Here is a 230,686-nt window from a genome sequence, read left to right as displayed (position 1 = left end):
ATTATAAACATAAGTTTCATGGTTATTTTTAATTTGGTGTAATCTGCTGACGGGATATTCATTTGGCTTACAATCAACAATTGTATGATCAATAGAGCACAGAAGAATTAAATTTTCATACCTATTATCATTCTCTAAATTATCTTCACCTCTTGGTCCACTTGAATTTTTAGCAATTACATGTGCCATCTGCCCTATTTGTACATTTTCTTCAATTAATACTCTTTTGCAAATATTACATCTTCCAGCCGACAGTCCATATAATTTTTTTATGGTTGATTGGTTAATGCTCATATTTTTCTAACATCCATTGCTTAATAATGAAAATAAAAGTTATTAGACAGAAAATGTCTACCCGAACTTTTCCATATAAAACACTTTATATAATGTTTTCAACTTTTCGTTTATTCCGACTAAGCTTGGCGAAACCTATCTTGATAGAAATCAGTTTTGGACTAGGCAGATCTTAAAATACAGACACTTTCCGCCTAACACACCATAGTAAACTCGGTACATAGTTACTGATTATTCAAAGCAGGTCAACTGATGGCAACTGTATCGAGTCAACTTTGAGAGATAGAAGCAGTTTTTGTGAAAAGTAAGTGATAGGTTTTAGAACAAGAGTCAGTACCACTTACTCTGATTAGGCACTAGTAGGCGAGCGCGTTACTTGGTCGAGGATTTACTCGGTTTTAGATCCGGAGTGTTTCCTGGTGTTTTCTTGTTGTCACGTCGACGTTGATCTGGCTTGCCGGTCGACTTGGCTATTGGTTTTGGTCCTGGTTTCAAATCCATGAATTAATCCTTTTGTTTTGTGTGGTTATCCCTCATTGTATAATCTTTGGGCACTGCGTATAGCTTTCAATATGTGTATGAAACATAATCTAAAAATATCCTTAAGCTTCCTTGCTGGTAACTCAGGTTTTGGTGCGCTATCTAAAATGTACAGTGACAGGTTGGATACAGAAGGTGGATAGAATTACACCGGGCCCACGAGTGCTTACGGTTGAAGAGAAACAAGAGTTTCATCTTGATATGCAAGAATCCTCAGCTTGGGCTAAAGCAGAACTAAAACGTCGACGAGCAGTAAAAAATCAAAAAAATTCTGCGCATGGTATAGATGATGGTATCGATAGCGGTCACCTTTCTAACTAGCTGTTATATATATTTATTTCTTTCTCATTGATATTCGAGTGGGAGTGATCCTGCGTCTGGCAACAGCCTGCACGTAAAAGCAGTAAAGTATCTCTAAGTCCGCGTAAATGCGGGCTTTTTTGTTTTTGTATCTGGCGCTTTCTGGCAGCGGTTAGCAACGGGAGGCACGGTTTTCCCATGGAATTGGTCTGTCGCCTCCTCACACACCCACTTTAGTGAAGGAGGCTGCAGGGAACTATTACAGCGCTAGCGCATTGGTTACGGCTTCAGGCATGGACGGGCGACCGTTGCTTAGGCAGGTCGCGACAAATGTGGCTTCTGCATACGTGGTGCCATCAACTTTAATGTGTTGAACGAAGTTGACGCGGTTACGCTTCTCATTTTTTTCTAACTGGCAGGTAACCTCTAACCGGTCACCTTTTTGCAGGCTTTTACGAAAACGCAGGGAATACTCAAGTACCATATAGACTTTCCCTTGTTTAAATTCCTCTTCAATATCAATACCCAACGATTCTTTCATAAACGCGTGGCGCGTCCATTCCATATAGAATGGGTAATAGAGACCATCGACGACGCCCTGGAAATCGATATGGCTATCTTCAACGTCATAGTATTTTGAAAACATGTCTCGTCTCATCCTGATCTGATAGTTACGTTGGTCGTCCCGTTGATATACCTCACTTCTGCCGTAGAAGAAATGAGAATGTGTATCGAATAACAAAAGCAGGGATGTGATTGGGCCAGTGCTGGCCGAGGCCGTCGGTCATCACCACCCGGTCGGGCAGGTAGTCGAAGCGGGCAGTCAGAAAACCGTCGGCGCAGGTGGTGTAAACGCAGCGCCCCTGTACGTCGTATTTGTAGCGCGCCCAGGTCTGGTCGTTATCGTGCCAGCGGGTCAGCCGATGGGCCGCGTCGTACTCGTAATTGCGGTGATAGGCGTGAGCGCGTCGGGCTGGAGCCTTATTTGAACGCATAGGCCAGACCAGCACTGACGCCATAGTCCTCTTTTCGGGTATTACCGCCAAACTGGCTGGAATACTGCAACCAGGTATGCCATTGGGGGGTGATATCGACCGCGATCCCGGCATTGGCCGTGCCCCAGTTTTTCTCTGAAGCCGCACCTGGCATCGTGAAAGCACCGTTCATGGTGTTCAACCCGGCCGTTATCTGCGGGGGATGGGTCATATAATCGTGATTCCAGACCACGTCTGCAAAAGGGCTGATTCCTAAACCGGACAGGTTCCATAACGCCTGCACTCGCCAGCCAAGACTGGAAACCAGAGATTGACGGTGTTGTGATGAAAAACACATGGCGGAGCTGTCATCACCGCGTTCACTGTAGCCATCGACCTTAACGAACTGACGTTCAAGGCGGGCAAAGGGGCCGGTTTTGACGGGGCCCAGATTGAACCACCAGCCACCATCAATACCACCGCCAACATGATACCCGTCTACTGAGCCAGATTCCCGACGATTAGCCGGGCCAATATGAAGGGTGCGATAAGCATTATCGAAGCGGGAACGCCCGGTGTTGGCAAATGCACTCAGCCAGGCGTGCTCCTGATGATACACCCCGTAAAGTGCGAGGCTGCTGTCATACAGTGTGTAGCCCGCGTCATCCCCGTCCGTGCGTTGGTGAGACTGGGTTACCACTACGCCAGTGTTAAGATTCTCGCCCCATTTCACGTCACCGCCGAGGGAGATAAAGCGATTATTTCCTGTGCTGGACGGTGAAGTACTGCTTGAGCCGGCATGATTGTCATCGCCACTCACAAATACCCGTGTGTCACTGGCATTAGTATCAGCCAGAATTTCATGGTGCAATAAACGGTACTGGGACGCAGTGGCGGCGAGTGGGCCTTTACTCAGTAATGAAATTTTGCCGGGTGCGGCAATTTCAGAGAGTACGATGCTGGCCAGCATCTTGTACCCCCCGGTTGTGGGATGGACCGTATCAGCAAAAAGATAGGTATTTTCCGTACCACTGGCGTAATCGCCAGGTTTACAGATAAGGGAGGAAAGAGCATTACACGCGCCACTACTGGTGTTGATAATGCCATAGGCTGACGGGTTGGCCATGATTTCAGCGAGAATGGCATAGGTATTGACCGGGATGATATTGAGCCCCCGCTGGCTTAATGTGGCAAGTCCGGCATTTAATGTCTGATTATATTGATTAACCACTTCACGATATTTATTTTGCAGATTGTGACTGACACCATCCGGTGTCGCGCCAAGATTGGGAAGGTTATATACCACGACATATCGCCCACCGGCTTCATACAGATTATTCAGCAGTGACAGTTCAGCATTGGCGACCGGGATAATTTCCGAAGTGGCCGTTGAGGGAGCTGATTCATAAATGGCATAGATATCATTAGAGGCACCCCACATTTGATAAAGTGTTGATGCGCTAACCCGATTATTCTTCAGATAACTGTCAACCAGAGACTGAATAGTCGGTGAGAAAAAAACACCCAGCGAATAATTATTGAGAATACCCGCGTCACTCAGGCTATCACCAAAAACCACCACACTATTGAACGGTTCTGCTTCCGCAGCCAGGGTATAAACCAAGAGTAACGTCAGGAGGGGGATAATCCCGCGACGAATGACAGACCAAGGGTAACCGGGCGCGATAGCATTGGCTACATAATATGTATTGAAGGCTTTTCGATACAGTGACATATACGTGATGGACATATACGTGATGCTCCTGATATTGGCATCAAAATGCGGATCACTATCGTGCTAGTGGAGGCAGTCGTGTTAATGGGTATGATGAGTGGAAATAATTCCGCTCACTTTTTATAAAATTAAATGCGATAACAGGCGCTACGAGATTTATTCTGTTTTTTATGTTTATTTTTAATGAGTATGATTGAATCTCATAATGACAGTGGTGTGTCAGTGATGATATATGAGATATATCCTATTGTTGTGTTATTTCTCGTATGGTGTTGTTTTATCTGCCTGTCTCGTTTTTATATTTTTTATGAAACAATTAAATCGATAATAAAAGAAGGTTTGCTGGTGGGGGCGATTATTTAAAGCGGATTTTTTCAGTATGGATAATTATATTTCGGTGTTTTTGATTTTGTATTTTTTTTATGGATGAATATGAGGAAGAGCACAGCGGGGCGATCCATGCCCTGGGCCGGCAGGCCGCAGGGCAAGTTTACTGACTACCAGAAGGGTTATTCGAAATAAACGTGCGGGTTTTCAGCCAGCGAAACGAATGTCTTGCTGTTTTTATCCAGCGCGCGAATGACCCCGCTCTCAATGTCGTATACCCATCCATGCAGGCGCAGTGCATGGTCACGCAGTCCGACAGCGACGGAAGGGTGGGTTTTGATGTTATTCAACTGTGCGATGACGTTTTCTTCCACCATCGCATTCACTTTATCGGTTTCATTATCCCAGGTTTTTTTCTCCACCACCGCTTTCGCGGCGTCCGAGTAACGTAACCAGTGTGCTACGGCGGGCATCGGGTCAAGGCACTGACAAGAGGCGATGGCTTTCATCGCTCCACAGTTGGAATGACCACAGATGACGATATCGGTAACACCCAGCGCGACAACCGCGTACTCAATCGTAGCGGAAACCCCACCGGGTTCCGGACCGAAAGAAGGCACGATGTTACCGGCATTACGGATAACGAACAGCTGTCCGGGTTCCTGCTGGGTAACCAGTTCTGGTACCAGACGGCTATCGGAGCAGGAAATGAACAGCGCTTTAGGATTCTGGCTGGATGCCAGACTGCGGAAGAGTTCCTTGCGTTGAGGAAATATATCTTTTTGAAAGCTGAGGAAACCCTCAATGATATGTTGCATAGCACGTTCTCTTTTTTGGCAGTGATCACGACATCATATACTCGTCAGGTTCTAAATTGCAGGTGTTGCGATAGTGTGACCTGACTCGTTTCCTGGCCGCCATGTTTTGACGGCCAGCAACCTGCTGCTTATTGATAAGCATGTTATTGATAAGTTTGCGATTGATAATCATGCAACCGCTAAACGCAATCCTAAATCTTGCGGGTAGGGGTCGAAATAGTTTTGTGTCAACAGGTAACTGTCAGGGTGTTCCGCCAGATAGTGCTTGAGCAGTGTGATCGGCGCGAGAATGGGCAAGCATCCTGCCCGATAGCCAATAATCACCTCGCGCAACTCTGCGCGCTGGCGATTGTTGAGCTGTTTACGGAAATAACCCTGAATGTGCATCAGCACGTTGGTATGGTTTTTACGCGAAGCAGGTTGTCTTAGGATTGCCATCAGTTTGTAACGGTAGGCAATGAAAAACGCATCAAGGTCGTCCCACTCGTGCAGGCGGGCGACAAAAGGGCCAATCTCGCGGTAACCAGCCTGATGGTGCGCCAGCAACTGGAGTTTGTAGCGGCTGTGGAACGCCAGCAGGTTGTGGCGGGTTAATCGACTGGCACGCAGCTGGTTAAGCTCATGCAGCGCAAACAAACGCTCGACGAAGTTCTCGCGCAATACCGGGTCGTGCAGGCGGCCATCTTCCTCGACAGGAAGCCAGGGGTAGGCTTTCATCAGGGCGGCGGTGAATAACCCAACGCCTGCTTTACGGCCACGGTGGCCTTGCTCATCGTACAGTCTTACCCGTTCCATGCCGCAACTGGGGGATTTGGCACAGACGATGAACCCGGCAAGATTCCCGAGCGTGGGCAAATACCGGGCGGTGAAGTCGTGCATTTTTTCCGTCATGTCTTGCTGAGTATCATGGCTCATGCGCATGCGGATATCACCGCTGGTAGTCTGAATAAGGCGCAGCGCTGGACGAGGCACCGGTAGGTCGATAGACATTTCCGGGCAGACGGGCCTGAACATTATCCACGGCGACAGTTCATCCATCACGAAACGCAGCCGTTTATGCCCGCCGTCAAAGCGTACCGCTGAGCCAGTCAGACAGCCGCTAATACCCAGAACGGGTTTGCTGTCGATGCTGCCTGTCATGGCATGATTCGTGTGATTGTTGATGGCGTGATTGTTTTCTGGGTGATTGTTCATGGCGTTGCCCCTTTACTGAAAAACAGGGTGACGTAACCTGCGGTGAGGCCGAATTTCGTCATTTCTGTTTTATTAAACAGGTGGCTGTCGTCTTGCTGGAACATCCAGTCATCAAAGTTGAGCAGCCAGATTGCGCCGTCTGCCTTGACGTTCATGCTGTACTGCCAGTGAAAGGCATTGCCTGATGCCTGGCCGTAGGCAACCCCTTCAATATCTCCTGCAGTGCCTTCATACCGATCATCGCCCACCCGGCGGATATGCCAGACGCGTTGCTGGCGTTCACCGTCGTCATAGACAAATTGTTCGTTGAGTGTCAGCGTATCGCCCGCGACATCACCCCGAATAGCGACGTGAAAGCGACGTAGTTGTTTACCGCGGCGGTCCTGTACCATTCCCCAGGCTTGCGTCTGACCCTGAAAATAGTGGAAGAGATCAAAGCGTGGCTGCTGGCTGCGGTAGTCGGTGATGTCTGTGCTACAACCGGTGAGCAGCATCGTCATCGTCAATACGAAGAGCAAGAAGCGTTTCATCGTTTCCTCCCTGCTTATCCGTAGCGCGTGCATGTCACACCCGCTCGGCGGTCAATTGCACCACGCTGATGGTGCGCGCGTTAAATCCAGCTTCGCAGTAGCCGAAGTAGTACAACCACATGCGACGAAACCGGGTGTCGAACCCCAGCCGTTCTATTTCCGGCCAGGCCAGCAGGAAGCGCTGTCGCCAGTGTGCCAGCGTTTGGGCGTAGTGCGGCCCCATATCGAACAGGTTACGCAGTACAAAATCGGTATGGCGCGTCATCAGGGAACTGATGGCGGTGACGCTGGGTAAAAAGCCGCCGGGGAAAATGTAGCGCTGAATGAAATCAACGCTTTTGCTGTAATCGTGATAGCGCTGATCCTGAATGGTGATGGCCTGAATCGCCATTTTTCCACCCGGACGCAGGCGTGCCTGACAGGTCTTGAAAAACTGTGGCAGAAACGCTTTGCCGACCGCTTCAATCATTTCGACGGACACCAGTTTGTCGAACTGACCGGTGAGATCGCGGTAGTCGCACAACAGCACTGTCACCCGGTCTTGCAGGCCGGCCTGGGCGATACGTGCTAGCGCATAGTGATACTGCTCCTGAGAGAGCGTGGTGGTCGTGACCCGACAGCCGTAATGACGTGCTGCGAACTCCGCCAGCGCCCCCCAGCCGGTGCCGATTTCAAGCAGGTGATCGTCCGGCGTCAGTGCCAGCTCTTGGCACAAACGCCGCATTTTGGCTTGCTGCGCGCTGGCGAGATCCGGCGTGTCGGGGGTGAATAACGCGCTGGAATAGAGCAGTCCTTCATCAAGAAACTGCTGGTAAAACGCATTGCCGAGATCGTAATGGGCGGCGATGTTCTCGCGTGCCTGCTGGCGACGATTGCGACGCGTCCAGTGCCACAGTCGCTGAAAGGGTTGGCCCAGCACACGAAAGCCATTTTCCAGCCGACTCAGCACCCCGGCATTCGCGGCCATGATCTGCAGTAGTTCGGTGAGCTGATCGGTTTCCCACTCACCCTCCATCCAGGACTCCGCCGCCGCGATGCTACCGCCGGTCAGCAGGCGTGCGTAAATGCCGGGTGAAAGGATGTTGACCTCGGCACGCAGGGGTGAGGCGGTATCACCAAAATGGACGCTCTGGTTGCCTTCGTGGAGGGTCAGCGAACCTTGCTGTATACCCGACAACAGGCGGAACAACAGCCAGCGTGCAAAGCGCATCGTTGCTGTGCGCGGTACATCGGACTCAAGCGCAAAAACGGGGTCAGTCATGAGCGTTCACTCCTGCTGGTGGGGTGGTTATGAATTGGCACACGCTTGAGCCACAACAACAGTGCCTGCCAGTAAATCGCCACCACGGTCTTCAGTGTCATGAAGGGGATGCTAATTTGCATCTGGCGCAAGTGCAGGGGGGTTAATGGCTTACGCGATAGCGTCAGCGTGGCATCGAATATTTTTTCATCCCGCTGGTTTTCATCCTGCTGGTTTTCATCCACGGTTTGATGATTTTCGATATGCATATGCAGCGTTTTACCGGGGCAGTTGAACCGCCAGTGATAGACCATATCCATCGGGTTGAACGGAGAAACGTGAAACGCTTTGGCGATGGGGCGGGTCTCTTGCGCGTTAACCGCATAATAGTGACGTTCATTCCACGGGGTGTTGCGCACTTCAGCCAGGATCCAGCGCAGGGTTTCGCTGGCGTCAAAGCAGTAATAAAAGTTCACCGGGTTAAAATGAAAGCCCAGATAGCGCAACTGGGTTAATAGCATCACTTTGCCGTCAGGGTGTTCACCGGTCAGTGCCGCCAGCCGATTCAGGGCGTTTTCTTTGAGCGGCGTACCCAGCGGGTAGTCGCTGTCGTAAAAGGCGACGGTGGCAAATTGATTACGGCGGATGCCTAACGACGGCAGATTATCCAGGTCGTCGAGATCCAGATACGCCAGAAAGACGTCATAACAAAACTGATGTTCGCGCGGCTGCCAACGCCGGTGGCGCAACACGCCGCGATAGAGACAGCTATTCATCGTTCCTCCCATCGGCGATGCCTTTAACCACATCCAGCGCGCTGCGTACTCCATCTTCGTGGAACCCGTTGTACCAGTAAGCCCCACAAAACCAGCTACGTCGCTGGCCGTTGATTTCGGCGCGTCGTGACTGCGCCCGCCAGCTTTTCGGCGTAAACAGTGGGTGCTCATAGACAAAGCGCTGCCACACATCGCGTTCATCAATCGGGGCGTCAGGGTTGAGGGTGACGCAGAACAAGGGGCTGCCTTCCGGCAACCCTTGTAAAATATTCATGTTATAGGTGACACAGGCGCTGGCCTGATCGTCGTGAGGCAGGCGATAGTTCCAACTGGCCCAGGCAGCGGGCCGCACCGGTAGCCAACGTTTATCGCTGTGCAGTACCACCTCGTTACGTTGCCAGCCGATATCCCCCAGAATCTCTGTCTCTGCGTGGCTGGGTTCATCAAGCAGGGCGAGTGCCTGCCCGGAGTGGCAGGCGAAAATCACCTGATCGACGGTCATGGTGTTGTCCGCCAGGCAGATATCCACCCCCTGATCGTGGCGTACGACGCGTTGCACCGGCGAGTTGACGCAAAGCGTGAAGCGGTTTTCCAACTGGTTGAGCAGGGCGCGAACGTATTCCCGCGAGCCGCCGGGCACAACGTACCACTGAGGGCGCTGCGTAATATCCAGTAGCCCGTGGTTTTCAAAAAAGCGCAAAAACAGGGCGAGTGGAAAACGGCGCATTTCCTGCAAGGAGGAGGACCAGATCGCCGCCCCCATCGGCAAAATATAGTGACGGGCGAAAAAGGCGCTAAATTGGTGGCGTGACAAGAAGGTGTGCAGTGTTTCGTCGTCACCGACCGGTTGTGTTACCGCCTGTTTCGCCAGACGATTAAACCGGACGATGTCTTTTAACAGCCCCCAAAATCGGGGGTTAACCAGATTGCTGCGCTGCGCAAACAGTGAGCGCAGTGAGTGGCCGTTATACTCAAGCCCACTCGCCGGGTTATGCACCGAAAAGCTCATCTCCGTTTTCTGCCCGCTAATACCCAGTTCGCTCAATAGCCCCATAAAGCGCGGGTAGGTGCGATCGTTATAGACGATGAAACCGGTATCGATGGCATAGGTGCCCGAGGGCGTGGTGACATCCACCGTGGCGGTGTGACCACCGGGGATGGGGCCAGCTTCCAGCATGATGACGTCATGGTGCCCGGCCAGCCGCCATGCGCAGGTCAACCCGGCGATGCCACTGCCGATAATAGCGATTTTCATGGTCTTACCATCCTGCGCAGCAGTGCGCGTTGAGCGATGCCGGGGAGCCACGACAGCAGACGCAGTAGTGCGCCAAACCCGGCTGGAAAGGCGATATGTGATTTCCCTGCCGTAATGCCGCGTCGTATCGCCGTTACTGCCTGTTCAACGGTGACGAGGCCGGGCATCGAAAAATCGTTCTTACGGGTAAGTGGGGTATCGACAAAGCCTGGCGAAACGACGGTGACGGCGATGCCTTTGGGTTCCCAGTCCAGCCGCAGGCTTTCAGCAAACCAGCTCAGCGCGGCTTTTGACGCGCCGTATGCCTCTGCCCGCGGGAAGGGGAGCCAGTGCGCCATGGAGCTGACCAGCACCACACGGCTGCCGGGATCCAGTTGTCTTTGCAAGGCTGACAGGCAATTGATTGGGCCGATGAAATTGGTGTTCATAACCCGTGATACCCGTTCCGGGTCGATAACACCGTTGTCGATATATTCACAGGTTCCGGCGCAGAGCACGGCCAGATTGACGCGGCAATCGGCCAGTGCCGCATGGCAAGCCTGACTATTTGTCATATCGAATTGACGAATGGTGATATGCGGACTGTACTGACTCAGTGCGCTCAGGCGTTCGATATCCCTGCCGCAGGCAATAACGGTGTGACCATCATCGGCAAAGGATTTCGCCAGCGCTTCGCCAATTCCCGAACTGGCACCGGTAATCAGTACGGTTGTCATGATGAACGAACCTTCTTCTTTACGTGGCGAAGCGCCCACCCCAGTACCGGAAGATGTTCGTAGAGCATTTCTCCGGCGTCGTAGTAATCACGCTGATATGTGATACGGGCTTGCTGATGGTGGTGTTGGCGTTCTATGTCGATGAGGGAGCAGCCGGCCAATGACAACATGTTTCCACCTGCGATACGCGGGTGTGACCAGTGCATCGTCCAGCTCACGGCGAAGCGCCCGATGTCGAAGAGCGGGGCATCAACGATGAAATAACAGTAGCGGGTGTTTTCCAGCAGGTATGAAAAATAGTGCTGGATGGCTGGTAGCCCTTGATGCTGTCCAAATGGATCGGTCAGTACCGCATCCGGGTGATAGAGCGCAGACAGCCTCTCCAGAGGTTGGGTAGCCAGCGAGGCATAAAAGTCAGCAAACTCATCGAATACAGGTTGTAGTGTGCTCATGCGCGTTACCCTTGTCTCGGGCAATCCTGAATCAACATGGTATAGATATAAAACTTACACAAAGTTAAATTTTTGTCTAAGTTTTTTCGAAATTAATTTTAATATTCACTTAAATTCAATGAATTAAACTCACACCGTAACCGATGGTTTTGATGGGTGATGAGAGGTGGCTTGTCGGGGGATACCCTGTCCACGTGAATCGTTAACCGTGAAACGCTGGCGGTAGACGAATGCGGCAGGGTTTTTTAATACGAGGTAAGGCAGCGTTTACGCGGCTGAGGTGGCCTCTAATAAGATAATCTCCAGTGACGCCACGTGTTCACGCCACTTGTCGATTTGCTTTTTTCGCGCCACGGTGAGCTTCCCACTGGTGACCAGTAACCATTGTCTGTCCGGGAAAATTTCCGGTGCAGGTATGGCAGGCGAAAGCGGCAGGACATGAATGCGGTGACCCTGTCCGGTACGTTTTAGCGCTTCCAGCCAGATTTCGCACGGGTCGGTCAATTGCCAGCCGCCAATCAGGTAATTGTCGCCAGGCGCTTTTCTGTCACCTTCGAGGCAAAACGACGTGTAGGAAATAATCAGGCCATCGAGTATTTCGCGCAGCGTCATCATCGCGGGAGTATTGGCCGATACCTGGCGTCGTAGCGGGCGTAGCACCTCATCGACCATTTCCGGCCTGGGGTATTCGCGGCCTGTGTCGTAGATAAGCTGGCGCAGCGATTCGATGCGGCCTTCTTTAAGGCGCAGGAGCATGGTTTCCTGCAAGGTCGCCCAGTTATTGCTTCGCCGCGCTTGCGGGCGTTCCAGCAACGGTTTGACCTGGCTGACCGGAACCCCCTTTTTTACCCAGTCGAGGATTTTCAGCGCTTGTTGGACATCCGCATCACTGTATAACCGATGCCCACCTTCGGTGCGCAGCGGCTTGAGCAGACCGTAGCGACTCTGCCATGCCCTGAGCGTCGTGGCGTTAATACCGCAAAGTCTGGCAAATTCGCCGATGGAGTAGGACATAGAGGGCATCCGCTGAAACTATATTATTTAATATATTACGAATATTTTCGCATTGAATGAAGCGGGGCAGGTGTGCAGTTTGTAAACCAGGGTAACTGGGCGCATAAACCAGAAAGCGCCATAGCGGCGCTTTCTCAGGATAAGCTGTGCCCGACGAACACATACCCAGACTCACAACGGCTCTGAGTCTGGAACGCCACGTACCCGTATCGGCTCTTTGACGGCGTTGACAGCGAGGAGACGCTGAAGAGCGGAAATCGCGGTGTCAGTGAGTTCATGGCCTTTGGTGAGCACCATTAAGTCGTTGGTGGTCCGGATGTCTTCATCCACCACCCAGCCGGGCTTCAATTCGCTAATACGTGCAGAGCGAACGCCGGCCACGTTAGCGCGAAAATTAGTCAGGGTTTTGATGATGTACTCGGGGATCGGCGGCTTTACCGCGCGCAGAATTTCTCCCGGGTGTTCCAGACCTAGTCCCCGGGCCGCATGACGTTCCAGCTCGAGAGCGGCACGCAAGAGGTGAGCGCCGCGGATAACCTCTGTGGGGGCGGTGGACGGGGCCGTCCTGGCCTGATGGCGGATAATCTCGGCTACCAGCTCAAGGCGGGGAATGTGTTCTACCAGACGACCGGCGACATCCGGGTGTTCCAGAAGGAGTTTTTTCTCGTCCTCCGATAGCTCGCGCTGAGCTGCATCGGCCTGGACGATGTCGATGGGGATACCAACGCAGCCGATTTGGCTCAATGAGGCGGCAATGGTGTATATCCAGGCATCGGGCCACTCTAGCTTAGGCAGTGCGTGGCGGACACAAGACTGGGCGAAAGCTGCACGCTGGAAAGCCCATGGAGCAACCATAGCGAGTACGTCGGTCAGCGTTTTGACCGAGGCGGTAAGGGTGGTTTCCAATAATTCTTTTTCCGCGCAGATTAGGCGGTACTGGCTGACGGCGTCGTTAAGCGTTGAAACCAGATCCTCCTTGGGGCAAGGTTTGCAGAGGTAGCGGAAGATGGCCCCTTTGTTGATGGCCGCGATGGAGGATTCCACATCGGCCTGCCCGGTGAGAAGAATGCGCACGCTGTCGGGGGAGATTTCCCGCGCTTTGGACAGGAAAGTGGCACCGTCCATGCCAGGCATACGCATGTCGGACATGATCACGGCAAAACGCTTGCCCCAGCGAACGGCGTCCAGACCAGCTTCACCACTGGGAGCTACTACTACATCGAATTCGCCAAAGAGGTTACGTTCCATCGCGGCGAGGACATTAGGTTCATCGTCTACGCACAGCACCCGGGGCAAGGCAGTTTCAGTCATTGAGAGTTTCCTGCGTGTGGGCGAGCATTTTCTGCCACAAGGGCAGCTTGTTCAGCACGCCAGTTTGTTCTAGATAGTCCAGATCGAGATCGCTGTTATTGGCAAGAGCGACCGCGACATGTACGGTACCAGCTACGCCGGAGGCGTTATTCGCGAAACGGGATGGCTGCTGGTGACACGCCACAGCTTCCACGATATCCATGGGTAATCCCCACAAAGCCAACAGATACGCGCTTGCCGCAGCCTGTACGGAGGTATTGCCGCGAGTTGTGGTGTCTTGATAGTCGGGCTCCCTCAGTTCGGGGATCAGCAGCGCAATATTGGCGAGTAAGGCGGCGGTCGCTTCTGGTCCCTGATGGCCGGAAATGCGGGCGGCCAGGGTGGAGGCGAGCAGGGCGTGCTGTTGTAGCTGGTCTACATAAGGGGCCGTCTTCGCATCTGCCGGAACCTGAGAAGACAGGACGAGCAGCTTCACCTGATCCAGGCCCAGGTGGGTAATGGCGTTACCGATATCATTAATTTGACCGCCTCTGGAGAAATAGGCCGAGTTAGCAAGCTGCATAATCTTGGCACTCAAGGCCGGATCACGGCCCAGAAGCTCGGTTATCTGCCGTGTATCGCTGTCAGGGTTGGTAAGGAGGCGGCATATTTCGGTGAACACGTTGGGCGCTGCAGGTAGTTGACTGGTGCGGCCCACTATCTCGACCAGAGCTGGGTCCTTAAACCGGTCTCGCAGGGCCAGGGCGTTGCTCATCATCGCTTGCAGCACCGTGCTGTCGCAGGGTTTGGGAACAAAGCGATGGGCCGCGTCCAGCATGCGCAAGGTGGCTTCAGGTTCAGAGTAGCCAGACAGGATGATACGTATTGTGCCGGGCCAACGATTGCGTACCTGAGAAAGCAGCTCTGCACCATCCATGAAGGGCATGCGCATGTCGGATACCACCACGTCAGCCGGTTTTTCTTCCAGCATCGCAAGCGCTTCTTGTCCACTATTGGCGAAGCGACACTCCCAGTCGGTGTCTTGCATCATGAGAGCCCGTTCAATACCGGAGAGCACCCGACTTTCGTCATCGACGAACATCACTTGCATGCAGGGCAATCCTCTTTGTGGCAGTGAAGGGGCAGTTGCAGGATGAACGTTGTGCCCACACCCTCTTGCGACTCGCAGCGGATCTGCCCGTCATGTTTGTCTACCACAGTCGAATAGACAATGGCGAGACCCTGGCCTGTGCCTTTGCCTACGGCTTTGGTCGTGAAGAAGGGATCGAAGATGCGGCTGCGGATCCCGGCTGGAATACCGCTGCCATCGTCTTTGATTCGGATCTCCATATGCTCGCCATTTCGTGCTGCTGATACGATGATATGGCCTTTCTCTTTGACGCCTTCCTGGATGGTATCTGCGATGGCGTGGGCAGCGTTCACTACCAGATTGAGAATGGCCTGACTAATCATGTCACGCAGACACGGCAGTTGCGGCAAGTCGTCCTCGAAGTGTGTCTCAAGTTCCGCCACGTATTTCCATTCATTGCGGGCGACGGTTACCGTCGTGTTGATGATCTCGCGCACGTCTACCATTTCCTTCTCGTTATGAGACGGATGGGAGAACTCCTTCATGGCGGCCACTATCTTGGCTATATGACCCAGTCCTTCAAGTGATTCGTCTAAAGCGCTTGGGATCTGGCGGCGCAGGAACTCCACTTTAGTGCGCCTGAGGGCCGCGTCGAATGCCACCACCGTGGGATCTTCAGTCATTTTTTCTCGCGCCGTCTCGGCCAGAGCCAGAGCGGAGTCCAACAAGCTGAGCAGGGAAATGGTGGCGGTCTTAACGAACCCCACATTGTCACAGACGTATTGGGTTGGCGTGTTGATTTCGTGGGCGATGCCGGCGGCGAGTTGGCCTATCGACTCCATCTTCTGCGCCTGCAGCAACTGGGCCTGGGTGAAGCGCAACTCGGTCAGGGCTTTTTCTAACTCTTGCCGTTCATTCTCCAACTCCAGGGTCTTGCGGGCGACCACCTTCTCCAGGCCCACGTTCTGCTCCAGGATGGCAAACGGTGTTGCGTGACTGTGCCTCGCCTCTTGTGCGATGCGGCGCTTAAGTACGTCGATGGTTTTGTCCCGGGCGGCGAGCTTACGTTCGTATTCGGCGACGGACAGCCCTATGGTGGACGTTTCGGAAAATATTTCTTCAGTCAACGTCTTGTCCTCCGATGGCGATGCCCGTGAATGTCTGGTTCACGTGCAATCCGTTATATTGCTCGCCGTAAGTGGAAAAACCCACTACCCGATTTTGCATCATGACGTCGCCAATCTGTTGTTCAAGTCCTTCCTGTTCGAACTGGAGGCGACGCAGGATGCAATCACAACCGATGATGACCGCAGGATCAGGGATGGTCTCACGGACCTTGTCAAAAGCCGCTTTGAAGGTTTGGACTGGGTCCTCCGCTTTGCCGATGGCGATGATCAGCCCTTCTTCAATGGCGCAGTAACACGTGAGAGAGAGGTCTTCGTTCCACTTCTGGATGGAGCGGACGTAGGGCTCATCACCGAAAGAAAGCACCAGCGGATTGCGGGAAAAGACGGTTGGCGTCAATTCGTTCACCGTGAGCCCCAGGGCCTCCGCGTAAACCTGAGCGGCAGGTTCGCCGTTTATCTCAAGGATGAGTCTCTTCTCCGGGTCGGCCTCGGTGATGATGAGTTCCACCTCGCTAGGTTCGAAGTGCTGGACCTTAAAGGTGGTGACGGGCGAACTGGTCTCGATAACGGCGAAGACTGCTGCGTCGGAAATGAATTGTCCATTTCCATCATAGACGTGCGTCTTTTCGAAACGCAGGTCATCGCCAGCAGATCCACCGATGATAGGAACGTTGCCTATCTGCTGGTAGAGATTTGCCGTCAGGCGCTCTTCAACCATCGAAAGGCCGTCTACCAGCAGCAGGCCGAAGCGATTTAGGTTCGGCCTGGCCTCCGTATCAAGACGAATGGCTTCGGCAATATCGGCTATAACCGGGGTGTAATTAACCAACGGGTGAATTATGAAAAAGCGGGTACGAAAGCCTCCGCCCAATCCGAGCCCCAACAGCCCGGAGTGCTGGAAGCCTTTGGTACCAATCTGACCAGAGGATGTACAGCCTATACAGGGACAGGAGAATGTGTTCTTCAGCTCTCGGCCCAAAACGTCCAGGTCGTAGTCTGGAGAACAGAAAAAAATCACGGTATCAATGCCTTCGTGGCCAATCTGGCTGGCAAACTCAGCGACAGCCTCGACCGGATTCGGCAATTCGCTACTGGCATATTTGGGTTGGAAATTCATGACGAGTTCTCCTTGTATTAAGCAGAAACCTTCGCCTGCGTTCCTGCCTTCTTTGGTTATCCTCTGTCAGTATCCTTCTGTCCCTTATCCCTTTTCAGAGAGGGTAGGCGGTGGTGGTGCAAATAGCAAATATATAGAATTTTATCTTATTTATGAGAATGAGCAGGGCTACGCCTGCCATTGTTATGCTGTCGCCTCCCAGAGCGTACTGGTAGTAAGAAAACGCCCTATGAACAGGTGGATGAAAGGATTTCGTAAATGCAAGGACTGTCGGCTGTGGCAAATCCAATGCGTTTATTCACAGTATCGAAAATGACAAATGATTATTATCTCTGAACAGAATGTGATTGGCATCTGAGCAACGCCGTGCAGGTACCACATACGAATCTCTGGGGATGACTAAAGCGGTTTGGGTCAGGCCGCTTTGGCTCTGCTTGTCATCACTGATGCCAGAAGGGCTGCTATCACCGGCACCAGCGAGCCCCACAGTACGGCATTCCAGCCAAAAAGGTTCAGCAATGCGCCGGAGGAGAAAGACCCGACGATCATGACGCCAAAGACGATGAAATCGTTAAACGACTGCACCTGCGTTTTTTCCTCGGGGCGGTGATAGTCGATGATTTTCGCCGACGCGCCGGTAAAACCAAAGTTCCAGCCAATGCCCAGTAAAATCAGCGAAAGCCAGTAATGCATGACGTCTGTTCCGGCCAACCCTGCCATGACTGACAACCCGGTGATAACTAAACCCGCTGCACCAACACGTCTGGCACCGAAGTGGTGGATCAGTTTGCCGGTAAAAAAGCCCGGTGCGTACATGGCAATCACATGCCATTGGATACCCAGATTCGAGGCGTGTTGGGATAGGCCGTGCATGTGCATGGAAAGTGGCGCAGCCGTCATCAGAAAATTCATCAGCATATAAGAAATGGCACCGCTAAATACCGTGCGGGAAAAACCGGGCTGGCGAACAATCTCACGTAGCGGGCGGCCACCGGCTTGGGTGTACGCTACCGGTTCGGGTGAGGTGACGCCAAGCAGCACCAGCGCGGATACGGCGGCAACCAGCGCCTGTGCGATGAAGGTGATGGCAAAGGTATGAGGAGGCCAGAAATTCATTGTGCTGGTAACCAGCATCGGGCCGATAACACCAGCCAGCACACCGCCGCCCATGACCAGAGAAAGGGCTCGTGCCCGCCGCTCTTTCGCCACGCCGTCCGTCGCGGCAAAACGAAACGAGAGCGCTACCGCGGCATAGGCTCCGCCCATAAATGCAGCCAGACAAAACAGCCAAAAAGAGCCAATGACGACCGCCAACGCGGCCGTCAGCCCTGTGGCGATACCGGAGCCTGTCCCTGCCATAAATACGGCTTTGCGGCCCTGCTTTTTGGCCAGCGCCCCGAATGGCAAAATGCACGCCGCCATCCCCAAAACAAACACCGTTATCGGCAGTGTCGCCAGCGTGCTGTCAGGGGCAATGGCATTACCAACAATCGCGCCCGTGGTGTAAAAGACAACTGAGTTGGCACCCGCCAGCGCCTGAGCGGTGGCAAGACGGAGAATATTGTTATTTTGCTGGCTGGCGGATAACGCTATCTCAGTATTCATCAATGATTTTTCTCTTGGTTATTGGTGCCTGGCACTCTATGTTACCGCAATGATGGTTATCGCCATGATCGTTATCACCACGAACGTTATCGCTATGACTATTGCACTCTTGCCCGTGGACTTGCCCGCCTGTTTCTGGAGAAAACCGCATCGATGAATTATCTCAAAGTATTAGGTTTCGTTTTTATCGCCATCGTGGTGTTGTCGTTTGGGCGCAGTCTGGCACAAGTTTCATGGAGCGAAGAGAAGACGCGTTTCTCCAGTCAAGGGGTTTGGACGGCACGGCGTGATTCTGCCGGTATCGCGCCAGATCCTGTGGCATTGAGTCATATTGCCATCGTACAGGTCTATGCTGCACCCACTTACGGCTGGCGTGGTCTGGTGGCTGTTCACCCCTGGATCATCGTTAAAAAAGCCGGTGAAACCCGTTACCAGCGTTATGAAGTGATCGGCTGGGGGGGCGATGATGTCGTGCGTCGTAACGATTCGGTGCCTGACGGGTTTTGGTTCGGTTCAATGCCGCGGCTACTGGTTGAACATCGTGGGGCGGGTGCCGCCGCGATGATCCCGAAAATAGAAGCGGCAATTAGCAGCTACCCCTGGCCGCATACTTATCACGCCTGGCCCGGCCCGAATAGCAATACTTTCATGGCGCATATCGGCCGCGAAGTCCCCGAACTGAAACTGGATCTGCCAGCCAATGCCATCGGTAAGGATTTCCGCGCGTTGACACACCCGGTTGGATTACCGCCGTCGGGAAGGGGGTTGCAGGTGTCGTTACTGGGCATATTGGGCCTGACGGTAGGGGCGGAGGAGGGTATCGAAATCAATATATTAAGCGCCAATCTGGGCGTGGATTTCAATCCGCCAGCTTTGCGCTTGCCGTTTATCGGCCGCCTGGGGTACGACAAAGCGACAAAGCATGAGGAGTGATCGCTAACGCCGCCATATCTGCGCAGGTTGCGTTTTTCTGGCAACGGCGAAGGAACTGTGGCGGTGATGCCATGGCGGTAATGAATAAATAAAAAATCACTTTTAATGAATAAATAGGCGATTTTTATAGATCTGGATCATCTTTCCCCGCTGTTAACGCGATTATGTTGGTACTTCCGCGTCGTGCAGGATGCGAACGGGAGCGAAAAAACACAGAATTCAATCGCCAGAGGGAGGAAGTATGCTGGATCATCTGAGTATTCCGGTGTCTGATCTACGGCGTAGCCGTCAGTTTTATGAACAGGCGTTAAAGCCACTCGGTTATGAGCAGGTCAAAGACATGAAATTCGCCGTGAGCTTTGGCGTGTTGATGGGATACGGGCAGTCTTCCGATCCGGGTGGTGAATTCTGGATTTTTCAAGGTGAGCTGTCATCACCGCCGACAACACATTTTGCTTTCAGTGCCGAATCACGAGCTGAGGTCGATGCCTTTTTTGCCGCTGCGGTAGCGGCGGGCGGGGTGGATAATGGCCAGCCCGGCGTGCGTGCTCAATATCATCCTGATTATTATGCCGCTTTTGTGCGTGACCCCGATGGCTACAACATCGAAGCGGTCTATCACCATGCCGTGTGAAACGGCGGGGCTGCGCTGTACCCCGCCGGTGGCTGAATCTTGATGATATAGCGATGCCTTCAACAGGCAACGTAACCGATACGGTAGCGCTGCGTGCTGTCACCCGCCGTGGTGGCCGCTGCGGGCAAGGGCAAAAAATCCATTTGTAATTGACGCCAGTGGCTGGCATCCCATGCTGTCAGCATCGCTTGCGCGTCGCCACTCAGCCAGTCCGGCAGGTGGCTATAAGGCGGAATCGGTGTGATGACACGCTGGGCGATAGCCCCCGCTTTCACCTCGCTGGGTTGCGGTATTTTGCCCGCCAGCCAGCAATCGATCTGTGGCCAGCCAAAGTCTCGCGTCAGCGCGGCAAAACCGGGACTTTGCAAAAACGCCGCCATCCCCTGACTGTGCTTCCAGACATAAAGCGGTGCGTACAGGTTGGCAACCGAGGGAATATCCGGATCGTGACGTTTTGCGTACAGATAAGCTTTAAACAGTAATCCGGCAAACCCATCCAGCTTCGCCCCATTCCTGGCAATACGTTGTTCGATGGTGTCCATATCGTAGTCCGCTGGCAGGACAAAACTGTATTGCATGACGATCATCATGCCTCCTGTTGATACATGACGCCGCGGCTGAAACTCCAGTCGTCCGGCGTAGTGAACTGGATAACGACCATCACATCATCGGGTGGCAGTGCGAGTTGCGTGTGCAACAACTGTTGCAATCGCCGGTAAAAACCGCGTTTTTGCTCGCGGCTGCGTGGCTTGCCTGCCGTAATGTGAAAGAGCGTATAACGTTCGGAGCGCGTACCGGCCTGGTAATGCGATGCGTAATGCAACATCCCGGCGGGTTGTTCTTCGATAACCTGAAAACGGTCATCGGCGGGAACGTCAAACTCTTCTACCAATGCCTGATGAAACAGGTCGGCAATCTGGTGCAATTCATGCGAGGGACGCCCGGCCTGAACGATAATGCGGGTAAACGGCATGTTTTATCCCTCCTGCGACAGGCATTCCAGCGCCGAGACAGCGGCAGGCCAGCCTGCATAAAACGCCAGATGCGTGATGGCTTCCACCAGTTCATCATGGTGCAAGCCATTGCGGCTGGCGAAATCAAGGTGCCAGGACAATTGGTTCGGGCGGTTCAGCGCTATCAGTGCAGCAACGGTAATCAGACTGCGGTCACGAGTAGAAAGGTTTGGCCGTTGCCAGATATCATCAAACAAGACGTCGTTGCTGAGTTGTGCCAGTTTCGGGGCGACATGTTGCAGTGTTTCGCGGGTAAGTGGCTGTGGCATAGCATTCTCCTGTGGTGTTCTGTTCATGGCGATGAAGGGATTGTGTCTTTGTGCTATGGTTTTTAAAATCGAAATATTCAGCATGGATCGTCCTGAAAAGCAGGATTAAAAATATGAGAAGACTCGTCACGTTGGATCTGGATGCGCTGCGCAGTTTTGTCGCCGGGGTGGAGTTAGGCAGCTTTGCGCTGGCCGCGCAGCAGCTTAGCCGTTCAACATCTGCGGTCAGCGCACATCTGAAAAAACTGGAGCAGCAATGTGATGCCACCTTGCTGCGTAAGGATGGGCGTCACCTGAAGCTCACGGATAGCGGCGAGATTTTGTTGAATTACGCTCATCGCATTCTGGCGGTCAATGATGAGGCCATGCATGCCGTGCGCGGAGCGCGTGTTGAAGGGGAAGTGCGGTTTGGTATGCAGGAAGATTTTGGTGAAAGTCTGATGCCGGATGTGCTTGGCCGTTTTGCCCGCGCTTATCCGGGAGTGCAGATCAGCGCTCGTATTGCCCGCAACCGTGAGCTGTGTGAGGCGATAAGCCAGCAACAGCTCGATTTGGCGTTAAGCTGGCTTGATGAGGAGAGTATGCCGGGTATTGCCGCACTGGCGCATCTGCCGATGCGCTGGATTCGTCACCCCTCGTTTGAGATAGCGGACTATCTGGAGACCGGACGGCCTCTGCCACTGGTGATGTTTGAAGCGCCATGCCTGATGCGCCGACGGGGAACCGACGCACTGGATAAGGCCGGTATCCCCTGGCGGGTGGTGTTTGTCAGCCGCAGTCTTAGCGGCATCTGGGCGGCGGTGAATGCGGGATTGGGCGTTACGGTACGCTCTGCTGTCGGCATGCCGTCGTCTCTCACGGCGGCGACCCATAACCGGTTGCCGCCATTGCCCGAAATAGGCATTGCCTTGTTGCAGGCACCCGCCAACTTGCCTGATGCCACGGCGCGCTTGAAACAACTGCTGGAGGAAGAGCTATCGCACCAGTTGCCTCAGGCATTATCCGTATGAATCGCAAAGCCGCTACCATCCGGCTGAATCTCTGGTTTTAGCGTCAGCGCCGGGATGGTGTAGTCCCCGGCGTTTTGCCGCCGAAAACGAATGGGGGCGTCATGCCACAGCGTGTCGAGACGCTGCTTCAACGCATCGCAGGTGTGTTGGTAACGGGCTTCATCCATACGGCTGGTGTGGTAGACCACAAAGGGGGGCATCACCTCAAAACCGGGGTAATACAATATGCCGTGCTGGATGGGAAACAGCACATCATCAATAGGCCCGTTGATGCCGCGAGGTCCATAGTGTGATTCCCATCCTCCGGTGGTGACCAGTAACGTGGCGCGACTGCTCGCTATTTTTGATGATCCGTTACTGTTGCCCGGTCCCAGAGGAATGACACCCACCGCCAGAGCGGATGCATTACGGGAGCCACTGCGGCTGGCGCTGGAGTCTCTTGAGCAGGCTATTGCGCCTTCCGCGCCGTTTAATCCGAAGACTGCCGAAAATATCTGGCGGATATCGGCGTTCGACTATGGCGAGTCGACGATTCTGCTGCCGGTTATGAACCAACTGCGTCAGGATGCACCCCATACCCGACTGGCGATTCTGGAAACACCGCCATCCGCTATGTTGCAGCGAATGGAACAAGGCGATATCGACCTGGCGTTGCATACCAGTGACATGGCGCACCCGGCGATGCGCAGGCGTGTGCTCTTTCGTGAACACTATGTCTTGGCTGGCAGGGTTGGGCACCCACAGCTATGCGACCCATTAACGCTGGAACAGTTCAGTCAGTTAGAGCATGTGATAGTGTCGCCGGATGGCGGTGGTTTTCACGGTACAACCGATGTCGCGCTGATGGAGAGAGGGTTAACACGAAAAGTGGTGCTATCTGTGCCGCATTTTCTGTTCATGATGTCCGTACTGACCACTACCGACCTCGTCGCTATGCTGCCATCCCGGTTGCTACGCGGCCAGACCGCTCTACAGGTTGCGACCGCCCCCATCGAGCTTCCGGGATTTGAGATGGCGATGTACTGGCATGAACGCTGGCATCGCGATCAGGCACACCAATGGCTGAGGGGATTGATCGCCCAGGCGGCGTTATGAAGACCTGTTCAGGTATGAGGTGGTGAGAGGGGCGCTGAGTGAGCGTTTGAATCCAGCTTATTTGGCGCGGTTTCGCTGACGTTGATTGACCTTTTTATCCAATACTCCCAATAATAGCGTTCGTTGACTCGGGGTGCCCCTTTATGAAAAGCGGGGCTGAGAAATACCCGTATTACCTGAACTGGATAATGCCAGCGTAGGGAAGTCACGGTATCCCACCGGTACCGCCTTCTTTCACGCCGGTTGGGAGGTTTATGAACGCTCGACCTGTACGTTTCCCTGCCGCGTCCGTCGCGGATTCTCTCGATGCTTTCCGTTTACGCGCACCGCTGGTGCATTGTCTCACCAATGAGGTGGTGCAAGGGTTTACCGCCAATGTGTTGCTGGCGTTAGGCGCTTCGCCTGCGATGGTGGTCGATGCCGGTGAAGCCGCGCAGTTTAGTGCGTTGGCCGATGGGTTACTGATTAATCTGGGGACGCTTGAGTCTGACCGTGCGCAAGCGATGTGTGCCGCGGTAACCAGTGCCATCAACGCCGGTACACCCTGGGTGCTGGACCCGGTCGCGGTCGGTGGCCTGCGTTTTCGCACTGAATTTGCCGTTGAATTACTGGCGATGAAGCCAACGGCTATCCGTGGTAACGCCTCCGAAGTAATGGCGCTGGCGGGCGAACAGTCCGCCGGACGTGGTGTGGACAGCGGCAACGATGTGCTGGCGGCCTTGCCTTGCGCCATAGCCCTGGCACAACGCTGGGCCACCTGCGTGGTGGTCACCGGCGAGGTGGACTATGTGACTGACGGCGATCGGGTGCTGGCGATACCGGGCGGCGACCCGCTGATGACCCGGGTGGTTGGCACCGGGTGTGCGCTGTCGGCGGTGGTCGCGGGCTTCTGTGCGCTGGAAGGCGACCGCCTCGGTCATGTGGCCGCCGCCTGTGCGGTGATGTCTCACTGCGGGCAACTGGCGGCGGCGCAGGCACGGGGGCCGGGGAGTTTTATTCCCGCGTTTCTGGATGCGCTCTATACCCTGAAGCGGGAGGCGCTGGTATGAAACGTATCAACGCGCTGACGATCGCCGGTACTGACCCGAGCGGTGGTGCCGGTATTCAGGCTGACCTGAAAACCTTCTCGGCACTGGGGGCGTATGGCACCAGTGTGATTACCGCACTGGTGGCACAGAATACCCGTGGTGTGCAGTCGGTTTACCGCATTGAACCGACGTTTGTCGCAGCCCAGCTGGATTCTGTGCTGAGCGATGTCCGCATTGACAGCGCGAAAATTGGCATGCTGGCTCAGACGGATATTGTAGAAACGGTGGCCGACCGGCTGCTGCGTTACTCGGTGCCCTACGTGGTGCTGGATACGGTGATGCTGGCCAAAAGCGGTGATCCGCTGCTGGCGGCGGAGGCGGTGGAAGCGGTACGTCAGTTGCTGTTACCGCGGGTATCGTTGATCACGCCTAACCTGCCTGAAGCGGCGGCATTGCTACAGTGCGCGCCTGCCGACGATGAACACGGGATGCGTCAGCAAGGCGAAGCGCTATTGGCGATGGGGTGTCAGGCGGTGCTGATGAAAGGCGGGCACCTTAGTGACCAGGAAAGTCCGGACTGGTTGTTCATGCCACACGCCGAACCCGTTCGGCTAAGCACACCGCGCGTGAACACCCGGCATACGCACGGCACCGGTTGTACGCTGTCGGCAGCGCTGGCAGCGTTACGACCGCGTCATGATAACTGGTTCGACACCCTGTCTGCAGCGCGGGCCTACCTGCAAGGCGCACTGGAACAGGCCGACTCGCTGGAAGTCGGCCACGGCATCGGTCCGGTGCACCATTTTCACCGCTGGTGGTGATGAGGGCTGCCTGATCAAAGCGATAAGAAAATCAGATAAGTAGTAAAAAATATTGCATAGACAGCTCGCTGATGACCCGGTAATTTTGTGATCTCCGTCAGGTTATTGCCAGATGGCGACACTGACGTCCCCGAGGTCTTCAGGGGCTGTTTTTTTGGGGCGTATTTTCTCTGAGTCTAGCGTTGAGGAGTGGCTTATGGCGGGGTCTGCGCGTGCGGTCATGATTGCCAGAGGATTGCAGACGATACTCAATTTCGGCCTGCTGGTGCTGGCGGCGATTCTGGTGGTTTTCCTGGCTAAGGAAACCTGGCATTTGGCGACGGTACTGCTGGTCAGTAATGAAAAAGAGTCGTCGTATATGTTGATCGAAAGCCTGGTGATTTATTTCCTCTACTTTGAGTTTCTGGCGTTGATCGTGAAGTATTTTCTCTCCGGCTATCACTTCCCGCTGCGCTATTTCATCTACATCGGTATCACCGCGATTGTACGGCTGATTATTGTCGACCATAAAAATCCGGCGGATACCTTCACCTATGCCGGGGCGATCCTGATTTTGGTGATCACGCTTTATCTGGTGAATAGCCCACGTCTGAAACGTGAATAGCGCGCAAAGAAAAAGCCAGCTCAAGGGAGATTGAGCTGGCCAAGGAGGTGGTTCCTAGTAGCATAACTACGCTTATTTTTCGTTTTGTATTTTCTCAGCGCTGCAATAATAACCAGTCACCCGTGCCATTGATGTGATCTGATTCTAAAAAATGTCACAATTGGCACGATTGTGTCACTTTTTTGCTATTTTGCATGCGGATTACGGGTGGTTGTCCCCGACAGGTTGCGCAGCAGTAACGCGTATTCCAGGTCGATATCGTCCGGCACTGGCAGATACACGGTGTGGCCGTCACCTGGCGCCACCTCGACAGCCTGACCTTTTTTATTAAGCAGGGTATCAATAGTAAACTGGACGTTGCCGCCCGGCGTCATCATCTCCACGCTGTCACCACGAGAGAATTTGTTCTTGACCGCCACTTCCGCCAGACCGTCGCGCCGCTCGCCGGTGAATTCCCCGACAAACTGCTGCTGGTCAGACACCGAGTAACCGTAGTCGTAATTCTGGTAATCCTCATGAACGTGGCGGCGCAGGAAGCCTTCGGTGTAACCACGGTGCGCGAGGCCTTCCAGCGTTTGCAGCAACGTTGGGTCAAACGGCTTACCGGCGACAGCATCGTCGATAGCGCGGCGGTACACTTGTGCGGTACGGGCACAGTAATAGAACGACTTGGTGCGGCCTTCAATTTTCAGCGAGGCGACTTGCATGTTGGTCAGGCGTTCTACGTGTTGAATGGCGCGCAGGTCGCGTGAGTTCATGATGTAGGTGCCGTGCTCGTCTTCAAACGCGCTCATGTATTCGCCCGGTCGCTGTTTTTCTTCCAGCATGAAGACTTTATCGGTCGGTGCACCGATGCCTAGCGTGGGCTGCGGCTGAGCGCTGTCTATCTGGGTGACCGCAATCGGTTCATGAATATGTACGATGTTGCCCACCGCGTCTTCTTTACCTTCCTGCACGTTGTATTCCCAGCGGCAGGCATTGGTACAGGTGCCCTGATTCGGGTCGCGCTTATTGATGTAGCCAGACAACAGGCAGCGGCCGGAATAGGCCATACAGAGTGCGCCGTGAACGAACACTTCCAGCTCCATCTCCGGCACCTGGTGGCGGATTTCCTCAATCTCTTCCAGCGACAGTTCGCGTGACAAAATCACCCGGCTCAGCCCCATCTGCTGCCAAAACTTCACCGTCGCCCAGTTGACCGCGTTGGCCTGTACCGACAGATGAATCGGCATCTGGGGGAAATTTTCCCGTACCAGCATGATCAACCCTGGATCAGACATGATCAACGCATCCGGGTTCATGTCGACCACCGGTTGCAGGTCACGCAGGAAGGTTTTCAGTTTGGCGTTATGTGGCGCAATGTTAACCACCACATAAAACTTCTTACCCAGCGCATGGGCTTCATTGATGGCTTGCGCCAGCGTCTGGTGGTTGAATTCGTTATTGCGCACACGCAGGCTGTAGCGAGGCTGGCCGGCATAAATTGCATCAGCGCCATAAGCAAAGGCGTAACGCATATTTTTCAGCGTACCGGCCGGAGAGAGTAATTCCGGTTTAAACATGGTGGTTTCTCAAGTCTGATCTCAGGTCAGGCTGTTCCCGGGCGGGAACAGTAAAGGCGGCAGATTCTAACGCCAACGGCGGGAAAAATCAGTAGTCGGCTTACAGAAAGTGCGTCCATTGAGCTGTTGCTCTACTGATGGACATGATGCTTCACGGCCAGTGCTTCCTGGCCGAGAATGAAGATTAGAGGGAGCGAATACCGGCTGAGGGGCCAATCAACTCACGCTGGTGCGGGCGATCGAAGTCCACGTGCGGCCCTTTTGCAATAATACCGGTCGGGTTGAGCCAGCGAATGCTGTAGTAACCGGCTTTGATGTCGTCCAGCCTGACGGTGTCTTTGACGCCCGGCCATTGATACAGCTCGCGCAGATAGCCTGAAAGGTGCGGGTAATCCGCCAGCCGACGGATGTTGCACTTGAAGGCACCGTGGTAAGCCGCATCAAAACGCACCAGCGTCACAAACAGCCGCCAGTCCGCTTCGGTCAGGGTGTCGCCCACCAGATAGCGGTGATGCGCCAGGTGTGCTTCCACGGTATCCAGTGCTGCAAACAAGCTCGTTACCGCCTGGTCGTAGTGTGCTTGTGTTTTAGCAAAGCCAGTCTTATACACGCCGTTATTGATGTTGTCGTAAATCAGGCTGTTCCAGTGGTCGATTTCCGCCTGCAGATCCGTTGGGTAAAAATCCAGACAGTTACCGGTCAAATCGTTAAAGTCATGGTTAAGCAGGCGGATGATTTCCGACGACTCGTTATTGACGATACGGCCTTCTTTGCGGTCCCACAGTACGGGAACCGAAACTTTCCCGGTGTAATGCGCGTCACTGGCGGTGTAAAGCTGGTGCAGGTAGCGCACCGGCGCGACCTGTTCGCCAGCATCCTGAGGAGTACTGAATTCCCAACCCTGCTCGCCAATACAAGGGTCTGCAACCGATAAGGCAATCACATTGCCGAGATCTTTCAGGTTACGGTAAATCGTCGTGCGGGAGGCCCATGGGCAAAGATACGAGACAAATAACTGATATCGTCCCGCCTCCGGTACCAGCTTAGTGGCTCGGAATCGGGTTTCCTGGCGATGGAAAGCCCCGCCTTTGATTTCTTCGGCCGCTACATCGCCATCGACCCACTTGCCATTGACTAATCCCGACATGTTTACCCTCATTATCATCATTTTTGTATGTGATTATGCTAGCAGCCATGAGCCAATAGAGAATTGCAAATTTTTAACCGAGTCAGACAGTTTCTTTGACGGCGTACCGCCAATGGGCGAGGGCGTTATATTTCCTGACTGGCGGCGGCTTCCCAGCGGTAACCAATGCCATAAACCGTGCGAATGAACGACGTTTCCCGGTCAAATATTTCCAGCTTACGACGCAGATTCTTTATATGGCTGTCGATGGTACGGTCAGTTACCACCCGGTAATCGTCGTACAGATGATCGAGCAACTGCTCGCGTGAAAAGACGCGTCCCGGTTCGGCAGAGAGGGTTTTCAGCAGCCGGAATTCGGCGGGCGTCAGTTCCAGATGACGGCCAAGGTAACTGGCCTGATAACGATTCTGGTCAATCAGCAACGCGGGCAAGACATCATTCGGTAACGGTTCATGTTGCCAGCGACAGCGGCGCAACAGGGTTTTCACCCGAGCGACCACTTCACGCGGGCTGTAGGGCTTACAGATATAATCGTCGGCACCGATTTCCAGCCCCAGCAGCCGGTCAATTTCTTCGGTACGCGCGGTGACCATAATGATCGGCACATTGGAAAAACCGCGAATGGCACGGCAGAGTGTCAGACCGTCGCGGCCCGGTAGCATCAGGTCTAACAGAATAAGCTGGCAGGGGTGTTCACGCACCCAGGGTTCGACGTCTTCTCCCTGTGTCAGCCAGTGGGTGCGGTAACCTGATGCTTGCAGGTAATCCACCAGTAACTGTGCCAGTTTGGGCTCATCTTCAACGATCAGCACTGGCAGGTTTTCATCACCCACCGTTGCAGAAGAGGATGCGGTCATGTCGGTTCCTGTATCAGGATAGGTGCAATGGAAGCTCGACAGTGATTTGTACGCCGCCGAGCGCTGAATGCTCAGCATACAGGCGTCCATCGTGCGCCTCAACGATATTGGCGCAAATGGCCAACCCCAGCCCGGAGCCACCGCTGGCACGGTTGCGTGAGCTTTCCGCACGGTAGAAACGCTCGAAGATCAACGCCAGTTGTTCGTCGCTGATACCGGGGGCGCTGTCGCGCCAGTGAATAATCAGCCGCTGTGGACGGAGTTCGGTGTCGACTTCCAGTTGCCCGCCATCGTCCGTGTAGCGCAGGCTGTTTTCCATCAGGTTGTTGAACAACTGGTTCAGGCGGTCTGGGTCGCCAAACACCACCGCTTCGGGGTGAAAGTCAGTGGTCAGTTGAATACCTTTGTGTTGAAAGCGCTCTCTGAACGCCGCTACCGACACTTGCAGCAGCATGCTGACGTTAATGGCCGATTTACGGTAAGCCAGCGCGCCCAGGTCAGATAACGACAATTGATGAAGATCGTCGACCAGCTTGGTCAGCAGTGCAACTTCCGCCTGTAATGAGCCAAACGCTGCGGTATCGGGCCGCCGAACGCCATCCTGTAAGGCTTCCAGTTCGCCACGCAACACCGCCAGTGGTGTGCGTAATTCATGGGAAATATCGGCCATAAACGCCCGGCGTGACTGCTCGTTTTTCTCCAGCGCCGAGGCCAACTGGTTAAAATCTTGCGCCAGCCTGTCCAGCTCGTCGCGCCCACTGGCGGTAACCCGGGTACTGAAATCGCCGCCGGCCAGTTGGTGAATGCCATTGACCAGCCGTTTGACTGGCGACAGCAATCCGCGGGACATCATCCAGGTCACCATGGCTGCCAACAGCGTGGTAAACGCGACGATCAGCCAGCTGGTGCGTTGTTGCTGGCGATCGAAATTGATGTCGGCACTACGGGTCAGCCCTTCTACCGGGGCGGCGACCAGCCAGCCAACGATACGCTTTTTCGACATTAACGGCTGCCAGGTGCTGCCCGCGGGCATCGGGATCGGTGGGCCTATCAGGCGACGACGGTTCTCATCCGTGACCCAAAATCGGGTACGCCAGGCCTGCATGGCCTCGTCGTTATTCTGCTCCATCGCGCGCAGCATCGGGAAAATACCGCGTTCATTGTTGTGCAGAAAATCCCAATTGCCGTACTGCTGGTACTGATCTTCCAGCCAGCCACGAATCTGTACCACCCGTTGTTCATTACCTCGGCGGATGTAGTCGATAAACCCTTTTTCAAAACTGAGCCGGACACCGAAGTGCATGATGATCAGCACCAGCATGCAGGTGGAAAAAATGGCCAGAAACAGTCTGGCAGTAATGCCGAATCTCATTATTCACCTCATGAGGGGCGCGTCAGCGTCGCCTGCTGAACGGTATCGGGCGGCACCCGGTTGAAAATCAGCGCCGGGAATGCCATCACCGCCACCATGCACAGATAGGTATAGAGGAAGACGGTATGGGTTTGCGGCGTACCACTCGCCAGATGCTGATTGGCGAAAATGCCGAGCAGCAGACCGGCGATAGTGACCCCCATACTGGTGGAGAGCTGCATCGACATCGACAGCAGGCTGTTGCCGCCGCTGGCCAGGTCGTCCGGCAGGTCTTTGAGCGTCAGGGTGTTCATGGTGGAAAAGCGAATGCCGTTGACCATGCCAACCAACAGCAGCACTACCGGCGTCATCCAGTGCCAGTTCATCAGTGCGACCAGCGCGAACAGCAGCGTAGCCAGCGCCAGCGTCAGTGTCGAGGCGATCAGTACCACACGGTAGCCGAACCGGTTAACTATCAGCACCACGATCCGTTTCATGCCCATGTTGCCCAGTACCAGCGGGATCATCATCATCCCGGCGTGAAACGGTGTGTAGCCCAGACCAATTTGTAAAAATACTGGCGTCATAAACGGCAGCATGCCACTGCCGATGCGCGCCAGCCAGCCGCCGAAGAGGCCGATGCTAAAGCTGCGGGTATCAAATAAACGCAAATTGAACAGCGATTGCTCGTTGTCTCTGGCGTGCCACCAGTAACCCAGTAGCGCCAGAACGCCGGTCAGCACCAGTGCGCTCAACGCTAAGACGGACAACCCCAGGCTTTTTTGGCCGTCTAGCGCCAGTGTCAGGGTGCCCATTGCGATCACCAGACAAACAAAGCCGAGTAGGTCAAAGCGGCGCGGTGGCATGGTGAAATTAGGCATCAGCCACCAGGTGGCGAAGGCACCCACCAGACCTACCGGAATGTTGATCAGGAAAATCCAGTGCCAGCTGGCGTACTGGACGAGGAAACCGCCGAGTGTTGGCCCCATCAGCGGGCCTATCTGCCCCGGCAATGTCACGAAGGTCATCGCCGCCATATATTGATCGCGTGGCACCAGCTTCATCACCGTCAGGCGTCCAATCGGCACCATCATGGCACCGCCGATACCCTGAATCACGCGGGAAAACAGTAACTCGTTGAGGGTGGTGGAGCGGGCGCAAAGCAGTGAGCCGAGGCTAAACAACATAATGGCGGAGAAGAAAATATTGCGAACGCCAATTCGGTCTGCCAGCCAGCCGCTGGCAGGCAGCAGCATCGCGACGGTCAAAACATAGGCGACGATCACCGCATGCATCCGTAGCGGGCTTTCATTCAGGCTGACCGCCATAGAAGGCAAGGCTGTGTTGACGATGGTGGTATCCAGCGCTTGCATAAAAAAGCCGAAGGCTACAATCCACAATTGCCAGCGAACGGAAGCGGGCTGATGGGTCATGCGTGGTATTACTCCCGGGAATATCCTGTCCCTTGCAGGCGCCGGGGCGAACCCCGGCGACGATTACAGATACGGCAATGGCGACTGACGCGGCATCATGCCGACGGTTCAGTATGCGTAGCGGCGTCAGTGCGTTCACGACGTCGCCAGCGCAGTCTGTCAAAGAACAAGTACACCACCGGCGTGGTGTACAGTGTCAGTAACTGGCTCATCACCAGCCCACCAACGATAGTGATACCCAGCGGCTGACGCAGCTCTGAGCCGTCACCGCTACTGAGCACCAACGGTAATGCGCCGAACAACGCCGCCATGGTGGTCATCATGATCGGGCGAAAACGCAACATGCAGGCGCGGAAAATCGCTTCGCGTGCCGAGAGTTTCCCTTCTCGTTGCGCGACCAGCGCAAAGTCCACCATCATGATGGCGTTTTTCTTCACGATGCCTATCAACAAAAGAATGCCAATAAGTGCAATCAGACTGAACGGCTTATTGAACAATTCCAGCGCCAGTAACGCACCGACCCCGGCGGAGGGCAGGGTAGAGAGAATGGTCAGCGGGTGGACGACATTCTCATACAGCATCCCCAATACGATGTAGACCGTCACGATCGCCGCAATAATCAGCACAACCTGCGAATGCTGCGACTGCTGGAACGCCAGTGCGGTACCGGCGAACTGACCTCGAATAGTGGGTGGTACACCCAGTGAGGTCATGGTGCGTTCAATCGCGGTGGTTGCCTCTGACAAGCTGGCCCCTTCCGGCAGGTTGAACGAGATGGTCGCCGCCGCCGATAACCCCTGATGGTTAACCGCCAGCGGTGCGTTAGCCGGTTGCCAGTGAGCAAAGAACGACAACGGTATCGGCTTGCCGTCATTGTTGATGATGAACATTTTCTCCAGCGAGGCAGGGTCCTGGGTATAGGCCGGGTCAACCTCCATGACGACTTTATACTGGTTCATCGGCTGGTAAATGGTGGAGATCTGGCGCTGCCCAAAGGCGTCGTTCAGCAGTGTGTTGGCGCTGGAAATGTTGATACCCAGCCTTGCCATGGCATCACGATCATAGACCAGCCTCAGTTCTGCCCCTTTGTCCTGCTGGTCAGAACTGACATCCGCCAGTTGTGGCAACTTGCTCAGCGCATCGCGAATTTTTGGCTCCCAGCTTCTCAGTACCGAGAGGTCGTCCGATAACAGCGAGAACTGATAGCCTGCATTCGCTTCACGTCCACCGATACGCACGTCCTGCACCGCCATCAGATACAGGTTGGCACCGGGCTCTTTCGCCAGTTTGGCGCGTAGCCGGGTGATGACCTGTTGCGCGTTGACGTCACGCTGGGCGAGCGGTTTCAGGCTGATGAACATCGAGCCGCTGTTGGTCCGCATCCCGCCAGTAAAACCGGTGACGTTATCCACCGCCGGGTCGGCGCGTACGATGGTCATGAAATCCTGTAATTTGCGTTTCATCGCCTGGAAGGAGATGCTCTGGTCGGCCTGAATGAACCCCATCAGCCGCCCGGTATCCTGCTCCGGGAAGAAGGTTTTGGGGATGGTGATATAAAGCCAGACGCTCAGACCAATCGTCCCCAGCAACACCATCATGACCCAACGTGAGTGGTTCAGCACCCAGCGTAAACTGCGACCATAACCTTGCTGTAAGCCGAGCAGCAGGCGGTTGAAACCACGCGTACGCGGCTGGCTGCGCGCGGTGTGGGGGCGCAGCAATCGGGCGCACATCATCGGCGTTAAGGTGATGGAGACCAGCAATGAAATCAGTATCGCCACCGACAGCGACACCGAGAACTCGCGGAACAAACGCCCAGGCAGGCCATCCATGAACAGCAGCGGTATAAATACCGCGATCAGCGATAAGCTCATCGAGACGACGGTAAAGCCAACTTCCCGTACCCCTTGCAGCGCGGCCTGTAACGGCTTCATCCCGGCCTCGACATGGCGGGAAATGTTTTCCAGCACCACGATGGCGTCATCCACCACAAAACCGGTAGCCACGGTCAGGGCCATTAGCGACAAGTTATTCAGGCTAAAGCCGCACAGGTACATGGCGGAGAACGTGCCAATCAACGACACCGGTACCGCGATGGCCGGGATAAGCGTGGCGCGACCAGAGCGCAGGAACAGGAACACCACCAGAATCACCAGCGAAACCGCGATAGTCAGCGAGCGCTCCACGTCACGCAGTGAGGCACGAATGGTGGGCGAGCGGTCTTGTGCGATATTCAGGTGGATTGAGGCGGGCAACATGGCTTGCAATTCAGGCATGGCAGCGCGAATTGCATCCACGGTGGAGATGATGTTGGCATCCGGCGCGCGGCGAATTAACACCAATACCGCCGGTTTGGCGTTGGTCATCCCGGCGTTGAGGACGTTCTGCACCGAGTCTTTTACCGTCGCCACATCGCTCAGACGCACTGGCGCGCCATTGTTGTAGTGGATGATGAGCGATCGGTAAACGTTGGCGGTTTTCAGTTCGTCATTGGTTTGAATCTGGTAGTGAGTGTTGCCACTGTCCACACTACCAAGTGGCTGGCGCACGTTGGCCTGGGCGATAGACTGGCGAACGGTATCCAGCGACACGCCCTGATTGAACAGCGCTTGTGGATTGAGTTCTACCCGGACTGCCGGTAACGAGCTACCACCGATGGTGACATCGCCAACCCCATCAATTTGTGACACGCGCTGGGCCACCTGGGTCGAGGCGTAGTCGTACAGTTGGCCCGGACCGTAGGTGTCCGACGTCAGCGTGATGATCATGATCGGCGCGTCAGACGGGTTGACCTTCCGGTAATAGGGGCGGCTTGGCATATTACTCGGCAGCAGGCTCTGGGCGGCGTTGATCGCCGCCTGTACGTCACGGGCCGCGCCGTTAATATCTCTATCCAACGCAAACTGCAGGATGATGCGGGTGTTACCCAGCGAACTCATCGAGGTCATCTCATTGACACCGGCAATACGGCCCAGCGAGCGCTCTAACGGCGTCGCCACCGACGACGCCATGGTTTCCGGTGATGCGCCGGGCATGGTAGCGGTGACCGAAATCACCGGGTAGTCCACCTGTGGCAACGGCGACACCGGCAGCAACTGATAGCCGAGCAGCCCGCACAGCGCTATCGCCAGCGCCAGCAATGTGGTGGCGACCGGCCGATGGATAAACAGCGCGAAGAACTTCACTGTGCTTCCCCTTCCTGCGGCTGGCGGCGGCGCAGGCGATGTGCCAGACGATCAAACAGCAGGTAGATAACGGGTGTCGTAAACAGCGTCAGCACCTGGCTCATCACCAGACCCCCCACCATACAAATCCCCAGCGGTCGGCGTAGTTCCGCACCGACGCCGGTACTGAACATCAGCGGAATGGCGCTGAGTAGCGCTGCCATGGTGGTCATCAGAATGGGGCGAAAACGCAGCAGACAGGCCTGATAAATCGCCTGATAGGGCGTCATCCCTTGTTCACGTTCGGCAGCCAGCGCAAAGTCGATCATCATGATGGCGTTCTTCTTCACGATGCCGATCAGCAAAATGATACCGATGATGGCGATGATGTTCAGATCGCTGCCTGCGGCCATGAGTGCCAGTAACGCGCCAACACCCGCGGTCGGTAGCGTAGACAGGATAGTGACCGGGTGGATAAAACTTTCATACAGCACACCCAATACGATATACATCGCCACCACCGCTGCCACTACTAGCCAGATAGTGCTGGTTAGCGCTGACTGGAATGCCAACGTACTGCCCTGGAAGCGGGTGATGATATCGCTGGGTAACTGCATGTTTTGCTGCGTTTGCTGAATGACTTTTACCGCATCACCCAACGCGTAGCCCGGCGCGACGTTAAAGGAAATGGTCGTCGACGGGAACTGATCGATGTGGTTGATGGATAACGGCCCCTTGCGCTCTTCCACGGTCGCAATACTGCTGAGCGGTACCACGCCGCCGCTGGTGTTAATAAGCCGAATATCATCCAACGACCCCAGCCCGTTGTTGTGGTCCTGATGCTGTTCGAGCACCACGCGATACTGGTTGGATTGCGTATAGATAGTGGAGATCAGGCGCTGGCCAAATGCGTTGTACAGGGCGCTATCCACCTGGGACATGGTGATGCCAAGGCGGCTGGCGCTATCCCGGTTAACCTTCACGTAGGCAACAGCACCGCCGTCTTGCCAGTCACTGCTCACATCCTGCAATTGCGGCAGCTTCTGTAGCTCGGCGACCAGTTTGGGCACCCAGGTGCTGAGTTCATCCAGCGACATGGTTTGCAAGGTGAACTGATATTGGGTACGGCTGACCTGTGTATCGATGGTCAGGTCCTGTACCGGCTGCAGATAGAGCTGGACGCCCGGCAGTGCCGATGTACGTTGCTGGAGCCGTGCTATCACCGCCTGGATACGGTCACTGCGTTCATCCAGCGGTTTGAGGTTGATCTGTAACCTGCCGCTGTTAAGCGAGGCATTAGTGCCATCCACGCCGATAAACGAGGTCACGCTTTCCACCGCCGGATCCTGCATGATAAGTGTGGTGGCCTGCTGCTGCTTGTCCACCATACCGGAGAAGGAGATAGTCTGTGACGCCTGCACCGTACCTTGAATAATGCCGTTATCCTGTATCGGGAAAAAACCTTTGGGGATGACGATATACAGCAAGACCGTGAGCACCAGCGTACTCAGTGCGACGCCAAGGGTAATCCACGGATGACTCAAAACACGTGTTAATCCACGGCCATACCAGGCGATCACGGTGTCAAAAAAGCGCTCGCTGGCACGGGTAAAGCGGTTTTGTTGGCTCAATGAGTGGTGGCTTAACAAACGGGCGCACATCATTGGCGTGAGCGTCAACGACACCACGGCAGAGATAAGGATCGACACCGCCAGTGTCACTGCAAACTCACGGAACAGGCGGCCGATGATATCCCCCATGAACAGCAAAGGGATCAAAACAGCAATCAGCGAGAAGGTCAGCGAGATGATGGTAAAGCCGATTTCCCCCGCGCCTTTCAACGCGGCCTGTAGCGGTTTTTCGCCTTGCTCGATATAACGGGCGATGTTCTCGATAACAACGATGGCATCGTCAACCACGAAACCGGTGGCGATGGTGAGTGCCATCAGCGTCAGGTTGTTGACAGAGAAACCGAGAAAATACATGGCGGCAAACGTACCCACCAGCGATAACGGTACGGCGATGCTGGGAATCAGCGTCGCGACGGCGTTGCGCAGGAACAGGTAAATCACCATCACCACCAGCGCGATAGCCAGAATCAGTTCGAACTGCACATCCTCGACCGAGGCACGGATAGTGGTCGTGCGGTCAGTCAGCAGGGCGACATCCACCGATTTTGGCAGGCTGGCTTTCAGCGACGGCAGCAGACTGCGGATATGGTCAGCGGTGGCTATCACGTTCGCGCCGGGCTGGCGCTGAATATTAAGCACAATAGCCTGATGTTGATTAGCCCAGGCGGCCAGACGGGTATTTTCCGCTGCCTGTTCCACCGTGGCGACATCCTGCAACCGTACCGGTGCATTATTTTTCCAGGAGATGATCAACTGGCGATAGTCATCGAGTGAACGCATCTGATCATTAGCGGAGAGCGTGACCGAACGCGCCGGGCCGTCAAAACTGCCTTTCGGGGTGTTGACGTTGGCGGCGGTAATAGCCGTACGCACGCTTTCGCTGCTCAGACCATAGGAGGCTAGCGCCCCTGGATTGAGCTTAATGCGCACCGATGGCCGCTGACCACCGGCCAGGGTTACCAGCCCGACGCCTTCCACCTGTGAGATTTTCTGCGCGATGCGCGTTTCAATCATGTCCTGCACCTGCGTCAGCGGCAGGGCAGTGGACGTTACCGCCAGTGTCATGATCGGCGGGTCTGCCGGGTTCACCTTGCTGTAGGTGGGGGGGAAAGGCAGATCGGTGGGCAGCAGGTTGGTGGCGGCGTTAATCGCCGCCTGAACATCCTGTTCTGCCACATCCAGCGATAACGACAACTGGAACTGCAATGTGATCACTGATGAGCCGCCGGAGCTTTGGCTCGACATCTGTTTGAGGCCGGACATGCTGCCGAACTGATGCTCCAGCGGTGCGGTGACGGCTGAGGTCATCACATCCGGGCTGGCACCAGGGTAAAGCGTCACGACCTGAATCGTCGGGTAATCCACTTCCGGTAGCGCGGAAACCGGCAACGCTCGATAGCCTACAATCCCAGCCAGCAGAATCGCGATCATCAACAGGGTGGTGGCTATCGGCCGGAGAATAAACAGGCGCGACGGCCCACCACCTGTATTTAGCGTGGCATCCTGTAACGGCGTCGTTTCCTGCATCAGGATTTCTCCGCGTTATGCTGAGATTTTTCATGCTGGGGCTTCTCGGCACCGGCGGTAGATTTGCTGTCTGCGGCTGCAGGTGCCAGCACTTCAACGCGAGCGCCTTCGGTCAGGCGGTCGATCCCGTCGGTCACCACTCGTTCGCCTGCATTCAGCCCGTTGGAAACCACCGTTTGCTGGCCGTATTGAATCCCCGTGGTGATGATGTGCTTGCTAACCTGATCTTTATCGTTCAATACCCAAATGAAGTGCCCTTCGTTACCCATTTGAATTGCGGCTGAAGGGGCGATCACCACATTTTGCAGGGTATCGACTTTCATCTTGATGTTGACGAACTGATTGGGGAACAGCGCATCATCGGTGTTATCGAAGCGGGCTTTCAGTTTGATAGTGCCGGTGGTGGCGTCTATCTGGTTATCCATACTCAGCAGCCGCCCCTGAGAGAGAATGCGCTGACTGCCTCGATCCCAGGCTTCAACGGGGACTGGTTGGCCGGATTTCTGTGCTTTCAGTACGGTGGCGATATCGCTTTCCGGCACGGTGAATATCACATCGATCGGATGGGTTTGCGTTAATACCAACAGGTTGTCAGTACTGGTCACGTAGTTACCGATATCAATCTGACGCAAGCCGACGCGGCCGCTGAACGGTGCGGTGATACGGCTGTAATCCAATTGCAATTGTGCGCTGGCGACAGCGCCCTGATCGGATTTCACCGTCGCTTCATATTGGCGCACCAGCGATTCCTGCGTATCCAGTTGCTGGCCGGACACCAAATTGGTTTTGGATAACTGCTGGTAACGGACTAAATCCTGGCGAGCATTGACCAGCAATGCCTGATCTTTGGCCAACTGCCCCTGTGCTTGTATCAGTGCGACCTGAAACGGGCGCGGGTCTATCTCTGCCAGTAACTCGCCTTCCTTAACTTGCTGCCCTTCCTGAAAGTGGATAGCCATCAACTGGCCGCTGACGCGACTGTGGACCGTGACGGTATTGGCGGCGGTAACCGTCCCCAGACCAGAGAGGTAATAGGGCACCGAAGAGGATGAGGAGAGTGCGGCCTGCACCGGCGGTGGCGCGGTAGAGCCGCGTCGTCCACTGCCGCTACGATTTTGTCCTTGTCCCTGAGGTGATGCGTGCTGTGCGGTTGTTGCCTCGTTGGCAGAATCTGATTGTGAGGGGCGGAAATAACGCCAGGCGAAAAACGCCGCGGCAATGACAACAAGCAGTATCAAGAAACGAAATAAGCGAGCGGCGTTCATAGTTATGGACGGAACCTCCAATCAGCACAGGCTAAGATAAGCCCATGAAACACTGAATATAATAATACTAGTGTAAACAGCTAACGGAGGACAAAAATGGAGGAAATATGGAACATATGTCAGGGTTTGTAGAAAAAGAATCCCCGGCGTCATTCAACGCCGGGGAATGGTGCTGAGTATGTCAGCACGGTGTCACTATCAGGACAAACGCGTTACAGCACCAGTCCGGCGATAGCGGCAGACAGCAGGCTGACCAGAGTAGAACCATAAACCAGTTTCAGACCGAAGCGGGAAACCGTGTTGCCTTGTGCTTCGTTCAGGCCTTTGATAGCCCCTGCAACGATACCAATCGATGAGAAGTTGGCAAACGACACCAGGAAGACAGACAGAATACCTACGCTGCGTGGTGACAATTGACCGGCTATTTTCTGCAATTCCATCATGGCGACGAATTCGTTGGATACCAGTTTGGTGGCCATGATGCTGCCTACCTGCAGCGCTTCGGCTTTCGGAATACCCATCACCCAGGCTAACGGGTAGAACACATAACCCAGAATTTCCTGGAAGCTCAGGCCAAATACTGCGCTGAACAGTGCGTTGATACCAGCGATCAGCGCGATGAAACCAATCAGCATCGCGGCGACGATAACCGCCACCTTGAAACCGGCCAGAATGTATTCACCCAGCATTTCAAAAAAGCTCTGGCCTTCATGCAGATTGCTCAGGTGCAGTTCTTTTTCTTCACTGGTGTCGTAGGGGTTGATGAGCGACAACACGATAAAGGTGCTGAACATGTTGAGCACCAGTGCCGCGACCACGTATTTTGCGTCCAACATCGACATGTAGGCACCGACGATGGACATGGATACTGTCGACATGGCGGTTGCTGCCATGGTGTACATACGTTTTTCAGACATCTGCCCCAGAATGTCTTTGTAAGCGATGAAGTTTTCAGACTGACCAAGAATCAGTGAGCTGACCGCGTTGAATGACTCCAGTTTGCCCATGCCATTAACTTTGGACAGAACGGTACCGATCAATCGGATAATGAACGGCAGTACTCTGATGTGCTGCAAAATACCGATCAGTGCAGAGATAAACACGATCGGGCACAGCACTTTGAGGAAGAACACAAAGCTGTTGTTACCGATATTGCCAAAGACGAAGGTGGTACCTTCACCGGCGAAGCCGAGCAGTTTGTCAAACAAGCTCGCAAACCCTGTCACGAAACCCAGCCCTGCACTGGAGTAGAGGAAAAAGTAGGCGAGTAGAATTTCAATGACTAAAAGTTGAACAATATACCTGACGCGAATGCTTTTGCGATCGCGGCACACCAGCAGTGACAGGCCGGCGACAACGATCAGGGCCAGGATAAATTGCAGAATGTTGGACATGTTTGCTCCAAATTATGATAGGGGCCGATTTTTGGTCGTCATTTTATGTAACGATTGCGCCTAAAATGCGACGTAAGACGCAAAACCGGAATTATATCGCGGAAAATAACCTAAACTAAAGCGTGGGTCTCATAGCATTCGCTTCTGTCTGGGAGATATCTCAATATTTCATCATGCCAGACCGAAAAATGCTGTGATGAAAGTTCCCTGCCAGCATGTTGGTTGTAGGGAAAATGTAAGCACAAGGAGATGACAATGCCTGCGTCTGATGCGTTACGTGAGTTGGGACAATCGGGAATTCGGGTGCCGCTACTGACCTTTGGCGGCAACGTATTTGGCTGGACTATTGATGAGCCAACCTCATTTCGGGTACTGGATGCCTTGCTCGATCAGGGACTCTACTTTATTGATACCGCCGATGTGTATTCCGTCTGGGCTTCCGGTAATAAAGGCGGTGAATCGGAAAGCATAATCGGTAACTGGCTGAAACTGCGTGGAAACCGCGATCGTGTCATTATTGCTACTAAAGTCGGCAAGAATATGGGCGGTGATCGGCACGGATTATCGGCGGCTTATATCCGCCGGGCGGTGGAAGATTCACTGCGACGCCTGCAAACAGACTACATCGACCTCTATCAGTCGCATGAGGATGATAAGCACACCCCGCTGGAGGAAACTTTGTCGGCTTTTGATGCGTTGATTCGCGAAGGCAAGGTGCGTGCTATCGGTGCTTCCAACTATGACGGTGAGCGTCTGGCACAAGCGCTACAAGTGAGCAGAGATAACCATTTGGCGCGTTATGAAACGCTGCAACCGGAATACAACCTGTATGATCGTCAGCATTATGAGTCCACGCTTGAACCGGTAGTAAAGGCGAATGGGTTAGGGGTGATTGGTTATTACTCGCTGGCGAGCGGCTTTTTGTCAGGCAAATACCGCACGAAAGCCGATGCGGTAAAAAGTGCCCGTGGCCAGGGCGTGATTGAACATTATCTCAATCCGCGCGGTCTGGCGATTTTGAACGCATTGAATCAGATTGCCGAGGCTCATCACACCACACCTGCTCAGGTTGCGCTGGCGTGGTTGATAGCGCGTCCCGGTGTGACGTCACCGATAGTGAGTGCGACTTCGGTAGAGCAGGTTGCGGAACTGGCAAGCGCCACCCGACTGGCGCTCACGCCTCATGAGATTGAACAACTCAATAGCGCCAGTGCCTGAAGCCGGAGATGGCTTGATGTGCACTAGCCGCATAGCCATGGGCGATCTGGTAGCAAGTCAGATCGCCACCATCGTGCTTGTGAACCATATTATTTATCGTAAGGTTAGCGTTGTTTTTAGTCTGCATTACCGAGGTTATGTCAGCTCTTGTTTATATTTCTCTCAGCGCTGAAAAGAACGCTAATGAAAATCGGCTGATGGCTTAGCTTGCAGTGAATGCAATTTTTCCGTGAGCTGATGAGGAATGTAAATATATTACTGCTGCTATTTCCATTTTTATTTTAATTGTGCATGACCTGCTATTTTTTCCCATGATATTTATCATCACAGTGATATGAGTTATGAGACTAGTCTGGACAATCCACCTACGTTTTTCACCCTCAGATGGCAAGAGCCAGCAAGGCTCTAACGAGCCTTGCCCTAAAGGGCCAACGCATGGCGTTGTTCAACACGCGTGCGTGTTGTCATGCAACTCGAATTATTCTGGGTAGAGCCATGAAAACACGTGCACTTATGAAAATAGGTCTACTCCAAATCATATGGGGCTCATAAGCGGGAATGAAAATACTGAATGGCACCAATAAAAAAACAGCCCCGCGTAAGCAGAGGCTGTTTTTTTGGCAGGGAACAGCGGTAACGTTAATCTATAGAATCATCTATAGGGCTACCGCTTTTTCCGCTAACGCATGCTCAGTGGCAATTAAGCCTGAGGCTGAGTCACTACGTCTTTGATGCCTTTAACTTCGATCTCTACGCGACGATCCGGAGCCAGGCAATCGATCAGTGCTGCACGTGCTTTCACGTTAGCACAGGTAGAACCGGTAACCGGGTTGGCTTTACCCATACCACGAGCGGAGATCTTGTTAGACGGGATGCCTTTGTGAACCAGGTAATCAACAACAGTCTGTGCGCGCTTAGCAGACAGAGTCTGGTTGTACTGGTCGGAACCCAGACGGTCGGTGAAGCCCAGAACCACTACGGAACCGTCTTTCGGATCCAGAGTGCTCAGCTGAGTGTACAGCTGGTCCAGAGAACGCTGACCTTCCGGTTTCAGAGTCGCTTTGTTGAAGTTGAACAGAACGTCAGACTTCAGGGTGAAGCGTTTGGTCTGAACAACCGGAGCCGGAGCCGGGGTCGGAGCCGGTGCCGGAGCAATAACCGGAGCCGGAGCAGCAGTTTCCTGACCGAAACGGTAAGAAACACCCACGCTCAGCAGACCATTGTCAGGACGACCACCAACGGTAGCAGCGTCACCGATGTTGTTCACCCACTGGTAATCCAGACGGGTTGCCCAGTTTTTGGTGATGGCGTATTCAACACCCACAGCAGCCAGCGGAGAAACGCCAGTGTCATTATTGCTCGGACCTGTGTTATCACGGCTGTCAGCACGCCATACAAAACCACCCAGACGGGTATAGATATCCAGATCGTCAATGATCGGATAGCTCAGTTTAGCAGCCAGTTGAATACCCTGAGCTTTGAAACTGCCATGATTGCCGCCGTTATATTTCATACGACCCAGCCAGTCATAACCCATTTCAAAACCCAGATACTGGTTAGCCTGATAGCCACCGAATACGCCAGCACCCAGTTGATTCTGTGCAGCGTTGGTTGCGTTGTAGCCATTACCGGTCAGGCCGGTATCGTGGTACTGGGACCAGCCCAGTTTACCACCTGCGTACCAGGTGTTATCGTTTGGTGCGGCTTGTGCTACGGTAGCAAAGCCAGCCAGTGCCACTGCAATCGCGATAGCTGTTTTTTTCATTTTACGCCTCATTATCATCCAAATCGGCAATCAACTCTGTAAGCTAATTAGCCTTTGGTTAAAATCCTTTCTCGGAGATATTGCCCTTGGTCTAATTACGTGCTGCCAGTGAACTGACATTATGGAAGGGCAACTCCAGCGAGCTAAAGTCTACAACGTGGTGAGAAAGTTACAAGTATGATGTGACAGACACCATGAAAAAATCAGTCGTTCATACATAATTACTAACAAATAATGGACGATTTTGTCAGATTACCTTGATGTCTTTTAATATTAGTACTTCGCAATAACACGTTCGGCGCTGTGTTTCCGCGGACTATGGATAACCGGCGACACCTCTGTAAGAAAAATCCTAATATTCATTCAATGATACAATCTTGAGTGAATTTTTAGTGTGGAAAAGGGTCTTGTGATTGTTTCTCCCTCTGGACGCATGATAAATCCATAGGTATTTCCGTGCTGTGCCGCTCTTTGCAGCCGCATTTTTTGTTCATTATTCAGTTCGTCTGGCAGCCAGCATAGTACGGCGCTGTAATTACCCGTCATTAACGCCTTCTCCATCGCATCAACAGTTGATACCGGATTGAGGCGATGAAGCTCGATCATCTTTTCCAGTGGTAATCCTGTCTGTTGTAGCCACAGGCGGCTAAGTTTTTGCTGTGGGGAAAGCCAAAGTAGCCAGCGTGATTGCGTACCCAATTGCTGCAACAACGGCAGCAGTAATGGCGTCAGCATGGGATGGTCGTCACCATAGACGATTTCGCTGATGAAGCCGCTGGAAGCGGTTTGAGGCATCGCGTTATGACCCAGGCGTGACGTATTGCAGACATGACGAGAACGGATGGTTTGAGTACGCATAGTTTCTTTACCTCACAGTTATACTGTATGGGTGTACAGTATCTTTTGTGTGGGCAAAGATCAACCGGAATTTCTGAAAGCACTTCGCATAATCGTCATGTTATTGCCGCTATGACATGTTTTGTATTTGAAGACCGGGTTTTGCTGTGTTTAATTAATTGCTCCCGTTACGGATGTCTTTGGTAAACAGGGAAAAACATTCAATACAAGGAATAAGTAATGAAAAAGCTATGTGAAAAAAGGATTTTACAGGCGAAAACCGTGTTTTCCTCATTGGGAACTATTTTCTCTCGCTCACAGTTTGGCGGCTACAGCATTGCAGCGGATGGGGTGATTTTCGCGTTGGTATCCGGCGGAGAACTTTATTTGCGGGCGGCTCGTCATAACGAAGCGTTTTTTCTCGAAGAGCAGGCGCCAAAACTCATCTATACCAAACGTGGTTTGCCGGTACCGCTCAATTATTATTTGGTTGCGGAGGCGCTCTGGCAGGATGAGTCGGCGCTGCTGGAGCTGGCGCGATTATCGTTGCAGGGCGCGCGCCAGGATAAAGCAGCCAGAAAGCGTTGTATCAGGCTAAAAGACCTGCCCAATATCAATCATGATCTGGAGCGGTTACTCTGGAAGGTCGGCATTAGGAATATCGATGAGCTACACCGACTTGGCGCAAAAACCAGCTACCTTAAACTGCGCACCATCAGTCAGAATCTGAGTGTGAATGTACTGCTGGCATTGGCCGGTGCGATTTGTGGTGTGCATCAGGCTGCGCTGCCGCAAGGCATACGCAGCGAATTGCTTGAATGGTTCGAGAAGGCCAGCCCTCGTACGTTGAGACCACCCAGACTGAATTAGTGGGCAGAGGTCTGTTGTCGATTCCGATGCATCGGTTCCTGCGGTCGATTTTCTTCAGCAATCATCTGGTTTTTCAGTTGCGTCAGTTCCGGTAGCAGGCCGATTATCAGGTTAATCTGTTGTAATACCAGCTGTTCCTGACTGTCCTGCTCCGGCGACAGACTCTGAATGCGGTGTTTCAGTGCTTCCAGTTCTTTATCCAACGCCGTCTGGTCACGATTGTCCTTCTGCTCACGACTGTCCTGATGAAGTGCATCATCGACGTAACAAACCGCGTCGTTCAGCAATTGCAATGTTTCAGTCGACTGAATATGTTCCCGGTGCGCTCCCAGCGTGGAGATATATCCCAGCAATGTATGGTTGAGGCACATCAGCCGGAAGGCGTTTTCCAGTGAACCCGGCCGGGCATGCGGCTCAGCCGACATATTGGACACCACCGAGGCCAGTTCCGCATCACTATTGTGGGCGTCACGCCGGGCGATTCGGTAAGACAGTCCGTTATCTTTGCCCTGATGGTATTGCACCATAATGGCATCGAGATAGCGGCAATTCATGCCCATCGCTTTATTGATCACCGCAGGCAGGCCGCGGAATCGCCAGTCTGGCCAGATAAAACTGACCGCTGCCCAGGCAATACCACAACCCAGCAACGTGTCGACGACTCTGGGGATTGCGACTTCCAAGCCTTCCCCCAGTAGATTGAAACACATCAACACCAGCAAGGTGATAAATAGCGTGGCCTGAGCGTATTGCACCGTGCGAAACGCGAAGAATAGCACCCCACTGATAACAATCAGCGCCAGTTGTCCTTCCAGTGACGGCACGATGTACAGCAGTGGCACCCCAATCAGCACCCCGCCCAGCGTCCCGAGGATACGCAATGCCAGACGCCGGCGAGTGGCATTATAGTTAGGCTGGCAAACAAACAGACTGGTCAGCAGGATCCAATAACCGTGGTGCAAACCGGTAAACTGAATAATCCCATAGCCGACACACAGCACCAGCGACATGCGCACCGCATGACGAAACAGTGACGATTGTGTCGTGAGATGGCGACTGATGCGCAAACGGATATCGCTCCAGCCGGTAATTTTATCATCCGATAACCGACTTTCGACCGACAGGCGATGATTGTGGCGTTCAAGCGTTTGTTCTGACTGAATATTGATGAGCTGGGCGTCAATCGCTTGCAGGTTATTGAGGAGATAGCGTAGCGCTTTGATGTATAACGTTTCTACCCCTTGAGCAGCCAGCCTGTCGATAGCGGCGTGGAGGTGAGAAAAGGCCCGCTCGATTCGATGATCGTGCTGGTATTTCTGCTGCAATAAAATGGACTGTGATACTTGCTGGCAGGCACGGGATAACATAAACAGCAGGCGCTGAAACCGGAAAGGCACATCGCTGTAGCGCAGCATATGCCGCAGTTGCTCATACTGGATGTGCACTGAACTGGCCCGCTCATGAATGTCTTGCGCGACAAAATAGTAATGCAGTGTGCGTCGGGTGCCGCGTTGACCGCGATCGCCACGCAGCCGGGTGAGTAACGACGCTTTGGCCCGATTGAGCGTATCAACCAACTGGCCATTAGCCATGGCAACATCAATCAGCGGTTGGTCACTGTCATCAAGGTCGGGGTCAAACAGATTGGATTTGATTTCCAGATAGTGAGCCAACTGCTGGTAGCATTGGGCCAGGTTGTCCTGCAACGGGCGAATGGGAAACAGCAGATGACCGAGCAGTGTCAGCAGGTTATACCACAGTGCCCCCAGCAACAGTAAAAACGGCTGCTGATACCAGTCGCTGTACAGTGATATACCCAGCATGGTGTAGATGGCGATCAGCAGTGCGCCAAAGGCAATAGTGGCATAGCGCTGCCCTAACGACCCTAGCAGGATAAAGCTCCAGGTTGAGCCAGCCAGTCCAATGGCGAATAACCAGGGATGTGGATAGAGCAGTTCTATCGATACGGAGGCGACCAGAAAACAGGCGAGTGTAATGATCAGATTGAACAGACGGCCGGATAAACGGTCATCAAGGTCAGTCAACGCCGCGGCCACCACGCCCAGTGTTAGCGGGATGGTGCTGGTCGAGACCCCAAGCCACCAGGGCACTATCGCCACACCACTGAGTGCTATCAGAATCCGCAGGTTATACAGCCAACTACTGTTATAGATAACCCGCCGCAGACTGGTTGTGACGTTCTGTTGCACGATGATCATCCATCCTGATTACTGGTAACGCCGACGGGCGTTGGCTTCCCTTACCGCTTGCGCTTCTTCGACCGAGACAACGCGGCGTCCCACCGGCCAAAGCGCAATGGCAGCAATTTTGAAATTGGCGATGCCAACCGGTATGCCGATGATCGTCACACATTGTGCAATACCACTGGCAATATGTGACAGGCATAGCCACCAGCCGAAAACGACCAGCCAGAATACATTAAGCAGCGTACCGCTGGCATTCAGCAGTGAATTTTTTTGTTCCGGCCGTAGTTCGTCAATGTGAATGGCTTCATTGCCGTATGGCAGTAGCGACAATTTGGTGATTTCCCAGCATGAGCGAGTAAGCGGCAGGGTAAACACCAGTACTATGCTGACGACGGTAGCCAGCAACCAGGCGAGTGTGGTGAAAAAACCACCCAGCACGAAATTCAGGATATTGAGTACGGCTCGCATGATAGGAATACCCTCGGTCAAACTCTCTGATGAGAAGAGAATTATCACATTATTCGTCGGGTTATTCTAACGCGTTTTTGTTGCTAGAGTGCGGAGTCGGATAGCGGTTACACTACAATTTGTAAACGATAACGTTGAACACGTCTTCTGAAAATGGCACTGGGATCATGGAACTGAAATCGACCGCGTTAGGTAAGCATCTGGCACAGCATCCTTACAACCGTGTGCAATTACTGAATGCCGGTGTCAATGTCAGCGGCGACCGGCATGAATATTTGATCCCATTCAATCAATTGCTGGCGATTCGCTGTAAGAAAGGGCTGATTTGGGGAGAGCTGGAGTTCGAGTTGCCGGAAAGTAAAGTTGTGCGTCTGCACGGCACCGAGTGGCAAGAAACCCAACAGTTTTTTCGTCATCTATTTAAAGCCTGGCAAAACTGGAGCCAGGAAATGAGCGACGTCTCCAGTGCGGTGTTGCAACGACTGGTTGACGAGATTTCAGAACAGGAACACCGGGATGGGTGGTTTAGCCGTCAGGCGTTGATGCGCGTCCAGCAAGAGATTCGTGCCGGGTTTGCTGCATTGCCGTTGCCGTTGGCACGCTTGAATGAATTTGATGCGTGTCGGGATAACTACCAGCAGTGCTTGTGCTGGCTGGAGCAAGGTGAAGCGAAGCGTCAACAGGCTAACCAGCGCTGGACGCAAACAACGCTGGTTGCGCAGCGCGCGTTTTTCGATACGGTGGAAAGTTCACCATTAAACCCCAGCCAGTGTCAGGCAGTGGTCAATGGTGAAAATGCCGTGTTGGTGCTGGCTGGTGCGGGTAGTGGCAAAACGTCGGTATTGGTGGCGCGTGCTGCCTGGTTATTGCATCGGGGGGAGGCGTCGCCACAACAGATTCTGTTGCTGGCGTTTGGCCGACAGGCGGCAGAGGAAATGAATAGCCGTATCCGTGAACGGCTGGATACCGACGATGTGCGGGCGATGACCTTTCATGCGCTGGCATTACACATTATTCAACAGTGCAGCCGCAAAGTACCGGTAATCAGTCGACTGGAAACCGACGGGGTGTACCGGCGGGAGTTTTTGAGCCGACATTGGCAACAGCAGTGTGATGAAAAAAAGACCCAGGCAAAAGGATGGCGGCAGTGGCTGACGGAAGAGCTGGAGTGGACGTTGCCGGAAGGAAACTTTTGGCAGGATAGCGCGCTTGCATCGAGGCTGGCAGGGCGGCTGGAGCGCTGGCTGGGGTTGATGCGGATGCAAGGCGGCACACAGAGTGAAATGTTAGCCTTAGCCGATGATGAAACGCGCCCGCTATTCCAGCAACGGCTGCGGTTAATGGCCCCTTTATTGAAAGCCTGGAAAAAAGCTCTGAAAGACGAAGGCGCTGTAGATTTCTCCGGTTTGATTCATCAGGCTGTCAACTATCTGGATAAAGGCCGTTTTGTCAGCCCGTGGCACCATATACTGGTGGATGAATTTCAGGATATTTCCCCCCAGCGCGCCCGCTTGCTGGAGGCACTGCGCCGCCAGTCTCCGCAGAGCAGCCTGTTTGCGGTGGGCGATGACTGGCAGGCGATTTACCGCTTTAGCGGTGCTGAGCTGACGCTGACGACGGCGTTTGAGCAGCATTTTGGCGAAGGGGCGCAATGCATTCTGGATACCACCTATCGCTTTAACCACCGCATTGGCGATATTGCTAATCGGTTTATTCAACAAAACCCGGCACAGTTGAAAAAAACGCTCAACAGCCTGCGGGACGGTGATAAAAAATCAGTCGTGCTGCTGGAGCAGGAGCAACTGGACGCGTTGCTGGACAAGATGAGCGGTTATGTGACGCCAGAGGCACGTATTCTGATACTGGCGCGCTATCACCATTTACGCCCAGAGGTGTTGGATAAGGCGCAGACCCGTTGGCCGAATTTACACCTTGATTTCATGACCATTCATGCCAGTAAAGGGCAACAGGCGGATTACGTGATTGTATTGGGGTTGCACGAAGGGCGTGATGGGTTTCCTGCGCCCGTGCGTGAATCGGTACTGGAGGCTGTATTACTGCCTCGCCCGGAACCGTACCCGGATGCAGAAGAGCGGCGGTTGCTGTATGTGGCGCTGACCCGCGCGAAACATCAGGTGTGGTTGTTGTACAGCCGTGATGAGCCGTCCGTCTTTGTGGACGATTTGCACCAGTTAGGTGTGCCTATGCCGCGTAAACCAGGTTAAGCCTGATTTTATCTGTGACTATTGCAGGAAAAACCGGCCGGTCATCACCGGCCAGTGATAGCGAAAATACAGGCTTATCTCAGGCGTCCTTGAAGATAACGCTGATAATCCGGAATGGTGACGGAGACCTGCTGGCGGAACAGCGCGGAATTAATCAGAAAATCGGCCGTGGAGCGATTGGTCGCCACCGGGATATTCCATACTGTTGCCAGACGCAGCAGCGCCTTCACGTCCGGGTCATGCGGCACGGCATTGAGCGGATCCCAGAAGAAAATCAGCATGTCGATTTTGCCCTCGGAGATTAGCGCGCCTACCTGCTGATCACCGCCCATCGGCCCACTCAGCATGCTTCTGACCGGCAAGCCGGTATGCAGTTGGATCAGGTTGCCTGTTGTGCCGGTAGCATACAAATGGTGTTCCGCCAGTTGGGTTTTGTTAGCGGTAACCCATTCCAGCAGCGATTCTTTACAGTGATCGTGCGCAACCAGTGCAATGTGCTTATGCACCTCGATTGTGCGGGTGGTGTACTCCATGGCGACATCCTTCGAACAGTATGATTTCGAGCAGTATAGTTTTCACAGATTACGGAAACGCGGTTTCAGTGGAAAGTGGCAGACTGAAAAAATGCGAGCATCTTTCCAAAAACAGCCATTTTGCCTGTAAAATCAGCATGCTTACTGGGTTTCCCTGTCTTTTGCCCATTCCAGAAAACGCTGGCGCGTATTTTTATCCGCCTGTTGAAACCAGTATTGCATGATGCTGAGTGGATCGAGCGGGTTGGCTGCCGCGTTGGGCGTGGTAGAAGCCTTTGCCGACGGTAGTGGGGCGAACGTTATCGCCGCCGCCGCTTGGCCTGAACGATTATAGTCAGCCATGCGTTTTTCTATTTCACCCGATAACTCGGTGGCACCAACTGGTAGCACGTCGGTACGAATAGGGATAGGCAGATTTTTGCTGTCTACCAACTGATAGGTGGGGGACTGGCTAAAATTTTGACGCGCTGCCGCATCGTCCAGGTCAGGAAGCCGGATAGCGACTTCACTCAGATTGCGGGCGTTAAATACGGCGATAAGGCCGGGAGAGCGGTAAGTCTGTTTGGTGCCAACTGAAGATCCTACGGATTTCAGTACCTGAAAGACAATTTGATGATAGCTTTTTTCCAGCTCGAGGCTGTCGGCACCATTGAGCAGCGAACCTGGGACTTTCTTTCCATCCACCATTACCAACTCGATGTCAGGCCGTAGCTTGAGCGTCGTTGCCATCGCCAAAGAACTGAAGGTGAGCAACCACAGCATGGCGGTGGCGGCGATAGCGGAAAGGGTTTTCATACAAACCTCGTCGTGGATCTCATCATTGTATTGTTCAGTAACAGGCAGAATGTGTCAAAATTTTAAAATTGAAATATTTGGTTATCAATAAGTGGCAGGAAAAGGGAGGCAGTGCACGGTGTGCCAGCGGGCGGATTGAGCGGACACACACATCACCATGGATATTCTGCGTTACACTGATACCAGACAGTGCCTGATCTCCTTCATGCGAGCGCGGGCGTTTGTCGGGTTAATCGTCACGGAGGCAACCATGCAAGATAACGACATAAAAAAGCTACTCACCGAGGTGAAGACTATCGCGCTGGTTGGCGCCAGCGATAATCCCTCTCGACCCAGTTATGGGGTCATGGCCTATCTGCTTGAGCAAGGCTATCGGGTTATTCCGGTTAATCCGGGCCTGGCGGGGGAAACACTACTGGGGCAAAACGTCTATGCGTCGCTGGCGGAGATTCCAGAGCCGGTAGATATGGTGGATGTCTTTCGCCAGTCGAATGCGGCGTTTGAAATCGCTCAGGAGGCGATTGCGATTGGGGCGCGGGTGTTGTGGCTGCAGATTGGCGTCATCAATGAAGCGGCGGCAGTGCTGGCGCATGACGCCGGTTTATCAGTCGTGATGGATCGTTGCCCTAAAATTGAAATTCCCCGCCTGGGGTTGGGGAAATAAGCCTCCCGCCTCAGGTTCCATTCCAGATAACTACCGACGGCAGGCGTGTGCTGCACATATCACATCACCTTCATGCTTGATGAGGGTGATGTCAGTGCAGCAGACGCGGTGCGCGGCGTCGGATGGTGGCAGCCAGTTCATCCAGTGACGGGTGATCGGAAGGGTTGGGCCCTTCGTTGATCAGTTGTTCTTCCGCCAGATAGGTATGAATAGGGCGGCCATGCTCGTCCTCCATCACCACGTGATACCACGGGGCTGTTCGCAAGGTGTCATTGACTGAAAGTTCTTCCCACTTGGGTTGTTCAAGGGAATACTCAGGATCAATATCAATGACGACGCCTGGGTACCCCAGCAGTTTATGACGAATCTGCTGTCCGATGGTGAATTTACAGTTAATCATATGACCTCCCGAGAAACGTATTACGAACCCTAAATGGGGGGACGGCGTGTGATTTTCAAGTCATCAGGCGTGGTGGTGATATTCATCCAGGTAACAAGCCAGTCAGCCTTCCTGCTGTATTAATAATAGGCTGAATGCAGGTAAAAAGGCGTTAACGCTGATGTATTTTTACACAACGCCGGTGTGATGGATAAGGAGGAAAAAATGTCGACAATGTCTGTGATTGTGTGGGTTTACGGGATGGTACAGGGCGTTGGTTTTCGCTACCACACCCAACTCCAGGCCCGACAGTTGGGTGTGTGTGGTTATGTCCGAAATTGTGATGACGGCAGTGTGGAAATCGTCGCCAGTGGTGAGGAGCGTGACGTCGCGCAATTGGTGGCCTGGTTAAAGCAAGGGGGGCCGCGTCATGCTCGGGTGGATAAGGTGCTGACTGAGCCCCATGCAGCACCCGATGAACGGGGTTTCTCCATCCGTTATTGACCCTTGAGTTTGTCTGTTCGGTCTGTATGCTCAGATGCATTTCACCGGCTTTGGCAGCCCGGCGATTTTGGTCGCCTGCTTAGCTGGGCCTTTGGGAAACAGACGATAAAGATAACGGCTGTTGCCTTTTTCCTCACCGTATTTCTGGGCCATGGCTTTGACCAGCATACGGATGGCGGGCGATGTATTAAATTCGAGGTAAAACGCCCGGACAAAACGGACCACTTCCCAGTGTGCCTCGGTGAGCGTGATGCCTTCCTGCTCCGCTAATAGGGGAGCCATGCCCTCCTGCCACTCGCCGCTATCTTTTAGATATCCCTGGGCATCGGTTTCGATGACCTTGCCTTCAAACTCTAACATATTGCCTCGGTATCACGTGAAAACGGGCCTAGTCTAGCAAACTTTGCGACAGAGGCAGAAGATAGCGCAGGTGTGGGGTCACGTCGGGTGCCTGAAAAAGCACAAGGCACCCGAAGGTGCCTTGTCTGGCTGACTGATGTTGGCCGGGGTTACTCGCTGCGAGACATGCCCAACAGGCTCAGAAGGCTGACAAACAGGTTGTAGATGGAAACATACAGACTGACGGTCGCACGAATGTAGTTCGTTTCGCCACCGTGGATAATGTTACTGGTCTCCCACAAAATCGCGCCCGCGGAGAACAGGATAAACATCGCACTGATCGCCAGATGTAATCCCGGCAGATGCAGGAACAGGTTAGCGATGGTGGCCACCAGCAAGACAACGAAACCGGCCATCAACATACCGGACAGGAGAGACATGTCCTTACGGGTGGTCAGCACGTAGGCGGAGCAACAGAAGAACACCAGTGCGGTCCCGCCCAACGCCAGCATAATAATGTCGCCCGCACCTGCGGCAATCATCGCATTCAGTAGTGGGCCGAGGGTATACCCCATAAAGCCGGTCAACGCGAATGTAGCGAGGATCCCCGCCGGGCGGTCAGCAAGACGATAGGTCAGGAACATCAGGCCGTAAAAGCCGATAATCGTCAGCAGAAATCCCGGTGACGGCAGATTCAGTATTGTGCTAAGCGTGGCGGTGACAGCAGAAAAACCCAGCGTCAGCGACAGCAGGAAATAGGTATTACGCAGTACCTTGTGGGTACTGAGCAGCGACTGCTCACGCGTAGAGGAGGCAATGATACGATCCATAATAACGACTCTCTCTGTTTAAGGGGGCCATTGTGTCTGTAGAGAGAGTAAGTAGTTGGATTATGTTATTAAAGCCGTTTTACCCTTCTTTACTGACTTGAACCTACTTGACGGTAAAAGTTTGAGTCTGATGGCGATTTTATATACTTTCAATCAGTTGTTGCCTGTTTTTCAGGCGATTGAGCGCTATGTCACTTTACAATATCCGACACACTGTTTATAGTTCGCGTCGTTGCGGAGGAGTGGCCGAGTGGTTGAAGGCACCGGTCTTGAAAACCGGCGACGCGAAAGCGTTCTAGAGTTCGAATCTCTACTCCTCCGCCAAAATTTTAACGGGTCAGCATGTGCTGGCCCGTTTTCGTTTCTGCTGTTGTCCCCGTTTGCTATTCCAGTTCCCCACACTCCGTTTCTTTTCATACGATGTTTCCCGTCATGAATGATGTCTGCCTGCACGAGAGCACAGTATGATAGCGTTTTGCGCTATGGCTTTCGGAGGCAGACATGCAGGTGTTAATCGTCATCGATATGCAAAATGGGGTGTTCGCTACGCCGCGCTATCAGCAGGAGAGTGTGACTGAGCATATCAATCAGTTGATTGACGCTGCGGATCAGACCATTTTTATCCAACATACGGACGCCGACATGCTACCCGGCAGCGAAGCATGGCAGGTGCTGCCTTCACTACATCGACCTGCCAATGCCATATCGGTGACTAAAACTGCCTGTGATGCGTTTTACCGTACCGACCTGGCGCAGATTCTGGAGCGTCTTCAGGTGAGGCACTTTACGCTATGTGGCTGTGCGACGGACTATTGTGTTGATGCCACCATCAAGAATGCCGCCAGCCGTGGTTATGCGCAAACGGTGGCCGGTGATGCCCACACCACGGCGGATAGACGGGCAGTGAGTGCTGCACAACTTATCGACCAGCATAACGATGTCTGGCGCGACTTCATCATCCCCGGTAATACCTTGCTGGTGAAAGACACCGCGGTGATTTTGCAGGCGTGGCAGGCACAACGTTAAGGCGCGTGGTGCAGTAGATCGTTTTCAAGCCAGCGTAGAATGACATCAACAATGTAGCGCTGTTCGTCATCAGTGAGCGGGCGGTGTGGGCTTATCTGATGCCATTTCTCCAGACAGCCCCGGCAGCAGGTCGCGGTGGCGTGCTGGGCAATAAACACCGGATGACCGCGCATCGGGGTCTGCTTACCGTCGTTGGCCGGTTCCGCCGGTGCCAGTCTCCGGGCGATAAAATCAGCGGCATGAACCGCAATTTGCTCTTTGCCTTTGCTAAAGCAGTAGTCGCGCTCTTTAGCGCCTAGATGAAAACGCTGGCGGAAACGAGAGCGTGATAGCCGTAAGAACAGCGCATCAAGAGTTGTCATGCTTGCAGTCTGTGGGTCAGGGGCTGAACTCGGGCAAGACTACTCCCGTTACCGCAGGCAGGCAAGGTTGCAGATAACCCGTTGTATTCGCTTGTGGTTGTATCAGATGGTCCCTATCGGCACTAAACCTGGCCTCGCTTCACAAATACCTGAAAAACGATGTCGCACCGCGGCAAACGGGGCTACGCTTTGAGTATAGCGATGGCTGACTTAAGGACGTGATGATGTACAAGACCATTTTAGTGCCCGTGGATATTGATGAAGAAACGTTGACGCAAAAGGCATTGTCGCACGCGGTGGAACTGGCCAGGCAATCTGGCGCGACCGTTCACTTATTCTATGCGTTGCCTGACGCCTCGGCGTTTATGTCGGCTTACTCTTTTGGCATCAAAGAGTTTGAGAATGAAGCGGTGATCAAAGCGGATGAAAAACTGCATGCGCTGTTGAAAACCATCGACCTGCCCGCGGACAAACTGTCTCACAGCATCAGTTTTGGTATCCCACGTGATGAAGTGCTGGAGCTGGCTCAGGAGATTGAAGCGGACCTGATTGTGATTGGTTCGCGACGCCCGAATGTGAAAACCTACCTGCTGGGGTCAAATGCCGCGGCAATCGTTCGCCATGCCCAGACATCGGTGCTGGTTGTGCGGTGAATGGGGAATCATTGGGAATAAGGTGGTAAGGTTTTTGGCGGGGCGTGATGTTCGTCAGGCAGATGTCGTGTTGGCGTCATGCCTGTATTATTTAGCGTAGCTGGCTGTCTTTACTGCCCCGCCGGTTATAACCGCTGTTAAGGGCGTGTTTTTTATCTCTCTTTTCCTGACACTGCACGCAGAGGCGAACACCTGGCAGTGCCTGACGGCGAGCCTGTGGGATAGTATCACCACATTCTTCACAATAGTGCGCGCTGTCACCCTGATGTAGCAGACTACGGGCATGGGCGATGGCGTCATCTACTGTGGCGTCAATTTGATCCTGAACCGCTCCATCATTAGACCAGCCGCTGGCCATAGGGGTACCTCTTTCTCGTCAGCGTTTTCTCATCAATATTGAGATGATGCATCGAGTATGGACTGAAATGCGCAGACGAAAAGCGTAGACAGGTGCATAAAAAGGCACAACCGCGGGATGCTACAGTACCAGGCGCAATTTCATGAGTAATACATCAGGCATCAACGGTATCAGTATAGATGCTATTCGCGTTGAGGTGTCACGGCTGTTGAGGTGGCTGTAGGGGCAACAGGCTGTGTGACACGTTGTTGCTGTATGTTCTGGTGGTGGAAAAAGGCGCCAACAGCGGAATAGGCAAAGCGACCAAGCAGAATAATAAAACTAATCATAAGTATAGTACGAGCGATGCGCGTACCGGATCGTCGTCGCTGACGAAGGGCAATGCGTCGTTTATGGGTTAGTGTTGTCATTGATTTTCGGTTTCCACGTTATAGCGAACATTCGCTGTATTTTATTTAGGCACAAGCTGGCGATACGGTCAACGTGAGTGAGATAAAAAGCGCGGTAAAATAGGTGTCAGATGTGCGATTGGCGGCAATAATGCGAACATTATCACAGAAAAAGCGGATTTGATCATGTCAGGCCGGACAACACAGCGGTTGCCGGCCTGAAAAACCATTAGACCGGTTCTTCTTCGATGTACAGTTTCCAGCCGCTAACGTCGTCCCAGTACTGTTGTTCTCGTTCCAGATCAAGCTGAACCAGCGTGTTCTGGTTGAAGAACCCTTGTGGGAAGATCAGCGTCCATGCGGTTTCGCTGGCAATAAGGCGTAGCGTTTTCGGCGTGGTGGTCGCCTGACGCTGGTTGTTTAACAACGTAGCCAGACGCAACAGTTGCACCATCGGCAGATAGTGCTTCTTCTTGAACAGATTAAAGCGTGGCAATTCTTCCAGCTTCACTGCTTTGCGATGCAACCGTACCATCAGCGCCAGCAGTTGCTGCTGTTCCTGATTGAAACCGGGCAGATTGGTGTTTTGCAAAATATAGGCAGAATGGCGGTGCATACCACTGTGATTAATACCGAGGCCAACCTCATGCAGCATCGCCGACCATTTCAGCAGTGCTCCCAGTTGTGGGTGTACCAGTGATGGGTTCTGCTGTGCCCATTGCGTATAAAGCTGCTCGGCGGTTTCCCGCACACGCTTTGCCTGTTCCCGGTCAATGTTGTAGTGGCTGGCGAGGCTCTGCGCGGTGCGAATACGGATATCCTGATGGCGGAAACGGCCCTCCATTTCATAGAGAACCCCTTCGCGTAAGGCACCGTCTGACAAACGCAATTCCCTGATGGCGAGCGCGTCAAACACACCACACAGAATCGCGAAGCCCGGCACCAGCACGGTTTGACGATCCTCAGTCAGGCCGGGCAGGCTGAGTGCCCGGAAGTTTTTAAACTGCAGGATCTGCTCACGCAGCATTTCCAGGCGTTCTGGGGTGATAAGACCGTCTTTTTCTCCCATCGCCACCAGAATTTCACAGGTGGCTTTGATGGTGCCGGACGCGCCAAGGGCGTAATCCCAGCCATAGATACGGTATTCCCACGCCAGCGTTTCCAGCTTCTGGGCTGCGGCGAGCCGGGCTCGCTTGAAGTTGGCTTCGCTGATTTCTCCGTTAGGGAAAAATTGTTGGGCGAAACTGACGCACCCCATACGACGACTTTCCACCAGCATCGGTTCGAAGTCCTCGCCGATGACCAGCTCGGTAGAGCCACCGCCGATATCGATAACCAGCTTGCGGCCTTTTTCCGGTTGGGTGTGTTCTACCCCCATGAAGATCAGACGTGCTTCTTCATTACCGGCAATAATTTCAATTGGGTAGGGGATGATTTTAGCGGCGCGCCGCAGAAAATCCTGCGCGTTGACCGCCTGGCGTAGCGCATGGGTACCGACAATCGACACGTTAGTGGCGGGAAAACCCTGTAGCCGTTCGGCAAACAGCGCCAGACAGCTTAGCCCGCGCTGGATGGACTCCTCGCTAAGCTGGTTTTGGCTGTCCAGCCCGTCGGCCAGGTGTACGCGTTGCTTCAGGCGGCTCAGTACCTGCAAAGCGCCATTGACGACACGGGCTATCACCATATGGAAACTGTTGGAGCCCAGGTCGATAGCCGCGAATTCCTGAGGTTGTTCGGTAGTGTGGTTCATTAAAGGCATTGGATCAGGCCTGTTCTCCGGGTTGCTCGAGCGCCTTGATATAGTCATAGATGGCATTCTGGGCGCGCACTTTGCGCCTGTTACCGCGGGTGACATAGCGATTGCTTAGCTCCTTGTCTACCACACGGGCTTTTACCGTATCGCTGAACAAGATATCCAGTATGTTCAGCACCCGTTCCTTCAGCCTGTCGTCTAGCACTTCCACCGCGACTTCGATACGGTAATCAATATTACGAGTCATCCAGTCAGCAGATGACAGGAATACCTTGTGGTCGCCACCGTTATGGAACACATAGACGCGATCGTGTTCCAGGTAGCGGTCAAGGAGACTAATAACCCGAATATTATCGCTGATCCCGGGAAGTTCTGGAATCAGTGAGCACATGCCACGAACCAGCAGGTTGATTTTTACGCCAGCGCCGGAGGCGGCATACAGCCTGTCCACCAGCCCCTTATCCACCAGATTATTGACTTTCAACGTGATTTTCGCTTCCAGACCGGCCTGTGCGTTGGCTATTTCCTGATCGATCATCTGATACAGACGGTCACGGGAATTTTGCGGCGACACCAGCAGATGGTGGAAACTGACCGGGCGGTATGGGTTTTCAATGAAATTGAACACCCGGCGCACTTCGTTGGTGATGCGCTCATCGGCGGTCAGCAACGAATAGTCGGTATACAGGCGAGCGGTTTTCTCGTTGAAGTTACCGGTACCGATGTGCGCATAACGCACGATGTTATCCCCTTCTTTACGGGATATAAGGAACAACTTGGCGTGGATCTTAAGCCCCGGCACGGAGAAAATAACGTGAACGCCCGCTTCTGTCAGCCGTTTGGCCCAGTGAATATTGGCTTCTTCATCAAAGCGTGCCTGCAATTCCACCACCACCGTGACTTTCTTCCCATTGTGGGCGGCGTGGATCATGGAATTGATGATGCGCGAGTCTTTCGCCACACGGTAAATATTGATGCGAATCGAGAGTACGCTTGGGTCGAAAGACGCCTGGCGCAGTAACTCCAGCACATGCTCAAAGGTGTGGTACGGGTAGTAGAGCAGAACATCGCGGTGACGAATGGCATCAAACCCGTTGCGGAACTGGCTGAACCAGTGATGGCGCAGACGTGGCAGCGCTTTGTTGACCAGATTGGCGCGGCCGATATTTGGAAAGCCGATAAAATCTTTAAAGTTGTGATAACGCCCGCCAGGGATCACCGAATCGTAAGAGGAGATCCCCAGTTTATGCAGCAGACATTCCACCATCGCATCTGGCATATCACGTTGGTAGACGAACCGTACCGGTTTGGCGGTCAGGCGCTGTTTGAGGCTGGAGGACATCAATTCCAGCAGGCTTGATTCCATTTCCGTGACCAGATCGTATTCGGCATCACGGGTCATTTTCATGGAGTAGGCGTTTAACGCGTCGAAATCGAAAAAGCCGCGGAAAATATCATCCAGACAGTAACGCAGGATGTTGTCGATGAGAATCATGGTCTTGCGACGATGCGGCGCTTCTGGCGGCAGGTCGACAAAGCGGGGCACCTTGTCAGACGGGATTTCCAGCAACGCATAATCAGTTTTTTCGCCGCGAATGATTTCTACTGCCAGATAGGTGTAATCGTCTTTCAGGAATTCGACCAGATTGGTTTCCGGCAGAATCAAAATCGGCGTGATGTGTGGACGCAGGTTCTGTCGAAAATACTCGCGCAGCCAGATTTGCTGATTGGAAGAGACCTGACGCTCGTTAACCAAAAAGATCTGGTTACGGGCCATCTCCAGCAGCAACTCGTTATACAGATTGTCAAACTGTTGGTCGGTTTTCAGTACCCGGGCCTGGATTTTGCCGAGTAATTGGCGCAGTTCGCCATCGAAGCCTTGTTCTTCATTGATCAGGATGCGGCGCTTCAGGTCAGCAAAACGAACTTTGTAGAACTCGTCCAGATTGCTGGAATAGATACCCAGGAATCGCATCCGTTCAATCAGTGGATTGGTTTTGTCCGAGGCTTCCTGCAACACACGTTCATTAAAGGATAACCAACTCAACTCTTTTTCTATGTAGAGTTTGTCCTGACTCATTGTCGCTCCGTTACACTATTTTTACTTAAGTGCAGCTACTATCCACGTTCATTATGGCGCGCAAATGACGATAAAAGCGAATGCGCGTATCGACTTACCATTGTCATATTACAGGTGTAAAGGCAACATATGTTACCCCGTCTGCGACGGGATATTTCATTTCCTCTTCTCAATGCAAGAAGATGGTCAGATTTTCGACACAGCAGGAACAACGGCGACAGATGGCAGACTCAGGCAATTTAGCGTATCGGGACAGGCAGCGGGCGCTCATCGACCGGCTGACACGCCGGATTGTGGTGGGCAGCGGATGGCTGGTACTGCTGGCGTTACTGACGATCTTTCTTTATCTGCTGTATGTGGTGGTCCCGCTATTTTCGTCCGCGTCAATTCGCCCGTTGGAGCCTGTGACTGTCGATAGCCATGACCCGACGCTGGCGCTTGGCATTAATGATAGTGGCCGCTGGGCTTTTCGGGTTGATGCGGCCGGAAACGGCGAGTTTATCGATCTTGCGAGCGGGCAGGTCAATACCAGTGTGTCAGTGGCGTCGTCGGTTACCGTGTCGGCGATGAGTACCGGTGAGCGTCCACTACTGGTGCTGGGGCAGGCTGACGGGGCACTGAGAGTGCTTCGTCCTGACTTACCGTTGTCCAGTGCCGGTATACCGCAGTGGCGATACCCGCTGGGTGCGCATTCGCTTCGCCTGGCGGGGGCGACTCAACCGCTGCGGCAACTGGCGATTGCTGAGTCAGACGATATGTTGTTGATGGCGTTGATTGACGCAGAGAACCGTTTGCAGTTTTATGCGCTATCGCTCAATACCCCGCCAGTCGACATGTTGACGCTCGCGGACCTGCAACCGGTGTCGCAGGTTCAACCCGACGAACCTGTGCAACAACTACTGTTATCGCCGGATGGTCAGCAGCTCTATGCCTTGAGTGGCAACCGCCTGACGGTATGGCAACTGCGTGAACAAGTGCTTACCGCCCGTGAAACGGTCACCTTACCGGGAACAGCACCACTGTCGTTATCGTTGCTGGCTGGCGGACATTCGTTGCTGATCAAATCCGCTGATGGGCGCGTCAGTCAATGGTTCGATACCCCGACGGCAACCGGGCCTCATTTGAGTGAAATTCGTATTTTCCCTACCGATGGACGGCAACTGAATCTGATAGTTGAGCCGCGCCGTCGTGTTTTTGCCACGCTTGACCCGCAAGGGCATTTCTCGTTGTTTGCCAGTAAGCAATCCGGTGAGCTGATGAGCGCGTTACTGGCACCACAGGCCCGAATCGCGGCGTTTTCCCCGCGTGGGCGAGCACTGTTGCTGGAAACGGACACGGACTGGCGACCGTACCAACTCGATAATCCGTATCCCGATATTGGCTGGCGAGGGCTGTGGCAAAAGCTCTGGTATGAAAACTATCCGGAACCGGATTATGTCTGGCAACCGACCGCTGCCGACGACAGTTATCAGGCTAAATTCAGTCTGGTCCCGTTACTGAGCGGCACGTTCAAGGCGGCGCTTTATGCCATGTTGTTCGCCGCGCCACTGGCGCTGGCGGCAGCGATTTATACCGCCTGTTTCATGACACCGACGCTACGGCGTTGGATCAAACCTGCTATGGAAATCATGGGCGCGTTGCCGACGGTGGTGATTGGGCTGATTGCCGCGTTGTGGCTGGCCCCCCGTATGGCGACGTACCTGACCGCCATCCTGTTGTTGCCGTTGCTATGGGCTGTGGCGGTGTTGGGGAGTGGGTGGTTGCTCGAACGGTTGCCCGCCCGCTGGCGACGCGGCGTATCGGCCGGGTGGGATGCCTTGCTGTTGATCCCGGCGATGTTGCTGATGCTCGCGCTGGCGTGCTGGTTGGGGCCGTGGCTCGATTCGCGCCTACTGGGGCAACCACTGTGGCAATGGATGGGGGATCATTTCAGCCAGCGCAATACGCTGGTCGCGGGTGTCGCGCTGGGGTTTGCCTTGATCCCGCTGATCTTTTCGCTGGCGGAGGATGCGTTGTTCAGCGTACCGGCTCGCCTGAGTCAGGGGTCGCTGGCTCTGGGGGCCACCGCGTGGCAAACCTTGTGGCGGGTGGTACTGCCATCAGCCAGTTCCGGCATTTTTGCTGCCCTGATGCTGAGTTTTGGCCGTGCGGTGGGAGAAACCATGATCGTGCTGATGGCGACCGGTAATTCGCCGGTGATGGACAACAGCTTGTTTCAGGGGTTGCGATCGCTGGCGGCGAATATCGCGATTGAAATGCCGGAAGCGGCAATGTCCAGTGCGCACTATCGGGTGCTGTTTTTAGCCGCGTTGGTGCTGTTTCTCTTTACCTTTGTGGTGAATTCGCTGGCGGAGATCATTCGTCAGCGTTTACGTCGCCGCTACCGCGACGAGGGAGAACTGTCATGATGCGTTGGTTTCGCACCGGAACCCCCTGGGTATGGCTCACGGCATCTGCGATTACGTTCAGCCTGATTGCCATTGTTGCGGTATTCGCGCTGCTGGTCGGGCAGAGTGCGCGCTACCTGTGGCCGCAACCGGTGTGGTCGTTTAGCCTGCACGATGCGCAGGGCACTCCACTTCAGTTGCTCGGCGAGCGCTATGATGAACAACCGCTGACCCACCAGCAACTGGTGGATGCCGGGGCCATCAATGCACCCGCATCAGGTGCAACGCGCTATCTGCTTAAAACCGGGTGGCGCGAGTCTTACGGTCAGAGTTTTCAGACATTGCTGTCCACCTCGGTGACCCACGCCAGCCAGCCTGCTGATGTGCTGGCGGTGCGCCGCACCACCAACGGTATGGCGTATGGTTATCTCGATGGTATGACGGAAGACGGGCAGCCATTGGTGTCCGACAACCTGACATCAACGCTACAGCAGCGGATTGTGCAAGTGCACCAATTGATGACGCACGCTCAGACGCTGCGCCTGGGTGAGATGAGCCGGGTGAACCAGCAGTTTGACGCATTACGGTTGCAGGAAGAAAAACTGCGGCGGGAAAACCGCCTGAATGAGCAGGCACAGGCACGCCTGGGGGCTGAGCGAACCGCGTTGGAGCGTCATTTCAGTGCGCTTAATCAACAACTGCTGGCGTTTAATGCCGATATCAACCGCACGGCGGTATTGCTACGCGATGCGCAGGGGCAAGTGCATACCATCCCGATCAAAATGATTGAGCGGGCGTGGTACCCCAATGCGATGACCTTCAGTGAAAAGGCGCACCAGACGTTGCAGGTAATAGGGAGCCTGTTAACCCGGTTTGAACCTGACGACAGTAGCCCCGGACAGCTGTTTCCGGCGATTTTCGGCACGGTGCTGTTGGTGATTCTGATGTCGGTGATTGTGATGCCGCTAGGGGTGGTTGCGGCGGTTTATCTGCATGAATACGCGGATAACACCAGCCTGACCCGCTGGGTGCGGGTGGCCGTGGCGAATCTGGCCGGGGTGCCATCCATCGTCTACGGTGTGTTTGGGCTGGGCTTTTTTGTTTATTTGGTGGGCGGTACGTTGGATCGTCTGTTTTACGCTGAGTCACTGCCGAACCCGACCTTCGGTACACCGGGGTTGCTGTGGGCGTCGCTGACGCTGGCGCTGCTAACGTTGCCGGTGGTGATTGTGTCCACGGAAGAGGGGCTGTCACGCATTCCGTTATCGGTGCGTCATGGCTCGCTGGCGCTGGGAGCGACCAGGGCGGAAACCCTGTGGCGTGTGGTACTGCCGATGGCGGTACCGGCGATGATGACCGGGCTGATTCTGGCGGTGGCGCGAGCCGCAGGGGAAACCGCGCCGCTGATGCTAGTCGGGGTGGTAAAATCGGTACCCGTACTGCCGGTGGACAGTCTCTTTCCCTATTTGCATCTGGAGCGGAAATTTATGCACCTGGGATTCCAGATTTATGATCTGGCGTTTCAGAGCCCGGATGTGGAAGCGGCTCGCCCATTGGTGTATACCACCGCGTTACTGCTGGTGTTGATTGTGGTGGCGTTGAATCTGGCGGCAATTGGCATTCGCCATGTGTTGCGTGAAAAATACCGAGCGATGTCACTCTAAGTGGCGGGAGAATAGTGATGGGTATGTCTAAACCACTGGAGCGACTCCCCGTGATGGACGTCCACCGGTTAACCGATGAACAAACCGCGCTGTCGGTCGACGGGCTGAATTTGTATTACGGCGATAAACAAGCGCTGTGTGATATTTCTTTGCGTATTCCGAAAAACCGTGTGACGGCGCTGATTGGGCCGTCAGGTTGCGGCAAATCTACCTTGCTGCGCTGTTTTAACCGTATGAACGATTTAATGGATAACTGCCGTATCGACGGCGACATCCGTTTGCAGGGCATGTGCATCAACGATCCGTCGCTGGATGTCTCGACATTGCGTCGTCGGGTCGGCATGGTCTTTCAGCGGCCGAATCCCTTTCCTAAATCCATCTATGAAAACGTGATTTACGGCCTGCGCTTGCAGGGGGTAAAAGACCGACGTCTGTTGGATGAGTCGGTGGAAAGCGCCTTGCGGGCAGCGGCATTATGGCATGAGGTGAAAGACCGGCTCGGCGACAATGCACTCACGCTGTCCAGTGGTCAGCAACAGCGGCTGGTGATCGCCCGTGCTATCGCCATCGAACCGGAAGTACTATTGCTGGATGAGCCGACATCGGCGCTCGATCCTATCTCGACATTGGTGATCGAAGAACTGATTGGTGCGCTCAAGCGCCGTTTCACGCTGGTGCTGGTGACGCATAACATGCAGCAAGCAGCGAGGGTCTCTGATTACACGGCGTTTATTCATCATGGCCGCCTGATCGAGTACAGCGAAACCGACTCGCTGTTTACCGCGCCGGCCGAGCGCCGTACTGAAGACTATATTACCGGTCGTTTCGGTTAATCGGGTGCCCCGCGAACCTTGACGCGGGGCGCGCACGATTAGCAACGTGTTGGGTGTGATTTATTTGCAGCCAGATATTATTTAATAATAAAACAAACCAAAGAAAAACCTATTTTGAATATTTCAATGCTAATAAATTAAGATTGATTTTTTAGTCGGCGTTGCTATTTTCATTTCATTTATATCAGTGTTTATTTTTATTTATTATGTGATGGTTGAAGGTTATTTCTGTTTTTTACTGGAGAGTTTTTGTTGTGTTGGATTAATATGTTTTTCGCAGCAATCGGCTGCGTATTTAATGGAACCACTCAGGATGAGAATGTCTATAAAAATAGGTTTTACGCTGGGTATGGTCATGGCGGCAATATCGCCAGTTTATGCTCAAACCTCTGATGAACCGGTGCAAACCGTGATTACCGCGCTCGACTCTCCATTTGTCGATCATCCGCTGTCGGCCGGTTCAGAACAGGATGTGTCCTCTTCCGGCCACAAAGCGTTGCGCGCACCGGCTCCGGCGTTGAGTTCGGTGCGGGTTTACGCAGTGTATTCTTCGCTGAAAGGCCGCTGGCAGGCGGTGCCGACCAATACCTTCTCGTTGTTGGGCTATGCCGGCGGAACGCTGCGTATTGCCGTGTTGGAAAAGGGGTATGGCGGTAACCGCATCGGTTGGCTGAACGGTGGGCAAACCAGCCCGTACCAGGTTAACGCTGTTTGCGTTGTAAATGGTAGTTACACCGAGAGCTGCCCGGCGGGCTCCATTGTTTCGGGTTGGATGGCGTATTTCAATGCAGACAATATGTCGTCGGTAGTATTCCGCTATCAGTCTACATCGATCAATTTCCCAAATCGTACCCTGAGCACATCGATTAATATTCAGTAAGTGTCTTTCGCAGGCAGCGCACGCGCTGCCTGTTGGTTTAATCTGCTCGCCTGATTAGGCAGAAATAACGTATCTGTACAGAATAAAACGGGCGTGTTGAGTGGTATTTTATGTGTTGGATCAAAATAATTGATGTGCGTCATTAATTATCCGTGTGATTTATCCCGGCGGTGATAAAATAGCGGTGTTTTTCATTCACGCGTATGACGGTAGGCATTATGAGATTCAGTACCATGAGCGAAGGTGACATCATCACCGAGCTGTGTCGACGTATAAAAGACGCACGTATTCAGCAGCGGTTATCACAGGTGGATCTGGCTGAACGCGCCGGGCTTGGTATCGCGACCATCAAACGGGCGGAGATGGGGGAGTCCATTACCCTGAGCAGCCTGCTGGCGATCCTGCGTGGGTTGAACCGTCTGCATCAACTGGAAGGTGTGCTGTTTGATACCGAAGTGGAGAACTTCAATGCGCGCTTAAATGGCGGGCAGTCTCGTGCGCCGCTGCGTATTCGCAAGAAAAACACTGATACACCCGCTCCTGTCGCAGCAGCGGAATCCATGCCGAAACCGGTCGCCAGTGCGCTTGACTGGTATGTGTCCGCCGCAGAAAACAACCTGATCTGGTCCTGGCCGGACAACGAGAAAAAACCGTCCTGATAGCATACCGTTACTCGGTGGGCGTGGCGCTTAACGTGCGCGATGCCCAACATCCGTGATACTCGTCTACGCAGTGATTGAAAATACCGCGTCACTCAACATATAGCATGACTAAAAATACACCGGGCTGATGGAGTGGCATCAGCCCGGTGGGTTATTGTTCCCTGGGAGTATCCGCACGTTATGTTGCGGGAACTGCTGTTGGCGACTGGTGTGAGTAAAGGTTGTTGCTAGTGATGCTAATTGTTTATGAGATCAATTGGTTATGAGATCAATTGTTAACGAGGTGCGCACTCAGGCGCACCTCGCGTTTATTCACATTGCACCACTTTAATCGCCAGGCCACCGCGGGATGTCTCGCGGTATTTGGCGTTCATGTCTTTGCCGGTTTCGTACATGGTTTCAATCACTTTATCCAGCGAAACACGGGGCTCGCTGGAGCGACGAATCGCCATACGGGCAGCGTTGATCGCTTTAACGGACGCAATGGCGTTACGCTCGATGCAAGGTACCTGAACCTGGCCAGCAACCGGGTCACAGGTCAGTCCAAGATTGTGTTCCATACCGATTTCCGCCGCGATGCACACCTGCTCCGGGTTGGCACCCAGCAGCTCAGCCAGCCCGGCTGCCGCCATCGAACAGGCAACACCCACCTCACCCTGACAACCGACTTCCGCGCCGGAAATCGATGCATTCATTTTAAACAGAATGCCGATGGCCCCGGCAGCCAGGAAATAGCGCAGGTACGTGTCCGGTGTTACCGGCTGAATGAAGCGGTCGTAGTAGGCCAACACCGCAGGAATAATGCCGCAAGCACCATTGGTCGGTGCCGTGACTACCCGACCACCCGCGGCGTTCTCTTCCGATACCGCCATTGCGAACATGTTGACCCAATCCATGGCATCCATCGGGTCATTGGAAAAACGCCCGTTGGTGAATAATAAACGGTGTAACGCCGAAGCACGACGTGGCACGCGCAGTGGGCCAGGAAGTACGCCCTCGGTATTCATACCGCGATGAATGGCGTTTTGCATGGTTTGCCAGACGCTGGCGAAATAGGTTTCCAGCGTATCGCGGCCATGCGTGGCAATTTCGTTTTTCATCACGACCGCTGACAGCGACAGGCAATTATCGTGACAATGTTGAAGCAGTTGTCGGGCGGAATAGAACGGCCAGGGTGCGCGTTCTTCCTGTGTCATTGGCTGGCCGAAGTGCTCCTGATCGACGACAAAACCGCCGCCGATCGAGTAATAGGTTTTGCTGTACAGCACATTTTTGCTGGCATCGAGCGCACGGATTGTCATGCCGTTTTCATGCAGCGGCAGGTTTTCCGGTTGGAAGCGCAGTGCGCTGTCCAGCGGGAAGTTGACCTCATAGCGCCCATTGAGCAATGGCAGACGACCGCTGTGCTGTACTTGTTGAATAAAAGCCGGGATCGCGTCGATATCCACGCTGTCTGGCAGATTGCCCGCCAGTCCCATGATGATGGCGATATCGGTGTGGTGGCCCTTGCCGGTCAGAGCCAGCGAGCCATAAACATCAACGATAATGGCGTCAACCGATGAAATCAGAGACAGGTTGACCAGATCGTCGGTGAACATGTTGCCAGCTTTCATCGGGCCAACGGTATGCGAACTGGAAGGGCCGATACCAATTTTGAAAATATCAAATACGCTGACCATAGGGGGTTCCTTTCAGCTGACGCAGGTAGCAGCACCGCCTGCGTCGGGAGGGACAGAGGAATTACTCGAACAGGGTGTAAACAATGGCGGTGATGGCGATCAGGCCCAGCAGGGTGACGAACACGTTGCTCAGCGCGCCGCTGTACTGACGCATAGCCGGTACTTTGCGGATAGCATACATCGGCATCAGGAACAGCAGGCAGGCGATAACCGGGCCACCCATGGTTTCAATCATACCCAGAATGCTCGGGTTCAGTGTGGCGACCAGCCAGGTGGTGACCAGCATGAACAGTGCAGTGATGCGGTTCAGTTTGGCGGTTGAAACTGTCTTACCGCGGCTGCGCAGCATTTTTGTCATCATGCCGTTCAGGCCTTCGCCTGCACCCAGGTAGTGGCCCAGGAACGATTTGGAAATGGCGATAGTGGCGATAACCGGTGCCAGATAGCCCATAACCGGGTTATTAAAGTGGTTAGCCAGATAGGACAGGATCGAAATGTTCTGTGCTTTCGCTTCCATCAGGTCGGACGGCGAGAGTGCCAGTACGCAACTGAATACGAAGAACATTACGGTCAGCACCATCATGATGTGGCTGCAAGCCAGGATACGGGCGCATTTTCTCTCGGCGTTATCACCATATTCACGGCGTTTGGCTACCGCAAAAGAGGAAATAATCGGTGAGTGGTTGAAAGAAAACACCATGACCGGAATCGCCAGCCACAGTGTTGCCAGCAGGCCATTACCTGTGGTGCTGTTGGTCAGAGAAATATTATGGAAAACAGCCGTGTTCCAGTGCGGAACTAAATACAGTGCCAGCATCATTAATACGGCGACAAACGGATAAACCAGCACGCTCATCGCTTTCACGATCATGGCTTCGCCGAAGCGGACGATAAACATCAGTCCCAGAATCAATATCAGAGACAGAATTGCTCGTGGCGGAGACGGTAAATGCAACTGGTGAGTAATAAAGCTATCAACCGTATTGGTAATGGCGACGCTATAAACCAGCAGGATTGGATAAATAGCGAAGAAATAAAGCAGGGTGATTAATTTTCCCGCGCCGGTACCAAAATGTTCTTCTACGACTTCGGTAATATCTTCACCACCTTTTTTACCGGATAATACAAAGCGGCATAATGCGTGGTGAGAAAAATAGGTCATCGGAAAAGCAATAATTGCCATGATAATCAACGGAATCAATCCGCCAATACCGGCATTGATGGGCAAAAACAGCACGCCCGCACCGATGGCCGTGCCGTACAGGCCCAGCATCCAGACGGTATCGCTTTTACGCCAGCCTGAAGCTTTCTCCAGTACCTGACTGCTGTCTTGAATTGTGCTCATGCGAGTTTCTCCTTGGTGAACACAGAGTATAAAAAAATGCCGTACCGGCTACAGGCCAATACAGGGGTAATTCGCAGGTGTCACACGAGACATCATGTGAATCGGGGTAACCTTTTATTGTGGCCGCATTCTATATCCTGACCAGTATGAAATAATAGTGAGGCGATCACACAAATGAATAAAGATCAATTATTTTAACCCCAATTATTCAAAAATAAAATATCAGGATTGATGCGTTAAGTAATTTATTTTGGGAGGTATCTTTTTTGATGCGTTAATTGGTTTGAATTGGTGAATAACAAAGTGGAAATATCTCTTATTCAGGAAGTCCGTGAGTGAAATAAATAGCCGACACAAGGTATTTATTTTATTCGCGCTGAAGATAATAAACCCAATCATCATAATGTCACGTAAAAATCGTACCGGGCGATGATACGCCCTGAATCATTCGAGTCGCAGAGCATTTAACCTGCCTGCAACGTAAAGCATAAACGAGGGGTATCAGCGGGTCATGGCTGACCCGCATGTACCTCTGACCCGTAATACGTATATGGGCTTAACCGACTAACCGTTGTTGTGCCCACGCCAGTCCGGAGTGATAAGCCTCCGGCAGCAAGGGCGCTAATGCCTGTAGTGTCCGGCTCAACAGCGCATTATCGGGATGAGAGAGGTTCAGGTGTCCGACTTTGCGACCCGGACGTACCTCTTTTTCATACCAGTGCAGATGTACCAGCGGCAACGCCAGCCAGTCGATATTCACATCAGTGCCGATCAGATTAACCATCACCGCTGGGCTGGCAACCACCGGAGCCGGGAGTGGCAACGCGAGGATCGCGCGCAGATGCAGTTCGAACTGGCTGATGGACGCGCCGTTTTGCGTCCAGTGGCCGCTATTATGCACCCGTGGGGCTAGCTCGTTGATCAGCAGGCGATCGCCTACCACAAAACACTCCATGGCCATCACGCCCACGTAACCGAGACGATGCATGATAGTTGACAGCATCTGTTCCGCCTGCTGCTGCAGGTGGGGCTGCGGGGTCGGCAGCGCGACACTGGTACGCAAAATACCGTCTTCGTGAAGATTGTGGGTCAGTGGGTAAAATACGCATTCACCTGTCGCGCTGCGAGCGCCAACCAGCGAGACTTCGCCAGAAAAGGCGATACCTTGTTCGACAATACACTCACCGTAGCATTCATCCGGCAGGCTGTGCTCTTCGCCGCTGCGGATACGCCATTGACCACGGCCGTCATAGCCACCGACGCGGCGTTTAACAATCGCCAGTTCGCCCAATGAGGCGAAGACAGTCGGCCATTCTTGCGCTGAAGCCAGCAGTTGCCAGGGCGCAGTGGCCAGACTCAGCTCATCCAGCAGTTGCTTTTGGGTGTAACGATCTGCCAGCCGCGGGAAAATATCGCGGTTAACGAAGGCGGCGTGCTGCGCCAGTTGGCGGGTCAGCGCCGTTTCCGGCCATCGTTCGATTTCAGCGGTGATAACACTGTGTTGCACCGGAACGGATTCCGGCTCTGCATCCAACCCGACAGGATAGACAGCGATGCCAAGCGGCTCGCCAGCCTGACGCAGCATACGGCCTAACTGGCCGTTGCCCAGTACGCAAACCGGTTTCATGCCTCTTCCCTCGGATCCGGATGGTTCAATACCTCGTCGGTTTGCGCCTGACGCCAGGCCGCCAGACGGGTTGCCAGTGCGCTATCGTGACGCGCCAGAATCTGTGCTGCCAGCAGGGCTGCGTTGGCCGCGCCCGCTTTGCCGATAGCCAGAGTGCCGACAGGAATGCCGCGCGGCATCTGCACAATAGAGTAAAGACTGTCTACACCGCTTAGTGCCGCGCTCTGAACCGGAACACCCAGCACTGGCACCAGCGTTTTGGCTGCCAGCATCCCCGGCAGGTGAGCAGCGCCGCCCGCGCCAGCGATAATAACGTCAAAGCCATTCTGGTCCGCCTGTTCGGCGAAGCTGAACAGTTTGTCTGGCGTGCGGTGCGCGGAGACCACTTCAACGTGATAAGGCAGATTCAGTGTGGTGAGGATCTCTGCAGCAAACTGCATGGTAGCCCAGTCACTCTTTGAACCCATGACAATAGCGATTTTCGCCGGGGCAGCGTTGGATGACATGCCTGTAATGCTCCTGTGGTTTGCATGGCGGTGGTGATTCATGTTGATGACGTGCAATGACAGTGAACATGATACGGTCATGGCACGATGCAACAGCGACCTGAAACCGGAGCCACAGGCCGCGAGGGCGTAGAGCATACCATGAGCCAGAAGGGAGGAAAACGGTTGCGTGGCGATGAAATGGGCCGTTAATAGGGAAAATCAGTGTAAACGGGGCGTTACAATGGAAACGAGTTCAGACGAACGTCATCCGGCGTTACCTGGAGCCACGATCCTTCCTGATGCCAGGCACCCAATACCGCGCGTTCAGCCTTTACACTGCTTTGATCGATAACGTGGATAGCCGGGCGGTGTGTATGCCCGTGGATCATCAGGGTGGCGTGATGGTTGTGCAGGCGGTTAATCACTTCTTCCGTATTGACGTCCATGATCGTCATGGGTTTATGCTGGTTGGCTCGCTGGCTGGCCGCGCGCATACGTGCCGCGATGCGCAGGCGAAAAGACAGGGGCAACCACAGGAAAAGCCGCTGGATAAGCGGGTTATGCACTTTGCGGCGAAAATTTTGGTAGGCGTGATCGTCGGTACACAGGGTATCGCCGTGCAATAACAGGGTGCGTCGGCCATAGAGGTCAAGAACGGTTTCGGTGGCGAGCAATTGCAGACCGCTCTGGTGGGCGAAACGACTGCCGAGTAGAAAGTCGCGGTTGCCGTGTGCGAAATAGCAAGGCACGCCGCTGTCTGTCAGTGACTTTAGCGCCTGTGCGACGGTCTTGTGCAACGGGGCAGGGTCGTCATCGCCAATCCAGGCGTCGAACAGATCGCCCAGAATGTAGAGTGCGTCGGCGTTGGGGGCTTCTTCTTGCAGAAAACGCAGAAAACCGACGGTGATCGCCGGTTCCTGTTCGCTAAGATGCAGATCGCTAATAAACAGCGTCGACATACCGCGGGCGTTACTCGCTAACGGTTACGCTGGTGACGATCACGTCTTCTTTCGGTACGTCCTGATGCATACCGCTGCGGCCGGTAGAGACGGCTTTGATCTTGTCAACCACATCCATGCCTTCTGCCACTTCAGCAAATACGCAGTAACCCCAGCCATTCACAGTTTCAGATTTGAAGTTCAGGAAGTCGTTGTCTACGACGTTAATAAAGAACTGTGCGGTTGCTGAATGCGGATCGTTGGTACGGGCCATGGCCAGCGTGCCACGATTGTTGGCCAGACCGTTGCTTGCTTCGTTTTTGATCGGCGCATTGGTACTTTTCTGGCTCATGCCGGGTTCGAAACCACCACCCTGGATCATGAAACCGTTGATCACACGGTGAAAAATCGTGTTGTTGTAGAAACCGCTGCGGCAGTAGTTCAGGAAGTTTTCCACGGTAACCGGTGCTTTTTCCGGGAAGGTATTGATGACGATATCGCCGTGGTTGGTATGAAACGTAATCATAGATGAACCTTACTTAGCCATAATACACAGAATAATGAGAGATATTCACCGAGGCGCCAAGCCGCCAAGAGCGCTCTTATAACATAAGTGAATGGCTGAGTCAGCACAGGGCGTGGTGGGCGGCACAATGAACCATGTGCAATGAATTTTATTTCAAATAAATTCATTAATATAAGTAAAATTATGTGAATTAATTTGAAATATATTTTTCTTGCGCTAAATCAATGATTAGTATCATTTCGATATGTTTTTTTACTTTCTAAACATATTCTTGTTGTAGTTGATAGTCACTCTCGTTAACACGTTGCTCACTCAATAATCATACAGGTAGGTAAATCATGGTAGACCGGATTAATCAGCTATTAGACAACCCGGATTTCGGCAAGCTGGTTCTGCGACTGTCATTCAGTATTTTGATGCTGTTCCACGGCGTTCATAAGCTGATCGGAGGTGTCGGTCCCATTCAAGGAATGCTGGCGGACCACGGCCTGCCGGGCTTTATCGCCTACGGTGTGTTTATGGGGGAAGTGGTGACGCCGATCCTGATGATCCTCGGCATTTTTACACGTCCTGCTGCGCTTATTTTTTCTTTCACGATGGTTGTTGCCTTGCTGCTGGCGGAACCAGAAGCACTGTTCATGCTGGAAAAAACCGGTGCCTGGGGAGCCGAAGGCGTTGCGGTTTACTTCTTTGCCGGTATCGCGATTGCGCTGCTGGGCAGCGGTAAATATTCCGTGATGAGTAACCCGCGCTGGCGTTAAGCGTTCTATCGCGGGCCAATTTGGTTGCACGTGATGGTTGATAAACCCGGCGATATCGCCGGGTTTATGCGTTTTAGCCTGAACAAAATGTGAAATGGCGGGGAAGGATGAATATTAGGTACGCCCGCTTGCAATAGGGCAGGGTTCAGGTTTCAATACGCAGCTACGTCCGAAAACCGGATAAAAACTGACTTTATTACGCGTACCGCAGACAACGATGTACATCTCCTGCGAACACCATGGAATGCCCTGATGCTAAAGATTTTTAATACCCTGAGTCGTCAAAAAGAGGAATTCAAACCCATCCACGCTGGCAAAGTTGGCATGTATGTGTGCGGGATAACCGTTTACGACCTGTGTCACATCGGTCATGGGCGTACTTTCGTGGCGTTTGACGTGGTGGCGCGTTACCTGCGTTATCTGGGGTATGACGTTAAATATGTTCGCAATATCACCGATATTGACGACAAAATTATTCGGCGAGCGACGGAAAATGGTGAAACCATTGAGCAACTCACCAACCGTATGATCGACGAGATGCATACCGATTTTCGTGCGCTGAACATCCTCTCCCCGGATGAAGAGCCTCGTGCGACGCATTACATCGCGGAAATCATTGAGCTGGTTGAAAAATTGATCGCTCGTCGTCATGCCTACGTGGCGGATAACGGCGACGTGATGTTTTCCGTGGATACCGCACCGGGCTATGGCGTGTTGTCCCGCCAGGATCTGGAGCAGCTCAAGGCCGGTGCGCGGGTGGAAATCACCGAAGTGAAACGCAACCCGATGGATTTCGTGTTGTGGAAAATGTCCAAGGTGGGCGAGCCAAGCTGGCCGTCGCCGTGGGGCAATGGTCGTCCCGGCTGGCATATTGAGTGTTCGGCGATGAACTGCAAGCAACTGGGTGAGCATTTCGACATTCATGGCGGTGGCTCTGATCTGATGTTCCCGCACCATGAAAACGAGATTGCCCAGTCTACCTGCGCGCACGGTGGCGATTATGTCAATTACTGGATGCACTCCGGCATGGTCATGGTAGACCGGGAGAAAATGTCCAAGTCGCTGAATAATTTCTTTACCGTTCGTGATGTGTTGTCTCACTATGATGCTGAAACTATTCGTTATTTCTTGATTTCTGGCCATTACCGTAGTCAGTTGAACTACACGGAAGAAAACCTAAAGCAGGCGCGTGCGTCGCTGGAGCGCCTGTACACGGCACTGCGTGGCACCGATGCGTCGGTACCTGCGGCAGGTGGCGAGGCGTTCGAGCACCGTTTCCGTGACGCGATGGACGACGACTTCAACACGCCAGAAGCCTATTCGGTGTTGTTCGATATGGCCCGCGAGGTCAATCGTCTGAAAGCAGATGATGTCGCGGCAGCCAATGGTCTGGCGTCAGCGCTGCGCCAGTTGGCCGGTGTGCTGGGCTTACTGGAACACGACCCGGAATTATTCCTGCAAAGCAGTGCGCAGGCGGATGACAGTGAAGTACAAGAGATCGAAGCGCTGATCAAACAGCGTAACGATGCTCGTCAGTCTAAAGATTGGGCGCTGGCAGATGCGGCGCGTAATCGGCTGACGGAAATGGGTATCGTGCTGGAAGACGGCCCGCAAGGCACTATTTGGCGGCGTAAATAATTTGGCGGCGTAAATAATCCTGGCAGCGTAAATAATCGCGACAGCGTACAGTATATAGCTAAAGTAAAGGCCCGACTTGCGGGCCTTTACGGTTTCTGGTGAACATGAAAACGGGCGATTAGGCCTGCACGGTCACCGACTCTTTGCCAAACTGAACCACCTGACCGGCAACGATTTTGCAGCGTTTGCGGGTTTCGGTCTGACCATCGACGGTCACTTCACCGGCGGCTATCGCCAGCTTGGCGGCGGCACCGCTTTCACTCCAGCCTTGTAGTTTCAGCAAATCGCACAGCTCTACGTGCGGGTGTTTATCCAGATGGAATACGTTCATGGGGGTTATGCCTGTGCCGGAGTGTCGTGGTATTCCTCGCAAGCCTGCAAGGTGTTCTGGATGAGCGTGGCAACGGTCATCGGCCCGACACCACCCGGTACCGGGGTGATATACGCAGCGCGCTCAGCAGCTTCATCATACTTCACATCGCCCACGACTTTGCCATTTTCCAGTCGGTTAATGCCGACATCAATAACGATAGCGCCCGGTTTGATCCACTCGCCCGGAATAAAGCCCGGTTTACCTACTGCGACGACCAGCAGATCAGCGTGTTCAACGTGGTGACGTAAATCTTTGGTAAAACGGTGGGTGACGGTGGTGGTACATCCCGCCAGCAGCAGCTCCATGCTCATCGGACGACCGACGATGTTGGACGCACCGACTACCACGGCGTTCAGGCCGAACATATTGATGTCATAACGTTCCAGCAGCGTGACGATACCGCGTGGCGTGCAAGGGCGCAGCAACGGCGCGCGCTGGCACAGCCGACCGACGTTATACGGGTGGAAGCCATCCACATCTTTGTCGGCGGCAATCCGTTCAATCACCTTGGTGTTGTCAATGCCAGCCGGTAACGGTAACTGCACCAGAATGCCATCAATGGCGGTATCAGCATTCAGTTCGTCGATCAGCGCCAGCAGTTCCGGTTCGGTGGTGGTGGCAGGCAAGTCGTAGGAGCGGGAAACAAAGCCCACTTCCTCACACACTTTGCGCTTGCTGGCGACGTAAATCTGCGAGGCAGGGTTATCACCTACCAGCACGACGGCCAACCCCGGTGCGCGTTTACCTTCAGCCAGTCGTTGTTTTACGCGCACGGCAACTTCGTCCTTCACCTGCTGCGCAATCGTTTTACCATCAATAATTTTTGCAACCATGTACAGAAAATCCATCATTTTCACTACGGGGGAATGCGCCTATTTTGGCAGAAGCGCTGCAGCCTGTCAGGCGTTGTGTGTCGATTAATTGTGATAGCACGGTATTTATCTCTGCATTCTGTTACCGCAGGGTAACAAAATCAGTTATGCGACTACCTCATAAGGGGTAGTTTCTCGCCCCAGGAGGGAGTAGTGGTGGCGTTTCTCGCTGTGACGGGCGGTTACCCTGTGTTAGCCTGCCGAACGCCACGATGTGTTAATCACTTTAAACTGTTGTTGGGTTTTTCGATGCGGTGTGGCAGGGAATGGAATGATAAGAACTCGGTATTACTGATTTTTTTGTTTTTTTGTCAAATATATCCCCTTTAATGTAAGTAAAGTTTCTACAATCAATAACGATGAGACGAGTTTCAGTCGATTGATTATCTCTGGTGTTTTTTGAGGGCCATTCAGGGGACATTTATGCTGCGATTATCCTCGCTTTCTATTCGTTACAAGTTTGCGATGGCGCTGACGCCATTACTGATTGCACTGTTGTGGTTCGCCACTAACGGCGTACTGGATCGGCGTCATACTGAGCAGGACATGGTGCAGTTTGCCCAGTTACTGACACTGGCGCAGCGAGCGGGCAATGCGGCACACGCTCTGCAACGCGAGCGCGGCATGAGCTCAGGCTACATTGGCAGTAAAGGACAGAAATTTGGCGGCCCGTTACGCGAGCAGCGCGGTGAAACGGATAAAGCACTGGCAGCGTTATGGGAAAGCCGGTCTGCACTGGTGTTATCTGACTCGGCTGGTGATATTGCACAGCGACTCAGCCGCCTGCAGGAGCGCTTGCAAACATTGTCCTCACTGCGTTCTCAGGTTGATGGTTTATCGCTCCCCACCACGCAAGTTGTCGGGTGGTACACCGCCAATATCAGCGACCTTATCGCATTGGTCGGCGACATGAGCCACCTGGTTACCGAAGGAGGGTTGGTTAGCCGCATCGCCGCGTATTACAACCTGCTGAATATCAAAGAGCAGGCAGGCATCATGCGGGCGTTATTGTCCGAAGTGTTTGCCGTGGATCACTTTGCTCCGGGCCAATACGAGCGCTTCAGCCAGTTAGTCGGTATGGAGAATGCGTACACCACTGCGTTTAATCAGTTCGCTGAACCTGCGCTCAGGCAGCAATTGCAGAGCTCGTTAAGCGATGCGGCTGCACAAACCGCGCTGAAAATGCGTGATACCGCTTTCGCTAAAGCCACCACCGGTGGATTTGGTATTGATGCTAGCGAGTGGTTTAGCCAGCAAACCCAACGTATCGATCGATTAAAAGTGGTGGAGGACGCCGCTTCCGCTGAATTGCTGAACTGGGCGAACCGGCTGGAATCTCAGGCACGGATAAGCGGTTATGGTTATCTTGGCGGTGCGGTGGCGGCCGTGGTGTTGGCGCTATTACTGGCGGTGCTGGTGGCGCGCAACGTGTACCAGCAGTTGACCTCCACACTGAAAACCATTGATGAAATGGGTAACGATCTGACCTGCCGTTTGGCTGTGCCGGGTAAAGATGAGCTGTCGCAATTGAATCAGGCCTACAATCGGTCGTTGGAAAACATCGAGATGGTGGTGAGCACCATTAAGCAGGGGGCGCAATTGGTGGAGAGCGCCAGTAATGACATTGCGCAGGGTAATCAGGATTTGGCGCAGCGCACGGATGAACAGGCCGCCTCGTTGGTGGAAACCGCCAGCAGCATGGAACAGATAGCCATTGCGGTGAAGCAGACGGCGGATTACGCCGGTCAGGCGTCCGGTCTGATGACGACGATGGAAGCGCAGATCAGCGCCGCCGATCTTGTCACCATGCAGGCCAGTGATGCGATGGCGCAAATCCGGCAGTCCAGTGAGCAGATGTCGCAAATCACGGCGGCTATAGACGCCATCGCGTTTCAGACCAACTTGCTGGCGCTGAACGCGTCGGTAGAAGCGGCCAGAGCGGGTGAGCAAGGGCGTGGATTTGCCGTGGTAGCGACGGAAGTGCGCAACCTGGCCCAGCGTAGTGCGGGGGAATCGCAACGTATCCGGGATTTGATCTCAGCCAGCATTGAGCAGGTGCATGCCGGTGTGACGCTGGTTGCTCGCAGCAGTGAAACCATGAAACAGATCATGGCCAGTACGTCTCAGGTGCGTGATTTTGTCAGTGATATTGCCACGGCGGCACGGGAGCAGTCGCTGGGTGTGGATCAGGTGCATCTGGCATTGAACCAACTGGAGCAAGTGACCCAGCAGAATGCGGCGCTGGTATCGGAAGCGGCCACGGCCAGCCAGTTGCTCGACAGGCAGGCCAGTGACATGAAAGAAACGGTCGATCGCTTTGTCGTTGCTGATAATAACAACGCTACCGCCAGTACAAGAATCGGCCTGCCGCGTTAATACACCGGCGGTCAGCGATGATACTGTCTGGCCGCCGCGTCCATAAAGGTGCGAACGATGCGCTCCAGCATCGGCTGTAATGCCTGTGCCTTGTCCGGTTGCCAGGCGAAAGGTGCCTGTTCACTCATGTAGTTACACTGTGCCAGCTCCAGCTGCATCGCGTGTTGGTGCTGTGCTGGCTGGCCGTAAGCCCGGGTGATGTAGCCGCCACGGAAACGACCATTCATGACCCAGCTCCAGCGCTGCTGTGAGTGGCAGGTTTCCAGCAACGCTGACTCGATAGCCGGTGCGCAGCTCAGGCCGCCGTTGGTACCCAGGTTCAGGTCTGGCAATTGCCCATCAAACAAGCGTGGAATACGCGACGCAATGGAGTGCGCATCGAACAGCAACGCGTAGCCGTGGCGCTGTTTAATGCGTGCCAGTTGCTGTTGGATTTGCTGGTGATAAGGATGCCAGATATCGCGCAGATAGCGGGCACGATCGGCGTCAGACGGTGCATTACCGGGAGCAAATGCTGGCGTGCCATCGAACAAAATATCGGGGAACAGGCCGGTGGTGGCGGTGGTATACAGTGGCTGGTCGTCGGCCGGGCGGTTCAGGTCGATAACAAAACGTGAGTAGTTAGCCGCCAGTACGCTGGCACCGAGCCCGTGGGCAAAATCGTACAACTGCGGAATATGCCAGTCGGTATCTGATAACGGGCGAGCGGCAGGCGTAAGCCGGTCCGCTACTTCCGGCGTAAGATCGGTACCGGCGTGGGGGATGCTGAGCAACAGTGGGCTGTCACCCTCAGTCAAGGTAAATGGCGTCATGGACGGTGTTCTCCTCGAAAAATCGTCGTACAGGGCAGTTGACCGCCCAACCAGTAAACCAGTTCTGCCGGACGCGCCAGCGGCCAGTGGACAAAATCGGCCACTTTACCGGGTTCCAGCGAGCCGTGACTCTGTTCCAGCCCCAGTGCGCGGGCCGCGTGTAAGGTGACGCCAGCCAGTGCTTCTTCCGGTGTTAATCGGAACAAGGTGCAGGCCATGCTGAGCATCAGCCGCAGTGACAACGCAGGCGAGGTGCCAGGGTTGCAGTCGCTGGCGATAGCCATCGGTACACCGTAGCGGCGAAACAGTTCGATTGGCGGGCATTGTGTTTCGCGTAGCAGGTAATAGGCCCCGGGCAACAGCACCGCGGTCGTGCCCGCGTCGGCCATCGCCGCGACATCCTGTTCGGTGGCGTATTCCAGATGATCGGCGGAGAGCGCCTGAAAGCGAGCGGCTAACGCACTGCCATGTAGCGATGACAGTTGCTCGGCGTGCAGTTTCACCGGCAGGTGAAGCGCCTGAGCGGCCTGAAACACACGTTCGACCTGCGCCGGGCTGAACGCCAGGTGTTCGCAGAAGGCATCAACGGCATCGGCCAGTCCTTCGCCGACGACCGTGGGTAGCAGTTCCTGGCAGACCAGATCGATCCACGCCTCTGGCTGTTGCCTGAATTCCGGCGGAATGGCGTGGGCGGCCAGACAGGTGGAGACGACCTGCACCGGCTGTTGCCGCCCCAGTTCACGGATCACCCGCAGCATTTTCAGCTCACTGTCCAGCGCTAACCCATAACCGGATTTGATCTCAATCGTCGTCACCCCTTCGGCCAGTAAGGGCTTTAAACGCGCCAGTGCCGAGGTGAGCAGGCTATCGTGTCTCGCTTCGCGGGTGGCATTGACGGTAGAAAGGATGCCACCGCCGGCAGCGGCGATATCGGCATAGCTGACGCCATTGAGGCGTTGTTCGAATTCACCGCTGCGATCACCGCCAAACACCAGATGGGTATGGCAGTCGATCAAACCGGGTGTAATGATGCCGCCACCGAAATCGGTGACCTGCGACGGCGCGAAGTCGGGCAATGTGTGCCGCGCACCCAGCCAGACGATGCGCCCGGCGGTGACGGCCAGCGCTCCATCCTCAATCACGTGATAGCGGCCGCCACGCAGGGTGACCAGATCAGCGCCCAGCCACAGGCTGTCGCACGGTATCGTCATCGTGTATTCCCTTGCTGTTATAATCTTGTATAGACAAGTTATACGCCACCACAGCATTTCAGCAAGCTGTGACGGAATAGGAATTTCTTATTCACTTTCTCCGTCACAGTACCGGTAGTAGACCCGCGTTGATGGCGGAATAAAAAAGCCTTATATCCCACGTCGCAAACTTTGGTGTATAGATATGTCTATACAATGTTACTGATGACAATCACCGACAGGATCTTGCTATGTCCGTTTATTTTGCCGAACGTGCGTTACTGCCACAGGGAATGGCGCGCCATGTGCGTCTGGAAGTGGATGAACAGGGGTATCTGCAATCCGTTACGCCGCAGGCGGAGCCAGAAGGCGCGCAGCGGCTAAGCGGCATCGTGCTGCCGACAATGGTTAACCTGCATTCACATGCCTTTCAACGTGCGATGGCCGGGCTGGCGGAAGTGGCGGGTCATCCGCAGGACAGTTTCTGGACCTGGCGTGACCTGATGTATCGCATGGTGTCGCACCTGACGCCGGAACAGGTGGGCGCGATTGCTACCCGGTTGTATATCGATATGCTCAAGGGCGGCTACAGCCAGGTGGCGGAGTTTCATTATTTGCACCACGACCCGCACGGTAAACCTTACCGCCAGCATGACATGCTGCGTCATCTGCTGGCGGCGGCGCAGCAGGTCGGCATCGGTCAAACCATGCTGCCGGTGCTCTATAGCTACAGTGGTTTCGGCGCACAACTGCCGCAACCGGGGCAGGCGCGTTTTATTCAGGATGTAGACCATTACCTGCGCCAGCAGGAAACGCTGACCTCGCTGGTGCAGCCTTATCCGTTGCTCAATCACGGGTTGTGTTTTCATTCGTTACGGGCGGTCAGTCAGAATCAGATGGAGGATGTGCTGGAAGCCACTGACAGTAGCCTGCCGGTACATATCCATATCGCCGAGCAGCAAAAAGAAGTGGAGGATTGCCTGAACTGGAGCGGAGAACGCCCGGTACAATGGCTGTTTAATCGGTTTGCGGTCGATGCTCGCTGGTGTCTGGTACATGCCACCCATTTGGATGACTGGGAACTGAGTCGACTGGCCGACAGCCTGGCAGTGGCGGGGCTGTGCCCGACCACCGAAGCCAATCTCGGTGACGGTATTTTCCCGCTTGACCGCTATGTGGCAGCGGGAGGACGCTGGGGCATCGGTTCTGATAGCCATGTGTCGTTGAATGTGGTGGAAGAACTACGCTGGCTGGAATACGGGCAGCGGCTGCGTGATCGCCGCCGTAACCGGGTGGTGACCGTGCAGCAACCAGCGGTCGGCAGCCTGTTATACGCTCAGGCATTGCAGGGCGGTGCACAGGCCTGCCGGGTGCCGGTTGGCGAATTAAGCGAAGGCTGGCGCGCTGACTGGCTGGTGTTGCGTGAGGATGCGTTGCTGAGCGCGGTGGCCGACGACAGCGTGCTCAACCGCTGGCTGTTTGCTGGCGGGAGTCAGCAGATCCAGGCGGTGTGGGTGGCAGGTAAGCCGGTTATCGAAGACGGGCGGCACGCGCTGGACGACGAAGCCGACGCCCGGTTTATCGACGTCATGAAATCATTGCAGGCGGTGCTGTGATGCAAAAGTTCAGTTTGGATGGGCTGGCGGTCAGCCGCTGGAAAAACGGCGGTGGTGAAACCCGTGAGATTTGCCGTATAGCCTCTGATCAGCCTGATGGGGATTTTGCCTGGCGAGCCAGTATCGCCACCATCGAGAAAGACGGTGATTTTTCCCGTTTCCCCGGTGTCGATCGGGTGATTACGCTGTTGTCTGGGGAGGGTGTCATACTCTGTGGTGAAGGCTGGCAACACCGGTTGACGTTGCATCAGCCGTTTGCCTTTAGCGGTGAACAGGCTATCACCGCGCGGCTGTGCGGCGGCCTCAGCCTGGACTTCAATATCATGGTGGAAAGAGGTGGTTACCGGGCCGACGTCTCGGTCATCAAAGGGACGACGGTGCAAACGCCAGATACCGACGGCATCGCCTATGTACTGGCCGGCCACTGGTGTGCGAACACACACCGACTGGCAGCCGGGGAGGGGGCATGGTGGCGTTCATCAGGGGCAAGCTGGATACCTGATGACGACAAGGCAGTCTTACTCCTTGCCACGCTCCACGCACGATAGTTCCCCTGCACCGGTAGCCGGGACAATGCCCGGTGAGTGAGTGCGCGTTACCATGCGGGTGCTGGTTAATTGAACGCCAGTCGGTAAAAACGTTGAGGCCGCCCGACGGTGCCGTGCTGAATGTGGGCTTCCAGCAATTTAATGTTTTTGCAGTATTCCAGATAGCGCCGGGCGGTAGACTTACTGATGCCAATCATATCGCTCAGGCTGTCGGCGGTGTGCTGCGTGTGCTCGCCGGAAAACGCCGCCCGTACCTGATTGAGCGTCAACTCGTCGATACCTTTTGGGTAGGTAAACCCGGCAGGCACATGATGTGGAATGCTCTGACGTATGACCCGGTCTATCTCGTCTTGTTGCAGGTGCGATTTCTGGGCGACTTTTCTGTTGAACATCAGGTAGTTTTTCAGCGCCTCTTCCAGTCGCTCCAGTATGAACGGTTTGACCAGATAATCACTGGCACCGTGCCGTATTGCCGCTTTGATCGTCTCGATGTCGTTGGCTGCGGTAATAAAAATGACGTCGACCTCCGGTTGGGTGGCACGCAGATGCTTCATCATGTCGATGCCGGTGCCATCGGGCAGGTAGTTATCCAGCATCACGAGGTCGGGTTTTTGGGCGGCGATGGCTATTCGGGCATCTGCGAGCGTGTCTGCGCTGCCTAATAGCAGGAATTCAGGGTGTTTCCTGATGAAGCTTTCAATAAAGAAAGCCATGTCGTGATTGTCCTCAACCAAAAAGACGCTGATCGTGTTTGCCATAGCGTTAATCTTCTAACTATCGGTTAAACTTTGGGTATATAAACGGAAAATACTGCGCCGTCGTTATCGCCGTCTGTATCAACCAGACAAACGCCCTGTGCCTTTTGTACCAGCGACTGCACCAGATACAAACCGACACCATGATGGCGGCCTGATTTGCTGGTCGTGCCTTTCATAAATAGCTCTTCTATTGTCACCTGACCGAGCCCTGGGCCGTTATCCTGCACCGACAAGACGATTTCATCACTGCTGTCATTGAGATAAAGTTCGACAGATTGCGCATGGGCGGGCATTTTCACCGTGGCTTCCAGCGCGTTATCCAGCAGGTTGCCAATGATACAGGCCATTTCCTCGGCGCTCAGTGGTGCATCTGTTCCAGTGTAACAAGAGAGCGGGTCAATCTGCAGGTCGATGCCCAGTTCGCTCGCTCGCCCGAGTTTACCGAGTATCAACCCGGCAACACAGGGGCAGTGGAAAGACTGGATGATGGCGTCATAAAGCTGCTGTTGATGAGCGTTTTCCTGCGCAACATACTGGCTGACTCGCTCATATTCCCCTAACTGGAGCAGGCCGTAGATAACCGCCAGCCGGTTTTTGAATTCGTGGCTGATAACCCGCAGCTCTTCGCTTTCATGTTTGATGTGATTGACCTGTTTGGTCATCAACGTTTCGTTCGTTCTTTCCCTCAGGCTAATGACAAAACCGGCAAATTCATCCTGCTGGTTGAGGATGATGGCGCGGTTGGCGATAAACGTCGAGCCGTTGAAGGTCACGTCTACATCATGGCATTCCTGACGTTCGCTGGATAAAAAGAAATCAGCCGGTACGACATAATCGGTAATGCTGTGTCCGGTCAGCGGACTGTTGGGATGGTCGATAGCAAGCATCTTTTTGGCTGCGTTATTGATGGCGATGATGCGGCCTTCCGGGCTGACGGCGATCACGCCATCGTAAATGGCGTGCAGAATGGCCCGGCGTACCTGGTATCGATAATTGATCATCTCCGGCGTCAGGCCAGACATCTGCTTTTTCAGCAGACGGTAAGAAAAAACACCGCCGAGTAAAATCAGAATAAAGACGGCAACCAGCAAGCCGAGGAATGGCGAGAAATAGTCCTCCAGCAGGATCTGGCGGTGCGCTTCCGTATACCCAACCGAGACATAGCCGATGAATTTACCGTCGAGCAGCAAAGGGGCGCGGGTTTTGACCGAGGCACCAGAATAACCGGTATTGTTGACCGTGTAGCTTTTTCCGGTGCGCAGCAGTTCAATATTACCGCTATCGTTGATGACCCGGTTCACCTGCGCCGGATCCGGATGGTAGAGGCGGATGTTATCCGGGTCGCTGATGACAATAAAATCCGCATCACTGCGCGCGTAGCGTTGACTGATAAGATTACGCAACATCGCCAGATCCCGATGCTGGACCGCCTGCTTGAGTGCCGTGTCCTGCGAGAGGATAAGCGCCAGATTCTTGGATTTATCCGCTACGTCGTTATACAGCAGATGACTGATAACGAGAAAAACCGCGCAGCCGGTCACCACCACCACGGCCAGCGATGTGATGAAATAGTAAAGTATTATCTGATACTTATAAGAGCTGCTTGGCTCGCCGCTGCGGGTGATGGCCTCTGACATGGTGTATTCCGTCAGTGATGGTTGTACAAAAGATAACGACCGCCGCATCCTGCCGTATGGGTACGCTATCTGATTGCTTGCGAGCCACGGGAAACAGGAGCGAGTAGGGCTATTTAAACAGACAAGCGGCCTGATTGCCTCAGGCCGCATCAATGTTTCTGGTGATAACGCAGGTCGCGGTAACGCGTTAGCGATTCAACAGTGACAACACGCTATGCAGCGAAAGGCCCAGTAACGTGAAATCGGTGGTGGAGTAGGTGGTCGGAGCATCGACACCCGCATCGTGGATCGGCTGGAAAATAAACGCTGAACCGGCAATAGAGATGATGCCGCAAGCCACCGCACCGATGACCGCGCCACGGATACCACCGGTGGCATTACCGATAATGCCTGCGCCGCCGCCACTGGCAAAGGTGAACAGCAGGCTGGGAACCATGGCCGGGTAACCGAATACCGGCAACAAAATCATGGTCAGGAAGCCACTGATGGTGCAGCAGATAAAACCGATGAAAACAGCGTTGTTGGAATAAGGAAACAGTGAATAAATTTCAATCGCCGGAATGGATTTCTTAATGATTTTATCGCTGATACCTTTAAACGCTGGAATCAGTTCTTCGATAAACATATGCACACCGCGGGTCAGCATATAAACCCCGGCTGAAAATAACCCGGCTTGTTTGAGTAAAAACAGAAAGATATTGGTGTGACTGTGATCTTTATGGCTGGCATCGGCGATGACCTGTACGTGTTCAGCACCGGCAACCAGTGAGGAGATAACAAAAAACAGCAACATCACAAAGAAGGTTGAAACCTGCTTATCTTTTAAGAAGCCGATACTGGTCGGAATAGCCAGTTTCTCGGCGTCGACTTCTTTATTACCGAATTTTTCGCCCAACCAACCAGCCAGCATATAACTGGTGGAACCAAATTGACCGATAGAGAAATCACCGGACTGTCGCAACGCATCACAGTTTTCAATTTGTCGACAATAGCGCACCAGCAAGGCGGGAGAAATAACACACCACACTCCGGTAATAAGCGTCGCCAATATCGCCGAGCTGGAAACGGAGATGCCGTGCAGCATGGCGATGATGGTCAGACAACTGACCATGAAGAACACATGATGCCCGGAAAGGACGATATATTTCAGTGGTGTGATTTTAGCCAGCACGATATTGAAAAACATGGCACCGATAAGCCCGGCAGCAATGGCGGAAGAGTAAAGCTTGCCGAGTTTTTCCATCGCGACAACAATCACCACTTCATTGTTGGGGACGATACCCTGGACGTGAAAAGCGGTCAGGAAAATTTTTGAAAAGTTACTCAATGCCGGCGAGATAAGCAGGTCTGCGCTGGCGAACAGAATGATGAAACCCAGATAGGTTCTCACTGTTGACGTAATGATGTCATTGATGTTCTTCTTTTGAATAATATTTCCCAACATGGTGAAAAGACTTACCAATATGGCAGCGTCTTTGAGTAATTCAATCAGAAATTGAAGCACGATATTCCCCTTTATTAATAAATCTCTACTCAGGGTAAAATAACGGTGTTCATATCGGTGAAAGTTGATCTGCGGTCACATTGGTGGATAAATTTAAAGCATTAAATGATTTTTATGCGCTTAATTATTATAGAGTTGATTTTACTTTTTTGTTTCTTTAACGTCAGCAACCAATTAAGCGTTACGTTTTGCCTGCTTTATGTTAATGAATATTTTTGTGAATGTTAAGCGCCGTGATGAATTAATCGATGTATCTTAGTGCTACTACATATTTAAGCTGCATTATCTTTTTATTTTTGTAAAAATACTGAGTGTGTTTTATTGAACAAAGTGAATTGTGCCGGCGAGGATATCCTGTATCGTCACAAATAGCACATAAAAAGAGCAAAAAAGAATAAAAGCAGGTGGCTTCGGTATTGATGTGGAACTTGTCTCCCCTTGTGATGCAACGAGACCGCTTCCATCTGCTTTTCTCTATACCCTTCATACTTCAAGTTGCAGGTGTGTTGGCTGCGTTACTCGGCCCACTTCATGGGCCTCGCCCCTTCGGGACCAACGCGTGGCGTTGTTCAACACGCATGCGTGTTGTCCTGCAACTCGAATTATTTTGGGTATATACCGTCTATTCCCATTCAACACTAAGGTGCCGTTTCCCTGCCTGTGGGTGGCTGACACCAGAATAGCCGAATGGGATAGGTGCTTAGCCGCCGAACCGTCCGAACAATTGATAACGGGAACCGGGATAAAACAGCCGCGCGGCGGTAACGACCCGCGAGCCGTGCCAGGTCCGGCGGCGGATCAGCAGACAGGGTTCCTGTTCGTCCAGCGCCAGTAGCTCGCGCTGGCGTGGTTCAGCAGCAACCGCTTCAACCCGGTGCTCACCGGCGGTCAGTGGTGCCACGCGGCTCAGGTAACTGTGTGGCGTGACAACAGTAAAATCCTGTTGCAGATAATCCGGTGCCACCTGGGGATTCACGTAGCGGATCTCCAACTGTACCGGCACGCCGTTTTCATAGTGCACAATTTGCGAATGAAACAGTGGCTGCCCAGGCGCGATATCCAGTTGTGCGGCCTGATCGCCGTCGGCACTGAGACGTTCGAGCAGCAGTACCTGGCTGCTGTGGCGATGACCGCGTGCGGCAATTTCATCGGCGATGTTGTGAACTTCCAGCATCGCGGTATGGGCTTTCTGCTCAGCCACAAAGGTTCCCACCCCCTGCATCCGCACCAGAAAACCTTCGCTGGTCAGTTCCCGTAATGCCCGGTTGATGGTCATACGGCTGACACCCAATTCGTTGACCAGCTCACTTTCCGACGGCACCCGTTGGTGTGATTGCCAGGCTCCGCTACGAATCTGGTTGATGATGGCTTGCTTTACCCGCTGGTAGATGGGGGCCGGGGTATCACTCATGGCCGCGGCAAGTTGGGACGCGGTTTGCTGGTCGGTCAAGGCGTTATCCTCAAAAGGCGACAGATAATGGCAGTGTAACGAACAACGCCCAGTCCTGTATAGACAACCTGTGAGGCGAGGTGGTTTTTGTCGCGGCTGACGTTTGCTTAGGTTGTAGTAAAAACGAGGGAGTAAAAAACCGAAGGAGTAAAGCTAAGACAGTAAAAACGGAGAGAGTCGAGCCAGAGGCGTCACATTTCATCATATCCCGTTACCTTTTGGCATTTCCAAAGCCAAAGGGCCTGTAACACAGTGAATTGCCTGCCATTCGGCGGTGTGACACACCACAGCCCGGATAACTGATGAGGAAATAAACGTGAAGAAACGCCTCTGCCTGTTGCTGCCGTTATTACCGTTGGCCGTATTGCCTGCAAGTGCGATGGCAACGCTGAAAATGATCACCACACCGGGTGTCGCGCCGGATGCCGTGAGCGCAGTAAAAATGTATTTCAGCGGAAATATCAATGAAGAAAAAGTGACCGAGCTGACGATGGCGCTGGATGAAGCGAATATGCGCTTTAAAAACGCGCACGATCTCTATTTGTATATCAATAGTCGAGGCGGTGAGTTAGACAGTGCCCATGTTGCTTATCTGGCGATAAAAAGCTCGCGTATTCCGGTGACGACCGTTGATATGTCGATGACGGCTTCTGCCGCTACCGTACTGTTCTGTGGGGCCAAAAACCGGGTCATGTTGCCGAATACGACCCTGCTTATCCATCCTCCAGCCGTTAACCAGAGCGAGAAAAGTAGCACACCGGACAGCCTGGAGCTTAAGCAGCAGTGGTCTTCGCATTATGTCGACATGCTAAAAAACGTTTACCGGCAGTGTACTACGCTGAGTGATGAGGCGATGAACAAGGCGTTACACAGCGAAGATGCACATTTGTTTCTGAGCAATAGTGAAGCGGAAAAGATTGGCATAACGACCGCGACCGAAGAACAGATTCATGCCGCCGATGTGGTTTATTTCATCAATGATGGTTCGCCCCGGGATAAGGGATAACGTTTTCCCTCAACGCCTCACCCGACCCTGATTTTACTGACCCTTTCTCCTCATAGTCGTCAGGCAGACGGCCTGTTCCTGTCTGACGTTCACCGCATTTTGTAAATTTATCAAAAGATCGATCCTTATCGTTATTCTGACGATATCTTTACGCAACCCTGACATTGGGATGACGTTTAGGTGACGTCTTCCATCTTGTCGGGCTTATTCCTGATTTGTGCATGTGGTGTCAATTAAGAGTCGATCATCGATGAATACAACGTTTTCTTGTGTGGAATGCGGTAAATGCTGCATAGGTCATCATGTTCCCCTGACTCTGACTGAGGCGAAAGAATGGGCGCAGGACGGTGGGCAAATTATCGTGCTGGTGGAGGGGTTTTTGCAAAATGGTATCGGCATCCCGCCAGCGCAGCGGCAGCATGCCCAGTCACGCTCTTGCGATGTGATAAGTGGTGAGACCCGGGCATTTATCGCTATTACCTTTGCGGCTTACAATCCTGGCCCGTGTCGGCATCTGGACGACGACTTACGCTGTCGAATCTATGCGCGTCGGCCGTTGGTGTGCCGGATTTACCCGATGGAGATCAACCCGCATATTCCACTGCGGCAGGTTAACAAGGATTGTCCGCCCGAGGCCTGGCAACACGGTGACGCGCTGATTGTTTCAGACCGGCTGGTGGACCGTGAAACCGAGGTGCTGATCGAACGTTCCCGCCAGGCGGATCGTGATGATATCCATATAAAAGCGTCAATTTGCCATTGGCTGGGGATCGCCACCAGTGCGCTCAAAGGTGATGGTTTCACGGCATACCTGCCGGATATGACGGCGTTTCTGTCGGCGCTGGAACTGGCCGGGCAGTTTACCGCCGAAGAACATGCTGACGCCGCACCGGGCCGTGCATGGCAGTTCCATGTTTCCGGCGAGGACGTGCTGGAAACCCTGAAACAAGCCGGTGCTGACGCGGTCACTGGGCCGTCTCTGTCTTATGGTTTTATCGGTTTGCGTGCAGCCTGATGGCGTAATGCCGTTTACAGCTGTTGACAAACAGCCGGGGTGTTTTGTGAATGGTGATGCCTGTTTGACCAGTGAATGGTTTCGTGCGGGATAAGCGGTATCGTTTCTTTGCTATTTCATCGCACGCACGACAAGGAGAGGCTTAAACGCCGCCTCTCCTTGACCTCTGGCTGGTGGCTAAACTGTGCCGCTACGCGGTCCCTTCGGCGTTCGCCTTCGCTGTTCGGGCCGCCCGTGACGCGGTTACTCGCCCCATCCTTGGGGCTCGCCCTTCGGGCCAGCGTAAACGCTGTTCAAAAACGTTCCCGACGTTTTTGTCTGGCACGGCACGGTCTTTCGCCGCGTCCGTGCGGCTCACCCGGCGAAGTCGTCCGCCTCAGCACAGTTTTAACGCCGGAAAACCCATTCGCCTGATACTTAAATTGGTTTGTCAACAGCCTCAAACAGCGCAATGCCATTTGCGTGACTGAAAACAGGGCAGGGTGCACCGTTATAGGGCGCTCTGCCTCCCTCCCTGTGGTGATTCTCTTCTTCCTGTCGCGTCATCCCGCCGTTTTTCCGTCGATTTACCGGTGTTGCTGTGCTGGCACGCCTCTTGCTTGTATAGACAAGATTATAACACTTGCGGTCCATTGCTTTTTCTTTTCCTGACAGGAGTAGAAACATGAGTACAGCACCAGGTCGTACCGGTTGGAAAATCTCGTTGATGGCGGTTTGTCTGGCTAGCGTCCTGAGCGCACAGGCACAGGAAACGCCGGTGGCTATCGGTATTTCCGGCTGGACGGGCTTCGCCCCGCTGACACTGGCGGATAAGGCCGGTATTTTTCAACAGCACGGGCTGAAGGTGGATCTGAAAATGATCCCACAGAAAGACCGCCATCTGGCGGTAGCATCTGGTGCGATTCAGTGTGCCGCCACAACGGTGGAAACCTACGTTTCCTGGGCGGCCAGTGGTGTGACGCTCAAACAGATTGTCCAGCTCGACAAATCCTATGGTGCGGATGGACTGGCAGTACGCAACGGCATTAACAGCGTGCATGACCTGAAAGGGAAAACCATTGGCGTTGATGCACCCGGCACCTCGCCGTACTTCGCACTGGCGTGGATGCTGGATAAAAACGGCATGAGCCTGAAAGACGTCCACCTTGCAACGTTGTCGCCGCAGGCGGCGGCTCAGGCGTTTGTTGCCGGGCAGAATGATGCCGCCATGAGCTATGAACCGTACTTGTCTACCATTCGTCAGCAGCCGGACAAGGGAAAAATTCTCGCCACAACACTCGATTACCCGATGGTGATGGACACGCTCGGTTGTACGCCGGCGTTTTTGCAGCAATATCCGCAGGCTGCGAAAGCCCTGGTAGAAAGCTATTTTGACGCGCTGGAGATGATTAAAACGCAGCCGGATAAGGCCTATGACATCATGGGCGCGGCGGTGAAAACCAGCGGTAAGGAGTTCGCCGAGTCAGCCCGTTATCTACGCTGGCAGGACCGGGAGCAAAATCGCGTCTTCTTTAGTGGCGAAATCGCCCGGTTCAGCGAAGAAGCGTCAAAACTGTTGCTGGAGGCGAAAGTCATTCGCCAGCAACCGGATCTTTCCGCGCTGTATGACGCCAGCTATGTGAAATAACCGAGGAGAGATGCGGACATGGCGGACATCAATAGCCTCCCTCACACCACCATGCGTACACCTGCGGCACTGCCCGATGCGCCGGTGCGGGTGCATAACCCGTTAATGGTGCCGCTGCGACCGGTATCGATGCGCTTACGCTGGACGCTCGGCGTAGGGTTCTTCGTGCTGTTTATCAGCCTGTGGTCGCTGGTGACGTTCAGCGGTGTGGTTTCCGCCACATTTCTGGCTAACCCGCTGACGATGCTGCATGAAGGGGTGTTGCTGTTTACTGATTATGATTTTCAGCAAGACATCGGCATGACGGTGATGCGCGTGGTGGCGGGTTTTCTGCTGGCGGCGTTGATTGGGGTGCCGCTTGGCATCCTGATGGGGGCATACAAGCTGGTGGAAGCCTTCTTTGAACCGTTTGTGTCATTTTGCCGTTATCTGCCCGCCTCGGCGTTCGTACCGTTGCTGATTTTGTGGGCCGGTATCGGTGAGATGCAGAAGATACTGGTGATTTTTATCGGCTCGTTCTTCCAGATTGTGTTGATGGTGGCGGTTAGCGTCGGCGCTGCACGGCGTGATCTGGTCGAAGCGGCGTATACGCTCGGGTGCTCCAGCCGCAGTGTGGTGACCCGGGTGTTGATCCCCGGCGCCGCACCGGGGATCGCCGAATTGTTGCGGCTGGTACTCGGCTGGGCCTGGACTTACGTGATCGTCGCCGAGCTGATTGGTGCCTCAAGCGGTATCGGCCACATGATTGTCGATAGCCAGGCGCTGCTCAATACCGGACAAATCATCTTCGGCATTATTGTTATCGGCGTTATCGGGTTGCTGTCCGATTTCCTGTTCAAAGCGGTTAATCGCCGTTTATTTGCCTGGAGCCTGTCATGAAATACAGCAAGCTGACCATTCGGCAGGTGGAGCGGGTGTTTACTGGCCCGCACGGTGAGGCTATCCCGGCGTTGCAGCCCATCGATTATCAGGTCAATGAAAACGACTTCGTCACGATTTTAGGACCATCCGGTTGCGGGAAATCGACGTTACTGCGCATTATTGCCGGACTGGATGCGCCAACCCGTGGCGAAGTCTGGCTGGATGGCGCGCTGGTGGACGGCCCCGGAGCCGATCGTGGCATGGTCTTTCAGAGCTACACCTTGTTTCCGTGGCTGACGGTGCGTGAGAACATCTGTTTTGGGTTGCAGGAGCGGGGTGTCAGTGCGGCGCAACAACGCGAGCGCAGCGAGTATTATCTGCATCAGGTTGGGTTAAACGGGTTCGAGCATCATTACCCACGCCAGCTCTCCGGTGGCATGCAACAACGCACCGCCATTGCCCGCGCGCTGGCTAACGACCCGAAAGTCCTGTTGATGGATGAACCCTTCGGTGCGCTGGATAACCAGACCCGGGTCATGATGCAGGAGTTGTTGTTGTCGGTGTGGGAGTCGTCGCGCAAGACGTTGTTATTCGTCACCCACGATATCGACGAAGCGATTTTCATGGCGAACAAAGTGGCGATTTTCAGCGCCCGGCCGGGTCGGATTAAAACGGAAGTGGCAGTGGATTTTCCATGGCCGAGAGACTATACCCTTAAAACCTCGCCAGAATTTATGGCGCTCAAGGCGCGGGTGACGGAAGAGATTCGTAGTGAAACCCGGCAGGCGCTGGCCCACTGAGCGGCGCACTGCGGGTGTGCAGGATGAAACATACGCACCGGCTGGATAAAGGATGATGAACGCAGCCGGATTGGTTTAGCTTTACTTGTCTATACAGGATTAGATATATGTCACAAACCCGAAGCTATTGCCTGACGCCCGGCACGGTGGATCTCGCCACACTGCGCGCGATTTATCGGGGGAACGTCACCCTGACACTGGCAGCACAGGCGCGCACGGCGGTGGCAGCCGCGCAGGAAACGGTGCAGAACATTGTGCGCCAGGACCGGGTGGTCTATGGCATCAACACCGGTTTTGGCAAGCTGGCCCAGACCCGTATCCCCGCCGACAGACTGGCGGAGCTACAGCGTAATCTGGTGCTGTCCCACAGTGTCGGCATCGGTGAACTGTTGCCGGATGACGTGGTACGTCTGGTGATGGCGACCAAAGTCATTAGCCTGGCACGCGGGCACTCCGGGGTGCGATTGCAGGTCATCGATACCTTGCTGGCGCTGTTTAACGCCGGGGTCATGCCTTGTATTCCAGAAAAAGGTTCGGTGGGGGCCAGTGGCGATTTGGCACCGCTGGCGCATTTATCGCTGCTGCTGTTGGGAGAAGGGCAGGCGCGGGTTGACGGCGCGCTTATCCCGGCGGCTGACGGGCTGGCGCGCGCTGGCGTTGAGCCGTTGGTGCTGGGGCCGAAAGAGGGGCTGGCGCTGCTCAACGGTACTCAGGTGTCTACCGCACTGGCGTTGCGTGGGCTGTTCGAGGCTGAAAACGTGTTTGCCGCCGGGCTGGTGGCAGGGGCGCTATCACTGGAGGCTATCAAAGGTTCGGTGAAACCGTTTGATGCCCGTATCCATCAGGCACGTGGTCAGCACGGGCAGATAGCGGTCGCCGCGGCCGTCAGCACCTTGCTGACTGACAGTGAGATTTTGCAGTCACACGTGCATTGTGGCCGGGTACAAGACCCGTATTCGATTCGCTGTGTACCGCAGGTGATGGGGGCGTGTCTGGATAATTTGCGTCATGCCGCCCGCGTGCTGGTCATTGAAGCCAACGCCGCGTCGGATAACCCGCTGGTGTTTCCCGATGCCGACGAGGTGATTTCGGGGGGCAATTTCCACGCTGAACCGGTGGCGTTCGCCGCTGACATCATCGCACTGGCGGTGGCGGAAATCGGTGCCATTTCAGAACGACGCATGGCGCTGCTGCTCGACAGCACCTTATCCGGGTTGCCGCCGTTTCTGGTTAACGATGGCGGGGTGAATTCCGGATTTATGATAGCCCAGGTGACCGCCGCCGCGCTGGCGTCAGAAAACAAATCGCTGGCGCATCCTGGCAGCGTCGATAGTCTGCCGACCTCCGCCAATCAGGAAGACCATGTATCGATGGCGACCTATGCCGCCCGTCGTCTCGGCAGCATGTGCTTTAACACCGCGACGGTGGTGGGGATTGAAGCCATGGCGGCGGCGCAGGGCATCGACTTCCATCGTCCATTGAAAAGTTCGCCGTTACTGGAGCGTGAGCTGGCGCAGGTGCGTGAACAGGTGGCGTTTCTGGAACGTGACCGTCTGATGGCGACCGATATTGAGCTGATGCGCCAGTGGGCCAGCCGTGATCACTGGCCGTCTGTTATCACCGCATTGTTACCCAGTTATGCCGCTGACCCGGCTTTTGCTTCTGTTTGATAAGGAATGTGCTATGACCTCCTCTTCGTCTACGACGTCTGCGGGTGCCCGCGTTGTGCGTGCTCCGCACGGCACCGAACTGCATTGTGAAAACTGGCTGATAGAAGCCGCCTACCGCATGATCCAGAATAACCTTGACCCGGATGTAGCCGAACGCCCGGAAGATCTGGTGGTGTATGGCGGGATTGGCAAAGCCGCCCGCAACTGGGACTGCTTCGACGCGATCCTGAACAGTCTGCGTCAGTTAAAGGCGGATGAAACCCTGCTGGTGCAATCTGGTAAGCCCGTTGGGGTGTTTCGCACCCATGCTGACGCTCCCCGGGTGTTGATTGCCAACTCGAACCTGGTACCGCATTGGGCCACCTGGGAACACTTCCATGAACTGGATAAAGCCGGGCTGATGATGTACGGCCAGATGACTGCCGGGTCGTGGATTTACATCGGTGCGCAGGGCATTGTGCAGGGGACTTACGAAACCTTCGCCGAAGCGGGTCGTCAGCACTATCAGGGCGATCTGAGCGGCAAATGGATCCTCACCGCCGGGCTTGGCGGCATGGGCGGCGCGCAGCCACTGGCTGGCGTATTGGCCGGTGCCTGTGTGCTGGCGGTGGAGTGTCAGGAGTCTCGCATTGATTTTCGGCTGCGTACCCGTTATCTCGACTATAAGGCCAACAGTATTGACGAGGCGCTGGCGATGATCGCCGAGGCCTGCGCGCAGAAAAAGGCCATTTCCGTCGGTCTGCTCGGGAACGCTGCCGAGGTGTTGCCGGAACTGGTGAAACGCGCCAAAGCCGGTGGCATGAAGCCGGATATCGTCACCGACCAGACCTCCGCCCACGACCCGCTCAACGGCTATCTGCCCGCTGGCTGGAGTGTGGCGCGCTGGGAACAGGAGCGTGTTAGCAATCCGCAGGCGGTGACGAAAGCTGCCTGTGCCTCAATGGCGGTGCATGTGCAGGCGATGCTGGATTTTTGCCACATGGGCGTGCCTACCGTGGATTACGGCAACAATATTCGCCAGCGTGCATTCGATGAAGGGGTGGGGAATGCCTTTGATTTTCCCGGCTTCGTCCCGGCGTACATTCGTCCGCTGTTTTGCGAAGGCAAAGGGCCGTTCCGCTGGGTGGCACTGTCCGGCGATCCGCAGGATATCTACAAAACCGATGCCAAACTCAAAGAACTGTTCCCGGATAATCACCACCTGCACCGCTGGCTGGATATGGCGCGTGAGCGCATCGCTTTTCAGGGGCTGCCCTCGCGCATTTGCTGGCTGGGGCTGGGTGAGCGACATCTGGCCGGGCTGGCGTTTAACGAAATGGTGCGTAACGGTGAGCTGAAAGCGCCGATCGTTATCGGTCGTGATCATCTGGACTGCGGTTCGGTGGCGTCGCCCAACCGGGAAACGGAAGCGATGCAGGACGGCTCGGACGCGGTATCGGACTGGCCGCTGCTCAATGCGCTGCTGAATACGGCGGGTGGCGCAACCTGGGTCAGTTTGCATCACGGCGGTGGCGTCGGCATGGGCTTTTCTCAGCATGCCGGTATGGTGATTGTCTGTGATGGCAGCGAGCAGGCGGATGCCCGGTTGGGGCGTGTGCTGTGGAACGACCCGGCTACCGGGGTGATGCGTCACGCGGATGCCGGTTATGACACCGCCAAAGCCTGTGCGGCAACGCACCAATTGAATTTGCCGATGGTGAAATAGGCCGTCATGACGGTTTACATGAGCAGGGCCGCCGGGCGGCTCTGCTCATCCTCAGGCAGGATAAACCGGGTAGTGGGCTGACGGCAGTGACCGAATCAGTATCGGTGTGATTTATCGACTGGCCGGTTCAGGGGTGCTCAAACCACTCCCGATTCTGTTCAGCAATCGGGGTAATCGAGTGGATCATTTCCTGCAGATGCCCACTCATCGCGGTTTCCACCGCGTTAGCATCACGCGCTTTTAATCCATTGAAAATCACATAATGCTGTTGAATCAGGCTGGCGGGCGGCGACACCTGGCTGAGGCTCAGGAAACGAACCCGGTCCATCGTGGCTTTGATCGATTCGATGGTTTCCCAGGCCAGAGGACACCGGGCAATTTGCGTCAGTAACTGATGAAAATCATCGTCCAGACTGAGAAATTCGCGTATCTGCTCGTTCTGTGCCGCCAGTTCCTGACGGCGCAAATTGTGTTCCAGCATCAGTAACTGTTCGTCAGTAATGAACTCGACAGCCCGGCGTACAATCGCGCATTCCAGTGCCTGACGAATAAAACGGGCATCGGCCACGCGCTGCTCGGAAATCTTCATCACGAACGTGCCGCGCTGCGGCAGAATCTGTACCAGCCCGGCTTCCGCCAGTTTGATGAACGCTTCTCGTACCGGTTGACGGGAGACAGAGAAACGAGTCGAAATTTCCTTTTCAGACAATAGCTTGCCGGGAGGGATCGTGCATTCCACAATGTCTTTGCGCAATACACGATAGATCTGTTGATTAACAGGTTCGTTGCTGTTGATTTGGGCGTAGTTATCCATGCATCCGTGGTGTATTTAAGCTGTTTGTCATCATGATACATGGTTAGCCAACGCCTTATCCATAAGGCGTGTGATTTTCCCCACCGCGGGCGCACAGGCTGACGGGGCGGCCTGTGCGCCCCAGGCGGTATTATTGCATTAGCGCCTGTAGCGTGGCGTTAACGCCGTGATCGACCAGCGACAGATAATAGCGGGTGACAGTCTGGACAAAACGGCTATCGGCGGGCAGGTCGCGACCAAAAATACTCTCCTGCGCCAGCAGGGCGTTAACACGCGCCTCGCCTTGTGCGCTGTGTTGAACAACCTGCGCCAGCACCTCTTTTTGTGGATCGCTTATCTCGATCGGCTGGCCTTGTTCATCCACGCCGCCGACATAGCGCATCCAGCCCGCCACCCCCAGCGCCAGCATGTCGAACCGGCTGTTATGGGCCAGATGCCAGCGAATGGAATCCAGCAGGCGCGGTGGCAGTTTTTGCGAGCCATCCATGGCGATTTGCCAGGTGCGGTGCTTCAGCGCCGTATTGCGATAACGTTGTAGCAGTGCGTCGGCATAAGCGACCCTGTCGACCCCGATGGTACGCAGTGTCGGTGCCTGCTCCTCTAGCATCAGGTGACGTGCGGCGGCGACCAGTACCGGGTCCTGCATACAGTCGCTGATATGCGCGTAGCCCGCCAGATAACCGAGGTAGGCCAGAAACGAATGACTGCCGTTGAGCATACGCAGTTTCATTTCTTCATAGGGTAAGACATCCGACACCAGTTCAGCGCCGCCTTTTTCCCATTCCGGTCGTCCGTTGACGAAGTTATCTTCGATGACCCACTGGAAGAAGGGCTCGCAGGCGACACCCGCCGGGTCATCAACCCCCAGCATGGCGGTGATTTGTGCCCGTGTTTCCGCGGTGACCGCCGGTACAATGCGGTCCACCATGGTCGACGGAAACGTCACGTTTTGTTCTATCCAGCCTGCCAGGCCGGGCTCCTGCAACTGTGCTAACTGGGTGATAACGTTGCGTGTCACATGGCCATTTTCCGGCATGTTATCGCACGACATAACGCTGAATGGTGGCAGGCCATGTTCTCTGCGACGTCTGATGGCAGCCAGTATCACGCCCGGCAGGGAACGGGGTTGTGCCGGGTTCTGAAGGTCATGCACGATCAACGGGTGTTCGGTGTTTAACTGCCCGGTAGCGGGGTGGTGGCAGTAACCTTTTTCTGTCACGGTGATCGACACAATGGCTATTTCGGGGGCGCTGAGCGTCGCCAGAATGCTTTCAATGCCGTCCAATTCGGCGTGCAATGCTTTTTTCGCCACACCGATGAGGCGGCTGCTCCAGTTATCGCCCGCCATTTCCGATACCGACCACAGCAGATCCTGCTGGCGGATATCCTTGATCTGTTGCTCTCCGCCAATCAGGTTGATTTCACAGTAGCCCCAATCGCTGCCGAATTGCGCGGCCAGTTTATCTGCGCACACCGCCTGGTGAGCGCGATGGAAGGCACCAAAGCCAATATGGGCGATGCGTGCCACCAGTTTACTACGGTCATACTCAGGCTTTACCGCGTTTGCCTGTAACAGTGGAGTTGTCATGACTTTTTTCCTAACGTGAATGCTTACCGGTGGTTTTTGACCACCGGAGTGACTGCTGAAATGTTATTCACCGACGTGAGTGATGGTTCGCGCCCTGTTGAGGGTGGGGGATTCGCTGTGTTGCCACAGGGTGTCGTAGGCATGACCGGTCAAGTCTTCCACGATACGACGTGTCTCTGGCGTGACGTCTTGCTTCCTGCCGTTCGCTTTCAGGCGTTCGACTTCATCGATAAGGACTTTGTGCGTTTGCTTATTGAGGTGGAAGGTCAACGCCTGCCACAGCGCAATCAGCAATAACCCAGCGGTACCGATAAACATCAGCCCGGCGATGGTGTTAATCGCTTCCTGTGGTTGCACCTGACTGCCTTTTACAAAGCCCCCCGATTGCAACAGCAAACCGACGACAAAGGTGGCGATGGCAACCGTGGTTTTGCGTGAGAAGGTCATGACTGCCGCGAACAGCCCTTCACGGCGCTGGCGTGTGACCATCTCATCGATATCGGGAATGAATGGGAAGACATTCCAGGGGGTAAATTCCAGCACGCAACGGCCAACCTGATAGCAACCCGCCAGCGCCACCAGTGCCACTGTCTTGTTATCCATCGGTACGCGGTAGACATAAAAGAAACCGGCGAGACACACCATCATCACCGTGTAGGCGAAGATGTACAGACGTGACGGACCGTATTTGATCATGGCAAGCCCGGCCAGCAACGTCACCGGTAACCCGACAATGCTCATGGAAAGCAGGCTGCCAGCAAATGACGACGACACGTTCAGGCAGTAGACGCAGAAGAACACAAACACGGTGTTATAGACGTCTTTGGCGGTAAACGAAAACAGGTAAATCGCCAGGTGTTTTCTAAAGGCCCGTATACGCAGGGTAGAGGCATAATCTTTCAGCAGCCCACCGAGCATCCGCAATTTTTCCCATACGGTGCCAGGGTGCCGTTTCGCTTCCAGTTCCTCCAGCATTTCCGGGGTGAGTTCACGTTCCCAGGTCACTTTCCATGAAATAAACACGCACAGCATAAAGGTCACGGCGAACATCACGCCATTAACCAGATACGCGTTGGCATCGTGCTCACCATAGTGCTTAATCAGCAGGCCGGGGATAAAGGTGGCGAGGAATGTCCCCAGTGCCGACAGAAACATACGGCAGGTAGAGAGTTTGGTGCGTGAGTTAAATCCTTTGGTCATTTCCGACGGTAGCGTTTCCCACGGAATAAGCACCATCGCGGCGATGATTTCGAATGCCAAATACACCGACAAGTAGAACCAATAGTTCATGCCGTTTACCCATAACAGGGCGTAAACCAGCATCAAGGGCGCACCAATTAATAAAAAGAATCGGCGGCGGCCAAATTTTTTACCAAAATAATTCTTATAGAAATGATCGGTAAAGCTGCCCATAAATAAACTAACAATCGCATCGACAATACGAGCGATGGCGACAATAGACGCCGCCTCTACGGGAGTTAACCCCACAAAGGTGGTATAGAAAAAGAGTAACCAGGCTCCGATGACGGTAAAGGCACCGCCACCCATAATATCTGTCAGGCCATAACCAATACTGACGGGTATCGTGACTTTCTTGGTACCAGACATAATTTATCCTCATTGAAATGAGAGTAATAATCAGAATTTAAAATAGTGTAGGGCGTTATCGTGGCAAATATTTCTTACCATGCGTTGGAGAATAAGCCTGTCGGCAGGATAGTCGCCATTCTCAATCCACTGCCCGATTAACCCGCAGAGAATACGTCGGAAATAATCATGGCGGGGATAAGAAACAAAACTGCGTGAGTCAGTCAGCATGCCGACGAAATTCATTAACAATCCCTGGTCTGCCAGGGTGTTAAGTTGGTTTTGCATACCACGGCGGGTATCGTTAAACCACCAGCCAGAACCGAACTGTAGCGGTGATTTAATGCCGTCTTCGCCAGATTGGAAATTGGCAATCGTCGAGGCCACAATATCGTTGTACGTTGCGTAGAGATTATAAAGAATGGTTTTCGGTAAGTGATTCTCCCTGGTCATGGCATTGAGAAAAGCATTCAGATTGCTGGCTAATTGATTCTGATCGGCAATGGAATCAAACCCACTATTGATGCCCACTTTTTCAAGCATTCGTTGATTGTTATTACGAATGGCACCGAAATGAATTTGCATGGCCCAATCATATTTTTTATAAAGCCTGGACAGCGTCATTAATAATACACTCTGCCAGGTGATTTCTTCTGTTGGGGATAATGCCTTGTTTTGTGCTTTTTTCAGGAATACCGCGTCGGCTTCATGAGGCGTAAATTCGCTAAACGTGAATGCTCCCAATCCGTGATCGGAAATACGACAGCCGACATCATGGAAATATTTCACACGCGCTTCCAGCGCACGCTCAAAATCCGCCAGTTGGGTAATTTTTTCACCCGTTAATTCCGACAGGCGTGTCAGTGCAGTAGAAAATACCTGATGTTGCTGGGAAAAAAACTCATCCGGACGGAAGGTTGGCAATACGCGTGGTGCGAAGGTGTCATCCTGTTTTAATAACTGGTGATAGTGTAAGTCGTCCAGCGGAGAGTCGGTGGTGCAGATAACCTCCACCCGGGAGCGCGTCATCAGCGCGCGTGGCGTGAAAGCCTCATCGCGGAGCTGGCGATTACAGGCCTCCATGATCTCACGCCAGTTGCGGCTGCTGAGCGGTTCATCAATGCCAAAGTACTGTTTGAGCTCCAGATGTGTCCAGTGATAAAGCGGGTTACCGAATGCCGCTTCCACGGTTTCAGCCCAGGCCTGAAATTTTTCTTCTGCTGTGGCATCGCCGGTGATGTAAGCCTCGGGGATGCCGTTGGCGCGCATTGCGCGCCATTTGTAGTGATCGCCTGCCAGCCATAGTTCGGTCATGTTGCTGAACGGGCGGTTGTGGTAAATATCCCTGGCTTCCAGGTGACAGTGATAGTCAATGATGGGTAAGTCACGCGCGACCTGTTGGTAGAGCGCTATCCCCGTTGGGTTGCCTATCATGAAGTTGTCGTTAATCAAGCTCATGGCTTTCTCTCCTCACCCTGTCGTTGGTTTACCAGTTCCACAGCGTGCCATCTTCCAGACGGGCAACCGGCAGATAGGCGGGGTCGTAGGGATATTTGGCCGCCAGTTTTTCGTCGAACTCGATCCCCAAACCGGGTTTATCGCCGGGGTGCATATAACCGTCTTCAAACGTCCAGTTATGCGGGAAGACGTCCAGCATCTGTTCGGAATACCCCATAAATTCCTGAATACCGAAATTCGGCACCCAGAGATCGAAGTGCAATGCGGCGGCCATGCAGACGGGTGACAAGTCCGACGGGCCGTGCGAACCAGTACGAACCTGATACAGCGAGGCGAAATCGGCGATACGGCGCATCCCGGTAATGCCGCCAGCGTGGGTGATGGTGGTGCGGATGTAATCGATTAACTGCTCTTCAATCAGTTGCTTGCAATCCCAGATGCTGTTGAAGACCTCGCCGACGGCAATCGGCGTGACGGTGTGCTGGCGAATCAGGCGGAAGCAGGCCTGATTTTCGGCCGGTGTCGGGTCTTCCATCCAAAACAAACGGTACGGCTCCACGCTTTTACCAAAACGCGCAGCTTCAATCGGCGTCAGGCGGTGGTGCATGTCGTGTAGCAGGTGTTCGTTAAAGCCAAATTTGTTACGCACGGCTTCAAACAGGCTGGGGGTGAAGTCGAGGTACTTCTCCGTTGACCAGACTTGTTCTTCCGGCCAGTTGCCTTTGGTGGCGGGTTCATATGCCAGCCCTTTGCCCTTCGACATACCATAGGTGGTTTTCATACCCGGAATGCCGCACTGCACACGAATCGCTTTGAAACCCTGTTCGCGGTGGCGGGCATAGTCATCCAGCACCTCGTCGATAGAGTGACCGGTAGTATGGCAATACACCATGACGCCACTGCGGGAAGCGCCGCCCAGTAACTGGTAGAGCGGCATGTTCGCTACTTTGCCTTTGATATCCCATAACGCCATATCCACGGCGGAAATGGCCGACATGGTGACCGGACCGCGACGCCAGTAAGCGCCTTTATAGAAATATTGCCAGATATCTTCGATCTGCCGGGCGTCACGGCCGATCAACTGCGGGCAAATATGATCCTTAAGGTAAGACGCAACGGAGAGCTCCCGTCCGTTCAGCGTGGCATCGCCAAGACCTGTGACGCCGCTGGTCGTGGTGATTTTCAAGGTAACGAAATTACGTCCCGGACAGGTGACAAACACTTCTGCGCTAACGATTTTCACGGTTTTGAGTCCTTTTTATGTCTTCTACGCTGACTACCATACAAGTATATATTTGCGTGCACTATGCGCTGCCTCACAGTTATTCATTTGGCTGGGTAAAAAAACCGCCTTACGCCATGCCGGAACCGCTGATGGCAATCTGTAGCGAAAAGCCGCCGTTAAGTGGCATAGTGTTTGCTTGATAAATAGCGTGACGGGCCAAAACAGGGGGCAGCATCGAGCCCCGACAGGCCATTAATTGCAATCAATGACAGCAAACAGGAACAGTAATAGAGATGACACAACAGGTTTTCTTTCCCGCCACCGTGTTGCGTGGCGTCGGGGTTAGTCAGCAGTTGGGGGCGGTGTGTGCCCGGTTCGGTAGTCGGGTTCTGGTGGCCGGAGGGCATCAGGCGCTGGCAGCCGCACAAACCGTGATCATTGAGCAACTGCGGCAGGCCGGGGTGACGCTGACGGCGGTAGAGTGGTCCGGTGAGCAATGCAGCGTCAGTCAGATAGAACGGTTGTGCGCGCGGGTGCGTGAAACCGACAGCGATCTGATCCTGGCGGTGGGGGGCGGTAAAGCGCTGGATACAGGGAAAGCGGTGGCGTTTCAGTGTGGTATTCCGGTGGTGACATTGCCGACGATTGCGGCTACCTGCGCGGCAGTGACCCCGCTGTCGGTGCGTTACCATGATGACGGCCATTTCCACGATTTGTATCACCTGCCGGTGGCCCCCGCTGCCGTGGTGATAGACAGCGCGCTGCTGGTACGCGCCCCACTGCGCTGGCTGGCAGCCGGGCTGGGGGATACGCTCGCCAAGTGGTATGAGTTCCGTGCGATTGATAAAGGTGACGACAGCAATGGCTTTGCGGCGTCATCACGGGCTAACAGCGAGATCTGCTTTCGGTTGATAGCACAGCACGGCGAGGCCGCTTGCCGGGCGGTGATGGAAGGGCAAGCCAATGACGCGCTGGACCAGGTGCTGGATGCCATCTTCCTGTTTGCCGGTCTGACATCGCTGATGGCCAGTGGCGCACATGCCGCAGCCTCCCATGCGTTGTATGAAGGGTTTACCGTGTGTGATAAAACCCGTGAATTTGGTCATGGCTTGCTGGTCGGTTTTGGCAATTTGTGTCTGCTGGCGCTGGAACAGCGTAGCGATGAGGAGTTGCTGGAAGCGATTCGGCTGGCGCATGCCTGTGCGGTACCGCTGACACTGGCGGCTATCTGCCCGGATCTGTCAGACGACGAACTGGCGGCGATTATTCGTGCCTCGATTGATGCGCCGGATATGGCGAACATGCCGTTTAACGTGACGGAGTCGCAGTTGCATCAGGCTATACGCCGGGTTGAAGCGCTGGCCGTGCGCGTCACCGCCGGGTAATGCGCTAACCATCACGGAGTCGACTCACCCTGCGGGTGGGGCGATAAGGCGATAACAAAGACCGGGCGAGCCCGGTCTTTGTTTGATGGATACTTATGGAAGCCCGTGTTGTGTTTCAATCGGTCACATGACCCTGTCAGAGTTTGCTGACGCCAGAACGACTCACCTTGCAGTTAGCGGTATCCCACTTCTCACCGTATTTTTCCGTTGAACCCTGGCCTTTCACCACGCCTTTGAACTCTTCGCAGACGGGCGGTTTGCCTTCCTTATAATTCTTGATTTTCAGACCACTGATGGTGGCCACATCACCGTAGTTACGGTTCACACCGGCAATGCTGTCAATGGTGCCGTTCACGGTGGCGCTGGTGACGGTCAGGAAGCGCGGACCGCCATTGTTGGAGCAGTCACCGCAAGAACGCCACAGCTTTCCGTGTTCACCGGTCAGGGTAAAGTTGCCCTTCACCACGGTGGTGCTGTTTTTGGAGTTGTGCTGCAATACTTTGTCCGGTTTACCGCCGTAACCGTCTTTAGCGTTGTGCGCTATCCCGCCAACGATGGTGAGGGTTTTACCGTTATTGGTTGCGGCATCTTCACAGATGTCCTCCCAGATGACGTTTTCGATGGTGCAGTTACCGCTGTCACAGTGAATGCCATCCGCACCGCCGGAAGCCGAAATACGCAGGTTTTTCACCGTGGCGTTTTTCAGAATGATCAGTGGCTTTTGTTTATCACTGTCATTCGGGCAGGACGTACCGATAGTCACGCCGCCGCAATCGACGGTGCGGTTTTCGAATGTGACGCCCGGTTTGCACTCAGAGCTGGCTTTCGCTGCACGCAGCGGGCCGGTGCTCGGTGCCGTGGTCACGGCATTCGACACGGTCTGGTTTTGATTGTCGCTGACAACATCGACCCAATACCAATAGTTGACGCCGCTATTGGTGTCGGCATCGTTAAAGGTGCGGGTTTCTGCATCCAGTACGGCGATGCGTTCACGCAGGTCAGGATTACTGGTTGTGCCGCGATATACTTCCTGACGCACAACTTTACTGGCATCGGTAGACCAGCCCAGATAATTGACATCACTTTTCTGGGACAACATCAGCGTGGTTTGGGTCGCGAGCGATGGTGCCGCCAGCGCGAGTGCACACAGAGGTAATACATACTTAAGCATACAGTCTCCTTGTAAATCCCACAGGTATTGACTCTCATTCAGTTGAGAGAAAGAAATAAATAAAAGCGGGTACTTCCTGAAAGTATCGAGACTACTATAGATCAAAAAATAAAAACCGCGAGAAAAATAAACCGCTGTTTCGAAAATTAATCTTAGGTGACGGTGAGTCGTCTTATTTTCCCGTTATGAAAATAAGAATCCATCATGATTATTTGTGATATGTGAGTGAAAAATATAAAAACGACTGTGATTGATATCAATTTTTTATTACTGGTGAATTGATTTCACTCTGTGTTTAAGAATGGGTCTGGCAGCGATATGGCAACAGGTGAATAATTCGGTATGTGGTTTATTGAGCTGTGATAGCGATATGAATGAGATGTTTCCCGTTGGCACCGCAGGCAGGCTACCAGGTGATGATTGACTCGGATATTACCGGACTGGCTCTGCCGATGATGGTATCAAATCCCCCGTCTGGTCAGGTAATCATGGTCTGATTTTTACTAAGATGACTATTCTGTAATTTCTTAAAAATATAAAACAATGTAACGTAAAAATGGTGAATACATTCATATGTATGTCACATCTGTTTTTATTTATAGGGATTTATACTTAATATTGAAATAAGGATATCTGTAGTGATGATGAAGAAGACCGTTTGGGGAACACAAGTTGCCATACTATGGGGTATCGTAATGGGTGGGGCCACCTTGTTGGCGGGATGTGGCGGCGCTGAGCCAACAGAGCAGGAAATCAGGCAGACCATTGATGAGAGCGTGATGCAAACCAATCAGGAAATAAAACAGCGAGTAGGTTCGCTTTTTAATGACGAGATGTTAATTAAAATCAATTCATTAAAAAGGTTGGGTTGTATTAACGTTAAAATGAATACTTATCAATGCAATGTTGAACTCGATGTTACCACGCCGCAAGGTAGAAACAAAAAAGAAACCGTTGTGCTTTTTTTTATTCGTAAACATGGCGGATGGAAGATAATAAAGTAACGTGTTATTTCCATAATTGGTATTTCTGTAAGTAGTATTTCTCCATGAGTGGTGTTATAGGGAAAGAATGCCACGATTATTTATTCTGCATGATTTCCCTATTCTCCTGAATGGAGTGCATCGGTTTCCCAAACGGTATTCACACCATACATCAGGTCGCAAGGGAGTCTGTTTTGTTACTCAGCCCATCCGTGGGCGTCACTCTGGCACAACGCATTGTTGACATTGTTGACATTGTTGACATTGTTGAATGCCTCAATGCTCATCTATCCGTGCATATCTATCCATGCATATCTCATCAATGTACATCGGGGACAGGCACGTCGGCGTTGATTCGCCGCCCAGTGGCGTCAAACACCAGACAGTGAGTGGCGTCGAAGCCGACAGTGATCGCCTGCCAGGGACGGAATTGTACGTCGCCGGGCAGCAGAATTTTAAAACCGTCGTGACCGTAGCACTGCCCGAACAGGTAGGTGTTATTACCCAGTCGTTCAACCACTTCGCACTGGAAATCCAGCGTCACCGTATGCGAGGATGGCTGAATACCGAGATGCTCCGGGCGAATACCCAGTGTAATCGCATCGCCAGCTTCGAGCGGGGAGGTAGCGATAGCCAGCGTCAGCGTTTTCTCTGCCGTCAACGCGACGGTTAACTGATACGGCTGCCAGGCGATGACGGTCGATGGCAGAAAGTTCATCTTGGGTGAGCCGATAAAACCGGCGACAAAGCGATTGACCGGGTTGTAGTACAGCGCCATTGGCGAGCCGGTTTGCTCCACCTTGCCGCTATTCATCACCACGATTTTATCGGCCAGTGTCATCGCTTCCACCTGATCGTGGGTCACATACACCATCGTGGTTTTCAGCTCCTGATGCAGCCTGGCGATGTGCAAACGCATATCCACCCGCAGCTCAGCATCGAGGTTGGAGAGCGGCTCGTCGAACATAAACACTTTTGGGTTACGCACGATGGCGCGGCCGATAGCCACGCGTTGGCGCTGTCCGCCGGACAGCTGTTTCGGTTTTCGGTCCAGTAAATGAGACAACTGTAGGGTTTTGGCCACCATCTCGACCTGATGGCGAATCTCCGCCTTCGGCACCTTGTTGACTTTCAGTCCATAGCCCATATTTTCCGCCACCGTCATGTGTGGATAGAGCGCGTAAGACTGAAACACCATCGCCACGCCACGATGAGCCGGTGCAACGTCATTCATCACCTCGTCATCAATCAGAATCTTGCCATCGCTAATCTCTTCCAGACCGGCGATCATCCTCAGTAACGTGGATTTGCCGCAGCCAGAAGGGCCGACAAACACCGCAAACTCACCCGCCTGGATATCCAGATTGATATTGTGCAGCGTTTCAGTGTTGCCAAAGCGTTTGGTGACATTTTGTAAGCATATGCTGGACATCCGCTTTTCCTCAAACGGGTTTATCAATACGGCGACGGCAACATGCCGCCAGCGTCGCGTCAGTCGGTAAATGTATTACGTGTAACAAATTTTATCGGATAACCTGACCGCGTATTTACGTTGAAAAGACTATAACTGCCTTGTTTTTTGCACCCTATCGGCATGTTCCATTTCTGCAATTGTGATCACACAATAGCCACTTTTCTGTCGTCATATCAGGATGCTTAGCGTAGCGTATAACATCATCATCAAATGATTCATTTCGGTTTTAACCCCTTAATCATAAGGTGATGTCAGGTTTGCCAATGCGAAGTGCCATGCTTTTTTTATTTAAAATGTTATACCTTCACATGAGGTCGATAATGAAAACCAAAACACTTACCGCCCTGCTACTCTCCACCACGGTGGTCGGCCACCTGTCGGCGTTTTCGGTGCATGCCGCACCGTCACTGACCGTTTGGGAAGACATCCGCAAGTCGGATGGCATTAAAGACGCCATCAGGGATTTCGAAAAACAGTTCAACGTCAGCGTGAACCTGCAGGAAATGCCGTATGCCCAGCAACTGGAGAAATTGCGTTTAGATGGCCCGGCGGGTATTGGCCCCGACGTACTGGTCATCCCCAATGATCAAGTGGGCGGGGCGGTGGTGCAGGGGTTGATTGCGCCGCTCAAACTCGACCAAACCGTGCAGGACAGCTTTACCGCGGCGTCGATTGCCGCATTTCGCATGAACAATCAGGTGTATGGCTGGCCGAAAGCAGTGGAAACCCTGGTGCTGATTTACAACAAGGAACTGGTGAGCAAACCACTGGCTAGCTTGCAAGAGTGGTATGACTTTTCCCGCCAGCGGCAGGCGCAGGGGGCATTCGGGCTGTTGGCGAAGTTTGATCAGATTTACTACAGCTGGGGCGCTATTGGGCCGATGGGCGGCTATATCTTCGGCAAGAATGATAAAGGTGGCCTCAACCCGTTGGACATCGGGTTGAATACACCGGGGGCGGTGGATGCCGTCACACTGCTGCGTAAATTTTACGCAGATAAACTCTTTCCCGCAGGGATTATCGGTGATAACGGGTTAAACGCCATCGATTCGCTGTTTACTGAGAAAAAAGCCGCCGCTGTGATCAACGGCCCTTGGGCGTTCCAGCCCTATGAGGCGGCGGGCATTCACTACGGCGTGGCACCGCTACCGCTGCTGCCGGACGGCAAACCAATGAGCTCGTTCCTTGGCGTGAAAGGCTATGTGGTATCGACCTGGAGCAAGGACAACGCACTGGCACAACGCTTTATCGAATTCATCAATCAGCCGCGTTACGTGAAGGTCCGCTACCAGCGTACCGGTGAGATCCCGCCGCAAAAAAGCATGATCGACGACCCGTTAATTAAGAACGACGAGAAAGCCAGCGCGGTTGCCATTCAGGCCGCCCGCGCGGTGCCCATGCCGGGTATCCCTGAAATGGGCGAAGTCTGGGGGCCAGCTAACGCGGCGCTGGAGCTGAGCATGACCGGCAAGCAACAACCGAAAGCGGCACTCGATAACGCGGTGAAGCAAATCAAAATGCAGGTTGAGGCGATGCAGGCCAGCAATCAGTAACCGCCGTTATTCATTGGCATCGGTCATATAGTGCGGGAGGGCAGCCTCCCGCGATAACAAGGAGTCGCGTGTGATTATCAGTTCTGGCGAACCCCTTTGTGGGGAAAAGCGTACCCGACACCACGCCTGGGTTGCGGCAGGCTGCGCCGTGCTGCCCGGCGGCGGGCAGTTTTACCATCGTCAGTGGGCGAAGGGCATGATCTTTTTAGTGCTGCTCGGTAGTTACCTGGGGGTATTCCATGATTTTCTGCGCACCGGTCTGTGGGGCGTGTATACGCTGGGCGAGGAAGTCCCGCGTGATAACTCCATCTTCCTGCTGGCGGAAGGGATCATCAGCGTGCTTATCATCGCGTTTGGTGTGCTGATTTATGCCTGGTCTATCAACGACGCCTGGCGTAACGGCAAGCGACGTGATGAGGGGCTGGCGCTTCATAGTGTGCGCCAGCAATACCGCCTGTTGTTGAGCGAGGGCTTCCCTTACCTGATGATTACACCGGGGTTTATCCTGCTGGTGTTTGTGGTGATATTCCCGATTCTGTTTGGTTTCGCCATCGCCTTTACCAACTATAACCTGTACCACACACCGCCCGCCAAACTGGTGGAATGGGTCGGCCTGAAGAATTTCGTCAGTATTTTTACCCTCAGCATCTGGCGTTCGACATTTCTGGATGTGCTGCAATGGACGGTGGTGTGGACGCTGCTGGCGACGACATTGCAGTGCACGGTGGGGGTATTGCTGGCAATCCTGGTAAACCAGAAAGACCTGCGTTTTAAACCGCTGATTCGCACGATTTTCATTCTGCCGTGGGCGGTGCCGGGGTTCGTCACTATTCTGGTGTTCGCCGGGATGTTCAACGATTCGTTTGGCGTAATTAACAATGCCATTCTGGCGTCGTTAGGGGTGAGCCCCAAAGCCTGGTTGACCGATCCGTTTTGGACCAAAACGGCGTTGATCATGATGCAGACCTGGCTCGGTTTCCCGTTTGTGTTCGCCATGACCACCGGCGTGCTCCAGGCCATTCCGGAGGATTTGTACGAGGCGGCCACGATGGACGGTGCCAGCCGCTGGACGCAACTGCGCACCATTACGCTGCCGCTGGTGCTGTATTCGATTGCGCCGATCATCATCACCCAGTACACCTTCAACTTTAACAATTTCAACATTATCTATCTGTTTAACAACGGCGGGCCTGCCGTCGCCGGCTCCAATGCCGGGGGCACCGATATTTTGGTGTCCTGGATTTACAAGCTGACGATGTCGTCGTCCCAGTATGCGATTGCCGCCACCATCACCATCCTGCTGTCGATCTTTGTCGTCGGCCTGGCGTTGTGGCAATTCCGGGCGACCCGGTCGTTCAAAAACGATGACATGGCTTAAGGGGGCAATGATGGCGACGACTCAGCGTATTCAGCATCAACGCGTTAATCGGCAGAGTGTTAATCATCAAAGCATCAAACGTGAGAGGGCGATTCGGCTTTCGCTGTCCTGGCTGGTGATTATTGCGGTGTCCGTGGTGATCATTTATCCGCTGGTGTGGACGGTCGGGGCATCGCTCAATGCGGGCAACAGCCTGCTGAGCACCTCGATCATTCCGGATAACCCGTCCTTCCAGCACTATGCGGATCTGTTTAACGGCCAGGTCAATTATCTGACCTGGTACGTGAACTCGATGAAAATCAGCTTCCTGACTATGGTGCTGACGCTGTTAAGTGTCAGCTTCACCGCCTATGCCTTTTCCCGTTTCCGTTTCAAAGGGCGGCAGAATGGCCTGATGTTATTTTTGCTGTTGCAGATGATCCCGCAGTTCTCGGCGCTGATAGCCATTTTTGTGCTGTCGCAACTGCTGGGGTTGATCAATAGCCATCTGGCGCTGGTGCTGATTTATGTCGCTGGCATGATCCCGATGAACACCTACTTAATGAAAGGTTATCTGGACGCCATTCCCCGTGAGCTGGACGAATCAGCGCGCATGGACGGTGCAGGCAATTTCCGAATCTTTATTGAGATCATCCTTCCGCTGTCCAAGCCCATTATCGCCGTGGTGGCGCTATTTTCCTTCACTGGCCCACTGGGCGATTTCATCCTGTCCAGCACCATTTTGCGCACGCCGGATAAGTACACCCTGCCTATCGGTTTGTACAACCTGGTGGCCCAGAAAATGGGAGCCAGCTACACCACCTACGCCGCCGGTGCGGTGTTGATTGCCGTGCCGGTCGCGCTGCTTTACCTGATGCTGCAAAAATATTTTGTCTCCGGCCTTACCTCAGGCAGTACCAAAGGATAATCACGATGAAAAAAATGATACCCGCTTTACTGGCTGTTTCCCTGTCGCTGGGCGCGACGCCGCTCATGGCGGTGGAGTCTGTCGTTATTAAACCGCTGCGCAATGCCCCGGCCGATTTTATCAAAGGGGCGGATATTTCCACCCTGCTGGAAGTGGAGCGTCAGGGGGCTGTGTTTTATGACGAGAACCACACGCGTGTTGACCCGGTCGCGCTGCTGAAAAAGAACGGCGTTAACTATATCCGGTTGCGGTTGTGGGTAGACCCCAAAGACAGCGCCGGGCACCCTTACGGCGGTGGCGATAACGATCTGGCAACGACCCTGGCGCTGGCTAAACGCGCCAAAGCCGCAGGGATGAAGCTGTTGTTGGATTTTCACTACAGCGATTTCTGGACTGACCCCGGCAAGCAATTCAAGCCGAAAGCCTGGGCTAACCTGTCCTACGATCAACTGAAAACCGCCGTTCATGACTATACCCGTGACACCATCGCCCGTTTTAAGCGGGAAGGGGTGTTGCCGGATATGGTGCAGATCGGTAACGAAGCCAACGGCGGTATCTTGTGGCCGGAAGGCAAAAGCTGGGGGCAGGGCGGCGGCGAATTCGACCGGTTGGCTGGCCTGCTGAATGCCGCGATTGCCGGTTTGCGCGAAAACCTCAGTTCGCCAGGGCAGGTGAAGATCATGCTGCATCTGGCAGAAGGCACCAAGAACGATACCTTCCGCTGGTGGTTTGATGAAATCACCAAGCGCGGCGTGCCGTTCGATGTGATTGGTCTGTCGATGTACACCTACTGGAACGGCCCCATCAGCGCCCTGAAAGCCAACATGGACGATATCAGCCAGCGCTACAACAAAGGCGTTATCGTGGTAGAGGCTGCCTACGGCTATACCCTGGCGAACTGTGACAACGCCGAAAACAGCTTTGGCGAGAAGGAAGCGGCGGCGGGCGGCTATCCGGCAACGGTGCAAGGGCAGGCCGATTTCGTTCGTGACCTGATGCAAAGCGTGATTGATGTGCCGAAAAAACGCGGCAAAGGGGTGTTCTATTGGGAACCCGCCTGGATAACCCCGCCGGGAAATACCTGGGCTACCGAAGCCGGTATGACTTATATCAATGACCACTGGAAATTGGGCAATGCCCGTGAAAATCAGGCGTTATTTAATTGCCAGGGGGAGGTACTGCCTTCGATAAAAGTCTTTAAATAAATACCCGTCATATTTCACGTGCAGATGCGTTGGCGGCCCTTGCTTATTGTGGGAAATGATGTCGTTGCCGCCTGCCTATTCAGTATTAAGGATTGTTTTATGAAACGATTTCCGCCTTTGAATCCGAAGGTCGAAGGGTTATTACATGGCGCTGATTATAATCCGGAGCAATGGGAGAATTACCCCGGCATTATTGATGACGATATCGCCATGATGAAACAGGTGAAATGTAATGTCATGTCGGTGGGGATTTTTAGCTGGTCCAAACTGGAACCGCAGGAGGGGGTCTATCGGTTCGACTGGCTGGATGAGGTGATTGATAAATTATATCAGCAGGGCATTTCCGTGTTTCTGGCGACACCCAGCGGTGCGCGTCCGGCCTGGATGTCGCAGCGCTACCCGGACGTATTGCGTGTCGGGCGTGACCGGGTGCCAGCCTTGCACGGTGGCCGCCACAATCATTGCCTGTCATCGCCGGTGTATCGGGATAAGGTCCAAAAAATCAATACGTTGCTGGCAGAACGCTACGGGCATCACCCGGCGGTCATCGGCTGGCATATTTCTAACGAATACAGCGGTGAATGCCATTGCCCGCGCTGCCAGCAGGCCTTTCGTCACTGGTTGCAGGCACGTTACCAGACGCTGGAGAACCTCAATCACGCCTGGTGGAGTGATTTCTGGAGCCACACCTACAGCGACTGGTCACAGATTGAATCACCCGCGCCGCAAGGCGAAGTGTCCATTCATGGGTTGAACCTTGACTGGCGGCGCTTTAATACCGCACAGGCGAAAGACTTCTGCGCACAGGAAATTGCCCCATTGAAGCGAGTCAACCCGGCGATTCCGGTCACCACCAACTTCATGGAGTATTTCTACGACTACGATTACTGGCAGTTGTCGCAGGTACTGGATGTTATTTCCTGGGACAGTTACCCGATGTGGCATCGGGATAAGGACGACGCCACGCTCGCCTGTTATATCGCCCTGTTCCATGACCTGATGCGCTCGCTCAAGCAGGGTAAACCGTTTGTGTTGATGGAATCGACCCCCAGCGTGACCAACTGGCAGCCGCTCAGCAAGCTCAAGAAGCCGGGCATGCACATTCTCTCTTCATTGCAGGCGGTGGCGCATGGTGCGGACGCGGTGCAGTACTTTCAGTGGCGTAAGAGCCGTGGATCGGTGGAGAAATTCCACGGCGCGGTGGTGGATCACGTCGGCCATGTTGATACCCGCGTTGGTCGTGAAGTCGCCCAACTGGGGCAGATTTTATCGCAGCTCGCCGATGTGGCAGGCAGCCGGGTGGACGCGCAGGTGGCGATTCTGTTTGACTGGGAAAGCCGCTGGGCGATGGATGATGCGCAGGGGCCGCGTAACCTGGGTCTGGAATATGAAAAAACGGTAGCGGAGCATTATCGTCCATTCTGGGAGCTGGGGATCGCGGTAGACGTCATCAACGCTGACTGTGATTTCAGCGGCTATCGGTTGCTGATTGCACCGATGCTCTACATGGTGCGGCCAGGGTTTGCCGGGCGTCTTGAGCAGTTTGTCCGGCAAGGCGGCCAGGTGGTGGTGACCTACTGGAGTGGTATCGTTAACGACAGTGACCTGTGTTATCTGGGCGGCTTTCCTGGCCCGCTACGCCCGCTGTTGGGTATCTGGTCAGAAGAGATTGATTGCCTGGCGGACGGCGAATATAACCGGGTACTGGGGCTGTCAGACAATGACATCGGGCTGAAAGGGCCGTATCAGGCACGCCATCTGTGTGAGTTGATTCACCTTGAGGGGGCGACGGCGCTCGCCAGCTACTGTGACGATTTCTATGCCGGGCGACCTGCGGTAACGGTAAACCGTGTCGGCAACGGAAAAGCCTGGTACGTCACGTCGCGTAACGACCTGGCATTTCAGCGTGATTTCTTTGCCGCTATCATCCGTGAACTTAATCTACCCCGGGCACTGGACATGCCATTCCCCGAGGCGGTAACGGCACACCGCCGCACCAACGGTGACGACGAATTTATCTTCATTGAAAACTACAGCGCGTTGCCGCATACGCTCACACTGCCCGCCGGGTACCGCGATATGCTGACCGGTGCACCGTTAAGCGAGGTTGTCCTTTCCGCCTGGGATTGCCGGGTTGTCCGCCGCCGTCTGGTGTAACCGCTATCAAACCTGCGCCCATCGCTGTTACCGGCATGGGCGTTTTCTTTTGGGGTGATACCCACCGTGCCGTTGGGCGTCGCCGTGTACCGAACGATACCTTCACAGGAGTATGCTCATGGTCAGTCTGCATTCTGTTATGCGTTATTTTTCACACCCGAAGCCGACGGCGGAATTAAGCGACGACGATAAACAGCAAATTCAGCGTCTGCTGCAGTTATTTGGCGGGCGGGAGAATATCGAGCAGGTCGATGCCTGTATTACCCGATTGCGGGTGACGGTAAAAGATCTGAGTGTGGTTGATTCACAAGGATTACAGCAAGAAGGTGCGCTGGGTGTGATTATTCTGGGCCAGCAGGTTCATGCCATATTCGGTAAACAGTCGGATACATTGCGTAAATTACTGGAGGAACATTTTTCCCGGCCGGAATAACCGCACGCTATAAATAAAAAAGAGGATAACCTGGCGGGTTATCCTCAAAACATAGCGCTAAACGTTCAGATAACAATGATGAAAAAACTACCGGAGAAGGGAATATTCCGGGGGCTGGTTACCACCAGGCCTCCACCTGTACGCCAACGTTCCAGGTGTTATTCGCCGTACCGTCTTTGAACGGCTTGCCATCCTGACTGTCGTTGAGATAAGAGGTATAAAGCCGTAATTCCGGTCGTGACATAAATGCCGGGCCTGCCGCCAGTGCCAGTGCCAGCGTATATTTCTCACCGCTCTGTTTAAACGCGGTGCCGTTCTTGAAGTTGTCTTTCTGGGTAAACGCACCCACTTCACCAATGCCGCGCACATAATCGGTAAACTGGTATTGCAAACGCCCGACCAACGACAGCAACCGGGTGGTATCCGTGGCTTTATTGATGTGGTTAGCCGAGCCCCAGGTCAGTACATGGTTGAATGACAGCCGCTCGGTGAGCGGGATAAGACCTGTGTTGATCGCGCGATAACCGGTAGCGCTGTTAACCTGGTTCCACATGTCATACCAACCGCCGCCTTGTGACACCATGTTTTGCGCCAGCCCTTTATTGGCATACTGCAACACTACTTTGTTATAGCCGCCCAGCATGTCCTGACTGATTTCACCGGTCAGCATGACGCCGTTGTCTGCATCGTACAATCCGCCGTAGTCTTTCTGTTTTTTGGTGGCATTGGGCATGGCATAGTCGATACCGAATTCGGTCCAGGCACCTTTCCAGGGTTTCAGCCCGGCATAGCGCACATCGGCATAATTGATGTTGACGTTACTGTTGCCGTTGATACGGTCATCCACGGCGTTGGCGTCGCCACGTATCCAGGCAACGGACAGCGCTCCCGGGCCCAGCGTATAGTTTTCGATCCCGGCACCCGAGCCGGAAATATTCCAGTATTTGGTATCGATAATGTGGAGATCGTGACGCTGATAGTAGCGTTTCCCACCCCAGATCATCGCGTTAGGATCGCCGGGGACCAGCCCTTTAATTTGCAGATTCAGCTGACGCAGGCCGAACTGCGCATCGTTGCCGACGGTGGTTTCGTTATCGTTAGAGCCATCTGACACCATACTGACCATGCTATCGACGTAGAAACTGACGTCGTTTTTCTTGTACACCTCTGAGCCCAGTTCCACTTCGCCGTAAGTATCGTTTTCGTTACCCAGGCGACCAAGTTTGTTTTTCTGCCATTGTGCCATGCCGCCATCATTGGATACTCCCACACCACCACGCAGGTAGCCGTGAAAATCGATGGGGACGCTGGTGGCCTCTGCTGCCAGCAAGGCTGGCGAGATCAACATGGCGGTGAGTGCGGTAGAGACAGTAAGGAGTTTGGTGTTCATGATGGCCTCTTGTTGTAATGTATTACGTTCACATTTATGGATAGATAAAATGCTTAAGCGTAAAACTGAGCAACGATTTCGTTGGTTTATTGTGATTTAATGCAAATAAATCATTTTGTTTTGTAATGATTGGTGAGGTCTGTCACGGGTTTTTGTTATGTGAACGTAATACTTTTATATGCTTTGGTCAGAATGGCATTCCGGGCATGGTTTTTTGGTTGAGGCAACTGTTACAATCCCGCTAAAACCACGACGGAAAACCCGATCATGAAGTCGAAAAGCGCTACGTTAGAGGATGTTGCCCGCCATGCGGGTGTTTCTTATCAGACGGTATCGCGGGTGCTAAATAAATCTGCGAATGTCTCCGAGTCCACGCGCCGCAAGGTGGAGCAGTCTATCGAGTTGCTACGTTATGTACCTAACCGACTGGCTCAGCAACTGGTGGGTAAGCAAAGTATGACGGTGGGGCTGGTGACGACATCGCTGGCGCTGCACGCACCGTCACAAGTCGCCGCGGCGGTGAAAAGATACGCAAATATCGAAGGCTATCAGGTACTGATCTCGATGATTGATGAGAACGTCAATCATGGCATTCAGGATTCTATCAATGAACTCAAGTCACAGCGGGTTGATAAGGTTATCATCAACGTGCCACTGGAAACGGAAGAAGCGCAGCGTATCGCCGAGGACAACGACGACGTTTTGTGCCTGTTTCTGGATGTGGACCCCTACAGTTCAGTGTTCAACGTGTCGTTTAACCCGGCGGATGGCACACGGGCCAGCGTGAAGTATCTGTATGAACTGGGGCACCGTGATTTTGCGTTACTGGCGGGACCCGCCAGCTCAGTTTCTGCAAGGCTGCGACTGAAAAACTGGCTGGAAACGCTGGAGGGATACGGCCTGACGCCGACAACGGTGATGCATGGCAACTGGGATGCACAGAGCGGTTACGCCAGCGCATTGCAGATGCTGCGTGAAACGCCGCAATTCAGCGCAGTTCTGGTCGCCAACGACCAGATGGCACTCGGCGTATTGAGTGCTTTTCATCAAAACCAGTTGACCATTCCCGGCCAGAAATCAGTGATTGGTTATGACGGGACCTATGAAAGTTCGTTCTTCCACCCGGCGTTAACCACCGTCTCGCTGGATCTCGACCTGCAGGGCAAGGAAGCGGTTAACCGCCTGCTGAACGCTGGTGACAGCGACGCTCAACGGTCGTCCTCCATTCTGCCTGCCAGGTTGGTTATCCGTAACTCTACCGGCCCGCGTATTGATGAGCAGCGCGATTTGCAGCAAATCGCTGAAGAATTACGGTTGATTGCGCATCGCTTGAGCCGGTAAAAGGCGCGTGCAAACAACGGTAAAATCCGCTGAGAGTAAGAAGTAAGAGCCGGTGGGAACAAAAACGGGCAAGAATAGAAACCCGGTGAGTGTGACTCGCCGGGTTGGCAAAATCAGTCTTAACGGGAAAGCTGTACTGCCGCGTTCCTGATGAGACAGCCGGGATTAGGCGGTGGTGTTGATATTACGCCCGATCGCCGGATTGGCAGGTAATTGAGGGATAGACTGGACGAGGCTGGTCACGGTGTCTTTCTGATTATCCAGAGATTTTTTAAGAACAGCAGTACCGATCTCGCTGTTAAGCTGCATGTTATTCAGACCAGTGGAAAGCGATGCAATCTGTGATACATCCATTGTGGTTATCCTATGGTTGTGCTGGAAGAGGGCCGGTACAGCAACGAACTGCTCTGTGTAAATGAACTGCTCTGCGTACCGACGTGACGTCCATCAATACGGTATCCATTCGCATACCGATGCACTGGTGCAATATCACACCAGCGTCTTTATGGTATCGGTCTTTTTTGCTTGAACTTTAGGCTAGCAGGTTCTGGACATGGCTGCTGCTCTTTTCGTCACATTAGTCGTACTAGCTCAAACTTGATCTGACAGTATTTTCTGGTTGTGCACAATCAAATCTGACAGTCGGTTTTGAGCGAGGGGCGGAAGTTGGCGCTAAAAAGATGACTACCGATGCCGTGTCGATTCAAAAAATGATGTCTGAGGTCACCTCCAAATCCCTCATACAGCCAGGCAATATTCTTTACCCCGTCAGTGATGCCATGTATCTGATAAATAAAAATGAGAATCAGCGTCTGAAGATCACCAGTGCCTCTGCATTTTCGGCCGCACAGTGGTGTTTTTTGAAAAAGTCATGTAAAAGCACTCCGCTCAAAGCAAAAATTACAGGGTAAAACCACCATCACCCACTTGCGCCAGTGCATACCATTTCATCAACTCAGCCGTTCCCGGCTCGTTTTCGGCGGGTGCCCATGGGGCCATATCTTGCTCAGCTACTGGCTGGTAACCCCCGTGTTTTACCTCAAAAATAACGCCTCCTTGATCCATCGACAAAACTGCATGCCAGGTCCCAGCATCCATTTCCAGCACCTTGCAGTCTTCACCTAGCACAACGCGGTGGGTCACGTTGCCTTCGTCATCAAAATTCAATACCAAAAAGCGTCCGATGAGGGGTGTCAGCAGCTCAAACGTGTGCGGGTGGCGGTGAGGGCGAATATAGGTACCCGGTTCCATAGCGATAGCCAGGCGCTGAACAGGATCGCTCAATTCAGGGTGGAGATTACGATGAGCACGTAAGCGAGGGGAATTTTCAGCCTGTTCGCTTTGTTCTTGTAGATCACTGAACGTAATTTGTTTCATATTAGCCTTTGTGAATGTAGGTCGCTCACAGTAACCCGGATGCCGTGAGGTTTTATGCTATCAATATCTTTTAATCATTAGCGTTTCAACTTTCCAAAGCAGAAACAGGATTTGTTACTTTTACTGAAAATAGCTTATCAATTTTTCGCCTATGTATCAGATCATTCATTGCATGGTGTCAACGGGGTATGTTCTGTTCTTCGGTGAAAATTACATATTATCGATAGTAATGTCCACTTTGGCACAAAGCGGCCTGTCAGCTTTGTGCCGTAAACGTGCCAGATCTGGTCGCGGCTAATAGATATTAGTCGTCGTCTGCGACGTCATCGTCGAAAAACCAGTAACCCTGATTGATCAGTCCGGTTAATTCCGCCACGAAAGCCGGGTTGTGCAGCGCGTCACCCAGTTCTTTTTTACCGATAGTGGTGTAACGGCACAAGGCATCGGCTGCATCCGGTGCGACGGTATCGAGTTCTTCACTATTAATAAAAAAATGGTTCCCGATATGCAGTACCCGTAGTCCGTTTAAGCGGGTCAGCACTTCACCGGCCAGCAGGGCATCGGCAATTTCATCCGGTTCGTAGGGCGGTTCCGCTGGTGCGATATCCAACTCGTGGCGCGGCGTGCTCGCAAAGCGACCAAACCACTGTTTAAACGCTTCCGGCTGATTGATCACTTCAATCATCATGTTACGCAGGCGATCAAGCTCATACTCTTCCACCCGGCCTGGGTGTTCCCGGCAGGTTAAGTCTGGGTCGCTGTAGTGCTCGCTGCCGAGGTCGTGTTCCAGCGCATAGTCTGCAAAGCTGCTGATCAAATCTCTACCGTTCGGCCCACGGAAACCAACCGAGTAGTTGAGTGTGGTTTCGAAGGTGAAGCCATCGTGCGGGAAACCCGGCGGAATATATAAGATGTCGCCCGGTTCAAGCTCTTCTTCAATAATTGGCGTGAACGGATCAACGTGCAGCAGTGCCGGATGCGGGCAGAACTGACGCATCGGTAATTTATCACCGACCCGCCAGCGGCGGCGGCCCATGCCCTGAATAATAAACACATCGTACTGGTCGATATGCGGCCCAACGCCACCACCCGGTACAGAAAAGGAGATCATCAAGTCGTCTAAACGCCAGTCCGGCAGTACGCGAAACGGGCGCACCAGCTCGGCAGACGGCGCATGCCAATGGTTAACCGCCTGCGCCAACAATGACCAGCCGGTTTCCCCTAAGTGATCAAACTGCTCGAACGGGCCATTCCATGCCTGCCATTGGTCATTCACATGGCTGACGATGCGGCTATCGACTTCCGGCTCCATCGCCAGACCCGCCAGCTCATCCGGCGTAATCGGATCGACAAAATTCGGGAAGGCATTTTTTAAGACAACAGGTTGTTTCTGCCAGTATTTTTCTAAAAATTCGGGCCAGTTAAGGTTAAGCTGATAAGCCATACATTCACACCAGTGAGAAGACAAACGGGCCTGATTATAAAGACGCTGGATGCCCGGTCGCCTTGTCATGGGTCAAGGTCGTGTGTTTGGGCGGTTATCATTGTGAATGTGTTGGTGAGAGCGTGAGCGCTGTCACGGCGTACAACGTCATGACAGGCGGTCACCACGGTTGAAAGAATAATGAATAAAAATATATTATATATAATTGTATATTAATGAGGTGTCCGCTATGCTACAAACCGGCGATCAGGCGTTACCTGACGACATGAGAAAGGCAGCGCAGGCGGCGGTGGATGTGCTGCGTGGGCTTGCTAACGATGACCGCTTACTGTTGATGTGCCAGCTTACCCGTGGGGAAGCCTGTGTGGCTCAGTTAGAGGAGCGATTGGGCATACACCAGCCTACGTTGTCGCAACAGTTAGGCGTGATGCGGCGTCTGAATCTGGTGACGACACGGCGGGAAGGCAAACAGATTTTTTACCGCATCGAAGATGAACGGGTACTGTCACTGCTCAACACGCTATATACCCTGTACTGCCCACAGGCAGAGGATGAGTAAAACATCATGATCAATCTTGAACAATTCACGCCAGTGCCCAGTTTAAGCGGCGGGTTGCTAATTGGTATCGCGGCCAGTGTACTGGTTCTTTTTTGTGGCAGAATCGCCGGCATCAGTGGGATTCTGGTCGGCGTGTTGCCCGAAAAAGGAAAAATAATCGAGAAATGGCGGCTGGCGTTTCTTGCCGGTCTCATCCTCGCCCCATTGTTGTATACCGTGTTCTTCCACCACCCGGACGTTACGCTCAGCACTTCTACGCCGGGATTACTGTTGGCCGGTTTTCTGGTGGGGGTGGGAACACGACTGGGTTCGGGATGCACCAGTGGGCACGGCGTTTGCGGGTTGTCCCGTTTTTCTGTGCGTTCGCTGGTCGCCACCCTGGTTTTTATGGTGGTGGGTTTTGCGACGGCCACATTAATCGGCTATTTTCAGTGGTAAGGATAAGACGATGACTCTTCTGGTGTCTTTTTTCTCCGGCCTGATCTTTGGATTTGGGTTATTGATTAGCGGAATGGCTAACCCGCAAAAGGTATTGGGTTTTCTGAATTTATCCGCCGCGTGGGATCCCTCACTACTGTTTGTGATGGTGGGGGCTATCGCCGTCGGTATTGTTGGTTTTTCGCTGGCAAAACGACGCAAGACGGCACTTCTCGGCATGGACATGGCCTTACCGAAAAGTAAAACAATTGATGGTTCGCTCATCACCGGTGCGCTGCTATTCGGAGCCGGGTGGGGGATTGCCGGTATTTGCCCCGGACCGGCGTTGGTGCTGGTGGGCGCAGGTTATACCAAAGGAATGTTATTTACCCTGGCGATGTTGGGCGGCATGGGATTCGCCGGGCTGATTAAGCGTTCCTGATGAGGGGCTATTTTATAAAATATCCTGTGCTGTGGTGAGCCACCATATACCCACGTGCACATGTTATTTAGACAGCTGATTATTTCGGTAGCTGAGTTATGCTTCATCAAAGACTTTTTTATCTTCGGTCAGAATATGTTCGATGCAGAGCTCGTAGATAAGAAACTGTGAAATAGCATCAAGCTCCAGATTTCCTCTTGAGAATAAATCAACCAGATAATCTAATCGATTAATCAGGCTTTTGTGCTGTTGATGATGTTCAGCTCTGTCTGGCGATTCTCTATCCGATGAGATCGATTTTTCCTCAAGAATGAAGTGAGCTAACATGGCTTCCCGCAGCTGTGCAATATAATTCAGTAACTGCGCTTTACTGTAATCCCGGTGAGCATAAGCGGCCCATTTGTTAGTGAGGTTGATGAGGTTGACATGGTCACCATCAATATCATTTAGCCCCGTTGATAATTTATCAGACCAAATGATTACCGGTGCACTCTTCTCAAATTGAATGGGAGCATCAAATAATGCCTTATTTTTCCCTGTTATTTTTGCATCATACAAGGCGCGGTCAGCACGCTCAAACCAGCTGCTCCATGTATCCGTACTCAGACAAAGAGATAAACCAATACTCACACTCAGTCTTCGGTCAGGCAGAGATACCTCATTATTCACTGTGTGACATAAATGGTTAGCAATATCGTACAACCCGGAAAGCCCCGTGTTGGGGAATATAATCACCAGTTCCTCACCGCCCCATCGCCCTATAATATCCGTATCCCGTAATTGGGCCCTGCACACGGCAGATATCTTAGTTAATATCTGATCGCCAACAGCATGTCCATAGACATCATTGACCTGTTTAAAATTATCAATATCGATGATTGCCAGCGCCACAGGTGTGCCATATCGTTTCAAACGGCCCATTTCATAAGCCGCGACTTCATCAATTTTACGTCGGTTCCAAAGGCCGGTTAACCCGTCTTTCAGGATTAACTCCATATTTAAGTAATCGGTCCGTTCTTTTGTCATGAGAATAAAACCAACGGAAAGGCAGATCACTGTAATCAAAACAGAAACATAGAGTACTATCTGCGATATATCTCCTGAGTAGAGACCTTTTATATCTTGTGACCGTAATAAAGCAAAAAAGACGCGATACGTCAGTATCAGCATGTTGGCCAGAATGGAAAAAAGAACCAAATATTTCCCTCGACCCTTTATCTGACGCCAGAAACGCGAGAGCGCATAGGTAGTCATTAGCTCGATGCAGACATAAACTGATGAGTTATAAACAATACGGGCATCTTTACTGTCTTTATAAAGAAATGAAATTAACGTCACATATACAATCAGGAGTAGTTGAATTTTTGATGGGGGCGGAATTTTTAGGAATTTATAGATTCCAGCCATCCACATAGAAATACTGATTGCAATACAGGTTTCGCCTGCCCAAACGAACAGGCTACCGTAACTCGCAGCGGTAATGAAAAGGAGATATCCAGTACCATGTGCAATATTAGCGAAAGAGACATGATATAACCCGGATTTTCGCTCTGAAGTTGACGCTAATGAAATGGTTATCCCAAAAGTGAAGTTAATGACAACAATAAGTAAAAAAATTGTTTTAACGTCCAGCATTAATTACGACCCTGGTATTGAGGAAAGATTAATATTCATTAATTATTTTAATGTAATCTGTGTGTAAGCTATTTTAGTTTATAAGTATTATCTGAAAATAACTACGAGTAGAAAGTAAAAGATTATTGCCACAAAGTATTACATTTAGAAGGGATATCAGGACATGAAATCACAGCAGAAAAAATTTCGGGGGTTATGATAAAACGCTGTAAATAATTCCGTGTAACTGCCGGGGAGAACCCTCAGCCGCTGACCATCAGTAAAATAGCCAGCGAGCAATTGTTGGAGACGATGATCTTAAACGATCCCACCATTTTCTCTGACCAGTGGATGATTATCGGCCATCAGGAACCGACGCTCGATAAAGGGCGTATCGGCCTGCTGGTGATTGCGCCGGATGCGTCGCTGATCCTGATTGAGCTTAAACGCGACCGCACGCCGCGTGAGGTGGTGGCGCAGGCGCTGGATTACGCCTCCTAGGTGGATGACTTAACCGCCGATCGCCTGTCGCAGATTTACGAAAAATTCTCCGGCGGCGGTAATCTGGGCGAGGCGTTTAAGCAGCGCTTTACTACGGAACTGGAAGAAGAATCGCTCAACCAGTCGCACCAAATCATCATTGTGGCGGCAGAGCTGGACCCTTCCACAGAGCGCATCGTCGACTACCTGAGCAAAAATGGCATCTCAATTAACGTCTTGTTCTTTAAAGTTTTCCAGCATGGTAGTGAGCAGTTTTTAAGCCGTGCCTGGCTTCTCGACCCGAGCGAGACGCAAACCAATGCCGCACAGGCTACGGCCACCAGCGCCAATGCCAAAGAACCCTGGAACGGGGAGTTCTACGTCTCGTTTGGCGACCCGCAAAGCCGCGTCTGGGAAGAGGCGAGTCGTTACGGGTTTATCAGCGCCGGTGGCGGAAGCTGGTACAGCCAGACCTTAAAACAACTTCAGCCGGGTAACCGCGTGTGGGTGAAAATCCCGGCGACGGGTTACGTCGGCGTCGGTATTGTGCAAAGCGCCGTGGAGCCTGCCAGCAGCTTCACCATCAACACTGACGACGGTGAAAAGCTGGCGATGGATGTGCTGAAGTACCGTGATCTCTACCGCCAGAATGCGGATGACCCCGATAAATCCGAGTATTTTGTCTCCGTGAAGTGGCTGGAAACCCGCAGTGAGCAAGACGCGGTGAACGAAGTCGGGTTCTTTGGCAACCGAAATACCGTTTGCAAGCCGACCGCGCCGAAGTGGCGATACACGGTAGAAAAACTAAAGCGGTATTTCGGGAAGTGGAACACGGCGTTGTGATATCCCGGTGATGATATTAAAACAGATGGAATATCAATAGTTAGCGCTATGATTTCAGTACACTTAATACGGTTTGGCGAAAACAGAAATAAGCCTCTTCCTGTGAAACGCGGGTTTCGCCAAATACCATTGGTGCTAAGAATTGTTGAGAGCGCTATCAGGCGCTAAGGGCAGCATAGCGATTCGGACAAACCACGTCGGTGACGACAGGCATACCCAAACAAGGCGAGCTGCCCTGACTGTTACACTGATGCCATTAACGGCGTACTCCCCCCTGAACATAAGGCCCAATAGCGGCAGGGGCCAGTGACGTTGAAATTACTGACAAGACCACCCCCTATTAACGCGCTATTTTTGACCGGAAAGCTCGGTGGTACGGCGTACCGCAGCCAGAACACTGCTTTGCAGGCCGGCTGCGAAATCGCTTTTATTCAACTCGTATAAACCATTAATGCCGACACCCGCCGGCGAGTTATTAATATCCATCAGTTGGCGCGGATGGCGTCCGGATAATTTAAGCATTTCAACCGCGCCGACCAGGTTTTCCCACACCACCTGCGTGGACTGAGTGCGGGTTAATCCGGCAAGAACACCAGCATCAGCCAGCGCTTCGACAAAGTAATAGACATAGTTGACGCCAGCGACAGCAAACCCTGTAAAGACATCAATCAGCCGCTCTTCCAGCACCATCACCTTGCCGAAACTTTCGAGGAATGGCATGACAGACGCACTGTTGACATAAGCATTAAACGCCACGCCGCTGTAGCCCAGCCCGGTATCCGTCAGCGTATTCGGGATGATCCGCGTAATCGGGCGTGACTCGCCCAGCATGGCAGACAACTGAGCCAGCGTTACGCCCGCAATAATTGAAATGACCGACGCCTGCGGTGTTGCATGCGCTTTAATCAGCTGTGCGACACCGGCAATATCATCCTGTGGGCGAACCCCTATCACGATGTGATCCGCGGCGGCCAGCGCTGTGGGCAAATCTTGTGTATTGCTCAACCGATAGCGCGCTTTCAGCGTTTCAATTCGCTCAGGATCAATATCCGATAAGCTGACCTTATCCGGGGTTAATGTCCCGCGTTGTAAGGCGGCGCGCAGAATGGCTTCGGTCATTTGACCGGCACCAATAAAGTGGATATGACTCATAGTTAATCCTCGGAAGTAACAGAAACAGGGCCCAATGACCTCTCCACCAGCGATACCCAAAGACCGATGCCGGGTGCGATAAGTTGGTCATTAAAATCGTAATGTGGGTTATGTAATGCCGCGCCCGGCGTTGGGCCATCGGCCCCCAGCCACAGATAAGCGCCCGGACAGGCTTCCAGAAAATAGGCAAAATCTTCTGCAGCCATGGATGGCGATAACTGCGTGTGTACCTGCGTGATACCAGGGACATGGCGTGCGGCATCCGCCAGTATTTTGGCTTGTTGCGCATGGTTGACGGTTACCGGGTAGCCATATTCCCAACGAATGCTGCCACTGACGCCAAATGGCCGGACGAGCTGTTCGACATACTCTGCCATCAGGGTCTGGCAGCGCTCTCTGGCGGCCTGGCTCAGGCAACGCAATGTGCCGGACAACTGCATTGTCTGCGGAACGACATTGATCGCTTCTCCGGCCTGCAGTTGCGTCACGCTGATCACGGCGCTGTCTAGCGGAGAGAGGCGACGCGTCGTGATCGTTTGCAATGCGGTAATCAGGTGCGCCCCAGCCAGCACCGGATCGGCTCCTTTTTCCGGCATCGCCGCATGGCATCCCACGCCAGTCAGCGTGATAAAAAAGTTGTCCTGTGAAGCCATCATCGGGCCTGCGCTAACGGCCACTTCGCCTACCGGCAGCCCCGGCCAGTTGTGCAGCGCATAAACCGCAGAAACAGGGAAGCGCGTAAAGATCCCTTCTTCCACCATCAAACGCCCGCCACCGGCATTCTCTTCCGCAGGCTGAAAAATAAAGTACACCGTACCGTTGAACGCTCTGGTCTGGCTGAGATAGCGTGCTGCCCCCAGAAGAATGGCGGTATGCCCGTCGTGCCCACAGGCATGCATCGTGCCTGCCGAGGTTGAGCACCAGGCAACGGCGTTATTTTCCTGGATGGGTAATGCATCAATATCAGCGCGCAGGGCTATTGCCGGCCCTTCACCATGGCGAAGCACACCAACCACGCCAGTACCCGCGATACCGGTATGCACTTCAAGGTCATATTCGCGTAGCAGGCTGCTGATTTTCGTGGAAGTATTAAACTCTTGTAAGCCAATCTCCGGGCGTGCGTGAATCTCACGTCGCCAGATTATCGCCTGTTGAATAATGTCTTCGGGAATGGCGTGCATATTTCCTCTGCATTTTCCCGGCACAATGCCGCAGCATGACGCTGTGAATAGATGACCTGAACGCATAATGCCTTCTGGTAGCGGATTACATTATTGTGTTTTTTTAACGAAAAAGAGCAGCTCAGGGTTTGCCAAAATAGATTCTGGCCAGCCCCTCCTTTGTTACTTCAACCGCATGCTCGGCGCTCAAGGAAATATGTTGCTCAATTAATACCACGCCTTTTTCTATATCCCGTTGACGTAACGCCGCGATAATGTCGACATGTTCGTCATAAGCATTATTCCTGCGCACGGGGGTTTCGAGATCGATACGTCGGAAAAAACGGCTGAGCGAATTCAGGCTATCGAGCATTTCATAGAGCCGACCATTATGGGAAATACGGGCTATTTCCATGTGGAAGCGTTCATCGATTTCCGCGATCTTCGCCCAGTCCTGTTCGGTTTGTGCCGGGCGATGCTGGCTCACTTCTTCCCAGATAGCGGTGGTCGCGGCGATCTCTTCATCGGTTGCCCGCAGGCAGGCGAAACGAAAGGTGGATTGTTCTATCACCATTCGCACTTCATACAGCTCGCGGACACCTTCCGGCGTCAGGTCGCGGGAGTAAAAACCCCGGTTGGGTACAAAGTTCATAAAGCCATCTTTTGCCAGACGGTTCAGCGCTTCCCGTACCGGGGTGCGCGAGACGCCCAGTTGCGCCGCAAGCTCAACTTCATTCACCCGTTCGCCGGGACGAAAGTGGTAATCAATCGCCAGGCCTTTCACTTTCTCGTAGACCTTTTCCACACTGTCAGCGCTACGGGATTTCTTTTTAATAGTAACCACATTATCCCCTTAATTTACCGCACACTCAGCATGAAGATAAAAATGCTGCACAGGTTGTTTCACGTAATGTTTTTTATTGATAGCACAGCGAAAAAAACAACTCAACACAAAAGTGAATACACTTCTGCTTTATTTAAAAGGCACTGATTCATAAGTGTTTTCTATCTTATTTCTTTTTGTGTTGACTTTTTCGCACCATTTTACGGCAGCATTGCACCAAAATGAATCAACGTGACTTCACTTTTGTATGTAGACGTTTTTATCAATAACAAGAAAAAAGAAAGTGAAAGTTTTACTATACGATTTTTATTATTTTAGATTTCCTTGTATTTATTCGGGAATTTGCATTTGTCTCGCCTGAAATAAGCATGTGCTATCGGGAACATCCTGGCTTTCTGGCATCGTCTTTGCTTAATGCATAAGTGTATGCACTTATATATTCACTTTGGTGCGCACTTTTTTGGCATGACCAGGCAGGCTTGTGCACGTTTGCACAGGCGACACAACACCGGCCTCAGAAGTCGGTAACAGCAAACCGGAGAACCAACATGAAAAATCGTTTTGGGCAGGGTATGGCGCTGTCAACACTGGCAGGTATGACGTTGTTAGGTCTGGCGCATACGGCGCAGGCCGATGTGAACATTGGGGCGATTCTGCCCTTAACCGGCACCAGCGCCAGTATTGGTGAAGATCAGCGCCGTGGTATTGAACTGGCGGTTGAACAGGTCAATGCCCAGGGTGGCGTCAATGGTCAGCCATTGCATGTGATCGTGGAAGATTCCGCTGAAAGCCCGGTCACCGGCCTGAATGCTGTGCGCAAGTTAACTCAGGTTAACCATGTGCCGTTAGTGGTGGGCAGTTTTTCCTCCAGCGTCACCATTCCGATTGGGCAGTATCTGGTGAAGAACAATCTGCTGCACATCAATATTTCCGGCACCAGCACCGATATCCGCAAAATCGGTGCCACGTCCTGGAGCGTTATTGGCCTGGATTCCCTTTCTGCGAGCTTCTCGGCACAAGATGTGCGCCAGCTCGGTTACAGCAGCGTCGCCTTTATCGCTCCTGATGGGGCTTACGGGCAGGGGATGGCGGAGCAGTTCACCAAAGCGTTTGAAAAAGTGGGTGGCAAAGTGGTCGCCAAAGTGCTCTATACCAGCGGTCAGCCTTCTTATCGCCGTGAGCTGGAGCAAATCTCCCGCTCCCATCCGCAAGCCTATGTTTATACCAGTTACGGCCAGGATGCCATTGTGCTCAACCGTGAGGCCTGGGAACTGGGGCTGAATAAAACGCCCTGGTATGGCATGTATTTAACCATGGCCATTGAAGGTTCTCCGGCGCAGTACACCAACGGGCAGGTTGGTATGGAAGTCGCGGGTATTGACCAGCAAGCGGCGAGCGGCAACGGCGCAAATTATGCCGAGCTGTACCAGCAAAAATTCCACGAGAAACCGCGCTCCGTATATGGCAGCTATGCCTGGGATAGCGTGATGCTGGCGGCGGCAGCGATTGATAAAGCACACAGTGCCGAACCAGCAGCGATGATCGCGGCAATGAAAACCGTTGCACCTGGCTTTACGGGGATTACCGGCACATTAAGTCTGGATGCCGATAACCAGCGTCAGTCTCAGCCATACCTGAAAGTGAAAGCGTTTAATGGCGTACCGGTTCCCCGGTAACGAGCCGCTTTATCTTGCCAGTTCACGCTACATCATCGGGGAAACACCATGCTGCAGTTTTTGATTGATACATTGATTCGCACGGCGGATTTGTCGCTGGTCGCGCTGGGATTAAGCCTGGTGTACGGGCTGGTACGGTTCGCCAATATCGCCCATATGCAATATGCCATGGTCGGTTCCTTTATTACCGCCGCCGGGCTTCGTCTTGGCATGCCGTTGTCTATGGCAATCGTGTTTTCGGCAATAGTCTGCGGCATGCTGTCCATGATGTTGCATCACTGGGTGTACCAGCCGCTGCTAAAAAGCGGCACCGCTAACGCCATGATTGGCTCGCTGGCGGTATCGATGGTGCTGATTGCACTGGTTCTCGGGGTTGAAGGATCGGCCCCGGTGAATTATTCCCTGCCAGTGGGCGAACTCTTGCAGGTGGGGGACACACGTATCTCGACCGACGAGCTCTGGAGCCTTGGCGTCACGATTTCGTTGGTGGTGCTGTTCAGCTTGCTGCTGTTTCGCACGCCGCAAGGTCGTGCTATCCGTGCGCTGGCCAGTAACCGGGATCTGGCGGCAGCCTCCGGGTTGAATGCCAGTGCCATTGTCCACAACGTCAATCTGGTGGCTGGCATGCTGGCCGCGGTGGGCGGCAGCATGCTGGCGATGAACGCCAGCGCATGGGTTAACCAGGGCAATGATCTGATGTTGCCGGTACTCGCTGCCGCCATTCTCGGCGGGCTGGGAAACCCAATGGGCGCTATTTTTGGCGCACTCCTTATCGCGGCAACCGAAACCCTCGTTACCAACATCGACTGGAGCTGGCTGTTCGGCGGCGATTTATTGTTTATCCCGGTAACCTGGGTGAATGCCTCATCGTTTGTGATTTTGCTGCTGGCGCTGTTGCTGCGTCCTTATGGCCTGTTTAACCGGGAGGTCCGCCGTGTCTGAGTTTTTACTGCATATCCTTTGCCTTGGCGGGATCTATGCCATCGTCGCTCTTGCCCTGAATTTACAGGCAGGTTACGCCGGTTTGCTGAATTTCGGTCATATCGTGTTTGTCGGAACCGGCGCTTATGCCATCGGCCTGGGAAGCAATTTTGGGTTGCCGCTGTGGCTGGTGATCCCGGCCGGGTTACTGTGTGCCATGGTTATCAGCGTGCTGATGACGTTGCTGGGCCGTCAGCTCACGGCGGATTACTGGGGCATCGCCACGCTGGCGCTGGCTGAAATCATCCGTATTGTGGTCGTCAATGAAGACCGTCTGACAGGCGGCGCGCAGGGGATTGGCGGGCTGTCCGCACCCTGGTCAACCGGCGATACCGTCGCCGATACGCGTATCTTCGCGGTCATTATCCTGCTCTGCGTCATCGCAGCCACTCTCGCCAGCCTGCGGATCGGCGCCAGCCGGTTTGGTCGGGCGCTGCGCCTGATGCGCGAGCAACCTCAATTGGCTATCTGCATGGGCTATGCGCTGCCGTGGTTGAAATGCCGGGCGTTAATGAGTAGCGCGGTGATGTGCTGTCTGGCTGGTATGTTACTGGCCTGGTACACCGACTATGTCAGCCCGGATTATTTGCTCTCTTCGGAAACCTTTCTCATCTGGAGCATGGTGATGATAGGCGGCATTGGCAATGTGCGCGGCGTGCTGCTGGGCGTGTTGTTGGTGGAAGGGCTGTATAACTTTATCCCCTTCGCAAAAGATTATTTCCATATCGGCTCAGACCTGACTGGCGCTCTGCGCCTGGGGTTGGTGGGACTGGCTTTATTACTCTGTCTGCTCACCCGCCCCGGCGGTCTGTTACCGGAAAAATTAAGGACGTTATCATGAGCCGTTTGCTTGAAGTGGCGGATGTTAGCAAAGCCTTTGGCGGCAACCAGGTACTGACATCCGTATCATTCACGCTGGAGAAGGGCGAAATTCTTGGTCTGCTGGGGCCAAATGGTTCCGGTAAGAGTACGCTGCTTAACACCATTTCCGGTTTTACCCGACCGGATGGCGGCAGCATCACATTTGATGGCCACGCCATTGCTTGTCAGCCCAGTCACCGGATAATCCAGGCGGGCATTGCGCGCACTTTCCAGCTCCCTGTCATGCCGGAAAAAATGAGCGTAATGGAAGTGGTCATGACAGCGGGTACTCGTCAGCACGGCTTATTCAACGGTCTGCTGGGGCTGGCTTCCGGGCGTAAAGTCGAGCAGGAAGACCGAGCCCGTGCCCGTGAATTACTCGATATCTTGTTATTAACCAAAGTGAAAGACCTGCCTGCCGCCGTGCTTTCCGGCGGACAGAAAAAATTACTGGGCATTGCCTGCGCGTTGATGGGCAACCCAACGCTGCTGATGCTGGATGAGCCGATGGCGGGCGTGCACCCGAAATTACGCCAGGAACTGGTGGAAACGCTGGTCAACCTGAGCCGTCAGGGCATTTCGCTTTTGGTTATCGAGCACGACATGCACTTTATTAACACCTTGTGTCAGCGCTGCATTGTGCTGGATCGCGGGCAGATTGTCGCCAGTTGCCACCCGAGCGAACTGGCGCAGAACCAGCAGGTACTGGAGGCCTACCTCGGGCACAGCACCGCAACATTGCAGGAGGCGGTATGATTACCCTCGAAAACGTGGTCGCCGGTTATACCCCAGGGATTGATATTCTGCATGGTATTTCATTGCATGTTAAACAGGCGGAAATCGTGACGCTGCTGGGGCCAAATGGCTGCGGCAAATCCACCTTGCTGAAATCGATTGCCGGTTTTGTCTCCCCGCGCGAAGGACGGGTTGAAATCAATGGCCAGGAAACGGCCAACATTCCGGTGCACCGAAAAATCCGTGAATGCGCACTCGGGTTTGTTCCGCAACTGGACAATGTGTTCAACACCCTGACTGTGGCAGAAAACCTGCAAACCGGGGGGCAGTTTTTAGCGCCCGGTCAGCGTAAGCAGCGGATGGCGCAACTGGCGGAACACTACCCGGTATTACATAAAAAGTGGCAATCGCCTGCGTCCGCGCTTTCCGGCGGCGAGCGACAAATTCTCGCGCTCGCCCGCGCACTGATGCCTGAACCGGCGGTACTGCTGCTTGATGAACCCTCGGCCGGGCTGTCGCCGAAAATGCTGACGGAAGTGTTTAGCGCCATACAAACCATTCGCCGTAAGGAAAAAGTGACTATTTTGATGGTCGAGCAGAACGCCATGGAGGCACTGCACATTTCCGACCGGGCTTACGTACTGGCGCTGGGGAAAGTGGCGATGGAGGGCAGCGCACGGATGCTGCAGGATGACCCCCGTATGCGCGAGCTCTATTTTGGTGGTCGTGCCGCCTGACAGGATCAATAAAAAGAACAGAAGGAATACACCATGCCGATTACACCGGTTATCGATCACGCGGTGATTAACGTCAATGAAGAGCTGGATCAGGCGCAATACCTGTTCCAGCGGATGGGGTTTCAGCTCAGTACGCGGGGACATCATTCGATGGGTTCCAGCAACCATCTGGCCATATTCGCCGATAACTATCTGGAGCTGTTAGGCTATGAGCCTGCCATGCAGACAGACTCGCGAGGTTTATGGAACGTTGCGCCAGGCCTTGCCGGGCTGGTCTGGAAAACCCAGGATGCGCATGCGGTATGGCAGCACCTCCAGCAATGCCAGCTTGATGGCGAGCCACCGACCCGCTTCTTTCGCCCGGTGATACTGCCGGATGGCAGTCAGACTGAGGCCCGGTTCTGTATCTCGCGGATCCGCGCCAGCGCCGTGGAGTACGGATTCAGTTTTTTCTGCGAACATCAGACGCCGCAAGCCGTCTGGCAGCCCGCCTGGCAGGTACATCCGAATGGCGTGCAGGCGCTGTCCGCATTCGTTATCGCTTCGCCTCAACCTGAACAGACGCTGGCGCTGTATTGTCAGTTATTCAATACGGAGGCTCGTGGGGAGGACAACGGCGGCTATGTGCTTGATTCAGGAACCTGCTGCCTGCGTATTATCACGCATCAACAGGCAAGCCTGGAGTTCGCGCTGCCACCAGTCGCTGCGCAGGCCCCGGCAAAAATGGTGGCACTCTGTTTTCAGACAACCTCACTGGAGCAGCTCAGGCGCTGCCTTAGTCAGGGCGATATTCAGTGGCACGAGCAGGACGGCCAGGTGCTAGTGATGCAGCAGCAGGCACAATGGCTGGCGATGCGTTTTGCAGAAAAAGTATAGAGGGGAGGGCTGAAAACGAAGCAAGAGCAGGGCGTGACGTGAATATTCGCCCGCCGATCTTCTGCAGTCATCACCGATTTTAGCCCGGCTGCACGCTCTGGCAGCCGGCAGATCCCGCTACAAATTCAGAGGGCAGCATCCACTTCAGAGGACACCATCCACGATAGCACTGGTCTGCCCAACTTTTGGCGGTTCGCTGTCACCGGGGCGAAGCTGAATAGTTGTACTGGGAAAACGATAAAACCGTGGCCAGTTTTAGTTGGCCATTACAACTTGATGTAGGTTGATACGAGTAGAGTTCGGTAGGGTAGTAACGCGCTAAATTCAGCCAACGCATTGAATTTTAGGCATAAAAAAGACGTCGGTTGATGTTTTGTTACTTAGATATGGCCCCTACAGGATTCGAATTAACCACGTATCTATATTGAAATAAAAGGATTTCTACCAGTTCGAAAAACGTAGAGGCCCCAAATGGGCCCCCAAACCTTTCTGGCTGGATTTTTTGCGGGTTATCCGCAGTAGAGGGTGGATTATATCCTGTTTTGAGGGAGGGCAGCATAGAGCTTATCGGCTTACCCAGTTTTCCACTCGTAGCCCAGGTACACGCTCAAATTCGCGTACATTGTTTGTTATCAGTATTAAACCTGCGGATCGCGCGTGACCGGCTAACATGGCATCATACGGGCCTATGGGGGTTCCTTGTTTCGCCAGCTCGGCACGAATTTGACCGGTATGCACGGCAGCATCAAACCCATAGGACTGGATGTCCAGACGTGCGGAAAATCCTTCTATTACCGCCAGATTCTTTTCTGGATTGGCCGACTTTTCCGCGCCATAGATAAGCTCCATCAACGTGATGGCACTGATCGCAAACTGCCCGTAATAACGCTGAAACGCCTCTCTGACCTCTTGCGGCTTGTTCTTTATGGTGTAAATGCAAATGTTGGTATCAAGCAGGTATTTCAACATCAAAAATCGTCCCTGATCTGTTCATCCGGTTGCTCTCTGGTGCTCATGAAATCCGGTGTAACACCCGCTTCATCAAACCAACTGTCCCAACTTTCGCCTGCCGGAGTAATGATACGCGTGCGGCCAATGGCGACAATATCGACATGCCTAACATCATCGGGTAACGCAACAGCTTTAGGGAGCCGTACCGCCTGGCTGCGATTGCTTTTAAATACTGTGGTTTTTTCCATGGCAGTCTCCTTGGAGAAATTTTGTGCTATCGATAGCATAGAATATTGATGGGATATGTCAATGGGATATACCCATCTAGGGTGTGTCCCGTAACTATTTTTTGTACAATCAGGGACATGATTTCACCACAAGAAGTGCTTTAATTTGGCTCGTTATGATTTTCCCGATGAAGCCTGGGCGCTGATTTTTCCCATGCTACCACCTGAAAGAGGTTCTTCCCGAGTCGGGCGTCCTTACTTTGCGCACAGACATGTCATGAATGGCATATTTTGGGTATTTTGCTCTGGCGCACCCTGGCGGGATTTACCTGAGCGTTATGGTCAATGGAAAACCATTTACAACCGCTTCAATCGGTGGTCTAAAGCCGGAATAATGAACAGAATTTTCAATAAATTACTCCAGATTCTGGATGAAAAAGCGCTTATTGACTGGGATGTTATCGCGCTGGATGGCAGTAACGTTCGCGCCCTAAAAGCGGCTGCCGGTGCGAAAAAAAACATCCCGATGAATGCGAGGACCATGGGCTGGGTCGCTCTCGCGGCGGCTTTGGCACCAAAATCCATCTGGCGACAGATGGCACAGGATTACCGCTGAGTTTTTGCCTGAGCGGCGGACAGGCCCACGACAGCCGGTATTCGGAAACGTTGCTTAACCGGGTCGGGATTATCCGAAGAAGTGGGCATCTGAAATCACGTCCGAAAGCAGTACTGGCGGATAAGGGTTACTCAAGTAACAATCTCCACATTCATTTGAAAATAAAGGGAATAAAAGTAGTAATTCCGTTTAGATCGAATGAGAAATCCAGCCAGGACAGACGTCGGCCCCTCGACAAATGCCTGTACAAAAAACGCAATGTCGTGGCGCGTTGCTTTGCGATACTCAAGGAAAATCGTCGTATTGCTACACACTCGGAAAAAACAGCCAGAAACTACCTGAGTATGCTAAAGCTGGGGGCGATCAGGTTATTTTTGAAGCGGTTGTTAAGTTAAGGGACACGGCCTAGTAGGAGCTAATTTGCGAGGCTCAGTAAAATGAAAGAAATAAAGTTAATGGCTGATTATCATTGCCATCCATTATGGGGAACAACTCCAGATGATTTTGGGGACATACCCCCCGACGAGTTGCCGATATCTTTGGAGTTAAAGGATAGCCTTGACGCTTGGGCAAAGCGATATGATGCCATACTCAATACAGATGATCCGGCATCGTCTGTTTTTAACAGTATGGAAGAGGAAAAGCGATTTATTGATGATGGTTATAAATTAGCTGAGCTTCTTCAGAAAGAGCTAGGAAGTACATATAAAATTATATATCACGCTGATTACTAAACCGTACTCAACTGTGGGACAGGAAATGTTTTGTCATTACCGTCATGCAGAGGGTATGACAAAACCGCCCGGTCAGGGCGATGCCCCGACACCCCACCGTTAAAACAAAAACCCCCGGTATGACCGGGGGGTGGTTACCCGGCGAACTTAAGGCCGCCGGGGTAATGACCTGCCCCCAGTATTAGATACAACGATCAGTTAGTAATGTCGGTTTGTTTACCTTCTAATTTTCCATTTCTCCAGCTTGCTGCAAATTCAGACGGTGTCTGGTAATTCAGCGATGAATGAGGTCTGGACTCGTTATAGTCCTGCCGCCAGTCATTAATGATTTTCCGGGCATGGAGAATATCGCTGAACCAGTGTTCATTCAGGCATTCATCCCGAAAGCGACCGTTGAAACTCTCAATAAATCCGTTCTGCGTTGGCTTACCTGGCTGGATAAGTCGCAACTCCACACCATGCTCAAAGGCCCATTGATCGAGCGCACGGCAGGTAAATTCCGGGCCCTGAACGGTTCTTATTGTCGCCGGATAGCCACGAAACAGCGCGATGCTGTCCAGAATGCGTGATACCTGAACGCCTGTAATCCCGAAAGCAACGCTGATCGTCAGACACTCCTTCGTGAAATCATCAACGCAGGTCAGGCATTTAATCCGGCGACCACTGGCCAGCGCATCCATGACAAAATCCATTGACCACGTCAGGTTGGGACCTGCCGGACGCAACAGCGGAAGCCGCTCAGTCGCCAGACCCTTACGGCGCTGTCTGCGTTTTACGCCCAGGCCATTGAGATGATAAATGCGGTAGACCCGTTTGTCGTCTAATCAGTCAATATCAGGATCAGATGGAGTCTTTGTCGTCTTCGTAGTCATTTTTTCGATGCTACAACATGTTGCAAAACGTCGTCTTCATTCCTATGTGATTCCCGCAAGGTTTTCACCCTGCAAAGCGAGTCCCGGAATTGAAGTTTAAGACGGTCTCAGTCTGATTTGATTATGATTTTTTACTTCTTAATTTACCGCTTTAAGCCGTTCATTATAAAAAGTCTCTGATTTCCACATGCTTAGCATCAATGTTGTCAGCTTTCTCGCCAGGGCAACAATAACTTTCTTGTAGCCCATTCTGTGCCGGAGCTCATTTGCCCATATGGCCAGACTTGTATCAGTGCCATAACGGGTCAACAGGCAGGATGCTGCTTCGTAGATAAGTGTGCGCGTCATTCTGTTGCCCTGCTTTGAAATTCCCCCATTCCTGTCTACCTCACCGGATTGGTACTTTTTGGGCGTTAATCCGAGGAAAGCGCCAGCATCACTGACTCGCCTGAAGCGCGAAGGGTCATCAATTGATGTTTTAAAGCTTAATGCTGTCAGAACACCCACACCCGGAATAGATTGTAATATCTGACAAACAGGATCTTTCCGGGCAAGTTTTTCCAGCATATAGTTAAATTTTCTTATCTGCCCGGAAAGATGTTCCCACGTATCCAGCAGCATAATAACTGCAGGTTTAACGGTTTCCAGCGAAGGTGATGACTCAAGCACAGCACGCTCAAAAACACTGTTTTTCCCGGGAGGAAGAACAACGCCGAATGTTTTCAGGAGCCCGCGGATCTGATTCGTTACGGCAACCCTGAGCTGAACCAGTTTTTCCCGGCTGGTCAGAATGAGTCTTTGCTGATGACATTCAAGGCTTTTGACATGCACCGGTTTGTACCATCCGGAAAGGACCAGCCGGGCAATACCAAAAGCATCATTTTGATCGGTTTTATTTAACTGCATCGACAATGCGGCATGAACATGGCGGGCATGAATACAGTCAATGTCCAGGCCAAAACTCTTGAGTGAATGGTAAAGCCAGACGCAAAGCGGCCCTGTTTCCAGACCCACTTTCGACTTATCAAATCCTTCAGAAAAGAGATAATCAGCTATAACACCAGGATGCGTATCGACGTTAGCCATACGAATTTTATTGCCGTTATAGTCTATAACGCAGATGCTTGTTTTCTTTTGAGAAACATCAAGTCCAACGAAGGTTTTCATGACAGCCACCTCAGATATCACAGACCGGGATCGTTTTAAGATTACAGCATGTGGTTAACGCAAAGGCCTTCACGACGCAGAAGCTGCCAGATACGCCGGTAACCGAAACGTCGGCGTTCCATTGCCAGTTCGGTGATACGTGCAGACAGATACGCATCAGTAGCCGGGCGGTGCGCATCATAACGGCAGGTCGACAGGGACAAACCTGTCAGCCTGCAGGCACACCGTTGCGACAGACCTGTCGCTTTGCACATCACTGTCACGGCTTCCCGCTTCTGGTCTGTCGTCAGTACTTTCGGCCCAAAGCCACCTGTAGTGCCTCTTTATCCAGCATGGCTTCGGCGAGCAGCTTCTTGAGGCGGGCGTTCTCTTCTTCAAGTGACTTAAGCTTTTTTACTTCAGGTAATTCCATGCCACCAAACTTCTTACGCCACGTATAAAACGTGGCGTCGGAGATGGCGTACTTACGGCAAAGTTCGCGGGCGGAAACACCCGCCTCGGCTTCGCGAAGAATATTGATGATCTGTTCGTCGGAAAAACGCTTCTTCATGGGGTTGTCCTCATGTTGCTGATGAAGACATTACTAACATCGTCGTGTGTTAATCAATGGGGAGCAGGTCACCCATAGAGGCCCCCAACATCGACTTGATTTCCAGTATGCTGGGTTGACCTCGGTGGAGCTCAGCGACAGAAAATCCTAGTGGTATCAATGAATATAACGGGGTTTTGTTGAATTCGGTAGAGTCTGGCAGAACTTAAGATGGTACGCCCTACAGGATTCGAACCTGTGACCTACGGCTTAGAAGGCCGTTGCTCTATCCAACTGAGCTAAGGGCGCCTTGATGACATACAGTCGCTTGGCGATGTGGGCTGGATTATACCGGGCATCACTGATGAGTCAATGAATTGGCGCGCGATTCGGGTCGGTCGGCGAATCCCTGAACAACTGTCGTATTATCCCTTGTTATTGTTGCAAATCACGTCAGCATATCGGGAGTGTTCTCGCACGTTGAGCAGTTTCGGCGATATCTGTTTGAGTTTTACCTTCATTGCTGAGTAAGTTAGTAGCCACCTGCCTGCAGAGTGACGTGGGTTCTTATTTTATAGGCAACCGGTATGGGGTGTGCTGTACCGGCTGTCGACAGTATCAAGGGTACATTGAGTGTATGCGTAAAAGGTTATTCGGGGTTTATGGAGTGATGCTGCTGATGGTGTTGTTTGCTTTCAGCTCCGTGAGTATGGCGGCGACAGACCCGGTATCAGATGGTCAAGGGGATGCCGTAGAAAAAGTAAATGTGGATACCGAACTGGTGAAGTTGCAAAAACAGCTCGATGGTATCAAACAACAGGTTTCCGGCACGACCACTGACGCCAGGCTCAATACGCTTAACGATACCACGCTGGAATTGGTGACCAGTGCGGATAAGCTTGCGGGTGTCATTGCACCGATGCGTACACAGTTGCAGGCTCAACTGGATGTGTTAGGGCCAGCGCCTGCGCCGCAGGCCGCAGTGAGTGAAACGGCGGAGGTGACGCGTAAACGCGCTTCGCTTAATCAACAAAAACAAAAGCTGGATACGCAGGCGAATCAGGTTCAGTCGATAAAAACCGGTGCTGAGAACCTGTCGACGCAGATTCTGGCATTACGCCGCAATGTGCTGAAAAGTCAGCTGGCGCTCAATTCCGGTAGTATTCTTGGCAGCCGATTTTGGTCACCCATAATCAAGCCGTTGCAGGAGGATATGGAGCGTTTATCTGACTTGAGAGATGACCTGGCTGAAGCGTTTAGCGCCGCCTGGCAGCCTGAATGGCGTTATGGTTCGGCGTTTTTCCTGTTTCTGGCGATAGCGCTGGGTACGGTCGGTCGAAAGCTGCTGGAGAAATATCTGGCGCGTGCGGGGATTCATCTTTTGCCGGAAGGCCGCCTGAGACGCAGTTTCCTGGCTATCGCAGTGGTGTTTTCCACGGTGCTGACGATGGGGCTGGCCATTCTGTTGGTGGATTATGTGTTCACCCGTCATGGCGATGTGACTGATCGCGCTGAAGGCTTCATGGAAGGACTGGTGCGGCTGGTTGTGTTCTGCTCGGTGATTTCCGCGCTCGGGCGGGCTTTTCTCTCCAATAAACGCCCATCGTGGCGATTACCGGCGATGGCTAACCCGGTGGCGAAGGCGATGGCGCCGTTCTTGATTATTGCCACCAGTTTCATCGTTATTTTTGGTGTGATTGAACAGATTAACACGGTTAGCGGCATTTCTGTGGGGGTGACGGTCGTGGGCAACGGCCTGTCGTCACTGTTTCTGGCGCTGGCGTTTGGGACCATTGCCTTACGCAGCGATCAGATTCGACGGCGTATGGTAGAGGCTGGCGAAACGCCAGAAACTCGCTCTACGCTGGCGGGATTGGTTCATCTGGCTGTGTTGTTAACGACGCTGGCGGTGCTGGTGTCGCTGTTGATTGGCTATATCTCGCTGGCTCGCTTCCTGACGTATGAGCTGGTATGGGTTGGCATGGTGTTATCGCTGCTGTATCTGATGACGACCTTTGTGGAAGATGTGTGCGAGAGCGTGTTTTCACCCGCATTCGCCTGTGGCCGACAGATTAAGCGAACATTGAATCTGGATGATCGCCATCTGGATCAGGCGGCGACTGTTTTGTCCGCCGGGTTGAAAGTCATGCTGATTTTGATGGCGATTGTGGCATTGATGAATGGCACCTTTGGCTCCACGACACCGGTTGAACTGGTGCAAAAAGTCGTCGAAATCTGGGGTGGAAAAGGGCTGGAGTCCATCAGCATTGTACCTGCCCATCTGGTCAATGCCATTATCCTGCTGGTGATTGGTATTTATAGCCTGCGGGTGTCTCGCCGTTGGCTGGAGCATGATTTTTTCCCGAAAACGATGCTGGAAGCTGGTATCAAGGCGTCACTGGTAACGTTGTATTCCAATATTGGCTACATCCTGATTATTCTGCTGACACTGGCGACGCTCGGCATCGAGTGGAGCAAGCTGGCCTGGATTGTCAGTGCGTTATCCGTCGGTATCGGGTTCGGTTTGCAGGAAATCGTGAAGAACTTTATTTCCGGGTTGATCCTGCTGACGGAGAGGCCGGTCAAAGTGGGGGATTTGGTCAACATCAGTGGCGTTGAGGGGGATATTCGGCGTATTAATGTGCGTGCGACGGAAATTCAGTTGGGAGATCGTTCCACCGTGATTGTGCCGAACTCCCAGTTTATTTCGCAGAATGTCCGCAATATTACGATGGGTAACCCACACGGTGTCGCCACGCTGGCACTCACTTTCCCGCTGGATATCGATCCGGAAATGGTCAGGAGCATTCTGCTCGATGCTTACCACGAACATGAAAAAATTCTGGATACCCCGGCACCGTCTGTCATGTTCAGCCAGTTGACGCCAAACGGTATGGTGCTCAGTGTCACCGGCTATGTCGGTAGTCCACGTATGGTATCGTCAGCCAAGAGTGACCTGTTGTTCGACATCATCAAGCGCTTGAGAGCAGAGAATATCCCGCTGGCCGTGCCGCAAAAAATGGTGCTGGAAAGCAGCGTGGATATTTCCTCGCTACAAGCAGAAGCGTTACCGCTGCCCAGACAGTAAAGCGCTGGGAGCGGGAGTCTGGATAGCTGGTGAGTAGGGAGGGCGAGACCGTCGAGACCGTATTGTGCCTTCGGCATTTAAGGTGCCTTGCTGCCATCGTAACAAACCGGCACGTCGCTTCAGTCGGGGGCCGGTTTGTCAGGCGGATAGGGCGGTTAACGGGTTTGGGCGTGCGCCATCGCGATGTAGATGTCACGCAGGTGGCGAGTGACAGGTCCCGGCTTGCCGTCGCCGACCTGCCGACCATCGATGTTCACCACCGGTAACACGAAGGATGTGGCTGAGGTGATAAATATTTCCCGTGCCTGCCAGGCTTCTTCCGGTGTGAATGGCCGTTCTTCTACCTTGATCTGCTGCTGTTTGGCCAGAGCGAGCAGTGACTGGCGGGTAATACCGTGCAGGATATCGTGACTCAGTGGACGAGTAACCACGGTATTGTCATCCAGCACAATGTAGCAGTTGCAGGAGGTACCTTCGGTGACAAAGCCGTTTTCAACGAGCAGGGCATCATCTGCCTGATGGGCGTGCGCATACTCTTTAGCCATACAGGCCGCCAGTAAACTGACCGTTTTAATATCGCGACGATGCCAGCGAATATCCGGGCAGGTCACCACCGAGAGCCCGGTTTCCGCTTTGGGGTGGGCGATAATAGGGCGAGCCTGGGTGAATAACACCAGCGTTGGTTTGACATCCGCCGACGGAAAGTAGAAATCGCGATCACCGCCATTGCCGCGGCTGAGCTGAAGGTAAATTGAGCCTTCCTCTAGGTGATTTCGTTCGATCAACTGTTGGTGGATGGTTTTCAGGTCATCATTCGACACGGGCAGCGACAAGGAAAGCTCGCGACAAGAACGCTGTAGCCGCACCAGATGTGCATCCATGTCGACTAATCCGCCGTTAATCACCGATGTCACTTCATACACTGCATCAGCAAACAGAAAACCACGATCGAATACCGAAATGGTGGCCTGGGATTCCGGCAGATACTGACCATCAACATAAACCGTACGCTGCATGACAACACTCCTTAATGATGTCGGGCAAAACCATGTCATAACGCCGTATTTGTCGTCCAGGAAACACGACGACTTCAGGCTTGTGGGAAAATTTTAGGAATCGGACGGGCAGTTCTGCCAGCGGCAGTCTGAGGCATCAGGAACAAAGATTGTCGCGCGTCGTAACCGCGCATAAAGATACTGATTTCCCTGACCGGGTGAAAGGGTGTTGCCACAGTCTTTCATAGGAAAAAGCTATGCTGTGGGTGTTGATGGCGTTGGTGTGTCCGATATTCATCGGTGGTGAGTGTCGTCGATATAGGGGGTGTTGAATGGAAATAGCCGGAAAAATCGCCGGATAAATCCCACTCGCGCTGGGAAAAAAATAATTATCTGTCGCTATCGACAGCCTGGGTTAACTGGGATAGGGTGAATAACGGCCCGTCTCACGGGCCTGCGTCGCTCGGACGGTCCGGGCGCTCACGTTATCCTGAGGATTCTATGGCTGATTCTACTTCTCAGCGCCATTTTGCGCGCATCGATCGTCTCCCGCCTTACGTTTTTAATATCACGGCTGAATTGAAAATGGCTGCGCGTCGTCGCGGCGAGGACATTATTGATTTCAGTATGGGCAATCCAGACGGCCCGACACCACCGCATATTGTCGAAAAACTGTGTACGGTGGCCCAGCGTGAAGACACCCACGGCTATTCCACATCACGGGGTATCCCGCGGTTGCGTCGGGCGATTTCCCGCTGGTATGCCGAGCGTTATCAGGTCGAGATTGATCCCGAAAGCGAAGCGATAGTCACAATCGGTTCCAAAGAAGGGCTGGCACATTTGATGCTGGCGACGCTGGATCATGGCGACACCGTACTGGTGCCGAACCCTAGTTATCCGATTCATATTTATGGTGCGGTTATTGCCGGTGCGCAGGTGCGCTCAGTGCCGTTGATCGAGGGTATCGATTTCTTCAACGAGCTGGAGCGTGCCATCCGTGAAAGTATTCCTAAACCTAAAATGATGATTTTAGGTTTTCCGTCTAACCCGACAGCGCAGTGCGTTGAGCTGGATTTCTTTGAGCGGGTTGTGGCGTTGGCCAAACAGTATGGGGTATTGGTGGTACACGACCTGGCGTACGCCGATATCGTTTACGATGGCTGGAAAGCGCCGTCAATCATGCAGGTTCCGGGTGCTAAAGAGATTGCGGTAGAGTTCTTTACGCTATCAAAAAGCTACAACATGGCAGGCTGGCGTATCGGTTTCATGGTGGGTAACCCAGAGCTGGTGAATGCACTGGCGCGAATCAAAAGTTATCACGACTATGGCACCTTCACCCCGTTACAGGTAGCGGCGATCGCCGCACTGGAAGGGGATCAGCAATGTGTGCGCGACATTGCCGAGCAGTATCGCCAGCGCCGTAATGTGTTGGTGCGTGGTCTGCATGAAGCCGGTTGGATGGTGGATGAGCCGAAAGCCTCCATGTATGTCTGGGCGAAAATCCCGGATGCGTACGCGCATTTAGGATCGCTGGAGTTCGCCAAACGATTACTGGCGGAGGCGAAAGTGTGTGTCTCTCCCGGCATTGGGTTCGGTGATTACGGCGACACGCATGTGCGTTTTGCCTTGATCGAAAATCAGGACCGTATTCGACAGGCGGTGCGTGGTATCAAAGCCATGTTCCGTGCCGATGGCATATTGCCCGCCGCTAACGCATTGTCCGGTAATAAGAAAGGGTGATAAGCCTGCCCAGGCTTGCAGAAATATTTTTCTGATGGTTTGATCACGCCGTCCTTTGTCGCTGCTTGTGGCGGCAAAGGGATAATGGTTTGCTAGGCGGATGCCCATGTCGGGCATCCCAGAGATGGAACTTAATCAATAAGACGAGTTGAGTCATGCATGTATCTTCGTTAAAAGTGGTGCTTTTCGGTGTCTGTTGTCTGAGTCTGGCGGCCTGTCAAACGTCCGCGCCGGTGAAAAATGCGGCGTCTCGCAGTACAACCAGCCTGTCGGTTAATGAACAAGTCAGCCAGTTGGCGTCATTGGTGGCGGCCAGTAAATACCTGCGGGTGCAGTGTGAGCGCAGTGACTTGCCGGATGACAGCGTGATCCTGAAAACGGCAATGAAGGTGGCGGCGCAAAAAGGCTGGGATACGACGCGCTATCAATCGTTGCCGCAACTGAGTGAAAACCTGTATCAGGGGCTGCTAAAAGACGGTACGCCCAAAGCCACACAGTGCTCGTCGTTCAACCGCACGATGACGCCATTCCTTGACACCATGCGTACCGTTCGCTGATGAGGCAAGCAACTGCCTGATGTGCAGTTGCTGCACTATTTTTTCGTGGTTCTGATGGTTTTTTCCGGTTTCGACGTTGTTTTCGGCACGGAATCTTCGCCGGCGTCACTTCCTGGTTTCCCGCCCGGCCAATCCTGCAATGAATCCAGAATAAACGGCTCGCCATCGAAGCTGAAGATCACCATATCCTGTTCAATCTGCTCGATAATTAGCCCTGGATACGGGGTGTCGCCTTCCCTATAACGCTCTCCGTTCAGGGTGACGCTGCGTTTGTCCGGGTCGGAGGTATAAACGTGGGCGCTGAAGGCGATAGAGGGTAATTCGCCGGGTTGCGCGGTTTGCCAATGGGCTGGCGATTTTTGTGCTTTTGCTTCTCCTGCGGTATCAGTCGGTTCAGATGAGGTGTCCTGATGATTCACGGCTGTCTGTGCCGGAGGAGGCGCGGTAGTCTCGGTCACCTTGTCATGGGGTGGTGTTGCAAGAGCCGCTGAAGGTGCTGGCGAAGCGGCGATTGCTTCCATAGGCGTTGATGGCGAGTGGATGTCCACCCAGTGCTGATGACCAAACCACCCCAGCATGAACAGCAGCAGCGCGTAAACTGCCAGCAAGTAACCGGGAATGCGGTAGCCTGTTTGGGACGAGGTTGCCTGGGTCGATGATGTTACTTCCGGTGTATTTTTCACGCCTTACCTCAACGGTTATGCAGCCTGACGCTCTTTTGTGAATCCATCTGACAGACCTTGGCAGGAATGCGTATGCCTTATTTTCCTGGGAATGAAAAGGAATAATCAACGCTTCATCCCAGTTATGTGACCTGAATGCCATTTCAACAACATTCTATTACGCTGCTCATTAATGCCGGTAAAAATTTGAGGCTAGTCGCAAAAAAAATGCAGGAATATGTTTTAATGAAACGGCGTTTTACTATCATGATGATGTTGTTTCTTTTTTTGTACACAAAAGAATCACAGGTAGCAGACAGAGTCTAGGAAACCTAAATGACGTCAGGTGATTAAATAACCCGACGTATTTGGAGATGGACCGAATAGCAGGGAGAGAATCAGGGGTAATAAGGCGGTTCATCAAAAGGTTAGCGGAAAATGAATCTCTCACGTGATCGCTTTTTTTAGATAAAAAGACGAGACGTCATTGGCGATAGAAGTCATTTTTGCAAGGAAATTGTATTTTTTATCAGTCAGCAATCTTAGTCATGACATGAAATGAGTCTGTCAATAAAATACGATGCTTTGCAAGACAGAATATTTCTACGTGTTTAAGAAATTTCGGTAATACTTGTATGACCAATGATATCGAGTAGCGACTGAAACAGGGTAGAAAAATGGTTGCTGACTGGAGGATTGTCTTGTCATTAACCTGGGTTATATTGTTGAAGATTTTAGTGCGACCCGGCACGGTATTACAACGTGTCACTCGCCTGGCATAACAGGAAACAGGATGCCTGTCAGCCAGCAACACGACTGTAGACAGGTGTCTCGTACGCACGGCGTGATGGTAAGAAACGCATAAAAATGCGCCAGGCATGCATGCCATCATGTGACCGTGTGGCCTTTCCGGCAAACCAGTTTGAATACATATCGTTACCTGTATGGGTGATGTCTGGTCCGCAGGTAGTAAAACGACAACCAACGCAGAAGCGCTGTTTTTCAGACGTCGCATCCATTTTAAATGGGTGCCATGCCGTTAAACATGGCGCTGTATGGCCCTTATTCCACGTTTGCGAACGTGGCAAGGATAATCGGCGAACGCATAGGGATAATGTTTGCAGATGAATATCTCGACACTGCCACCGTTATCTCCGTCTGCTATCAGACGGATTTTGTTTTATTTGTTGATACTGCTCATTTGTCAGCAACTGGCGATGATTTTCTGGCGCATCGGTTTACCAGAGAATACGCCAGTCGCCAGTGTGCAGATCACCCCGGCTCAAGCCCGTCAACAGCCTGTTACCCTGAATGACTTCACGCTGTTCGGCGTTTCTCCCGAAAAAAATCGCTCGGGCGCGTTGGATGCGTCGCAAATGAGCAATCTTCCCCCCTCTACGTTGAATCTTTCGCTGACCGGTGTGATGGCGGGTGACGATGCGTCCCGATCTATCGCCATTATTAGCAAAGACAATGAGCAGTTTAGTCGCGGTGTTAATGAAGAGGTCCCCGGTTATAACGCCAAAATCGTGTCAATCCAGCCGGATAAAGTGGTGTTGCAGTATCAGGGGCGTTATGAGGTGCTGGGGTTGTATGGTCAGGAAGAGACCGGTGTGGACGGCGTTCCCGGTGCGCAGTTGAATGAGCAGCTTCAGCAGCGTGCTTCCACCGCCATGAGTGATTACGTGTCGTTCTCGCCGGTGATGAACAGCAACAAACTGCAAGGATACCGGTTGAATCCCGGGCCGAAAAGCGACTCGTTCTACCGTGTTGGACTTCAGGATAACGATATGGCCGTTGCCCTGAATGGCCTGGATTTGCGTGACGAAGAACAGGCGAAAAAGGCCATGGAACGTATGGCTGATGTGCATAACTTTACCTTGACGATTGAGCGGGATGGGCAGCGTCAGGATATTTATATGGAATTTGGGGGAGACGAGTAACGTGCTTGGCAAAGGAATAAAAAAAAGCTTGGGGTGGCTGGGGCTAACCGTTCTCCTGCTTGGCTCGCCGTGTGGCTGGGCCGCTGAATTTTCAGCCAGTTTTAAAGGAACCGATATTCAGGAGTTCATCAATACGGTCAGTAAGAACCTGAACAAAACGGTCATTATTGACCCAACAGTGCGTGGCACGATCAGTGTGCGCAGTTATGACATGATGAACGAAGATCAGTACTACCAGTTTTTCCTCAGTGTACTGGATGTTTATGGCTTTTCAGTCGTGCCGATGGATAACGGCGTATTGAAAGTCATCCGCTCTAAAGATGCCAAATCGTCGTCGATTCCGCTGGCGAATAACGAACAGCCCGGTGTGGGCGATGAACTGGTCACACGTGTGGTGCCGCTCAATAATGTGGCCGCCCGCGATCTGGCACCGTTACTGCGCCAACTTAACGATAACGCGGGTGCCGGTACGGTGGTGCATTATGAACCGTCCAACGTGTTGTTGATGACCGGGCGAGCTGTGGTTATCAAACGGTTGGTGGATATCGTCAATACCGTGGATAAAACCGGCGATCGTGAAATGATCACCGTGCCGTTGACCTACGCATCAGCGGACGATGTGGCCAAACTGGTGAACGATCTCAACAAAACGGATGAGAAGAATGCGTTGCCCAGCACCATGCTGGCGAATGTGGTGGCGGATAGCCGTACCAACTCGGTGGTGGTCAGTGGTGAAGAAAATGCCCGCCAGCGTGCGGTAGAGATGATCCGACAATTGGATCGCAAACAGGTGGTGCAGGGCGGCACCAAAGTTATCTACCTCAAGTACGCCAAAGCGTTGGATCTGATTGAAGTGCTGGCCGGTAACGGGACCAGTGGGAGTCGCAATTCATCATCGAACAATTCGTCTTCTTCGCGCTCAGGCAGCAGTACCAACAGAAACGGTAATCTTAGTTCGTCTAATAATTCCTCCAATGCGTCATCTTCCTCCTCATCGTCGTCTTCATCCAGTTCCAGCATGGGGTTTGGTTCTGCGTTTGGTTCAACCAACAGCTCTGGTGGACGCACGATTATGATTCAGGGGAAAGAGGTGACGGTGCGCGCCCATGATCAGACCAACTCACTGATCATCACCGCGCCGCCCGATATCATGCGCGACCTGGAACAGGTGATTAACCAATTGGATATTCGTCGGCCTCAGGTATTGGTAGAAGCGATCATCGCTGAGATTCAGGACGCTGATGGGCTGAACCTGGGTATCCAGTGGGCCAATAATCGCGCCGGGATGACCCAATTCACCAATACCGGCATACCGATTTCAACGGCGGTTATCGGCACCGATCAGTTTCGTAAAGATGGAACACTGACCACGGCCTATGCCAGCGCACTCGGTAGCTTCAACGGTATTACCGCCGGTTTTTATCGTGGCAACTGGTCGATGCTGATGACCGCGTTGTCCAGCGACAGTAAAAACGATGTGCTGGCGACACCCAGCATTGTGACGCTGGATAACATGGAAGCGACTTTCAATGTCGGTCAGGAAGTGCCGGTATTGACCGGATCGCAAACCACGGTGGGTTCAGGAAACAACATTTTTAATACCGTCGAGCGTAAGACCGTCGGTATCAAACTGCGCGTCAAACCACAGATCAACGAAGGCGATTCGGTGTTGCTGCAAATTGAGCAGGAAGTATCCAGCGTGGCAGACAGCAATAGCAGCGCCAACAGTTCACTGGGGGTGACCTTTAATACCCGAACGGTGAATAACGCGGTCATGGTCAGCAATGGCGAAACGGTGGTCGTCGGCGGCTTACTTGATAAATCGACCGATGAAAACAACAGCAAAGTGCCCTTGTTGGGGGATATTCCGGTGCTGGGCAATTTGTTCCGTTCGAAGAGCCAGAGCGTGAAAAAACGCAATCTGATGCTGTTTTTACGACCGACTATCATCCGTGACCCGAAACAATTCCAGGATGCGTCGATCACTAAATACCGCAGTTTTAACAACGAACAGCAACAACAGCGCGGTGAAGGCAGCAGTGTGCTGGATAGCAACACGGTGCGCTTACCCGGTGGCAACACCTACACCTTCCGACAGGTGCAGTCATCCATCGCCGCGTTTTATCAGCCGGAGGGGCGATGAGCGCTCAGCCCGCCCACACGTCTGACTTACGGCCTGTACTGCCGTTTGCGTTTGCCCGGTCACAGCAAATTCTGTTGCTGCAAGATGAGTCGGCAACCGTCGCCGAGGCGGTTTGTGTTCCCGGCACCTCGGCACTGGCGTTACTGGAGGCTCGCCGGGTCGCTGGGGTGGCGTTGGCGGTCAGTCAGGTCAGCCCGGAAGAGTTTGAGCGGCAACTGGTTATGCGTTATCAGCGCGATTCTGAAGAAGCGCGACGCCTGATGGAAGATATCGGTAACGATATCGATTTTTACACGTTGGCCGAAGAACTGCCGGACAGCGATGACTTACTCGATGCCGACGACGACGCACCGATTATTCGGTTGATCAACGCCATGCTCACGGAAGCCATCAAACACAAGGCGTCGGATATCCACATCGAAACCTTTGAGCGCCACCTGCTGATCCGCTTTCGTATTGATGGTGTGCTGCGGGAGATTTTGCGCCCGCAGCGCCAACTGGCGTCATTACTGGTATCGCGTATCAAAGTCATGGCCAAGCTGGATATTGCCGAAAAGCGTGTCCCGCAGGATGGACGTATGGCATTGCGCATTGGCGGCCGGGCTATCGATGTGCGTGTCTCGACCCTGCCTTCTAACTATGGTGAACGCGTGGTGCTGCGTTTGCTCGATAAAAACAGCGTCCGGTTGGATTTGGAAACACTGGGGATGGCGGAACATAACCGTCGTCAATTGGATACGCTGATCCACCGTCCGCACGGCATCATTCTGGTTACCGGCCCTACCGGCTCGGGGAAAAGTACCACCCTGTATGCTGCCTTGAGTCGACTCAACGCTGCCGAACGCAACATCATGACGGTGGAAGATCCGATTGAATATGAACTGGAAGGCATTGGCCAGACCCAGGTGAACCCCAAGGTTGATATGACGTTCGCCCGTGGTTTGCGTGCCATTTTGCGTCAGGACCCGGACGTGGTGCTGGTGGGGGAAATTCGTGACGGTGAAACGGCACAAATTGCGGTGCAAGCGTCACTAACCGGGCATCTGGTGCTATCTACCCTGCATACCAATAGCGCGCTGGGGGCATTGTCCCGCTTGCAGGATATGGGAATTGAACCGTTTCTGCTGTCAACGTCGCTACTGGGTGTGCTCGCACAGCGGCTGGTGCGCACACTCTGCCCGTCATGCCGTCAGCCCTATGCCGTCGATGAGGAACAGGCAAAACAGACCGGACTGGCGGTGGGAACCACACTCTACCATCCCGGTGGGTGCGAGAAGTGTAACTACAGTGGCTATCGCGGTCGTACCGGTATCCATGAGCTGTTGCTGATTGATGACACGGTGCGCACGGCGATTCATCGCGGCGAAAGTGAATTGGGCATTGCCCGGATGCTGGGCGATGGGCGAATCACGATTCGTCAGGATGGTATGGACAAAGTGCTGGCGGGCATCACCACCTGGGAAGAAGTGGTGCGTGTAACGAAAGAGGAATGACATGGCGCTGTTCCAGTATCAGGCATTGAATGCCCAGGGAAAGAAAAGTCAGGGCATGCAGGAGGCGGACTCTGCGCGTCATGCACGCCAACTGCTGCGTGAGAAAGGACTGGTGCCGGTCAGCATTGAGGAGCAGCGCGGCGAAGCCGCTCCGCGCAGTGGTTTTTCGCTGTCGTTGCGCCGTTCCCACCGTATCAGCGCCAGCGATCTGGCCTTGCTGACCCGGCAACTGGCGACACTGGTCGCGGCGGCGTTACCGCTGGAAGAAGCACTCGATGCGGTGGCGAAGCAGAGCGAAAAACCGAAGCTCAGCGCCCTGATGGCGGCGGTACGCGCCAAAGTGGTGGAAGGGCATTCACTGGCTGAAGCGATGGGGAATTTCCCCGGCAGTTTTGAACGGTTGTACTGCGCGATGGTGGCGGCGGGCGAAGCCTCGGGCCATCTGGATGCGGTGTTAAATCGACTGGCGGATTACACCGAACAGCGTCAACAGATGCGTAGCCGTATTCAGCAGGCGATGATTTACCCTTGCGTGTTGACCCTGGTGGCGATTTCGGTGGTGTCTATCCTGCTGTCTGCCGTGGTGCCTAAAGTAGTCGAGCAGTTTATTCACATGAAACAGACGCTACCGTTGTCCACCCGGTTACTGATGAGCGTCAGCGATGCGGTGAGAACCTACGGGCCCTGGGTGGTGTTATTGCTGATGCTGGCGGTCATGGGGCTGCGCGTGTTGTTGCGCCATGAGAAGCACCGTCTGGCGTTCCACCGGCGTTTACTGTTTTTGCCTGTCATTGGGCGGGTTGCTCGTGGTCTTAACACCGCCCGCTACGCACGCACATTAAGTATTTTGAATTCCAGCGCGGTGCCGCTATTGCAGGCGATGCGCATCAGCGGCGATGTACTGACCAACGATTATGCCCGCTTCCGGCTGGGGCAGGCGACTGACGCTGTACGCGAAGGGGTGAGCCTGCACAAAGCGCTGGAGCAGACATCGCTGTTCCCACCGATGATGCGCCACATGATCGCCAGCGGCGAACGCAGCGGCGAACTTGATGGCATGCTGACTCGCGCCGCGGATAACCAGGATCGTGAATTCAGCGCCCAGATGACACTGGCGCTGGGGCTGTTTGAGCCGCTACTGGTGGTGAGTATGGCTGGCATTGTGCTGTTCATCGTGCTGGCTATCCTCCAGCCGATTTTGCAGTTGAATACCCTAATGAGTATGTAGCGAAGATTGATACGTTAATGAGGTAACAAAGAGATGGAACGACGTCAGCGAGGTTTTACCCTGTTGGAAATCATGGTGGTCATCGTCATTCTTGGCGTATTGGCCAGTCTGGTTGTCCCGAACCTGATGGGCAACAAAGAAAAAGCCGACAAGCAGAAAGCCGTCAGCGACATAGTGGCGCTGGAGAGCGCACTGGACATGTACAAACTGGATAACAGCCGTTACCCGACAACCGAACAAGGGCTGGGCGCGTTGGTGAAAAAACCGACCACGCCGCCGGAACCACGAAACTACCCGCAGGATGGATATATTCGCCGTTTACCACAAGACCCGTGGGGAGCCGACTACCAACTGGTTAGCCCTGGCCGCCACGGCAAAATAGACGTGTTCTCCTACGGCCCGGATGGCATGCCGGATACCGATGACGACATTGGCAACTGGAATGTCGGCAATGGTGCGCACAATAACGGTAACAACGGCAACGGGAACCCCTGATTGTGCGACAGCGGGGATTCACGCTGCTGGAAATCATGCTGGTGGTGTTGCTGGCTGGCATAGCCGCCACACTGGTCATGATGGCGATCCCTGCGCCCAGGCAGCAGGACAGCGGCTGGCAGATAGCCCGCTTTAAAGCACAACTGCAATACGCGGTGGAGGACAGCCAGATGAATGACCATATTCTGGGGATTTATCTGCAGCCTCACCGCTGGCAATACGCGCTGTTACAGCGTCAGGTCGTGGAGAATTCGCCAGAAGATCAACAACGTCTGCGCTATGTCTGGGTACCGTGGCAGCCGTACCGCCTGTCTTCACCCAGCGAACTGCCGGCTAGCTTTCAAATTGAACTGTCTACGCAGGCAGGGGCGGCGGGTGATGGTGCCGGTTTTTCGCCGGGCAATGGCGACCCGCATATCCTGATTCTGCCGGGCGGCGAAGTGACGCCTTTTCGTCTGACGTTGCGTAACGGTAATGACTCTGCCTGGCTACAAGTCGATACCAACGGTCAGCTACATACGTCGTCGGAAGCGGAGCGCTAAGGGATGAAACAGCAGGGAATGACGTTGCTTGAAGTGATGGTGGCATTGGTTATTTTCGCGCTGGCGGGGCTGACGGTGTTGAAGACAACCGCGCAGCAGGCCAATAGCCTGGGGCGTCTGGAAGAGAAGACGTTTGCGCTCTGGATTGCGGAAAACCAACAGGCGGTGATGCGGCTGGAAAAACAGTGGCCGCAAACCCAGTGGGTGACGGGGGAGGTGACTTTTGCCGGTTCACAGTGGTTTTGGCGCATTCAGGGGGTAGCCACAGCGGATCCACAGGTACGCGCCATCGATGTTGAAGTGCGCCATGATCGTGACAGCCGCGCTGCAGATGCCGTATTGCGCAGTTATCAGGTTCAGCCGGGGGACCCTGCGCAGTGAAACGTCCAGAAAGAGTGAAACGGCCAGAAAGCGGCTTTACCTTGCTGGAAATGATGCTGGCGCTGGCGATTTTCGCGGCGTTGAGTCTGGCTGCCTCGCAGGTGATGAACGGCGTGATGCATAACGATGAGGCGTCAGCGCGCAAAGAAGCCCGACTGGCAGAACTGCAACGGGGCTTTTCCCTGATGGAGCGGGATTTTTCACAAATCGTTCCGCGTCGTAGCCAAGGCTATGAACTGGGGTTTTACGCTGAGCGTTATCAACTAGGCAGCGCTGATTGGGCAGTCAGCTTCATCCGTAATGGCTGGCTCAACCCGCTGGGCATCATGCCGCGTTCGGAACTACAGCGAGTCGGATACCGGCTACGTGGCGATACGCTGGAGCGGCTGTTTTATGACTCCTCCGAGCCGCTGTCGACGCAGGAGCCTGCGATACGCGCGGTGTTAACCGGCGTCAGTGGTTTCGTCTTGCGCTTTTTCGGCAAGGATGGCTGGCAGGATCGTTGGGATGATACGGCCCATCTGCCGCGAGGTATTGCTATCGTCGTGACCTTGCGGGATTACGGCGACATTACCCGTGTGTTTATGGTGACGCCGCGCTATGTGGCGACGCAAAATCAAAATAAGGCCGGGCAAAACGGCGATAGCCGCGACGACGATAAGAACGTGAGCAGTCAGGAACAACGGTCGCAGGACAATACCGATGGCGAGCAGAACCAGCAGGCCGCACCGGATGATAACAGCGGGGGTGATTCATGAGCCGTCGCCAACGTGGAGTCGCTCTGCTGATCGTGATGTTGATGATGGCATTGATGGTCACTATCGCTGCGTCGATTACGGAGCGCAGCGGTAAAGCCTGGCAACGTACCAGCAATTTACTCAACCGTACGCAGGCCCGCTGGTATGCCCTGGGTGCGGAGGCGCTGATTTCCAGCGTGTTACAGCGTGATGCGAAGGCGTCGCCCCAAAGTACCTTTATCGGCCAGCCCTGGTCTAAAGTGGACCATCAGATAATGTCGGACGGCAGTGAAATTCGCGCCCAGGTGCAGGATGGTCAGGCTTGTCTTAATCTGAATGCGTTGAGCCCGGCAAAGAATACAACGGAGACGGGCGCGTCCGGCAATAGTAGCGGCAACAATTCAACAGGCAGTAACACGAGCAGTAGCAATACAAGCAGCACAAGCAGTAACAGCGGCACAAGTAACAACAGCAGTAGCACCAACAGCGCCAACCCTGAGCAAGGGCCTTATGCCGCGCAGGTTTTTCGCCAGCTATTGATGGTGTTGGGGGAGGAGCCTAAGCAGGCGGAGCGCATCACCGATGCGGTGCGCGATTGGATTGATGAGGATAGCGAGCCGTTGATGAACGGTGCGGAAGACGACAGCTATGTCAACTTTCATCCTGGTAACCAGCGCATGGCGGATGTTTCAGAGCTGCGGGCGGTCATGGGGGTGGATGCGGGGTTATACCGTCGGTTATTGCCTTATGTCTGCGTTCTGCCGGTGGACAAGCTGGCTATCAACGTGAATACGTTGACGCCAGACAGCGCGCCGTTGCTATCGGCGTTATTCATGGGCGAAATCAGTCGGGATATCGCTGAGCGCATTTTGCAGCAACGACCACCGCAGGGGTGGCGCAATCTGAATGATTTTATGGGGATGTTGACGCTGTCGGGAAATGGTAAGACTGGCGCTCGCCAGGTGCTGGTGATAAAGAGTGACTGGTTTTTTGCTGATATCCAGATACGGGTGGACGACAGTGAATTCTATCAACGCAGCCTGTTTCACCGCGGTAAACAGACTGAGGTAGTACAGCGTCAGTACGGGGGATATAGGACGGTGAACCCATGAATAAGGCCGAAAATATCAGCGGCAAACAACAACTGATTTTGCGGTTACCGACAGAAGCCTCCGGCAGTCTGGAGTGGCTTATCTGGTCTGTCAGCCGTCACCAGACGCTGTCCAAAGGTACGGGCACGCTGGAGAGCCTTCAGTCAGCGTTGGCGGATTATCCGGTCATGTCGGTACGGGCACTGGTGCCGTCCACGGATGTGACGCTGCATAACCTGTCATTACCACGCCAGTCGCGTCGGCAACTGTTACAGGCGATTCCATTTATGTTGGAAGAGCAGGTAGCAAGCGATATTGACCAGTTGCATTTTGCCGTTATGGACATGCAAGGGGATACCGCAACAGTGGCCGTAGTGCAAAAGTCACGTTTGCAGGCGTGGCTGACGTTGTGCGAGGAACTGGGCGTGCCGCTAGAAACCATCATGCCGGATGTGATGGCATTGCCGCGTGCCGATAGCGCCTGGAGCGCCATTAGCCACCAGAATCTGTGGTTATTCCGCCAGGATACCGGTATTGGCATGGCCGCTGAGGAAAGCTGGTATCAAGCGTTGTTGTCCAGTTTTCAGCCGTTGCCCGCCGTACACTGCTACAGCCCGGTACCTGCGTCGGCACTCACCTGGCAACCACAACCGGTAACCGATTTACTGACACTGGCGGCACAAGCGACCTTGCCGATGAGTATGGATTTGCGGCAGGGGGAGTATGCGCCGGTGAAGCCCTGGAAACAGGCGCTGTTGCCGTGGCGCAATGTGCTGATTGCCTTGTCGGCCTGGTTGTTGCTGGTGTTGGGGGAATCGGTCTGGACCCATTATCAACTGTATCGCCAGGCGGACTACTGGCGTCAGGAAAGCGTGCGGGTATACCGCAAATTGTTCCCGGATGAAAAACAGGTGGTTAACCCGCGTGCGCAGATGCAACGCCATTTGCAGGACGTGCGCACAGGGGGCAGTGGCTTTGCCTTGACGGAACAGATGAACCGGTTGCAGCAGTTAGTGGCGCAGAATGACGGCGTGTCGTTGCAGTCGTTGTCGTACGATCGCAGCCGCGATGAACTACGGCTCAGCCTGCGTGCCACGTCCTATGCGCAGATGGAGCAGTTCCGTCAGCAGGCTCAGGCGTATTTCCAGATCCCGCCGGGGGAAATGAAGCAGGAAAAAGACCATGTTGAAGGCCAGTTAACCTTGAGGAGTCAGCCATGAATGAGTTACGTCGTCGCTGGCAGATAATGAGCCAGCGCGAGCGGATGATGATGCTGGCGTGTGGCGGTCTGGTGGTACTTTGCCTGTTGTATTATCTGATCTGGTCACCCTGGCAGGAGAGTGCGCGGCAATGGCAGATGACTATCGATCGTGAGCGCCAGACCGTGCGTTGGATGCAACAGCAAGCGCCACGGTTACCGCCGCCGGAAGGCGCACGGCGACAAATCGCCGGTCGTGACATCAGCCTGACGGTGCTGGTACCACAAAGCGCGGCCCGTTTCGGCATTACTGTACTGCGTATGCAGCCGCAGGAGTCGCAGATGTCGGTAACGCTGGCCCGTAGCGACTTTAATAACCTGCTGCACTGGCTGGCCGAACTGGAGCAGAAAAACGGCGTGATTACCCAGGGGATGGATGTGACCGCCGTACCCAACAGTCCAGGCATCGTAGAAGTGACTCGTTTGTCGCTGGAGCGGGTACTGTAACTGGAGTGGGTATTGTAACTGGTACTGTAACGGATCAATCCGCGAGTCAGCCGCACTGCGCGCTGGCTCGTAAAAAACAATGTCCGGCGTCCAACTGTCTAGGCGGCGCCAGTAGTGTGTGTCAGCATACCAGCCATCAGGGAATAGGAGAACAACATGGATCTGGTCACCTTCGCCAATACTAGCCCGCGTATCTGGCTGGGTATGCTGCTCGTACTGGGGCTGGTCATCGGCAGCTTCCTCAACGTGGTTATCCACCGGTTACCTGTCATGCTGGAGCGGCGCTGGCGGCAGGAGGCGTGTTTCCACCTGGGGTTGCCCGTTGGTGCGCCGCCTGCTCGTTATGATCTGTGCTGGCCGCCGTCTTCCTGCCCACACTGCCATCAACGCTTACGCGTACGTGACAACATTCCGCTGCTGAGCTGGTTATGGCTGCGTGGGCGCGCCCATTGCTGCGGTGGCGAGGTATCCTGGCGTTATCCGCTGATTGAATTGTTGTCAGGGGGCGCCTTTTTGTTGGCGGGTTTACTCTGGCAACCGGGGCTGGCGCTGCTGGGCGCATTGCTGTGTATTAGCATGTTGCTGGCGCTGGCAGTGATTGACGCGCGAACCCAACTATTACCGGACGTAATGACATTGCCGTTGTTATGGTGCGGGTTGCTGTTCAATCTGGCCGATACGTTTGTACCGCTTGAGCAGGCGGTTGTCGGTGCCATGGCAGGATACCTGTCGTTGTGGCTGATTTACTGGGGATTTCGCCTGCTGAGTGGACGAGAGGCACTGGGGTATGGTGATTTCAAATTGCTGGCCGCGTTGGGGGCCTGGCTTGGCTGGCAGGCGTTACCTAATCTGGTGCTGATCGCGTCGTTAACCGGGCTGGTGGCGACACTGTTGTGGCGGCGCATCCGGCGTATCAGTATGCAGCAACCGCTGGCGTTCGGCCCCTGGCTGGCGGTGAGCGGGGCAATCGGTCTGGTGTTGAATGTGCCTGGTGGCTGGAGTCACTAGCGAGCCGGATACCGTCTTGCAGCCTGTTTCTTTTCTCCGTACCGCTAAAAGAAACAGGCTGGCAGAATAGCTGCCAGCCTGTCGTTTTATTCGTCTTTCGTGTACTGATAATTATTTGTTGTTGTCGCTTCAACAGGAGCCTTCTGTCGAAGTGGATGAGGAAAAACCGTCAGGGTTATTCCAGCATCAGTAAAAAAGTGCCGACCCATAAAAATAAAATAAACGAAACGCCCATGAATAAGTACTTCACTGATTTTTCTCCAGGACTATTACGCCAGCAATAATTCCTACGCCAGCAATAATTCCGATTGTGCGTTTAGCTTTCAGGCGCCGCCTGTATTAAGACGATCCCCAGTCACTGCCGCCTGGGCGGGCAGATAAGGGAATCGGCGCTAATCTACGCCGGGTCAGGGGCGGAATTCAAGCGGAATGTTTAACGCTGGCTCATTGATGTGCCCGGCGCTCCTCAATCGTGACGATGATCGTCGTATCGCCAGCGTTGGGGAATGCGCATCTTTCGTCAGACGGGATAAGCCAGCAGGTTATATGGCGGCAAGTGCCAGACATAAAAAGAAAAAATCGTTTTTTTGGTGAATCGGGCCAGCATATAAATTGCTGTACTGAATCAGGATACAAATCAGGAATCCCGTGGTAGGCTGTAAGCCGGTACTGATATTGTTATCAGATTGTAATGGAAAGGATGTAAGGATGGCGGGGTCTTTAATGCTGTCTGTGTCATCCTGACGGACAATCAACAGGGAGACACAGAACCTGATGCAGACAACAGAAGTAGACCAGCGGCTGAGAGAGCTCGACTCGCGCTTAACGATGGTGCTGGTGCCGGGATTGCGTGACAGTGACGAAGACCACTGGCAGAGCTACTGGGAACGCCGGTTTCCCTTCTGGCGGCGTATCCGCCAGAAAGAATGGTATCAGGCAGATCTGGATCGCTGGGTGTTGGCTATCCGCCGCGAACTGGCGACCTGTGATCGCCCCGCAGTGCTGATAGGCCACAGTTTTGGCGCGCTGGCTGCCTGCCATGTGGTCCAGCAGGGCATGGAAGGGATTGCCGGTGTGATGCTGGTGGCACCTGCAGAACCCATGCGATTTGAGATTGAAGACCGAATTCTACCCGAGCAACTGGCGGTACCCAGTCTGGCATTTGCCAGCCACAACGACCCGTTGATGACCTTTTCCCGTGCCGAGTACTGGGCGAAGGTCTGGGGAAGTAGCCTGGTGGATGTGGGCGAAGGCGGGCATATCAATGCTGAAGCTGGGTTTGGTAAATGGGAGTATGGGCTGCAACGTCTGGCGGCGTTTGGTGAGCAGCTGTCGCCAGCCGGTTGATGCGGCGAGACTCGCACACAGGCTGGTGTGCCGTGTGGCTATCCCTACCTATCTTCGTCATTGATAGGCTACCAACGTGTTGGTTTGCTTATCTGATGTATCTATTGGCCTGTCGCCCGATGGGCCATTGTCCCCAGTGTTAATCCTGAGGGTTCTTTGCCCTCCGCCTGGCGTATTCAGCGCGTATATAACCTGATGTGTCGTCATTAGCACCGAATGGTATGGCGGCTGTTCCTGCAATAAGGTATATCCCTTGTCCTGAGCCGTTACCGATAACGTCGTTGTTGCTGATCGTTTTTACTGACCGGTTTTACTGATCGTGGTTATTGGGTATTCGGCTATCGGATGACCGTTCTGGTATCACATTGCTGTTCGCTAAAAACACAAGGCGGTGGGACATAATCGCCCGTATCGACCGCCAATAAATTAAGGAAAACGCTATGTCAGGTTTGTTTGATCCTATCCATATTGGTGCTATTCAGGCTGAAAACCGTATTGTCATGGCGCCGCTGACCCGCATGCGTGCTTTTGATCAGCGCATCCCAAGCGCGCTGTCGCAGGAGTATTACGTTCAGCGCGCCAGTGCCGGGATGATCCTGACGGAGGCTACCGCCGTCACCCCACAGGGTGTCGGTTACCCCAATACCCCAGGTATCTGGTCGGATGAACACATTGAAGGCTGGCGTCGCATCAATGCGGCGGTACACGCGGCAGGCGGTAAAATGGTGTTGCAGATGTGGCATGTAGGGCGCATTTCAGACCCCGTCTATCTGGACGGCGAGTTACCAGTAGCCCCCAGCGCCATTGCGGCTGAAGGGCATGTGGCGACGATTCGTCCCTATAAACCCTATGTGGTGCCACGTGCGCTGGAAACAGATGAAATCCCGGGGATTGTTGAAGACTTTCGTCAGGCGGCGGAAAACGCCAAACGCGCCGGGTTTGATGGGGTGGAAGTCCATGCGGCCAACGGTTACCTGTTCGATCAGTTTCTGCATGATGGCTCAAACCAGCGCACCGATCAGTACGGCGGTTCGATTGCTAATCGGGCGCGCTTCCTGTTGGAAACTGTCGATGCCGTGTTGACCGTCTGGCCAGCGGATAGGGTCGGCGTGCACGTCAATACCATGTCTAACACCCATTCAATGCAGGACTCCGATCCACAAGCGCTGTTCGGCTATGTGGCAGAACAACTCGACAGTCGTAAACTGGCCTTCATCTTTGTGCGTGAAGCGCTGGATACCCCACAGCGTATTCTGCCTATTATCCGTAAAACGTTCCGTGGCGTGGTGATCGCCAACGATGGTCTGACCCGAGACTCAGCAGAACAACTGTTAGCGGATGGTGAGGCGGATGCGGTATCGTTTGGGAGAATGTATATCGCCAACCCGGATCTGGTTGAACGCCTGCGCCGTGGCGCACCGCTCAATGAACTCAACGGCAGCACGATCTATAGTGCGGGGGCGGAAGGTTATACCGATTACCCGGTATTGGCGGACTAAAATTCACCAGGAGGCCATCGGCCTCCTTTTTCTTATTTACGGATTAAGGACTCGCTATATTTACGACCGCTACGGTTGAATCACCGCGGTGGTCAGCCGGGCAATACAGCAGCGCCGCTGGCGTTCGTCCACTATTTCTACCTGCCAGACTTGTGTCTGGCGGCCCAGATGCAGTGGCTGGCAGATTCCCCGCACGTCTCCCTGCGTGACCGCCCGTAAGTGGCTGGCGTTAATCTCGACGCCGACTACGCTGGCACCCGGTTCGGTGCACAGCCAGCCCGCCACCGAGCCGAGAGATTCCGCCAGCACCACTGAAGCACCGCCGTGCAACAGGCCAAATGGCTGTCGGGTACGGGTATCTACGGGCATGAGCGCTTCCAGCGTGTTGTCCGTCATGTGGACAAAACGGATCCCCAGATGCGACAACATGCACTCTTCACTCATCTGGTTGAGCATGTCCAGCGTGGTGACGCGTTTCCAGATCAAGGTGTGTTTCTCCCGTTATCCATCAAGAGCCCATGCCAGGGTCATGCACCCAGCGTGGCACCACCATCGATGACCACATCCTGTAACGTCACATGGCCTGCCAAATCAGACGCCAGAAACAGCACCGTATCGGTAATGTCGCGAGGACGAGCGATTTTGCCGAGCGGAATACCCAGTTTGAACTGTTGCGGAAAACCGGCGATGGTACGCTGTTCTGCGTCAGGGGCGTGCCACAGGCTGCGTTGCATCGGGGTATCGGTAGAGCCGGGAGAGACCAGATTGCAGCGCACGCCATACGGGGCCAGTTCGAGACCGACGGTCAGGCACAGGCTGCGTAACGCCGCCTTAGAAGCGCAATAGGCGGCCATGCCGACGCGCGGCACATGTGCGGCGTTGGAGCCGATAGACACGATAGCACCGCCGCGTTGCCGCTGAAATTGTGGGATCACGGCCTGAAACAGATGAAACGCGCCGCCTGCGTTGACGTTCAGGCAATCCTGCCAGTCTTGCTGACTGAGTGTTTCGGTGTGGCCCATGCGCAGGATCCCGGCACCGTTAATCAGCACATCCAGATGCGGCGTCTGTGCCAGTTGTCTGGCACAGGTGGCAGCAACAGCCGCTGCATCACTGACATCCAGCTCGATGGCGTGAAACGGCAGAGAGTCTGAGGAAAAGGCGCGGTCAAACCCGGTGACGGTCGCCCCCGCTTCGGTAAAACGGCAGGCGATGTCATAACCGATGCCACGTCCGGCACCGGTCACCCACACTTGCTTACCGCTGAAATCCAGCGCGACGCTCATGCTTCCTCCGCCTGACGCTGGCTGAGCAACTGATGCCAGTGACGCAACGTAGGTTTTTTCACTAACGCCACGAAGTCCAGGTCATGCCCTTGCTGACGCCAGCGGGTCACCAGCGACATGATGCGTACCGAGTCCAGACCATAATCCAGCAGGTTGTCGTCGTCACCGATGTCGTCATCGTCATCCAGCAATGGCAGCAGTTCGGCGCGCAGGCGCGTCAGGCCGTCATCCTGCTGCGGCGCGAGGGCATCCAGCAGTTGTTCGCAGGTTAACACCCGGCCACAGCGACCGGCGGTATAGCGCAGCGCCATCAGGTGTTCTTCCTGGGAAAAGTCTGCCAGCGCGTCGGCTACCATGAACGGTTTGATGTCACGCATAAATGCATCGGTGGCGGTCGTCAGGCAGCCGATATGGGCGTATACCCCGCAGATAATCAGCTGGTCGCGGCCTGCGGCCTTCAGCCGTTGTTCCAGATCGGAACGCTGGAAGGCGCTGTAGCGCCATTTCACCAGCACGGTGTCGCTGTTGTCCGGTGTCAGGGCTTCGGTGATGCGCTGCTGTTCCGGGTGGCGATTGAGCCCTGGCCCCCACATGTCATTGAGCAATGCCCGGTCTGCGTCGCTTTGCTGGTTGGGTTGAGCGGTATAAAACACCGGGATACCCTGCTGACGGCATACCTGGCGAAGGCGAGCGACATTGGCGATCAACTGCTCGGTCAGCGGGCTGTTTTCTCCCCAGAAATTGAGGAAGTAGTTTTGCATGTCATGAATCAGCAAGGCCGCGCGTGAGGCGTCAACCGGCCAGTTCACCTTATTGACCGGCAGATGCTCTGCGCCGGGAAGTGGGTAGGCGTTCAGTTTTGGAATAGCCATGATTTATTCTCCTGCAGCGGCCGTTGCGACAGACTGTTGCGCCAGCTGGCGTAGCCGCTGTTTATCGACTTTGCCCACTGCGGTTTCCGGCAGGGTGGGCAGTTGTTCAAATCGGTCCGGTAATTTGTAGTCGGCGATACCCTGTTCACGCAGGTGGCGACGTAATGTCACTGCTTTGAGTGGTTCGCGGGTGACCAGAAAAGCGCAGCTTTTCTCACCCATCATCGGGTCGGGCACTGCCACCAGCGCGGCATTGATCACGGCAGGGTGGCGAAGCAGCAGGTTTTCGATCTCTTCAGCGGCAATCTTTTCCCCACCACGGTTGATCTGGTCTTTTTCACGCCCGACCACTTGCAGGTAGCCATCGGCCTGTTGGATCACCACATCGCCAGAGCAGTAGAACCCTTGCGCGTCGAACACCTGGCGGTTGTAGGCGGGGCTGCGGTAGTAACCACGGAAGGTATAGGGGCCACGTGTCATCAGACGGCCCGGTGTACCGTGGGGTAATGGATTGCCATCGGCATCGGCTACCCAGACCTCGTCATCGTCGCTGATAGGGCGGCCTTGTGTGGTGAAACAGTGGAGATCGTCATCGTCCAGCCGGGTGTAATTCACCAGCCCTTCGGCCATGCCGAACACTTGCTGTAACTGGCAACCCAGTTCCGTTGGTATGCGTCGTGCCAGCGATTCACTTAACCGTGCACCACCGACCTGGAGTACGCGCAGGCTCGCCATCGCGTGGCGATCGCCCGATAACGCCACCGCTTCCAGCCACAGTGTGACAGCCGGGGGAACCAGCGCGGTGAGGGTGATGTGATGCTGCGCAATCAACGGGAAGCAGCTGGCTGGGCTGGGGTCGCTTGCCAGCACGACCGTACCCCCGGCATAAAACACACCCAGCGCACCCGGCGAACTGAGCGGGTAGTTGTGGGCGGCGGGCAGGGCGCACAGGAAACGGGTATGGGCGTCAACCCGGCAAATCTCCACGCTGCCGCGAATGCTGTAGTAGTAATCGTTGTGGGTACGAGGAATCAGTTTCGGGGTGCCGGTGCTACCGCCGGAAAGCTGGAAGAATGCCACCTGATCGGCGGGTGTTGGGGTTGCTGGTGCAAAGGCTTCCGCTTCCAGCAATAGCTGTGATAAATCCTGAGACGTGCTGCCGTCGCCGCGCAGCAGAACGTGCTGTAACGTGGGGCAGCGTTGGCGTAGTTCGTTGATAAAATCATCGCTGGTGAACAATGCGTGGCTGCGATCGGCTATCAGCAGCGTTGGCGCAATCTGGTCGGCATAGGCGCACAGTTCGCTGCGCTGATGGCTGAACAGGGCGTTGACCGGCACGATACCGGCACGCAGCAGTGCGAAGTAGCTCAGGTAGAACTCGGCGGTATTGCCTAGTTGTACCAGCGCCGTTTGCCCCGGCGCGATGCCCCGGCATTGCAGTGAGCCCGCTAACTGCGCCACCAACTGGTTCATCTGACGGTAGCTGAGCGTGCGTTCGCCGTCGATCAGGGCGATGGCGTCATTATCGGCATGGCGGGTGAGGATGTCGCCCAGCGGGAGATCCAGCCAGTAGCCCCGCTCGCGATAACGCTGCTCCAGCTCGGGCGGCCAGCGGGTGAATTCAACCATCATGCTGCACACTCCTGATCCTGACGCAGACCAAATGCACGCAGCATGGTGCTCAATTTAACACCGGTTTCGTGCCATTCAGACACGGGCTGAGAGTCTGGCACGATGCCTGCACCGGCAAACAGCCGTACCCGGTTTTGCCGTACTTCGCCGCAGCGAATCGTCACCACCCACTGGCCGTTGCCTTCATCGTCGCACCAGCCGACGATACCGCCGAATAGCCCGCGGGTGAACGGTTCCAGTTGGGCGATGCGGTCTCGGGCCGCTTCAAACGGTACGCCGCACAGCGCCGGGGTGGGGTGCAGCAGACAGGCTATCGACAGGGCGTTTTCCCGGGCATCCAACACCTCACCCTGAACACGGGTCGCCAGATGCCACAGCACCGGCGTGCTCAGCAGCTCGGGGGTGTCTGGAATGGTCAGTGTCCGACAACGTGATGCCAGTACCCGACGAATATCATCGGTGACCAGCCGGTGTTCGTGGCGATCTTTCGCGGAGGCCAGCAGCATACGGCGCAGGCGTTGATCTTCCACCGGGTCGTCGCTACGGCGGGCGGAACCGGCCAGCGGCTGCGACGCAATGTGGTGACCCTGCTTATGCAGTAACAGTTCCGGGCTGGCACCCAGCAACGCGCCTTGTTCCAGCGGCACGTGGAAGTTGTAGCTCCAGGGGTTTTGCTGGTTGAGCTGTCGTAACAGGCGGATTGAGTCCAGCGGTTGCTCGGTGTCGATATCCAACAGGCGTGACAGTACGATTTTATTCAGCTCACCGTTGCGGGTGGCGTCAACGCCAGCGCTGACCATCTGGCAAAAGGTATCGTGCCCCGGCACTTCACGTATCTGGCGTGCGCTTATCGGCGTGGCGGGCAACAGGTCGTGTTGTAGCGTGTCCCGTGAGAACCAGTGAGACTGTTGTGGCACAAACAGTCGTGCAGGCTGGCGTTTGTCAAACGGGATCGCGCCCACCAGCAGTGGCCGGGCGATACCATCCTGTCGGGCGCGGGCAAACAGGGTGCGGACCTGTTGCTGGACATCACCCTGGAGGTGCTCGCCCCCTGCCACGGCCGTCGACAAGGCGGCGTAACATCCACGGGCATGCAGGCTGTTGTCGGGAGACAGAAACAGAAAATCATCGTGCTGAAGTGTGCGGATATCCAGCGATGAAGAGGTAGCTGCGAGCGTTGACACGGGGGGTTCCTTATGTCGAGAGTGGAACAATATGGTGGCGCGCAGGCGTCACCGCAGGGCGGGAAAGCCCGCCCTGCCGCGTATTACCAGCTATAGCTGACCGTCGCGACGACCGTGCGTCCGCTGCCGTAGAAGCAGGCCATAGTGTTGTTGCAAGAGGCCACATAGTGCTTGTCGGTCAGGTTGTTGACGTTCAGTTGCACGGTGGTGCCTTTCAACTGGGAAGAGAGTGACCCCAACTCGTAACGTGCCATCGCGTCGTACAGGGTGTAAGACGGCACTTTGAAGCCCTCGGCGTTATCGCCGTAGGTTGAGCCGACGTAGCGCACCCCGGTGCCGAGCGTGACGCCTTTCAGCGGGCCGTTTTGGAAGCTATAGCTACCCCAGGTGGAGGCGGAATGGCGTGGAATGGTTGACGGCGTTTTGTTGATTTGGCTGGCGGTGTTGCTTTCCTTGGTGACCGCATCGGTATAGGTGTAGGCCGCCATCAGGCTGATTTCCGGCGTCAGTTGCGTGTGCACTTCCGCTTCCGCACCTTTGGATTTCACTTTGCCGATCTGTTCGCTATAGCTGCGACCATATTCGCTGTAATAACGTGAATAGGTAATGTTTTTCTGTGTAAGATCAAACAGTGAAACGGTCAGCAGGGTATTGCTGCCTTTAGGCTGGAACTTGATACCCACCTCGGATTGTTCACCGGTAGTCGGTTTAAACGCAGGCGTGCCGGGGGTACCGGAGTCCAGGTTGGGTTCAAACGAGGTGCTGTAGCTGACATACGGCGAAATACCGTTGTCGAAGGCATACAACAGCCCAGCACGACCAGTGAATTTGCTATCGTTGCGTTCTGTAGTGGTAGCAACGGTGTAATCCTGCCTATTGACTTGACTCCAGTCATTGCGCCCGGATAACAGCAGGTTCCACTGATTCCATTCCAGTTGATCCTGAAGGTATAGCCCAACCTGATTGAGCTTATTGCGTTCGTTAGTGGAAAGCGTAGTTAACATACTGTCGTTGACTGAGACGTTGTAGGTTGGGTTTGCCCAGTCAAATGAGTAGTCATTTTTACGATCAAGCCACATTTTTTTGTCGAGCATCATCCACTTGTAGTCCAGTCCGCTGATCACGGTGTGGTTAACAGAGCCTGTGGCGAATGAGGCTTTCAACTGGTTATCGATAGCAAACTCGCTGATTTCATTCTCTTCTTTCTGTGGGCGACGCGATATTGTGGTGTCGGTGGCACTGCCGCCCTTGGTATACACCAGATATTTGTATTTTTCTCGTAGTTGCGTGTAGCGAACATTTTGCTGGAAAGAGAACACATCATTGAAAGAGTGATCAAGGTTATAACCGATGGAGCCTTGTTCACGTTTCGACTGGTTATAATGCGGATCGCTAACGTTCATATCATAAGGGATATAGCCTGCGCGGGTTTCCCATACGGTTCCATAAGCTGGCAGGAAGTTGCGAAAGCCAGCTTTAGGATCGTTCTGGTAACTGGTCAGCAGCGTAAAGCTGGTATCGCTGTTAGGCAACCAGGTGATCGCCGGTGCGATAGCAACGCGCTGTTCTTTGTAATCCTTGACGAATTCATTACGGGTGCTGGCGATACCGTTGAGGCGGTAGAGCAGGCTTTTATCGTCATTGAGCGCACCGCCGAAATCAAACGCTGCTTCACCCAGATGCTGATTACCCGCGCTGAATTCCACTTTGTGGATATCTTCTGCCGTCGGGCGCTTGCTGGTCATACTGATAAGCCCGCCGGGGTTGACCTGTCCATACAGGACGGAAGCCGGGCCGTGCACCAGTTCTACCCGTTCCAGCAACCAGGGGTCTATTTTCCCTATAGTAGACCCCTGACCGCTCAGGCCATAACTCAGGCCATCAAGGAATTTCGGCGCGTAGCGGAAACCACGGGCAATCACCTCATCGTTGCGGTTAGACGAACCGCGGTAGTTGCTGACCACACCGCTGGAATAGTTCAACGCGTCGGACACGGAAGAAACCGCTTGTGCGTCCATCTGGTCGCGGGTGACCACGGTAACGGATTGTGGAGTTTTGATGAGCGGCGTGCTGGTTTTGGTACCGGACGCACTTTCCTTCGCTACGATACCTTTCAGCGGTGCAGTCACGCTTTCAGCGGCGGTTGCCGATACCACCATGGTATCGGTGCTGGTCGTGGTTTCTGCTGCCTGTGCATGCGCAGCCACCAGCAAGGTGGAAGCCAGCATGGCTGGCATAGCGTTTTTATTTTTCTGCCAAGACTTTAGTTTTGTTAATTGTTTCTTCCTGGTGCTACGCATCAGTGATCCCCTCCTGTAAAAGATCTTATTTTTTGTTTACGTCAGGCTGTGTACTCACCGGCTTTGCCATTCTTTGCGTTAAAAAATTTAATTAACTTTAAATTCATGTTGTTAATTGATTTTTTAGCGATCTGTGACCAGATGGCGAGTTTTTAAATCCCAGTAAATTTTGGGAATTGCATATTATTGCAAATGAAAATGTTTCTCAATATTATTCTCGTTATCTAAATAAATGTAAATTCATAAATCGACACATTAGTTCTGTTAACTAAATGTAAGTGAAACGTAAAGGGCAGACACAGGAGGTTTTGATGTCGGCAGTACAGCCGTCAGGTTTCGCCGCCACGCTGTTGTCATCACCGCAGGCCGGGGATGACGCATGGTGGCAACAAATCGCCAGCGTGGGGACGCCGCTGGTGGAAACGCAGGATAGCGAGCGGGTTCGCGTGACCTTTCTCTGGCGTGACCCGAACGGCGATGAGCATCACTCCGCTATCCAACGGGTCTATGCCGATATCAACGGCGTGACCGATCACCACAGTACCGATCCGCAGAGCCTGGCGCGCCTGCCCGGTACCGATGTCTGGCATTGGTCGATGGTGATTGAATACGACTGGCGTGGCAGTTATTCCCTGATTCCGATTGAGGCGGCGCAACTGCCTCCGCCATTTAGCGACGATGACCAACAGCGTGATGACCAGCAGCGGGCGTGGTGGTGTTCGTTGTTCCCCTGCGCGATGGCTGATCCGCTCAACCTGAACCGACCGTGGGGAGCGCAATTGTCAGGGGCACATATGCCGGGTGCGCCAGCACAGCAGGCCTGGCGAGCGGTGGATCAAGGCGAGGCGCATGGCGCAGACCTCGCCCGGCTGACGGTGTTTGACTGGCAGAGCGAGCAGCTCGGCAACCAGCGTCGCATTTGGCTGTACACCACCGGGGAGAGTGAGGCACCAGCACAACGGCCACTCTGTCTCGTTCTGGATGGGCAACGGTGGGCTGACGACACGCCGCTGTTTAGCGCTCTGGATGCAGAAACCGCACAGGGGAATCTCCCGCCCGCCGTTTGGTTATTTATTGACGCGATTGATGGAGAAAACCGTTGTCGGGAATTGCCGTGCGATGCCGCGTTCTGGCAGGCGGTACAGCAGGAATTGCTGTTGCAGGCGGCACGCCTGACGCCGTTTAGCGACGATCCAGACCGCACGGTGGTGGCCGGGCAGAGCTATGGCGGACTGGCGGCGCTGTACGCCGGGTTGCACTGGCCGCAGCGTTTCGGTCGCGTACTTACGCAATCAGGCTCGTTCTGGTGGCCAAATCTGCAATTCATTACCGCTTTTGACCAGCACGCAACGCTGGAACCCGGCGTGTTGGTGACCCAGGTGCGGCAGGGTGGCCGGGCCGCATCGCCGCTGGTGATTTTTCAGGAAGCGGGACGACGTGAGGCGGATATCGCCTTCGTCAATCAACAGATGCATGAGGCGCTGATAGCGGCGGGGCATCAGGTTTACCAGCGTGTGTATGCCGGTGGGCATGACACCTTGTGCTGGCGCGGCGGGTTGATAGAGGGATGTCGTTGGTTATTGAACCACACCCACACCCGATAACGCGCAGCAACCCTTATCACATGAGGTAATAACAATGAGTCAGGAACAAGTGAATCCGTTTGACGATGATCGTCTGACATTTTTGGTCGTCATCAACGAACAACAGCAATACAGCCTGTGGCCAGAGTTTGCCGCCGTACCGGCGGGCTGGCAGGTGGTCTACGGGCCGCAGTCCCGCGAGGCGTGCATCACCTATACCGAAACCCACTGGCAGGACATGCGTCCGGCGAGCCTGCGGGCTGAAAACGCCTAACCGGCATGACCAGTCGGGACTGTTTCCGTTGACGGAGTAAGGAAAACAACGTGTCAGATCTACTTAACGAAACACCATTATCCACCCAGCAATCCTCATCGTCTCATCCCCACGTCTCCTTCTCCCCGGCGGGTACGTCCGGGCAGAACGTGTCTGCTCACGACGTCACGTCGGCACAGTCGGTGAATGCGTTGGAATTGCCGCTGGTGGCGGCCCAACCCGGTATCTGGATGGCCGACCACATCGCCAGTCAGTCGAATGCGTTTACGGTGGCGCATGCGCTGGAGTTGAACGGCCCGGTTGACCCGGATTGCCTGCTGGCAGCCATCCGTCAGGGGTTGTCGGAAGCGGATACGGTGCAGGCGCGCTTTGGCTTCAATGATCTCGGGGAACCGGTACAGTGGCTACCTTCTGCGCCGGGTGTGGCGGCGATTAACGAACCGGAATGGCTGGATTTTCGCGACCCGGCGCAAGGTGAGCAAGCTGCCTGGGCGCTGATGCAGGCGGATCTGGCCGCGCCGCTGCCAGTCGATGGTGAGCAACCGCTGTATCGCCAGGTGTTGATGCAGGTCTCCGCGCAGCCGGAGCGCTGGTTCTGGTATCAGCGCTTTCATCATCTGATGGTGGATGGTTTCAGTTTTGATGCCCTGACCCGACGGATAGTGGCGATTTACAACGCCTTTTGTGCCGGTAAAACGCCGGACGCCTCGCCGTTTACACCGTTTGCCGATGTGGTGACGGAATACCAAGAGTGGGAACGGTCGTCGGCGTATCAGCAGTCGGCGGCGTTCTGGCGCGAGCATGCCCGTGAATTGCCGACGCCCGTGTCGCTGGCGGCAGACGTCTGTGAGTCGTCACCGCAAGGGATTCGCACCGTGCAGCAACGGGTCACCTTACCTGCCGCACCTTTTGTGACGCTGGCAGAGCAACGGTTTGGCGCTCAGCTACAACCGGCGGAAATTGCGATGGCGGCACTGGCGGTGTACCTCTACCACATGAGTGGCGAGTCGCGCTTGTCGGTGGGCTTTCCGTTTATGCGACGGATGGGGTCGGCAGCATTGTGTGCCAGTGGGCCGGTAGTGAACGTGCTGCCGCTACAATTCACGCTACAACCCGAGATGACCTTAATCGATGCCACGCAAATGCTGCACAAGGAAATCAAGGCGGTACGACGTCATCAGCGTTATGAAGCGGAACAGTTACGACGGGATCTGGGGCTGGTCGGCGGCAGTGAGGGCTTGTACGGGCCGGTGATCAATTTCAAGGTGTATAACGCCGAACTGACACTGGGACATACGCCGGTCACCACCCATGTGCTGGCGATGGGGCCGGTGGACGATATGGAGTTTACCCTTGGCGTGCAGGAGGGCGAGCTGCAACTGGAACTGGTCGCCAATCCGGCGCGCTACGACGCCCCGGCGTTGCAAGGGCATGCGCAACGTCTGCAACACGTGCTGATGCAACTGATACAACAACCAGAGCTGGCTATCGGTGAAGTGAGTCTGCTCAACGACGACGAATGGCGGCGTATTGACGGCTGGGGCAGTGGCCCGCGCCTGACGATACCCACGACGCTGCACTCGGTGCTGGATTGCCTGCAACAGCAGGTACAGCAACAGCCCGACGCGTTGGCTGTGACCTGTGGTCGTGAGCAACTCAGCTACCGCCAGTTATCGGCGCAGGTCATGCAACTGGCACGTCGGCTGATGGCGCAGGGGATCGGTGCCGGTGATGTGGTGGCGATCGGCGTCCCGCGCTCGGTCTCATCGGTGGTGGCGATGTTCGGGGTACTGGCCAGCGGCGCGGCCTATATGCCGTTGGATCTGGATTATCCACGCGAACGTCTGGCGTTGATGTGTGACGATGCGCGTCCGGTACTGTTGCTGACCCACAGCACGGTGCGTGAGCATATGCCGACACTGCCGCAGGTGCTGTGTCTGGACGATGCCAGGTTACGGGCCGAGTGCGCCCGCTTGCCCGCCCATCCGGTAACACAGGCTGAGCGACGCGAGCCGTTACGGGCAGAACATCTGGCGTACATGATCTACACCTCCGGTTCTACCGGGAAGCCGAAAGGGGTGATGAGTACCCATGCCGGTTTGCTCAACCTGATGATGTCTCATTCGAGCTTCCTGTTTGGCCCGGTGATAGATCGCTTTTCACGGCAACATGGTCGCCGTTTACGTGCCGGACACACGGCGTCATTCTCCTTCGATTCCTCCTGGGAACCGCTGTTTTGCATGATGATGGGCAGCGAATTACACATTTTCGATGAAGAGCTGCGTAAAGATGCCTGGGCGTTGGTTCAACACTTTACTCATACGCCTATCGATTTGCTGGATATCACCCCGTCGTTCTTCACCCAGATGATCGACAGCGGCTTGCTGGAGCCGGATAACCACCAGCCCGCTTTCATCATGATTGGCGGTGAAGCGGCCACGCCACGGCTGTGGCAACTGATGCGCCAGCATCCGCAGATGGAAATTCATAACTATTACGGGCCGTCGGAATACACCATCGATACGTTGGGGGCCAGGGTCACGGTGGCGGACCAGCCGGTTATCGGCCAACCGGTCGCCAATACCCGGGTATGGTTGCTGGATAACCACCTGCGACCGGTGCCGGTGGGTGTACCCGGTGAGTTGTATATCGCCGGGCCGGGGCTGGCGCGTGGTTACCTGCGCCGCCCGGATCTCACGTCGACGCGCTTTGTTGCCTGTCCGTTCATATCAGGGGCGGTGATGTACCGCACCGGTGACCTGATGCGCTGGCGTCACGACGGCCAACTGGCGTTTATCGGCCGCGTTGACCATCAGATCAAAGTGCGTGGCTTTCGCGTAGAACTGGGTGAAGTAGAAAATGCGCTGGTGGCGCTGGATGAGGTCAGCACCGCGGTGGTGATCGCCGAACCACTGGGTGCGACGCATCGGCTCATCGGTTATTGCTCGGTGCCGAGTGATACCGTCCGCGAACAACCGGATTGCGTGGCCCGTTTGCTGGCACAACTGGCTGAGCAACTGCCTGATTACATGGTCCCGGCGGTGCTGATGGTGATGGCGGAACTGCCGCTGACCGTCAACGGTAAAATTGACCGTCAGGCACTGCCAAAACCGCAGCAGGCAGAAGCGGTGGCGGGACGCGAACCTGCCAGCGATGAAGAGCGGCTGATTTGCCAGTCCATCGCCAGCCTGCTGAAACTGGACGCGGTCAGTGCGGAAGCGGATTTCTTTGCACTCGGTGGCGACAGTATTTCCGCGATGGGGCTGGGCACGCTGTTACGGCGCGCCGGTTGGCAACTACGACCGAAAACCATTTTCGCTGAGCGCACACCAGCACGGATGGCGCAAGCGATGCAGCCGCTGACGACGACGGCCACACCGTCACGTACGCGGCGCTACGGTGTGGTGGACGGTTTGCCTATCGTACACAGCTTCGCCCAACTGGCGGGCATCAACCAACGGTTTGCGCACGGCGTATTCCTGTCGGTGCCTGAAACATTACAACCGATGCACCTGATGCAAGCGCTGAGCGCACTGGTGCAGGCACACCCGGCGTTAACCGCGCAGACTGGTGACAGCCATCTGGTCATTCATCAAACGTCATCGACGGCCGTGCCGCTACAGTGTGACACGCTACGCGCACAAGAGCCGGTTGAGGCGGCGGCAGAACGGGCGTATGAAGCGGCGGTAGCACGCCTTGACCCGGCAGCCGGTCAAATGATGCAGGCCGTACTGTTGCAACGCGATGGTCGTGCTTGTGGGCTGGTGCTGGTGGCCCATCATCTGGTGGTGGACGGCGTGTCGTGGCGCGTGCTGTTACCCGAGCTGCGTCAGGCCGCTGAAGCCGCGATGGATGGTCAACCGGTGGTGTTAGCGGCTGAGGAGTGCTCGTTATACGACTGGTCTGCCAGCCTGAAAGGGCAGGTAACCGCGCGCCGTGCTGAGTTACCATTCTGGCAATCGGTGCTGGCGACGCCTCTGCCTCGGCTGGGACGCTGGGCGCTTGACCCGTCCTGCGATCAGGAGCAGACCCGGCAACAATCACGCCGGGTGCTGGATGCCCGGTTGACGCAGGCGGTGCTGACGCGCTTACCGGAATGCTATCAGGCGCGGGTGGACGAGATTTTGCTAGGCGCGTTGGTGCAGGCCTGCCACCACCGTTTTGGCGTGCAACCGCTGCGGCTGGCACTGGAATCTCACGGGCGTATCGAAACGCCGGAAGGGTTGGATCTCGCCCGCACCGTCGGCTGGCTGACTGCTGAATACCCGGTGTGCATCGCGGCACCGACGGCACAGGCCGATGCGCCCTGGGCGATTTTACGGTCCGTGAAACGTGCGCTGCGGGCGGTGCCGGATCGCGGCGTCGGCTACGGCGTGCTGCGCTATCTGGATACACAGAGTGCCGAAACGCTGGCGTCGTTGCACGCGCAGGCACCGGAAATCCTGTTTAACTATTTGGGGCGCTTCGAGTCGGGCGAGGGCCACTGGTCACCTCGTCGCAGCGATCGCCACTTCCGCGATACCTTTGCCGTACTACAGGCACCGACGATACCGCTTAGCCACCCGCTGGATATCAATATCTTTGTGGATGAACAGGGCGAACAGCCGCAACTGGCCATCCACTGGGGATGGGCGCACGGCGTGTTCGATGAGGATGATATCGACGCGTTGCATCAGGGAATGGCGCAAGCGATCGACGCGTGGCGGCAACAGGCGGACTACCCGCCGTTGTCGGATACGCTGGTATCCGTTGACGTCGCGCAGGATGAAGTCACCGACGAGACACTGGACTGTCTGCGTCAGCATTACGGGCCGTTATCGGCGGTGTTGCCGGTGCTGCCCTTGCAGCAAGGGTTGCTGTTCCACGCGCAACTGGCGCAGACCACCGGCAGTTATAACTCGCTGACCCGGCTGTCGTTGCACGGCCCGCTGTCGGTAGCACAACTGAGTCAGGCATTAGAAGCGGTGGTTCGTCATCATCCGCAACTGGCGGCGCGTTTTGACACCGAACAGACGTCGGTGCCATTGCAGGTGTTGCCGGTGCTGCGTGACGACCCGTGCTACTGGCCGCTGGAGAGTCAGACGTTACCGGCGATGCCAGCAGACGAAGAGGCCGCTGCGCTGCTGGCGCTGGAAAAAGCTGAACTGGCGCGCGACCTGTTCCACCAGCCCTCATCCATGTTGCACGCCTTGCTGGTCAGCCATGCGGGCACTGAGCGTCACACACTGTTTCTGAATGCGCATCATCTGGTGGTGGATGGCTGGTCGACCCCGGTATGCCTGCGTGACCTGTTCACCGCGTTGTATCAGGGCCGCTCGGCACTCACGCCGCACAGCGTGCCGTATGCCGACATCGTTCGCCAACTGGCGGCCCGCAATGCGCAGGCGTCACGTCAGCGCTGGCGCGACGTGCTGACGGGTGCCCGCCCGACCGTGCTATTTGGTGACGGACCGCATCATGGCGATGGTTCGTATCATGATGACGTGCGTGAGCTGGAGTTATTGCCGGAACCGCAACTGGAACACGGCTTACTGGCGCTGTGTAAACAGTATGGCCTGACGCTCAATAGCGTAATGCAGGGCATTTGGGGGATGTTGCTGTGCGCCAGTAGCGGCGCGGACGATGTGCTGTTCGGCTCGCCGGTGTCGGGTCGCTTCGGGCAGATTGACGGCATCAGCCAGCAGGTCGGGTTATTCAGCAATACGTTACCGGTGCGGGTACGGTTGGATGCATCACGGCCGTTGCCGCCGCAATTGGCTGAGCTACAGGCGCTGCAAATCCAGCTGATTGAACACGATGATGTCGGTCTGGGGGAAATCCAGCAACTGGCGGGTATCGGCACGCTGTTCGACACCTTGCTGGTGGTGGAGAACTACCCGGATGGCGATGAGCTGAGTCAGGCCGGGCAGGCGCTGCGCTGTGAGGCGGTCAACAATCGGGGTTACACCCACTATCCGTTGACGCTGCTGGTGCTGCCGGGCAAACGGCTGCGGCTGCTGATGGAATACCGCGACAGTGTGGCGCAGCCGCAGCGGCTGGCGCAACGCTTGTTACTGTTACTGCAACAACTGGTGGCAGACCCGGAGCGCCCGCTGTCGGCCTGGAATCTGCAACTGCCGCAAGAGCAGGCGCTGCTGGCGGCGGTCAATCGTACCGAACAGCCGGTACCGCCGGGTACGTTGCATCAGGCACTGGCAGCACAGGCACAACGCACGCCGGATAGCATCGCGCTGGTGGATAGCCAGCATCAGTTGACCTACCGTCAGGTTCAACGTCAGACCCGACTGCTGGCTGACCGGCTGATCGACGCCGGGGTGCGACCCGGTGATATCGTGGCGGTGGCGCTGCCGCGCTCGGTGCGCTTGAGCCTGGCGTTGTACGCCATTCTGGAGGCGGGTGCGGCCTGGCTACCGTTGGATACCGGTTACCCGGATGAACGGCTGGCGCTGATGGTGGAGGATGCGCAACCTCGCCTGATGATCACCGAAAGCAGTTTGCAGTCGCGTTTTGCAGGCATGGCCGATGTACTGCTGCTCGATACGCTGGCGGATGAACGCCAGTCGCCGCGTCACGCATCACCACCGGTCGCCGATCAGCAGGCCGCTTACGTGATTTACACCTCCGGTTCTACCGGTCGCCCGAAAGGGGTGGTGGTCGGCCATCAGGCCATCGTCAACCGCTTGTGGTGGATGCAGCATCAATACCCGTTAGTGGCGGATGATGTGGTGCTACAGAAAACGCCATGCAGCTTCGATGTGTCGGTGTGGGAGTTCTTTTGGCCGCTGATGGTTGGTGCCCGTCTGGTGATGGCACCGCCGGATGCGCACCGTGATCCGGAGGCACTGGTACAGTTGATCAACGATTACGCGGTGACCACCATGCACTTTGTACCGTCGATGCTGGCGGCCTGGGTGAGTGCGCTGGAAACGCATCCGCGTGAAGAGATCGGCTGTGGCAGCCTGCGGCGAGTGTTCTGTAGTGGTGAAGCGCTGTCGTGCGAACTGGCGCTGGATTATCAGTCGCTCATCGCGGCACCGCTGCACAACCTGTATGGCCCGACCGAAGCGGCGGTGGATGTCACCTGGCAACCGGCCTCTGGCGAGGCGCTAGCGCGCTGTCAGTTGCCGGGCATTCCTATCGGCCTGCCGGTGTGGAACACCCAACTGCGTATTCTGGACGGCGCGTTGCGGCCGGTACCGGTCGGCGTAGCGGGCGATCTGTATTTGTGCGGTATTCAACTGGCGCAGGGATACCTGCGTCGGCCGGACCTGACTGCCAGCCGTTTTGTGGCGGACCCGTTTGCCCACGGTGAACGGATGTACCGTACCGGCGATATCGCACGTTGGCTGGAAGATGGCACGGTAGACTACCTGGGGCGCAGCGATGACCAGTTGAAAATCCGTGGTCAGCGCATCGAACTGGGGGAAATTGAGCAGGTGCTGCTGGCACAGCCCGGCGTGGCGCAAGCGGTGGTCGGTGCGCGAGAGTTGGGTGGAAAAACCACCCGACTGCACGGTGCTGATGCCCGGCAACTGGTGGCCTGGCTGGTGCCGCAGGCCGGTATCTCGCTGGATGTTGACCAGTTACAACAGGCGCTGTCGCAGCAATTGCCGGCCCATATGGTGCCGGTGAGTTATGTGCTGATGGCGTCATTCCCGCTGAGTGCGAATGGCAAGCTGGATCGCAAGGCGTTACCGGCACCTGCCGGACAGCACGCTGACGGCCGCGCCCCACAAACAGACACCGAACGCACGATCGCGGCCCTGTTTGCGGAGCTACTGGCCTGCGAGACGGTATCGGCGGATGACGATTTCTTCGCGCTGGGGGGGCATTCGTTGCTGGCGATGCGACTGGCCGCTGAGATACGCCGTCAGCTGCAACACTCACTGACGGTGGGGCAGATTATGGCGGCACGCAGCGTAGCCCGTATTGCAGCGCTGGTAGAAGGCGATGCGGACAGCCAGCATCTGGATGGTAATGGCGATATGCTGCCGTTACGGACGGGAACCGGGCCGGTGCTGTTCTGCCTGCATCCGGCATCGGGTTTTGCCTGGCAGTATGCGGGTCTGTTGCAGTATCTGGACGGGGAGTACCCGATTGTCGGGTTGCAATCACCACGACCGGACGGGGTCATCGCCGCGTGTGAATCGGTGGACGCGATGTGCGAGCGTCATCTGGCGACCATCCGGCGTATTCAGCCGCAGGGGCCGTATTTCCTGCTGGGTTACTCGCTCGGCGGTACGCTGGCGCACGGTATCGCCGCACGGTTGCAACAGGTGGGCGAAACGGTGTCGTTCCTTGGTTTGCTGGATACCTATCCGCCGGAAGGGCAGGACTGGACCGCTCCGGATGAAGCCGACGCCCGTGAGGAAGTCGAGCGTGAACAGGCCGGATTTATGGCCGACACGCAGTCAGAGGACGACCCGCAACTGCGCGCAGAACGCGAGGCAATGTTTGGCAATATCGTTGCTAACTATCAGGATGCGGTACGGCTGTTGTCATCGGCCCGTTCACATCGTTACGACGGTGAAGCCACGCTGTTTGTGGCAACCCGAACCCTGCCAGCAGGGATGGACGTTGACGCTACCTGGGCACCGTATGTCGGTACACTGACGCAGTATCCGCAATATTGTGAGCACGCGGATATTCTGTCGCCTGCATCGCTGGAAAACCTGGGGCCGTTGCTGAATAGGTTGCTGACAAACAGCCATGTTGTTTTATGAATGGTGACGTTTGCCTGGTCAGTGAATAGTTTCGTGCGGGATAAGCGGTGTCATTTCTTTGCCGCTTCATCGCACGCACGACAAGGAGAGGTGCAAGCGCCACCTCTCCTTGACCACTGGCTTAGTGGCTAAACAGTGGCGCTGCGCGCTACCTTCGGCGTTCGCCTTCGCTATTCGGGCCGCCCGTGACGCGGTTACTCGCCCCATCCATGGGGCTCGCCCTTCGGGCCAGCGTAAACGCTGTTCAAAAACGTTCCCGACGTTTTTGTCCGGCGCGGCACGGGCTTTCGCCGCGTCCATGCGGCTCACCCGGCGAAGTCGCCCACCTCAGCACTGTTTGGGACGCCAGAAAACCTACTCACCGATAATCAAGGTGTCTGTCAGTAATCTGAATGGCCGACGATAGTCGGCCATTTCTTATGCCAGAAACCGTGTTTGTTTTAAGGGGCTGGGTGATGGCGGCCGCAGGGGACGATAAGGGGGGTGTGGGAAACCGGGTCGTCGATGATGACGCAGGCCATGCCGAATACTGCCTGCACCAGTTCGGCGGTGATGACATCGGCGGGGGCACCCTGCGCCATAACGCTGCCTGCGCGCATCACGATAAGGTGATCAGCGTAGCGGCAGGCTTGATTGAGGTCGTGTAGTACCGCCACCAGTGTGCGGTCATGCTGCTGGTTCAGTTCCCGAAACAGATCGAGCAGGTCAATCTGATGGGCGATATCCAGCCAGGTGGTCGGTTCATCCAGCAATAACAGCGGCGTTTGTTGTGCCAGCACCATCGCAATCCACACCCGTTGACGCTGGCCGCCAGACAGTTCATCGACGCTGCGTTCTGCCAGTTCGCTGACGTTAGTCGCCACCATCGCCTGTTCCACCGCTACTTGATCGGCTTCACTCCACTGGCGCAGTAGCGTTTGATGCGGGTAGCGGCCGCGTGCGACCAAATCCATCACGGTGATGTTATCCGGTACGATAGCGTGTTGTGGCAGCAGGCCTAACTGCCGGGCCAGCGTTTTGGTGGGAATACGGTGGATGCTGGTACCGTCCAGTAACACGTCGCCCGCCATCGGTTTGAGCAGGCGGCATAGCGCTCGCAGCAGGGTGGATTTACCGCAGGCGTTAGGGCCGATGATGACGCTGAATTTTCCCGCCGGGATCGCCACGCTCAAATTGCGGGCGATAATGTTGTTGTCGTAGCCCAGCGTTAACTGCTCGGCGTGTAAAAGCTGTGTCATCAGAATCACTCTTTACAGGCAAATTACAGGTAAATTAAAGGGGCGGATTAGCGACGCGATTCGCGGATCAGCAACCCGATCAGATACAGCCCGCCAATGCTGACCGTCACCGAACCGACAGGCAATTGCCGACCGGTAAACAGATGCTGAGCGACAATATCCGCCGCCAGTAGCAGCACGCTGCCCACCAGTGCGGCAGCACACAGCGGCATGGTGCTGGCGCGGGTCAGGCGGCGTGCTATCTGTGGCGCGGCCAGTGCGATAAAGGAAACCGGCCCGGCACTGGCTGTGACAACCGCAATCAATACGATGCCGCACAGCATCAGCCACAACCGACTGGCCTGTGCATTGACCCCCAGCGCTCTGGCGCTGTCATCGCCCATTTCCAGCAGTTGCAAGCGCCGCGCCAGCAGTAGTGTTGCCAGCACGGTCAGCGGCATTACCAGTAACGCGGGTGTGGCTTTGGCCCAGGTCATACCGTTCAACGAGCCAGCTCCCCACAAGGCGGCGCTCATCACCGTTTCCAGCGCGCCGGTGATCATCAACCAGGTATTGAACGCCGACAACACGGCACTGACCGCGATCCCGACGATAATCAACCGAAAGCCGCTGATACCCTGCCGCCAGGCCAGCAGATACACCAGTAACGCGGTTGCCAGACCACCCAACATGGCACCTCCGGCAATCTGGTAATAGCTGCCGTGCAGCACAATGATCGTGACCAGCGCACCGGTATAGGCACCGGTGTTAAAGCCCACGACGTCCGGGCTACCCAATGGATTGCGTGTCAGTGACTGGAAGATAGCACCGCTGATACCAAGACAAGCACCGCACAGTAACGCCATGATCGCCCGTGGCGCGCGCCATTGGGTTACCACGGTCACGGTACCGGCATCACCGTGGTGAGCCAGCGCCTGCCAGACGGTGACGGCTGACAGCGGCAGGATGCCGAGGCTGACTGCCAGCGTCAGCAGGGCGACGCAGACCAACAGCAGCGAGAGGTTGATCCACACTGCACGTAGCGGCAACCGACCGCTAATCAAACCGGAAGCCGTGCGCAGGAACAGAGTTCGGGTAGACATAACGTGTTTCCTAAAACTTGCGCTGGCGTACCAGCCAGATCAGTACCGGCGCACCGATAAAGGCGGTGACAATAGAAACTCGCAATTCACCCGGTACCAACAGGCGGCCGACAATATCAGCGCAGAGCAGCAGTATGGGGGCGAACAGCAGGGAATAGAGCAGAATCCAACGTTGATCCGGACCGGCCCAGCCGCGTGCGATGTGAGGGATCATCAGGCCAACAAAGCCAATCGGGCCGGTCAGCGCGGTAGCGGAGCCACACAACAGCATCACCGATAGCATCGCCATCACACGAATGACGCCGACACGGGTGCCGAGTGCCGTCGCGAGGTCATCCCCCATACTGAGGGTATTCAGTGAACGGGCCGCCAAAAATGCCAGCGCACAGCCCAGCAGTACAATGGGGGTGACCCAGGCCACATTGCTTAGCGAACGGATATCCAGCGTACCGGCTTCCCATAGCCGTAACTGATCAAAGGCGTGGGGATTGAGCAGCGACAGTGATGAGGTAAAACCCGACAACACGGCGCTTAGCGCCACACCGGCCAGCGTCAGGCGTATTGGATTCACCCGACCGCCGCTCAGCGTACCGATGATCCACACCATCAGGCTGGCTGCTAACACGCCGAGCCAGGCAAACCCCAGCCACGACGCCATACCGGTAATCCCAAACACGCTAATGCCGAGCACGATGGCGAAGCTGGCACCGGCGTTAACACCGAGGATGCCAGGGTCGGCCAGCGGGTTGCGGGTCAGCGCCTGCATCACCGCCCCGGCGGCACCCAGTGCCATGCCGACCAGAATACCGGCCAGTGTGCGCGGTAGCCGTGCCTGTAACACGATGATGCTGTCCGGGCCTTGCGCGTGCCCCGCCAGACTCTGCCAGACGACCTCCGGCGCGATGGCGCGGGCACCCAACATCAGGCTGGCGAGACACACCAACGCAAGCAACAGCAGACAAGGCAGTACGCCACCGAACCGACGCCCGGTTAACGATGACGGTGTATACGGCAGGGGGGTAACCTGACCACCAGGAGATGAACGCATTGATAAGAACTGCTTTATTAAATAATGCATATGATTATTATTATCATTAATGTTATGGCGTGACTAGGGTAACATTGAGGTTTTGGCAAAGACATTGACCTGACGCTGGGTTGGCGGCATTTACCTCGGGGTTAACCCCCACAGGATTAACTATCGCAGGATTAACGCGTCATCCCTGGCTGGGTGTGCCGTTATTTCAGGTCGCTAATGGCGGCGCTGCGGCGCGGCTGCGGCCGCATTTTTATTAAAGACAGGAATTCATCCAACACTCATGGCTAAATCTTCTTTTTTTCTCGACTTCAGCCTGCTCAGGCAAAACGCACATTTTCGCGCCATTTTTATGGCCCGCATGTTGTCGGTGTTTGCACTCGGTATGCTGACCGTTGGTGTACCGGTGCAGATTCAGGCGATGACCGGTTCTACGTTACAGGTCGGTATGGCGGTGGCATTGGATGGCATCGGTATGTTTATCGGGCTGATGTTGGGCGGGGTACTGGCGGATCGCTTTGATCGCCGCAAACTGATTTTGTTTGCCCGCGGTACTTGTGGGATAGGGTTTGTGGCACTGAGCCTGAATGCGTTTTCCGGCTCGCCGTCATTGCTGGCGCTCTACGTGCTGGCAGCCTGGGACGGCTTTTTCGGCGCATTGGGGATGACCGCGTTGATGGCGGTGATCCCGTTGTTGGTCGGTCGGGAAAATTTACCGGCGGCTGGGGCGCTGACCATGTTGACGGTACGACTGGGGGCCATTTTGTCACCCGCACTGGGCGGGGTGATTATTGTCGCCGGTGGTGTCGGCTGGAATTTCGCGGTGGCGGCGGCCGGTACGCTGGCGACCTTGATCCCACTGGTGCGACTGCCGACCATGAAACCGGCACCGGGCAAGCCGGAGCACCCGTTGCAGGCGCTGGCTGGCGGGGTTCGTTTCGTTTGCGCGCACCCGGTGGTGGGGTGTGTGGTGTTGCTGGGGATGTTAGTGAGCGTGGTCGGTGCCATGCGGGTGCTGTTCCCGGCGCTGGCGGGTGACGCGTACCACGCCGGGCCATCGGCGGTCGGGTTAATGTATTCCGCCGTACCGCTGGGTGCCATGCTGGGGGCGTTTACCAGTGGTTGGGTATCCGGTGTTGCGTGGCCGGGGCGCATTCTGCTGGGGTGTGCGACCGGGGCGTTTCTGGCGGTGGGGTCGCTGGGGCTGTTTAGCCATTTGCTGCCAGCGCTGTTAGCGTTGGTCTGTTATGGCTATTTCAACGCGATCACCTCGTTGTTGCAGTTCACCCTGATCCAGAGCCACACGCCGGATCACCTGTTGGGCCGGGTTAATAGCCTCGGTACCGCGCAGGATGTCACCGGCGATTCCGTTGGCGCGCTGATTCTGGGGCTGATGGGCAAACTCCTGGTGCCTGCGACCAGCATTCTGGCGTTCGGCGCGGCGGCGACCGCGTTGGGGGCACTGATAACAGTGCTGGTGCGTCCGCTACGACAATGCCGTTTTGGCGAGCCGGTGGAAACGCAGCGTGAAGAGGAAACAACCGACGACGCGTTACAGGAAGGATAACGCGTCGCCGTGTGCTCCATGCTGTCGGTCAGTGAGCCGCTGGCCGACGAAAATGGTGTTCGACCTGGTTTAGCATGTTGCTGGCGCTGTAATAATCGAGTCGGAAGGTATCCGGGCCCATCGCCCAGACACGATGCTGCATGACCGGGTCGAGGTGACTGAGGAATGGGTTGTCGATGACTCGCTGCACGGTATTCTCGTCAGTGGCGAACAGCAACAGTGACTGGCCGTTGAGACTGGCAGCCATATTCTCACCGGAGATTTGCACAATATCTTGCCGTTTGCCCATGCGCGTTTCGGTCGGCAGATTGTCCGGCAGCGAGGCTAACTGGAACCCGAGTTCATGGAGCAATTGTCCCTGTGCGGACGAGGGTGTCCATAGGTTAACGCCCCGACCGTCTTCGTAATACACCAGCGCCGACACGGGTTGTGGCGGCAACTGAATTGCCTGTTTCACCGCCTGCACCCGCTGTTCGAAACGCGCAATCACCTGGCGGGCATCGGTTTCGTGACCGGTAGCTGCACCCAGATACTCAGCCAACTGTTGCCAGCTTTTGTCACCGTAATCCACCACCAGCGTCGGCGCGATGGCCGAAAGCTGCTCATACAGCTTCAGAGCGGAGTCACCGCCAGTGGCGGCAATAATGATCATGTCCGGTGCGGCCGCGGCAATCGCTTCTGCGTTCGGTTCGGTGATATAGAGCGGTTTGACGTGGCGGGCTTTTGCCTCGGCACTCCACTGACGAAAGAACCCTTGCTCGTCAGCCACGACGGTATTGGTGCTGGTGGCACCGGAGCCAACCAGTGGCGCATTGATAGCCAATAGTGTGCCGCTGAGGGTAACACTGGTGGAAACGATGCGTTGTGGTGGGTGCGTGAGCGTGAGCGGCCCTTTCGGTGTTGGTACCGTGCGGGGCCAGCCCACGGACGCTGACGCCGTGGCATGTTGAGTGGGGGAGGCGGCGTTGTCGCAACCGACCAGCAGCATTGCCAGTAACCCCAGTAGCCAGGGTAGGTAACCCGGTTGTTTATTCCCTGATGGCACGCTCTGCGCGCACGTCCCTGATCCCAGCATACGTTTACCTGTTGAGCATGAAAATGTGCCGCAAGGTTATCGATAATGCGTATCATATTCAATATGGTTGAGTGGGATGGTTAATATCTCTTAAGGGCCGTCGCCACAGTAACGGCGCTGGTTGGGTGGTGAATGGTGCACAATAAACAACGGGGCAGACGCCCCGTTGTTGCTGGTCAATGCGCTGTAATCCGGATTACTGGCCGTTCCAGACACGCATCTGTTGGCTGCGTACCTGTAACTTTTGTTCTGGTGTCAGCGCGTTGTAGTTGCTGCTAAGGCCGCTCTCCCAGTCGCCGTAAAGCGGGTTAGGCAATACGATGAACTGTGTGCCGAATTTCGCCCGGTTTGCACTGACAAACGCACGGCGTTCATCATTCAGCTTGTGGTACGTCGCAGCGCCGAAATCATTGAGGTTGTCGCCAACATACAGCACTATCTGGTTGCCTTTCGCGCTGATTTCATCAAAGCGGGCTTGCTTGTTACTGCTTCCTTTACTCAGCCACAGTGTCTGGCTGTTCACCTCCGGGAAACCGAGTTTTAGCATGTTTTCGCGGGTATCCGTGGCTTCGCTTTCCAGCCGGTTTGAGACATAGAACACCTGCCCGCCATGACTATTCACATAGCGCGCAAATTCCACTGCGCCGGGTACGGCCAGAGCCTGACGGGCATGTGACCAGCGGCTCCAGCTTGCCGGGCTAAAGGGCTGATGCTCTTTGGCCTGCCAGCCACTGTAGGCGCTGTTATCCAGCATGGTTTCATCCAGGTCAACCACGACGACTTTTTTCTTACCGGCAGTCACGGGCGCGGCATCGAATGCTACGCGAGCCGAGTTGAATGCCTGATAACACAATGCCTGATATTCACCCGACTGCTGGAACCAGTTCAGAGCCAGCACCGACTGGTTAGAGAGCGTCGTCTGGGCTTGTTGTGACGGTGTGCTGCAACCGGTTAACGCCAGCATTACCATCAGAGCGCCTGCGCTGAAAGTCAGCTTTTTCATGTGTTTTCCTTTCTTGTTTGGGCCTGGCAGGGTAAGTGCACCGCGCCGAAGTCATGGAGTACGTGCATCAACGTATCGAAACAGCAATGTATCAGAGAGTAAATACGCAGATTTTATTTGTACGCACTTTTTTAAGTGCTGTCACGAATCTGTGAGGGGGGACGAAGGCGGGCTTCAGAAGGCACCACCACGCTGTGGAGGGGAGTGAAGCATCTACACTTATCAAAGGCGAAGAAATGCGTCAAAGGCGAAGAAATGCGGTAAAAAACAAAGGGCGATAATAATGAGAAAAATAACAGCGAAACAAGTGTGAGTAATTAACTGGACGGGTCATCTCGATTTTATTTATTTTAAAACGGAAAAGAAAATAAATATTGAAGAGGTAATGCAGGGTTGTTTCTCCGGGTAATCATTGGTTGCTGGCTGAAATATAGCTATGATGATTTTCGGGAGGCCATTTTTATCTGTTTTTTGTCATAAGGCTGAAATAGATGGTTGATGGTTTTTCTTATTAATGGGTTTACTGAATAACGATTTTCTGATCAAAAAATTACGCATTAATTGCAATTCCACTCTTTATTTTTAAAAACACCAATGGGCATGACGCCTAAGCAAAATGGAAACAGGAGATACTATGTTTTTAAAGAAGAAAGTAATGTTGGCAACCCTTCCTCTCTGGGCCGTATTTACAGCGCATGCTGATGATTTCGACAAACTGGATCAGGCATTACCTTCCGGTGTTAACGCGGCGTCGATTGCGCCGGTATTTGATTTCGATACCGATGGCTGCTTGCCCAGTGCCGGAATCAGTCGCAGTGGTCAGCAAAATGGCGGCCTCAATCCGACGGGTAGCCTCACCGGTGGTTGCCGCTGGACGACGTTTCTCGATAAATCCAATACGCTACATCGCTACGCCTGTGTAAATAGTGGTGGTAACCGCTACTGCGGCCATTTTTATGCGCTCTATTTCCTGAAAGATCAGATTGTGGCGGGCGTCAAAAGCGGCCACCGGCATGACTGGGAATATGCGGCAGTCTGGACCAAAAACGGCACGGTAACCCATGGTAGCTATAGCGCCCACGGTAAGCTGACGACAGCCGCTGCCTCCAGCCTGGATAAACAAAATGGCCACCTGAAGTTTGTCTATCACAAAGATGGTGCGCTGACCCACGCGTTTCGTTTTGCCAAATCAGGCGAGCAGGCGGAAAACCCTTATAACACCTTTGTCACGCCGGATATTGTCAGCTGGTATGCCGTGCATGGTGATGGTGTCAGCAATCAGGAGATGCGTAATAAGATGAATACGTTTGATTATGGCTCGGCAGATATCCCGATGAAGGACAGCAATTTTCTGTCTAACCTGAACGCGGGCAAACCGGGTGATTACCCGAACTTCACGCAAGCCAGCGTGGAAAGCGCTAAATAATGTACCGGCCGGGCCTGACAGTCCGGCTAACGTCATTTTTATGATTTATAGTTGTTTTTAAAGGATTTTTAGACTTACTGAGAAGGTGTGAGAAGTGTGATTGGCGTCCCCAGCAGGAATCGAACCTGCAACTAGCCCTTAGGAGGGGCTCGTTATATCCATTTAACTATGGGGACTGCGTTGGCGGAGCATTATACCCGATTTGGCTGTCTTCATAAGCACTTGCCGGTGCGTTTGCTCAATCCGCCACCAGTTTTGAGCGGTATACCGGCCTTAATCATGCTATCTTCCGTTATCCGAATCGCCCTGATACGGGGATGACTGCATAGCAAGTCACTGAATTCGGTTGCGATCGCACAATGGGTGCTGGAATTTTGCGAGAGGCTAACGCAGGATCTGCACTCTGCCACGGTTGAGCATCATGTTGGCGACGGTGGCGAGCCGGTGAGCGTCTTTGTTCATCGTACCGGTTAAGAACCGGACAATTCCGAAGCATTGATGAGAGCTGCGTCACGTCTGGTGTTGCGATCAGGCGATTGCCATTTTCCGATATGCCGCGACAGGGCGGCACGGGCAAACCAAAGCCCGGTGTATTAAAATGATAACATGTGGCCTTGTGCGCTGACGGCCCAGTGGCAGGTCGTGCGGACCGCATGAAAGTTCAGCAGGGAGATACGTTATGAATTTTCGTCTGGGTGGTGTGGTACTGGCGAGCGTGGTGCTTGCCGGCTGTGCCAGCTCTAAAACCTCAGCGCCGGAGCAACGTTCGGATCCGCTGGAAGGATTCAACCGTACCATGTTCGGGTTCAACTACAATGTGTTGGATCCCTATGTCGTCCGTCCGGCAGCCGTAGTCTGGCGTGACTACATGCCACAGCCTGCACGTAACGGGCTAACCAATTTCTTCGTCAACCTGTCTGAACCTGCCGCGATGGTGAACTATTTCGCTGAGGGGAAACCCTATCAGGCGATGATTCACCTTAACCGTTTCTTCCTCAATACCTTATTGGGTATGGGTGGTCTGATTGACGTGGCCTCGATGGCGAATCCTAAACTGGCGAAAGAAGAACCACACCGTTTCGGCAGTACCCTGGGTTATTACCATGTGGGCTACGGGCCTTATCTGGTGTTACCGGGGTATGGCAGTGCGACATTACGTGAAGACGGTGGCGGTGTGGTGGATACGCTCTATCCACCACTGAGTTACCTCACGTTCTGGATGTCGGCGGGTAAATGGGTGGTGCAAGGGCTGGAAACCCGTGCCAGCCTGCTGGATTCCGACGGATTGCTGCGTAATTCGTCTGATCCATATCTGATGGTGCGTGAAGCCTACTTCCAGCGCCATGATTTCTTGGCGAACGGCGGTAAATCCGTTCCGGTGGTCAACCCGAATGCTAAGGCGATTGAAGGCAGTCTGGACGAAATTGATTCAAATAAATAAGTCTGGTTGTCGTGTTATACAGGCACCTGCGGGTGCCTTTTGTAACTAATTTTCCCGTCAAACCCCTTCTGTTACAGCCAATTGATTGTTTGTGAAGCGTTATTTTATTGTTAACCGTTTATTTAATTACATAAATTCATTTTTATCGTTTATGTAACAATAATAACAGACGGTTAGGAAAGGTAACGATTCAGCTGCCCTGGGCAGGCAATCCGCATGTTGCGTAACCTGTTTTTATCTCCGCCTGTCGTCATCCGGCTCTATGTCGTATCGACATCATAAAGGCAGGTTTGACTACCACGGTTTGTCATTGTTTCCCCCATGGCTCATCGCTTTTGTATCGTTATCTCGCTAATCGGGAATCACCCTTGTTCACCTGCAGGGATGACACACTGATATAACGGGACATAAATATGAAAAAGTTACTGGTTACCACCTTGTGTCTGGGCACAATAGGGCTGGCACAGCCTGCCATGGCGGAGGAACAGCACGCTGTGGATGTGGTGCTGATTGGCGGCGGAGTCATGAGTGCCACACTGGGGACATATTTACAGGCGCTGGAGCCGAACTGGACCATGAGTATGGTTGAGCGGCTGGACAACGTCGCGCAAGAGAGTTCCAACGGCTGGAATAACGCTGGCACTGGTCATTCGGCATTTATGGAGCTGAACTATACGCCGGAAAAAGCCGATGGCTCGATTGATATCAGCAAAGCGGTTGAAATCAGTGAAGCGTTCGAGGTTTCCCGTCAGTTCTGGTCTTATCAAATTTCCCATGATGTGATGAAAGACCCGTCGTCGTTCATCAACAGCGTACCGCACATGAGCTTCGTGTGGGGGGACGAGAACGTCAATTATCTGCACAAACGCTATCAGGCGTTGCAGCACAGCACCTTATTCCGCGGCATGGCGTTCTCGGATAATCCGGAACAGATAAAACAGTGGATTCCACTGGTGATGGAAGGGCGAGACTCACAGCAGAAAGTTGCCGCTACCCGCATGCCGATTGGTACCGATGTCAACTACGGTGAAGTAACCCGCCAGTTGGTGAATGGGTTGCAACAGCATTCGACTTTCAACCTGAAACTGAACAATGAAGTGCGTGATATCAAACGTAACCCGGATAAAACCTGGCGCGTTGTGGTCGCTGACCTGAAAAACGGTGGTAAAGAAAGCGCGATTAACGCGAAGTTTGTGTTTATCGGTGCGGGCGGTGCAGCACTGCAATTGTTGCAGAAATCCGGTATTCCGGAAGCGAATAACTACGGCGGCTTTCCGGTCGGTGGTGAGTTTCTGGTGACGGATAATCCGGATATCGTAAAACGCCATCTTGCCAAGGTGTATGGTAAGGCGTCGGTTGGCGCGCCACCCATGTCAGTTCCGCATCTGGATACCCGTATCTTTGATGGTAAACCGGTGCTGCTGTTTGGCCCGTTTGCGACGTTTTCCAGTAAGTTCCTGAAAAACGGCTCATTGTGGGATCTTATCTCGTCAATGAACATCTCCAATGTCATACCGATGATGGATGTGGGGATCGATAATTTCGACCTGGTGAAATACCTGATCGGACAGTTGATGATGAATGATGATGACCGTTTTGCCGCGCTGAAAGAGTACTTTCCGCAAGCCAAACCGTCTGACTGGCGCCTGGCGGTAGCGGGGCAGCGTGTTCAGGTCATCAAAAAAGACAAAGAACAAGGCGGCGTACTAAAACTGGGTACCGAGATTGTCAGCGACAAAGATGGAACCATTGCCGCACTGCTGGGGGCTTCTCCGGGTGCATCCACCGCCGCGCCTATCATGCTTAGCCTGTTGCAAACGGTGTTTAAAGATAAAGTCGCCACGCCACAATGGCAGGCGAAGCTAAAAGAAATCATCCCGTCTTACGGACAGAAACTGGAAGGCAACATCGAGCTGACGAATAAGATTCGCAGTTACACCAGCAGTACGCTGAAACTGGATTACATGGAAGTGAAACCGGAGTAATCATCGCATCAGTCATCGCTATGTAGGAAAGCAAAAGGCCGCAATCGCGGCCTTTTGCTTGTAGACAGAAGGTGTTGTGTCAGAAGCTGTAGTTAAAGTTCACACCGTACAACCACGCTTGCCCTTTAGAGGTAAAGGTGTAGGAAGGCACTCTCTGAGAAATGCCCGGCTCGTGGATAGTCACTTTCTGTCCGTGCATGTAAGACACACCCACATCGACAGACGCATCTTTATTGAAGGCGTAAGTGGTACCTGCGCTTAGCCACAGACGATCCTGATCCGGAATGGAGATAGTGCGCTTGTCTGCTGGAACCGGGCTATCGTCAAACGCGATACCCGCACGGAAAGTCCAGTTGTTGTCGTAGTAGTAGGTGGTTCCCAACGCGATACGGTAGGCGTCGTGGAAGCTCTCGTCTTTTTGGAACAACTGCTGACCGTTGCTGCCGGTAGCTCGTAACTCCTTAAACGCGCTCCAACTGGTGTAGGCCAGGCTGTAGTGAACGGCCCATTGCGGTGCAACACGATGGTACGCGGAGAATTCCCACATTTCCGGCAGGTTGAGCGTCAGCTTACCGGGGATGGTGGTACCACTGGTGCCGCGTGGTGCTGCCAGGTCACTTCGGAAAGAACCGTTAAAGTCGATATCGACTTTGGAACGGTAACTCAGACCAAAACGGTTATTTTTATCCAGCTCGTACAAGAGACCGGCGTTCCAGCCATAACCCCATTCTTTACCGTCCAGATGCGTTATCTCAGCGGTTGGGCTCACACGCAGCGCCGGGCCGATTTCACCGGCATTACGCACAATTTTGGCATCGGCGTATACGGCGTTAACACCCAGACCAAAGCTGAAATGCTGGTTGAGGCGATAGGCGGCGCTCAGGTTCAGGTTGGTCGTTTTCAGGTCGGTTTTGCCCGCAATAGAACCGGCACTGAAATTATCACTGAATTCGGTCGCCAGACCGAAGTTGGTGGTGGCAAAAGCACCTACCGCCCACTGATCGTTCAGCGGCATGATGAAATGCAGGTTAGGCACCCAGGCGTTCGGCGCGATGTTATCGGCGCTGGCGTCCCGACCGCTGCTGCTGCTGCCGCGCAGGTTGATGTCCGGGTCAATATAGGTGACACCGCCGGAAAACGATGGGCGATCAAACATCGTCATCGTGGCTGGGTTACGGCTGCCGGAACTGGCGTTATCTGCAATGGCACTTTCACCGGAGAAAGCACGCCCGAGGCCAGAAGAAGAGAATTCATTCAACTGGAAACCTGCTGCGGTTGCATTGGATGCCATGAGCGCCAGCGCCACAGCAAGTGATGTTTTCTTTAACAGGACTTTCTGGCTCATGACCGAAACCTCACTGATTATTGGCTATTTTTGTTAGCGTGTAACAAGGGACGCGCATTGTAGGGGCGCTTACCGGGCTGACAAATCAGACCAGTTACGAAAAATATAGAATTAACACTATGAAATGTTTTCTTAAAGTTCCATTTATGTTGCAAAAATGATTAAAGAATTTGGATCTGGTTAACAAATGTTGTGGTTGTGTTTAGTGTTTTTAACTTATTTCATTGGGAAATAATATCAATGTGTGATCTGTGTCACGCAATGCCCCTTTAGTTGGTAAGTGCTAGTGATAGGCCATCCGTGTGAGTAAAATGAGAGCCAGATTACATTGATAGCCCGCTTCCGCTTGAGGAAGCGCCTGTCACCGCAGAGGAGTTTTGTCATGACAAACGCAATTAACAAATGTAGCGCAGAAGAAACCGCCGCCTGTTGCTGTGTGGATGTGGGAACCGTAATGGATAATACCGACTGCACGGCGTCTTACAGCCACGTATTCACCAGTCGTAGCGATGCGGAGCAGATGCAGAAGCAATTAACGGAAAAAGCCCGTTCGGTTGAATCCGAACCTTGCGTGATTGATGCTCGCCTGTCTGAGGTGGATGCAGGGGTCAAACTGGATATGGATTTCACCTTCAGTTGCCAGGCCGAAACGCTGATTTTCCAGTTGGGTCTGCGTTAATCCTCGGCTGTGCCAGTACAGTCCTGAGCCAATAAACAATCCTGACCAATAAACAGCCTGAACTAACTGGGCGAATAAACGGCCCTGAGCGGGCCGGAAAATCGCCCCGGTGTACTCCGCCTCGCTTTGTGTCTGACACTCAACGAGGCGGTATTGGCTCGTGATCATCTTGTCACTATTCCTGTCATTCCTGTCATTCCTGCCATTTCCGTTTCTGCGTTTTTACTACCTTGTACCATGGTGTTTTCGTCTGGTTATGCCCTGTCGTATCGCTATATCTACTACACCGGCGTACCGGGAAGCGTGGTCGGGTTCGCTGTTTGGTATCGACTTGTTTGCATAATGTAATCTTCAGGTTAACAATGAGTTCAAACCTCCTCGACCTCTGAAAAGGGATGAACCTCATGGTTATGCGCGAAGTCACGCCGTTGCTCACCCGCCGCGGCGATCGGATTGCGATTGTCAGTGGATTGAGAACCCCGTTTGCCCGGCAGGCGACGGTATATCATGGTGTTCCGGCGCTGGAGCTGGGAAAGCTGGTGGTGAATGAGTTACTGCTGCGTAGCGGTGTTGAACCAGAGCAGGTGGACCAACTGGTCTTCGGTCAAGTGATTCAGATGCCTGAAGCCCCCAATATTGCGCGTGAAATTGTGCTGGGTAGCGGCATGAGTGTGCACACCGATGCTTACAGTGTTTCCCGCGCCTGCGCGACCAGTTTTCAGGCGGTGGCTAACGTGGCGGAAAGTATTCTGGCTGGCACTATCGATATCGGTATTGCTGGTGGCGCGGACTCAGCGTCGGTGCTGCCGATTGGCGTTAGCAAGGCGCTGGCGCACACGCTGGTTTCTCTGTCGCGGGCCAAAACACTCAGCCAGCGGCTGGCGTTGCTGGCCCGGTTGCGGCCCCGGGATTTACTGCCGGTAGCGCCGGCCGTCGCGGAGTATTCCACCGGGTTGCGGATGGGAGATACCGCGGAGCAGATGGCGAAAGACTACCGTATCAGTCGCGACGCGCAGGACGCGTTCGCTCACCGTTCCCATCAACGGGCAGCTCAGGCTTGGGCTGACGGCGTGTTACGCGATGAAGTGATGACGGCCTGGGTGCCGCCGTATAAGCAGGCCATCAGCGAAGACAACACCATTCGTCGTGACAGCGCGCCAGAACAGTATTCCCGCCTTAACCCCGCTTTTGACCGTCGCTACGGTAGTGTGACTGCGGCTAACAGTTCGCCGTTGACTGATGGCGCGGCGGCGGTGTTGCTGATGAGCGAATCCCGGGCCAGCGAACTGCGCTTGACCCCGCTCGGTTACCTGCGCAGTTATGCTTTTAGCGCGATCCCGGTACAGCAAGACATGCTGGCCGGGCCTGCGTATGCCACGCCACTGGCTCTTGACAGGGCAGGCATCCGGCTTGATGACCTGACGCTGATTGACATGCATGAAGCCTTTGCTGCTCAAACGTTAGCTAACCTCCACCTGTTCGCCAGTGCAGAATTCGCCCGCGACAAACTGGGCCGTAGTGCACCGATAGGTGAGGTGGATGAGGCGCGTTTTAATGTCCGCGGTGGTTCGATTGCTTATGGGCATCCGTTTGCCGCAACCGGCGCGCGGATGATCACCCAAACGTTGCATGAATTGCGTCGACGGGGCGGTGGGTTAGGCTTGGTGACCGCCTGTGCGGCGGGTGGTCTGGGAGCAGCGATGGTGGTGGAGGTGGCGCAATGACGGAGCAGTTAGGGATGGACCAAACGGATGAGCGCGGCACCCAAGCCGCTTTCCAACTGACATTTCGCCCTGACCACATCGGGGTGATTACCGTGGATGTCCCCGGTGAAAAAGTGAACACCCTGAAAGCGGAATTTGCTGAGCAGATGCAAACCGTGTTGTCACAAGCCCGGCAGTACAACGGCCTGCAGGGGCTGATTATCCTGTCAGGAAAACCGGCGTCGTTTATTGCGGGGGCGGATATCGGCATGTTGGATGCCTGTGCCGATGTGGCCAGTGCGCAGAAGCTGGCCGAAACCGGCCAGCACGCGCTGGATGCGATCGCCCATCTGCCGTTCCCGGTGGTGGCGGCTATTCACGGTACCTGTCTGGGGGGGGGGCTGGAACTGGCGCTGGCGTGCGACTATCGGCTCTGTACCGCTGATGACAGCACCCGCCTCGGATTACCGGAGGTGCAACTGGGACTATTACCGGGGGCGGGGGGGACCCAACGTCTTCCTCGTCTGATAGGCGTGGATCGTGCGCTGGAGTTAATACTCACCGGGCGACAACTGCGCGCTGCGCAGGCACGGCGTATCGGGCTGGTTGATGAGGTGGTGGCTCCCGCCGTCTTGCTGGAGGCGGCGGTGGGTTTTATTCGCCGGGGTAAACGGCCGGTGACCTCACCCGGCTGGCGACACCGGCTACTGATGCTGCCGTATGTTCGCCGTTGGCTGTTTGAGCGGGTGCGGCGACAGACGCTGGCAAAAACGCAGGGCAACTATCCGGCGGCGACGCGCATCATTGAGGTGGTGCGCTGTGGTCTGGAGCAGGGGAGTCAGGCGGGGTATCAGGCCGAGGCCCGCGCGTTCGGGCAACTGGTGATGTCGCCGGAATCCGTGGCATTGCGGCGGTTGTTTTTTACCACCACGGCATTGAAAAAAGATTTTGGTGCGCCGGTGGTTCCCGGTCCATTACGTCGTGTCGGCGTGCTGGGCGGTGGGTTAATGGGGGGCGGTATCGCCAGTGTGACGGCACTGAACGGCCAGTTACCGGTAAGGATTAAGGATATTCAAGAGCAGGGGATCACCCAGGCATTACACAGTAGCTGGCAACGGCTAAGCAAGCAGGTGGCCCGTCGGCGTATAACACCGGCAGAACAGCGGCGACAGATGAGCCTGCTCTCCGGTGGCACCGATTATCGCGGGTTTGAGCATGTTGATGTGGTGGTGGAAGCGGTATTTGAGGATATCGCGCTCAAACAGCAGATGGTTCGGGATATCGAGGCAGTCACGCCGCCCCATACCGTGTTTGCTACCAACACGTCATCGTTACCCATCCATCAGATTGCCGCGGGGGCCAGCCGTCCAGAGCAGGTGATCGGCCTGCACTACTTTAGCCCGGTGGATAAGATGCCGCTGGTTGAGGTTATCCCTCATGCCGGAACCGATAACTCGACGCTAGCCACCACAGTGGCGTTGGCGAGAAAGCAGGGCAAAACGGCGATTGTTGTGGCGGATAAAGCCGGGTTTTACGTCAATCGTATTCTGGCACCTTACCTGAATGAAGCGGCCCGCTGCCTGCTGGAAGGGGAACCGGTCGAGTCGATTGACCGGGCGCTGGTCCGTTTTGGTTTTCCTGTCGGCCCATTTACCTTGCTGGATGAAGTGGGGATTGATGTGGCGATGAAAATTGTGCCCGTGCTGGTCACCGAACTGGGAGAGCGATTCTGCGCGCCTGCGGCACTGGAGGCGATAGCCAGAGATAACCGCAAAGGGCGTAAGAACGGACGGGGTTTTTATCGCTACGATCTGTCTCGCTATGAGCGGTTGTGCAACTGGTGGCGTCGGCAGCATAAAGTCTCTGATAGCCGTATCTATCGCTTGCTGGATGTTACGCCAACCGCGCATCTGGACCCGGCGTTGATGACGCAGCGCTGCGTCATGATGATGCTTAATGAAGCGGTACGCTGTCTGGATGAAGGGGTGATTCGTCGCCCAGGGGAGGGGGACATCGGCGCAGTCATGGGCATTGGGTTCCCACCGTTCCTGGGGGGACCATTTCATTATATGAATCAATTGGGTATCACGACAGTGGTCGGTACGCTGCGGTCATTGCAAAAGCAGTACGGCGATCGGTTTGCCCCTGCTGAAGGGCTGCTCCGGCGGCAGTCTGAACAGACCGGTTTTATCGATGACACGATGAGTTAAGAACTTAGGAGCCTGTTCCGTTAGGGCTAATTTACTTGCCGTTTTGGTATAAGCACCACAGGGTAAAGGCAGGGGCAGCCCCACGTTGCGTTATCTTGTTTATTCTTCCCCCGAGAGGGGGAATAAAGACGGTAATGTATTAGAAACAGGTTTTTTGAATGACTTAACCCGTCCTTGTTTAAAAAATATCATTATTTTATGACGAGAAAGGCCTTCGCTGAATTTGATTTTTGGTTAAGGTCTTTAATTAATAAATGCATTAAATACAAAGACGAATTTTTTGAAGGTGTCTATTTTATCTTTTTGAAAAACAGTGTTTTTAATCGGGTGATTTATAGTCTTCCTTTACCCGGAATAACAATTCCCTGAGTGCTGAGCATAATACCGCGCTGAACTATTTAAATATGTTGTATTCGTTACCAGTGTTGTCTGTGTTTACTATGAGTGAGGCGGCGTCTTTTTTCCAGTATTTCCCATGTTAATAAGATGAAAAAGTGTAAAAGTGCCATAAAAATAAAACCGGTGTCGGTTTGTCCTGTATTGTCAGGATTGATGATTTTTTTATCCGAATAAAAATTATATCGTAGTTTAAAATGTTGTTAACTGAGAGGGAATTGATGGTGAGTAGCATATTATGATGCACTCATACTGATTCCCCCCTGCTAAAAGCAAGGTTAATTGCCTGAAAATACGGGGTGTTGGCAGTGCTGATGCGAACGTAATGGTAGGGTGGGATGACAATGGCGGTGCTCCACACAGGGGGTTGGTTGCGATTCCCTGACAATTCGGGTAAAAAAATGCGCTTTGCGTCGGTCAAAACACCATCAGCAAGACGAGGATGGTCTCCGACACCAGGCTGTGACCTGTCGCAAAACGGCATTGTGCCGATTCAGTTAATCTACAGCTATCCCCAGGGATTTATTGCCCTTTTTCATCAATATAGCGGTGTAATATGCAAGTTTTGATCATGCGTCATGGTGATGCCGTACCTGACGCCGCCAGTGATGCACTCCGGCCGTTAAGCCGCCGGGGAGATGAAGAATCTCGTCAGATGGCAGCCTGGCTTAACGATCAGGCTATTGATATTGAACGGGTACTGGTGAGTCCCTATGTGCGGGCTCAACAGACGTTACAGGTCGTAGCCGATGTCATGCCACTACCGGAAGAAAGTGAATGTCTGCCGGAGTTGACACCGGGCGGTAATGCCGAATTAGTGTGTGACTACCTGCTGGCGCAGGCGAAAGAAGGCACCAGCGCCGTGCTGGTGGTCTCGCATCTGCCGCTGGTAGGGTATCTGGTCGCCGGGTTGTGCCCGGCTGAGAATGCGCCCATGTTTGCCACCTCGGCCATTGCCTGCGTCGAACTGGATGATGCATCCGGAACCGGCGTTTATCACTGGCAGGTTTCCCCCTCTCAGTTAGCCGCTAAAGCAGCCAAACTCTGAATCGTCAATGCCCCGGGCGGTGAGCCGCCTCGGGGTGAGGGTGGCGATGGACTGTAGCTGACAAGTTGCGTCGACGATCAGTGGTTATTCATCGTCAGTGCTTTCTTGTGCCACCAGTACCAGCAAGGCGGCATCACCGCCGAATTCTTTCGGTGCCTGATGGAATGCCAGCACATCCGGGTGCTGCGCCAGCCACAGCGGTGTTTGTTGTTTGAGAATGTGTTTACCATGACCGTGCATCACGCAGGCACAGTAAACATGTTCGCGCTGACAGGCGGCCAGCAACGCCCCGAGTTCCTGCTTGGCTTCCAGTTGCGTCAGCCCGTGCAAATCCAGAAACAGCTCCGGTGAGTAATCTCCCCGGCGTAATTTCTTCAACTCATAATGGCTGGCGCCGGGACGGATATAACGTGTCGGCCCGTCGTTTTCCAGTTGCGGTTGAAACTCATCCGAAAAATAGAAGCTGGCGTCTACCTGCTCCTGAATCATTCGCCGGGGCGGCAGTACGCCGGGTTTATGACGAACCGGACGGTGGACATAGGTATCCTGACGCAACCGGGTGGCACCCGCTACCGACGTGCGGAAAAGCGCCTGTTCCTCGTCATCAAGCATGAATTTTTTTTTCATTAGTGCGTTACTCTGTCTCGTCGCCGTTCTGTTTCAGAATAGAAATACGGTATCGGTATAGAAATAGGTGTCGATGTAGTCTACCTGTTCCGTGCCGGTGGCTAAACAAAACCTTATCATGCTGAGTCCATTCTCCCACCGGTTTCCCCGGCCCGCGCTGTCTGGCGGTGATATCTGCTGATTTGTCGCCGTCTTCATGGCAAACTATTGCGCTTATAGAAAGCAGTACGTTTATAGAACCAGTACGTTTATAGAACCAGTACGGTTATAAAAACCAGTACGGTGACAGACACACGCGATCACAACAATCAGCGATCGCAGCAACAGTTGTTTGCGGAGAACACACTTGGACAAAATTTTCGTCGATGAGGCGGTCAACGATTTGCATACCATTCAGGATATGCTGCGCTGGGCGGTGAGCCGGTTTAATGCCGCCAACGTCTACTATGGCCACGGTACCGATAATCCCTGGGATGAAGCGTTACAGTTGGTGCTGCCTACGTTGTTTCTACCGGTTGATATTCCCGAAGACATGTACCAGGCCCGGCTGACTTCCAGCGAGCGTCATCGTATTGTTGAGCGCGTGATTCGTCGTGTTAACGAGCGTATTCCCGTAGCGTATCTGACGAATAAAGCCTGGTTCTGTGGACTGGAGTTTTACGTTGATGAGCGCGTGTTAGTCCCCCGTTCACCGATTGGCGAGCTGATTAACCAGCGCTTTGCCTCGTTGCTGCCAGCTGCCCCGCGTCATATTCTCGATTTGTGTACCGGTAGCGGGTGTATCGCTATCGCCTGTGCGCAGGCTTTCCCTGAAGCAGAAGTGGACGCGGTGGATATTTCCGCCGATGCACTGGCCGTCACCGAACAGAATATTCAGCAGCACGGTATGGAATATAACGTGACGCCGATTCGCTCTGATCTGTTCCGCGAACTGCCTGCGATTCAGTACGACCTGATTGTGACTAATCCGCCGTATGTCGATGAAGAAGACATGGCCGACCTGCCACAGGAATACCGCTTCGAGCCGGAATTAGGGCTGGCGGCAGGCAGCGACGGCCTGGCATTGGTGCGTCGGATTATGGCGTGCGCGCCGGACTACCTGGCGGAAGACGGGGTGCTGATTTGCGAAGTCGGCAATAGCATGGTGCATTTGATGGATCAGTACCCAGACATTCCGTTCACCTGGCTGGAGTTCGACAATGGCGGCGACGGGGTGTTTATGCTGACCCGCTCCCAATTGCTGGATTGTCAGGCGCATTTCAGCGCTTACCGGGATTAATTATTCTGCAGGATGGCAGGCGGTGTGTTCCCGTCTGCCGTACTGATGTTTTTTCAATGCTAAGGAGCCGTGATGGCAGGAAACAGTATTGGTCAGTTTTTCCGTGTCACCACCTTTGGTGAGTCCCACGGTATTGCGTTGGGATGTGTGGTAGATGGCGTACCGCCGGGTATTCCGTTAACCGAAGCCGATTTGCAGCACGACCTGGATCGTCGTCGTCCGGGGACGTCCCGTTATACCACCCAGCGCCGTGAGCCAGATCAGGTTCGCATTCTGTCTGGGGTATTTGAAGGGGTGACGACGGGCACCAGTATCGGGTTGTTGATTGAAAATACCGACCAGCGTTCACAGGATTATAGCGCCATCAAGGACGTATTCCGTCCGGGTCATGCCGATTACACCTATGAGCAGAAATACGGTATCCGCGATTACCGTGGTGGTGGCCGTTCTTCCGCCCGTGAAACGGCGATGCGTGTGGCTGCCGGTGCTATAGCCAAGAAATACCTGCAACAACAGTATGGTGTGGCGATCCGCGGTTATCTGGCACAGATGGGCGATGTGGTGTGCGAACTGAAAGACTGGGAACAGGTAGAGCAGAACCCGTTTTTCTGTCCGGACCCGGATAAACTGGAGGCGCTGGATGAACTGATGCGTGCTCTGAAAAAAGACGGTGATTCTATCGGTGCGAAGGTGACGGTGGTGGCTGAGTCCGTCCCGCCGGGACTGGGTGAGCCAGTGTTTGACCGTCTTGACGCCGACCTGGCCCATGCACTGATGAGCATCAATGCGGTTAAAGGCGTAGAGATTGGTGACGGCTTTGCCGTGGTCAACCGTCGCGGCAGTGAAAACCGTGATGAAATCACCCCGGATGGTTTTCAGAGCAACCATGCTGGCGGCATTCTGGGCGGCATCAGTAGCGGCCAAACCATTTCCGCCCATCTGGCGTTGAAACCGACATCCAGTATTACCGTGCCGGGCCGCACGATTACCCGCGACGGTGAAGCCACGGAAATGATCACCCGTGGTCGACACGACCCTTGCGTGGGTATCCGTGCGGTACCGATTGCCGAAGCGATGATGGCGATCGTGTTGATGGATCACCTGTTGCGTCAACGGGCGCAGTGTGCCGATGTGATCTGTCAGGTACCGCGCTGGTAAGGCGGTAATACACCGTTCTCGCAGGCCATAACGAACGACATCAACAAATCGAATTACAACAGTAGATCGAATGACGACAATAGAATGAAAACAAACTGGATTGGGATGGCCGCGCTGCTGTTTTGCAGCGCCGTGCTGGCGAAAACACCGTGGCAGGAAATAACGCATCCGGTGGCAGGCCAGCCTCAGGCCATCGGCGCGTTTGCCAATGGCTGCATCGTCGGGGCACAGCCGCTGGCGTTGCAGTCACCTGATTATCAGGTGATGCGTGTTGATCAACGGCGCTATTTTGGTCATCCGGACCTGCTGGCGTTCATCCATCGGCTTAGCGCCACAGTCCATCGTACTACCGGTGGTACGGTGTTGATCGGTGATATGGGGATGCCCGCTGGTGGGCGTTTTAGCAGCGGCCATGCCAGTCATCAGTCAGGTCTGGATGTGGATATCTGGTTACAGCTGCCCCGCCAGCGCTGGAGCCAACAACAACTGTTGCAACCACAACCGCTGGATCTGGTCCTGGCGGATGGTAAAAACGTCAACCCGCGCGTCTGGTCGCCAGATGTACTGAAACTGGTGAAAACAGCGGCGCAGGATAACGACGTGACGCGCATCTTTGTGAACCCGGCTATCAAAAAGCAACTGTGTCTGGAAGCGGGTAGCGATCGCAACTGGTTGCACAAGGTGCGGCCGTGGTTTGCCCATCGTGCTCATATGCATGTGCGCCTGCGTTGTCCGCCGGAAAGTCTGGAGTGTCAGGAGCAGGACGCACCGCCAGCGGGCGATGGGTGCGGTGCTGAACTGAACAGTTGGTTCCAGCCGCGTCAACCGGGTACACAAGCGCCGGTGAAAACAACGCCGCCGCCATTACCGCCATCCTGTCAGGCATTACTTGATCGTCATTTGATTGCGGACTAATTCATGGAATGGTTTGTTGTCGGGCCAGATATTCTGGCCTTGTTGTTTTTGGCTAGCGTGATTGCCGGCTTTGTCGATTCAATCGCTGGTGGCGGCGGGTTGTTGTCTATCCCGGTGTTGCTGGCGGCGGGGCTCTCCCCGGCACAGGTACTGGCGACCAATAAATTGCAGGCGGTGGGGGGATCGTTTTCCGCCAGTCTGTATTTCATGCGCCGCAAAGCGGTAGATATGAAAATACTCAGGCTGACCGTGCCGCTGACGTTTCTGGGCGCGGTATTCGGTGCCTGGCTTATCCAGCAGATTCATGCTGACTTTCTGCGCAAATTGCTGCCGGTGCTGGTGATTGGCATCGGCCTCTATTTTTTGCTGATGCCAAAAGTCGGGGATGAAGATCGGCATGCCCGTTTGTCGTTGCTGCCGTTCTCTTTGTTAGGCGGGGCCTGCGTCGGGTTTTACGACGGCTTTTTCGGGCCGGGGGCAGGGTCGTTTTACGCGCTGGCGTATGTCACCCTGCTGGGGTTCAATCTGGCCAAAGCTACCGCACACGCCAAAGTACTCAACTTCACCTCCAATTTTGGCAGCCTGCTGTTTTTCATGCTGGGCGGTCAGGTGGTCTGGGGTGTGGGGCTGGTGATGCTGGTAGGACAAATTATCGGTGCCCGCCTGGGTGCCAGAATGGTGCTCACCAAAGGACAAAAACTGATTCGCCCGATGTTGGTTGTCATGTCCGCCCTGATGAGCATTAAATTGATTCACGATAACCACGGCAGCGAGATTGCTCGCTGGCTGGGACAGCTATTTTGATGACGATGTTGACTGACACTGAAAGTACTCACCATTACCAACAGTTGATCACTATTTTCAACCGGTGTTTTAGTGAGCAATACAATACCCGTCTGGTGAAAGGCGATGACGAGCCTATCTACCTGCCAGCCGACGAACAGGCACCGTATCACCGCATTGTGTTTGCGCATGGGTTTTATGCCAGCGCGATGCACGAAATTTCGCACTGGTGTATTGCCGGTGAAGAACGGCGCAAATTGGTGGATTTTGGTTACTGGTACTGCCCGGATGGACGTGATGCCGAGACTCAGAGCCAGTTCGAAGTGGTGGAAATCAAACCACAGGCGCTGGAATGGATGTTTTGCGTCGCGGCCGGGTTCCCGTTTAATGTCAGTTGCGACAACCTCAGTGGCGATGTCGATCCGGACCGTATCGCCTTCCAGCGCCGGGTACACGCACAAGTGATGGTCTATCTGCAACAAGGCGTACCCAGTCGGCCTGCGCGTTTTATCGAGGCGTTGCAGGACTATTACCACACCGCGCCGCAAACGGCGGCGGACTTTCCTTATCCAGCCGATCTGTGATGTTCGGCAACGACTCCAATAACTAAGGACTATGAATGATCGCAGAATTCGAGGCGCGCATCCTGACGCTGATTGACAATCTGGTGGAGCACGGCAGTGATGATGAGCTGTTTGCCAGCGGTTACCTGCGTGGTCACCTGACGCTGGCGGTGGCGCAAGTCGAAGCGCATGACGAGCAGACCGCACAGGCACTGCATGCACGGGTTCAGGAAAGTCTGGACCAGGCGATTAAAAACGGTGAGTTGTCGCCGCCTGATCAGACGCTGGTCGCCCAGGTGTGGGAAGCGCTTTACCAGCAGGCGCAACGGCCTTAATACCGCTCAGGCCGACATGGGTGATGCCTGTTCGGCCTGCCAACGCGTTTTTACGCGGGGTCGTTAGCCGTGCTTTTGCCTTAACCGAAACAGCAGCGCCTGCCGGGCATGGGCGACGCGTGGCTGACGCAGCGCACTCGGTTGCCAGAGTAAATAGTAACTTCGGCTGGCCCGTGCCACCGGCGCGGGAATTTCAGCCAGCTCTCCTCGCTCGATATACGGTGTGCAGAGGTAAGCCGGGAGCGCGCTCCAGCCAAATCCCTGGCACAATAAACTGCACAGTGCCCGTAAGTCCTGCCCGACCATGGCCGGAAGAATGGCGGGTGCCTGTACCCGATTAGCGGCAAACCAGTTATCGATAAGCGGCAGTGTCAGGCTGTAGGCCAGCAACGGTTCGGTTTGCATGGCTGCCAGCGTATCCGGTGTATTCAGCAGACGTTTGACCACCTGCGGTGCGGCGACCGCCATGATTTCATCGGTCAGCATCAGTTCGCTTTTTAAACGCGCGTCATTCGCCGGGGCCGCCGAGATCCCCAGGTCGCAATACCCTTCGATAAGACTTTGGGTAATCACGTCATAATCCCCGGTTTGCATGCGGATGCGGACTCCCACCTCCAGCAGTGGCAACAGCTGCTTAGCTACGACTTCGGCCAGAAAATCCGCATGACCAATAATTTGTAGCGCCCCGGCCAGTTCCAGCGAACGTGCCTTTGCCGACGCCAGTGCGTTTTCCGCCTCATCCAGTCGGTCACCAATATCTGCCGCCAGCTCGTCAGCAACCGAGGTTGGGACGACCCCACGCGTTTGGCGCGCAAACAACGGATGCCCAAGCGATGCTTCCAGACCGGCGATGTGCTGCGATACCGCAGGCTGCGTCAGGTTCAGCGTGCGGGCGGCACCGCTAATAGAACGCTGCCGGTATACCTCAATAAAGGTTCTTAGCCGAACGAGAGACATAGCCTATCCATAAATTTTTTATACCTATACCTAAATATGCTAGTTGGTCACAGTGCATTAACATCAGTAAAGTGCGCTCTATCAAAGCATAACTGTCTTTTTTCAGAAAATCGCCTTGCAAAAAGCAAAGAAAATTTATACCCGCAGGGCAGAAAAGACGGTATCCCCTTTTTAAGGAGCGACTACGGTGTCATTAGTACAAACAAGCAACGATTTAAAAGCGATACTGCAGACCATGAAGAATGCCCACCTTGCCAATGGGCCTGCCGATGCGGCGCTGCGTCGTGACCGGTTGGTACGCAGTGCTCAGCTGATTCGGGAGAATTATGAATCGCTCAGCAAGGCGATGAGTGCGGATTTTGGTCATCGCAGCCGCTATCAGTCGCTGGTGGCGGATATGGCGACAACCGTAAAAACGCTGGAGCACTCCGCAGAGCACGTTGAGCAGTGGATGCAGCCGGAGTTTGTCGACAGCCCGATGCCGGGAATGCAAAGTTGGATACAGCGCCAGCCGCTGGGCGTTGTTGGGGTGATAAGCCCATGGAATTTTCCCATCAATCTGGCGTTTGGCCCGCTGGCTGGTGTCTTTGCCGCTGGTAACACCGCCATGCTGAAACCTTCCGAGCTGACACCTGCCACCTCCGAACTGCTGGCTGAGCTTATCGCACGCTACTTTGACCCACTGGAGCTGGAAGTAGTGCTGGGGGATGCCACCATCGGCGCGGCGTTCAGTAGCCTGCCGTTTGATCACCTGGTCTTTACTGGCAGTTCTGCTGTCGGGCGTCATGTCATGCGTGCTGCCGCAGAAAATCTGGTGCCGGTGACGCTGGAGCTGGGGGGCAAATCGCCGGTGGTGATCGACCATGACGCCGATATCAGCCTGGCCGCGCAGCGTACCCTGACGGTGAAAACCTTCAATGCCGGGCAGATTTGCCTGTCTCCGGATTATGTCCTGTTGCAGGACGCGCAGATTGACGCCTTTGTTCATGCCAGCAAAGCGTTTATGACGCAGGCATTTCCGACGCTTCAACACAACCCGGACTATACTGCCATCATTTCGCCGCGGCACTATGAGCGCCTGATCGCGCTGTTAGCTGATGCGGCAAGCAAAGGGGCGACACTGGTGAGCCTCGCGCCATCGGGTGAACCGGACACGGATGCCGCATCGCGCAAAATCGCGCCACATCTGGTACTGAATGCTACCGATGATATGCACATCATGCAGGAAGAAATTTTCGGACCGCTGCTGCCGATACGCACCTGTGCGTCACAAGAGGAGGCGATAGCGTATATCAATGCCCATCCTCGTCCGTTAGCGGCGTATTACTTTGGTCAGCAGGCTGAGCGGCAAACCACATTCGCAGCACGTACCACGTCTGGTGCGCTGGTGATTAATGACGTGATGACGCATGCCAGTATCGATGCGCTGCCGTTTGGTGGCGTCGGGGCTTCCGGTATGGGGGCGTACCACGGTATTCACGGTTTTCGCCGTTTTAGCCACGACAAGCCAGTCGTGGTCCAGAATGAAGAGGGAACATCCAGCCTGCGCCTGCGAGCCCCCTACAGCGACAAACTGTCTCAGCTTGAAGCGTTTCTCAAGGGCTAATTCTGAACGGTTCATGTATTTGAACGAGCAATGTTTTTAACGGTTAACGTAAAAGCACCCGCGAAATAAAGGGTGATGTGAGGAGAATGACAATGAAAGTATTGATGGTATTAACATCCCACGATCAACTGGGAAATACGGGTAAAAAAACCGGTTTCTGGCTCGAAGAGTTTGCCGCACCTTACTATGTGTTTAAAGACGCGGGTGCCGAGATTGTTCTGGCATCGCCGGCAGGTGGGCAGCCACCACTGGATCCGAAAAGCGATTTGCCGGACTTTCAAACTGAACTGACCCATCGTTTCAAAGCTGACCCCGCCGCTCAGCAGGCACTGGCATCGACGGTAACACTCAACAGCGTCCACATGGAGGATTTTGACACGGTATTTTATCCGGGTGGGCATGGCCCATTGTGGGATCTGGCCGAGTCAGCCACCTCGATTGCGCTTATCGAAGCGTTCGAACGGGCGGGGAAACCTATCGGCTTCGTGTGTCATGCGCCTGGCGTATTGCGCCATGTCAAAGCCGCTAATGGTGAACCGCTGATCAAAGGCCGTCGGGTAACCGGGTTTACCAATTCGGAAGAAGCTGCGGTGGAATTAACCGATGTGGTTCCGTTTTTGATTGAAGACGAGTTTCAAAAACTGGGCGGCGAATACAGCAAAGGCCCTGACTGGCACCCCTATCTGGTGGAAGACGGTAAGCTGATAACCGGTCAGAACCCGGCCAGCTCGGAAGCGGTCGCCCACGCATTGTTAAAGCAACTGGCTTAATTGGCTAAACGTAATCGGCTAAAAAGGAAATCGGCGACATGGTCATAAAGCTACATCATCTGAATGAATCGCGCTCTACGCGCATCCTCTGGTTGCTTGAAGAGGCACAGCTTCCTTATGAGCTGATCCGCTATCAGCGCAATCCGCAGACACAACTGGCACCGGAAGAACTGAAGGCTATCCACCCGTTGGGTAAATCACCGGTGGTTGAGATTGATGGCAAGGTGATTGCCGAGTCAGGGGCGATTGTTGAGTACATCATTCGTCGATACGCGCCACATCTGGCCCCTGACGAGCAGGACGAGAGCTATGTCGAGTATCTGCAATGGATCCATTTTGCAGAAAGCTCTGCTATGTTGCCGGTGTTACTGAAAGTATTTAACCAGTTTGAGAAGAAAAGCGGCCAGACACTGCACTTTCTGGATGACTATGCTGACACAGAATTCACAAAGGTATTTTCTTATCTGGACGATTACCTTGCTTCACGCGAGTTCATTGTCGGGCAGCGCCTGACCGGGGCCGATTTTATGCTGGGGTTTGTGGTGCAGTTGGTCACAGAGCGGTTTAATCTGGGGCAACAGTATCCTCATCTTGCCCGTTATGTGGCGCGTCTTGCCGACACACCAAGCTGGCAGCGGACAAAACATCTGGAGTCCACTCCGGCATAAAGAGCCATCGCAGGGGAGGCTGTCAGGGTCTCCCTTCGATATGCGCCCAGAGAAAAAGATCTCTCCCCTGTAAAACCGTCGGCCTGATAGTACGGATGACTGACGGTTCTTCGTGGTGAAGGGGCTTATTAATGGCGTCCTGCACTATCTATCTATCTATCTATCTATCTGTCTATCTATCTGTCTAGCTAGCAAAAACGCTCCACCTCAGACAGCGTTCGAATATTGATGAGCAGGTTTTCAAACAGCCGTAATGCAATACCAATACTGTTGATGTTGTAATAGAGCGCGGCATCATGCTGTTGCAAATAATGTTCGAATGTCGGTTTAGTAAGCATTTTGCTGATCGCAATCTGCCGTAAGCTCACGTGGCGGCAATTGTTGAGATAACTCTCGAACGATCGGTAATCGCTGTTAAGCAACTGCGCCAGCAAGGCCGTAAGCTGTTCAAATTCATCAACCAGTAACGCATGGTTGTCCCTGTTTTCCCTGTCGTGTTCGTCGCAGTGCATATTGTTTTCCTTATTGTGTTATAGAACCTTATCCCAATAAGCAATTTTCTCGCCATCTTGCCTCTGGCCGGTGCATCAATTTGCGCGCACTTAACCGTTATGGATGGCGTGTACATGCGGCACCGATTACACCGGTTGGGAGAGGTTCTTAACCGGTTATCTGCGGTGGATACCGGTCCATCGCACCAGAGCAGGCTCTGATGCGATGGATTTCAGGCAGGTGGAAACCCCGCGTTAATCAAAACGTTGATAATGGAAAGCGTCGGTTATCAGAAACTTTCCCAACTCGTTTCCCCGGCGGTGGCGACACGCTTTTTGGTGGGTGACAGAAGGCGTGGCGCGGGGGCTGATGGTGCTGATGGCGTGCTACTGGCAGCCAGTGCCGCCGCCGCATGATGACCGACGGTAAACTGCCCCACCAGTTGGTTTAAGATCAGCGCTTGTTCCTGCAAGGATTGCGATGCCGCCGAGGCTTCTTCCACCAGCGAGGCGTTTTGCTGCGTGACATCATCCATCTGATTGACGGCCTGATGCACCTGGTCAATCCCTTTGCTTTGCTCTTCGGTGGCGGCAGAGATTTCACTCATCAGGTCAGTGACTTGCTGAATGGCCTCTTTCATGGACGACATTTTTTTGCCCACATCGCCTGCCTGCTCGGCACCGGTGAGGATCAGGGCGTTGGAAGTATCAATCAAGTCCTTGATTTCACGCGCTGCGGTAGAGGAGCGTTGCGCCAGCGTACGCACTTCACCAGCAACAACCGCGAACCCACGCCCTTGTTCCCCGGCACGAGCGGCTTCCACGGCGGCGTTCAATGCCAGAATATTGGTTTGAAACGCGATGCCTTCAATCAGGGCGATAATATCGGTGACTTTACTGCCGCTGGTGCGGATCTTATCCATGGTATCGAGCATGGTCGTGACCGCGTCGGCGCTGCTGACGGATATCTGGCTGGCATTGCCTGCCAGCATGCTGGCCTGTTGCGTGTTTTCCGCATTCTGACGCACGGTTTCACTGATTTCCGTCATGCTGGCGGCGGTTTCTTCGAGCGAGGCGGCCTGCTGTTCCGTGCGGGAAGAGAGGTCTTCGTTACCGGCCGCGATTTGCGTTGCGGCGCTGCCAACCGATTGCGCAGAAACACTGACGGAAGCCAGTGTGCTGGCGACACGCTGCATCAGCGCATTAAACGCCCGTGCGGTGATGCCGATTTCATCTTTACGCTGGTCGTCCGCTTTGAGAGTCAAATCCAGCGTTGTGCTGGCTGTTTCCATCACCTGGCTCATGTTGCTGAGGCTGTTGCGGATGCTCAAAATCGTTTTTATCGCCAGGAAGCTGGTCAGCAACAGTGTCAACAGCGCACCACTTAATAGGCTTATCCAGCTCTGGTTATAAATGCGGGAGTTCGTCTGGCGCAGCTCATCGCCGATTTTGACATTCAAATCGACCTGTTTACGGTAGGTGGTGAGGATGTTGCGCAGGGCTTCACCGACTCCCCCCTCGCCTTGCAGCATACCCAAAGAGAGATCTTTCTGATTGGATTTTGCCGCTGTCAAAAAAGGCGGTAACGCCGACTGCAATTTTTTGGCATTGTCTATTGACGCGAGGGTTAGCGCTTTGTCTTCATCATTGGAGATATCATTCTTCATATAGTAGTCATTGAGTGACTTGATATCCTCAAGAGTTTGATTAATGCTTTGTTCTATACCGGGTAATTTACTGCTGTCTGGCGTGGTTTGATAACGGTAGAGAAAAAGCCCCAGAGCGTTGCTTTTATCCACGGCGTTATTCAGGTCCTTAATACTGGCGACAGCATTATCCTGCATATAGTCGGCGCGAGCTTGAAAGCCGGATAACAATGACAGGGTAATCACAACCAGTGCGATAAGTGCCAGAGATAGCAGCGAAAACGTTAGTAACAGGCGTTGCGTAATATTCATAACCTCTCCGTTTTATTCCTGTGATGCGTCAGATTGCAGGGGTACTGGCTTTATTATTTTGCCCCTTCACGGGCGTCGCCCTGTGGGGTCGTGGTACGCGGTGTTCAATAATTGTTGCTATAGACCGCGTCGCTTTTTCTCGTCGCTATTGTCAGAAGGGCTACCGTGCCACTACGTCGTAATGATCATCACGTGTCCCAGGCTGAAAGTGCAGTGGGGGAGTCGTGATGAAAATGCCAGATTGGGTTCTGCAACCCGAACTTTTGGGATACAGCTCATAGTGTAAAGCGTTGCTGAATCGTGGCGTGCCTGCGCCGGATAGGCCACCGACAACACGTGATTCATTAGCTATTATCGGCATTGAAACCGGTGTCTTGATAATTTTGATCGAAAAAACCATTCAATGTGAAATAATTAATATGATTCTCATATCGATATGGCGTTATTGATCGTCAAAATCATTCGTAATCCCTATCAACACCCTGCTGGGAAGAAAACGTTTGCGTAGCTAACTAAATGAAAAGAAAAATAAAATGCTCATGAGCATCAGTGCGTCATGCCGTATTAATGGTAGGAGATCTTATGAGTGGTGGTTTGTGGTGGCGGCGTGAGAATTTCAACCGGGTATAGAGGCCCATCGAGCTATATATCAACGATGCTACACAACATCAGCGACGCTATGTAGCATCAGTGATGCTACATAGCAATGGCTTATCATCTTTGCACTGTCGCGCACGATAATCGGGCCGTGTTGTCCTTCGAAGTCACAGCGGCCCGCGTCTTATGGTCGGCTATTCCGCACTCGCGGGTATCGGGCTTTTGCCTTTGAGCAATTTTCTCACCCAAAAACGATTGGGGTGCAGCGCTGCCAGCGTATCACTTGCCAGCGGTAGCGGTTCGCCAAACAACTGCGAGGCCAGAATTTCGGCTGCCAGTGGCGCAGAGCATAAGCCGCGCGACCCGAGCGCGCCAATCAGATAGAGATTCGGCCAGGATGGCGCCGTTTTCACTGCTGAGCCAGCAGCAAGCTGCCCCGGCAGGTGCTGATATTCCGTCAACGTTTGGTGATAATCCGGTGCCTGACCAAGCAGTGGCAGATGATCACGGATGGCGCAGCGTACGCCGCATCGAGCCTGTTGCCCGGAGATGTCTATCGACGTTGGCCAGTCACAGTCTGGCAGGCAGTCAATCAGCCGCTGGCGGTTTTGCTGTTGATCGGTCTCACGGTAGTCGGTGCCGGTGTCGCCACGGTGATAACTGGCACCGATACAGTGTGTCTGGTGACGCGGACTCACCGGCGTCAGGTAACCGTCATAGCACAGTACCTGGCGCAACGCAGACAGCGCCGGGGTGTCAGGAATGTGGCTGACCTGACCACGTACCGCATAAACGGGCAGGTGGCGCGTGTGTTCCCAGTCGTTTATCTGATGGCCGTTTGCCAGTACTACCGTGGCATGTTGCACCTGCCGCCCATCTGCCAGTGTCAATTGCCAGCCGCTGTCGGTGTGCGTGAGAGCCGTTACGCCCGTTGATAAATGCACCTGAAGACCTTGCTGACACGCGAGCGTGCAGGCGGAGGCGGTCAGCTCGGACGGGCACAGCCAGCCGCCTTGCGGGTAGGTGATACCGTGGGTGTGCAATGTGACACCCGCCTGCTCGGCCAGATGGTGGGCATCAACCGGTCGCACCAACGTATCGGGCCAGTTGCCCGCCAGAATCTGTGTTATCTTACGCGTGCTTTTTTCATCGTAGGCCAGTTGGCTAACGCCACACCAGTCATGTTCAAACGCCACGCCTTGTGCAGCGAGGTCGTCATAGCAGCGACGAGCGAAGCCAAACGCGGCGGCGAAGAACTCTGACAAGGCATCCTGCTTGTCGTTCAACAGCGGGTAAAGTGCTCCCTGGCGATTGCCGGAAGCGCGTTGCCCCACCTGGTCGTCGGCGCAATACAGCGTAACTTGTGCGCCTCGGCGCAGCAGGGCGAGCGCAGTGAGTACGGCGGCAATGCCACCGCCGACGATGGCCACCTCCTGCGGGCTGGTGGCCGCCGGGCGTGCATACCAGGGCGTAGGGTGTAACGGTTCAGTACTGTGTGACACGGTGCCGCACAGCATTTCCCGCTTCTGCCCGAATCCTTTTATTTTACTGACCTGGAACCCGGCCTGTTGCAGACCCCGGCGAACAAAACCGGCGGCGGTGAAGGTAGCGAAGGTGCCCCCGGTTCGGCACAGGCGAGCCATCGCGTTAAACAACGCATCGGTCCACATGTCCGGGTTTTTGGCCGGCGCAAACCCATCCAAAAACCAGGCGTCGACATGGCGAGTCAGGCTGTGGTCCAGCGTTGGCAGCAGGGTGTTGACATCGCCGAACCACAAATCCAGCGTGATGCTCCCCTGCGCCAGAATCAGCCGATGACAGCCGGGTAGCGCCAGTGGCCAGTGCTGGCGTAATTCCTCGGCGAACGGTGCCAGCTCCGGCCAACTGGCGTGTGCGGCGGCGAGGTCTGACTGGCGCAGCGGGAATTTCTCAAAACTGATGAAGTGCAGGCGTTGCAACGCGGCACCCGGCTGTTGCTGGCGAAATTGCATGAATGCCTGCCACAAGGTCAGGAAATTTAGCCCCGTGCCGAAACCCGTTTCCGCCACGGTACAGACCGGGCCTGCATGATGAAGGAAACGCTGTGGAAACCCATTGCCCTGTAAAAAGACATAGCGAGTTTCCGCCAGACCATCCTGGTTGGAAAAATAGACGTCATCAAATTGTTGCGATACAGGTGTACCCTGAGCGTTCCAGTTAAGGTCCGCATGCTGGATGGAAGGGCTTGTCACGACAACTAACTCATTATTCAGGCGATGGCGCGATTCTAACGAGTGGTTTATTAAGTCGCAAATTTGAGAAAAGTTAGTCTGATCGGACTTGTTCAGCTTACAACTGTACGCTAAAGTGCGGAGCTAAATCCAAAGTCTACAAGCGGAAGGGGTATTGAATGAAACGTGCGGTGATTACGGGTCTGGGGATCCTGTCCAGTATCGGTAATAACAAAGAAGAAGTGCTGGCATCCCTGCGTGAAGGCCGTTCTGGCATCACATTCTCTCAAGAGCTGAAAGATTCCGGCATGCGCAGTCACGTCTGGGGTAATGTCAAGTTAGATACAGCAGGCCTGATTGAGCGTAAGATCGTGCGTTTCATGAGCGATGCTTCCATTTACGCTTATCTGAGCATGGAAGAAGCCATCAAGGATTCTGGCCTGTCAGAAGAGCAATATCAGCACAATCCGCGTGTTGGCCTGATCGCCGGTTCCGGCGGTTCTGCGCGTTCTCAAGTGTTTGGCGCTGATGCTATGCGCAGCCCGCGTGCTCTGAAAGCTGTTGGCCCTTACGTCGTGACCAAGGCGATGGGTTCTGCGGTTTCCGCCTGTCTGGCCACGCCGTTCAAAATCCAGGGTGTGAACTACTCCATCAGCTCTGCTTGTGCGACCTCCGCACATTGTATCGGTAACGCCGTTGAGCAGATTCAGATGGGCAAGCAGGACATCGTGTTTGCCGGTGGTGGCGAAGAGCTGTGCTGGGAACTGGCGTGCGAGTTTGACGCCATGGGCGCGTTGTCCACCAAGTACAACGAAACGCCGACACGCGCTTCCCGTACTTATGACGCTGATCGCGATGGTTTCGTGATTGCTGGCGGCGGCGGTATGGTGGTAGTGGAAGAGCTGGAACACGCGCTGGCGCGTGGGGCGCACATCTACGCAGAAGTGATTGGCTACGGCGCGACCTCCGATGGTGCCGACATGGTCGCACCGTCAGGCGAAGGCGCGGTACGCTGTATGAAGATGGCACTGCAGGATGTCGATACGCCGGTGGATTACATCAATACCCATGGTACGTCAACACCGGTGGGTGATGTAAAAGAACTGTGGGCTATCCGTCAGGTGTTCGGCGACAACGTACCGCCTATCTCTTCTACCAAAGCGATGACCGGTCACTCACTGGGTGCTGCTGGTGTTCAGGAAGCCATTTATTCACTGCTGATGCTGGAGCACGGTTTCATCGCGCCAAGCATTAACGTTGAAACACTCGACGAGCAGGCTGTGGGCATGAACGTGGTGACCGAGCCGACTGAGCGCGAGTTGACGACAGTGATGTCCAATGGCTTCGGCTTCGGCGGTACCAACGCGGTGCTGGTGATGCGTAAATACGCACAGTAAACGCCAGAACCTTGTCATTGCGTAAAAATACCGGGCTTGCCCGGTATTTTTTTGCCTGAAACTGGCTGACCGGCTATCCCCAACGCCTGCCTTTATTTGGCGTTGTGACGCGTTAGAGCACTATCACAGTTAGAGTACGATCACAGTTAGAGTACGATCACAGTTAGAGCACGACCACAGTTAGAGTACTACCCACATCAGCAACGCCACGACCACAACGGCGACTAACACCAGACCAATAGGTTTATTGACCAGCGCCCGCCACTCCGGTGGCAACGCCATGATCAGTGGGTTGATAAATGGCTGCATCGGTGTGGTGGTGTCTTGTATCTGTTGCAACCGCCGCCGGTACAGAAAGGCCACCACATTACTAACCTGCGAAGGGGTGAGCGGCATTTGCGGCGTGAGGTTCAGGGTATTACGGGTGAAATCCTGCAACAGTTGCTGCTCTTGTTGGTCGAGCGGTTGCTTTAGCGCCGTCTGTAACGTCTGCAACGTGGTCGGTGTGTGCTGCTGTAGCAGCGCGCTTTGTGTGTTAATGAACTGACTTAACACGTGAAAGTTCTTCGCCGGTATCGGGTCGCCGATTTTTAACCCCTGCATGTCCATCAGCGTATGCCAGACTTTGGCGGGCGATTCACCGCTCAGAGCAACCAGTTTGGCAACCAACTGGTTGAGCTGGTTGTGTTCTGCGGGTAATAAGGCGCGGTTCAGCAAGGCGGCGGTTGAGGTATTGGTCCCCAACCCGCCTGGTGCCACGCCCGCTTGTAACATCGCCGCCAGTTGCTGGGATGTTTGCGGCAAGGGGGGAGGGATCGTGGTCGCGGTAGGCGTTTGTGCCAACGGCAGTGTTTGTCCGTTAGCGGTTTGACCAGGCGACACCGTGGCGTTAGCGTCCGTAGACAACAGTGTGGCGGCCTGAGGTAACTGGCCGTTTTGCAGCAGCGTCACCACCAGTTTCAGTTGTGAAGGCGTCAGTGAACTTAACACGGTGTGACCAAACTGCTGGCGGATAAAGTCACTGGCCGCCTGACGGTTATTCCCCTGAGAGAGCAGACTGGTCAGTTGTTGCAGCAACTGGCGGGTATCCTGTGAGCTTTGTACCGTGCTCAGCCGGTTTTGCAAACTTTGCTCGGCGGCCGGAAACTGGCTGGCGAGCAGTTCCGCATTATTTTTGTTACCCAATTCTGCGCGCACGGTTGCCCAGACTTCTGCGGGTCTGGCACCGCTCAGGGTGGAAATCTGCGTCACCAGCTTTTCCAGCGTGGTGCGTTGTGCCAGCGTTAACGGAAGGTCATCCGTCTGGGATGTCGCGGTTTTTGACAGCGTGGGGTCCAGCGTTTTTTCTCCCGGCAGGGAAACATTACCGGGATTACTGATCGGTTGCATGCTGCTCTCCTTACCGTAGACGCGTGACGGATTTCACCAGAGCTTGATGACGTTATCACCATGATCGGTGTTATCTGCAGGTTTATTGTCATCACAGCTATTGTTATCACAGCAGTTGTGATCATAACTATTGTCATCATAACAACGGTGCGGTATTCCCGATAGTCGTGGTGTATGAACTGGTTAATATTTCGTTAAGCAGGGAAAAAAGGCGAGAAAACGCAGGATGGGCGTGACGTCAGCGTTCCCCGTGGGCAACGCAGTACGCGGGGTGAAGAGCCCGCGTGCTGCGTTAGAGACTGGCGGTGGTGTTATGTGCGAGGGACGGACTGAAGCTGAGCACGGCGATGTCGCCAGCGTTTCAATACCGGCGGCACCACCAGAATCAGCACCGCCATCCCCAGTAACGTCTGGCTGATGTGCCCTTCCCACAGGATGGATAACCCGCCGTTGCTGATGGACAACGCACGGCGCAGGTTCTGCTCCAGCATTTCACCCAGCACAAAACCGAGGATCAGCGGCGACATCGGGAAGTGCATTTTGCGTAGCAGGTAGCCGAACACCCCCAGCCCGACCATCAGTAACAGGTCAAAGGTGGTGCTGTGTACGGCATAGACACCGACGGCGGAAATCGCAGCAATCGTCGGTACCAGAAACCACATCGGAATCGCCAGCATACGGGTAAACAGGCCAATCATCGGCAGGTTAAGTAGTAACAGCATCAGGTTACCGATCAGCATGGCAGCGATAAGCCCCCAGACGATATCCGGTTGTTCGGTAAACATGGCTGGCCCCGGCGTAATGTTGTACAGCGTCAGTGCGCCCATCATCACCGCGGTGGTACCGGAACCGGGAACACCCAGCGTCAGCATCGGGATAAACGAACCACAGGCAGAGGCGTTGTTAGCCGCTTCCGGTGCCGCCACGCCACGAATGTCGCCTTTACCAAAACTGTCGCTATTGCCGCTGATTTTTTTCTCCGTCATCCAGGCCATCGCACTGGCGATAGTGGCCCCCGCGCCGGGCAGGATACCGACAAAGAACCCCAGTAATGAAGAACGTAATGTCGCCCCAACGCACTGCATGCCTTCCCGAACGTTAAACAGCATGCGTCCGGTGGCCCTGGTCAGCTTTTGTCCGCTACCGGTTTGTTCCAGCATCAACAGGATTTCGCTCACGGAAAACAGGCCAATGACCACCACCACAAACTGAATCCCGTCTGACAGGTGGACACTGTCGAAGGTGAAGCGGTAGACACCGGTGTTGGCGTCCACGCCGACTGTCGCCATCGATAAGCCGATCAGCGCGGCCAGAAACGATTTCAGCGGATTGTGACTCATCATGCTGCCAAGGCAGGCGATGGCGAACACCATCAGCGCGAAGTATTCCGCCGGGCCGAATGCCAGTGACCAGTTAGCCAATAGCGGCGCAAACAAAATGATACCGAGGATCGCAATACTGGAACCGACAAACGAACTGACAGCGGAAATCGACAGCGCCACCCCCGCTTTCCCTTGTTGCGCCATCGGGTAGCCGTCAAGGGCGGTCATGATTGCCCCCGCATCGCCCGGGACGTTAAGTAGAATGGAAGAAATACGTCCGCCGTACTCACAGCCGAGGTACACCGTCGCGAGCAGAATCAGCGCCGATTCCGCTGGCAGTTTCAACGCGAAAGCCAGCGGCATCAGAATCGCCACACCGTTAATCGGGCCCAAACCGGGCAACAGCCCGACCACGGTACCGATAAAGCAGCCAATCAGCGCAATCATCAGGTTTTGCGGCGTCATCGCCACCGCAAAGCCTTGCATCAGAAAAGACCAGATATCCATGAACCTGCCTCCCGGTTAGAGCCACGCGCCAGCGGGCAGCGTGACGTCGAGCAGTTTATCGAAGGCGTAAAACAGTGAGATGCCCATGACCGCGCCGGATAACGCTGCCATCCACCACACCGCGCCAAACAACATGCCGATACCGCAACCCAGTAATGCGGTGGTCAGCGGAAAGCCCAGCGGTTCAAACAGCCAGGCGTACAGTGCCAGCATGATGACCAGCAGCAACAAGCGCTGACGAACCACAGCAGAAGGCCAGACGAGGACATCAGGTTTACGCAGCAACATCAACACGGCACACAGCGCCATCAACCCCAGAATCGTGATGGGAAACGGGCGAGGGCCAACCGGTTCGTAGCTGTATTCGCTCTGGATTTCCCAGCCGATAACCAGGCCAATCAGACACAGCAACAACCAGACCCCGGCAAACAGACGATCGCTCATCATGTGTTTCTCCTCTATTTAGCGGCTGACATTCAGCTATTTAGCTAACCCAAACAGCTTCGCCTGCTCGCGGTAATCCGCGACCTGCTTTTTGATGTAGGCATCCAGCGCTGGTCCGGTCAGGTTGAATTCGAACAGACCACGCAGGTCGCGTTGTTTTTTGAATTCGTCGGTGGTGGCGATGTGTTTGAATGCCTGTTCCCACCACTGGTAGCTGGCCTCGCTCACTTTGGGGCCGAGATAAAAGCCGCGAATGATTGGCCAGACTAAATCGTAGCCTTGCTCTTTAGCCGTAGGGATGCTGGCCAGCGGCTCCGGCAGGCGTTGCTCGGAAAATACTGCCAGTACGCGAATCTTGCCGCCTTGCAGGTGGGGCACCATTTCGCTGATATCGCCGGAAACTGCCTGCACATGTCCGCCCAACATCGCGGTCAGCGGTTCACCGCCGCCTTCAAACGCCACATAGCGCATGTCGCGCGGGCTGATACCTGCATGGCGCGCCAGCATCGCGGTTTTCATCCAGTCCTGGCTGCCGATAGAGGCCCCGGCCCCGACCACCACCTGACTGGGGTTTTTCTGCATGGCACCGAGCAAGTCTTTCAGCGTTTGATAAGGGGAATCGGCCCGTACGGCGATCATGCCGTAATCGGTGCCGACCGCCGCCAGCCATTTCACATCATCGACGCCATAGCGTCCGAATTTACCCTGTGCCAGGTTCAGCAGCGAACCGCCGGAAAAGGCCACCACGGTGCCGGGTTCATCTGGCCGTTGCGCCACAATCGCGTTATACGCCACCGCGCCGACTCCCCCTGGCATGTAGGTGACGCGCATCGGACTGGTGAGCGTGCCGGTCTCTTGCAGCGATATCTGCAGCAATTTACAGGTCAAATCAAATCCACCGCCTGGCTTGGCAGGGGCGATGCACTCGGTACGTGTCGGTGCGGTTGCCGGGTTGGTCTCGGCGGTGGCAATCGAACCGCACAGCAGCAGGGAAAGGGCGAGGTATTTTTTCATTGTCATTTCTTCCTGTTTTTATTGTTCCCGGAACGGGGATGTTGAGGGATTGTTAATGAAGTAATCTTTCAGTTACCTTTCGGTTAGTGAAAATGTGTTCAGGATGTGATTGCCGTCGCTTAAAAAGACGAACGGTCTTGAGGGAGAATGGTCACCATAGGGTGATGAAAGGAGAAACCAATGTGGATAAAGGCTGACGGTGATGCGACTTTTACTGGTTGAGGATCATCCTGAGCTGGCGCACTGGCTGAAAAAAGCCCTGAGCGAGGCGGGATTTGCCGTTGATCTGGTCGGCGATGGTGTGGCGGCGGATCATCTGTTGCAGCAGGAAGCCTATACGCTGATGGTGCTGGATGTATCATTGCCGCGTATGGATGGACTGGCGTTACTGGCGCGCTTGCGTAAACGCGGGCAGAACTTGCCGGTGCTGCTGTTGACGGCCCGTGCCAGTGTGGCGGACAGGGTTAAAGGGCTGAATCTGGGTGCAGATGACTATCTGACCAAGCCGTTTGAACTGGCTGAACTGGAAGCACGGTTGCGGGCATTGTTGCGGCGTAGTCAGGGGCAGATACAGGATGTGCAGCGTCTGGGTTCTCTGAGCTGGCATGATGAAGGCTACTTTCTGCTACAGGACAAACCGCTGGCGCTGACGCCGCGTGAGCAGGCGGTACTGCACACGTTGATGCAACGCCGGGGGCGACCAGTATCACGCCAGTATCTGTATGAACAGGTATTTACACTCGCCGATGAAGCCAGCACCGATAGCCTCGATCTGTACGTGCACCGTATCCGCAAAAAACTGGCGGGCAGCGATGTCATGATTGTCACGCTGCGTGGGTTGGGATACAGCCTGGAATGCCATCATGCTGAACGTTAATTCGCTGCGTGGCCAGTTGATGCTCTACCTCGGTGTGCCGATGGCGCTGCTGTGGGCGTTGTCGGTATGGAGCCACTACCACAGCGCCAAAGCGGCGGCGACCCAGGCTTATGATCGCACGCTGTTGGCGTCGGCACGTACCGTGGCTGAGCGGTTGACGGTACGCAACGGCCAACTGGCGGTGGATGTGCCTTGGGTGGTGCTGGATAGTTTTGAGCGCAACATGAACGACCAGCTGTATTATCAGGTCCTGACCCCGCAGGGGAATACGCTCTCTGGTTATGACGATCTGCCACCGTTGCCGCGTGGTATCCCGTTGTCCCGACATTATCCGGCGCTGGCCCATTTCTATGATGCGCATTATCACGGCCGGGCTATCCGGGTGGCGGCGTTATGGCAACCGGTCAATGAGTCGGGCGTTGAAGGAATGGTGCTGATTCTGGTGGCGGAAACGCTGCGTTCCCGCGAGGCCTTTGCGCACCAGCAATGGCTGATTGCCTTGATTAGCCAAAGCGCATTGGTGTTGCTGGCGCTGCTACTGGTGCTGCTGCTGTTTCGTAAATTGTTGCGGCCGTTGCGCCAGCTGTCTGGGGTGATGGCGCGCCGTGAGCCCGGTGATTTGACGCCGTTGCCCCCGTTATTACCCTGGTCTGAAATGCAGCCGTTACTGGTGGCGTTCAACCGGTATATGGCAAGGCTTAGAGGCGTACTTCAACGGCAGGAACGTTTTGGCGCTGATGCTGCGCATCAACTCAGAACACCACTGGCAGTGCTGAAAACACAAGTGGGGGTGGCGCTCAATAGCTCCTATCCTGCGCAGTGGCGTGACAGCCTGACCGGCATGAGCGCCACGCTGGACGATACCATCCAACTGACCGATCGTCTGTTGCAGCTATCGCGCCTGAGAGCGCAAGACAGCAAAGAACACATCTGGCAAACCGTGGATTTGGCTGAACTGGTGCGGGATGCCTGCTTTTCCCGCCTGCCACAGGCGCGTAGCCGACAGATCGACCTGGGATACGAAGGCGATGAGCATTGCCTGATTCGTGGTGAACCGTTACTGCTGGCGGAATTGTGCGCCAACTTGCTGGATAATGCGCTGAAATACACACCGCAAGGCGGCGTGGTGACGGCTCGGGTACAGGCGCAGCAACTGGAAATCGACGACAGTGGCCCGGGGATTCCGACACTGGAACGCGCGCAGGCGATGAGGCCATTTCACCGGTTAGATAACCATCACGGTTTACCGGGCGCCGGGCTGGGGTTGGCACTGGTCAGGGATATCGCGCTCTGGCATCACGCCCGACTTCAACTGCTGGATTGCCCGTCATTGGGTGGACTGCGGGTACGCATCGCCTTTGGGGAGGATTCCTCCTGACGGTCAAATCGGTTCTGCAATACTCAACGCTTTATTGTGCAATGCTTTTTACGAAGACGTACACCGAGCGCAATACGCGATACGATGACCTACAGTGAGTTACCGGTATAAGAATGCATTCCGGAACCAGTCATAAATGCTTGGGCGCGCGGCTAGCACTGAACCTTCCCGTACTTTTTCACCATGGAATGTGCTTACCCGTACGCCATTTTCCTGGGCGATGAGTTTACCCGCTGCGACATCGTAATAACTGAGACTGTCTTCAAAATAAGCGTCCAGTCTTCCGACTCCGACATAGGCGAGATCGAGTGCGGCTGACCCAAGCCGCCGGACACCGGCAGACTCTGCCATAATGCGGGTCAGCCCAGAGAATAGCTGATCCTGTGTTATCACCCGCAGTTGACCCGGAACGGGCAATGAGAGTGAGCACAGTGACTCTTCTGGCAATTTATCCGCTAAGCGCGCTACTCGTTGATCGTTCAGGTAAGTTCCTTCTCCCGCGATGGTGGTGAAATACTCTTCACGCAGCGGGTCGTATACTACGCCAAGAATTTCTCTTTCATCGTCGCAGAGCGCTATGCTGACGGCAAAATATGGAATGCCCCAGATAAAATTACTGGTTCCGTCGAGGGGGTCGACAACCCACATCTCTTTACGCGTTCCAGCCTGAAAGCCTGTTTCTTCACCAAGGAGCCCAAAGCCTACCGCTTCCTCCGTTAATGTGTTGAATATTGCACGTTCGGCGGCGAGGTCGGCTTGTGAGACATAATTGGCTTGTTCCTTTTTGCTGATACAAGACGCATTCATTTTGCCAAAGCGCTTTAATAGCTCAATCCCACCGGCCTGGGCGGCCTTTTTGGCCACGCGAAGCAGTTGGCTGTTATCCAGAGAGTAGTCTGTCATGCGTGTGCTTCCAGAAAGGTTGTTTCATTGAAGACGATACCGACCTTATTATCGACAGCGATACGTCTGGTTGCTTCTGCCCATAGGCTGTCCCAGCCGGGGATCGTCAGACGATAGACCCAAGCGCGTCCGATATAACGAACATCAGTGACGATACCGTCAATGAGCCCCTGACCTGCCTCGCATATATGCACGTTTTCTGGACGAACAAACAGTGTGGCTGGGCCACGATGAAACGCATGAGAGAGGTTAAGACAGGTACCGTTGTCAGGAGTAAAACCCTGTTCGGTTATCACACCTTTGATAAAGTTTGCCTGACCGACGAATTCAGCCACAAAACGTGAGGCAGGGCGCGCATAAAGCACTTCTGGCGCAGACAATTGCTCGACTTTTCCACCCTGCATAACAGCGATCCTGTCTGAGAGTTCCAGGGCTTCTTCCTGATCGTGGGTGACATAGATAGCGGTAACGCCGATGCGTTTTTGTAATTCGCGCAATTCCTGACGCAGCGATACTCGCAGTTTGGCATCAAGATTCGACAGGGGTTCATCCAATAGCAGCAGCGGAGGATCGATAACGAGCGCACGGGCCATCGCAATCCGCTGTTGCATGCCGCCACTCATTTCGCCGGGATAGCGCTCTTCCACATGACTGAGTTGCACCTGCTCAAGAGCAAGACGTACCCGTTTCTGGATATCCTGTCTGGGTATTTTTCGCAGCCGAAGCCCGTAAGCCACGTTATCGAAGATCGTTTTATTCGGCCATAACGCATAGTTTTGAAAGACAAAACCGATATTACGATCCCACGGCGCGCGTTGCGAAACGTCGACGCCATCAAACAGGATACGGCCATCATTGATGGGGTGAAAACCAGCAATAGCCCGAAGCAACGTTGTTTTACCGCAGCCTGATGGGCCAAGAAGCGTAAAGAACTCACCCGGCATGATGGTCATTGATATGTCATGCAGCACAAGGTGCGAGTCGTAGCGTTTCGAGACAGACTGAATAGCGACTTCGCACCCCCGGCGATGGCTGGTGTTATCGTATATATCAGGCATGACGGTTTTTCTCCGACTGTCCATAGCGAACAACGATATAAAGGGGCACATAAACAATAAGCATGAGTATGATGGTCTGTGCTGCGCAGACGCCGAAATCGGAATCTGCGAGCGTATTTTCAAAGATTACTGCTGTCATGGGCTTCCAGGGGGGGCGATAAAGCACGATAGTTGATGATAATTCCGTCACAATGTGCAGAAACGTCAGCGTTGCTCCAGTCACTGCGCCTGCCAGCATCAGTGGCGCAGTGATAGTCAAAAATACCCTGATGGGTCTTGCTCCAAGGCTGATTGCCGCTTCATCCAGTGCTGGGTGCACCTGACGCAAGGCTGCCTCTGATGCTTTGACGGTAAACGGGAGATTTCGGATAACGTAGGCCAGCACCAGGATGTACCACGTACCGGTAAGCTGAAGTGGTGCTTGGTTAAAAATAAGTATCAGTCCAATTCCCAGAACTGTGCCTGGTATGACGTAGGGCATCATGACGACGTTGTTAAGCACAGGTGCGATCAACGTGTAGCGTTTACGTACCACTATATAGGCAATGGCAATACCGACGGAGAAAGCCAGTAATGTTCCGGCAACTCCCAGCGAAAGGGTAACCCAGGCTGAGGCCAGGCCGTTTTTCCACATTGTCAGATAGTTATCGAGCGTTGGGCTGGTTGTTGGCAACCCGGCGCGCCATTTTACAAAACTGGTGATGAGAACTGTTATATGTGGTACGAACGCCAGGAGCAGAACGAGTGCGGTAAAAGATAGGGTCAGGATATGTCCCAAACGAGATAGTTCCCTTGGTGCAGACTGCCTTGATGACACGGCGGCATAGCCGCGTCTGGCAAGATAGATTTGTTGCGCCATCAGGAAGAGGCTGGATAAGGCCACCAGCACCACCGCACCTGTTGCCGCGAGTGCAGGATTTCGTCCTGCTTCGCTCAGAAAAGAGGTGTAAATCAAGACTGGCAGTACATTCAGATCAAGGCCGATGATTCGCGGCGTGCCGAAGTCTGAGAGGGCGGCCATCGTCGCCAGATAAAGGCCGGTGACAATACCGGGCATAGCCAATGGAATCTCTACCGACAGCCGCACACGTAAGGGTGTCGCACCCAGGCTTTCTGCGGCTTCGATATGTGAAGCATCGACACGGCGAAATGCGCTGTAACTAAGAAGAAAGATGACTGGAAAGACAAGCCATGCAATCACCCAGATAACGCCATAAATGCCGACAATAGACGTCGTTAGTCCAAGGCTTGTAGTGATGATGCCGTTGTGCCCCAGTAGCAGACGCCAGGAATAAGCCCCCAGAAAGGGAGGGGATACTGATGCCATGGTGACCAGCAGAATGATGGCCGTTGAACCAGTGACCCGGAACCGGGCAATCATGTAAGCCAGTGATACGCCCAGTATAGCGGCGAATGCCGTTGCACACAGGGAAATCATCAGGCTGTTAAGCGTTGCGCTGCGTGTTTCCTCATGGGTGAAGAAGGAAAGGTAGTGCCTCGCTGTGAAAGAGAGGGTGGGCTCTTCAATGCTGATATAGGCGTTAGCCGCATGTTGCAACACCACCACCCCATCCGATTGGCGTATGGCAGTCAGTGGTGTGGCGGTAGTTCGGTTAAACAGGCCTCGCGGCGTCTGTTGGCTCACTATCAGTGAAAAGTCGTCTGACGCTAACTGTAATGCCCCGTTATTCAGGACGGTGAATTGAGGATTAGCGGTTCCTCGAATCAGAATACTGTTCTTATCTCGTGCCAGAAAGTTGAGATGAAAGTTCGCCCCCTTGCTAACATCAAGACTTCCATTTGGTTTCATGGCGATGGTAAAACCGTTGGACATCTCGGGTATAACCTCGAGCCCGGTTGGTCGATTAACGAAGGTAAAGCGACCACCGTCTCCCAGCAACGAGGCACTCAGCAGGCGAGCCTGGGGCAGTAAAATTGTCGTACAGCAAAAGAGCAGCGCAATAATGGCTGTCAGTCGCCAGGGATCACGAAGTATCTTCATTTGGCGACTGCTGCCTGAAAGCGTGCGACGACAACCTGTTTAGGATCCTGTGGGGAAATAATATTGAGCTGGCTCACATTCGGCAGAACGGCGGGAGGCGCTATATCTATACGGGCTGAGCGGCGGACGGTTGCGTCACGTACCCGTTCATGCGCTGTTTTCGAGCCAAGAAAGTCGATAAAGATTTTGGCCTGCTCGATATGTGGTGCGTTTGCCACAATCGCCTGTGCGTCAATCTGGCCGGTAATGGCATCAGTCGGATAGATAATTTTGATTGGCAGGCCATCTGCCGTCCATTTGGCACCTAAATCTTCATTGATCCAACCAATGGCCGCTTCTCCATCGCGTATGGCGTTGAATGCATCGTCCGAACCGGGAGCAATACGGACATCTTTGACGAGACGATTGATAAAATTCCAGCCGAACTGGCCAGCCAGCGCAGAGACAATGGTATACCCCGTCCCTGAACGTGCGGGATCTGGAATAATCAGCGCACCTAATTTTTTCCATTTATCGCGAGCGAGATCAACCTGAGACGTCGGCATATCGGCCGGGGAGACTCGTTTTGTGCTGACCATAATGGGTTGCAAAAGCAGAGTAAAAGGGTGCCAGATATGCTGTGGATCTATGGTCACCATGCTCGCATCTGTGTCGCTTTGAAAAGGCTGGAAAAGAGCCGTGTTCTCTTCATATGTCTGGATAGGCCCGCCCCAAAGCACATCAGCCGTTGGATTAGCTGTCTCTGCACGTATACGTTCAACCACGTCCCCTGTACCGCCACGTACGACTGTCACGTTAATGTCTGGGTACGTCTTTTTAAACGCGTCAAGAACAGGTGCGGAGGTCGTTTCTCCATGAGAAGTGTAGATGACCAGTTCTGCAGCCGTAGCGTTTATGGCAGATAAAGCAGTAACAATGGTTAACGCAGTAAGATGAATATGCTGCTTGCTCATAGCGGGATAAACTCCAGACAAAAAATTAAATCCACTAAATGGTTTTATTAAGTCGGTGATGAAGGGCATTAGACGAAATTAAGGTGAAGTTATGATGACAAAAGCCATTTTTTTGAAATTTTAATTAGCTGGACACGATAAAAACGAAGATTTTATTATCTATTTAATGGAAATAATAAAGAGCGAAGGTGCTGTCGTGCATACTGGTAACAATCATGCTTATTCTGGTCGGTACAATCGCCGACTGGTGTTTGATCTACTACGAACTACAGGGGAATTATCCCGTAGTGACCTTGTCGAGAGCACTGGGTTACAACCGCAAACTATCGCTAATATCACTCAAGATTTGCTTAAACGGGGTTTACTAATTGAAGAGGGGCGCTCAACCAACCGCCGTGGGGCTCCACAGAAGTTTTTACGACTCAATGCACGTGCTGGCTGTGTTTTTGGTGTTCATCTGGATCGAAATGGTATCACTGCTGTTGCGTGCGACCTGTTTGCATGCGAGCTAGCTCGCAGAACTGCGCCTGTATCATGGCAAAACCCTGAGGCGAGTATTAGCAACATCGCCAAGCTTGTCGCCGAACTTTCCCAGGAATGTGAAGGTGTCCCTGTATGGGGGACGGGTATCGCAATGCCAACTTTGCAAGAGGCTGACTTCGAGAAGTATGTAGGATCGCCTGGATGGCAGGCATGGAGCCATGTGCCGACAGCTGATGCTGTTGAAGCGTTGTGCGGCATGCCGGTCATTGTAGAGAATGACGCGACGGCGGCGGCGCTTGCTGAACGCCAGGTTGGGTCGGCA

At 54.2% G+C, this 230,686-nt stretch carries 194 protein-coding genes, 3 tRNA genes, 6 pseudogenes and 1 riboswitch (2 of these 204 running past the window's edge); of the genes and pseudogenes, 95 read left to right on the top strand and 108 right to left on the bottom strand.

What is annotated here, in order from left to right; translation table 11 throughout:
• The 18 genes and pseudogenes from FAZ14_RS04025 to FAZ14_RS03940 form a co-directional block, all read right to left on the bottom strand.
• Positions 1–294, bottom strand: the beginning of a protein-coding gene (locus tag FAZ14_RS04025; RefSeq protein ID WP_153508070.1) for a hypothetical protein. The gene continues 504 nt to the left of window position 1, outside the view; the window shows 294 of its 798 coding nt (coding positions 1–294); its start codon is at positions 292–294; the stop codon falls past the left edge of the window.
• 1,099 nt (positions 295–1,393) lie between these two features.
• Positions 1,394–1,780, bottom strand: coding sequence for an acyl-CoA thioesterase (locus FAZ14_RS04020; protein WP_038905230.1), 387 nt, complete (start codon positions 1,778–1,780; stop codon positions 1,394–1,396).
• A gap of 121 nt (positions 1,781–1,901) precedes the next feature.
• Positions 1,902–2,108 (bottom strand): annotated as a pseudogene (locus FAZ14_RS04015) (hypothetical protein); the annotation flags it as partial.
• 7 nt (positions 2,109–2,115) lie between these two features.
• Positions 2,116–3,858: an autotransporter outer membrane beta-barrel domain-containing protein gene (locus FAZ14_RS04010; RefSeq protein WP_235914436.1), complete on the bottom strand. Its 1,743-nt coding sequence runs from the start codon at positions 3,856–3,858 to the stop codon at positions 2,116–2,118.
• 494 nt (positions 3,859–4,352) lie between these two features.
• Entirely contained in the window at positions 4,353–4,988 is a 636-nt protein-coding gene (locus FAZ14_RS04005; RefSeq protein WP_016943297.1) for a carbonic anhydrase, read from the bottom strand.
• A gap of 168 nt (positions 4,989–5,156) precedes the next feature.
• Positions 5,157–6,116 carry a YbgA family protein gene (locus FAZ14_RS04000; protein WP_153508158.1) on the bottom strand — a complete coding sequence of 320 codons (960 nt, stop codon included), beginning with the start codon at positions 6,114–6,116 and terminating at the stop codon, positions 5,157–5,159.
• Between the two features lie 62 nt (positions 6,117–6,178).
• The gene (locus tag FAZ14_RS03995; RefSeq protein ID WP_016943299.1) at positions 6,179–6,712 is read right to left on the bottom strand and encodes a DUF3833 domain-containing protein; all 534 of its coding nucleotides are present in this window, start codon (positions 6,710–6,712) and stop codon (positions 6,179–6,181) included.
• Positions 6,713–6,746: 34 nt separating this feature from the next.
• Positions 6,747–7,973 carry an SAM-dependent methyltransferase gene (locus FAZ14_RS03990; protein WP_153508068.1) on the bottom strand — a complete coding sequence of 409 codons (1,227 nt, stop codon included), beginning with the start codon at positions 7,971–7,973 and terminating at the stop codon, positions 6,747–6,749.
• The gene (locus tag FAZ14_RS03985; protein WP_153508067.1) at positions 7,970–8,728 is read right to left on the bottom strand and encodes a DUF1365 domain-containing protein; all 759 of its coding nucleotides are present in this window, start codon (positions 8,726–8,728) and stop codon (positions 7,970–7,972) included. Before FAZ14_RS03985 ends, FAZ14_RS03990 begins: the two co-directional genes overlap by 4 nt.
• On the bottom strand, positions 8,721–9,983 hold the full coding sequence (locus FAZ14_RS03980; RefSeq protein ID WP_153508066.1) for an NAD(P)/FAD-dependent oxidoreductase: 1,263 nt from the start codon (positions 9,981–9,983) through the stop codon (positions 8,721–8,723). The genes FAZ14_RS03985 and FAZ14_RS03980 overlap by 8 nt, the downstream gene beginning before the upstream one ends.
• Positions 9,980–10,699, bottom strand: a complete 720-nt coding sequence (locus FAZ14_RS03975) for an SDR family NAD(P)-dependent oxidoreductase (protein ID WP_038905222.1) — start codon at positions 10,697–10,699, stop codon at positions 9,980–9,982. Before FAZ14_RS03975 ends, FAZ14_RS03980 begins: the two co-directional genes overlap by 4 nt.
• Positions 10,696–11,151, bottom strand: coding sequence for a nuclear transport factor 2 family protein (locus FAZ14_RS03970; protein ID WP_153508065.1), 456 nt, complete (start codon positions 11,149–11,151; stop codon positions 10,696–10,698). The genes FAZ14_RS03975 and FAZ14_RS03970 overlap by 4 nt, the downstream gene beginning before the upstream one ends.
• A gap of 267 nt (positions 11,152–11,418) precedes the next feature.
• Complete coding sequence (locus FAZ14_RS03965; protein WP_153508064.1) at positions 11,419–12,165, bottom strand: MerR family transcriptional regulator; 747 nt, start codon at positions 12,163–12,165, stop codon at positions 11,419–11,421.
• A gap of 171 nt (positions 12,166–12,336) precedes the next feature.
• Positions 12,337–13,476 carry a response regulator gene (locus tag FAZ14_RS03960; RefSeq protein ID WP_016943306.1) on the bottom strand — a complete coding sequence of 380 codons (1,140 nt, stop codon included), beginning with the start codon at positions 13,474–13,476 and terminating at the stop codon, positions 12,337–12,339.
• Positions 13,469–14,566, bottom strand: a complete 1,098-nt coding sequence (locus FAZ14_RS03955; RefSeq protein ID WP_016943307.1) for an HDOD domain-containing protein — start codon at positions 14,564–14,566, stop codon at positions 13,469–13,471. The genes FAZ14_RS03960 and FAZ14_RS03955 overlap by 8 nt, the downstream gene beginning before the upstream one ends.
• Positions 14,557–15,672, bottom strand: a complete 1,116-nt coding sequence (locus FAZ14_RS03950) for a sensor histidine kinase (RefSeq protein ID WP_016943308.1) — start codon at positions 15,670–15,672, stop codon at positions 14,557–14,559. The genes FAZ14_RS03955 and FAZ14_RS03950 overlap by 10 nt, the downstream gene beginning before the upstream one ends.
• Positions 15,665–16,789 carry an FIST N-terminal domain-containing protein gene (locus FAZ14_RS03945; RefSeq protein ID WP_153508063.1) on the bottom strand — a complete coding sequence of 375 codons (1,125 nt, stop codon included), beginning with the start codon at positions 16,787–16,789 and terminating at the stop codon, positions 15,665–15,667. The genes FAZ14_RS03950 and FAZ14_RS03945 overlap by 8 nt, the downstream gene beginning before the upstream one ends.
• A 414-nt stretch (positions 16,790–17,203) precedes the next feature.
• Positions 17,204–18,394 (bottom strand): MFS transporter, encoded by a 1,191-nt coding sequence (locus FAZ14_RS03940; RefSeq protein ID WP_153508062.1) that lies wholly within the window; start codon positions 18,392–18,394, stop codon positions 17,204–17,206.
• Between the two features lie 153 nt (positions 18,395–18,547).
• Between FAZ14_RS03940 and FAZ14_RS03935 the strand changes: the two genes are divergently transcribed.
• A complete protein-coding gene (locus FAZ14_RS03935) occupies positions 18,548–19,327 on the top strand; it encodes a DUF3750 domain-containing protein (protein ID WP_016943311.1) in 780 nt (259 codons plus the stop codon).
• A 241-nt stretch (positions 19,328–19,568) separates the two neighbouring features.
• Positions 19,569–19,961 (top strand): VOC family protein, encoded by a 393-nt coding sequence (locus tag FAZ14_RS03930; protein WP_012885668.1) that lies wholly within the window; start codon positions 19,569–19,571, stop codon positions 19,959–19,961.
• Positions 19,962–20,020: 59 nt separating this feature from the next.
• On the opposite strand, the gene FAZ14_RS03925 is transcribed toward FAZ14_RS03930, so the two are convergent.
• From FAZ14_RS03925 to FAZ14_RS03915, 3 genes are read right to left on the bottom strand one after another with little or no spacing between them, the layout of a single operon-like run.
• On the bottom strand, positions 20,021–20,548 hold the full coding sequence (locus tag FAZ14_RS03925; RefSeq protein ID WP_153508061.1) for a DUF4865 family protein: 528 nt from the start codon (positions 20,546–20,548) through the stop codon (positions 20,021–20,023).
• A complete protein-coding gene (locus FAZ14_RS03920; protein WP_016943313.1) occupies positions 20,548–20,934 on the bottom strand; it encodes a tautomerase family protein in 387 nt (128 codons plus the stop codon). The genes FAZ14_RS03925 and FAZ14_RS03920 overlap by 1 nt, the downstream gene beginning before the upstream one ends.
• A gap of 3 nt (positions 20,935–20,937) precedes the next feature.
• Positions 20,938–21,243, bottom strand: coding sequence for a carboxymuconolactone decarboxylase family protein (locus FAZ14_RS03915; protein WP_016943314.1), 306 nt, complete (start codon positions 21,241–21,243; stop codon positions 20,938–20,940).
• 113 nt (positions 21,244–21,356) lie between these two features.
• Between FAZ14_RS03915 and FAZ14_RS03910 the strand changes: the two genes are divergently transcribed.
• Positions 21,357–22,253 carry a LysR substrate-binding domain-containing protein gene (locus tag FAZ14_RS03910; protein WP_038925352.1) on the top strand — a complete coding sequence of 299 codons (897 nt, stop codon included), beginning with the start codon at positions 21,357–21,359 and terminating at the stop codon, positions 22,251–22,253.
• Here FAZ14_RS03910 and FAZ14_RS03905 read toward each other — a convergent pair.
• Positions 22,235–22,618, bottom strand: a pseudogene (locus FAZ14_RS03905) (NAD(P)H-dependent oxidoreductase); the annotation flags it as partial. The gene FAZ14_RS03910 and the pseudogene FAZ14_RS03905 overlap by 19 nt on opposite strands.
• Between FAZ14_RS03905 and FAZ14_RS03900 the strand changes: the two are divergent.
• The 4 genes and pseudogenes from FAZ14_RS03900 to psiE form a co-directional block, all read left to right on the top strand.
• Positions 22,557–23,348: pseudogene (locus FAZ14_RS03900) on the top strand (LysR substrate-binding domain-containing protein); the annotation flags it as partial. The pseudogenes FAZ14_RS03905 and FAZ14_RS03900 overlap by 62 nt on opposite strands.
• Before the next feature lie 119 nt (positions 23,349–23,467).
• Positions 23,468–23,568: riboswitch (TPP riboswitch) on the top strand.
• A 34-nt stretch (positions 23,569–23,602) separates the two neighbouring features.
• Entirely contained in the window at positions 23,603–24,397 is a 795-nt protein-coding gene (gene thiM / locus FAZ14_RS03895) for a hydroxyethylthiazole kinase (RefSeq protein WP_153508059.1), read from the top strand.
• On the top strand, positions 24,394–25,197 hold the full coding sequence (gene thiD / locus FAZ14_RS03890) for a bifunctional hydroxymethylpyrimidine kinase/phosphomethylpyrimidine kinase (protein ID WP_153508058.1): 804 nt from the start codon (positions 24,394–24,396) through the stop codon (positions 25,195–25,197). Before thiM ends, thiD begins: the two co-directional genes overlap by 4 nt.
• A 196-nt stretch (positions 25,198–25,393) precedes the next feature.
• Positions 25,394–25,801: a phosphate-starvation-inducible protein PsiE gene (gene psiE / locus FAZ14_RS03885; RefSeq protein ID WP_016943320.1), complete on the top strand. Its 408-nt coding sequence runs from the start codon at positions 25,394–25,396 to the stop codon at positions 25,799–25,801.
• A gap of 185 nt (positions 25,802–25,986) precedes the next feature.
• Here the strand turns inward: psiE and trhP are convergent, their stop codons facing one another.
• The 9 genes from trhP to FAZ14_RS03840 form a co-directional block, all read right to left on the bottom strand.
• Positions 25,987–27,363 (bottom strand): prephenate-dependent tRNA uridine(34) hydroxylase TrhP, encoded by a 1,377-nt coding sequence (gene trhP / locus FAZ14_RS03880; RefSeq protein WP_016943321.1) that lies wholly within the window; start codon positions 27,361–27,363, stop codon positions 25,987–25,989.
• Between the two features lie 184 nt (positions 27,364–27,547).
• Positions 27,548–28,510 carry a glutathione S-transferase family protein gene (locus FAZ14_RS03875; protein ID WP_016943322.1) on the bottom strand — a complete coding sequence of 321 codons (963 nt, stop codon included), beginning with the start codon at positions 28,508–28,510 and terminating at the stop codon, positions 27,548–27,550.
• Between the two features lie 125 nt (positions 28,511–28,635).
• Positions 28,636–29,367, bottom strand: coding sequence for an envelope stress response regulator BaeR (gene baeR, locus FAZ14_RS03870; RefSeq protein ID WP_153508057.1), 732 nt, complete (start codon positions 29,365–29,367; stop codon positions 28,636–28,638).
• Positions 29,368–29,380: 13 nt separating this feature from the next.
• Complete coding sequence (baeS, locus tag FAZ14_RS03865) at positions 29,381–30,739, bottom strand: envelope stress sensor histidine kinase BaeS (protein ID WP_153508056.1); 1,359 nt, start codon at positions 30,737–30,739, stop codon at positions 29,381–29,383.
• Positions 30,740–30,747: 8 nt separating this feature from the next.
• Entirely contained in the window at positions 30,748–32,151 is a 1,404-nt protein-coding gene (mdtD, locus tag FAZ14_RS03860) for an MFS transporter (RefSeq protein WP_153508055.1), read from the bottom strand.
• Between the two features lie 95 nt (positions 32,152–32,246).
• Entirely contained in the window at positions 32,247–35,336 is a 3,090-nt protein-coding gene (mdtC, locus tag FAZ14_RS03855) for a multidrug efflux RND transporter permease subunit MdtC (RefSeq protein ID WP_153508054.1), read from the bottom strand.
• The gene (locus FAZ14_RS03850; RefSeq protein ID WP_153508053.1) at positions 35,333–38,473 is read right to left on the bottom strand and encodes an MdtB/MuxB family multidrug efflux RND transporter permease subunit; all 3,141 of its coding nucleotides are present in this window, start codon (positions 38,471–38,473) and stop codon (positions 35,333–35,335) included. Before FAZ14_RS03850 ends, mdtC begins: the two co-directional genes overlap by 4 nt.
• Positions 38,473–39,738 (bottom strand): MdtA/MuxA family multidrug efflux RND transporter periplasmic adaptor subunit, encoded by a 1,266-nt coding sequence (locus FAZ14_RS03845; protein WP_153508052.1) that lies wholly within the window; start codon positions 39,736–39,738, stop codon positions 38,473–38,475. Before FAZ14_RS03845 ends, FAZ14_RS03850 begins: the two co-directional genes overlap by 1 nt.
• A gap of 212 nt (positions 39,739–39,950) precedes the next feature.
• On the bottom strand, positions 39,951–41,132 hold the full coding sequence (locus FAZ14_RS03840; protein WP_153508051.1) for a NupC/NupG family nucleoside CNT transporter: 1,182 nt from the start codon (positions 41,130–41,132) through the stop codon (positions 39,951–39,953).
• Between the two features lie 255 nt (positions 41,133–41,387).
• Between FAZ14_RS03840 and FAZ14_RS03835 the strand changes: the two genes are divergently transcribed.
• On the top strand, positions 41,388–42,350 hold the full coding sequence (locus tag FAZ14_RS03835; protein WP_153508050.1) for an aldo/keto reductase: 963 nt from the start codon (positions 41,388–41,390) through the stop codon (positions 42,348–42,350).
• A gap of 700 nt (positions 42,351–43,050) precedes the next feature.
• Here FAZ14_RS03835 and ompA read toward each other — a convergent pair.
• Together ompA and sulA are read right to left on the bottom strand one after the other, a co-directional pair.
• Positions 43,051–44,115: a porin OmpA gene (gene ompA / locus FAZ14_RS03830; protein WP_016943331.1), complete on the bottom strand. Its 1,065-nt coding sequence runs from the start codon at positions 44,113–44,115 to the stop codon at positions 43,051–43,053.
• 363 nt (positions 44,116–44,478) lie between these two features.
• Entirely contained in the window at positions 44,479–44,973 is a 495-nt protein-coding gene (sulA, locus tag FAZ14_RS03825; RefSeq protein ID WP_016943332.1) for an SOS-induced cell division inhibitor SulA, read from the bottom strand.
• Between the two features lie 219 nt (positions 44,974–45,192).
• Here sulA and FAZ14_RS03820 point away from each other — a divergent pair, with 219 nt between their 5' ends.
• Positions 45,193–45,822: a TfoX/Sxy family DNA transformation protein gene (locus tag FAZ14_RS03820; RefSeq protein ID WP_016943333.1), complete on the top strand. Its 630-nt coding sequence runs from the start codon at positions 45,193–45,195 to the stop codon at positions 45,820–45,822.
• Here the strand turns inward: FAZ14_RS03820 and yccS are convergent.
• Both yccS and FAZ14_RS03810 read right to left on the bottom strand, forming a co-directional pair.
• Positions 45,819–48,041, bottom strand: a complete 2,223-nt coding sequence (gene yccS / locus FAZ14_RS03815) for a YccS family putative transporter (protein WP_016943334.1) — start codon at positions 48,039–48,041, stop codon at positions 45,819–45,821. The genes FAZ14_RS03820 and yccS overlap by 4 nt on opposite strands.
• Positions 48,042–48,050: 9 nt before the next feature.
• Complete coding sequence (locus FAZ14_RS03810; RefSeq protein WP_153508049.1) at positions 48,051–48,497, bottom strand: YccF domain-containing protein; 447 nt, start codon at positions 48,495–48,497, stop codon at positions 48,051–48,053.
• A gap of 167 nt (positions 48,498–48,664) precedes the next feature.
• Here FAZ14_RS03810 and helD point away from each other — a divergent pair, with 167 nt between their 5' ends.
• Positions 48,665–50,722 (top strand): DNA helicase IV, encoded by a 2,058-nt coding sequence (gene helD / locus FAZ14_RS03805; RefSeq protein ID WP_153508048.1) that lies wholly within the window; start codon positions 48,665–48,667, stop codon positions 50,720–50,722.
• A gap of 74 nt (positions 50,723–50,796) precedes the next feature.
• Here helD and FAZ14_RS03800 read toward each other — a convergent pair whose 3' ends face one another.
• Together FAZ14_RS03800 and FAZ14_RS03795 are read right to left on the bottom strand one after the other, a co-directional pair.
• Positions 50,797–51,255 (bottom strand): methylglyoxal synthase, encoded by a 459-nt coding sequence (locus FAZ14_RS03800; protein ID WP_012885637.1) that lies wholly within the window; start codon positions 51,253–51,255, stop codon positions 50,797–50,799.
• Between the two features lie 141 nt (positions 51,256–51,396).
• Positions 51,397–52,050: a DUF2057 family protein gene (locus tag FAZ14_RS03795; protein WP_153508047.1), complete on the bottom strand. Its 654-nt coding sequence runs from the start codon at positions 52,048–52,050 to the stop codon at positions 51,397–51,399.
• A gap of 250 nt (positions 52,051–52,300) precedes the next feature.
• Here FAZ14_RS03795 and FAZ14_RS03790 point away from each other — a divergent pair, with 250 nt between their 5' ends.
• Complete coding sequence (locus tag FAZ14_RS03790) at positions 52,301–52,714, top strand: CoA-binding protein (RefSeq protein ID WP_038906428.1); 414 nt, start codon at positions 52,301–52,303, stop codon at positions 52,712–52,714.
• A 91-nt stretch (positions 52,715–52,805) separates the two neighbouring features.
• On the opposite strand, the gene hspQ is transcribed toward FAZ14_RS03790, so the two are convergent.
• On the bottom strand, positions 52,806–53,114 hold the full coding sequence (gene hspQ / locus FAZ14_RS03785) for a heat shock protein HspQ (protein ID WP_016943339.1): 309 nt from the start codon (positions 53,112–53,114) through the stop codon (positions 52,806–52,808).
• 204 nt (positions 53,115–53,318) lie between these two features.
• On the opposite strand from hspQ, the gene yccX reads away from it, so the two are divergent.
• Positions 53,319–53,597: an acylphosphatase gene (gene yccX / locus FAZ14_RS03780; protein ID WP_153508046.1), complete on the top strand. Its 279-nt coding sequence runs from the start codon at positions 53,319–53,321 to the stop codon at positions 53,595–53,597.
• Positions 53,598–53,627: 30 nt separating this feature from the next.
• Here the strand turns inward: yccX and tusE are convergent, their stop codons facing one another.
• Both tusE and yccA read right to left on the bottom strand, forming a co-directional pair.
• Positions 53,628–53,957: a sulfurtransferase TusE gene (gene tusE / locus FAZ14_RS03775; RefSeq protein WP_016943341.1), complete on the bottom strand. Its 330-nt coding sequence runs from the start codon at positions 53,955–53,957 to the stop codon at positions 53,628–53,630.
• Positions 53,958–54,106: 149 nt separating this feature from the next.
• Positions 54,107–54,766, bottom strand: coding sequence for an FtsH protease modulator YccA (yccA, locus tag FAZ14_RS03770; protein WP_153508045.1), 660 nt, complete (start codon positions 54,764–54,766; stop codon positions 54,107–54,109).
• Between the two features lie 236 nt (positions 54,767–55,002).
• Between yccA and FAZ14_RS03765 the strand changes: the two genes are divergently transcribed.
• Together FAZ14_RS03765 and FAZ14_RS03760 are read left to right on the top strand one after the other, a co-directional pair.
• Positions 55,003–55,090, top strand: a tRNA-Ser gene (locus FAZ14_RS03765).
• Between the two features lie 177 nt (positions 55,091–55,267).
• Entirely contained in the window at positions 55,268–55,792 is a 525-nt protein-coding gene (locus tag FAZ14_RS03760) for an isochorismatase family protein (RefSeq protein WP_016943343.1), read from the top strand.
• On the opposite strand, the gene FAZ14_RS03755 is transcribed toward FAZ14_RS03760, so the two are convergent.
• The gene (locus FAZ14_RS03755; protein WP_016943344.1) at positions 55,789–56,154 is read right to left on the bottom strand and encodes a DUF4186 domain-containing protein; all 366 of its coding nucleotides are present in this window, start codon (positions 56,152–56,154) and stop codon (positions 55,789–55,791) included. The two genes, FAZ14_RS03760 and FAZ14_RS03755, sit on opposite strands and share 4 nt — an antisense overlap.
• Before the next feature lie 224 nt (positions 56,155–56,378).
• Between FAZ14_RS03755 and FAZ14_RS03750 the strand changes: the two genes are divergently transcribed.
• On the top strand, positions 56,379–56,807 hold the full coding sequence (locus FAZ14_RS03750; RefSeq protein ID WP_012885626.1) for a universal stress protein: 429 nt from the start codon (positions 56,379–56,381) through the stop codon (positions 56,805–56,807).
• Between the two features lie 91 nt (positions 56,808–56,898).
• Here the strand turns inward: FAZ14_RS03750 and FAZ14_RS03745 are convergent, their stop codons facing one another.
• The 3 genes from FAZ14_RS03745 to ppk1 form a co-directional block, all read right to left on the bottom strand.
• The gene (locus tag FAZ14_RS03745; RefSeq protein ID WP_016943345.1) at positions 56,899–57,165 is read right to left on the bottom strand and encodes a DksA/TraR family C4-type zinc finger protein; all 267 of its coding nucleotides are present in this window, start codon (positions 57,163–57,165) and stop codon (positions 56,899–56,901) included.
• 618 nt (positions 57,166–57,783) lie between these two features.
• The gene (ppx, locus tag FAZ14_RS03735) at positions 57,784–59,313 is read right to left on the bottom strand and encodes an exopolyphosphatase (protein ID WP_016943348.1); all 1,530 of its coding nucleotides are present in this window, start codon (positions 59,311–59,313) and stop codon (positions 57,784–57,786) included.
• 4 nt (positions 59,314–59,317) lie between these two features.
• Positions 59,318–61,387, bottom strand: a complete 2,070-nt coding sequence (gene ppk1 / locus FAZ14_RS03730) for a polyphosphate kinase 1 (protein WP_016943349.1) — start codon at positions 61,385–61,387, stop codon at positions 59,318–59,320.
• 221 nt (positions 61,388–61,608) lie between these two features.
• On the opposite strand from ppk1, the gene FAZ14_RS03725 reads away from it, so the two are divergent.
• The 5 genes from FAZ14_RS03725 to FAZ14_RS03705 all read left to right on the top strand — a co-directional run bounded on the left by FAZ14_RS03725 (position 61,609) and on the right by FAZ14_RS03705 (position 67,810).
• Positions 61,609–63,795, top strand: a complete 2,187-nt coding sequence (locus FAZ14_RS03725; RefSeq protein ID WP_016943350.1) for an ABC transporter permease subunit — start codon at positions 61,609–61,611, stop codon at positions 63,793–63,795.
• Positions 63,792–65,438, top strand: coding sequence for a phosphate ABC transporter permease PstA (pstA, locus tag FAZ14_RS03720; RefSeq protein WP_016943351.1), 1,647 nt, complete (start codon positions 63,792–63,794; stop codon positions 65,436–65,438). Before FAZ14_RS03725 ends, pstA begins: the two co-directional genes overlap by 4 nt.
• A gap of 17 nt (positions 65,439–65,455) precedes the next feature.
• On the top strand, positions 65,456–66,271 hold the full coding sequence (gene pstB / locus FAZ14_RS03715) for a phosphate ABC transporter ATP-binding protein PstB (RefSeq protein WP_020477072.1): 816 nt from the start codon (positions 65,456–65,458) through the stop codon (positions 66,269–66,271).
• Positions 66,272–66,590: 319 nt separating this feature from the next.
• Entirely contained in the window at positions 66,591–67,151 is a 561-nt protein-coding gene (locus FAZ14_RS03710) for a YolA family protein (protein ID WP_016943353.1), read from the top strand.
• A gap of 218 nt (positions 67,152–67,369) precedes the next feature.
• The gene (locus FAZ14_RS03705; RefSeq protein WP_016943354.1) at positions 67,370–67,810 is read left to right on the top strand and encodes a helix-turn-helix domain-containing protein; all 441 of its coding nucleotides are present in this window, start codon (positions 67,370–67,372) and stop codon (positions 67,808–67,810) included.
• Between the two features lie 311 nt (positions 67,811–68,121).
• On the opposite strand, the gene FAZ14_RS03700 is transcribed toward FAZ14_RS03705, so the two are convergent.
• From FAZ14_RS03700 to ppiB, 6 genes are all read right to left on the bottom strand, one after another.
• Positions 68,122–69,492, bottom strand: a complete 1,371-nt coding sequence (locus tag FAZ14_RS03700; RefSeq protein ID WP_016943355.1) for an L-serine ammonia-lyase — start codon at positions 69,490–69,492, stop codon at positions 68,122–68,124.
• 61 nt (positions 69,493–69,553) lie between these two features.
• Positions 69,554–70,837, bottom strand: coding sequence for an HAAAP family serine/threonine permease (locus FAZ14_RS03695; protein WP_153508044.1), 1,284 nt, complete (start codon positions 70,835–70,837; stop codon positions 69,554–69,556).
• A 556-nt stretch (positions 70,838–71,393) separates the two neighbouring features.
• On the bottom strand, positions 71,394–72,464 hold the full coding sequence (purK, locus tag FAZ14_RS03690; protein ID WP_016943357.1) for a 5-(carboxyamino)imidazole ribonucleotide synthase: 1,071 nt from the start codon (positions 72,462–72,464) through the stop codon (positions 71,394–71,396).
• A complete protein-coding gene (gene purE / locus FAZ14_RS03685; protein ID WP_016943358.1) occupies positions 72,461–72,970 on the bottom strand; it encodes a 5-(carboxyamino)imidazole ribonucleotide mutase in 510 nt (169 codons plus the stop codon). Before purE ends, purK begins: the two co-directional genes overlap by 4 nt.
• Positions 72,971–73,188: 218 nt before the next feature.
• A complete protein-coding gene (gene lpxH / locus FAZ14_RS03680) occupies positions 73,189–73,911 on the bottom strand; it encodes a UDP-2,3-diacylglucosamine diphosphatase (RefSeq protein ID WP_016943359.1) in 723 nt (240 codons plus the stop codon).
• 10 nt (positions 73,912–73,921) lie between these two features.
• A complete protein-coding gene (gene ppiB / locus FAZ14_RS03675) occupies positions 73,922–74,416 on the bottom strand; it encodes a peptidylprolyl isomerase B (RefSeq protein ID WP_016943360.1) in 495 nt (164 codons plus the stop codon).
• A 338-nt stretch (positions 74,417–74,754) separates the two neighbouring features.
• Between ppiB and FAZ14_RS03670 the strand changes: the two genes are divergently transcribed.
• Complete coding sequence (locus tag FAZ14_RS03670) at positions 74,755–75,177, top strand: DoxX family protein (protein ID WP_016943361.1); 423 nt, start codon at positions 74,755–74,757, stop codon at positions 75,175–75,177.
• A gap of 252 nt (positions 75,178–75,429) precedes the next feature.
• Entirely contained in the window at positions 75,430–76,815 is a 1,386-nt protein-coding gene (gene cysS, locus FAZ14_RS03665) for a cysteine--tRNA ligase (protein ID WP_016943362.1), read from the top strand.
• A 118-nt stretch (positions 76,816–76,933) separates the two neighbouring features.
• Here the strand turns inward: cysS and ybcJ are convergent, their stop codons facing one another.
• Positions 76,934–77,146, bottom strand: a complete 213-nt coding sequence (ybcJ, locus tag FAZ14_RS03660; protein WP_038908659.1) for a ribosome-associated protein YbcJ — start codon at positions 77,144–77,146, stop codon at positions 76,934–76,936.
• Positions 77,147–77,151: 5 nt separating this feature from the next.
• Entirely contained in the window at positions 77,152–78,021 is an 870-nt protein-coding gene (gene folD / locus FAZ14_RS03655) for a bifunctional methylenetetrahydrofolate dehydrogenase/methenyltetrahydrofolate cyclohydrolase FolD (protein WP_020477073.1), read from the bottom strand.
• Positions 78,022–78,483: 462 nt separating this feature from the next.
• Between folD and FAZ14_RS03650 the strand changes: the two genes are divergently transcribed.
• Complete coding sequence (locus FAZ14_RS03650) at positions 78,484–80,436, top strand: methyl-accepting chemotaxis protein (protein WP_153508043.1); 1,953 nt, start codon at positions 78,484–78,486, stop codon at positions 80,434–80,436.
• Positions 80,437–80,447: 11 nt separating this feature from the next.
• Here FAZ14_RS03650 and hutG read toward each other — a convergent pair whose 3' ends face one another.
• Entirely contained in the window at positions 80,448–81,248 is an 801-nt protein-coding gene (gene hutG, locus FAZ14_RS03645) for an N-formylglutamate deformylase (protein WP_038925274.1), read from the bottom strand.
• Complete coding sequence (gene hutI / locus FAZ14_RS03640; RefSeq protein ID WP_153508042.1) at positions 81,245–82,459, bottom strand: imidazolonepropionase; 1,215 nt, start codon at positions 82,457–82,459, stop codon at positions 81,245–81,247. The genes hutG and hutI overlap by 4 nt, the downstream gene beginning before the upstream one ends.
• A 230-nt stretch (positions 82,460–82,689) precedes the next feature.
• Between hutI and FAZ14_RS03635 the strand changes: the two genes are divergently transcribed.
• Both FAZ14_RS03635 and FAZ14_RS03630 read left to right on the top strand, forming a co-directional pair.
• Entirely contained in the window at positions 82,690–84,054 is a 1,365-nt protein-coding gene (locus tag FAZ14_RS03635) for a formimidoylglutamate deiminase (RefSeq protein WP_153508041.1), read from the top strand.
• Positions 84,054–84,602 (top strand): HutD/Ves family protein, encoded by a 549-nt coding sequence (locus FAZ14_RS03630; protein WP_153508040.1) that lies wholly within the window; start codon positions 84,054–84,056, stop codon positions 84,600–84,602. Before FAZ14_RS03635 ends, FAZ14_RS03630 begins: the two co-directional genes overlap by 1 nt.
• A gap of 65 nt (positions 84,603–84,667) precedes the next feature.
• Here FAZ14_RS03630 and FAZ14_RS03625 read toward each other — a convergent pair whose 3' ends face one another.
• The 4 genes from FAZ14_RS03625 to hutC all read right to left on the bottom strand — a co-directional run bounded on the left by FAZ14_RS03625 (position 84,668) and on the right by hutC (position 89,951).
• A complete protein-coding gene (locus FAZ14_RS03625; RefSeq protein WP_016943370.1) occupies positions 84,668–85,360 on the bottom strand; it encodes a response regulator in 693 nt (230 codons plus the stop codon).
• A gap of 23 nt (positions 85,361–85,383) precedes the next feature.
• Positions 85,384–86,997, bottom strand: coding sequence for an ATP-binding protein (locus tag FAZ14_RS03620; RefSeq protein ID WP_153508039.1), 1,614 nt, complete (start codon positions 86,995–86,997; stop codon positions 85,384–85,386).
• A 187-nt stretch (positions 86,998–87,184) separates the two neighbouring features.
• Positions 87,185–88,501, bottom strand: coding sequence for a PTS transporter subunit IIC (locus FAZ14_RS03615; RefSeq protein WP_016943372.1), 1,317 nt, complete (start codon positions 88,499–88,501; stop codon positions 87,185–87,187).
• Positions 88,502–89,201: 700 nt separating this feature from the next.
• Positions 89,202–89,951, bottom strand: coding sequence for a histidine utilization repressor (hutC, locus tag FAZ14_RS03610; RefSeq protein WP_038905149.1), 750 nt, complete (start codon positions 89,949–89,951; stop codon positions 89,202–89,204).
• Between the two features lie 316 nt (positions 89,952–90,267).
• On the opposite strand from hutC, the gene FAZ14_RS03605 reads away from it, so the two are divergent.
• The 7 genes from FAZ14_RS03605 (at position 90,268) to hutU (ending at position 98,635) form a co-directional block, all read left to right on the top strand.
• The gene (locus FAZ14_RS03605; protein ID WP_153508038.1) at positions 90,268–90,957 is read left to right on the top strand and encodes an ATP-dependent Clp protease proteolytic subunit; all 690 of its coding nucleotides are present in this window, start codon (positions 90,268–90,270) and stop codon (positions 90,955–90,957) included.
• 250 nt (positions 90,958–91,207) lie between these two features.
• A complete protein-coding gene (locus FAZ14_RS03600) occupies positions 91,208–91,972 on the top strand; it encodes a YkgJ family cysteine cluster protein (protein ID WP_153508037.1) in 765 nt (254 codons plus the stop codon).
• A 664-nt stretch (positions 91,973–92,636) separates the two neighbouring features.
• Positions 92,637–93,599, top strand: a complete 963-nt coding sequence (locus tag FAZ14_RS03595; protein ID WP_029456579.1) for an ABC transporter substrate-binding protein — start codon at positions 92,637–92,639, stop codon at positions 93,597–93,599.
• Between the two features lie 18 nt (positions 93,600–93,617).
• Positions 93,618–94,478, top strand: coding sequence for an ABC transporter permease (locus FAZ14_RS03590; RefSeq protein WP_016943376.1), 861 nt, complete (start codon positions 93,618–93,620; stop codon positions 94,476–94,478).
• A complete protein-coding gene (locus FAZ14_RS03585) occupies positions 94,475–95,260 on the top strand; it encodes an ABC transporter ATP-binding protein (protein ID WP_016943377.1) in 786 nt (261 codons plus the stop codon). Before FAZ14_RS03590 ends, FAZ14_RS03585 begins: the two co-directional genes overlap by 4 nt.
• 107 nt (positions 95,261–95,367) lie before the next feature.
• Positions 95,368–96,930 carry a histidine ammonia-lyase gene (gene hutH, locus FAZ14_RS03580; protein ID WP_029456581.1) on the top strand — a complete coding sequence of 521 codons (1,563 nt, stop codon included), beginning with the start codon at positions 95,368–95,370 and terminating at the stop codon, positions 96,928–96,930.
• 13 nt (positions 96,931–96,943) lie between these two features.
• Positions 96,944–98,635 (top strand): urocanate hydratase, encoded by a 1,692-nt coding sequence (gene hutU / locus FAZ14_RS03575; protein ID WP_153508036.1) that lies wholly within the window; start codon positions 96,944–96,946, stop codon positions 98,633–98,635.
• 127 nt (positions 98,636–98,762) lie between these two features.
• Here hutU and FAZ14_RS03570 read toward each other — a convergent pair whose 3' ends face one another.
• The 5 genes from FAZ14_RS03570 to manD form a co-directional block, all read right to left on the bottom strand.
• Entirely contained in the window at positions 98,763–99,449 is a 687-nt protein-coding gene (locus FAZ14_RS03570; RefSeq protein WP_038925285.1) for a GntR family transcriptional regulator, read from the bottom strand.
• A gap of 130 nt (positions 99,450–99,579) precedes the next feature.
• Positions 99,580–101,037 (bottom strand): mannitol dehydrogenase family protein, encoded by a 1,458-nt coding sequence (locus FAZ14_RS03565; protein ID WP_038925286.1) that lies wholly within the window; start codon positions 101,035–101,037, stop codon positions 99,580–99,582.
• A gap of 63 nt (positions 101,038–101,100) precedes the next feature.
• On the bottom strand, positions 101,101–102,645 hold the full coding sequence (locus FAZ14_RS03560) for an MFS transporter (RefSeq protein WP_153508035.1): 1,545 nt from the start codon (positions 102,643–102,645) through the stop codon (positions 101,101–101,103).
• 30 nt (positions 102,646–102,675) lie between these two features.
• On the bottom strand, positions 102,676–104,082 hold the full coding sequence (gene uxaC / locus FAZ14_RS03555) for a glucuronate isomerase (protein WP_153508034.1): 1,407 nt from the start codon (positions 104,080–104,082) through the stop codon (positions 102,676–102,678).
• 28 nt (positions 104,083–104,110) lie between these two features.
• Entirely contained in the window at positions 104,111–105,325 is a 1,215-nt protein-coding gene (gene manD / locus FAZ14_RS03550; RefSeq protein WP_153508033.1) for a D-mannonate dehydratase ManD, read from the bottom strand.
• A 275-nt stretch (positions 105,326–105,600) separates the two neighbouring features.
• Here manD and FAZ14_RS03545 point away from each other — a divergent pair, with 275 nt between their 5' ends.
• Complete coding sequence (locus tag FAZ14_RS03545; protein ID WP_016943384.1) at positions 105,601–106,692, top strand: iron-containing alcohol dehydrogenase family protein; 1,092 nt, start codon at positions 105,601–105,603, stop codon at positions 106,690–106,692.
• A 136-nt stretch (positions 106,693–106,828) separates the two neighbouring features.
• On the opposite strand, the gene pelI is transcribed toward FAZ14_RS03545, so the two are convergent.
• Complete coding sequence (gene pelI / locus FAZ14_RS03540) at positions 106,829–107,863, bottom strand: pectate lyase PelI (RefSeq protein ID WP_153508032.1); 1,035 nt, start codon at positions 107,861–107,863, stop codon at positions 106,829–106,831.
• Between the two features lie 641 nt (positions 107,864–108,504).
• Here pelI and FAZ14_RS03535 point away from each other — a divergent pair.
• Positions 108,505–108,867 carry a hypothetical protein gene (locus FAZ14_RS03535; RefSeq protein ID WP_016943387.1) on the top strand — a complete coding sequence of 121 codons (363 nt, stop codon included), beginning with the start codon at positions 108,505–108,507 and terminating at the stop codon, positions 108,865–108,867.
• A gap of 298 nt (positions 108,868–109,165) precedes the next feature.
• Here the strand turns inward: FAZ14_RS03535 and FAZ14_RS03530 are convergent, their stop codons facing one another.
• Positions 109,166–110,278, bottom strand: coding sequence for an ABC transporter ATP-binding protein (locus tag FAZ14_RS03530; protein WP_153508031.1), 1,113 nt, complete (start codon positions 110,276–110,278; stop codon positions 109,166–109,168).
• A gap of 362 nt (positions 110,279–110,640) precedes the next feature.
• Here FAZ14_RS03530 and FAZ14_RS03525 point away from each other — a divergent pair, with 362 nt between their 5' ends.
• The 6 genes from FAZ14_RS03525 (at position 110,641) to FAZ14_RS03500 (ending at position 117,953) form a co-directional block, all read left to right on the top strand.
• Entirely contained in the window at positions 110,641–111,873 is a 1,233-nt protein-coding gene (locus tag FAZ14_RS03525) for an extracellular solute-binding protein (protein ID WP_016943389.1), read from the top strand.
• Between the two features lie 148 nt (positions 111,874–112,021).
• On the top strand, positions 112,022–113,251 hold the full coding sequence (locus FAZ14_RS03520) for a carbohydrate ABC transporter permease (protein ID WP_235914462.1): 1,230 nt from the start codon (positions 112,022–112,024) through the stop codon (positions 113,249–113,251).
• Between the two features lie 10 nt (positions 113,252–113,261).
• A complete protein-coding gene (locus FAZ14_RS03515; RefSeq protein ID WP_050570692.1) occupies positions 113,262–114,158 on the top strand; it encodes a sugar ABC transporter permease in 897 nt (298 codons plus the stop codon).
• Positions 114,159–114,163: 5 nt separating this feature from the next.
• Positions 114,164–115,363: a glycoside hydrolase family 53 protein gene (locus tag FAZ14_RS03510; RefSeq protein ID WP_153508030.1), complete on the top strand. Its 1,200-nt coding sequence runs from the start codon at positions 114,164–114,166 to the stop codon at positions 115,361–115,363.
• 99 nt (positions 115,364–115,462) lie between these two features.
• Positions 115,463–117,520 (top strand): beta-galactosidase, encoded by a 2,058-nt coding sequence (locus FAZ14_RS03505; protein ID WP_153508029.1) that lies wholly within the window; start codon positions 115,463–115,465, stop codon positions 117,518–117,520.
• A 118-nt stretch (positions 117,521–117,638) separates the two neighbouring features.
• The gene (locus FAZ14_RS03500) at positions 117,639–117,953 is read left to right on the top strand and encodes a PTS sugar transporter subunit IIB (RefSeq protein ID WP_153508028.1); all 315 of its coding nucleotides are present in this window, start codon (positions 117,639–117,641) and stop codon (positions 117,951–117,953) included.
• Between the two features lie 118 nt (positions 117,954–118,071).
• Here FAZ14_RS03500 and FAZ14_RS03495 read toward each other — a convergent pair whose 3' ends face one another.
• On the bottom strand, positions 118,072–119,343 hold the full coding sequence (locus FAZ14_RS03495; protein WP_153508027.1) for a maltoporin: 1,272 nt from the start codon (positions 119,341–119,343) through the stop codon (positions 118,072–118,074).
• 267 nt (positions 119,344–119,610) lie between these two features.
• Here FAZ14_RS03495 and FAZ14_RS03490 point away from each other — a divergent pair, with 267 nt between their 5' ends.
• Positions 119,611–120,684, top strand: coding sequence for a LacI family DNA-binding transcriptional regulator (locus FAZ14_RS03490; protein WP_038925295.1), 1,074 nt, complete (start codon positions 119,611–119,613; stop codon positions 120,682–120,684).
• Between the two features lie 165 nt (positions 120,685–120,849).
• Here the strand turns inward: FAZ14_RS03490 and FAZ14_RS03485 are convergent, their stop codons facing one another.
• Entirely contained in the window at positions 120,850–121,038 is a 189-nt protein-coding gene (locus tag FAZ14_RS03485; protein ID WP_016943397.1) for a YjfB family protein, read from the bottom strand.
• Between the two features lie 326 nt (positions 121,039–121,364).
• Here FAZ14_RS03485 and FAZ14_RS03480 point away from each other — a divergent pair, with 326 nt between their 5' ends.
• Positions 121,365–121,595: a hypothetical protein gene (locus FAZ14_RS03480; RefSeq protein ID WP_016943398.1), complete on the top strand. Its 231-nt coding sequence runs from the start codon at positions 121,365–121,367 to the stop codon at positions 121,593–121,595.
• Here FAZ14_RS03480 and FAZ14_RS03475 read toward each other — a convergent pair.
• Both FAZ14_RS03475 and FAZ14_RS03470 read right to left on the bottom strand, forming a co-directional pair.
• Positions 121,585–122,061 (bottom strand): WbuC family cupin fold metalloprotein, encoded by a 477-nt coding sequence (locus tag FAZ14_RS03475; protein ID WP_016943399.1) that lies wholly within the window; start codon positions 122,059–122,061, stop codon positions 121,585–121,587. The two genes, FAZ14_RS03480 and FAZ14_RS03475, sit on opposite strands and share 11 nt — an antisense overlap.
• 304 nt (positions 122,062–122,365) lie before the next feature.
• Positions 122,366–123,505, bottom strand: a complete 1,140-nt coding sequence (locus FAZ14_RS03470; RefSeq protein ID WP_016943400.1) for a ribosomal protein uL16 3-hydroxylase — start codon at positions 123,503–123,505, stop codon at positions 122,366–122,368.
• Positions 123,506–123,734: 229 nt separating this feature from the next.
• Here FAZ14_RS03470 and FAZ14_RS03465 point away from each other — a divergent pair, with 229 nt between their 5' ends.
• Genes FAZ14_RS03465 through FAZ14_RS03455 form a run of 3 tightly spaced genes read left to right on the top strand, consistent with a single transcriptional unit; the run spans position 123,735 to position 124,923 of the window.
• On the top strand, positions 123,735–124,064 hold the full coding sequence (locus FAZ14_RS03465) for an ArsR/SmtB family transcription factor (RefSeq protein ID WP_038925296.1): 330 nt from the start codon (positions 123,735–123,737) through the stop codon (positions 124,062–124,064).
• Positions 124,065–124,070: 6 nt separating this feature from the next.
• Entirely contained in the window at positions 124,071–124,502 is a 432-nt protein-coding gene (locus FAZ14_RS03460) for a YeeE/YedE family protein (RefSeq protein ID WP_153508026.1), read from the top strand.
• A gap of 10 nt (positions 124,503–124,512) precedes the next feature.
• Positions 124,513–124,923 carry a DUF6691 family protein gene (locus FAZ14_RS03455; RefSeq protein ID WP_016943403.1) on the top strand — a complete coding sequence of 137 codons (411 nt, stop codon included), beginning with the start codon at positions 124,513–124,515 and terminating at the stop codon, positions 124,921–124,923.
• 96 nt (positions 124,924–125,019) lie between these two features.
• On the opposite strand, the gene FAZ14_RS03450 is transcribed toward FAZ14_RS03455, so the two are convergent.
• Positions 125,020–126,558 (bottom strand): diguanylate cyclase, encoded by a 1,539-nt coding sequence (locus FAZ14_RS03450; protein ID WP_153508025.1) that lies wholly within the window; start codon positions 126,556–126,558, stop codon positions 125,020–125,022.
• A gap of 291 nt (positions 126,559–126,849) precedes the next feature.
• Between FAZ14_RS03450 and FAZ14_RS03445 the strand changes: the two are divergent.
• Positions 126,850–127,860: pseudogene (locus tag FAZ14_RS03445) on the top strand (nuclease).
• Between the two features lie 348 nt (positions 127,861–128,208).
• On the opposite strand, the gene FAZ14_RS03440 reads toward FAZ14_RS03445, so the two are convergent.
• The 3 genes from FAZ14_RS03440 to FAZ14_RS03430 form a co-directional block, all read right to left on the bottom strand.
• A complete protein-coding gene (locus FAZ14_RS03440) occupies positions 128,209–129,012 on the bottom strand; it encodes a pyrroline-5-carboxylate reductase family protein (protein ID WP_153508024.1) in 804 nt (267 codons plus the stop codon).
• A 2-nt stretch (positions 129,013–129,014) separates the two neighbouring features.
• A complete protein-coding gene (locus FAZ14_RS03435) occupies positions 129,015–130,193 on the bottom strand; it encodes a M20 aminoacylase family protein (protein WP_153508023.1) in 1,179 nt (392 codons plus the stop codon).
• Between the two features lie 121 nt (positions 130,194–130,314).
• A complete protein-coding gene (locus FAZ14_RS03430; RefSeq protein WP_016943408.1) occupies positions 130,315–131,016 on the bottom strand; it encodes a GntR family transcriptional regulator in 702 nt (233 codons plus the stop codon).
• 548 nt (positions 131,017–131,564) lie between these two features.
• On the opposite strand from FAZ14_RS03430, the gene FAZ14_RS03425 reads away from it, so the two are divergent.
• From FAZ14_RS03425 to FAZ14_RS03400, 6 genes are read left to right on the top strand one after another with little or no spacing between them, the layout of a single operon-like run.
• Positions 131,565–132,692: an ABC transporter substrate-binding protein gene (locus FAZ14_RS03425; RefSeq protein ID WP_153508022.1), complete on the top strand. Its 1,128-nt coding sequence runs from the start codon at positions 131,565–131,567 to the stop codon at positions 132,690–132,692.
• A gap of 48 nt (positions 132,693–132,740) precedes the next feature.
• Positions 132,741–133,634, top strand: coding sequence for a branched-chain amino acid ABC transporter permease (locus FAZ14_RS03420; RefSeq protein WP_153508021.1), 894 nt, complete (start codon positions 132,741–132,743; stop codon positions 133,632–133,634).
• Positions 133,627–134,514: a branched-chain amino acid ABC transporter permease gene (locus FAZ14_RS03415; protein WP_153508020.1), complete on the top strand. Its 888-nt coding sequence runs from the start codon at positions 133,627–133,629 to the stop codon at positions 134,512–134,514. The genes FAZ14_RS03420 and FAZ14_RS03415 overlap by 8 nt, the downstream gene beginning before the upstream one ends.
• On the top strand, positions 134,511–135,290 hold the full coding sequence (locus FAZ14_RS03410; RefSeq protein WP_153508019.1) for an ABC transporter ATP-binding protein: 780 nt from the start codon (positions 134,511–134,513) through the stop codon (positions 135,288–135,290). Before FAZ14_RS03415 ends, FAZ14_RS03410 begins: the two co-directional genes overlap by 4 nt.
• Complete coding sequence (locus tag FAZ14_RS03405; RefSeq protein ID WP_038908613.1) at positions 135,287–136,006, top strand: ABC transporter ATP-binding protein; 720 nt, start codon at positions 135,287–135,289, stop codon at positions 136,004–136,006. The genes FAZ14_RS03410 and FAZ14_RS03405 overlap by 4 nt, the downstream gene beginning before the upstream one ends.
• A gap of 33 nt (positions 136,007–136,039) precedes the next feature.
• Positions 136,040–136,882 (top strand): VOC family protein, encoded by an 843-nt coding sequence (locus FAZ14_RS03400; protein WP_153508018.1) that lies wholly within the window; start codon positions 136,040–136,042, stop codon positions 136,880–136,882.
• 564 nt (positions 136,883–137,446) lie between these two features.
• Here the strand turns inward: FAZ14_RS03400 and vapC are convergent.
• Positions 137,447–137,851, bottom strand: coding sequence for a type II toxin-antitoxin system tRNA(fMet)-specific endonuclease VapC (gene vapC, locus FAZ14_RS03395; protein ID WP_038908605.1), 405 nt, complete (start codon positions 137,849–137,851; stop codon positions 137,447–137,449).
• On the bottom strand, positions 137,851–138,081 hold the full coding sequence (vapB, locus tag FAZ14_RS03390; RefSeq protein WP_038908604.1) for a type II toxin-antitoxin system VapB family antitoxin: 231 nt from the start codon (positions 138,079–138,081) through the stop codon (positions 137,851–137,853). Before vapB ends, vapC begins: the two co-directional genes overlap by 1 nt.
• Positions 138,082–138,226: 145 nt before the next feature.
• Here vapB and FAZ14_RS03385 point away from each other — a divergent pair.
• Both FAZ14_RS03385 and FAZ14_RS03380 read left to right on the top strand, forming a co-directional pair.
• Positions 138,227–139,071, top strand: a protein-coding gene (locus FAZ14_RS03385; RefSeq protein WP_153508017.1) for an IS5 family transposase whose coding sequence is annotated in 2 segments (ribosomal slippage) — positions 138,227–138,572 and positions 138,572–139,071 — 846 coding nt in all. Because the reading frame shifts where the segments join, the coding sequence is not laid out codon by codon here.
• A 42-nt stretch (positions 139,072–139,113) separates the two neighbouring features.
• Positions 139,114–139,410: a hypothetical protein gene (locus tag FAZ14_RS03380; RefSeq protein WP_038925303.1), complete on the top strand. Its 297-nt coding sequence runs from the start codon at positions 139,114–139,116 to the stop codon at positions 139,408–139,410.
• Between the two features lie 194 nt (positions 139,411–139,604).
• Here FAZ14_RS03380 and FAZ14_RS03375 read toward each other — a convergent pair.
• The 4 genes and pseudogenes from FAZ14_RS03375 to FAZ14_RS03360 all read right to left on the bottom strand — a co-directional run.
• Positions 139,605–140,234 (bottom strand): annotated as a pseudogene (locus tag FAZ14_RS03375) (IS3 family transposase); the annotation flags it as partial.
• A gap of 186 nt (positions 140,235–140,420) precedes the next feature.
• Complete coding sequence (locus FAZ14_RS03370) at positions 140,421–141,449, bottom strand: IS110 family RNA-guided transposase (protein WP_153508016.1); 1,029 nt, start codon at positions 141,447–141,449, stop codon at positions 140,421–140,423.
• 50 nt (positions 141,450–141,499) lie between these two features.
• A pseudogene (locus FAZ14_RS03365) lies at positions 141,500–141,999 on the bottom strand (transposase); the annotation flags it as partial.
• 211 nt (positions 142,000–142,210) lie between these two features.
• A tRNA-Arg gene (locus FAZ14_RS03360) sits at positions 142,211–142,287 on the bottom strand.
• Between the two features lie 328 nt (positions 142,288–142,615).
• Between FAZ14_RS03360 and FAZ14_RS03355 the strand changes: the two genes are divergently transcribed.
• Entirely contained in the window at positions 142,616–145,066 is a 2,451-nt protein-coding gene (locus FAZ14_RS03355) for a DUF3772 domain-containing protein (protein WP_153508015.1), read from the top strand.
• Between the two features lie 155 nt (positions 145,067–145,221).
• On the opposite strand, the gene FAZ14_RS03350 is transcribed toward FAZ14_RS03355, so the two are convergent.
• Positions 145,222–146,082, bottom strand: a complete 861-nt coding sequence (locus FAZ14_RS03350; RefSeq protein WP_016941173.1) for a D-amino-acid transaminase — start codon at positions 146,080–146,082, stop codon at positions 145,222–145,224.
• Positions 146,083–146,562: 480 nt separating this feature from the next.
• Here FAZ14_RS03350 and alaC point away from each other — a divergent pair, with 480 nt between their 5' ends.
• Positions 146,563–147,801: an alanine transaminase gene (alaC, locus tag FAZ14_RS03345; RefSeq protein WP_016941172.1), complete on the top strand. Its 1,239-nt coding sequence runs from the start codon at positions 146,563–146,565 to the stop codon at positions 147,799–147,801.
• A gap of 155 nt (positions 147,802–147,956) precedes the next feature.
• Entirely contained in the window at positions 147,957–148,358 is a 402-nt protein-coding gene (gene outS / locus FAZ14_RS03340) for a GspS family T2SS pilot lipoprotein variant OutS (protein ID WP_016941171.1), read from the top strand.
• 35 nt (positions 148,359–148,393) lie between these two features.
• On the opposite strand, the gene gspB is transcribed toward outS, so the two are convergent.
• The gene (gene gspB / locus FAZ14_RS03335) at positions 148,394–149,041 is read right to left on the bottom strand and encodes a type II secretion system assembly factor GspB (protein WP_153508014.1); all 648 of its coding nucleotides are present in this window, start codon (positions 149,039–149,041) and stop codon (positions 148,394–148,396) included.
• 1,103 nt (positions 149,042–150,144) lie between these two features.
• On the opposite strand from gspB, the gene gspC reads away from it, so the two are divergent.
• The 12 genes from gspC to FAZ14_RS03275 all read left to right on the top strand — a co-directional run bounded on the left by gspC (position 150,145) and on the right by FAZ14_RS03275 (position 161,786).
• Entirely contained in the window at positions 150,145–150,963 is an 819-nt protein-coding gene (gene gspC / locus FAZ14_RS03330) for a type II secretion system protein GspC (protein WP_153508013.1), read from the top strand.
• A gap of 1 nt (position 150,964) precedes the next feature.
• Positions 150,965–153,106, top strand: coding sequence for a type II secretion system secretin GspD (gene gspD / locus FAZ14_RS03325; protein ID WP_016941167.1), 2,142 nt, complete (start codon positions 150,965–150,967; stop codon positions 153,104–153,106).
• Entirely contained in the window at positions 153,103–154,599 is a 1,497-nt protein-coding gene (gene gspE, locus FAZ14_RS03320) for a type II secretion system ATPase GspE (protein WP_016941166.1), read from the top strand. The genes gspD and gspE overlap by 4 nt, the downstream gene beginning before the upstream one ends.
• Position 154,600: 1 nt before the next feature.
• Entirely contained in the window at positions 154,601–155,827 is a 1,227-nt protein-coding gene (gene gspF, locus FAZ14_RS03315) for a type II secretion system inner membrane protein GspF (RefSeq protein ID WP_016941165.1), read from the top strand.
• Between the two features lie 33 nt (positions 155,828–155,860).
• Complete coding sequence (gspG, locus tag FAZ14_RS03310) at positions 155,861–156,322, top strand: type II secretion system major pseudopilin GspG (protein WP_016941164.1); 462 nt, start codon at positions 155,861–155,863, stop codon at positions 156,320–156,322.
• Between the two features lie 2 nt (positions 156,323–156,324).
• Positions 156,325–156,864: a type II secretion system minor pseudopilin GspH gene (gene gspH / locus FAZ14_RS03305; RefSeq protein ID WP_016941163.1), complete on the top strand. Its 540-nt coding sequence runs from the start codon at positions 156,325–156,327 to the stop codon at positions 156,862–156,864.
• A 3-nt stretch (positions 156,865–156,867) separates the two neighbouring features.
• Entirely contained in the window at positions 156,868–157,245 is a 378-nt protein-coding gene (gene gspI, locus FAZ14_RS03300; RefSeq protein WP_012885481.1) for a type II secretion system minor pseudopilin GspI, read from the top strand.
• Positions 157,242–158,003 carry a type II secretion system minor pseudopilin GspJ gene (gene gspJ, locus FAZ14_RS03295; RefSeq protein ID WP_029456323.1) on the top strand — a complete coding sequence of 254 codons (762 nt, stop codon included), beginning with the start codon at positions 157,242–157,244 and terminating at the stop codon, positions 158,001–158,003. The genes gspI and gspJ overlap by 4 nt, the downstream gene beginning before the upstream one ends.
• Positions 158,000–159,094 carry a type II secretion system minor pseudopilin GspK gene (gene gspK / locus FAZ14_RS03290; RefSeq protein WP_016941161.1) on the top strand — a complete coding sequence of 365 codons (1,095 nt, stop codon included), beginning with the start codon at positions 158,000–158,002 and terminating at the stop codon, positions 159,092–159,094. Before gspJ ends, gspK begins: the two co-directional genes overlap by 4 nt.
• Positions 159,091–160,293 (top strand): type II secretion system protein GspL, encoded by a 1,203-nt coding sequence (gspL, locus tag FAZ14_RS03285; RefSeq protein ID WP_153508012.1) that lies wholly within the window; start codon positions 159,091–159,093, stop codon positions 160,291–160,293. Before gspK ends, gspL begins: the two co-directional genes overlap by 4 nt.
• Positions 160,290–160,778: a type II secretion system protein GspM gene (gene gspM / locus FAZ14_RS03280; RefSeq protein ID WP_153508011.1), complete on the top strand. Its 489-nt coding sequence runs from the start codon at positions 160,290–160,292 to the stop codon at positions 160,776–160,778. Before gspL ends, gspM begins: the two co-directional genes overlap by 4 nt.
• Positions 160,779–160,934: 156 nt before the next feature.
• The gene (locus FAZ14_RS03275) at positions 160,935–161,786 is read left to right on the top strand and encodes a prepilin peptidase (RefSeq protein ID WP_153508010.1); all 852 of its coding nucleotides are present in this window, start codon (positions 160,935–160,937) and stop codon (positions 161,784–161,786) included.
• 175 nt (positions 161,787–161,961) lie between these two features.
• Here the strand turns inward: FAZ14_RS03275 and ypdK are convergent, their stop codons facing one another.
• On the bottom strand, positions 161,962–162,036 hold the full coding sequence (ypdK, locus tag FAZ14_RS20440; protein WP_099327210.1) for a membrane protein YpdK: 75 nt from the start codon (positions 162,034–162,036) through the stop codon (positions 161,962–161,964).
• Between the two features lie 524 nt (positions 162,037–162,560).
• Between ypdK and FAZ14_RS03265 the strand changes: the two genes are divergently transcribed.
• Together FAZ14_RS03265 and FAZ14_RS03260 are read left to right on the top strand one after the other, a co-directional pair.
• Complete coding sequence (locus FAZ14_RS03265; RefSeq protein WP_016941157.1) at positions 162,561–163,133, top strand: RBBP9/YdeN family alpha/beta hydrolase; 573 nt, start codon at positions 162,561–162,563, stop codon at positions 163,131–163,133.
• 440 nt (positions 163,134–163,573) lie between these two features.
• Positions 163,574–164,632 (top strand): alkene reductase, encoded by a 1,059-nt coding sequence (locus FAZ14_RS03260; protein WP_016941156.1) that lies wholly within the window; start codon positions 163,574–163,576, stop codon positions 164,630–164,632.
• 69 nt (positions 164,633–164,701) lie between these two features.
• Here the strand turns inward: FAZ14_RS03260 and FAZ14_RS03255 are convergent, their stop codons facing one another.
• The 6 genes from FAZ14_RS03255 to FAZ14_RS03230 form a co-directional block, all read right to left on the bottom strand.
• Positions 164,702–165,118, bottom strand: a complete 417-nt coding sequence (locus FAZ14_RS03255; RefSeq protein WP_016941155.1) for a hotdog fold thioesterase — start codon at positions 165,116–165,118, stop codon at positions 164,702–164,704.
• A gap of 41 nt (positions 165,119–165,159) precedes the next feature.
• Positions 165,160–165,918 carry a 2,3-dihydro-2,3-dihydroxybenzoate dehydrogenase gene (dhbA, locus tag FAZ14_RS03250; RefSeq protein ID WP_153508009.1) on the bottom strand — a complete coding sequence of 253 codons (759 nt, stop codon included), beginning with the start codon at positions 165,916–165,918 and terminating at the stop codon, positions 165,160–165,162.
• Positions 165,915–166,790 (bottom strand): isochorismatase family protein, encoded by an 876-nt coding sequence (locus FAZ14_RS03245; protein WP_016941153.1) that lies wholly within the window; start codon positions 166,788–166,790, stop codon positions 165,915–165,917. The genes dhbA and FAZ14_RS03245 overlap by 4 nt, the downstream gene beginning before the upstream one ends.
• 3 nt (positions 166,791–166,793) lie before the next feature.
• On the bottom strand, positions 166,794–168,422 hold the full coding sequence (locus tag FAZ14_RS03240; protein WP_153508008.1) for a (2,3-dihydroxybenzoyl)adenylate synthase: 1,629 nt from the start codon (positions 168,420–168,422) through the stop codon (positions 166,794–166,796).
• Positions 168,419–169,606, bottom strand: coding sequence for an isochorismate synthase (locus tag FAZ14_RS03235; RefSeq protein ID WP_016941151.1), 1,188 nt, complete (start codon positions 169,604–169,606; stop codon positions 168,419–168,421). The genes FAZ14_RS03240 and FAZ14_RS03235 overlap by 4 nt, the downstream gene beginning before the upstream one ends.
• An 83-nt stretch (positions 169,607–169,689) precedes the next feature.
• The gene (locus tag FAZ14_RS03230; protein WP_153508007.1) at positions 169,690–171,906 is read right to left on the bottom strand and encodes a TonB-dependent siderophore receptor; all 2,217 of its coding nucleotides are present in this window, start codon (positions 171,904–171,906) and stop codon (positions 169,690–169,692) included.
• Between the two features lie 311 nt (positions 171,907–172,217).
• On the opposite strand from FAZ14_RS03230, the gene fes reads away from it, so the two are divergent.
• The 3 genes from fes to FAZ14_RS03215 all read left to right on the top strand — a co-directional run bounded on the left by fes (position 172,218) and on the right by FAZ14_RS03215 (position 182,486).
• Entirely contained in the window at positions 172,218–173,510 is a 1,293-nt protein-coding gene (fes, locus tag FAZ14_RS03225; protein ID WP_153508006.1) for an enterochelin esterase, read from the top strand.
• 34 nt (positions 173,511–173,544) lie between these two features.
• Positions 173,545–173,763 (top strand): MbtH family protein, encoded by a 219-nt coding sequence (locus FAZ14_RS03220; RefSeq protein WP_016941148.1) that lies wholly within the window; start codon positions 173,545–173,547, stop codon positions 173,761–173,763.
• Positions 173,764–173,912: 149 nt separating this feature from the next.
• The gene (locus FAZ14_RS03215) at positions 173,913–182,486 is read left to right on the top strand and encodes an amino acid adenylation domain-containing protein (protein ID WP_153508157.1); all 8,574 of its coding nucleotides are present in this window, start codon (positions 173,913–173,915) and stop codon (positions 182,484–182,486) included.
• Positions 182,487–182,926: 440 nt separating this feature from the next.
• Here the strand turns inward: FAZ14_RS03215 and FAZ14_RS03210 are convergent, their stop codons facing one another.
• The 3 genes from FAZ14_RS03210 to fepD are packed head-to-tail and all read right to left on the bottom strand — an operon-like array spanning position 182,927 to position 185,884.
• Positions 182,927–183,724, bottom strand: a complete 798-nt coding sequence (locus tag FAZ14_RS03210; RefSeq protein ID WP_016941146.1) for an ABC transporter ATP-binding protein — start codon at positions 183,722–183,724, stop codon at positions 182,927–182,929.
• 47 nt (positions 183,725–183,771) lie between these two features.
• The gene (gene fepG / locus FAZ14_RS03205) at positions 183,772–184,806 is read right to left on the bottom strand and encodes an iron-enterobactin ABC transporter permease (protein ID WP_153508005.1); all 1,035 of its coding nucleotides are present in this window, start codon (positions 184,804–184,806) and stop codon (positions 183,772–183,774) included.
• 10 nt (positions 184,807–184,816) lie between these two features.
• Entirely contained in the window at positions 184,817–185,884 is a 1,068-nt protein-coding gene (gene fepD, locus FAZ14_RS03200) for a Fe(3+)-siderophore ABC transporter permease (RefSeq protein WP_016941144.1), read from the bottom strand.
• A gap of 241 nt (positions 185,885–186,125) precedes the next feature.
• Here fepD and entS point away from each other — a divergent pair, with 241 nt between their 5' ends.
• A complete protein-coding gene (gene entS, locus FAZ14_RS03195) occupies positions 186,126–187,409 on the top strand; it encodes an enterobactin transporter EntS (protein ID WP_016941143.1) in 1,284 nt (427 codons plus the stop codon).
• Between the two features lie 28 nt (positions 187,410–187,437).
• Here entS and fepB read toward each other — a convergent pair whose 3' ends face one another.
• Both fepB and FAZ14_RS03185 read right to left on the bottom strand, forming a co-directional pair.
• The gene (gene fepB, locus FAZ14_RS03190) at positions 187,438–188,484 is read right to left on the bottom strand and encodes a Fe2+-enterobactin ABC transporter substrate-binding protein (protein ID WP_016941142.1); all 1,047 of its coding nucleotides are present in this window, start codon (positions 188,482–188,484) and stop codon (positions 187,438–187,440) included.
• A gap of 196 nt (positions 188,485–188,680) precedes the next feature.
• Positions 188,681–189,487, bottom strand: coding sequence for a 5'-nucleotidase, lipoprotein e(P4) family (locus FAZ14_RS03185; protein WP_016941141.1), 807 nt, complete (start codon positions 189,485–189,487; stop codon positions 188,681–188,683).
• Positions 189,488–190,121: 634 nt separating this feature from the next.
• Here FAZ14_RS03185 and FAZ14_RS03180 point away from each other — a divergent pair.
• A complete protein-coding gene (locus FAZ14_RS03180; protein WP_153508004.1) occupies positions 190,122–190,913 on the top strand; it encodes an NPP1 family protein in 792 nt (263 codons plus the stop codon).
• Between the two features lie 101 nt (positions 190,914–191,014).
• Here FAZ14_RS03180 and FAZ14_RS03175 read toward each other — a convergent pair.
• A tRNA-Arg gene (locus FAZ14_RS03175) sits at positions 191,015–191,089 on the bottom strand.
• Positions 191,090–191,592: 503 nt separating this feature from the next.
• On the opposite strand from FAZ14_RS03175, the gene mlaA reads away from it, so the two are divergent.
• Together mlaA and mqo are read left to right on the top strand one after the other, a co-directional pair.
• Complete coding sequence (gene mlaA / locus FAZ14_RS03170) at positions 191,593–192,354, top strand: phospholipid-binding lipoprotein MlaA (protein ID WP_016941139.1); 762 nt, start codon at positions 191,593–191,595, stop codon at positions 192,352–192,354.
• Between the two features lie 413 nt (positions 192,355–192,767).
• Positions 192,768–194,339, top strand: a complete 1,572-nt coding sequence (mqo, locus tag FAZ14_RS03165; RefSeq protein ID WP_016941138.1) for a malate dehydrogenase (quinone) — start codon at positions 192,768–192,770, stop codon at positions 194,337–194,339.
• Between the two features lie 79 nt (positions 194,340–194,418).
• Here the strand turns inward: mqo and fadL are convergent, their stop codons facing one another.
• Positions 194,419–195,684 carry a long-chain fatty acid transporter FadL gene (gene fadL / locus FAZ14_RS03160; RefSeq protein ID WP_016941137.1) on the bottom strand — a complete coding sequence of 422 codons (1,266 nt, stop codon included), beginning with the start codon at positions 195,682–195,684 and terminating at the stop codon, positions 194,419–194,421.
• Positions 195,685–196,066: 382 nt separating this feature from the next.
• Here fadL and FAZ14_RS03155 point away from each other — a divergent pair, with 382 nt between their 5' ends.
• The 4 genes from FAZ14_RS03155 (at position 196,067) to sixA (ending at position 201,720) form a co-directional block, all read left to right on the top strand.
• Positions 196,067–196,363, top strand: coding sequence for a YfcZ/YiiS family protein (locus FAZ14_RS03155; RefSeq protein ID WP_080646365.1), 297 nt, complete (start codon positions 196,067–196,069; stop codon positions 196,361–196,363).
• A 410-nt stretch (positions 196,364–196,773) separates the two neighbouring features.
• Positions 196,774–198,087 (top strand): acetyl-CoA C-acyltransferase FadI, encoded by a 1,314-nt coding sequence (gene fadI / locus FAZ14_RS03150; RefSeq protein WP_029456320.1) that lies wholly within the window; start codon positions 196,774–196,776, stop codon positions 198,085–198,087.
• Positions 198,084–200,276: a fatty acid oxidation complex subunit alpha FadJ gene (gene fadJ, locus FAZ14_RS03145; protein ID WP_153508003.1), complete on the top strand. Its 2,193-nt coding sequence runs from the start codon at positions 198,084–198,086 to the stop codon at positions 200,274–200,276. The genes fadI and fadJ overlap by 4 nt, the downstream gene beginning before the upstream one ends.
• 952 nt (positions 200,277–201,228) lie before the next feature.
• The gene (sixA, locus tag FAZ14_RS03140; RefSeq protein ID WP_038925329.1) at positions 201,229–201,720 is read left to right on the top strand and encodes a phosphohistidine phosphatase SixA; all 492 of its coding nucleotides are present in this window, start codon (positions 201,229–201,231) and stop codon (positions 201,718–201,720) included.
• An 84-nt stretch (positions 201,721–201,804) separates the two neighbouring features.
• Here the strand turns inward: sixA and smrB are convergent, their stop codons facing one another.
• Positions 201,805–202,347 (bottom strand): endonuclease SmrB, encoded by a 543-nt coding sequence (gene smrB, locus FAZ14_RS03135; protein WP_016941131.1) that lies wholly within the window; start codon positions 202,345–202,347, stop codon positions 201,805–201,807.
• Positions 202,348–202,693: 346 nt separating this feature from the next.
• On the opposite strand from smrB, the gene prmB reads away from it, so the two are divergent.
• From prmB to FAZ14_RS03105, 6 genes are all read left to right on the top strand, one after another.
• Positions 202,694–203,626: a 50S ribosomal protein L3 N(5)-glutamine methyltransferase gene (gene prmB / locus FAZ14_RS03130; protein WP_016941130.1), complete on the top strand. Its 933-nt coding sequence runs from the start codon at positions 202,694–202,696 to the stop codon at positions 203,624–203,626.
• A gap of 72 nt (positions 203,627–203,698) precedes the next feature.
• Positions 203,699–204,784: a chorismate synthase gene (aroC, locus tag FAZ14_RS03125; RefSeq protein ID WP_012885445.1), complete on the top strand. Its 1,086-nt coding sequence runs from the start codon at positions 203,699–203,701 to the stop codon at positions 204,782–204,784.
• Between the two features lie 84 nt (positions 204,785–204,868).
• On the top strand, positions 204,869–205,699 hold the full coding sequence (gene mepA / locus FAZ14_RS03120; RefSeq protein ID WP_023640260.1) for a penicillin-insensitive murein endopeptidase: 831 nt from the start codon (positions 204,869–204,871) through the stop codon (positions 205,697–205,699).
• A 3-nt stretch (positions 205,700–205,702) separates the two neighbouring features.
• A complete protein-coding gene (locus FAZ14_RS03115; protein ID WP_016941128.1) occupies positions 205,703–206,503 on the top strand; it encodes a sulfite exporter TauE/SafE family protein in 801 nt (266 codons plus the stop codon).
• A complete protein-coding gene (locus tag FAZ14_RS03110; RefSeq protein ID WP_038925332.1) occupies positions 206,503–207,066 on the top strand; it encodes an elongation factor P hydroxylase in 564 nt (187 codons plus the stop codon). Before FAZ14_RS03115 ends, FAZ14_RS03110 begins: the two co-directional genes overlap by 1 nt.
• Positions 207,067–207,101: 35 nt before the next feature.
• The gene (locus tag FAZ14_RS03105) at positions 207,102–207,380 is read left to right on the top strand and encodes a YfcL family protein (RefSeq protein ID WP_038925333.1); all 279 of its coding nucleotides are present in this window, start codon (positions 207,102–207,104) and stop codon (positions 207,378–207,380) included.
• A 63-nt stretch (positions 207,381–207,443) separates the two neighbouring features.
• On the opposite strand, the gene FAZ14_RS03100 is transcribed toward FAZ14_RS03105, so the two are convergent.
• On the bottom strand, positions 207,444–208,337 hold the full coding sequence (locus tag FAZ14_RS03100; RefSeq protein WP_016941126.1) for a LysR family transcriptional regulator: 894 nt from the start codon (positions 208,335–208,337) through the stop codon (positions 207,444–207,446).
• Between the two features lie 187 nt (positions 208,338–208,524).
• Here FAZ14_RS03100 and FAZ14_RS03095 point away from each other — a divergent pair, with 187 nt between their 5' ends.
• The 3 genes from FAZ14_RS03095 (at position 208,525) to FAZ14_RS03085 (ending at position 211,381) form a co-directional block, all read left to right on the top strand.
• Positions 208,525–209,943, top strand: coding sequence for a coniferyl aldehyde dehydrogenase (locus FAZ14_RS03095; protein WP_016941125.1), 1,419 nt, complete (start codon positions 208,525–208,527; stop codon positions 209,941–209,943).
• Positions 209,944–210,035: 92 nt separating this feature from the next.
• On the top strand, positions 210,036–210,713 hold the full coding sequence (locus FAZ14_RS03090; RefSeq protein ID WP_153508002.1) for a type 1 glutamine amidotransferase domain-containing protein: 678 nt from the start codon (positions 210,036–210,038) through the stop codon (positions 210,711–210,713).
• Between the two features lie 38 nt (positions 210,714–210,751).
• The gene (locus tag FAZ14_RS03085; RefSeq protein WP_016941123.1) at positions 210,752–211,381 is read left to right on the top strand and encodes a glutathione S-transferase family protein; all 630 of its coding nucleotides are present in this window, start codon (positions 210,752–210,754) and stop codon (positions 211,379–211,381) included.
• 188 nt (positions 211,382–211,569) lie between these two features.
• Here FAZ14_RS03085 and FAZ14_RS03080 read toward each other — a convergent pair whose 3' ends face one another.
• The 3 genes from FAZ14_RS03080 to mnmC all read right to left on the bottom strand — a co-directional run bounded on the left by FAZ14_RS03080 (position 211,570) and on the right by mnmC (position 216,658).
• A complete protein-coding gene (locus FAZ14_RS03080) occupies positions 211,570–211,893 on the bottom strand; it encodes a hypothetical protein (protein ID WP_016941122.1) in 324 nt (107 codons plus the stop codon).
• Positions 211,894–212,162: 269 nt separating this feature from the next.
• Entirely contained in the window at positions 212,163–213,830 is a 1,668-nt protein-coding gene (locus tag FAZ14_RS03075) for a methyl-accepting chemotaxis protein (protein ID WP_016941121.1), read from the bottom strand.
• Between the two features lie 791 nt (positions 213,831–214,621).
• Positions 214,622–216,658 carry a bifunctional tRNA (5-methylaminomethyl-2-thiouridine)(34)-methyltransferase MnmC2/FAD-dependent 5-carboxymethylaminomethyl-2-thiouridine(34) oxidoreductase MnmC1 gene (gene mnmC / locus FAZ14_RS03070; protein WP_038925337.1) on the bottom strand — a complete coding sequence of 679 codons (2,037 nt, stop codon included), beginning with the start codon at positions 216,656–216,658 and terminating at the stop codon, positions 214,622–214,624.
• Between the two features lie 158 nt (positions 216,659–216,816).
• Between mnmC and fabB the strand changes: the two genes are divergently transcribed.
• Complete coding sequence (gene fabB / locus FAZ14_RS03065; protein ID WP_016941119.1) at positions 216,817–218,034, top strand: beta-ketoacyl-ACP synthase I; 1,218 nt, start codon at positions 216,817–216,819, stop codon at positions 218,032–218,034.
• A 180-nt stretch (positions 218,035–218,214) separates the two neighbouring features.
• Here the strand turns inward: fabB and flk are convergent, their stop codons facing one another.
• The 4 genes from flk to FAZ14_RS03045 form a co-directional block, all read right to left on the bottom strand.
• Positions 218,215–219,423, bottom strand: coding sequence for a flagella biosynthesis regulator Flk (flk, locus tag FAZ14_RS03060; protein WP_016941118.1), 1,209 nt, complete (start codon positions 219,421–219,423; stop codon positions 218,215–218,217).
• A 311-nt stretch (positions 219,424–219,734) separates the two neighbouring features.
• On the bottom strand, positions 219,735–221,252 hold the full coding sequence (locus tag FAZ14_RS03055) for a tripartite tricarboxylate transporter permease (RefSeq protein ID WP_016941117.1): 1,518 nt from the start codon (positions 221,250–221,252) through the stop codon (positions 219,735–219,737).
• 15 nt (positions 221,253–221,267) lie between these two features.
• Positions 221,268–221,696: a tripartite tricarboxylate transporter TctB family protein gene (locus FAZ14_RS03050; protein ID WP_038925362.1), complete on the bottom strand. Its 429-nt coding sequence runs from the start codon at positions 221,694–221,696 to the stop codon at positions 221,268–221,270.
• A 36-nt stretch (positions 221,697–221,732) separates the two neighbouring features.
• Positions 221,733–222,710 carry a Bug family tripartite tricarboxylate transporter substrate binding protein gene (locus FAZ14_RS03045; protein ID WP_420890230.1) on the bottom strand — a complete coding sequence of 326 codons (978 nt, stop codon included), beginning with the start codon at positions 222,708–222,710 and terminating at the stop codon, positions 221,733–221,735.
• 202 nt (positions 222,711–222,912) lie between these two features.
• Between FAZ14_RS03045 and tctD the strand changes: the two genes are divergently transcribed.
• Together tctD and FAZ14_RS03035 are read left to right on the top strand one after the other, a co-directional pair.
• A complete protein-coding gene (gene tctD / locus FAZ14_RS03040; RefSeq protein ID WP_016941114.1) occupies positions 222,913–223,587 on the top strand; it encodes a transcriptional regulator TctD in 675 nt (224 codons plus the stop codon).
• The gene (locus FAZ14_RS03035) at positions 223,574–224,965 is read left to right on the top strand and encodes a sensor histidine kinase (RefSeq protein ID WP_029456317.1); all 1,392 of its coding nucleotides are present in this window, start codon (positions 223,574–223,576) and stop codon (positions 224,963–224,965) included. Before tctD ends, FAZ14_RS03035 begins: the two co-directional genes overlap by 14 nt.
• A 99-nt stretch (positions 224,966–225,064) precedes the next feature.
• Here FAZ14_RS03035 and FAZ14_RS03030 read toward each other — a convergent pair whose 3' ends face one another.
• Genes FAZ14_RS03030 through FAZ14_RS03015 form a run of 4 tightly spaced genes read right to left on the bottom strand, consistent with a single transcriptional unit; the run spans position 225,065 to position 229,881 of the window.
• Positions 225,065–225,868, bottom strand: a complete 804-nt coding sequence (locus tag FAZ14_RS03030) for an inositol monophosphatase family protein (protein ID WP_016941112.1) — start codon at positions 225,866–225,868, stop codon at positions 225,065–225,067.
• Positions 225,865–226,926 carry an ABC transporter ATP-binding protein gene (locus FAZ14_RS03025; RefSeq protein WP_153508000.1) on the bottom strand — a complete coding sequence of 354 codons (1,062 nt, stop codon included), beginning with the start codon at positions 226,924–226,926 and terminating at the stop codon, positions 225,865–225,867. The genes FAZ14_RS03030 and FAZ14_RS03025 overlap by 4 nt, the downstream gene beginning before the upstream one ends.
• A complete protein-coding gene (locus FAZ14_RS03020) occupies positions 226,919–228,928 on the bottom strand; it encodes an ABC transporter permease (protein ID WP_153507999.1) in 2,010 nt (669 codons plus the stop codon). The genes FAZ14_RS03025 and FAZ14_RS03020 overlap by 8 nt, the downstream gene beginning before the upstream one ends.
• Positions 228,925–229,881 (bottom strand): extracellular solute-binding protein, encoded by a 957-nt coding sequence (locus tag FAZ14_RS03015; protein WP_016941109.1) that lies wholly within the window; start codon positions 229,879–229,881, stop codon positions 228,925–228,927. The genes FAZ14_RS03020 and FAZ14_RS03015 overlap by 4 nt, the downstream gene beginning before the upstream one ends.
• Positions 229,882–230,077: 196 nt before the next feature.
• Between FAZ14_RS03015 and FAZ14_RS03010 the strand changes: the two genes are divergently transcribed.
• Positions 230,078–230,686 carry the beginning of an ROK family protein gene (locus FAZ14_RS03010; protein ID WP_038925363.1) on the top strand. 621 nt of this gene lie beyond the right edge of the window, so the window shows 609 of its 1,230 coding nt (coding positions 1–609); the start codon lies at positions 230,078–230,080; its stop codon lies off the right edge, out of view.

Origin of the sequence: Dickeya oryzae (assembly GCF_009372235.1) — a bacterium.
GTDB lineage: Bacteria > Pseudomonadota > Gammaproteobacteria > Enterobacterales > Enterobacteriaceae > Dickeya > Dickeya oryzae.
Note: the sequence above shows the minus strand (reverse complement) of the source record. Positions and strands in the feature narration are given on the sequence as shown.

Coding starts and splice junctions, on each gene's coding strand:
- FAZ14_RS04020 (WP_038905230.1), bottom strand. CDS start 1,780: ATGTTTTCAAAATACTATGACGTTGAAGATAGCCATATCGATTTCCAG.
- FAZ14_RS04010 (WP_235914436.1), bottom strand. CDS start 3,858: ATGTCCATCACGTATATGTCACTGTATCGAAAAGCCTTCAATACATAT.
- FAZ14_RS04005 (WP_016943297.1), bottom strand. CDS start 4,988: ATGCAACATATCATTGAGGGTTTCCTCAGCTTTCAAAAAGATATATTT.
- FAZ14_RS03995 (WP_016943299.1), bottom strand. CDS start 6,712: ATGAAACGCTTCTTGCTCTTCGTATTGACGATGACGATGCTGCTCACC.
- FAZ14_RS03990 (WP_153508068.1), bottom strand. CDS start 7,973: ATGACTGACCCCGTTTTTGCGCTTGAGTCCGATGTACCGCGCACAGCA.
- FAZ14_RS03985 (WP_153508067.1), bottom strand. CDS start 8,728: ATGAATAGCTGTCTCTATCGCGGCGTGTTGCGCCACCGGCGTTGGCAG.
- FAZ14_RS03980 (WP_153508066.1), bottom strand. CDS start 9,983: ATGAAAATCGCTATTATCGGCAGTGGCATCGCCGGGTTGACCTGCGCA.
- FAZ14_RS03975 (WP_038905222.1), bottom strand. CDS start 10,699: ATGACAACCGTACTGATTACCGGTGCCAGTTCGGGAATTGGCGAAGCG.
- FAZ14_RS03970 (WP_153508065.1), bottom strand. CDS start 11,151: ATGAGCACACTACAACCTGTATTCGATGAGTTTGCTGACTTTTATGCC.
- FAZ14_RS03965 (WP_153508064.1), bottom strand. CDS start 12,165: ATGTCCTACTCCATCGGCGAATTTGCCAGACTTTGCGGTATTAACGCC.
- FAZ14_RS03960 (WP_016943306.1), bottom strand. CDS start 13,476: ATGACTGAAACTGCCTTGCCCCGGGTGCTGTGCGTAGACGATGAACCT.
- FAZ14_RS03955 (WP_016943307.1), bottom strand. CDS start 14,566: ATGCAAGTGATGTTCGTCGATGACGAAAGTCGGGTGCTCTCCGGTATT.
- FAZ14_RS03945 (WP_153508063.1), bottom strand. CDS start 16,789: ATGAATTTCCAACCCAAATATGCCAGTAGCGAATTGCCGAATCCGGTC.
- FAZ14_RS03940 (WP_153508062.1), bottom strand. CDS start 18,394: ATGAATACTGAGATAGCGTTATCCGCCAGCCAGCAAAATAACAATATT.
- FAZ14_RS03935 (WP_016943311.1), top strand. CDS start 18,548: ATGAATTATCTCAAAGTATTAGGTTTCGTTTTTATCGCCATCGTGGTG.
- FAZ14_RS03930 (WP_012885668.1), top strand. CDS start 19,569: ATGCTGGATCATCTGAGTATTCCGGTGTCTGATCTACGGCGTAGCCGT.
- FAZ14_RS03925 (WP_153508061.1), bottom strand. CDS start 20,548: ATGATCGTCATGCAATACAGTTTTGTCCTGCCAGCGGACTACGATATG.
- FAZ14_RS03920 (WP_016943313.1), bottom strand. CDS start 20,934: ATGCCGTTTACCCGCATTATCGTTCAGGCCGGGCGTCCCTCGCATGAA.
- FAZ14_RS03915 (WP_016943314.1), bottom strand. CDS start 21,243: ATGCCACAGCCACTTACCCGCGAAACACTGCAACATGTCGCCCCGAAA.
- FAZ14_RS03910 (WP_038925352.1), top strand. CDS start 21,357: ATGAGAAGACTCGTCACGTTGGATCTGGATGCGCTGCGCAGTTTTGTC.
- thiM (WP_153508059.1), top strand. CDS start 23,603: ATGAACGCTCGACCTGTACGTTTCCCTGCCGCGTCCGTCGCGGATTCT.
- thiD (WP_153508058.1), top strand. CDS start 24,394: ATGAAACGTATCAACGCGCTGACGATCGCCGGTACTGACCCGAGCGGT.
- psiE (WP_016943320.1), top strand. CDS start 25,394: ATGGCGGGGTCTGCGCGTGCGGTCATGATTGCCAGAGGATTGCAGACG.
- trhP (WP_016943321.1), bottom strand. CDS start 27,363: ATGTTTAAACCGGAATTACTCTCTCCGGCCGGTACGCTGAAAAATATG.
- FAZ14_RS03875 (WP_016943322.1), bottom strand. CDS start 28,510: ATGTCGGGATTAGTCAATGGCAAGTGGGTCGATGGCGATGTAGCGGCC.
- baeR (WP_153508057.1), bottom strand. CDS start 29,367: ATGACCGCATCCTCTTCTGCAACGGTGGGTGATGAAAACCTGCCAGTG.
- baeS (WP_153508056.1), bottom strand. CDS start 30,739: ATGAGATTCGGCATTACTGCCAGACTGTTTCTGGCCATTTTTTCCACC.
- mdtD (WP_153508055.1), bottom strand. CDS start 32,151: ATGACCCATCAGCCCGCTTCCGTTCGCTGGCAATTGTGGATTGTAGCC.
- FAZ14_RS03850 (WP_153508053.1), bottom strand. CDS start 38,473: ATGCAGGAAACGACGCCGTTACAGGATGCCACGCTAAATACAGGTGGT.
- FAZ14_RS03845 (WP_153508052.1), bottom strand. CDS start 39,738: ATGAACGCCGCTCGCTTATTTCGTTTCTTGATACTGCTTGTTGTCATT.
- FAZ14_RS03840 (WP_153508051.1), bottom strand. CDS start 41,132: ATGTCCAACATTCTGCAATTTATCCTGGCCCTGATCGTTGTCGCCGGC.
- FAZ14_RS03835 (WP_153508050.1), top strand. CDS start 41,388: ATGCCTGCGTCTGATGCGTTACGTGAGTTGGGACAATCGGGAATTCGG.
- ompA (WP_016943331.1), bottom strand. CDS start 44,115: ATGAAAAAAACAGCTATCGCGATTGCAGTGGCACTGGCTGGCTTTGCT.
- sulA (WP_016943332.1), bottom strand. CDS start 44,973: ATGCGTACTCAAACCATCCGTTCTCGTCATGTCTGCAATACGTCACGC.
- FAZ14_RS03820 (WP_016943333.1), top strand. CDS start 45,193: ATGAAAAAGCTATGTGAAAAAAGGATTTTACAGGCGAAAACCGTGTTT.
- yccS (WP_016943334.1), bottom strand. CDS start 48,041: ATGATCATCGTGCAACAGAACGTCACAACCAGTCTGCGGCGGGTTATC.
- FAZ14_RS03810 (WP_153508049.1), bottom strand. CDS start 48,497: ATGCGAGCCGTACTCAATATCCTGAATTTCGTGCTGGGTGGTTTTTTC.
- helD (WP_153508048.1), top strand. CDS start 48,665: ATGGAACTGAAATCGACCGCGTTAGGTAAGCATCTGGCACAGCATCCT.
- FAZ14_RS03800 (WP_012885637.1), bottom strand. CDS start 51,255: ATGGAGTACACCACCCGCACAATCGAGGTGCATAAGCACATTGCACTG.
- FAZ14_RS03795 (WP_153508047.1), bottom strand. CDS start 52,050: ATGAAAACCCTTTCCGCTATCGCCGCCACCGCCATGCTGTGGTTGCTC.
- FAZ14_RS03790 (WP_038906428.1), top strand. CDS start 52,301: ATGCAAGATAACGACATAAAAAAGCTACTCACCGAGGTGAAGACTATC.
- hspQ (WP_016943339.1), bottom strand. CDS start 53,114: ATGATTAACTGTAAATTCACCATCGGACAGCAGATTCGTCATAAACTG.
- yccX (WP_153508046.1), top strand. CDS start 53,319: ATGTCGACAATGTCTGTGATTGTGTGGGTTTACGGGATGGTACAGGGC.
- tusE (WP_016943341.1), bottom strand. CDS start 53,957: ATGTTAGAGTTTGAAGGCAAGGTCATCGAAACCGATGCCCAGGGATAT.
- yccA (WP_153508045.1), bottom strand. CDS start 54,766: ATGGATCGTATCATTGCCTCCTCTACGCGTGAGCAGTCGCTGCTCAGT.
- FAZ14_RS03760 (WP_016943343.1), top strand. CDS start 55,268: ATGCAGGTGTTAATCGTCATCGATATGCAAAATGGGGTGTTCGCTACG.
- FAZ14_RS03755 (WP_016943344.1), bottom strand. CDS start 56,154: ATGACAACTCTTGATGCGCTGTTCTTACGGCTATCACGCTCTCGTTTC.
- FAZ14_RS03750 (WP_012885626.1), top strand. CDS start 56,379: ATGTACAAGACCATTTTAGTGCCCGTGGATATTGATGAAGAAACGTTG.
- FAZ14_RS03745 (WP_016943345.1), bottom strand. CDS start 57,165: ATGGCCAGCGGCTGGTCTAATGATGGAGCGGTTCAGGATCAAATTGAC.
- ppx (WP_016943348.1), bottom strand. CDS start 59,313: ATGCCTTTAATGAACCACACTACCGAACAACCTCAGGAATTCGCGGCT.
- ppk1 (WP_016943349.1), bottom strand. CDS start 61,387: ATGAGTCAGGACAAACTCTACATAGAAAAAGAGTTGAGTTGGTTATCC.
- FAZ14_RS03725 (WP_016943350.1), top strand. CDS start 61,609: ATGGCAGACTCAGGCAATTTAGCGTATCGGGACAGGCAGCGGGCGCTC.
- pstA (WP_016943351.1), top strand. CDS start 63,792: ATGATGCGTTGGTTTCGCACCGGAACCCCCTGGGTATGGCTCACGGCA.
- pstB (WP_020477072.1), top strand. CDS start 65,456: ATGGGTATGTCTAAACCACTGGAGCGACTCCCCGTGATGGACGTCCAC.
- FAZ14_RS03710 (WP_016943353.1), top strand. CDS start 66,591: ATGTCTATAAAAATAGGTTTTACGCTGGGTATGGTCATGGCGGCAATA.
- FAZ14_RS03705 (WP_016943354.1), top strand. CDS start 67,370: ATGAGATTCAGTACCATGAGCGAAGGTGACATCATCACCGAGCTGTGT.
- FAZ14_RS03700 (WP_016943355.1), bottom strand. CDS start 69,492: ATGGTCAGCGTATTTGATATTTTCAAAATTGGTATCGGCCCTTCCAGT.
- FAZ14_RS03695 (WP_153508044.1), bottom strand. CDS start 70,837: ATGAGCACAATTCAAGACAGCAGTCAGGTACTGGAGAAAGCTTCAGGC.
- purK (WP_016943357.1), bottom strand. CDS start 72,464: ATGAAACCGGTTTGCGTACTGGGCAACGGCCAGTTAGGCCGTATGCTG.
- purE (WP_016943358.1), bottom strand. CDS start 72,970: ATGTCATCCAACGCTGCCCCGGCGAAAATCGCTATTGTCATGGGTTCA.
- lpxH (WP_016943359.1), bottom strand. CDS start 73,911: ATGTCGACGCTGTTTATTAGCGATCTGCATCTTAGCGAACAGGAACCG.
- ppiB (WP_016943360.1), bottom strand. CDS start 74,416: ATGATTACGTTTCATACCAACCACGGCGATATCGTCATCAATACCTTC.
- FAZ14_RS03670 (WP_016943361.1), top strand. CDS start 74,755: ATGGTAGACCGGATTAATCAGCTATTAGACAACCCGGATTTCGGCAAG.
- cysS (WP_016943362.1), top strand. CDS start 75,430: ATGCTAAAGATTTTTAATACCCTGAGTCGTCAAAAAGAGGAATTCAAA.
- ybcJ (WP_038908659.1), bottom strand. CDS start 77,146: ATGAACGTATTCCATCTGGATAAACACCCGCACGTAGAGCTGTGCGAT.
- folD (WP_020477073.1), bottom strand. CDS start 78,021: ATGGTTGCAAAAATTATTGATGGTAAAACGATTGCGCAGCAGGTGAAG.
- FAZ14_RS03650 (WP_153508043.1), top strand. CDS start 78,484: ATGCTGCGATTATCCTCGCTTTCTATTCGTTACAAGTTTGCGATGGCG.
- hutG (WP_038925274.1), bottom strand. CDS start 81,248: ATGACGCCATTTACCTTGACTGAGGGTGACAGCCCACTGTTGCTCAGC.
- hutI (WP_153508042.1), bottom strand. CDS start 82,459: ATGACGATACCGTGCGACAGCCTGTGGCTGGGCGCTGATCTGGTCACC.
- FAZ14_RS03635 (WP_153508041.1), top strand. CDS start 82,690: ATGTCCGTTTATTTTGCCGAACGTGCGTTACTGCCACAGGGAATGGCG.
- FAZ14_RS03630 (WP_153508040.1), top strand. CDS start 84,054: ATGCAAAAGTTCAGTTTGGATGGGCTGGCGGTCAGCCGCTGGAAAAAC.
- FAZ14_RS03625 (WP_016943370.1), bottom strand. CDS start 85,360: ATGGCAAACACGATCAGCGTCTTTTTGGTTGAGGACAATCACGACATG.
- FAZ14_RS03620 (WP_153508039.1), bottom strand. CDS start 86,997: ATGTCAGAGGCCATCACCCGCAGCGGCGAGCCAAGCAGCTCTTATAAG.
- FAZ14_RS03600 (WP_153508037.1), top strand. CDS start 91,208: ATGAATACAACGTTTTCTTGTGTGGAATGCGGTAAATGCTGCATAGGT.
- FAZ14_RS03595 (WP_029456579.1), top strand. CDS start 92,637: ATGAGTACAGCACCAGGTCGTACCGGTTGGAAAATCTCGTTGATGGCG.
- FAZ14_RS03590 (WP_016943376.1), top strand. CDS start 93,618: ATGGCGGACATCAATAGCCTCCCTCACACCACCATGCGTACACCTGCG.
- FAZ14_RS03585 (WP_016943377.1), top strand. CDS start 94,475: ATGAAATACAGCAAGCTGACCATTCGGCAGGTGGAGCGGGTGTTTACT.
- hutH (WP_029456581.1), top strand. CDS start 95,368: ATGTCACAAACCCGAAGCTATTGCCTGACGCCCGGCACGGTGGATCTC.
- hutU (WP_153508036.1), top strand. CDS start 96,944: ATGACCTCCTCTTCGTCTACGACGTCTGCGGGTGCCCGCGTTGTGCGT.
- FAZ14_RS03570 (WP_038925285.1), bottom strand. CDS start 99,449: ATGGATAACTACGCCCAAATCAACAGCAACGAACCTGTTAATCAACAG.
- FAZ14_RS03565 (WP_038925286.1), bottom strand. CDS start 101,037: ATGACAACTCCACTGTTACAGGCAAACGCGGTAAAGCCTGAGTATGAC.
- FAZ14_RS03560 (WP_153508035.1), bottom strand. CDS start 102,645: ATGTCTGGTACCAAGAAAGTCACGATACCCGTCAGTATTGGTTATGGC.
- uxaC (WP_153508034.1), bottom strand. CDS start 104,082: ATGAGCTTGATTAACGACAACTTCATGATAGGCAACCCAACGGGGATA.
- FAZ14_RS03545 (WP_016943384.1), top strand. CDS start 105,601: ATGACACAACAGGTTTTCTTTCCCGCCACCGTGTTGCGTGGCGTCGGG.
- pelI (WP_153508032.1), bottom strand. CDS start 107,863: ATGCTTAAGTATGTATTACCTCTGTGTGCACTCGCGCTGGCGGCACCA.
- FAZ14_RS03535 (WP_016943387.1), top strand. CDS start 108,505: ATGATGAAGAAGACCGTTTGGGGAACACAAGTTGCCATACTATGGGGT.
- FAZ14_RS03530 (WP_153508031.1), bottom strand. CDS start 110,278: ATGTCCAGCATATGCTTACAAAATGTCACCAAACGCTTTGGCAACACT.
- FAZ14_RS03525 (WP_016943389.1), top strand. CDS start 110,641: ATGAAAACCAAAACACTTACCGCCCTGCTACTCTCCACCACGGTGGTC.
- FAZ14_RS03515 (WP_050570692.1), top strand. CDS start 113,262: ATGGCGACGACTCAGCGTATTCAGCATCAACGCGTTAATCGGCAGAGT.
- FAZ14_RS03510 (WP_153508030.1), top strand. CDS start 114,164: ATGAAAAAAATGATACCCGCTTTACTGGCTGTTTCCCTGTCGCTGGGC.
- FAZ14_RS03505 (WP_153508029.1), top strand. CDS start 115,463: ATGAAACGATTTCCGCCTTTGAATCCGAAGGTCGAAGGGTTATTACAT.
- FAZ14_RS03500 (WP_153508028.1), top strand. CDS start 117,639: ATGGTCAGTCTGCATTCTGTTATGCGTTATTTTTCACACCCGAAGCCG.
- FAZ14_RS03495 (WP_153508027.1), bottom strand. CDS start 119,343: ATGAACACCAAACTCCTTACTGTCTCTACCGCACTCACCGCCATGTTG.
- FAZ14_RS03490 (WP_038925295.1), top strand. CDS start 119,611: ATGAAGTCGAAAAGCGCTACGTTAGAGGATGTTGCCCGCCATGCGGGT.
- FAZ14_RS03485 (WP_016943397.1), bottom strand. CDS start 121,038: ATGGATGTATCACAGATTGCATCGCTTTCCACTGGTCTGAATAACATG.
- FAZ14_RS03480 (WP_016943398.1), top strand. CDS start 121,365: ATGACTACCGATGCCGTGTCGATTCAAAAAATGATGTCTGAGGTCACC.
- FAZ14_RS03475 (WP_016943399.1), bottom strand. CDS start 122,061: ATGAAACAAATTACGTTCAGTGATCTACAAGAACAAAGCGAACAGGCT.
- FAZ14_RS03470 (WP_016943400.1), bottom strand. CDS start 123,505: ATGGCTTATCAGCTTAACCTTAACTGGCCCGAATTTTTAGAAAAATAC.
- FAZ14_RS03465 (WP_038925296.1), top strand. CDS start 123,735: ATGCTACAAACCGGCGATCAGGCGTTACCTGACGACATGAGAAAGGCA.
- FAZ14_RS03460 (WP_153508026.1), top strand. CDS start 124,071: ATGATCAATCTTGAACAATTCACGCCAGTGCCCAGTTTAAGCGGCGGG.
- FAZ14_RS03455 (WP_016943403.1), top strand. CDS start 124,513: ATGACTCTTCTGGTGTCTTTTTTCTCCGGCCTGATCTTTGGATTTGGG.
- FAZ14_RS03450 (WP_153508025.1), bottom strand. CDS start 126,558: ATGCTGGACGTTAAAACAATTTTTTTACTTATTGTTGTCATTAACTTC.
- FAZ14_RS03440 (WP_153508024.1), bottom strand. CDS start 129,012: ATGAGTCATATCCACTTTATTGGTGCCGGTCAAATGACCGAAGCCATT.
- FAZ14_RS03435 (WP_153508023.1), bottom strand. CDS start 130,193: ATGCACGCCATTCCCGAAGACATTATTCAACAGGCGATAATCTGGCGA.
- FAZ14_RS03425 (WP_153508022.1), top strand. CDS start 131,565: ATGAAAAATCGTTTTGGGCAGGGTATGGCGCTGTCAACACTGGCAGGT.
- FAZ14_RS03420 (WP_153508021.1), top strand. CDS start 132,741: ATGCTGCAGTTTTTGATTGATACATTGATTCGCACGGCGGATTTGTCG.
- FAZ14_RS03410 (WP_153508019.1), top strand. CDS start 134,511: ATGAGCCGTTTGCTTGAAGTGGCGGATGTTAGCAAAGCCTTTGGCGGC.
- FAZ14_RS03405 (WP_038908613.1), top strand. CDS start 135,287: ATGATTACCCTCGAAAACGTGGTCGCCGGTTATACCCCAGGGATTGAT.
- FAZ14_RS03400 (WP_153508018.1), top strand. CDS start 136,040: ATGCCGATTACACCGGTTATCGATCACGCGGTGATTAACGTCAATGAA.
- vapC (WP_038908605.1), bottom strand. CDS start 137,851: ATGTTGAAATACCTGCTTGATACCAACATTTGCATTTACACCATAAAG.
- vapB (WP_038908604.1), bottom strand. CDS start 138,081: ATGGAAAAAACCACAGTATTTAAAAGCAATCGCAGCCAGGCGGTACGG.
- FAZ14_RS03380 (WP_038925303.1), top strand. CDS start 139,114: ATGAAAGAAATAAAGTTAATGGCTGATTATCATTGCCATCCATTATGG.
- FAZ14_RS03370 (WP_153508016.1), bottom strand. CDS start 141,449: ATGAAAACCTTCGTTGGACTTGATGTTTCTCAAAAGAAAACAAGCATC.
- FAZ14_RS03355 (WP_153508015.1), top strand. CDS start 142,616: ATGCGTAAAAGGTTATTCGGGGTTTATGGAGTGATGCTGCTGATGGTG.
- FAZ14_RS03350 (WP_016941173.1), bottom strand. CDS start 146,082: ATGCAGCGTACGGTTTATGTTGATGGTCAGTATCTGCCGGAATCCCAG.
- alaC (WP_016941172.1), top strand. CDS start 146,563: ATGGCTGATTCTACTTCTCAGCGCCATTTTGCGCGCATCGATCGTCTC.
- outS (WP_016941171.1), top strand. CDS start 147,957: ATGCATGTATCTTCGTTAAAAGTGGTGCTTTTCGGTGTCTGTTGTCTG.
- gspC (WP_153508013.1), top strand. CDS start 150,145: ATGAATATCTCGACACTGCCACCGTTATCTCCGTCTGCTATCAGACGG.
- gspE (WP_016941166.1), top strand. CDS start 153,103: ATGAGCGCTCAGCCCGCCCACACGTCTGACTTACGGCCTGTACTGCCG.
- gspF (WP_016941165.1), top strand. CDS start 154,601: ATGGCGCTGTTCCAGTATCAGGCATTGAATGCCCAGGGAAAGAAAAGT.
- gspG (WP_016941164.1), top strand. CDS start 155,861: ATGGAACGACGTCAGCGAGGTTTTACCCTGTTGGAAATCATGGTGGTC.
- gspI (WP_012885481.1), top strand. CDS start 156,868: ATGAAACAGCAGGGAATGACGTTGCTTGAAGTGATGGTGGCATTGGTT.
- gspK (WP_016941161.1), top strand. CDS start 158,000: ATGAGCCGTCGCCAACGTGGAGTCGCTCTGCTGATCGTGATGTTGATG.
- gspL (WP_153508012.1), top strand. CDS start 159,091: ATGAATAAGGCCGAAAATATCAGCGGCAAACAACAACTGATTTTGCGG.
- gspM (WP_153508011.1), top strand. CDS start 160,290: ATGAATGAGTTACGTCGTCGCTGGCAGATAATGAGCCAGCGCGAGCGG.
- FAZ14_RS03275 (WP_153508010.1), top strand. CDS start 160,935: ATGGATCTGGTCACCTTCGCCAATACTAGCCCGCGTATCTGGCTGGGT.
- FAZ14_RS03265 (WP_016941157.1), top strand. CDS start 162,561: ATGCAGACAACAGAAGTAGACCAGCGGCTGAGAGAGCTCGACTCGCGC.
- FAZ14_RS03260 (WP_016941156.1), top strand. CDS start 163,574: ATGTCAGGTTTGTTTGATCCTATCCATATTGGTGCTATTCAGGCTGAA.
- dhbA (WP_153508009.1), bottom strand. CDS start 165,918: ATGAGCGTCGCGCTGGATTTCAGCGGTAAGCAAGTGTGGGTGACCGGT.
- FAZ14_RS03245 (WP_016941153.1), bottom strand. CDS start 166,790: ATGGCTATTCCAAAACTGAACGCCTACCCACTTCCCGGCGCAGAGCAT.
- FAZ14_RS03240 (WP_153508008.1), bottom strand. CDS start 168,422: ATGATGGTTGAATTCACCCGCTGGCCGCCCGAGCTGGAGCAGCGTTAT.
- FAZ14_RS03230 (WP_153508007.1), bottom strand. CDS start 171,906: ATGCGTAGCACCAGGAAGAAACAATTAACAAAACTAAAGTCTTGGCAG.
- fes (WP_153508006.1), top strand. CDS start 172,218: ATGTCGGCAGTACAGCCGTCAGGTTTCGCCGCCACGCTGTTGTCATCA.
- FAZ14_RS03220 (WP_016941148.1), top strand. CDS start 173,545: ATGAGTCAGGAACAAGTGAATCCGTTTGACGATGATCGTCTGACATTT.
- FAZ14_RS03210 (WP_016941146.1), bottom strand. CDS start 183,724: ATGACACAGCTTTTACACGCCGAGCAGTTAACGCTGGGCTACGACAAC.
- fepG (WP_153508005.1), bottom strand. CDS start 184,806: ATGTCTACCCGAACTCTGTTCCTGCGCACGGCTTCCGGTTTGATTAGC.
- fepD (WP_016941144.1), bottom strand. CDS start 185,884: ATGCATTATTTAATAAAGCAGTTCTTATCAATGCGTTCATCTCCTGGT.
- entS (WP_016941143.1), top strand. CDS start 186,126: ATGGCTAAATCTTCTTTTTTTCTCGACTTCAGCCTGCTCAGGCAAAAC.
- fepB (WP_016941142.1), bottom strand. CDS start 188,484: ATGCTGGGATCAGGGACGTGCGCGCAGAGCGTGCCATCAGGGAATAAA.
- FAZ14_RS03185 (WP_016941141.1), bottom strand. CDS start 189,487: ATGAAAAAGCTGACTTTCAGCGCAGGCGCTCTGATGGTAATGCTGGCG.
- FAZ14_RS03180 (WP_153508004.1), top strand. CDS start 190,122: ATGTTTTTAAAGAAGAAAGTAATGTTGGCAACCCTTCCTCTCTGGGCC.
- mlaA (WP_016941139.1), top strand. CDS start 191,593: ATGAATTTTCGTCTGGGTGGTGTGGTACTGGCGAGCGTGGTGCTTGCC.
- mqo (WP_016941138.1), top strand. CDS start 192,768: ATGAAAAAGTTACTGGTTACCACCTTGTGTCTGGGCACAATAGGGCTG.
- fadL (WP_016941137.1), bottom strand. CDS start 195,684: ATGAGCCAGAAAGTCCTGTTAAAGAAAACATCACTTGCTGTGGCGCTG.
- FAZ14_RS03155 (WP_080646365.1), top strand. CDS start 196,067: ATGACAAACGCAATTAACAAATGTAGCGCAGAAGAAACCGCCGCCTGT.
- fadI (WP_029456320.1), top strand. CDS start 196,774: ATGCGCGAAGTCACGCCGTTGCTCACCCGCCGCGGCGATCGGATTGCG.
- fadJ (WP_153508003.1), top strand. CDS start 198,084: ATGACGGAGCAGTTAGGGATGGACCAAACGGATGAGCGCGGCACCCAA.
- sixA (WP_038925329.1), top strand. CDS start 201,229: ATGCAAGTTTTGATCATGCGTCATGGTGATGCCGTACCTGACGCCGCC.
- smrB (WP_016941131.1), bottom strand. CDS start 202,347: ATGAAAAAAAAATTCATGCTTGATGACGAGGAACAGGCGCTTTTCCGC.
- aroC (WP_012885445.1), top strand. CDS start 203,699: ATGGCAGGAAACAGTATTGGTCAGTTTTTCCGTGTCACCACCTTTGGT.
- mepA (WP_023640260.1), top strand. CDS start 204,869: ATGAAAACAAACTGGATTGGGATGGCCGCGCTGCTGTTTTGCAGCGCC.
- FAZ14_RS03115 (WP_016941128.1), top strand. CDS start 205,703: ATGGAATGGTTTGTTGTCGGGCCAGATATTCTGGCCTTGTTGTTTTTG.
- FAZ14_RS03110 (WP_038925332.1), top strand. CDS start 206,503: ATGACGATGTTGACTGACACTGAAAGTACTCACCATTACCAACAGTTG.
- FAZ14_RS03105 (WP_038925333.1), top strand. CDS start 207,102: ATGATCGCAGAATTCGAGGCGCGCATCCTGACGCTGATTGACAATCTG.
- FAZ14_RS03100 (WP_016941126.1), bottom strand. CDS start 208,337: ATGTCTCTCGTTCGGCTAAGAACCTTTATTGAGGTATACCGGCAGCGT.
- FAZ14_RS03090 (WP_153508002.1), top strand. CDS start 210,036: ATGAAAGTATTGATGGTATTAACATCCCACGATCAACTGGGAAATACG.
- FAZ14_RS03085 (WP_016941123.1), top strand. CDS start 210,752: ATGGTCATAAAGCTACATCATCTGAATGAATCGCGCTCTACGCGCATC.
- FAZ14_RS03080 (WP_016941122.1), bottom strand. CDS start 211,893: ATGCACTGCGACGAACACGACAGGGAAAACAGGGACAACCATGCGTTA.
- FAZ14_RS03075 (WP_016941121.1), bottom strand. CDS start 213,830: ATGAATATTACGCAACGCCTGTTACTAACGTTTTCGCTGCTATCTCTG.
- fabB (WP_016941119.1), top strand. CDS start 216,817: ATGAAACGTGCGGTGATTACGGGTCTGGGGATCCTGTCCAGTATCGGT.
- flk (WP_016941118.1), bottom strand. CDS start 219,423: ATGCAACCGATCAGTAATCCCGGTAATGTTTCCCTGCCGGGAGAAAAA.
- FAZ14_RS03055 (WP_016941117.1), bottom strand. CDS start 221,252: ATGGATATCTGGTCTTTTCTGATGCAAGGCTTTGCGGTGGCGATGACG.
- FAZ14_RS03050 (WP_038925362.1), bottom strand. CDS start 221,696: ATGAGCGATCGTCTGTTTGCCGGGGTCTGGTTGTTGCTGTGTCTGATT.
- FAZ14_RS03045 (WP_420890230.1), bottom strand. CDS start 222,710: ATGAAAAAATACCTCGCCCTTTCCCTGCTGCTGTGCGGTTCGATTGCC.
- tctD (WP_016941114.1), top strand. CDS start 222,913: ATGCGACTTTTACTGGTTGAGGATCATCCTGAGCTGGCGCACTGGCTG.
- FAZ14_RS03035 (WP_029456317.1), top strand. CDS start 223,574: ATGCTGAACGTTAATTCGCTGCGTGGCCAGTTGATGCTCTACCTCGGT.
- FAZ14_RS03030 (WP_016941112.1), bottom strand. CDS start 225,868: ATGACAGACTACTCTCTGGATAACAGCCAACTGCTTCGCGTGGCCAAA.
- FAZ14_RS03025 (WP_153508000.1), bottom strand. CDS start 226,926: ATGCCTGATATATACGATAACACCAGCCATCGCCGGGGGTGCGAAGTC.
- FAZ14_RS03020 (WP_153507999.1), bottom strand. CDS start 228,928: ATGAAGATACTTCGTGATCCCTGGCGACTGACAGCCATTATTGCGCTG.
- FAZ14_RS03015 (WP_016941109.1), bottom strand. CDS start 229,881: ATGAGCAAGCAGCATATTCATCTTACTGCGTTAACCATTGTTACTGCT.